Origin of the sequence: Bacillus cereus group sp. BfR-BA-01523 (assembly GCF_022662615.1) — a bacterium.
Taxonomy (GTDB): Bacteria; Bacillota; Bacilli; order Bacillales; family Bacillaceae_G; genus Bacillus_A; species Bacillus_A mycoides.
This window is the reverse complement of record NZ_JAKUDX010000002.1, coordinates 346,029-576,714: the sequence shown is the minus strand read 5'-3', so window position 1 is coordinate 576,714 and position 230,686 is coordinate 346,029. Positions and strand designations below refer to the sequence as shown.

Here is a 230,686-nt window from a genome sequence, read left to right as displayed (position 1 = left end):
AACTACTTTAGCTTTTTATCTATTTATATATTTCATTAGTCTACTAACTCAAATACTCTTTACTGGCACAAACAAAACAATTTGGGAATCAAGTTTTTATGCTATTCCAATCGTATTTCTAGGTTTGTATATAGGTCAAATTATTTTCAAATGGCTTAATCAACGGATTTTCAAAATATTTACGTACATCCTTTTAAGTTGTACGGGGGTTTATCTTCTTATTGAAAGTTTGAACTTGTTATAGAGGGTGCTTTAGGTAGTGCACAATAATAGATAGGTTCAAACGAAATTATTGCTGCATTTTCAAGTGCGATGGGGCATTCTATATCAAAACTTAAATAACTTTATTGGCAGTTTACAATTAGCAATAATCGTTCTTTCATAAGACAAATATTTTAAATCGAATACTAAATATAACGATAAAAAGCGGCTATTATGCCGCTTTTTACATTAAATATTTTATAAAGCAAAGACCTGCACTTACTATCACGAATATATTAAAAAATAAGAAAAACCCTTTTTCAAAATCTGTATACTTTTCTACTTTTACTCCGCGTTTTTTTAACTCCATAACTATCATTGCAACTTCACGTGCATACTCAATACTTCCAAATTGTATATGAGTGTTATTATATTTAATCTCAAAGACATTTTTCATTTTTTTATGTTGCGAAATGGATTGTATATCCTCTATTGGCATGCTATGTTCATTTGTTTTTTTAAAATAACAATCTAACCCTTTCATAATCACTCTTTTATTTGTTAAAACGATATAATAATAAAAAGTAGCTCCTACGTAATATATATTTGGTATTACTTTATTATTTGCCATATATCCTTCGTCTACTAACAGTTCCTTCTCAATTTCTTCACCAGCTTGTAATTCGTTGCGAATTGACTCTTCCAACATTTGTAAAGTTATTTTTTTTAATAACTCTCCATTTCTCACATAATACTTATCTATATTTATAGACTCATTCGCTTCTTTCTCTAAACGTGTAATTTCTTCTTCTGAATATTGGAGTTCGTTTAACATCGATAATAGTCTTTTATCCATATTACACACTCCCTTTCCACAGTTTTTGAAGTTTTTTCTTCCCTCGAGAAATTCGGTTGTATATATAATCCGCCGTTACTTTTAATTCTTTTGCAATATCGTCAATGGAATAACCATCAATATACCTCTTTAAGAAGATATATCGATCCTTTTTATTTAAATCTTGCACGATTTCCATAATCTCTTCTTCTTGTTCTATTTCATAACTATCATGGATACCTTTATCTATTTCGACGTCTTTATCCATTTTGTTCTCTCTATATACTTTCTTTTTATATTCCAATGCCTTTAATTTAGTAATACCAATCATCCAAGATTTTAAGTTTCCCTTTTCTATATCAAATTGGTCGATACGAAACCAAATGACAGTAAATACATCGTTATAACAATCATCTACATATTGTTTCTCAATAGGGGTACTTAATGATTTATGAATAATGTATAAAACTAATTTTCCATATTGATCAATGACTTCTTTCAAAGCATCTTGATCACGTTTTTTCATAGCTATAATTAAATCCTCTTCAGAATCAAAAGTCATAAACATCTTCCTTCCTCAGTTCCCCTTTAGCAGCTGCTTTTACTTACTATTGGCATTTCATTCTCATTTTCTATCACTTTTGTAAAAATTTATTAATTTTTATTTCTATGTATATGATAGCAAAGAAAATACATTTCTCCTCCAAAAAAGACAAACCCGCATTCCAGGTTTGCCTTTTTACTTATTTCTTATTTAATCCTTTTTCATTTAAAAACTCTTTCATATGCATTCTTTTCTCTTTGGACATAAATGAGCTCATTGATTCCGTCCATGTTACGTTTTTTTGATTTGACGATCTTTCTTTGTAATACGCACTCATCGTTTCATCATATTCGTTTAATAATTCATCATATTTCTTTTCATCGTATCCATTTTCATGAAGAATGGCCGCTACCGGTAAACGTGGCTTAACTCCATGATCTTCATTTGGTACGCCCACTGTCATTCCGAATACCGGATATACTTTATCCGGTAAATGAAGCAATTCACTCACTTCTTTCGGGTTATTACGAATTCCGCCAATATAACAAATGCCGTATCCTAATGATTCAGCTGCAAGTGCTAAGTTTTGTGCAAATAATGAGGCATCTACTGTTGCTACAATAAAGTCCTCTACTCCCTCATGTTTAATTTCTGTTCCATGTTTCTCACATGCAGTTTCTAGACGTTTTAAATCCGCACAGCATACAAAGAATGCTGCGCAGTCTTTCACATGACGATTCCCGGATAATTCAGCTAGTTTAGCCTTTAGTTCCTGATCTGTTACATATATAAGAGAATACGCCTGTACAAAATGTGAGGAAGCTGCATGCTGCGCAGCTTGCACCATTCTTTCTACTATCTCTTTTGAAATTGGTTCTTCTTTATATTTACGAACTGAAACGTGTTGCTCCATTTTATGTATCATCTCATTCATAAAAACCACTCCTTTTTTCTCTTCATAATAAAAAATTAACATATCTTTTTCATTATTCACAACTTATAAGCAAAAAAAGAGCACTCCTTTGTGAGTTGCTCTTTTTTAAATACATATTAATATGGTAAATGAAATTATATCGACTTTACACACATAACGACAACGTTAAGCTGCTTTCAATACTTTAATACCTTTAACAATATTCCAAATGAAGTAGTAAATCCCTACAAAAATAAACACTGCATACGTTATAACCATCCCAATTCCAACGCTCTCAGACTGATTGAAACTTAAACCGTATACTCCTGATAGTGCTACTCCACCAAATAAAATTGCGTATGGGAAAACATGTGACCAAAATGCTTTTTTCGCATGGTATTTCACTTCATCTTCCCCAACGAAGTACACGATAATTGGTAGTAAAAATGGTGCAAAAAAGATACTAAAGTAACAAAGCGAAGATAAAATATTATTTCCTTTCATCCGATTCACCTCTAAAGTTTTTTGTTACCTTCATTATGTCAGGAAACCTTTCCAGAAACTATCGCTTTACCTTTCATGAACATGACATTTTTGTAAGATTTTCCTCGAAATAAATCCCGCCTCAAATTTTGGACGGGATTACTTTAACTATATTCGATTCATAAACCAATATTGCGTAATCGCTAAATATTCTCGTACATTCGATGGAATGATAATTGGCTTCGGTGTTTTGGCCGGAAGCCCTTCTAATTGCAAACCTTGTTTTGCAGCTATTTTTTTCGCTCTAAACATATGGAAATCGTTTGTTACGATCATACCTTTTTTCATATTGGCTGGAATTAACGGTTTTGAGAATTTAATATTTTCATCTGTGCTCGTCGACTTATCTTCCATTATAATGCGGTCTTCTGCAATATTTTGTTTCATTAATCCTTGTTTCATCGCTAATGCTTCTGTAATATCTTCACCTTTTCCTTGGCCTCCAGATACAATAGCAATTGTTTTATCATGTAATTTTAAATACTCAGCTGCTTTATCAATACGATATTGCAATGAATAAGAAGGTTTTGTTCCATTTACTTTCGATCCTAGTACAATTATATAATCCGCATCATCAATTGCATTCATATGCCCATGCTTATAAATGTTATATTGTAAAAACCCCGCATATACGGCGCAAATCATTATAACAACTAAAATATACTTGATTATTTTCTTCTTTCTCATATCCATATACCCCTATTCCCTTTACTTCCTTTATCATAATATCCACTTATTCGTTTGTATACAGACGAATTCCAATTAAGCCTAATTTATCCTCCAAAAGGTAATATTTCTATTAATTTCGGGAATAGTAAGTACAACTTCGCACGAAGGAGTGTCCCTATTGCTTCTCTTTTTATGTAACGTATCATTCTTTTTCATCTTATTTTTACTATCACTTAAGCTACTTGGTAAATCTGCATTAGCACAACTAACTCCTCATGATTTTGGGGCTATTATCTTTTTATCTTATTTAGCTTTTCAAGCCATACCAGTCGCTGGTGCTTTACAAGCATTTCTCGGTATGGTCGTTATTACATGTTTGCATTTGCTTCTTACAAAATTAAGCCTACTCAACAAACTAAATCGTTTTATTCTCGGACACCCCATTATTTTAATTAAACATGGTGATATTATTTTTGAGAACTTACAAAAAAGTAGATATCCAATCCCTGAATTGCTTTCTAACCTTCGCGTCGCAGGATATCCAAGTGTTCATGAAATTGAGTATGCGATATTAGAAGCGAATGGAGCTATTAGTATTTTACCAAAAAGAGAACTTGTGCCTCTGACTCCAAAAGATTTGAATATAAATGTTAAGTATGCAGGCTTACCAATTGCTCTTATCGTTGATTCACAAATTCAATACGATAACTTAAAATTAATCCATAAAAATGAAAAGTGGTTACATACAGAGTTAATGGAGAAAGGCGTTACAAATATTAAAAATGTGGCTTTCGCTTCTGTGCAGGAGACAGATGGATCTTTTGCGATTAGTTTAAAAGAATGAAAAAAAATCCCCTTACTTGTTCAAGGGGATTTTCTTCACTATATTGCTTTTCTCTCTCGCCATGTTTAACGGAACAGGATGTTTCATACGATTCATCGTAAATACGATAATTGCTGTCAATACTTCCGCTACTGGCATAACGAGCCAAATTCCGTTTATACCAAATACTTTTGGCATAATCCATAACAATGGGATAACAAATAGTAAACCTCGGCTCATTATTATAAGTACTGATTTTTTCGTTTGTCGCACTGATTGGAAATACTCTCCATACACAATGTTATAGCCTAAAAATACATATTGAATAAAGAATAAACTAATACCTGTTAACGTTAACTCCAATAGTTCTGGCGATTGAACATTAAATAAACCTATAATATATTTCCCGAAGAATAAACCGACAACAATCGCAATGCCTCCGAGTATAAGCGCAATTTTCACAGCAAACTGTAATCCTTCACGCAATCTTTCTGATAAGTTTGCACCGTAATGGAAACTAGCGATTGGTTGTAATGCTGCACCAACACCGAAGAATAATAGTAATGTCATTGCATGAATACTATTCACCATCGCATAGGAAGCGACTCCTATTTCTCCTGCATATTGAACGAATGCAATGTTAAAACCGATCGTTACGATTGCAACTGTACTTTCTGCTGTAAAACTTGGGAAACCGATCACCATAATTTGTTTAACCGTATCCCATTCAAAATGGAATTTCGTCCATTTTAAAATACTACTTTTTCTAAAAAAGTGAGTTAATAATACAAGGAAACCAATTGCCGCCGAAAGAATAGTAGCTGAAGCAGCACCAGTTACACCCCATCCAAAGATGAAAATAAAAATATAGTCGAACACTATATTTAATACAGCCGCTACAACAAGACCTGCCATTGCTAAATTAGGATTTCCGTCATTTCGTATAAATGTACTTAAAATATTTTCTAAAACGTATATCATTCCAAATGTTAATAACACCTGTAAATAGTCTAATGCGTATGGTAAAATCACTTCATTCGCACCAAATAAATATGCTAAATCTTCTATTCTCCATAAGCAAATAGCCGCTAAAACGCCAACGATAACAACTGCTACTGTCATAGATTGAGTAAAGATAGACCTTGCTCTTTCCAGTTTATTTTCACCTAGTGCAATGGAATATAGCGTTGCTCCGCCCATTCCAATCCATAATGAAATAGAGAAGAAAATTGAAAATGCTGGAATAGCTACGTTTACTCCGGCTAAACCGTTCGCTCCAACTCCTCTACTAATCATGACTGCATCAATCACAATATTAACCGACATTAATACCATCCCAAGAACAGCTGGTATTAAATACGTAATAAATAAACTTTTAATTGGTTTTCCTCTTAATTTTTCTGTTGTTTCCATCATATAAATGCTCCTTTTTCAATGCTCTGTTCACAGTTTAAACCTTCAAGTTACTTGAAGGTCAATAGAGAATCAAAAAATATATAAGCCTATTTTTTAACAACAGGTATTTGAATTTCCGTTACTTGCTCCTTCGGATTTTCTGTTACGGACCAATCAATTAATGCAAGTTCCAGTGCATCTCCGCACACTTCATATCCTTCGTTATCAATGTGCTTTAATAATTCCGTATACGTTGCGTCTGTTTCTTCATATGGTCCATGGTGATAAGAACAGGCAAATATCCCTTCTTTTATTTCATCTGAAGTATGCGCTTCAAAAGGCATGTAATCCAATAAAATAAACACACTGTTATATGCTTGAAACTCATTTTGCATTAATGCTTTTTTTGAAACTGTTACACCGATATCACCTGAAAATAAACTATTATCAATTTGCTTCATATTTTTTTGCAACGAATGGATATAATATTCAAACATATCATCCGTTGTATTTGGTGCAACTGCAATTGCTGTAATTTTTCGTTTCGGTATCTTTTTATAAATAATTTGATTTGCTTCAGATTTCGTCGCTTTCTTCATTAAATGGATTTTATGTTCCATTTTTGCCAAAGCATACTCGATTTCTCTTTGTTTTTTCAGCATCATTTCTTGTTGTTTTTCAAGTAAATTCAGTGCATAAGATGGATTTCGTTCATCAATATATTTCTTTATTTCCTTTAACGGGATGTTCAATTGGCGTAAAAATTTAATCGTATCTAATAGTGAAAACTGATCAATTGTGTAATAACGATAATTCGTTTGAGGGTCAACAATTGACGGATGAAAAATCCCTTTTTCATCATAATAACGTAATGTAGATTCCGCTATATTATGCATTTTCGCCATTTCCCCAATTGTAAAACGTTGATTTAATAACATTTTTCTTTCTCCATTCATTATATGTAAACTTTATTACTTCCTATTATATATCTATATCCCCCGTTTCTAAAACGAATCCTCTCATGAAAATCTGCTATTTTTTCATTGATTTTTAATAAATTTTATTATATATTAATTACAGGTTCAAATTACAAGTTCAAAAGAACTCGTAATCAGACCCTTTGTTTAATGGATCTTTACATATTATCATTAGGCAAATTCCGAGAAATCGTATGATAAAAATAAAAAATGATGAGGAGAGGATCAAATGGAATTCGAATTTTTCTTTCAGATTGCACTTATTTTATTAAGTACAAAGCTCGCTGGTGACCTTAGTGTTAGATTAGGTCAACCTTCTGTACTCGGTAAATTAATTGTTGGTATCGTTATCGGTCCAGCTATATTCGGATGGATTGAGAATTCAGAACTTCTAACACAATTAAGTAATGTCGGAGTTATTCTTTTAATGTTTATGGCAGGACTTGAAACAGACTTAGAAGAATTAAACGCAAATCGTAATTCTTCTTTAGCTGTTGCACTTGGAGGTATCGTTCTTCCATTCGTAGGTGGTTACGTTGCCGGTCTTGTTGTCGGTATGGAACAAGGGAATGCTGTCTTTTTAGGATTACTTCTATGTGCAACAAGTGTTAGTATTTCCGTTCAAACACTTCGTGATTTAGGTAAAATGAAAACACGTGAAAGTACGACGATGCTTGGAGCCGCTGTATTTGATGACATTCTTGTTGTTATTTTATTAGCATTTGCAATGAGCTTCTTAGGCACAGATGACGTTAACTTAACAATGATTATCTTGAAGAAAGTAGTATTCTTTGCTTCTATCATTTTAATTGGTTGGAAAGGTGTTCCAGCAATCATGCGTTGGTTATCACCGCTTCGCGTATCTGAGTCTATCGTTAGTGCTGCGCTTATCATCTGTTTCTCATTCGCATACTTCGGCGAACTATTAGGAATTGCTGGTATTATCGGTGCTTTCGCAGCTGGTATCGCTATTTCTCAAACGAACTACAAACATGAAGTAGAAAAGAAAGTAGAACCAATTGCTTACGCTATGTTCGTTCCAGTATTCTTTGTTAGTATCGGTATGAATATTACATTTGACGGTATTGGCGATCAAATTTGGTTCATCTTAGCATTAACAGTTATCGCTGTATTCACAAAACTAATTGGTTGTGGATTCGGTGCACGAATGACTGGATTTGATGCAAAGTCTTCTGCAATTATCGGTGCTGGTATGGTTTCTCGTGGTGAAGTTGCACTTATCATCGCAGGAACAGGACTTTCTTCTGGCCTATTAGCACAAGATTACTTTACAGCTATCGTTATTGTCGTTATTTTAACTACAATGATTACACCACCAATGTTAAAATACACTTTTGGTGCAAAAGATAAAGCAATGAAAGCAAGTAAATAAGTTTCATATAATAAAAGGAGATTGCTATCTTATAAGATAACAATCTCCTTTTTCATTTTATCTTTAAACAATTCCATTCATTTTTAACCAGTTTTCAAACATAGTTCGCGCTTCTTCATCATCGATATCATCACGAAACGAATATACTTTTATGCCATAGTCATCTATATATTCACCTAGCTTCATTTTCTCCACCTTTTTATAAAAATTGTCTGCCTCATATCGTGGAATATAAGCATCCCAAACTGGTTCTTTTATTCTTTTGTAAGCTGTTATTTCTAAATCATACCCGTCTTCATAATATCCGATGTGATAATGTTTGTTAGGATCATATTTCTCCATTAAAAGCTCCTCCTAATAAAAGCGAGCCTTATATTACAGCTCGCTCCTTTCGTTCTATTTATTAAATACGTTCCATCGCTGTCTTCACCGTTCCAACAACAAAGGCAATTTCTTCACTTGAAATCACAAGTGGCGGTGCCAATGTTAAAATGTTATTATACCCCGCTGTTGTCATACCGTTACGCCCAATAATAAGTCCTTTTTCTTTACAAGCATTTACAACACTTGCAATTTTGTCGTTATCAATTGGTTCTTTCGTCGTTTTATCATTTACTAGTTCGATTCCAACTAATAGCCCTTTCCCTCTAATATTACCAACAAGTGGATGTTCTCCGATTTCTTCTTTTAATTGATTTAATAAAAGCGAACCCATTTGTGCAGAGCGCTCAATTAAATTTTCATTTTCCATAATCTCTAAGTTTTTAAGCGCTAATGCACAAGCCGCTGGATTTCCACCAAATGTATTAATATGGCGGAAGAATTCATATTCTCCTGTTCCTTTAAATGCCTCATAAATTTCTTTTTTTACAGCTGTTGCTGATAATGGTAAATATGCGCTCGTAATACCTTTTGCCATCGTAACGATATCAGGCTTAACGTCATAGTTCATAAACCCAAATGCTTTTCCTGTACGCCCGAAACCACAAATAACTTCATCACTTATAAGTAGTGCTCCGTGTTTTTGACACGTTTCATGAACAGCTTTCATATAGTCTTGTGGCGGCATTAAAATACCTCCGCCTGTAATAATTGGCTCCATAATAAATGCTGCTATCGTTTCACTTAATTCCCATGTCATAACACGATCTACTTCTTTTACGCATTCTACATCATAAATATTTTGTGATTCCATTTCTGGCATGCGGTAACAATCTGGAGGCGTTACGTGTAAAAAACCTGAAGCAAATGGCTCATATTGGTATCTACGTTGTGCTTGGCCAGTTGCCGCCATCGTTGCCATTGTGTTTCCGTGATAACCACGATAACGTGACATAAATTTGTAACGATGCGGTTCACCTTTTTGAGCATAATATTGTCTTGCTATTTTAAAAGCGGTTTCATTCGCTTCTGATCCACTATTAGAGAAGAAAATAACATACTCTCCACCAAGCCACTCGTTTAACTTTTCAGCGAGCTTAATTGCTGGTTCATGTGATTGTGACATCGGAAAATATGATAATGTTTGCAATTGCTTATAAGCTGCCTCTGCAAGCTCTTTTCTTCCATATCCGCTATTTACACACCAAAGACCACTCATACCATCTAAGTATCTTTTTCCTTGTATATCTTCAACCCAGCACCCTTCTGCTTTTGCCCCTACCATTGTACTACTTGGACTAAAGGGACGCATTCCGTGCCACACATATTGCTCATCTTTTGCTAATAATTCATCAGTTTGTTTTGTCTTCATCATTTCTTCCACCTTCCATAACAACTTATTTTTCACAAAGCTACACTGGTGCCATGATGAGTTAAATTTCTCCCTGCCTATTTTCATTCCACAAATACAAGACAAATCCTACCAAAATTAAAGTAATATTTATAAGAAAATGTCAAAAGAAAGAGGAGCTTTTCTTATATTTCGAAAAGCTCCTCTTTTTTTAATGCGAAGATGCATCACTAATACCATGACCAGTATTAGATTTCACAAGAATTTCATCAAATTTCGCTGCATCTTCTTTCTTACTAGAGAAAACAGTTCCTAAATATGCTGCAAGAAACCCGAGTGGGATCGAAATAATTCCAGGTGTCGTATATGGGAATATCGCTTCTCCAACAAAAATAGCTTTTCCAGCTACTGGGTTCCAAACATTTGGACTTAACGCTACAAGAACAATCGCTGATACAAGACCAATAATCATACCAGAAATTGCTCCTGTTGTATTAAAACGCTTCCAATAGATTGTAAATAATATAACCGGTAAATTTGCACTCGCTGCAACCGCAAATGCTAGTGATACTAAAAATGCTACGTTTAATGTTTGAGCAAATAAAGCAAGTATAATAGATACTATCGCTACTCCAATAGACGCATAACGAGCCATTGACACTTGCTCTTTTTCCGTTGATTTTCCTTTACGGATAATCTCATTATAAAAATCATGCGCGAATGCTGATGCTGCTGTTAACACAAGTCCTGCTACTACAGCTAAAATAGTTGCAAAAGCAATTGCTGATACGAAAGCAAATAAGAAATCTCCGCCTAATGCTTTTGCTAATAAAGGTGCTGCCATATTACCAGCAGGGTTTGCTTTAATAATCGCCTCATTTCCTACAAACGCTGCTGCCCCAAACCCTAAGAAAATTGTCATAATATAAAACGCGCCAATTAACCACGTCGCATATACAACAGATTGACGTGCAGTTTTTGCATCACGTACTGTAAAAAAGCGGACAAGAATATGTGGTAATCCCGCTGTACCAAGGACTAGTCCTAAATTTAAAGAAAGTGTATCAAGACCATCCTTATACTTTACTCCTGGATTTAAAAACGAATCTTTTAATGGAGTAGCTGTTTTCATGTGAGCGAACATTTCAGTCACACTGAAATTAAATTTGGAGAAAACGATAACAGAAATAATAAATGTCCCTGCCATAAGTAGTACAGCCTTTACAATTTGAACCCAGCTCGTAGCTGTCATTCCTCCAAAAATAACATACACAGTCATAAGTGTACCTACGATTAATACAGATGTTGTATATTCAATACCTAATAATAGTTTAATAAGTGCACCCGCACCAACTAATTGTGCAATCATATAAAAAATTGAAATCGTCATCGTATTAACCGCTGCTATACCACGAACTTTTTTCGCATCAAAACGTGCCGCAATCATATCCGCTAACGTGTACTTCCCTAAATTTCTAAGCGGTTCTGCGACAAGATATAGAACAACTAAATAAGCAACTAAAAAGCCGATACTATAAAAGAACCCATCAAACCCAGTTAACGCTATCGCTCCGGCTATACCAAGAAATGACGCAGCAGACATGTAATCCCCAGCAATAGCCAGACCATTTTGCCAGCCAGTTAATCCCCCTCCAGCCGTATAAAATTCACTCGCATTTTTCGTTTTTTTTGATGCAAAATAGGTTATGACGAGCGTACCAAGGACAATAATTAAAAATAGTGCAAACGCAGTAGTATTCAAATTCAGCCCCTCCCTTTTTGCATATTTTGCAGAATTTTTCGCGAAATCCCATCAAAGGATTCGGCTTTCTTGCTATAAATCATACATAATGACCATGTCATAATAAATTGCGCAAAAGCAAATACCCATGCCCATGTCACATCACCAAACGCCGGTGTATTAAGCACCTTTGAATACGATGTTAAAATAGGTAGTGCTATAAAAAAACTTAAAAAGAAAATACTCATCGGAATGATAAACTTCTTTTTCGTATTTAATAACAATTGAAACTCTTCAGACTGAACAACTTCTGTATAATTCACCTCATTTTTTAACTTACGTGCTGACGTATCATCTCGTTTCATTCTCTGGTCCCCTCTCTTAACTTAAAATACAATTCCCCTTGCATACAAAAAGACTAAATTTTATAAATATTCAGAAACTTATTTTCATTTTAGACAATCCGTACATTCCTGCAAAGATTTTTCGATAGACATTTTTCGTCATTTTCTCCTAAATTTCCAATATACTTTTTTAACATAAAATTTGATTGATTCGATTAAACTTTTATTCCCATTAAAATAGAAGAAAGAAGTAGTGCTTATCGCACTACTTCTTTCTTTGTCTCCTTTTCTAAATTACGAGCTGTTTTACTTAATTCAACGTCTTTTCCATCTTTAAGTGTTCCAAATATAAAATCGAATACTGGATTTGAAACTCCGAACCAAAACTTTTCATTTTTATAATGGTGTAATATGTGCTGTTTTTTTAGCCATCTTCCAAACTTAGTGAAGGGACGAATCGGTTTATGTGCAATATAATGTTTCCATTCATAAACGAGGAGCATGATAATCATTCCGATTCCGAATGAAAGTGTAACAGTAACACTTTTTGTAATACCATACGTTATAAGTAAATATATAGTAAAGCTAGGTATACTAAACCATACAGGCAAAAATAAAAGTTTTAAATCATCTGGATATACGTGATGATCATAATGTAATCTTCTTAACATTTTTAATAAAAATGCGTTTTTAGGCGGCTTTAAATGGAATAAAAAACGGTGTGTCATATATTCGTTAAACGTATAAAAAACAATCCCAAACATACACGCTAACATACCAATCCATGTGAAAAATTGCATTTTTAAAATAATAATAAAAATTAATAGAACACTATACATAATAACAATATCATGTTGTAAAAAAAACTCTTTCACCACTCTCTTCATCTTACTTCCCCCTTTTCCACAAAAACAGCCGCAACATATCGTTACGACCATTTTTTTCTATTTCATTCTTATTCTATTCACTTTACAAATTTGCCTGCTGTTCTATTGTCGAGAAAAAAGTGTTCGGACCAAATATATTTTGCTTCGGAATAATGTGTTCTACTGCAAACACTGTTACTTCTCCTCTTTGTACTTCTCCAATAATGAGACCAAATACTTCATGATTTACCGCAAACGTTGGTTGTTTCGTTTGCAGTAACCTTGCTGCATTTTTAAATACCGCTTCATATAGTGGATTCCTATCAGTAATTTCTTTTCGGATTTTTGGTGCTAAAGTGATGATAATTTCTTTTCCGTCAATAGTGGTTCGATACATAAAAATCTCCCCTTCAATCTTATATGAACAACTGTAAAGCTTTGTATGCAAAATGGATAGAATATCCTACTAAAATAATACCTGCTCCGGCTGTAATATAGCCAAGTGCTTTTTTCTTTAATAAAGTTCTTCCAAAATGTACAGAAAAAGCAATATTTAAATTCCACAAAATAATACCAACAATAATACAAAGACTGTACAAAAAAGCTTCTTGTTTCGTTACCTTTGTAAGCAACGAGCTAAGTGTACTTCCATATATACCAAACCAAAAAACGAGATTTAATGGATTGGATATCGCAATTAGAAATCCTGCCATAAAAGATTGTTTAAGTCCACCTATCTCTTCTTGTTTATATTCCATATTAGAGTGAGAAATTCCTTGTTTTACACTTTGAAACCCTAAATAAAACAACAAGAAAAAACCAGCGCAATACATAAAAGCTTGTACATATGTATACATAAACACAGAAGATAAACCAAAATAAATAAGCAGCATAAACAAAATATCAGCAGTCATTCCTCCGATTCCAACAATCCACGCATGCCAAAATCCACGTTCAATTCCTCGTTTTAACATTTCAATATTAATCGGACCTACAGGTGCAGCTAATGAAATACCTAATACTATTTGTTGTATAATTGCTCCAAACATCGCTCTATCCTTTCTACTTCTTTTACTATTAAGTAATGATGCAAATAAAGAAAATAGACTAGCTTTCATAAAAATTATTCACTAATACAATACCCTTTTTTATCCAAAATATGCAAAAGAGCCATCCAATTGATGGCTCTTATTTCTCTACTCTATGATGAAAAGGACATTTACCTTTAATCGGCTCAATATCATCCCCTATGAAATATTGTTTCCATTCACGATGATTAGGATCGCCGTAGTGACTAATGTTAGGGTGCTTCGGCAACTGATCCCACTTTTCAACTCGTTCACGGACCATTTGTCTTGAATACGACCCTTTAGGACGATCTCCTTCTAATCCATCGAAAATAGTTCGTGGCTGGAATCCAATAACGAGAGAATTTCCTAAATGCCTAGTCTTTCGCTGTTTATAAGCTGGCGCATTCCCAAATGCAAATATTGCTTCACCACCAAATGAAAATTCCCATAAATGATGGTCTGGATTTTTCGGGATTTGCTTTGGCCATAATTGATTATCTTGTTCATGCAAATATTGTAGTACTTTCCAAAAATAATCTCGATAATATTCGATTGATTTTTCTTCACATTCCGGTTCCACAAAAAGAAAAAATCCTCTTCTTACAATCGGCCGCTCTTTCATTAGCTCCAAAAAAGTTAACATTGTATTGGGCAAATGACTCCAATCATTATGAGAGAGAAATGAATAACGAAGTTCATTCTTCTTCAAAGCTGTTAAACCGAAATAACACGGGAAGGTTGGTTCTAACACGACACTCGAAAAATCATGAAATTCTTTTGCAACCCAATTCGGTATGTCGACTCTATTTTTCATCCCTTCATTATCTAATAAATAAGACTTATCCATTCTTTCACCTCATTATGTACAGCATTCACTTAAGAATATTACATACTCGGCTTGTCCTATACCTTTTTAAAAATTCGAGAAAAATTAATTCAAAATACAAAATTTTAAAAACGCTTACTTGACTAAATTCTACCAATTCATGTATATTTAAATTAATCATTTAGCAGAATATTCGATAATATAGCATTTTTTATTTTTATTATTTTTTAATGAATTTCACTAAATGAAAAAAGGAATCGTTTTTAGGAGGAATTGTGACATGCAAGGAAAAGTAAAATGGTTTAACAATGAAAAAGGTTTTGGATTTATCGAAATGGAAGGCTCTGAAGATGTATTCGTACATTTCTCTGCTATTCAAAGCGACGGCTACAAAGCTTTAGAGGAAGGTCAAGAAGTATCTTTCGACATTACTGAAGGAAACCGTGGACCTCAAGCTGCTAACGTAGCAAAACTTTAATCCCACATATGACAGGAGGTTACCTTACTTGGTAACCTCCTTTGTTATTCCTTTGTATATTTCCGTTTTCCAGAGCAAAAACTATGTGAAATGCGCAAAATACAAAGGAGGCAATAACAATGGGGTCACATGTAAATGATTTTGAAGAGGTAAAATTCCGTGTAGAAACTGCACAAAAAATGGTAGGTTCTGCAACAATTTCAATGGATCCAGACACATTAGAGCATGCCACTACTGCAGTAGAATCGGCTCGTTCTCAGCTTGAAATCATGAAATCCGTTGCAACGGATTTAGATGAGCCATTTCTAATGAATGAAGAAAAAAAATTAAGTAAATGCGAGCATCAATTACATGAAGCGAAGCACTAAAAAACATCCAGAGAAAATTCTCTGGATGTTTTTTCATGACAATTGCTCCCCATACTTTTTCAACTTCTCTCCAACCGTACATTGCCGTATACAAAAAGAATGGGCATAGTATTTACTATGATTTTTCCGATTATGTTCCTGCAGGAAACACCCTCCGCAATACGTTTCTAATAAGTCATTTACCTCTGTAATGAGTTGCTTCTTCTTCACGTGTGCACCTCTCTATTCGGTTATTTCTTTATGACTATCAATTGTCGTCCCTTCTAATGCTTGCGCTGCTAATTGATGTGCCTCTTTATTTTGTTTTCTAGATATCGGTTCACAAATAAGCTTTAATTTCATTTGCTTCGCTTTTTGTTCAATTTGATCTAAGTAATGATTTAAATGTTCATCATAGCAAGGCCATTCACCAGCTAATTGCTGCAGTACAACTTGAGAATCTCCACGAAGTGTAACTGCTTCATATTTAATTCCTAATTCCTCGAGTGTATTCATCCCGTATAATAATGCTGCATACTCGGCTTCGTTATTATCATATATGCCTTCTATGTATGCATTACGACGAATTCGATAATTTGTATTTCCTTTTTTATAGTATACACATATACCAACCCCAGCTTCTTTCGTCTGTACATCATAACCACCATCAAAATAAACTTGAATTTCTTGCGGATCTTCCTCCACTTGCTTACTCAGTTTTTTCATTTCTTTTAATGACCATTCCGCGTCCATTTCATCGAAAAATAAAAGTTCTTTCACCCTACCTGTTTTCTCAAAATCCTCCGCAAATTGAAGTACTTCTTCTATGTTCATATAATCTGTTGTTAATTCAGTCTGTAAACCACGCTTCGTTTTATACAACCAATGTATTTTATATTTCATACTAGATTCCCCTTTTATAAGACTTCTTATATTTATCCCGCATGAACGGTCAGTAAGACTCCCACCTTAAAATTTAACGAAAGCAAAGAAGTTAAGTGGGAGTCAGGCTGTCCGTAAATGCCCGATTGGTGCGGGCTAATAATCAGTGGGGTCCCCCCACTGATTAAAGTTTCACTTTATTTTATTATATTTTATCAAAAGTCACAGTATTATATACAATTTAATCACATACAAAAAGAGCCATCCTAAGTAAGGACAGCTCTTTCATCTATTGCATAAATCTTTCAAATTGCACTCGCTTATTAATCCAGTACATTACAGGCATACCAATTGCCATTACAACAAATTCACCAACTGCACAAGTTAGCCATGTCAATAAAAATGGCAGATCAAACGCAAGATGAAGTTCAATTGCAATCATAAACATTGTGACTGTAAAAATAACTGTATTAAAAATCATACGAGCCCAAACACCTTTAATGAAGCGCATAGAAATAATAGTTGCAAGTAATGCAAGAATGGATTGCCCTACTCCAAATACTAAATCATAAGCGATCATAGGTGAGAAAAAGAGATTCGTTAAAAATACACCTAATACAATCCCGTAAATTGCTTTCTTATTGAATACAACAAGATGATTAAACATCTCTGAAATACGAAACTGTACACTGGTAAAGCCAAATGGCTGAATAAGCATAGAAACAGCAATATATAATGCCGCTAAAATACCATTACCGACTAATGTCCTTATATTCATGACAAAATCTCCTTAGTTTTTTTACGTGGGATGGTTTCGAACCACGTTATTCGTTTTTTAAGCAACAAGAATATATTTTACGCAATAGACACTCTCTCGTCAATAGATTCCTATCATTAACTACCTTTTTTCTTTTAGAAAACGTATAATAAAACATATGAAAGTTTTAGGAGGTTTCACTTCATGACAGCAACAATTCAAAATGAAAAAGTGATCGTTTCCATTTCTGACAAAGGTGCAGAATTACAAAGCGTTCGCTTAAAAGAAGATAACACTGAATACTTATGGCAAGGCGATTCTACTTATTGGGGGCGCCGCGCACCAATTTTATTCCCAATTGTCGGCCGATTAGTAGATAATACATACTACGTAGATGGTAAACCGTATTCTTTAACACAACACGGCTTTGCTCGTGATCTTACATTCTCTGTACAAGAACAAAGTGAAACGAAAATCACTTATATTGTAACTAGTAATGAAGAAACATTAAAAAAATACCCATACGAATTCGAATTACTCGTTTCTTATGAGCTAGACGGACAAATCGTTCATGTAACATATGAAGTAAATAATCCTGCTTCAAAAGAGATGTTCTTCTCAATCGGAGCACATCCTGGTTTCAACTTCCCCTTATTAGAGGGCGAATCATTTACTGATTATCATTTAGCATTTAATGGTTCTGAACGCTTAGAAACAAGCGTATTAGAAGGACCTTATCTTTCAAGTAAAAAACAATTAATTGCTGAAAATACGAATGAATTACCACTTACATACGATTTATTCAAAAATGATGCGCTTATTTTTGAAAATATGAATACGAATGAAATCTCTATTCGTTCTCATAAACATAATAAATTTGTAAAAGTAGAATTTGACGGATTCCCATTTGTCGGCGTATGGACACCAGGCGAAAACGCACCTTTCTTATGTATTGAACCTTGGTACGGTATTGCTGATGAAGTAAATCCGGCAAAAGATTTCAAGGAAAAAAAAGGAATTCAATCTTTACAAGCGAATGAAACATTTACATGTCGTTATAGTATTACAATCGGCTAAAATACTCTATCCCCTACTTCAAAGAAACATATAAGTAGGGGATCATCTTATAATTTGGAGGTTTCTCATTTTGATTGAAGTATATATTGATGGTGCATCAAAAGGAAATCCTGGTCCTTCTGGTGCAGGAGTGTTTATTAAAGGTGTGCAACCAGCTGTACAGTTATCATTGCCCCTTGGGACAATGTCCAATCATGAAGCAGAATACCACGCTTTACTTGCGGCATTAAAATATTGCACGGAGCATAATTATAACATTGTCTCTTTTCGTACCGATTCGCAGCTTGTCGAGCGAGCTGTCGAAAAAGAATACGCAAAAAATAAAATATTTGCACCACTATTAGAGGAAGCATTGCAGTACATAAAAAGTTTCGATCTCTTTTTTATTAAGTGGATTCCAAGTAGTCAAAATAAAGTTGCTGATGAATTAGCTAGAAAAGCTATCTTACAAAATTAACGGGGGTATGAGTGTGAAAAAAGATTGGGTTGCTCCTCTTGCTTTATTATTTGTCTCTTTTATTTGGGGAGCTACGTTTGTTGTCGTCCAAAATGCTATGTCTTTCGTTGGTCCATTTACTTTTAATGGGATTCGCTTTTTATTCGCTGGAATTATTTTATTATTCGTTCAAATGATTTTCTCAAAAAAAGCTTCAAAACAAGATATAAAACAGAGTAGTCTCGCTGGATTGATTGTTGGATTCTTTTTATGTGTTGGCTATTTATTACAAACATTCGGCTTACTTTATACAACTTCTTCAAAAGCTGGTTTCTTAACAGGGCTTAGTATCGTTATGGTACCAATTTTGTCTTTTATCTTTTTAAAACAAAAAGCTACCATTTTCATCGTACTTGGCATTGCTGTAGCAACAGCAGGTTTATACTTATTAACGGCTGGTGATTCTTTTCAATTAAACATTGGAGATATACTCGTTCTCGGTTGTGCAGTTGCTTTTGCTGCCCATATTCTTGTTAACGGTTTCTTTTCTAAGAAAATATCACCTTTATTACTAAGCACCTCTCAAGTATTAGCTGTCGGTATATTTTCTTCTATTTGCGCTTTTTTGTTTGAAGATTGGGAAAAATTATTTTCAGTTTCACTATGGACGAATCAATCCTTTTTATTCGCTCTATTTCTAACTTCCCTATTTGCGACATCCATTGCTTTTTTCATTCAAACATCGGCACAAAAACATACTTCTCCAACAAGAGTAGCAATTATTTTCGCAATGGAGCCCGTTTTTGCTGCATTAACAGGCGTTCTAGTTGCAAATGAACAGCTTTCTATTTCTGCTATTATTGGATGTCTATGTATTTTCCTAGGTATGGTTTTTGTTGAATTACCTTCCAAAACAAAAAAAGAAGCGCAGGCTGCGTGAAGTTATGCTTGTAACTTCCGCATAAAAGCCTTAGCGCTTTTTTTATCTGTAATTTCTTCTTCTTTCAATCGTTCTAATAACGCAACAAAATAACTGCCATCAAACTGTAATTGATGTTTAATCGTCGCTTCTATTGCTACGTTCACAATCCCATCAGATGCACCAGTATATCCTTGTCCGAACATAATAAATCCTTGTGCTTCCTCTGATAATTTAAATCCTTTCGTATGTAAGAATGAAAGATAATCTTCTACTGTTTGCATGATATTCCCACCTACTCAAAAATTCTCCACTTCTTATCATACATGTTTTTATACTCTATGAGAATGAAATCTATTTGACAACTTTGTAAATCTATCGTCTACTTCTTAGAAAAAAAAGGAGTTCCTTACAATATAAAAGAATATGTAAAGTGGAATTTATTTTATATTAAAGGGGATATCGAATGAAACAAGCACTATTAATTATCGATGCTCAGCAAGAATTAATGGATGGAAATGAACAAGAAAATGAAGTTTTTCGTAAAACCGAGCTATTATCTACACTAAATACAGCCGTACAGAAAGCAATAGATGCAAATGCCCTTACTGTTTTCGTAAGAGATATCGATGTTGCTTCTGGTAGCGGAGAAGGATTTGAAGTACATAATCAAATTAAAGTACCTCAGTCTGCAATCCTTATTAATAAAGCAGCAACAAACTCATTCTATGGCACTTCTTTACTTGAACTTTTAAAAGAAGAAAAAATTAATCATATTGTTATAGGTGGATGTAAAACAGAACATTGCATTGACACCGCAGTTAGAACAGCTACTGTACAAGGATTTGACGTTACATTAATTAAAAATGGTCATTCCACAACTGATTCTGACGTATTGTCTGCAGAGCAAATTATTGGTCATCATAATAAAACTCTACACGGTCATTATAATGTTGATCATTTTTCTATGGTGAGAGATGTCGAGGAAGACCTCTTTCAGCCAACTCACGACCAATATCGTGATTAACGAAAAAGAATCCTTTTCACAAAAGGATTCTTTTTTATCCAAAAATTTGCGCTGCAATACTGTATAGTTCTCCATTTCTTTTCAAAAATTGATCACTATTTTTTATCATAATTGGTGGGTATTAACCTTTTGAAAACCAGTAACCTCTAATTCTTTCATGAAACCTTTCTTTCCTTCTGGTACATCAATTCTTAATTTACCATGATGCTCTCTTGCTAAATAATGTACCATTCTCATTGCCATCGTATCATTTTTAGCAACGACCGGTCCTATTATTTTATTTTCTGGCGTTTGTATACTTAAACCGTAACCTAATACATTTTGTTGTGCATCCTTTGTAACAATACATTGTTCACTTTGAATAATTCGATACTTTAAAAACTCTTCTCTATTTGTTCCAAATGCATCTTTATCTATTTGTATTATTTCTTCTAAATCACGTTCTTCATAATTCACAATATACTCTTCATTTCCTACACAATGGTAATTCGCATTGTACGAGTTACATATGTATTTAGAAACATAACTAACAGACCTGAATCCTAGTCTTTCATATAAAATTTTCCCCTCATCCGTGGCAATAAGCATAATGGGGGTTTGAGTTAATACGCTTTTAACACATAAATCCGTTATTATCTTTCCAATCCCTCTTCGTTTATAATCTGGATGTACAATTACCATTCCAATTGAGGCTAATGTCTCCCCGTATAGTATAATTGCTGCGCTAGCAATAAGCTCCTCTCTCTCATTTACTACACCATATACTATACCCGTATTCAAAATCATCTCAATTTCCTCTCTGTTGTAATCCCAGCCAATATGAGAAGATAATGCTACAATATCCTCTATTCTCCCTTTCCTAAGACGCTCCACCCTAATCTCCACTTCAATCATTCCCCATCCCCTTCTTTAGACGTTTGAACCATTCTGCATGAATCAACTTGTACATGTTTCCCTTTATCACTCACACACATATCCTATTTTGACCAAGACTATATTGTAAATGAGGTGACAACATGCCCATTACGAATCGATTTTCTACCACCACTAACGGCGCACTCGCTATTACAGGAAACACACTAGGTTTAAGTAAAATTAGCAATCTAAACCGTGCTGGTACAATCGGTGCAATTGGTGCATTCGTAACTACGAATACCGCTTTACAAGTAACTACTTTTCCTGCAGGTACAACGTTAAACTATACACAAAATAGTTCTACCGCTATTTTGAATATCCCTGCTGGTAGTACTATTCTTTACGCAGAACTCGTTTGGGGTGGAAACTATTTATCTCGGGATCAAAACATTACGAGTGTATTAGGAAACCCCGTTTCTTTTACAACACCTGTGTCAACATACTCAATTACCCCTTCGGCTGTTACAGCTTCAAATCAAACATTCGTTTCTGGATCTGTCACATTTGGATTTTATACACGATCAGCGGATGTAACGTCACTCGTTCAAGCTGCTGGATCTGGATCTTATACAACAGGTTCTGTTCCTGGACTTGTAGATCCTTTAGACGCTTCTAATGGAGCCATTAATTCTGCAGGATGGACGCTTATTGTCGCTTATCAAAACGGTTCCTTACCCGCAAGAAATTTAACAATTTACGTAGCTGGTAACCGTGTTTCTGTAGAAACCGGTAGTGCAGATGTATCTGTCTCAGGGTTTTTAACACCTGCCGGGGGACCTGTAAGCGGGAGATTATTTTTAAGTTCTACTGAAGGGGATGCTGATTTAACTGGGGATCAAGCTTTATTTGGACCAAATTTCAGTTCATTAAATGCATTATCCGGGCCAAATAATGCTGTTAATAATTTCTTCGGTTCTCAAATTAATAATGCTGCTGGAAATTTAGATACAACTGGAACATTTGGCACGAGGAACCAGAGTGCCTCTACAGCTACAAATATCTCCGCCGGTCGGCAAGGTTGGGACATTACTTCTATTGATATTTCTCCTTATTTAACAAATTCCCAGGTCTCCGCCGCAATCCGTTTAACAACGAACGGTGACGCATATATGCTAAATACAGTTGGTTTACAAATTGATATTAATTCACCTAATATACAAGCAACTAAAAGCGTAAATAAAAGTGTTGCTACAATTGGCGATATTCTAACCTATACAGTTACTGTCCCTAACACCGGTCTTCTTCCTGCAAATAACGTTACTTTTACAGACATTCTCCCTAACGGCACTTCCTTTATACCTGGCAGCGTAACGATAGATAATGTACCACAAACAAACGCAAATCCTGCCGCTGGTATTTCTCTTGGAACAATTAATAACAACGCTTCTCGTACAGTGACCTTCCAAGCAACTGTCGTTTCTCTTCCAAATCAAAACCCTATCTCTAACACCGCTAACATTACGTTTCAATACACACCAATTGCTGGGGGAACAACTTTTAACGGTCTTGCAACGAGTAATGCTGCCGGCACACAAATTAACCTTGCAACTATTAATGGAACTAAATCAGTTAACAAACTTTTTGCCGATATTAGTGATACGTTAACTTATAGTATTTCCTTAGCTAATGCAGGAAATATCGCTGCTACAAATGTTATATATACGGATCCCATTCCAAACGGGACTACTTTTATTCCAGGTAGTGTAACTGTTAACGGCGTTATTCAAGCTGGAGCAAATCCTGCTAATGGTATATCCGTTGGGACTATTGCTGCAAATTCTACTACTACCATTTCATTTCAAGTATTCGTTCCTTCTATCCCCCAAACAAATCCAATATTAAATAGTGGTACAACAACATATCAATACATTCCTGTACCAAATCAGCCTGCAGTAAGTGGTACTACTATGACTAATACCGTCTCTACTCAAGTGAATAATGCTACGGTAACTATGGCAAAAACAGTGGATAAAAACTATGCGGATATTGGAGATATACTGACTTACACTGTTGCCTTTACAGGTACAGGTAATACGAATGCGAACAATGTTATTTTTACAGATGCCATTCCTACAGGAACAACTTTTGTCCTAAACAGTTTAACAATAGATGGCACGACACAGGTTGGTGCGAATCCCGCTAATGGTGTGAACATAGGCTCCATCCCAACTGGTACGACAAAAAACGTTTCATTTCAAGTAGTAGTAAACACAATACCTCCAGCAAATATCGTATCTAATGGATCAAGCGCTTCTTATCAGTATACTGTCAACCCTAGTCAATCACCCGTTACGAAAAACATCGCTTCTAACGTCGTTACCACTCAAATTAACAATGCGAATTTAACATTAACAAAATCGACAAATAAACAATTTGCTACAATTGGAGATACAATCAGTTATACAGTCCTTATTACAAACAGTGGAAATACTGCTGCAACGAACGTACAGCTAACAGATCCACTTCCAAATGGAACGATATTGACTCCAGGTACTGTAACGCTAAACGGCGTTTTGCAAAATGTAACTTCTCTTATTTCCTTACCTATCGGTACAATTCCTGGCGGAGCTACTTTCACCTTATCGTTCCAAGTAACAGTCATCAACATTACCTCCCAAAATCCTATCATTAATAATGCTTTCGCCTCTTATATTTACACTGTAAACCCAAGCCTGCCGCCAACTTCAAAAACAGCAAATTCTAATTCTGTTGCCTCAACAATTAGACTAGCAAATCTACATGCTATAAAATCTGTGGATAAAACATTTGCGGAAGTTGGAGATGTATTAACTTACACCTTTGCTCTTACAAACGATGGAAATGTTGCGGCGAACAATGTATTACTATCCGATTCAATTGCAAATGGTACTTCCTTCGTACCGAACAGTGTTATAGTTAACGGTGTTACTCAGCCGGGCGCAACACCAGCTAGCATCAATATTGGTAGCATCAATGCTAATACTACAATTACAGCTTCATTCCAGGTATTAATAACTAGTATTCCAAACCCAAATCCTATTTCGAATAGTGCCTCCATTTCCTATAACTTTATTGTTGATCCAAACGCTTCACCTGTAAGTAAGAACACTACTTCAACCACTACATTTACTCAAGTAAACGATGCAAATGTCATTTCAGCCAAAACAGTGGATCGAGCGTTCGCTACCGTAGGGGATATATTAACTTATACCGTTATTTTAACGAATGCAGGAAGTGTTTCTGCTGATAGTCCTACTTTCTTAGATACGAATCCAGACGGTACTACCTTTATCCCAAACACTTTCCTTATTAATGGTGTGCTCCAAAATAACGCAGATCCAAATATAGGTGTTCCGTTACCTTCCATTCCTGCAAACGGCTCACTTACCGTCTCTTATCAAGTAACTGTCACCTCTTTACCAGCCCAAAATCCAACAATAAATTCATCTAGTACACAGTATAGCTTTATTCTAAATCCTGGCGATCCACCAATTATAGAAACATCTTTAAGTAATACTGTAAGTACACAAATTAATTTAGCAAATGTAATTATTGTCAAACAAGTAGATTTAACTATTGCTGATGTTGGGCAACCAATCACATATACAATTTCCTTAGCTAACCTTGGCAATACTACAGCAAACAATGTTATTGTTACCGATATAATCCCTCCCGGCACCACTATCGTACCAAATAGTATTTTTATAGGTGGCGCTTTACAGCTAGGTGCAGACCCAAGTACCGGCCTTCAAGTCGGCTCCATTCCTGCTGGTGGTTTTACAACGATTGTTTTTCAAATAAGTGCAAATGGGCTACCTTCACCAAATCCAATTCAAAATAGCGCTTCACTTCAATATAACTTTATCGCTGATCCAAATTTACCTGTTGTTGTGAAAAACGCTACTAGCAATATAGTAACTACACAAATTAATACTGCTAATATTGTTGCTACAAAACTAACGAGCACAAATTTCGCTGATGTTGGTGATGTCATATTATATGCGACTATTTTAACAAATAACGGGAATATCCCTGCTTCTAATGTAACGTTTACAGATATCATTCCAGCGGGTACCCTGTTCATTCCTAATACTGTAACGATTAACAATGTCCCTATAGCAAATGCAAATCCTGCTAACGGTATTTTTATCGGTACGATAGGAGCGAATTCATCACGAACCGTTGCATTCCAGGTTCTTGTACCAACTATCCCTGCTGTAAATCCGATTACGAATCAATCAGGCACAACATTCCAATATACGTACGATCCATCCAAACCAGCTGTAATGCAGATGGTGGCTTCTAACACGGTACAGACAACTATTAATAACGCCTCAATTGCCGCTACAAAATCTGCCGATAAACAGTTTGCTAACGTAAATGATATTATTACGTACACGACTACTTTAACGAATAGTGGGAACACACTTGCATCAAATGTAATATTTACAGATGTAATTCCAAACGGGACATCGTTTATTCCTAATAGTGTAACAGTAAATGGGAATACACTCCCTAATGTAAATCCAGCAAATGGAATTGCAATTGATCCAATCAATCCGAATGCAAATACTACAATCTCATTTCAAATAAAAGTAAATTCCATCCCTAGTCCAAATCCAATCCCGAACCAAAGTAATACAACGTATCAATATATTGTAAATCCTAACTTACCTCCAGCATCCGCCAATACGGTAAGTAACGTAATAACAACTCAAATTAATAATGCTACGATCGTCGCTACTAAATCAGTGAATACACCGACAGCTGCAATTGGAGATATCGTTACCTATACGATTGCAGTTACAAACACTGGAAATATCCCTGCTAGTGCAAATGTTTTAACGGATGGGCTTGGCGCAGGAGCTTCATTTATCCAAAACTCCGTAACTATCGATAATGTTCCACAACCAGGATTAGATCCATCACTTGGTATTCACTTAGCAGATATTCCACCAGGTAATACTGTATTTATTTCTTTTCAAGCACAAATTTTAGCGATACCGCCTAGTGGCACATTAACAAATAACGCCCTTGTAAATTATGAATATACAGTGAATCCAAACCAATCACCTGCTGTTGGTAGTACAATTACAAACACAACAGTTACTCCAATCATTGATGCTACTCTATCTATAAATAAAACTGTCAATTCAACATTCGCTACTATTGGAGATACACTTACTTTCACTTCTACCATTACTAATTCCGGTAACACTACCGCAAACAATGTTATTTTTACAGATTTAATTCCAGATGGTACAACGTTTATTCCAAATAGTTTTACAGTAAATGGAACAACTATTCCTAATGCAAATCCACAAAATGGTATCAATATCGGTAACATAAATTCAAATGCATCAGTTATACTCAGCTTTCAAGTAAACATTACAACGATTCCAAATCCTAATCCAATCCCTAATAAATCATCGCTTCAATATAGTTTTATTATAGATATTAATGAACCACCTGTTTCACGAACAGTTAAATCCAATAAAACTTTTACACAAGTAAATACTGCTTCCGTTATCGCAACAAAAACTGCGAGTAGTGCATTTGCTGCTGTTGGAGATACAATTACGTATACAACAACCCTTACCAATAGCGGAAATACAACTGCAAACACACCTGTTTTTATAGATATATTACCACCTGAACTTTCATTCGTGCCTGATAGCGTACAAATTAATACCATCCCACAACTTGGATTTAGGCCAGATAACGGGGTTCCTTTAGACCCAATTCCAGTTGGAGGAACGACAATCATTAGTTTCCAAGCCATTGTCGGTTCAATACCAGCTTCAAACCCTACGATGAACCAATCTAGCACAACATACTCTATTATTATTGATCCTACCGAACCGCCTGTTACAGAAACGGCTACTAGTAACCCCGTCTTAGTTCAAATAAATGAAGCAATCATTCAAGCAACGAAAAGTGTGGATCGTATCTTTTCTGATGTAGCACCTGGAAATTCATTTTTAACGTATACTGTTTTATTAGAAAATATAGGGAACACGACTGCTACTAATATCATTTTTACAGATCCGATTCCAAATAATACAGTATTTATAGAAGATAGCGTTCGAGTAGGTGGGGTTTTATTACCTGGAGTAAATCCAGCGAATGGGATACCAATTGGAGATATTATTGCAGGAGATTTTATAAACGTCACCTTCCGCGTGCAAGTAGTTAGTATTCCAAATCCAATTTTCACAATTGGGCCTGGGGGACCAAACTCACCGGTTGTAAACGGTGCTTCTATTAATTATCAATTTATGACAGGACCTAATTTACCACTCGTTTCACGAAGTACAACATCCAATTCTGTTTCGACACAAATAAATTCCGGGGAAATTGTAGCGGTTAAATCCGCGGATAAAAATTTCGCAACGATCGGCGATACCATTTCTTATACAATTACATTAAATAACCCTGGAAATGTCACTTCACAAAATATAATTTTCACAGATATTTTACCTGACGGAACGACATTTATTTCCGGGACTCTTACAAGCGATTCTGGTACACAGCAAATTGGAAATCCAGCTAGCGGGATACAGATTGAAAATATAAATCCAGGTGGAACGGCCATTATTACTCTCAACGTACTTGTTACAAACATTCCAAGTATAAATCCAATTTCTAATTTTAGTTCTGTACAATTTGCACATGTGGTCGATCCTAGCCAACCTGCCGTATCACAAACGAATGTATCTAATGCGGTTTCGACAACTATTAATAGTGCAATTTTAACAACCCAAAAAAGTGCTGATAAATCTATAGTTTCAGTTGGAGATACGATTACGTATACCACTACTATTACAAATACAGGGAATACAGCAGCAACGAATATAACATTCACAAGCGCTATTCCAGCTAGCACTACATTCATACCAAATTCAGTTACAGTAAATGGAGTTCAGCAACCTGGTGCGCAACCAGCACTTGGAGTAAATTTACCAAATATCGCACCCGGCGCGACAGTAACTGTTACTTTCCAAGTAAATGTTATTTCTATTCCCCCTTCAAGCTCGATTATGGATAATGACACAATTTTATATTCTTATACTGTTGATCCAAGCGGAGCTCCTATTACAACTTCTATTTCAACGAATATCGTTACAAATCCTGTACTAGATGCCATGATAACGATGGTAAAATCAGTCGATCAAACGCTTGTAACACTAGGTGATGCCATTACCTATACGACCATTTTAAAGAATAGTGGTAATACAAATGCAACTAACATTACTTTCACTGACCTTATTCCAGATGGTATAACGTTTATTACTGATAGCGTTACAATAGATGGCATCACACAAATTGGTCTTAATCCTAATACAGGTATAACGATTGGATCAATTGCTCCTAACAGCTCAATATCTATTGCATTTCAAGTTACCGCTACTTCTACACCAGCCCAAAATCCTATTGCCAATTCCGCGACTGCTTCTTACACATTTATCGCTGATCCAAATGCACCAATTGTTTCAAGAAATGTTACTTCAAACACAACGTTTACTACAATTAATACAGCTACCATTCTTTCATCAAAGCAAGTTGATAAAGCATTTAGCCATATCGGAGACACACTCACTTATACTGTCACTTTAACAAACAATGGAAATTCCTCCGCACAAAATGTTATATTCACAGATACCGTGCCGAGCGGAACTACTTTTATTGCAAACACATTTTCTATCAATGGAATTCCTCAAAGTGGTGCGAATCCAACGAACGGTGTAAATATTGGGCCTATAACAGCTGGGTCTACAGTAAATGTTTCCTTCCAAGTAAACGTGACCTCATTACCAACTGAAAATCCAATTGTAAATTTCTCATCGACATCGTACCAATTAGTCTCACCGCCTGATGCAGAAACTTCAATTAGTAATCCTGTTTCAACACAAATTAGAGAAGCTATATTATCTATGACGAAAAATGAAAGTCTATCCTTTGCAGATGTCGGACAAACTGCTTTTTACACTACTTCTATTGCCAATGTAGGCAATACGGATGCAACTAATATTGTATTCACAGATGTATTACCAAGTGGACTCACATTTATTCCTAACACATTAACTGTCGATGGCATTTTACAACCTAATGCGGATCCAAATACAGGTGTATTACTTGCAGCACTTCCACCAAATGAAATATATAGTATCGTCTTTCAAGTTACAGTGAACAGCATTCCACCTATTAATCCAGCACCGAATACAGCATCAACGACATATGAGTTTACTGTTGATCCAGGTAATCCGCCGGTATCGAATACAGCTAGCTCCAACACTACACTTCTTCAAATAAACAACGCAAATATTATTAGTACAAAAACAGCAAATCTTACTTTTGCGGATGTTGGTAATACAATAACATTTACACTTAACCTTCCTAATACAGGGAATGTGGCTGCAACTGATGTAACTATTATCGATATTCTTGATAGCAATTTAAGTTTCATTCCAAACAGTTTCACAGTTAATGGGCAAACCATTCCAAACGCTGATTTATCTACTGGTGTAAATATAGGTTCAATTAATGGTGGTAATGCGGCAATCGTCACATTCCAAGCAACTGTTACTACACTTCCAACACTTAATCCAATTTCTAATTTTGCTTCTACCACATATCATTATGTCGTTGATCCTAGCCAGACACCTATTACAACTTCCAATCAATCGAATACAACGACAACTCAAATTAATAGCGCTATCCTTACTGCACAAAAAAATTCAAATGCGGAAACGGTAGATATCGGGCAAGATATCGTCTACTCCGTTACAATTACAAATAGCGGAAATGTTAGTGCAACGAATGTTATTTTTACCGACCTTATTCCAGCCGGAACTTCCTTTGAACCGAATAGTTTTACACTTAACGGAATTAGCATCCCAAATGCAAATATAATTACAGGTGTTCCAATTGGTGATATCGCGCCAAACCAATCTGTCATCGTAGCATTTCATATTAATGCCAATGAAATTCCGCCTATAAATCCAATTTCCAACCAAGCTAGCGTTAGCTTCCAACATATCGTTAATCCAGCAAATCCTCCAGCTTCAAAAAATATTACTTCTAACAGCGTTACAACAAAAATTGAAAGTGCTATTTTAAACACTATTAAAATAGGAGATAAAGCTTTTGCAACGATCGGTGATACGATTACGTATACAACTACTATTACGAACACAGGAAATATTCCTGCTAACAACGTTATTTTTTCAGATCCTTTACCAACATGGACACAATTTGTTGCTGGATCAGTTGTTGTTGATGGCACTCCATTACCATCCGCTTCTATTATTAGCGGTGTTGGCATAAATACGATAACTCCAAATCAAATCGTAACAATTATGTTCCAAGTTCAAATTGTAAGCAATCCAACAACGTTCACACCTGAACTCCAAAACTTAGGATTTGTTAACTTCCAATATAACGTAGGCAATTCATTACAAGCCCAGCCTGGCAATGTGGAAACGAACGTCTTCGTTACTTCTATTAATTCAGCGATACTTTCAGCTGTAAAAACTGCTAATACAGCTTTTGCAAATATCGGAGACACGATCACTTATACAGTTTTGATTCAAAATAGCGGCAATACAAACGCTACGAATCTAAATTTCTCAGATCTTATTCCAGCTGGAACGACCTTTGTTGAAAATAGCTTTTCTGTAAATGGAAGTATCATTCCAGGGGCAAATCCAAATACCGGAGTTAATATCGGAACCGTTAGTACGAACAGTTCCTTAACTGTTACTTTCCAAGTCATAGTTACATCTACTCCACCTTCAAACCCAATTACAAACGTTGCATCTATTCAATACGCATTCATTGTTGATCCGGCAGCTCCTCCTGTTACAAGCACAATAAATTCTAATAGCGCTTCAACACAAATTAATAACGCGACTGTTACAACTGTTTTAGAAGCAAATCGAGCAATCGTATCTATCGGAGATATAATTACGTATACAGCAACATTAACGAATACTGGAAACTTCCCTGCAAATTCTGTATTACTCATTAACGGTGTTCCTGAAGGAGCATTATTCGTTCCAAATAGTGTCACGCTTAACGGGATTTCACTTCCAGGTGCAAGTCCAACTCTCGGTATTCCAGTTGGTATTATCGCACCAGGTGATTCTGCTACTATTACGTTCCAATTTCTTGCAAGTTCTATTCCACCGCAAGGAGCGATTATAAATCAAGCAATTACAAGTTACACGTATATTGTCGACCCAAGTCAACCTCCAGTTACAGCAACATCCTCATCTAATACGGTTAATACAGCTTTCGTTGATGCATCGTTATCCGCAATTAAAAATACAGATTCTCTCGTACAAACTACTGACGGTACAATCACTTATACAGTAGTCGTTCAAAATAACGGCAATACAACTGCAAATACAGTTACTTTAACAGATTTGGTCCCAGAAGGAACTGCATTTATTCCGAATAGCGTGACCATTAATGGCGTTTCAGTTCCAGGTGCCGATCCAAACGTAGGAATACCATTAAACTCCGTTGCGCCGTCAGAAATTGTCACCGTCACATTCCAAGTTATCGTTCAATCCATTCCAAGCGTGAATCCAATTTCTAATATAGCCCGTATTGACTATACTTTTATCGCCGATCCAACCTCTCCTATCATCTCTCGAACAATTACGTCTAATCCAGCTTTCACACAAATTTCGGATGCGAATGTTCTTTCTTTAAAAGCTGTCAATGCACAACAAGCAACAACCGGTGACATTTTGACCTATACGATAACGCTAGAAAATACCGGAAATATTCCAGCTACTAATCTCATATTTTCAGATACACTTCCAGAAGGGACTACATTCGTAGAAAATAGTTTTACACTTAATGGAACAGCTATACTTGGTGCAAATCCAAATGTAGGGGTTGCTTTGCCTAACCTAGTAGCAAACGCTACTCACCTTATTTCGTTTCAAATTCTTATTAACGATTCATTCTCGCAACAATCGATTACAAATCAATCCAATACAACATATTCAATTCAACCAGATCCAAGCCAGCCGCCTATTACTGAAACATCTACAAGTAATATCGTCATTACAAATTTCGTGCAAGCACAATTGACAATTACAAAAACGTCCAATCCAATAACTGTAGATATTGGCGGAACTATACTTTATATTTCTGAAGTGAAAAATATCGGCAATGTTGACGCAATAAATATTATTTTTACAGATTCTATTCCAGCTGGGACTACATTCGTTTCCGATAGTGTCACAATTAACGGTGTCCTGCAGCCAGGTGTAAATCCAGAAAACGGAATACCACTTGGAACAATTCCAGCAAACAGTTCCAAAACGATACTATTTCAAGTGCAAACAAACAATCCACCTACTGAAACCGAAATTGTAAATCAATCTTCTGCAAATTACCAATATGTAAGTATTCCTACAGCTCCACCGGTGAATCGCTCTGCAAATTCTAACATTGTTACAACATCACTTCAAAATGCAAATATTATTTCTGTTAAAAGCGCGGATGTAACTTTCGTATCAATTGGGCAAATTATTACCTACACAAATACACTACAAAATATAGGAACCATTCCAGCTAACAATACCGTGTTTATTGATAACATTCCAGAAGGTACTATATTCATTGAAGATAGCTTATCAATAAATAATGTGATTCAGCCTGGCGCGAATCCTGAAAACGGAGTAACTCTCAGCACGATACAACCAAATGAAACAGTCACTATTTCATTCCAAGTACAACTTACAAATATACCGTCCGGCAATACAGTCATTAATATTTCAGACACTTCGTACGAATACCAAATTGACCCTAGCTCTCCGATTATTCAGCGTAGATCGTTATCAAATGCAGTAAACACGGAAGTGCGGACGGCAAATGTTAGTGCAATTAAATCCGCCAATAGATCCATTACACACATCGGTCAAATCATCACATATACAGTCGCCGTTACAAACGCTGGTACAGTACCTATTACAAATACTCTCCTAATTGACGCAATTGCTGCTGGCACCACATTCGTTCCAAATAGCATCCTTGTAGATGGCATACCAAGACCTAACGAAAATCCAATTACCGGTATCAATCTTGGTATTATCCTTCCAAATAATACGATTATTGTTACGTTCCAAGTAAATGTAGTCTCTATACCTGCACAAAATACTATTAATAATATCGCTGTTATACACTATGAATATCAACCGGAACCAAGCGCACCACCAATTTCAGAAACGACCTCTTCCAATACTACAAATATACAATTTATTGATGCTATTCTTATCGCTACAAAATCTGCTAATAAAGTATTAGCTAACATTGATGACACCATTGAATATACAGTATTCATTCAAAATAACGGATCTACTACAACTAACTCCATCTTTTTTACAGATACTATAGAAGATGGAACAGTATTTATTCCGGGAAGTGCAACAGTTAACAACACTGTACTTCCTGCAGCAGATCCGAATATCGGCTTTTTCATTCCTAATATTGCGTCAGGTCAATCGACAACAATAACGTTCCAAGTTTCCGTTACGAATTTACCAGCTTTAAATCCAACGCCTAATACTGCAAACATCGTCTACGACTTTATTTTCAATCCTGACTTTGCACCAATTCAAAAATCTACTACTTCCAATACTACTTTCGTCCAAATTAATGATGCCGATATCGTTTCACTGAAAACTGTTAATTCGACTTCTGTAACGATTGGCGACATTTTAACTTATACAACAACTTTAACGAATATAGGAAATACAGATGCTACTGCTGTTGTATTTACAGACAACATACCTGATGGAACAACCTTTATAGACGGTAGCGTTTTAGTAAATAATATTCCTCAGCTTAACGCCAATCCAAGTACTGGTATACTTGTAGGAACGATTGCACCTAACGTTTCTATCCCAGTCACGTTTTCCGTTACTGTGTTAGCTCTTCCAGCTAGCGGTCGTATTCAAAATCAATCCACTTCTCATTATACAATTAATGGTGAAGAACAAATATCGACTAGTAATATTACCTTCACTGAAGTTATTTCTGCTAATGTAATTGCAACAAAAACAACGCCTATCCAATATGCTGACCTACAAACTATCATCCCTTACACAATTTCCATCACAAACAATGGGAATATACAAGTAGAAAACATTATCGTTACTGATATCATCCCAGCAAATACGAGCTTTATAGAGAACAGTGTTATTGTGAATGGCACCGCTCGTCCAAATGACAATCCACTTAGCGGTATACAAATTGATAACATTCCGCCTAATACGACAGCAACTATTCTATTCCAAGTCCGGGTTACTTCCATTCCGCAAACAAATCCAATCTCTAACACGAGTACAATTGAATATGAATACACGGTACCAGATAGGCCACCTATTACCGAAACTATTATTTCATCAGCTGCCGTAACAGAAATTCATCACGCGAATTTAAATAGCAATAAAGCTGTTAACCTTGCATTTGCAACGGTCGGTGATACGTTAACGTATACGATTACACTAAATCAAACTGGTAATGTTTCAGCAGATGATGTAATCATTCAAGATATTATTCCTCAAGGTACTACGTTTATAGAAAATAGTGTCATTGTAAACGGAGAAACTGTTCCGGGAGTTAATCCAGTAAGCGGCATACCTATTGGTACTATAATTGTAGGTGGAGATGCCATCGCTTCCTTCCAAGTAACTGTGACTTCTATTCCAACACCAAATGAACTCAGCAACAAAGCAATTACTACTTTTAACTATATAGTCAACCCAAATAACTTACCTGTTACAAATACGACTACAACAAATACTGTCACAACAACTGTCCAAAATGATAATGTCGTTGCCATAAAATCTGTTAATGCCACGAATGCATTACCTAGTCAAACTTTAACGTATACAATTACAATTACTAATAGCGGTAATGTAACGATTGAAGACCTTCTTGCCATAGACACCGTACCAGTAGATACAACTTTCATTACTGGTAGTGTTACGATTAACGGAGTCAATCAGCCGAATGCGAATCCCGAAAATGGTATTACATTAGGAAACCTTGCCCCTAATGAATCTGCTATCATTACTTTCCAAGTAACAGTATCTTCTTCGACTCTTCAAACTGCTATCAATAACGACGCTTCTGTTTCCTATACTGTTACCATTGATCCGAATGAACCACCTATTACAATTACAAAGCAAACAAATACTGTTACAACAACACTAATCGAGCCAATGATTAACATTGAGAAAACAGCAGATAAATCTATTGTCGTTATAGGAGATATTATTACATTCACATTAGAGGTATTTAATCATTCCCCAATTCCTACAGTAAGTACTTCCGTTTTAGATATGATTCCAGCTGGTACAACATTTATAGAAAACAGTGTAACAATTAACGGTACTCCGGTTCCAAATATTCGACCAGACACTGGTATTAACATTGGTTCCTTATCGGCAGATGGAGTAGCAACTATAACATTTAAAGTTCTCGTAACTTCTATCCCTTCAAACAGTACAATTATCAATTCCGCAACAGTTACAGCTGCTTTCCAATTGACACCACAGGATCCAATTATTATTTTCATTGTCAATTCGAATATTGTTCGTATACCAGTTCAATTTATAACGGCAGCAGTGATAAAAAATGCTTCCGTCAGCTCTGCTTATTTAAACCAATATTTTGATTATACAGTGCGTATTACGAATACTTCCGAGATTTCATTTTCAAATATTTCATTACAAGACACCATTCCAGCAGGTTTACAATTTATGAACGGTACGGTCTTCATTAATGGGGAACGCTCTCCACTAGCGAATCCGAATATCGGTTTCCTAGTCGCTACTAATTTGGAACCGAACGAAACAATTATCGTGTTATTCACAGTACAAGTGATAAGTCCACCTATTAATAATGAATTTAAAAACACGGCAAACGTTTCTTTACAACTTCAAGTCTCTCCTACCGATCCACCAATCACAGTAACCATTACAAGTAACGAAAACATCGTCACCTTCATTCCAAAAAATCCAGATGAAACACTTCCAAATTTAAATTGTTTCTTTGACGGTGAACGTTTCATACGCATTACTCCTCGAAATATACGAAATTACTTTTGGACTTGGATTTGGTGGCGTTAATCAAAAAAGAAAAAGCTTGTAGTTCGGATAATATCCAAACTACAAGCTTTTTTCATTCTACAGACTACACGTCCCCTTTTAAAACGAATTCATCACACCACCTAATACTTGTACAACTTATGCAAAGAGAAGAACATCTCAAGTTATTTTAGTTGTAATAAGCTGACCCGCTTCATTTATAGTAATTTTCCATTTCATTCCACCAGCAGTCTTCATAATTACACCTTGACTCGCTTCCAGCTCAATATCTCCAAACATTCTTCCGCCAGTTGTCGCTAACCAAGCATTTCCATTTTCCATAGAAGACCTTGCAAAAATACGATTAATTCGAAAACGCTTATGGTCTTGAGAGTAACCACTCAATGTAATTCTTACTTTATATAACTGATTAGCTTTCATATTCGATATAACTGTATCTCCAACATTTAATGGAACATCTGCCGCGATAATCCAACTCCCAGTTGCACTTAATGCATATTCAATTTTAATTTTCTTTGGGCTCTCTCCCCATCCAAAGTACATCCCAATACAATTCAACATTTTGATTGGATTTTTCGTAAAGTCCAATTCAATAACAACTGGATTACTATCTGGAACATCAATATAATTCACACTTTGTTCATCTATTAAATTAAAACAATTAGCGATATTTCCTCCGTAAGGTAATTTCCCACTTACTTGCTTGACACTATACTTCAGCTGAGCATTTACTAAAATATCATCTTGATTTCCTATTAAATGTGGTTTATTCAGCGTCAAAGGTAACTGAATCCGAAGTGATTCTTCATAAGTAGACTTACAAACATTGTATTGTCCGTTATCTACAATAGTTGTTGAAAGTAAATTTGAAAAAAGGTAGTTACGATGGGAATTGGAAGAAAATTCAATTACTATTTGTTCACTACTCATCCTGTACGTATCCCAAATCATACAGTTGAATGTATTATAAGCACCTGAACAACGAATTGCTTTTTTCGTTTGTTGTCTACATTGCACTTGAATATCATGAAACGTATTTCCTGAACTTTCATTTGGTAAATCACTATTCCCATCTACTTCTATTCCATACTGACATCCATCAATAAATATAGATTGAAATACATTTGCGTTAATCCAGCAAGGTGTATTTATATTGTCTACATATTCCGTTTTTAAATATATTGCAGTTTGAAAATTTTTAACTTGAACATAGTTAACTTGAAAGAAACTAATATAATCCCACGCTTTTTGACAATAAAAATGTATAGCTTTTCCTTTATATGATGGTGTGGTATTTATTATATTTATATTTGATATGACAGATTGATTAGGCACTTCTATTTGTTGTGAACCGGAAACATAAATAACAGATGACTGAAATACTTGATTAATAACTTGAATAGTACCGCCAGTTATAGAAGCATTACTTTGTAACTCAAACGCATTAAAATCTCCATCAATTTGCAGCGTTACGGTAGGATCTAACTCTAATCTTACGTTGGATTTAATAACAATCGGCTTCAATATTTTATACGTATTAACCCCTGTAATTCTTACCGTCGAAATTCGGTTCGCTACACAATAATTAATCGCTTGTTGAATCGCTAACGAACTATCACTTCCTGAATTCGGAACTGCACCAAAGCAATCAATATGAACACTATTTTCTGGCGCACACTCCTCTTGTGAAGAAATATATTCTGACAAAATAAATTCACTCCTCATATTGCCTTTTTCATATAATATGTGAGTTCTCTCTTAAAAGTTTGTATCATAAAAAAAACAAACGACCTCCACGGTCATTTGTTTAATTCATATATATCCTTCGTTTCTTCTACCATTTTAGTTAACGAGAAATTTCTTTCCGCTTTTTCTCGCGCTTTCACTCTAATATCATTCACCTTTTCTTCATTTCCTTGTAATTCCTCCAGCACGTCTGCGAATTCAGATTCGCAATATTCAGATATTAAAACACCTGATTCTCCATCTATTACCGCTTCATTTATTCCGCCGACATCTATTGAAACAATTGGTGTTCCTGTAGCCATTGCTTCAATTACTACCATTGGAAACACTTCACGAAAAGATAATAAAAGTAATACATCCATATTTCCTATAAACTTATGTGGCTCTGAAATATTTCCTAACATCTTTACACTTTGTTGCAAGTCATATTTTTCTATTTCTTTCATAATAGATTCTTTCTCTGGTCCATCACCAGCAATATAAAACATAAAATCATTTCTCTTTTTTAACACATTTGCAATTTTAACAAATAGTTGATGATTTTTCTCCTTGGATAATCTAGCTAATATACCTACTTTATAAGTAGATTCTTTCTTTTTCTGCTGGAATAAAAATTTTTCAATATCTACACCGTTGTAAATTGTCTTTACTTTCTCTTCAGCTACATGAATTGAAATTAAGTTATTCTTTTCAAATTCACTTACTGTAATAATATTGTTCACATATTTATTCATGACATAACGAAAAAGAATTGGCATTTTCTTTTCTAGTATCGTTACATTATGTTTCGTATACACGATTTTTATCTTTCTTTTAATAAACTTTTGAAGTAGAAAAGCATATAATACCATTCGCAAACTATTTGCATGAATAAGTTCTATCTTTCGTTTATAAATCTCTTTTCGTAAGTAATGAATATTTCTCAAATGATTCCATCGACTAAGTAACATGAAATTTTCTTTTCTAGTAAGAGATTGATATAATTCTCCCTCACCTGCAGCTGTATAAACCGTAATGTTTTCATATTGCAAATTGTTTTCCAATTTACAGAAGTAACTCTCGGCTCCCCCAGTTATCAATTTATCTGTCATCAACAATATATTCATACTTGCGTCTTCCCAACTACATTGATTTTATTTTTTCTGTAAGCATGATAAGCATACTTACTAAAATAAAAAAAGGTTTGCAATGAATTAAGTGGTTTTTGTGCTCTTAACAGCTTCCAATATCGGAAGGCCGCCCTTATTTTATTTCTTGAAACAGAATTTGTAACAATTCTATATTTTGCCAATACCTGCTGTATCCCTTTCGCTTCATATCCTTTATATAACAATTGTAGCCATAACGCTGTATCTTCAGGCTGCACACTGGGCATTTCAATACAAGGAATCTTCTCACGATCAAGCATCACTGTTAAACACCCAATAATTGTGTTTCCCACTAAATAATGATAATCAACAAATTCCGGTACGTTCACCTCTCTATTCAGATCATTATTATTTTCATCTATTAAACTATAGGACGTATACGAAAACGCAACATGTGTTTCTTCCATAAATAACAATTGCGTCTCCAATTTATTTGGTAGCCAAATATCATCACTATCTAAAAAAGCAATATACCTTCCTCTCGCTTCTTTAATCGCTATATTCCGAGCTTTAGCAGCCCCCATATTTTCTTCTAATGATAATAACCGAATTCGTGAATCCCCTTCTATCATCTCTTTAATTTTTACAGCTGAGTGGTCCGTTGAAGCATCATCAACGATAAGCATTTCCCAATTTTTATAAGATTGACTCTGCACAGATCTGATTGTCTCACCAATAAAACGTAAACTATTATAAGAAGGTGTTATTATAGAAATACAAGGCACCTCGTTATGTACTGATAGACACTTTACCATCTATCATTCCCCTTCCTTCATATGTTGAAATGTACTTCACAACAACTGCTAAAAATAGAAAGAAAGCTTCGTTAATAATAAGTGATAATGACATCATCTGAAATAAAAATGCAATCATAGTCAATAAAAGATATGGCTTTTCACAAAACAAGTTATACTTAGTCAACTTCACCATTAAAATACATAAAAAAGCGCTATATAAAAGAAAACCAATTGTACCCGATTCAGATAAAATTTCTAAAAATGTATTGTGCACATATAGTTTTTCATTGAACTGATACTCATAATAATTCGAAAAATTAAAAGCACCGATACCGATATATGGATTAGATAAAAAATATTTGAAAGCAGCTTCCCATAGTGTAAATCTGCCACTCCCATTATCGCGTGAAAAATCAGAAATTCGACCGTTCAATATATCATCTAGTTGTCCACCCATTACTACATTCGCTAAACTAAAAATAACAACACTAAGCAATACTAAGCCCATTATTATTTTTACTTTTTTGGCAAAACTGGACATGCATACATAGACAAAAATGACGAGCACAATTGCTAAAATACCACCTCTTGAAAAAGTTAATAAACTCGTTGTAACACATAGAATCAATCCTATTACGTTGGTGATATTATATAAATTTGTCATATAATACATAAAAAATATTGTATTATAAAAAATAAAGATGTTGGGATCATCTAATAATCCAATTAATCTCGGATATCCTCTATCTACTAATAATCCAGCATAAATCTCTCTCTCTTCTCCGCCATATAATCCAAAATGTTGTAATCCAACTATATAGAGTATGAGACTTACAATATTAAATACTAATCCTACATAGACAATGGCTGACTCGAGCACTACTATTTCGGTGTTCCCCAGTAAATTCCTCATAATAAAATAACATCCTAAAACAAGTAATACGCCGAAAATCATACGAATACTAGCACTTAAATATATAGAAAGAATGCCACTTAAACAATAGATGAAATAAAACAGTAAAAATACAACTTCATGAAAATATAGCTTTCGAATATAAAAATCTTTAATTCTTAAACAAAAATAAATGACTAGAAAAATCATATATATCTTCAAAGAAAACCCTATATATATGTTGTATTTACTTAACATAACAAACAAGATTAGAAGAAAAGTCCATTTCATTGAAATTTGCATATTATTTTCCATAGGCTATATCTCCTGCTTCGTAATATAATCCTTTTCTCGTATTTTTCTTATAAATGAAAGAATAAGTTTTTTTAACTCATAATCATATAGGAATATACCAACTACTACGATAAACGTATTAAGAACAAGTGCAATCAAATTATATGTCTTTAATACATATTGCACTCCAATAAAAGTTACACCAAAATAAATTGTATACGGTATTACAATTTGGAATATAATTTTTTTCCTCACTGTACTTACTGCTGTATATCCAATCAAAGCCACTATTTCAAATAAAACCATAGCGTAAGCCGCTCCTCTAACTCCACCAATGCTACTGAAGCTATATAGCATAATTCCTCCAATTACTAAAGCAACACACTGTACGGCAGTTCTCTTATTTTGAAATCCACTCGTTGTTAAACCATCGGCAATAGCAACATTTAAACTTTGTAATACAATGAGAAAAGATAGTATTTGGAGCGGCTCTACTGCATTACTCCATTCTGCATGAAAAAATATAGAAATAAAATAGGGTGCTAAATTATATAAACCTATCGTCATACATATTCCCACGACCGCCATTGATTTTATTTGAATCATATTTAATTTCGTATGCTCTTCTAAATTATTCTGGTTATAGTGTTTAAAGAGCACTGGGAAAAATGCCCCTGCAATTACCCCTGGCACTTGATATAAAGCCGCTGGCATCCGATAGGCTACCGCGAAAACACCCACCATACTTAATGGTAATGTATAATTGAGTAAGATGGGTGCTAATTGTGGCGTACTCATTATTAAAAACCCACTAACAATAAAAGGACCTAATTTCCAAAACAATCCTTTATGAATTGCTACTTTCATATTAATGTTCGTCTTTTTTCTCATAACGTATATGCTAAATAAACCGCCAATCATATAACCAAAACCATATAAGCGAGCTGTTATATACACTGGTAATTCTCCGAAAATGCAAAAGCATGTAATTATAATGACAACTGTTGCGGATACAACTTTAATTAGTGCTATATATTTCATACGTTCCATAAGCTGAAAGTAGGCAATCCCTATATTTTGACATGTAAGGCCTATTAACATCAGGAACATTACGTTTAACATCATATAAATTAAATTCTTATCCTCGTACACATAATGAATAGCTATATAACCAATTACAGAAATAAAAATAAGAAGAAGTATCCGTATCTTTATGTATGAAGATACAATCGTCCCTAAATCTACTCCATCCTTTGCCCCTTCTCGAAGAAATGTATTACTAAGCCCTAAATCTGTAAAAAATAACATTACAAACGTAAATGCTATCGCAACACTAAACATCCCGTAATTTTGTGCATTAAAAAAGTTGGCTAAAGCAATTAAGCTAATGGCTTGAAGAAGATTAGCTAAAATCGTACTATAAAATAGATGTACAATATTGTTTAGAATGGATCTACCCATACCAGTTCTCCTTTGCATGTAACCTACTTATATTTGTTGTGTATTAATTTAATATTTACATAAAATTATATTTACTATGTTTTTTATCTTGCGCCATTCCCATTCAATACAATAAAAACTGTCTTACATAAAATACGAATATCCATTCTAATCGTCTTCACTTCAATATATTCCATATCCAATTCCAACTTTTCTTTCGGATCAAGATTATATCCTCCATTTATTTGTGCCCACCCTGTTAACCCTGGTTTTACTAATAAACGGTGCCTGAATTCTGGAATATTAACTTCGAATTTTTCATAAAAATACTCTCTCTCTGGCCTAGGACCAACAAAAGACATATCACCTTTTAAAATATTTATAAGTTGTGGTAATTCATCCATTCTCGTTTTTCTTATAAACAATCCAACCTTTGTAATTCTCGGATCATTTTCATTTGCCCATTGTGGTCCGTTCTTTTCAGCATCGCTAACCATCGATCTTAATTTAAATAAATAAAATCTCTTTCCATTGATTCCTAAACGCTCTTGAAAATAGATTGGAGCCCCTGATGTTTCTAAAGCAATCAAAATACAAAAAAACAACATAATTGGTATCGTAAAAAGTAACAATATGAATGAAAATATAATATCAAACAAGCGTTTTACACTTCGATTCAAAACCTTATCCTTTTCTTGAGCCGGAATAGCATACAACTTAGCTTGATTTGTTTCACGAATCATGGATCGTTACCCCCAAATTCAAGAATATAAAACTATACCTAGCAATTCACATTCTTTCCTCTTTATGTCCGCTATTACTTTTTTCACTGTACGCAGCGAATCTTTTCGTTTTTTGACTGCCAAAATTACTCCATCACATTTCTCCGCAATAATATACGTAGCAGGAAGCTCCAATACTTCGGATGAATAAAAGAAAATATAATCAAAGTCTACTTTCCACTTGTCTATTACATTATCAAATTCATCCATAGCAACTAAGGGCGTCCCAGTATGTACATTTTTTTTTGCGGGAATACAATATAAATATTCAGAAAAAGAACTAGAAAAAGATTCATAATTTAAGGCGGAAGAGCTTAATATATCGTTTACTGTTGTCATATGGTTGCTGTGTAATAGTAGATGGAGTTTAGGATCAGAAAAATTCATATCGACAAGTAATACTTTTTTTTTCATTTCCGCAAAAACTAATCCCATATTTACTATAAGTGAAGCAACAACACCTCTATCCTTCGTTGAGCTAACTGTGAATACTCGTTTTCCTGATTTTTTCAATTCATGATATATAGTATAAAATTGCTCTTTCATCAGAGTATCATGCGGATCGAATGGCAGCTTTTTCTTTGTCTTAAACATCGACATGTTCACCTCGATATATAGATGATTGCTTATCAACCTCTGTAGGTTTCTTTTTTCTTTTCGGTTTCATATTTATATGACCAATAACAGAGACTGTCGTTATTTTCTCTAAATCCTGTTCCACGTATATACGTTCATCAAAATAATCTCGAAATACAGCTAAACCTACACCAACAAAAAAACTAACAATTAAAGAGATAGGAATGATAAGTTGAAATTTCGGAAACAGCTTTTCAGCTTCTTCCTGTAACTCTCGGTCAGTTAATATTTTTACCCCCTGTACATTCGTATACTGTTGAAAGCTTTTTTGAGATTGTTCTGCCAATGACTTTACAATTTCTTTCACGATTTTAGGATCCGAATCTTTTACTGTAACAGTAACAATTTGTGAGTTGTCCGTATTCAACACCGAAATTTTTTGTGCTAATTCATAACTTGATTGTTCTAATTTCAAAGTGTTTCTTACTGTCGAAATAATAAGTGGACTTTTTAAAATGTCAACAAACGATGTTACAAGTTGCTTATTTTCTTGTGTTTTATTCGCTGTATTTTCCTTATTAAACTCATCTAAATTTCCAACAAGAATTTGCGCTGAATATTGATACGAAGGCTTTAGCACATACATAGAAATAAGAACTAGAGAAACGGTTAAACAACACATCGTCAAAATGATCGTTACGAATCTTCTTTTCAGTAACTGTTGAAAATCTTTCATACTAATTTCTTGCTTCAATGATTCCACCGCCTTTTTATGAATAGCATCCTGTTAATCATTTTGTACAGATAACCCTTTCTTTTCTATATCTGGTTGTTTTGTTATATACTTTCCTAATCTGAATGAAAATTTCTCTACAAACAAATATGAAATCGTTGCAAGTATAAAAGAAAGAATGAGCGACATAATCAAAATAATAGTTAGCGGTAATATTTCATTGAGCATGTATATTAAGGAAAATAATGATATAAGATGATACAAATAAAGACTGTAAGAAATTTTTCCCAAATACAACAAGTATTTATTGCGTAGCAAGGTTGAAAATGTTGACACTGAAAGGCTTAATATGACAAATAGACATGCGCTTATCGCTACTACGTAGTCTCGAAATATAAAATTATTGAGCACTTTAATTTCTCCAATAAGTCCTTCATACATATAAAGTAAAATCGCAAATAAAAACCATGTAATTTTCGTATTTTTAGTACAATTACTATAAAAAGCTATTAAATTATTTTTATACTTCGCAACTAGTGCTCCTAGTAAAAACAGCACTGTGTAATGCAACGTTAATACATAGCTTGTTAATGTTAAACTCGAGCGAAATAAAAATAATATCACGACAGAACATATACTAAAACTAAACAATGATAGTAATGAACCCCTTACTGTTTTGCGTAAACAAACCATCAAAACTAACGGGAAAATTATAGATATTCGCATTTCATGTACAAGTGACCAAATCACACTGTTATATGTATCTGTATTATATTTCCCAACCAATAAAACATGCTGTGCTATTAGACTTAAAGAACTTTCAATCGTCCATGAGCGATTAAACCATTCGCTTAAATAAGAAATACCATATTTACTTATTGTAGTCTGGCATATAATAGCTATGACTATTGCCACAATATATGGAATGTATATTCTGCATATACGTTTTAAAAGGTATGATCCATAGCTACTATTTGTTTTTTGAATAGATTCATACAAAACAAATCCACTCAAAACAAAAAAGATAATAACAGATTCGTTACCACTACTAAAAATAAGACGTGCAGGCGTTTCTTTTAATAGATATACAACAAATGGTTTATTATCTTCATAACTGTAATTTTGAAATGCTGAGAAAATCATCAAATAATGACCAATCATTACTACCAATGAAGAAATTCCTCTTATAGAATCCAGTTCTTCATGCCTCTCCATCGTTTTACATCAACTCCTAATGAAATGATAATAATCATTTCAAAGCGACATCTTTATTCATATTCCTCTCCTTTCTTTTCATTCCAATTTTTCATATTAAAATGATTTTATAGTATAAATTTGAGTGTATTGTAACATTTTTTGTAATATTATGAATAGTAATTCCTAAAAATTGGTATATACCAATTTCAACCTCGAAAAATGGGTAATATTGTTAGAAAAACACTATAAAAATATGTTGCATACTTACAAAATTAAAGAGAGGGCTAGTGTTTTTTCAATATAAAATAAAAAAGATAGCCTTTATTTATAGGCTATCTTTTTTATTTTATTTAATTATTAGCACCATTATATGCTACATGTCGTTTCTCAATCCGTTCTTCAATTTCTTTCATATTCTCTTTATTAGTTAGTAGGGATTGTTTATTTTCTATTAATAATTGTTTAAAGGATTTTCTCACTTTTTTTCGCATGTTTATTTTCCTCCTTGGGGGATGGTTTATATAAAAGATAAGGAATTATCTGTGTGTTCTTATAATAATTGATTGTTGTGAATTCCATTTGAACTTCAGATGAAAATTCCGTTTATTTTCTGACAACTTTGTGAACAAAAAAAGAAAGGTTAATCAAAAATATATTTGATCAACCTTTCCATGCTCTTTAAAGCATATTAATTAATATTTCAGGTCTTCCCCAATTCATTTCGTTACAAACAAAGCGTAGTTTTTCTTCGTCCATTGTGTGTAACCCTTCTTCTAATAAGCATGCAATTGGAACTTCACAATGAATTTGCGCTAATTGTAAAGAGATATTTAAATTCTCTAAATCACTTTCAATTTTTGTGCGCTGCGCTTTCGTTAATGATGCTATATTTTCTAGCACTGCCGATACTGTCCCGTATTCTTGAATCAGCTTATACGCTGTTTTTTCACCAATACCTTTTACACCCGGATAATTATCACTTGTATCTCCCATGAAAGCTTTCGCATGAACAATTTGCCAAGGTTCTACACCTTTCTCTTCCATGATTTTTTCCGGTGTGTAATACTCGTAATTTCCAATTCCTTTACGAAGAAGCATAACTGTAACATTCGTATCAACAAGTTGAAGTAAATCTGTATCACCTGTCAAAATATAAACTTCCGCTTCATTGCAATATTGTTTTGCAAGCGTACCGATACAATCATCCGCTTCATAACCTTTCATACCGATTACAGGCATAGATAATTTCGCAGTCATTTCTTGCACTAAATCAAATTGCGGAATTAATTCTTCCGGCGGTGCTGCACGATTTGCTTTATAATTCGAGAAAGATTCCGTTCTAAATGTCGTACTTCCCATATCCCAGCACGTTACAATGTGCGTTGGTTCGATTGCTTGTGTTGCTGTTAATAAATGCTTCATATAACCATGAATCCCATTCGTCGGGGTACCATCTTGTCGTTTCATAAATTGTCCATATACACTTGTTGCGTAAAAAGCACGAAATAATAGTGCCATACCATCAACTAATAATACTTTTTTCATAATTCCTCTCCTACTAACAAAAAATAATAACCTCACGTTATCACGTAAGGTTATATATAGATTACCATTCTACGTTTTTGTTCAACTTTGTCTATTATACATTGTTTTTGTATATTTAGCATCATTAACACATTAAGACATTCTACCGCAGCACGTATGAAGTATTCCTGAATACGTATTTTTACCTGTCGAAACAACTACAGCCTTTGCATTTCCGTCAACAATATACGTACCTTTGAAACATACATTTTCAAGTTCAAGTGGATTATAGTCTTTCATCCGTTTTAATGGAATAAATCGTTTACGTTCAAGATGATAGCAACTTTCAAATTTCTCAATACTAGCATCGTTTCCTGTCAGCATAGATTCATTTACTAATAAATCATTTGCATAAATAATACGTACATCTGCTGGCACTGTATCGCCCTCTGCAAGAAAAATCATATCTCCAGGTACAAGCTCTTGTACTGGTAATTTCATCATTTTTAGTTCACTGTTTAGCCCTGTTACGCTACAGCCAGCTACTCTAGAAACAGTAACTGTTTCACATTGTAATTCATCACCCATATTTTGTTTTGAAAGACCTGGGATCATTCCACTTAGCTTCATCATTACTTCCGCAATACGCGCTCTTTTTGAGGTTAATTCATTTCGGCCGTATACTTGAATACGCTTTTGTGCCTCTTTCATAGATAGTCCGTCTCTTGTTGTTTTAAAATACGCAAATACAGATTTTACATCTCTTGTTGCGATTTCAATTAATAAATCTTTATTTTTTTGAAGCATTGTTTGTTCTTTCATTGCTTTTTTACTTAATTTATACGAAGTGTTACCCACACTTTTATTTACATATAACATATTATCGTCTCCTCCTTTACAACATAGGAAGAAACGCTTTGTTTCTCAATTTATCCACTTTACTGTGAAAGTGTCTAGCGCTTAAATACTCGAATAAACGCTACATTATGATAAATATAGAGGGAGGAACAAGTCGTTTCCTGCCTACATCATATATTTTTGATTTGAAGTATATGGGTAACGGAACCGAGTCAGAATTTGACATGCTCCTCACCTCCTCTTTAATTTTTTAGTTATAATCTATACTATGAAATTACTCATAGCTTGCTAACAAAAAAGACCCTTACTCATAAGAGAGCAAAGGTCATTGCATACACAAATAAGCGATTCCTAATATAATACAATTAGAAATCTATGGACCTCTCCCTCGCCGAGTTTTAGCACTGTATAGCATAGGTTCATTACCAGCTACGTTAAGAAAAACCTTAATTCGATCATTCCTGTTGACCCATTGGCGTCTCTCGACATTTTTGGGCAGTAGCATTTCTCTATACAGGAGCCTCACCTAACAGAGACTTATTATAATTACATAGAAAATGTTACTCTTATTTAAAATAGATGTCAACACTTTGTATGGAAACTTTTCCTTATTACAATAACTATCTCGAGTTTAGTACACTAATACGCATCCTGCTCAGCGTTCGGCTACATAAATTAATTGAACACATATTGCAAAAAATTAGCAAATGAAAAATAAAACCCTTACGTTAAAATGTAAGGGTTTTAATACGTTACACAACCAGCAATTACAATTCCGATGGAAAGTGATAAAAACATAAGGAAAAGACCAACTGCTTGATTATCTTCTTCAAGACTTTTATTAATATTAAAACGTGGTGTAAGCCATTCCGCTAAATAAAAGACAATAATTTGAGCTAAGATCCCAACAGCTCCCCATGAAACCATATCAAGAATTGAAATAGAATTAGCAGCCGTTGAATATAAAACGATAGCAAGACCAAGTAGTCTTCCTCCAAGTACATAGCTTACCGCTTTATTCCCTTGAGCCATTAACTTAAATTCCTTAACTTTCGTTGTCACTTCCATAAGAAAAAGACCGATACACAAAAGTACAAGTGATACTGCTAAATATAGTAAAAAATTAATCATTTATTTTCCTCCTTCTTAATACCTACCGGTAAATAATACGATTCATTTCCCGTAATTTTTTCCCCGGCACGTATACCGATGCTGCTCGCTTTTCCAGCAATTAAAAAAGCCCCAAACACGTACGACAGCTTCTCAATTCCTTTTTCAGTTTCCAAAAATACAACTGGAAGCTCTGTATATTTCTGAAATATAGGCAGTGACGATTTATACGTTTCATGTGCATTTCGAATCATAATATTTGTATCCTTATCACGAATCGTAATCGTGTCACCTTCCCTACCGAACGAAGGTTTTTGAACGAAAGGACTTTTCCCAAAAAATAAATCTGGCTCTAAATATGTAGGAAGCATATATTCTTTAATCCACTTTTGTTCCTCACTTGTGTAAAAAGCATCTTCTTCTGCTAATCCCCAAATAAGACATTGAATTGATTTCGGCTGAAGTAAAAAGGCCGACAAAGGATTTATAATAAAAAGCTTTCCTTCTTTTACAAGTTGCAAAAGTTCTACTCCCACCAAATCCCCCGTTTCGGGATCTTGATCTTCAATTAAGTCTTCAATTGGATATGTTTGGCGATACAAAACATCAATTGGTACACCATCTCTATCTACTAAAGCATCATCTGTAATTCTAAGTTCTGTCATTGGCATCACTTTATTTTCAACATGACATAGCCCACTCAAATACATAGTCGTATTCCAATCTTCTATATGTTCATGATGAGCTGTGAAAACAACATTTGGATCTTCCATTCCTTTTGTAAATTCCATTACGGCTTTTGTAATACCAGAAGAAAGTAAGCGCTCTTGATTTGCATTTGGATCATCATAGTCAAGTTCTTCACAAACTTTTCCATTCATTTGAAAGCATTCCACAATAAAAGTTGGAGTATCACTATTAAACTCAAGCATTTTAATACGATTATCCTCTGTTAAAGCAAAATCAAATCGTGAAATAACAGATTCAGGATACATCCCTTTCAGTCTAATAAAAGGCAAGCTTGCAGTTGGAAAACCGAGTTCAAGAAGCTGTTCATTAGATACATTCCGAAGAAGTCTAGCAGTCTTAAAAAATATTTTCCCCATTCGTTCAGTTGCTACTTGTAATTGTTTCATCGTTTGCTCTGTTATCGGGAAAACATGAAACAAACTATACTCACATTCATATAAATCCGACCAGAAATGAGGATAATTCGAATAAAATTCTTTTCGTTTCTTTATGTATTGCGACATATTTTAACCTCCAAATCCACCTTTTGAACCGCTTCCAATTCCACCTTTAAATTCGGCCGAAGATTGATAAGTTTTAAACTCTGATGAATTTTTGAAGGTGGATTTATTTTGATAGTATTTACCACCATAAAAGTAATGTCCACGATAACCTGAACTACTATCATCACACTGCCAAACACCAAGTTCATCATCCCAATCCCAATCAGAACAACTATTATCATTCGGTTCGGGGGGAATATCTTGCGCGCAGCCAAATAAAGTGCCCGTCATTAAAGATGTCAGGACACTACCTACTAGCCATTTTGTTTTTGTCACCTTTGCACTCCCCTTTTTAAATTATATTTCTATTATATAAGATGTCATGATAAAGTAGAAGAAAAAGGAAGAAGAGGGATAAAATGCGATTGGAATATCGGCTCAATGATGAAACAAACGGGTATCCAGCTTTATGGAACTACGCAAATATTTCTAATTCTGAAATTGTCGCGCGCATGACTTGTGAATATTTTACAAAAGATGGAAATACATATATCGTTACTGCAACTTCAGTAGATCCAGACGGGACAGCAGTGTTATATATACAAAAAGAAGTTTTTTCCAACGACCCTTCAGATCCTACATACTCGCACATAGGTTTTGAAATTAAAGAACTAAAGGAAACCTGCTCAATTATGATAGAAAGTAAAGATATTTGGAATTACGAGGATATCTTACCCTCTCTCCATTCAGATATTATATATATTCAACGGGATGGAATACATTTGGAATTCACCCTCGATTCAAGAGAAATTGATGAAGACCGCAAGTGCTATATTTATTATGGGAACTTTACAGGTAAATCGAGATAACATGAGTATATTTATTCAACAAAAAAACCTTACGTATAAAACGTAAGGTTTTTTATATAGTCCCACATATGCCGTTATCTATAGATGTCCATAAACCTGCTCTCACAGGTGGATGTTCTCACAAATGTTTGTAACTTCCTTCTTAAAAAGATGGCCTGCTATCTACATTTAAATATTGAACTTCCGCATTATACTTATTGGTTTAAGACATACACAAGCTACGTACACCGTAGGAATTTTATATACTATTAGTTGAAATAAGACCCCCGCAAGTGCCGTCTCTCGTAAATGTCCAAAAACCCGCTACTCGCAGGTGGATGCCCTCACAGTTACCGTATATCTTCCTCCACAAGGAAGGCTTGATAATGGTCACTAAATATTAAGCTTCCGTAAAACTAACATCGGTTTTAGACATAAATAAGTTACGCACACCGCAGGATGTATTATTTACTTGTCGTTATATTATCACATTGTTTCCAATGTGTAAAATATAATTTTTTTGAAGCAATCTCTTGCTTGTGACCTTATTTTAATACAAATTATTTTTGCATGCAAGTGATTAATCTTCTTCTTTTGCAATTTGATTTTCTGGATAAGAAATCCAATCACTCCAGCTACCTGTATACAATTTAACATTTTGAAAACCAGCTAATTTTAATGCAACTATGTTCGGACACGCTGTAACACCAGAACCACAATATACGATTGTTTCCTTCTCTTTATCAAGGTTTTGGAAACGCCCTTGCTGCTCCTCTTCGTTTTTAAAGTGTCCCGATTCTAAAATCCCATCTTTCCAAAAATAGTTTACTGCCGTCGGAATATGCCCTGCCTTCGAATCAACGAGCTCTTCCGCACCAGCATAACGTTTTGGTTCCCTAGAATCAATTAATGTCATATTTGCACCTGCACGAATTTTCCCTCTCACATCTTCCATCGTTACAAGCATATTTTCTTGTATTTCCGGTATAAAAGGTTTTCGTGCAATAACTGGGATATTCGGCGTTGTGTGTAATCCATTCTCTTTCCAAGCTGGAAATCCACCGTCTAATATATACACTTTCTCATGTCCTACATAGTTTAATAACCACCATAAACGAGAAGCCATTGCACCAGCTTGACTGTCATACGCAATCACTGTCGTATGTTCACCAATACCAGCTTGTGAAAGCTTGTCTGCAAACTCCTCAATATTCGGCAATGGATGGCGGCCACCATGTTCTGCTACAGGACTTGATAAATCTAAATTCAAATCAAAATATAACGCATGAAGAATATGTTCTTCCTCATACTTTTCTCTACCCCAATTAGGATTCGCTAAATCAAAACGACAATCGATTATACGGACATTCTCATCTTCTATATGCTCACGTAACCATTCGACTGTAACTATCATCTTTAACGACCTTCTTTCTCTTGCAAACGACTTACATACTCCATAACCATTTCTTCTGTAACAAATTTACGCTGCAGTGTAACACCATTTTTTGCAAGATCATTAATCTGCTTTGTTACAACATTAATGATATCAACCGAAAATTCTTTCCCCTTTGACGCAAGAGATACGGCTGCTTCAATAGCTGCTTCACGCTGCGCATCTAATTGTAAACATGCTTTTACACTTTCATTTTGTTTACGAGAATGTGCTGTAATTGCTTTATGTACTTCCATCTTCTCTTCCCCCTAAATAAGTTATACGTTCTTATTCAATTCCATTGCAAGCCGAATCATATCACGACATACAATCCCATTTTCAATAATCTCTTCTTCATAATGCTTTGAAAAGTAATCAAAATCAATAGAAAAAATACGAAATCCACATTTTTGATATAAAGCAAGTTGTGAAACACTAGAATTGCCTGTACCAACTTCAAGCTTATACATATTATATTCTTTAGCTTTTTCTATTGCATGCAACAATAACTCCTTACCAATACCTTTTCCTTGCATATGTTCTACAACCGCAATATTCATAATTTCCATTGTCCTTGGTCTTGTTTCCAAAAGCACGTATACACCGATGATTCTTTCTTCTTGTTTAGCTATATACGTAAACCCACTCTGTACATATGCATCAATTTGGCTTTCACTTGGATCAGCAAGGAGTAATAAAGATTTCGGTATAGCTTCTTTCGAAATACGCTCTATGACAACAGACATAAAAATTCCCCCTCCTCTATTGTTCTAAACCCCCCTTGTCTACCATAGATAATAGAAAGGAGGGATTCACCATGGACAACAATGAGAAAAAATGCAACGTCATCTCTATTGATGGAAAGAAAAAGAAGAGCGACACATATTCCTATCCAAAATTAGTAGTAGAAAACAAAACGTATGAGTTTTCTTCATTCGTCTTATGCGGTGAAACACCAGACGGCAGACGCTTAGTTCTTACCCATATGATTTCTACTGATGAGTTTGCAGGGTTTGTAAAATCTTTAGATACTGTACTACAAAAGAAAATTGAACGAATCTTTTTTTCATAACAGCTATTTAATATAAATTTCTTTTTCAATTTCTACTAACTGCTTTTGTAGCTCTTCTTTACTTTGTTCGTATAGTGATACATCAATTGTTTCAGCTAAAGCGAATAATATACTTTCATAATAATTCTCAATATCTTGCTGCATTACTTTTTGGAATAGGTTCCATTTTGCATCCCACTCTTGCTTATAATGATGAACGAATAAATCTTCTTCATCAACTACATAGTTTGATACGAAAGGTTCTAACACTCCTTTAGCGTCTTCTTGCATAAAAGCTTTATCATTTTTTTCAAAAAAGCTTTTCTCATTTTTAAAATGTGCTAGTGCCTTTTTAAAATCTTTTATTTCTATTGAAGGAAACGGCTCTTTATGTGTAATAATTTTATATTCATAATCCACTGTTCCACCCATAGAAATCGATTCATTTTCCACTTTGCAATTCACAACAATTTCATCCTTTGCACGCTTCATCGCTTCATCTATCCATTTTTCAAGACGTAATGATGTCGCACGCATTTCTTGTAATAAATCATGTTGAATAAATGAAACTAATTCCATTACACATTGCTGCAACTGCATTTTCACATTCCCATCTGTTCGTAACGACGCCGGATTAATAAATTCAGTAAACACATCGTTATAGCGTAAAAATAGACGTTGGTGTACATAATAAAGCAATTCTTTCACTTCATTTTGCATTGCTTGCTCTTCAGCAAGTACACTATATGATGAAATAATATGAAGTAGCTGATTACGCTCTGCTTCATATTTTTTTGTTTGCTTCTCTTTCTCATCATTTCCCTGCTTTGCGCCATTTATCATATTTACAAGAAGCTGATTCGCTCCTTGCAATGCACCATATAAAGCATGCACAGATACAAGCATTAAATCCCTCATCATAAAGGACGTAAATGATTCTTCAAATTTAGTAATCCCGGAGTTTTGTAAAATACCATACTTTTCTTTATCAATACTTTTCCCTTGCTTTTCTTCAAGCGCACATAAACTTGAAATTGCAAATAAACGTGGATTTCTAATACCGTATTGCAGGAGCTGATCCGCAATATAACCTTTTACCATTTCAAGTTCTTCTTCAGATTGTGCTAAATCGGCAGCATTTATTAAGAAGAACATTTTATCAAGTGCAAATGTATCCTTTACACGACCGAGCTGAATTAAAAATTCACGATCTGCACGAGAGAAAACATGATTATAGTATGTTACGAATAAAATAGCATCTGCGTTTTTAATATACTGGAATGCAACATCCGTATGGCGCGCGTTAATAGAATCCGCCCCTGGTGTATCTACAAGAGCTACTCCTTGCCTTGTTAAAGCACAATCATAATAAAGCTCCATATACTCAACAAAGCATGATTTTTCTTCATTAGCTACATAATCAGAGAACTCCTCTAACGTAACTTGTAATTGTTCCCCTAAATGATTAGCAACTGCCTCATATCCTTTTTGTACCGCTCGCAAAAAGCTAAATGTTGTTTTTTGCTTCCCGCTTGGTGAAGGGTATTTCATAATTTGATCAATTTTCGTTAACGCTTCTTCCAATGTAGCAATTTCATAGTGAAACATTTTATAAACAGCTTTCATATCTTCTAACAGCGCTTGCTCTGATTTAAACTGGACAATTACCGTTCCATGTTGTTTATCTTCTGTAACTGGCAAAATTTGATTTATTGTTGCTGTCGTTGGGTTTGGCGATACAGGAAGTACCTTTTCACCGAGCAATGCGTTAGCAAATGATGATTTCCCAGCACTAAAAGCTCCAAATAACGCTACTGTAAATTGCTTCGTTTCTACACGCTGTCTTTTTCCAACTACTTCTTGCTGTAGATGTTTCAGTGTAGGCAATGGATCTAATATCGTTTCAGCTTTCTTCACTTTTTCTAATATACGCTGAATATTTAAAGCTTTCGTTCCTTTAATCTCTTCTTCACTAGCCGCTACGTTATCATTTACAATTTCTTGCTCTTGTAGTTTAAACTTCTCACTAACAACTTGTTTTTTACTTTGTAATATTTCGTCTATTTGCAATCCATCTGGTATAGAAACATTTTCATTCCAAATATCTCCTAAATAGCTCTCATATTCCTCATACGTCTTAATGTACTGTAATTTTGTTTCTTTTGCTGTTTGTAACATCGTGTATTTTTCAATTTCTTCTTCAATACGAGCAATCTCTATCTTCACTTTCTTCTGCAATATACCCGTACTTTTTCCAAAGATTTGCTGTGATTTCATAAAGTATCTTTTCTTTAACTCATTTGCAACGTCAGCAGTATAAAGAAGTAAGTAATCACCGGTAAATCCAGCCCCCTGTTTAATTGTTTCAGCCAACACTTCCGGTTCGAAAGCAATTTCTAACGCATATATGTCTTTCCCTATTTCCTCTGTAAATAACCCTTCTTCTTTTAAGAAGGCTACAATAAATTCTTTCACATGAAAATCAAGTTGCGTTTCAACAGTCTTTTGAAGAGCAGAATAAAAAGCATCTACACGTCTCTGTTTTTCTTGCTCCGTCTTTCCTTTCGCAAATAACAAGCCAACTTTAAACTTCGTTAATTTCGTTTCTAAATATTTATTTGCCAATTCTCTCATTTCAAATGGCATTAAATACGCGTTATCTAATATGGCTTGTAAACCTTTTATAAATTCATTTCTCACATCAGATTCTTTACTAGCCACCCGATTTTTATTTTCAGTTAACTCTTCCTTTTTTTCAACTATCTCTGAAAGTGACAGTGGTGATGTTAATTCTTCTTCATATTTCATGAGATGTTTTTCATTTTCAGAAAGAATAAACGAACAATGTTCTTGCAGTAAATATTCTGTTTCTCGCTCCATTCCCTTTCTTACATACTGCTCTTTTTCTTTCATGATAGAAAAGATTAATGCTTCTAAACTTTGAATTTCATTGTATGGATGATTCATCATTCGCAATGATGTATAGAAAATACCATCTACTTCAATATCCCAGTTAGAAAAAGACTGTTTTACACTATCTCTATACTCTTCAAACGATAACTCATTTGCTTTATGTTTATCTATTTGGTTTACAACGAGATAAACCGTTTTATTACGTTGTTTCAATTCTTTAACAAACTGTAAGTTAACCTCTGATTGGACATGGTTATAATCCATCATATAGAAAATAACATCTGCTAGATGCAGTGTTGATTCCGTCGCTAATTGGTGGGCATCATCCGTAGAATCAATTCCGGGCGTATCAACTAACATAACCCCATCAGGAATTGGCGCATCATTTCGATAAATATGAACACCAATTACTTCATCACCGTCCTTACATATTTGTTTTAATTCTTCTGCTGAATATGCGCCGTCATATTCATACTGTTCTCCAGACTTAATCGTTACAACAACACGATCAGATCCTCTTTCAATTTTAACAACGTTAGCACTCGTTGGAATCGGACTTGTCGGTAATAATTGCGCTTTATATAGGTGATTCATCATTGTCGATTTCCCAGCAGAAAAATGACCACAAAAAGCTAGCATAAGCTGCTCTTGTTTATATTTTTGAATCACTTCAAACAACTTCAAACTATTCTCTACATCGCCGTTTTTTTGCCACTCTTCATAAAAACAAACAAGTTTTTTCATACCGTTTGTCTGTACTATGTTTGTCATCCCCTTGTTCCCCTTTATCCAAGATGTATATACTTTATCCCGCTATTTGTGGACAGTAAAAACCCGTTTCGTGCGGGCTAGTAATCAGTGAGGGATAGACCTCCCCGCTGATTAAAGTTTCACTTTATTATCATACTAAATTTTCAGCATATTCACATCAAAAATAAAAAATCCCTTTCATTCTTTTTACAAATGAAAGGGATTTTATGTAATATTATTCATTTTGTTGTTCCTACTCCATTTAATACATACTTTGTAACACCAACATATATAGCAATCGTTCCTGCAACAAGTGCATACACCATATTAACACACCAACCTTTTTGATAATGATTATCACTTTTGAATACATTTTATCATTAAAGAGAATCATTATCAACAAATTTCTAAAAAAAGAAAGCTCCTTCGGGAAAAGGAGCTTTACTGCCTGTTTTAAAGAAGTTTAAAACTTGCTGTGCACTCTTATTATATCTCATAATACACATCTTAGCAGTTTTAAAAATTGGAAATTACCTATATACCCTCCTCTTTACATTTTGTATAATAGAGTGAAACTGTAATTAGTGGGGATATTTCCCATCCCCACTAATTATTAGTTGAACCAATCGGGCTTTTACAAGCAGCCCGACTCCCACCTAACTTCCTCGTATTCACTGAATTTTGAGGTGGGAGTCTTACTGCTTGTTAATGCGGGATAAAAGGGAATTACTTAACAAGGAGGAAAATAATGACACAAAATATTTCACAAGGCGAGAGGATACATTCCATCGATATTATTAGAGGAATAGCTGTACTAGGTATTTTTCTTGTTAACTGGCCTGTTATCGCTGGGATCGACTCACGTGATCTTTCAGGAGTTTATGAGGGGCTAAATAGCTATATCCGTCTATTTTACGATATGTTTATTCAAACAAAGTTTTATACTATCTTTTCGTTTTTATTCGGCCTAGGCTTTTACATTTTTATGACTCGTGCTGAAGCGAAAACGGATCGCCCAAAAACTTTATTTGTTCGTCGCTTGCTCATTTTATTATTATTTGGTTTCTTGCATTACGTTCTTTTATGGGACGGAGACATCTTACATAGTTATGCCATCGCTGGATTTTTCTTATTGTTATTTTATAAGAGAGAGCCTCGTACTATTTTAATATGGGCATTAGTTTTACTAAGTATTTTTCAATTTTTCATGCTAATCGCTAGTATAGTGGTTGCATTAGTACCAAAGGCAGAGTTAGGGTTTTCCTTACCGATCATGCCACTTGAAGACTGGGTGTCACAAATACAAAATCGTTTCCATGCATTTTATTCTGAAGGAATTGGACTAAATGTATTCATGCTCCCAGAAACAGTTGGACTATTTTTACTTGGTTTATACGCCGGCAAAAAAGATATTTTCCGCCGCACGAAAGAGTTAGATCCAAAGCTTAAAAAATGGCAAATCATTATGTTCATTTTGACATTACCAATGTGGTTCTTCATGGTCCGTTACTTCTTATCAAAACCATCTTATGAACCATTTTATATGCAGGCCTTTACAATGTTTAGTGGAAAAACATTATTCATATTCTACATTTTCACGCTCATGCGTTTATTACAAAAAGAAAGATGGCAAACATTATTACGTCCGTTCCAATATGTCGGACGAATGGCGTTAACAAATTACATCACGCATACGATTGTTACGTTACTTGTATTCGGCCTATTTTTCAAAAATTATTATCCCGCTCCATTATGGGTAGGACCACTATTTTGCATCGGTTTCTACACATTGCAAATCTTTATTAGCCGCTGGTGGCTGTCACGTTATCAATATGGGCCACTTGAGTACATTTGGCGTCTTGGTACGTACGGGAAAATGATGCCACTTAAAAAGAAAAGCAAGGTCTCATAATGAGACCTTGCTTTTTTACGCTTCTCTTACTGCACTTTGCATAGACACTGGCTCTTCTTTTACTTTACGCTGTGGCACCATATTAAATACGATATTTAATAGTACTGCTGACGCACTTCCAAGTACAATTCCGTTATCTGTTAAAATACGGATGTTTTCCGGAAGCTGTGAGAATAACGTTGGAACGACTGTAACTCCAAGTCCGATTCCGACAGAACATGCAACAATTAATAAATTTTCTTGTTTTCCAAAATCAACACTGCTTAACATTTTAATGCCATACGCCATTACCATGCCGAACATTGCTAGCATTGCACCGCCAAGTACTGATTTCGGAATAATTGTTGTAATGGCTGCGATTTTAGGAATAAACCCAAGAGCAATTAACATACCACCACAAGTATAGATAATGACGCGATTTCTTACTCCAGTTAATTGAACAAGGCCTACGTTTTGAGAATATGTTGTGTATGGAAATGCGTTAAAAATACCACCTAGAACCATCGCTAATCCTTCTGCGCGATAGCCTTTTGTTAATTCTTTTTCACCGATCTTTTTATTACAAATATCAGATAATGCAAAATATACCCCTGTTGCTTCTACAATCCCTACGCAAGCAACTAAAATCATCGTAATAATTGGCGTTAATTCAAATGTTGGTGTACCGAAGTAAAATGGCTGAATACCGTGGAACCAATCCGCTTCTCCAACCGCTTGCAAACTTACTTTCCCCATAAATGCTGCAACGATTGTACCGAACAATAGACCTAGTAATATAGAGATTGAACGGATAAATCCATCAAAGAAACGATACATAATAATGATAAATAATAAAACACCAAATGCTAACGCTAAATTTTCTAGACTTCCGAAATCTTTACTTCCAACTCCTCCAGCCATATCATTAATAGCTGCTGGAACAAGTGTAACCCCAATAACTGTAACGACAGATCCTGTTACAACAGGAGGAAACAGTTTTACAAGCTTCCCAAATAATTTCGCGAAAATAACAACAAATAATCCCGCAGCAATAATTGCTCCATATATAGAGGACACGCCGTATTGTTTACCAATTGCAATCATCGGTCCAACCGCTGTAAATGTACAACCAAGTACAACTGGAAGTCCAATACCGAAAAAGCGATTTGATAATGCTTGTAAAATTGTCGCAACGCCGCACATTAATAAATCAATTGAGACTAAATATGTTAACTCTTGTTGATTTAAACCAAGTCCCCCGCCGACAATAAGAGGAACAATAATTGCGCCAGCGTACATGGCAAGCATGTGCTGCATACCAAGCGATGCGATTTTAAATGGATGTTGCTTCATCGTTTATTTCACCTCCGCAGTTTCTTGCTGTACAAATGTAACTGTGCCGTTATCAAGTGATGCAATTTCTGCTAGTGACTCAACACGAACTCCTTGTTCGCGAAGCTTCTTTCCTCCATCTTGAAATGCTTTTTCAATAACAATACCAATTCCTGCAATACTTGCTCCAGATTGCTCTACTAAACTCATTAAACCTAAAGCAGCCTGACCGTTTGCTAAAAAGTCATCGATAATTAAAACGCGATCATTTTCATCGATATGATTTCGAGATAATGAAATTTCATTCGTTTCTTGTTTCGTAAATGAGTATACGTTTGCAACGTACATATTATCTTGTAACGTTAACGATTTACGTTTTCTTGCAAAGATTACTTTTACACCAAGCTCTAATGCAGCCATAACTGCTGGTGCAATGCCTGAAGATTCAATCGTCACGATTTTTGTAATGTTCTCTTCTTTAAAACGTTTAGCAAATTCTTTTCCGATCTCTTGCATAAGTACTGGGTCAATTTGATGATTTAAAAATGCATCTACCTTTAATACGTCACCAGATAAAACCTTTCCTTCGTTCAAAATCTTTTCTTGTAATACTTTCATGTTTGTTCCCCCTCTTATGCAATAAAAAAACTCCAAAAGCCGCCACCACTCGTTACAAGTGAGAGACGCGCTTTTGGAGTTTCGCAAAAAAGAATGCTAAACAAGCAAATATATTCGTCCTCACTCATAGTCAAAGTATTTACGGTACTTCGGTAGAAACTTGCAGGCCATATCCCCGCGATTATATGAGTGTAGCTAACTATTTATTTTATAGAAGGATTATAACGCACTTTTTAAATTTTGGAAAGCATTTATTAAAAAAACACGTACGAATTTTATGAAAACACTATTTTCGTTCGAGTTTTACAAACTCTTACATTTCATATTTAAGCGTCGTTAAAATGATTGGACCATCTTTTGTAATCGCAATTGTATGCTCATATTGAGCTGATAATTTACCGTCCATCGTTCTTGCAGTCCACCCATTTAAATCTACTTTAGAATATCGCATACCTACATTTACTATGGGCTCAATTGTAATTACCATTCCTTCTTGTAACTTAGGCCCTTGTCCTTGTTTACCAAAATGAAAAATCGCTGGTTCTTCATGAATCTCTTTACCGATCCCGTGTCCCGTAAAGTCTCTTGCAACAGAAAACCCTTCAGAGGCTACATAACTTTCAATTGCGTATCCAATATCTCCAACATGGTTACCACTTATTGCTTGCTCAATCCCTTTATATAAAGCACTCTCTGCTACTAATAATAACCTTTTTGCTTCATCAGAAATATCTCCAACTATATACGTCCATGCAGAATCCGAAAGCGCACCATTTAAGTTTACTACCATGTCAATTGTCACAATATCGCCTTCACTTAAAGGAACATCTGTTGGAAACCCATGACACATTTCATTGTTCACAGATGCACATATTGCGTATGGATAATCGTTATACCCTTTCTGTTCGGATCTGGCACCATGCTCTTCTAAATATGCTTCAACAAACGTATCAATTTCTTGTGTAGTGATACCTGGTTTCATCATTTTTGCAATTTCTCTATGACAAGAAGCTAGTAACTTCCCCGATTCATGCATCAAATCTATTTCATTTTTCGTTTTAATTGTAATCATTCTACCTCTCCTTGCTAAACTTGCTATTTGCTACTAAACTTCAATCATACACATCCTCTTCCAAAATTTCAAAACTTCTAATTACAACAAGTACAAAAACAAACATCATTTATTTCTACATCAAAATAAAAAAACAGAAGTTCTCCTCTGTTTTTTAATCATTTTTACATATATAATTCATTTTCAAAAACTCAAAACAACTACCATTTGTTTTCTGTATAAACGTTCCAACAGCTTCGAATCCTGCTCTTTTATACACTTTAATCGCTCTTTCATTAAATGTCGCTACTGATAGTGTTATATAATTGCATCCGTATTTTTCTTTACTAAAAGCTAGTCCAGCTTTTACGAACTGTAGACCAAATCCATTCCCAGTTATATCAGGTCTCATTCCAAGACCTATATCAACCGTTTGATTATTTATGTTACTAAAACTAAAGAAACCAATGAGAGTACCATTTTCCTTCACAGAAAATGTATGATTCCCTCTACTCTCATCCTCTAAAAACTCAGCTAAATCTTCTTCATCTGCCTCTATATCATAAAAGGAATACTCCCCTTCATAATGCCAGTTATATGCAATTTCTTCTGCTTCCGCTTGCGACATTACTGTAAACATATAGCCCATTTCTCTCACTCCCTCATAAAAAAAAGCTGCAATTAAGCAGCTCCTGTTTTATAACTCATAAATCTCTTTATATTTAGCTTCTAAATAATCAGCTAAGTAGTTTGCATTTAAACCTTCACCTGTCACATCTTTTAAAATTTCAAGTGGTTTTTTCGTTTTGCCATATTGGTGAATATTCTCTGTTAACCATTCACGAATTGGTGTCACGTTTCCTTCTTCTAATAATGCATCAAAGTTTGGAATATCCTTTAGCATCCTATGTTTAAATTGCGCTGCATACATATAACCAAGCGCATAAGATGGGAAGTATCCAAATGAACCACCAGCCCAGTGAACATCTTGCAATACACCTTGTGCATCGTTTTCCGGACGAATTCCTAAATATGCTTCCATCTTATCATTCCAAGCCGCTGGCAAATCCTTCACTTGTAATGTACCATCAAATAATTCTTTCTCAAGTTCATAACGAACCATGACGTGAAGCGGATATGTAAGCTCATCTGCTTCTATACGAATAAACGATGGCTTCGATTCGTTAATCGCATCATAAAACTCGTCTACTGATATATCATTGAATTGACCATCGCTATACTCTTTTAATAAATCATAATTTTTCTTCCAGAATGATTTATTACGACCGATAAAGTTCTCAAAGAATAATGATTGTGACTCATGAATACCCATAGAAGTTCCACTACATAGCGGTGTACCTTCAAATTCCTCTGCAATATTTTGTTCATATACAGCATGACCACATTCATGAATCGTACCGAAAACAGCCATACGGAAGTCTTTCTCATCGTAACGAGTCGTAATACGAACATCCCCTCTATTTAATGTAATTTCAAAAGGATGTACCGTTTCATCAAGACGACCCGCTTCAAAGTTATAGTTCAATTGTTTTAATAACTCTAAAGTAAAATTCTTTTGTTTTTCTTTTGAAAAATGTTCAGCTAAAGCATTTGTTTTTAATTCTTTTTTAGACTCAGAAATTTCTTTCACAAGCGGAACGATACGTTCACGTAGTTGACCAAATACATGATCTAACACTTCTACTGTGATTCCCGGCTCATACATGTCTAATAGCGTGTTATATTTGTACGTTTCGTAACCCCAATATGTAATAAACTTCTTTTTGAATTCAACAATTTTTTCTAAATACGGACGGAACATTTCGAAGTCAGATTTTTCGCGAGCTTCTTCCCATACACTTTCCGCTTTCGCTTCTAATTTCACATACGCTTCATATTCCGCTTGTGGAATTTTCTTATTTCTATCATATTCTTTACGACACTCTTCAACCATTTTCTTTGTCGTTTTAGAAAGTTTATTTTCAACAATTAAAGATTCTAGTTCAGTTAAATAGTTCCCCATCTCATCTGAAGTCGACATCGCAAACACTTCGGATGAAAGCATTCCAATTACTTCTGAACGCTGGTCTACTCCTTGCTTTGGTGCACCTGTTCTTAAATCCCAAAACATTAAGCTTAATGCCTCTCCGTAATTCTCTATCTTCTTGACATATGTTAAAAATTGTTTTTCCACTTCATATGTAGCAACTGTCATAGTATAAAAAACCTCCTTTTTCTACCTCAAACTTATTTCGACACTGAAACATAAATTCCTTTTCTAATAGAAAAAAAGCTTGGCAAATGCCAAACTTTTCCCTACAACATTTTTTCGCTTAAAGTACTTTTCCTTCTACCGGAAGTACTTTCTTCACTGCTTCTATCACTTTTTCATCTTCATTATCTGATAAGAATAATGATATAGCACCTTTATCTTCACTTGTACGAATTAAACGTCCAATTCCTTGGCGAAGACGTAAAATCATATAAGGCACATCTACGTCCCAGAATGGATCATTCACATGTTTACGCTTCGCCTCAAACACAGGATCGTTTGGAGGGAATGGTAATGACCAAATAATAACATGTGATAATGATGAACCTGGAATGTCTAAACCTTCCCATAAATGAACGGCACAAAGTACAGTCTCTTCTTCATTTTGGAAACGAGAAACGAGCTGACTAATTTCTTGATCTCCTTCATATAGGAACGGAACTGACATTTGCTCTTTACTTACATATTCTTTAAACGCTGCAAGTTCTTGCGTTGTACGGAATAATACGAGTGTACGTCCATTTGTTTTTTGTATATTTTCAAGTGTATATTGACACTTTCTTTCCCATTCATTTTCTTTCGTATACGGAAGTAAGTTTACTGTCATTTGCTCTTCATAATCAAACGGCGAAGCAACTGAGAATGATAAGTAATCTTTTACCCCTAGACTATTTGCAGTAAATGCGAACGAATCATTGTCAGATAATGTCGCAGAAGAGAAAATATATGGAATCTTCTTCGAGAATACTTTTTCTTGTAACACTTCTTCAACTGCACGCGGCATAATAACTAACGTGAAAGCACCATCGCCTTCTTCACCCCACGTAATTACATTTTTCTCGTGCATGAAAAGACGAAGTGAATGCTCTAACACATCTAAATGCTCATCAACAATATTTAAATCGTATGTGTTTACTGTATGCATTTCACTTTCAAATACTAATGCATCACCGACTTCACCGATTTTCGCATAAAGTCTTTTCGCTTCTGCAGTTACCTTTTCTGTCACAGTAATTTCTAAACGATCAGAACCTTCAATTTCCTTTTTATTCTCTTGTAGTACCCCAAAGAATTGTTCAGTTTGCCAAATTGTTTCTTCTACTAAATGTGCGAACTCTTCACGAATATCATTTTGTAATAATCTCGTTAAAAGTTGCTCCATCATCGTTTGTTTTAAACGGTACGTTAAAGCTTTTTGAGCTGCATATTCTACAAGATGCCCTTCATCGAATACAACGCAGCTACTTTCTGGTAATAACGGAATTTGTCCTTCGCGTTTGCGAGCTTCGTACGTCCAAATATGATCCATATAGAAATCTTGAGAACAAATGATTAAATCTGCCGCTTTACGATAATGCTCGCGCGAAAGAGTTTGACCACAACGATGACGAGAATCACAAGTGAAGCAATCTTGGAAGTAATCCCAGTTTACCTTTGACCATTCCTCGTCATTTAACAGTGGAAATTCTTTTCGATCACCATAGTGAGTAAAGTTCTGCATCGTACCATGATCGAATACGAACTGAGGTAATTCGTAATATACATCTTCAATTACTTCTGGAGCTCGTCCACTCATAACATCTTCAAGTTTACGTAAACATAAATAATTATCCATTGACTTCGCAAGTCTAACATCAACAGATAGCCCTAATGCTTCAGATAACTTAGCAATGTCTCCTTCTTCTTTCACAAGCTGCTCAATTAACGTTTCATCTGCACAAGCGATAATAGCCGGCTTCCCTGTATAACGTGCATAACAAATTGCATATAAAAGATATACAATTGTTTTCCCTGTTCCTACACCTGCTTCTGCAAACATAACTTTCTTCTCTTGGAAAGCGCGCTCTAACTGAAACGCCATAAAAATCTGTTCATCACGCTCTTCAAAGCCTTTTTCCGGAAGAATGTCGTAAAACACATCTCCAATCCACTCATTCAACTTATCATAAAAATTATCTTGTTTTCCTACTTCAAATGGTAACCTATTCTCAGTAAACATCCTTAGCCTCCAACCAAACAGTTTTTCTATAAAAAGATATAGCAACTGCTACTCACATGTGCGCAGCCACTTTCCCCTGTTACAATACATAGAAATACACGAAAAAAAATTTCCCTTTCGAAAAAGGAAAATTTTTTTCTATATTAATGACCTTAAATAACGTTTATCAATCGCTGTTTCATGTGAAAGAGCTGACAAATATTCTTCCTGCGCTTTTTGTATTCCATCTACAATTGCACCTTGACTATCCACTTCTTTTCCGAGCTCATCATACGTACGGTGAATAGCTTTTTGAATCATCGATAATTGGAAACTATCCATATCACTTCCTCCTTTACGCATTACATAATAGCCAGTATATGCGTGCTGGAGGAGTTTTATACTATGAATTACGCGGTGGACGCTTTCCGAAGTATTGATAGTAATCTGTACGGATAAATCCGTTAAACAGTTTACGCTTTTTCGATGCATCTTTCCCATAACATTTCTCAAATGCTTCATAACTTGTTAATAAATACATTGACCACGTATCTAATGGGCGGAATACCTCTCCCATTTCTTTATATAATTTTTCAACAAGCGCTCTTTCACTTAAACGTTCTCCGTATGGAGGATTCGTTACAACATAGCCATATTCCTCTTTTGTCGTGAAATCTTTTACTTGCATTTGTTTAAATGATATAAGATCCCCTAATCCAACTTCTTCTGCGTTATCTTGGGCAACTCTTATCATACGGTGATCGATATCTGATCCAATGATTTGCAATGGTTGATTATAATTAGCTAAATCTTCAGCTTCTTGACGAGCTTCGCGCCAATTTTGTTTACCAACCCAGCCCCATTCATCCGATGCAAAGCCTCGGTTAAATCCTGGTGCGATATTTTGTCCAATTAATGCAGCTTCAATTGGAATTGTACCAGATCCACAGAAAGGATCAACGAAAGGACGATCCGCCTTCCAGTTTGTTAACTTAATTAAAGACGCAGCTAATGTTTCTTTTAAAGGCGCTTCACCTTGCTCAAGACGGTATCCACGTTTATGAAGACCTACACCACTTGCATCGATTGTTAACGTCGCAATATCCTTAAGCATTGCAATTTCAATACGGAATAACGGTCCATCTTCTTCAAACCAAGTTGTGCGTCTATACGTTGTTTTTAATTTCTCAACAACAGCCTTTTTAACGATACGTTGGCAGTCTGAAACGCTAAATAATGTTGATTTCAAAGATTTCCCAATAACAGGAAATTCTCCGTTCTCTGGAATATAATCTCCCCAGTTTAACGCTTTTGTTTTTTCAAATAACTCATCGAATGTTGTTGCTTTAAATTCGCCGACTTTAATTTTCACACGGTCTGCAGTACGTAACCATAAATTCGTACGACAAATCGCTTTTTCATCCGCTTCAAACGTTACCTTTCCGTTTTCCACTTCACATTCATAACCAAGATCGCGAACTTCTCGGGCAACTAACGCTTCAATACCCATTGCCGCTGTTGCAATTAAAGTAACTTTTCCCATTTGCATTCACCTCTTATGTATAATCAAACAATAATTAATAACATGTTGTCCTATTAATTATCACATATTACGAAGAATATTCTCACTTACCATTTTAACTCACAACTTATAACTTCATACAAATAAAAAGCCCTCCTCTAACAAAGGAGAGCTGAGTTATTTCATAGTTGGTTCATAACGTTCTGTAAGCCATGTTCTGTTCCTTTGTACTGCAAACGGCCCACGCCTCGTACTCCGGTGGTAATCATCTATCTACAGGTTACGAAAACCTGTCCTTTTCCGTCGTTCATTTCCTTGGAAAAGATTCCCCTACCATTATTTGGGTTTCTCGCTCGTGGGGTTTACCTCGTTCCACTCCTATCATTTCTTCAAGGACTTCGTCACTGTGGCACTTTAAAGGTAGTCAAACCATATCCGAAAGGACTTAGGTTTTTTCCCTGCCGTTAAACCAGCCTTGCAGCCAGAATACCCTAGCTTATGACTTGGCTAGGCACGAACACTACAGCCATCTCAGGCCGTGCGAGCATGGACTTTCCTCTACAACGTTGGCGTTGCAGCGATTACCCAAACGTTATGACAAACATTAGTATAGTGGAAACAAAAAGATTTTGCAATGTTTTTTTCTATGTAAAATGCTTTAACCTTTTTGTTACCTTAATTTATTCGTATAACTTACTTCCAAATACAGCTTTTTCTAAATTAGATAGACGTTTTAAAATATCCGTATTCGTATTGTTATACACTGGTTGTGCAACTGGTGTTTGTACCGGTTGTTGCGGAACTTGTGTTGCCGCTACTTTTTGTTCTTCTAATTCACGTTTCAAACGAGCATTTTGTTGTTTTAATTGATCAAATTCCTTATGAAAAGCTTCATAATCTTTAATAATCATATCAAGAAACTTATCTACTTCTTCTTGTTGATAACCTCTCATACCTGTTTTAAATTCTTTTTCTAAAATATCTTTCGCTGTTAATTTAATTTTATCCGAAATCATTTTCTTCACCTCAAATTTTTGCCAAAGCTTTCATTAACTAAATTTTTTCAGAAACAACGCCTTTTGTCAATCAAATATACGAGTACTATATTACATATTACTCTGCATTATTCCACTGTTCCTCTTCCATTATATCTTGTAAATCAGAAAAAAGAATGAAATAACTGTGATAATTTTCTATTTCTCCTTTTTTCTTAGCTGCTTCTACAATATATTTAGGGCTCCCAGACTTTTCTTCATCATATACAGCTAAAAGTGCATCGCTTTTTTCAATAAAAAATTGATTCTTTAATTTAAATTGCTCTGGGCTTTCGTACTTCCGTTTCGTAATACTATCAATATGATCTGCTTGTGAAAGAATAAATTCGTAATATTCACGGTTATCTTCCTTCCAATTTTCCTCTTGTTCTAAAAAAGGAGTAAATACAGCTAATTTTAAATTTGGATATTCTACTTGAATTTCAAAAACAACTTCAGCAGCCCATAGCTCTACTCCTAACTGACCACTTATAATAACCCACTCCAAACCTTCTTCTACAAAAACAGTTAATTTACGACGCAGCGCCTTTTTTATACACTCTACTCCTGGATGATCATTTTTAAATATTCCAAGTTCAAACGGCTTATATCCTGTTACAGCAACAACCTTCATATCAACACTCCAATTACAAAAAAAGAACTAGCATTTCGCTAGTTCTAACATATCATTTACTTTTTAAACATTCCACCAACGTTTGGTCCGATATTTGGTCCAAATGGTGATACATTCGGTCCTGGTCCATATGGTGATACGTTCGGTCCTGGTCCAAATGGTGATACATTCGGTCCTGGTCCATATGGTGATATTTGATGCCCATGGTGATGATGGCCATGACCGCATGGTCCACATCCTCCGCCGAATCCTGGATCACCAGGATCTACAACGTTTACGTTCGAGTTTGTTTGTGGGAAGAAGCTTTGATTTTTAATTTGTTGATGATGAACATGCGTTGTATGAGTTGGAAAAATGTGTGGTACCACCGTTGTTGAAAAAGAATGTGTTACGCATTGTTTCGTTGGATGAATAACAGGAGCTGTCGTACAAATAGGTCCTACAGGCTTATGCCCTCCAAAGCAAGGATGACAATGATGCATAGTTTTTTCTCTCCTCTCTCATTAAAAAAATCTGACTACACTTTACAATATGAGCGAGGGACTAAAGCCGCTTGTTATATATACCCATTTATTTCATGGAAATTTGTCTAGTATCCAATTTCATACGTAATACCTATTATAGACAACCCCCTACCATTATTTACCAAAAAAACCCCCGACTTGCTTAACAATCCCTGTTACTTGATTCATCGCGTTCATCATTTGTCCAGCCGTGTTCATCATTTTATTTACATCGTAGTTACCATCTGATGATTTAAATTGTGAAACAAAACTAGAAAACTGACTTGGTTGCTGTTGCTGTTGCTTTTGTTTATTCATCGTTGGATATGGTTGTTTTGGTGGATAAAACATAGCTTGTTGATTTACATATTGAGCTGGCGACATGTAGTTTTGTGAATTCATATACGCTTGCTGTGGTTGATTCGTATACATTTGCTGCGGCTGATTCATATGCGGTTGTTGCGACTGATCCATGTGCGGTTGTTGCGGTTGATTCATATACGCTTGTTGCGACTGATTCATGTGCGGTTGTTGCGGTTGATTCATATGCACTTGCTGTGGTTGATTCGTATATGCTTGTTGTGGCTGATTCATATGCGCTTGCTGCGGTTGATTCCCAAACGACACTTCAAATGGTTGATAATAATTTTGGTTTCCATAATGAGGCTCGAAAGGATACATATTATATCGTAAATATGTATCCTCATTATATTGGTACATATTTTGCTGTGCATATGGATTTGCTTGCTGATATACATTAGGTTGTTGAAACATGCATTCTCTCCTCCTTGGCATAAGTTTCTACATATAGAATATGTACCTATAAAATAAAATGTGTGACGGAGTACCTGTCTGTTTTTGTCGGAAGTTTAAATTTTTAAAAAAATTAGAAAGTAAACCCTTCCATGCTATGATAATAAGGAAGAAGATTCTCATGGGGGAGGAATCAACATGGTATTAGGGGATTTAAAACAAGCGTTTTCTCAAAAAAAGGGGTATTACACAGAAAATTCGAATGAACTGTTAGACTTTGCAAGACATTGTTATCTTGAAGGAAAAGTATGCATATCAGATTACCGAACATTAATACGAGAGTTAGAAATAAACGGTGCAACAAAACCTACAACAGTGACCGAGGCATAAAAAAACAAGAGGGTTTTCCCTCTTGTTATTTACATTGATCTACGATATTTTGCAAAGTATACGAAATAGCTTGATGAGTTTCAAAGAAACGTTTGCCTTTTCCCTTATTAACAAAACATTGTAGCACATTAGTTTGTAAATTATCATACACTTGATCAATTTGTTGTACATGTATATACTTAGGTCGTTCTTCCTTTATCCACCTATAAGCTAATTCTTTCCACATCTCTAACTCCGCATCTACAATATCAACAAATGGCTTCATATCCTTATAAAAATCATATTCAGCCATCTCTCTTTTTTTCACATTCGCTTCATCATTATACTGCATTAACTTCTCCGAAGACTGGATTAATGCTTCATGTCCCATTTTGTTCCCACCTTATTATGCACTCACTACGACGTTTTGAAATGTCTTTACCCAGCTCCCTTTTTCTTCGTGATGCACTAATTTATTTTCCATATGTTCTATATGCATTTCTGTTATTTCTATCTTATTGCGTATTTTTTCACCTTTATCCTTCAATGCATGATTCATTCTAATCCCAATCTTCATTTCCAGCAAATCGAGAGAACTTAACATTTGATCCATTTTTTTCATAACATCTTCCTTCTGAACCATCGCCATATTTAAAACGCCCCCTTCTTTGCCTTTCCTTTGTCATGTAATTTCGCCGATTGATTAATTACTCCTTCTCACATGACAAAACTAGTTGATATTCGTCAAAGAAATCATTTAGTATGCCATTATTAGAAATGGTAACAATACAAAAAGGAGGTGTATTACGATGGCAAAAAATAAAAACGAAAAAAAGAAAAAGCAAAACAAACAACAAAACAAACCTGAGACTGGTAATCCAAAGCTTGATGGTCCAAATTTCCCCGCTACATAAAGTGAAACTTTAATCAGTGGGGTTTTGTTCATCCCCCACTGATTATTAGCCCGCACCAATCGGGTGTTTACGGACAGCAGGGCTTCCACCTACCTTCTTTGCTCCAGCCAAGTTTTGAGGTGGGAGTTTTACTGTCCGCAAATAGCGGGATAAAATGACACTTTAACCAAAGTGGCTTTTACAAACAACTATTTTCTAGTCTACCTTACCTCTTCGCTTTCGATAAGTGTTGAAGTTAAAGTCGTACTGCCGGCAAATAGCCGATTAGAAAGTAACTTGTTGTAGAGCATATTACTTTTAATAAAGAAGTCCCACCTTCATTTAAGAAGGCGGGACTTCTTTATTATATCATGAACTCATCTATTCTTTTAACAAAACTACTTAATATAGAAAGAGTATGTATTTGCTCCCTCTTCTTTCTATACCATTCTGTTATATTAATTTCCCCCTTAGGTTTTTCAAGTAAAAATAATGAATCTATTTCCAACCCTTCACTAAACCAATCTTTTTCAATTAATTTTTCATGAGTGACAATAGAATACACATCCCGAAGAGCCGGCGTATATGATTTTCTAATTCCCCTTATATTACATTCATAATCCATCCTTGATCCTGTATGCCTAGTTTGCACTGCAAATTTATAAAAAGAAGCCTTATACTTTGAATGAAATAATAACCAAGCTAATTGCTTCCCCAGTTCTATACGTTTTTGCAACGTTTCAAATTGATAAACTGAAAATCCATACATTCCCCCTTCCACCATTGGAAAAATAACTGCACTAACGTGAAATATTTCTTGAAATTTGAATAGTGCAGTATCAAATACATGTTTTTGAAAGTATGCATTCTCAATTACTGGTTTTTGAATTTTATTTTGTTCATTAATAATAAGTGCCGTCATCAGCCTATTTATATCTTTTTTCTCCCAAAACGCGCCCCATTCTTTTTCCATAAAAATTGATATGTTGAAAAATTGTAACAAATGAAAGAGCGGCGCACATCTCTTTTTACTTTCCTCATACAGTAATAGTTGAGGAAATGCATCTAAAAAAATGAGCCAATTGGCTTTCTCATACAAATGAAATAATCGTCTCTTAACTGTTTGAGATAAAAGATTAGAATAATATTCTCCTTCTAAATCTGTCATGTTCCATCCCCCATTCCTTGAAACCATGCTTGCTAAAAAAGACCATCTAATTTCTCTATTTCTCAAATAATATTCTTGGTAAGATTGTGTACGTGAAATATTATCTACGTTAGCTACATCCGTGCTCTCCTTAATAGTAAGAACTATAGCTTTTTCCTCTTCTGTACAAAAAATATCATTACGGGTCTGTTTAATTTTTTCGTAATCATTCCATCGAAACATGAGTAAGTCACCATACCTTTCTTGAAAAAGGTCACATCTTTTTTCATTTTTTGATATAATCACCTTTGTAAGTAAATCTTATCAAGTTGGGAGTGGACAAAATATGACCATTCGTTACCCAAATGGAAAAAGGTACGATCAAGCTTCACAACCTCATAAAACACCAATAAAAAAACATACTTACAGTAATAGAGGTATGTCCCTTGAAGAGGAATTGAATGACACCAATCAATATTACTTAACCCATAATATTGCATGCGTACATAAAAAACCTACACCTCTTCAAATTGTAAAAGTAGATTACCCCGCTCGAAGTGCTGCAGTGGTAAAAGAAGCGTATTTCAAACAACCTTCTACAACAGATTACAACGGTGTATACAAAGGGAAATACATCGATTTTGAAGCGAAAGAAACTAAAAATAAAACCAGTTTTCCACTTCAAAACTTCCACCTTCATCAAATTGAACATATGAAGCAAGTAGTCGCTCATAATGGAATTGCATTTGTTATTATTAAATTTACACTTTTTGATGAATTTTATTTATTAGATGCAAAACATATTATTGCATTTTGGAATCGTCAAAATACTGGTGGACGTAAATCGATTACAAAACAAGAAATAGAAGAGCATGGGTCTTTATTATCATGCGGTTATCACCCTCGAATTGATTATATCCGCGTACTAGACACGGTTTATTTTTCGTGATAGAGTCATCACTAAGGCTCTTTTTTCGACTTTTGGGGGAGAGAATGAAAGGTAGGAGAAAGTATAATGTCAGATAATTATCGTTCTCGTACAGAACGAAATCATGTAAAAAATCAAACGAAAGAAACAAATAATAAAGAAGAAAAACCAAAGAAAAAAGGTTCCTTTTTCAAGAGATTTCTTATAGGTTGTCTACTTCTTGGTATCGTCGGTCTCGTAGCTGGCGTTTCGGCCTTCTTTGTTATGGTAAAGGACGCTCCAAAACTAGACAAATCAAAGCTAGTCAATCCTTTATCAACAAAATTCCTTGATAAAAACGGGAATTTCTTCTATGAATACGGTGCTGAAAAACGAACCCATGTTACATACGATCAAATTCCAAAAGTAATTGAAAGTGCATTCCTTGCGACTGAGGATGCTCGTTTCTACGATCATAATGGAATTGATTTTAGACGTACTGGAATGGCAGTCATGGAAAATGTCACTGGTGGTTTTGGATCACAAGGTGGTAGTACGATTACACAGCAAGTAGTTAAAAACTATTTTCTAACGATGGACAAAACTGCAAAAAGAAAAGTGCAGGAATGGTACTTATCTTATAAGTTAGAGCAACAGTACTCAAAACATGAAATTTTAGAAATGTACTTAAATAAGATTAACTTAGGTAATCGCTCTTATGGTATTTCCACAGCTGCCAAAAAATATTACGGCAAGGATTTAAAAGACATACAACTACACGAAGCTGCAATGCTCGCTGGTTTACCCCAAGGTCCTAACATTTATGATCCAACAAAACCAGATAACGTTGATAGAGCAACGAAACGTCGTAATATCGTATTAACATTAATGAACCGACACGGGTATATAACGAAACAAGAAATGAATGATGCGATGCAAATCCCTGTAACACAAGGACTTCTTCCATCTTCAGAAGTGACTGAAATGAAGTATCAAGCATTTATAGATGCTGCTGTAAAGGAAGTTGAAAAAGAATACCCTGATGTAAATATCGGTTCAGATGGTTTAACGATTCATACAACACTTGATCAAGATGCTCAAGATTACGCTGAAAAAATTATGGATGGGAATCTCATCAAGTATCCAAACGATCAATTCCAAGGATCATTCGTATTTATGGATACTCAGTCTGGAGAAGTTCGAGCAATCGGCGCTGGTCGTAAAGAAAGTAAGTCTACTTTCAAAGGTCATAATATGGCAGTTGATTTAAAACGCCAAGTTGGTTCAACAATGAAACCAATTTTCGACTATGGTCCTGCAATTGAAAACCTTCAATGGTCTACTTATCATCAATTAAATGACTCTGATTACACTTACTCTGATGGCACAAAGATTAAAAATGCTACGGGTAATTTTAAAGGTGACGTTTCACTTCGTGAAGCATTGAAAAAGTCATTAAACATCCCGGCTTTAAAGACAGCTCAAACAGTTGGTCTTACTAAGTCACAAGAGTTTGCTGAAGGTTTAGGCATGACGTTTGAAAATGGAGTACATGAATCTACTGCAATTGGTAGTAACGATAGTTCTCCATTAGCAGTAGCAGGTGCATATGCAGCGTTTGGTAATGATGGTGTATACAATAAACCTCATTTCGTTAAAGAAGTCATCTTCCCAGATGGGAAAAAGAAAAGCTTTAAACCGAAAGAACAACGCGCAATGCACGACTATACAGCTTACATGGTCACTGACGTTCTTCGTGACGTAGTAAAACCTGGTTCTGGCGGTACAGGTCCAACAGCATATGTTTCTGGATTCGACGTTGCTGGTAAAACAGGAACACAAAACTTTGATGCAAAAGATATAAAAAAATATGGCATCCCAGCTGATGCAAACAGAGATAGCTGGTTCGCTGGATATACACCACAATATACGATGGCTGTGTGGACTGGTTACGAAAAGAATGGTCCAGAAAATTATATTAGCGATCGTTATACTAAAATTGCACAACAAATGTTCCAAGTAATGATGAGCAAATTCGCTACAGATAAATCTCGTTTCGAACGTCCTTCTTCTGTACAAGAAATAAATGAAGAATTGTACATTAAAGGTGCGAAAAAAGATGCAGTTAAAGAAATTAAAGTAGATCCACCTAGTGGCCTTAATGTCGCTTTCGATGGCGCTAGCACAGTGACACTGAACTGGTCTGGACCATCATCAAATGTTGATGCATACGCAGCAAGCTATAAAGCTACTGACGGTTCTAGTGGTAGCTTATCAGTAAGCGGTACGACAGCTACTCTTGGTGGTATTAAACCAGGTGTTACTTACAGTTTCTCTGTAGTAGCGAAAAAGGGTACTGGAACAAGCCCTGCAGTTGGTGCATCCTTCACTGCCCCTGGCGGAACTCCAGATGCGAAAAAAGCTGACGAAGAAGCTAAGAAAAAAGCTGACGAAGAAGCCCTGAAAAAGACCAATGAAGATAAACTAAAACAAGAAGAAGCTAAGAAAAAAGCTGATGAAGATCAGCGTAAACAGCAAGAACAGCAGCAACAGCAACAGCAACAGCAAGAACAACAACGTAAACAACAAGAACAACAGCAGCAACAAGAACAACAACGTAAACAGCAAGAAGAAGCTCAAAAGAAAGCCGCTGACGAAGAGGCTAAGAAGAAAGCTGACGAAGAAGCTAAGAGAAAAGCTGACGAAGAAGCTAGAAAAAAAGCTGAAGAGCAACAACACCAACAAAATACCGGAGGAGATACACCTCACGCGGACGGAAATGTTGTTACAACAGAGTCTTAATAAACAAAAAAAGAAGTCGGTTTCTCTTAATGAGAAATCGACTTCTTTTTTGTTATCATTTTCTTTACATATAGCTTTTCTATTTCGATATACAACTGTACTAATTGAATATACGAATGGTAATTACTCGGTTTCTTTATAATAAATGAATATCGCTCCATAAAGTTAACAGGTTGTACTTCCAATTTATTCGTATTTACTTGCATCTCATTCAAACTATGAACAGGCTGCTCATTTAACCAATATATAACCGATAGAAAGTGCGCTGCAAAAAGAATCATCGGACCCTCAGCTTCTTGTTTTTTTCTGTTCCGAAATAGTATAGCAATTTCTTCATGCTTGCTTTTCCATATATTTAACACCGCTGGAATACTTGTTTCAATTTCATTCCATGGTTCATATTGTCTTTCAATATCAAATATAAAGTAAGTATTTTGTATTATTTCTTCAAAAGATTGGTCTGTGTGATACGTAATCGAATTTGCACTCTCTTTAAAAAATGGTACGCACCGAAACTCTTTCGGTATTTCTATAACTCGCTCCATCCTTTATTTCCCCTTCATTCGTTTCTTTCCTTCACGACATATTTCTAGTAATCGACACTCTTCACATTGTGGTCGCTGCGCCTTACAGTAATAACGTCCGAAGAAAATCATACGGTGGTGTGTAACTCCCCACTCATCCATTGGAATTTTCTTCATCAATGTCTTTTCCACTTCTAACACAGAATCTTTCCATCTACAAATTGCTAACCGTTTACTCACTCTCTCTACATGCGTATCAACAGCAATCGCTGGAATCCCAAATGCTACCGAAACAACTACATTCGCTGTCTTTCTCCCTACTCCTGGTAATTTCGTCAGCTCATCACGGTCTTCTGGAACTTTCCCGTTATAATCATCTAGTAACATCCGGCACAATTTTTGAATATTTTTCGCCTTATTTCTAAACAATCCAATGGAACGTATATCTTGTTGTAATCCTTCTAAAGACACACTTAAATAATCTTCTGGTGTTTTATATTTTTGAAATAAGTTTTTCGTCACTTTATTCACAAGTACATCTGTGCATTGTGCAGATAATGCCACTGCGATTACAAGTTCAAATGGATTATCATGAATTAATTCACAATGCGCTTCTGGATACATATCCGCCATTGTATCTAAACAATAACGAATTTGCGTTTTGTTCAACATATCTTTCCTCCTACACTACTGCTCCAACCAATTATAAAAAGGCACTTTCCCAGTAAATTTCGTCTCTTGTTTTGTCGTTTGTTGTGTGCGTTGTTGATTCGCTCTAAATTTCTGGCCTTGATTTTGCGCTTGATCTACCGTTTTAATTCCGTTCTTTTTCCACTCAAACAAAATACGATCAATATACCGGAAATTAAGTTTACCACTCATAACAGCTTCACGAAGAGCCGCTTGAATTAAATTCGGATGGTGTTGATCTTGATCTTCCCACATCCCTAATGTTTCACATTCAAATGGCGAAAGTGGTCTTCCGAATTCTTTTTCAAATACTGTATATAAATTTACTTGAATTTGTTTTTGTTCTTTTTGCTCTTCCTCTATAGATTCATTCATTAAAAAGTGCAATATTTTTTCCCACAGTGGTTGTAAAGAATAACTTTCACACATCATCGCTTCAGATCTTCGTCCACCTTCTAGTGCTAAAAAACCTTTTTGGATTAAAGTTTGAATCACTTCCATGCATTTCATTTCTGTTATCGTCATCCGTTCTGAAATCTCTGAAGGAGTCGGGAACGAATTACCTGATTCTAAAAATGTGTGTACATGAAGTACTACCATAAATTCCGTCTCATTTAAACCTAGCTTTTTATAATGCATCATAAGCAATTTAGGAATCGCTATGCTTCCCTGTTCAAACCATTGTAACATCATTTTCTTTTTCATCACCAAACACCTCGTTCTCTAGTATAACACACCTTTAGCCATTTCTTTTTGCCACAATTCGTCAAAAAAACCTCCCTATATATAGGGAGGTTTTTTGCCATTTACTACAAGAAACAGACGATTAAGCCTGTACTTTACTTTTCATGAACGTATGAATTCGTTCTAATGCTTTCTCAACTTGCTCAAGAGATGTCGCATACGATAATCGAACGTTATTTGGCGCACCAAATCCTGTACCTGGAACAAGAGCCACCTTTTCTTCTTCTAATAATGCTTTTGCCCACTCATCAACTGTATCATACCCAGCTAACGCTACGGCTTCTTTTACATTTGGGAATAAGTAAAAAGCACCTTGTGGCTTAATGCAAGTGAAACCAGGAATTTGAATTAATTTATCATAAATAATGTTCAATCTTTCTTCAAACGCTTGACGCATTGTTTCTACAGGTTCTTGTGAGCCTGCATACGCAGCAATTGCACCGTATTGAGCAATTGAAGTAGGGTTTGACGTACTATGACTCGCTAAGTTCGTCATCGCTTTAATAAGCTGCTTATTTCCTGCTGCATATCCAATACGCCAACCTGTCATAGAATGTGATTTAGATACACCATTAATAATAAGTGTTTGTTCTTTTAATACATTAGAAAGCTGGGCAATTGAAGTATATTCCGCGTCACCATAAATTAATTTTTCATAAATCTCATCTGAAACGATTAAGATATCATGCTCTAAACATACTTCTCCAAGCTGTTGTAATTCTTCTTTGCTGTAAATCATCCCTGTTGGGTTGCTCGGTGAATTAATAATAACAGCTTTCGTTTTCTCTGTAATTGCCTCACGCAGCTGCTTTGCTGTAATTTTGTACTCATTGCCTTCTAGACCTTCTACATAAACTGGCTTACCACCAGCAAGCTTTACTTGCTCAGGATAACTTACCCAATAAGGAGTTGGGATGATAACTTCATCTCCTTCATCAAGTAACACTTGGAATAATGTATATAATGCATGCTTGGCACCATTACATACAATAATTTCAGATGGATCATACGCAATTCCTTGATCACGAGTAAACTTCTTCACAATTTCTTGTTTTAACGCTTGTAATCCACCTGTTGGTGTATATTTCGTATGTCCTTCTAACATCGCTTTATGCGCAGCATCCATAATATGTTTTGGCGTATTAAAGTCAGGTTCTCCTGCTCCTAATCCAATTACATCATGACCTTCTGCTTTTAATGCTTGTGCCTTTGCTGTAATTTCTAAAGTTGCAGATGGTGTTAAAGCAGCTACTCGCTTTGCTAATTTCATTTGTAGTTCCCCCTACATCTATTTTTCAATGCTGTAGTGTCCAGCATAAACCCCATTTTGAAACTCTAAATAGTAATACGTATAACGATCTTCCTGATCAATATATGTAATTTCCCACAATGGAATATCGTTTTGAGCACCTAATTTTACTTTTATAATTTCTTTTGGTTTCGGCTTCGGCTCAGCACCTTCTCCTGTAGCTTGTTCAGCCAATTTTTGCAAAGCTTCTTTTTTAGAAATACCTTCGCTCTTTTTCTTCACAAGGACATTTCCTTTTTTCTCAGGCACCCAAACGATAAGTTGTTCTCCTTTTTCATCTGTACCTTGTACGACTGTATATGAAGATTTTCCATTATAATAATCAACAGTATTTACCTTTGTAAGCTTTGCCTTTTCTTTCGCAATTTCTACAGACTTTGACTCTTTTGGAATTTTCTTTTCCATCGCTTTATTATAAACATATGCCCCATATATTCCGCTAGCAACGATAACGATAATGATTGTAAAGATCCACTTTTTCATTGTATCACTACGTTCTGTAAATCGTAAATACAGCTGTTTCTTTATCTTTTTCGTCTAATGCTAATCCGAACATGAGGTCCTGCTCTTTTAACGTACGATTCAAACCATCAACAATTTTATACAAGTCAGACGAATATTTAATACGCGTCGTTGATAGGACTTCGATTTTCTTATCCATGAAAAAACTCCTCCGTTACACAAAAATTTCTAATTATAGAAGAACGCAATGCGGTTACAATAAGAGTACATTCTTTACAACCCCTGCTTCATCACCCATCTATTATAGCAGGACATGTACAGCAAAAAAAGGTTTCAAATCGAAAAGCAATATATTTTGTATACAAGAAGTAAGAAAAATAAAATTCCTCCTACCCACATTTTTTACGCCTGAAGTTTAAATGTACTTCAGGCGTATTTTTCTTCCAATTTTATTCATTTGACGATTCTTCTAACTGTACTAACAATTCTTCTAACTGTACTAACAATTCTTCTAACGGTCCTTCATAGAGCGGTACAGTTGGGATTGATTGTAAAAATCGTTTTCCATAGGAAGAACTTGTCAAACGACGATCTAATACAAATACAGTTCCCGTATCTGTATTTGTTCTAATAAGACGACCAAACCCTTGTTTGAAACGCAAGATTGCTTGCGGGAGCGCCAACTTATCGAATACGTCTTCTCCTTGATTTTTTAACCACTCTCCTTTTGCTTCCATCATCGGCTGATGAGGAGGGGTAAAAGGCAGACGGACAATGACAAGACAGCTTAGGGCATCTCCAGGTATATCTATCCCTTCCCAAAAACTACTTGTTCCTAACAAAATCGATTTGTCGAACTCCTGGAATTTGCGGATTAGACGACTTCGGCTCTTATTATTCACACTTTGCGTTAATAATAAATATCCTTCTAATGTCTCATCATTTTTCAAATTCGTATACGCTTCTTTCAACATTTCATACGAAGTGAATAAAACGAGCATTCTACCTTTTGTAGATTTCGCTATTTTCGCAATATGTGCCGATATAGACTCAATATATTCTTCATTACTTGCTTTCTTAATAAAAGGTACATCCGTTGAAACCATTAATTTCATTTGCTCTTCAAAACGGAATGGTGATGGAACCTTTAATGTATTGGGAGCAAAATCATGTAAACCTAGCTCCTCTTTTATATAGTCGAATGAATCATTAACAGTTAACGTTGCTGATGTGAAAATAACACTCTTTTTCTGGGTTAAAAATTCATCAGCAAATCTTTCACCAATATGAACAGGCTGTGCATATAGAACTGTTGAATGAATCGTTCCCTTCGTTTCAGTCTCCATCCATGTCACGTATGAATTTTTTTCTAAAATGAGTAATTGTAAAGATTGTGCCATCTTTCTCAACAACTCAATTAAATGCATAAATTCACCTGTAACGACATGCATCTCCCATTCTAATTTACTTTGCAATATTTCAGCTTGCTTCTCAAGTGTAGTCAATAACTTTCTTACATCATACACAAATCGATTTGTTAACTCGGTAATGCTATCCCATAACTTACCTTTCTCTACTTCCGTGTTATATCGATAAATGAGTGGCATATTGCTCATCCCTTGTTCCTGCTTTGTTTGTTTAAATACGAAAGTCCGTAACATTTGAAATAGTTCATCCGCATCAAATTTCAATTCCTTCAAACTATGACTCACCATACGGAAAGTCGAACGCGATGCTTGCTCTGATTTTTTCATCATTTTATATACTTTAGAAAGTACATCATCTGTTTCTAGCGTACCAAGACGAGATAAAGCTAATTGAAAATACATGCATGAGAATTGTTCACCTAATGTTCTACTCGCCGCTTCCTCGATATGATGAGCTTCATCAAAAATAATATGTTCACATGAAGCAAATAGTGGTTCTTCACTTGAAAAATCTTGAAATAATAACGCATGATTTGTAATCACGATATCTGCAAATAATGCTTTATTCTTTGCTCTTTGATAAAAACAACGACTATACCAGTTGCTTTGCATCCCGCCTGGACTATGTACATCACTACAAATACGGTTCCAAAGTAACTTGCCGCCCTCAGGAATATTCAATTCATCACGATCGCCAGTTTCCGTTTGCAATAACCACACTAAAATTTTTGCCTTTGTGAGCGCCATATCATAATTTTTCTCTTCCTCTTGCAAAGCATATTCAAATTTGTGTAGACAAAGGTAATGCTTTCTTCCTTTCAGAAGAGCTACTTCAAATGAAAATGGCATTATTTTCTTTAATAAAGGAATTTCTTTTTCTAGTATTTGTTGTTGCAATTGTACAGTTTGTGTACTTATAATGACAGGTTCTTCTTTTTTCTTTGCGAAATAAATACTTGGAAGTAAATATGCAAGCGTCTTCCCCGTACCTGTTCCTGCTTCAATCAGTGAAAACCTAGAATCTCTTAGCGCTGTATATATTTCCTTCATCATAATCTGTTGGCTTTCTCTTTTTTCAAACTTTGGCATATTCAATTCAAGTTTATCGATTGTCTTATGTAAGAAAGCATCAAATTTAGATGAGTATATTTCACTGAGGCTTAAAGAATAATTCCGCTTTCGAAGCGCAATATTTCGATACACCTCATAATCCTCTGCATCTTCTTTACCATGCATCATTTTCTTTAAAATATTTTCAGAAAGTACATCAGCTATATCACTTTGGAAAACATCACTTAATTCATAAAGCGATTGTAATGTGACAAGTGGTAACTTTTCAATTTCACTTAAAAATTGTAAAAACAACTCCGCTGTTGCAAGAGCATCACTATCCGCACGATGTGGTTGATCGTGCTCTAGTTCATGCTGCTTAGCTAAATCACGTAATTTATAACTATCAGCTGTCGGCAAAAGAATTTGCGCCAATTCAACTGTATCAATTTTAGGACAATGTACTTCTGTATATCCAGCCTGCCTTAATTCTTCATTTAAAAAATTCCAATCAAAGTGAACGTTATGTGCAACAAAAGCCGCACCTTGTAATAGCTCAACAATCATCGGGGCTACATCTCGAAATAACGGGGCTTGTTTTACAAGATCTTCATCAATCCCAGTTAATTCTGTAATAAATAGGGGAATCTCTCTCTTCGGATTAATAAAAGATGAAAAAATCTCTAATATCTCTCCATCTTCCACTACAACAGCTGCAATTTGGGTGATTTTATCCTTCCCATCCTTCCAGGAGTTCCCTGTCGTCTCTAAATCAACAACGACATAACGCTTACTCATATATGTAACACCTCAATTTCTTACCTATCAAACACAAAAATTATATAATGTTACTATACCACGTTTTACCTCATCTTAATGAAAAGATGCACAAAAAAGCTATCTCCTTAATTAGAGATAGCCTTCCTACTTATAATATCGTGCCAGCTTTTTCAGCACCTAACATTTCAATAATTTGATTATCATCGTCTAATACTGCAATTTTCGGCTCTTGTTTATGAATATTTTCTTCTGCCACTAAACCATAGCAAATAATAATAACTTTATCACCCGGTTGTACAAGCCTTGCAGCTGCACCATTTAAACACACAACACCGCTACCGCGCTCTCCTTTAATAACATATGTCTCTAAGCGAGCTCCATTGTTGTTATTTACAATTTGTACTTTTTCATTTTCTACAATATTTACCGCATCCATTAAATCTTCATCAATTGTAATACTACCTACATAATTTAAATTTGCTTCTGTTACAGTTGCACGATGTAACTTCGCTCTCATCATTGTGCGAAACATAGATGCTCCCCCTTATTTCCCCATTAATGTTATATTGTCAATTAATCGTACATTTTCAAACTTAACTGCAATCGCTAAAATGATTCTTCCTTCAATTTTATTTATTGCTTTTAAAGAAGGATATGCATATAAATCAGCATAATCTACAGTGCCTTTCGTATACTTCTCAATATGCTCTTTCACAAGATTCATAATGATTTCCGGATTACGTTCGCCTGCCTCAATTCGTTCTTTCGCTATACATAGACTGCCGTATAAATGAGGAGCCTCTTCACGTTCTTCTAGTGATAAATACACATTACGAGAACTTTTCGCTAATCCATCTTCTTCCCTTACAATATCAACTGGTACGATCGTAACGGGAATATTAAAATCAGTTACGAATCCTTCAATTACAGCTACTTGCTGTGCATCTTTCATACCGAAATAAGCACGCGTTGGCAATGTAATATTAAATAGTTTCATTAGTACAGTCGCAACACCAGCGAAATGACCAGGTCTTTGTTTGCCACATAATACGTCGGTACGCTTCACAACTTCTACTGTTGTCGTTTGTTCTGCTGGATACATCTCTTCTACACTCGGATAAAATAAATAATCAACACCATTTTCTTTTGCTACATTTTCATCTCTATCAATATCACGTGGGTATCGATCTAAATCTTCATTTGGTCCAAATTGTAGTGGATTTACAAATACACTTAAAACTACAATTTCATTTTCTTCCCTTGCCTTACGTAGTAACGTAGCATGCCCTTCGTGTAAATACCCCATCGTTGGAACAAAACCGATACTTTTTCCACTTGCATGCAGTTCGTTTGTAATTTGCTGCATCTCTTGCACTGTAGTTATGATTTTCATTATTGTTTTCCTCCGTATAACGCTAAGCACTCTTCCTCTTTCATTGTGAATGAATGTTTTTCTTCAGGAAATTGCCCTGTCTTTACTTCAGTAACGTATTGCGAAATCCCTCGCACAATCTCATCTTGAACAGACGTATATTGCTTCACAAATTTGGGAACACGATTTACGCCGTACGAGATAAGATCGTGGTATACAAGAACTTGCCCATCTACTTTTTGTCCTGCTCCAATTCCGATTGTAGGAATTGTTAACTGCTCTGAAATAAGTTCTGCTAATTGCATTGGCACACATTCTAGCACAAGTGCTATCGCACCAGCTTCCTCACATTTCTTTGCATCTTCTATTAATTTTTTTGCACTTTCAGCATCTTTCCCTTGTACTTTATACCCACCTAGCACTCCTACAGATTGAGGAGTTAAACCTAAATGCGCCACAACGGGAATTCCCGCATTCGTTAAGTAGTGAATAGTTGATATAACTTCTCCAGCACCTTCTACCTTTAATGCATGTGCCCCGCTCTCTTGAACAATGCGACGTGCATTAATCATCGTATCTTGCAATGAGACATGATAAGACATAAATGGCATATCAGTTACAATAAACGTCTCTTTCGCTCCGCGGCGTACAGCTTTCGTATGATGAATCATATCCTCTACTGTTACTGGAACTGTTGAATCATACCCAAGTACAACCATTCCTAGAGAATCACCCACTAAAATCATATCGACTTTAGCTTCTTCTGCTAATTTAGCAGATGGATAATCATACGCCGTTAGCATTGTAATCGGCTCACCTTGCTCTTTCATTTTCAAAAAATCTGTTGTTGTTTTCAAAAACTACTCCTCCTTTATGCAGGAGAGAGGAGATGGCCGAAATCATATAAAAAACCCCTCTGGCCATAAAAGGGCAGAAGGGTTGTGTGTTAGTCGGCATTATTCATCCCTCTGTCCCAGTCCGTTATTGGATCAAGGCAGAATCCAAATTATTATTTTTTCATACTGCGTAAAATAATGGTGCAGTTCGCTTTGATACTGCCCATATTCGAACTAATTATAGCAAACTCTGAAAAGGAATTGCTACATTTTTTCGAAAAAATAATTTTCTATCCCTATTACGGTATGTGAAATTTATTAGTATCTAAATGACAAAAAGAAGCTCCAAAATAGGAACTTCTTTTACTTAATTTCTATATCAGCAGAATGAATGTGGTGCACTTGTCCTTGATGATCCTCAAGTAACAATACACCATCCTCCGTAATTCCTTTTGCTAGCCCATTAATAGTTTCCTTCATCGTTCGAGCTGTAATTTCTTTTCCGATACTTACTGCGTAACTTTCCCAAAGAATTTTAATAACAGAGAAGCCATTTTTTAAATACTCTTCATACAATTTCTCTAGTTGCAAGAAAATTTGTTGCATAAGTTCCGCACGAACAATCGGCTTACCCGATTCAATTGCTAATGAAGTTGCAATTTGCTGAATTTCCTCATCAAAATGTTCTTGTTTCTGATTTGCATTAATGCCAATTCCCATAATAACAGCATTAATTTTATCTGGATCAGCTTGCATCTCCGTTAATATACCGACAGCTTTTTTACCTTGAATTAAAATATCATTCGGCCATTTAATCCCTACGTTTACACCGGTACATTTTTCAATTGCTTGCGCTACGCTAACAGCTGCTAATAAAGTAAGCTGTGGTGCATGATGAACTGGAATCGAGGGACGCAAAATAATACTCATCCAAATTCCTGTTCCTTTTGGGGAATACCATTTTCTACTTAAACGTCCTCTACCTGCTGTTTGTTCTTCAGCAACGACAATTGTTCCCTCTTCTGCGCCTTCATAAGCAAGTCTCGCTGCAATATGCTGAGTAGACTCAACCGATTCTTCAAAATAAACCGTTCTACCGATACGCTCTGTTTGTAATCCTAATTGAATCTCATTCGCAGTTACTTTATCTGGTTTACTAGCAATTCGGTACCCTAAGCGGCGTACAGCTTCTAGTTCATACCCTTCATTACGAAGGTCCTCCATATGCTTCCATACAGCGGTTCTCGAACAACCAAGTTTGTCACTAAGTATTTGACCAGATACAAATGCACCATCTGCTTCAGAAAAAACTTGTAATAACTGCTTTCTTATAGTAGATTGCATCTTTGTAGCCACTCCCTTATATCCTCTTTCTTATTAACTAAATCTCCTTGTACGATTGCTTCTTCAATATTTTGAAGCATTTCGGCAACCCACGGACCTGGCTTTTTATCTGTCCAGCTTAATAAATCATTACCAGTCACATTCATTTCTTGACGATTTTTTATCGGCAATGCATGAAATAATGATTGTACTTGCTTAACAGACGCACTATTATAACTTTCTATTATCGCTTCATATACTCTTTCCGCCATCTCAGCGATGCGAATCCCAGTTTTATAAAGAAGGATTGTATCCCACTCCTTCTCCTTTCTAGAACGAATTGCTAATATAACCGCTACGATATCTTTAATCTTTTTATTCGAGAACTTCCATTGCCGCAAAAAGACAGATGGATGCTCTTCTCCGATACAATATAAGAAAAATGCCCAAGCCTCAACGTCTGTTTCAAAAGAATCCCATTTATACTGCGTAGCTTTCAAGAGTCTTTCTTCTGACATTTGCAAATATGGCAGATGAGAAAATAGCTTCGTTTCTACTAACTCTTGAAGACCATTCACACAATATGCACCGGTCAACAATTTTTCAAATTCAACTGTAATTCTTTCAATCGCTATATGTTCGAGCAAATGTCCATACGTTTCAATTGCTTGTTTCGTCTTTATTTCCAAAGAGAAACCTAACGTACTTACGAACCGAATACCACGCATCATTCGCAGTGCATCTTCTTGAAAACGGTCTGCAGCATCTCCAACCGTTGTAATTTCCTTCAGACGAATCGCTTCTTTCCCAGCAAATAAATCAACCATTTCGCCTTCCTCTGTCATTGCAATTGCATTCATCGTGAAATCACGTCGTTTTAAATCCTCTTCTAATGAACGGACAAATTGAACACTACTAGGTCTTCGAAAATCTTCATATTCGCTTTCTGTTCGAAAAGTAGTTACCTCATACGGTTCACCATTTTCTACAACAATTACAGTTCCATGCTCAAGACCAACCGGAACATGTCTTGGGAAAATAGCCATTACTTCTTCTGGTAAAGCAGATGTTGCGATATCGATATCTCCAATCGGTCTATCGATAATAAGATCGCGTACACTTCCACCAACGAAGTAAGCCTCATGTCCGCGCTGTTTTAACATCTCAATAATTGAACTAGCTTTTTTAAATCTTTCCATTCTTGTCATCCCTTAGTATGTCATAATAAATCGCCTCATACTGTGAAACGATTTTTTCCGAACGAAACTGCTCATATACAGATTTCATCGCTCGCTCTCCCATATTACGGTGAAGTTCTTCATTTTCTAGTAGCTGAATTGCTTGCTTAGCTATTCCGTCTGTATCTCCAACTTCACATATATATCCTGTTTCACCATGTTGAATGACCTCTGGAATGCCCCCAACCCTCGTTCCGATACTAGGCACACCACACGCCATCGCTTCTAATATAACAAGACCAAAACTTTCCTTTTCTGATAAAAGTAGCATTAAATCACTCATCGCAAGAAGCTCTGCAACATTATCTTGCTTTCCTAGGAATAAGACACGTTCCTCAATATGTAAACTTTTCACCAATTGTAAAATAGTACAGAACTCTGGTCCATCACCAACAAGAAGCAATTTCGCATCTACTTCCTTTACAATTTTGGCAAATGACTGCACAACATCCTGTACACGCTTAACCTTTCGGAAATTTGAAATATGAATCAACACTTTTTCATTTTCTCGTATACCATATTCTTTTTTTAATTGAGACATATCACGTTTGAAATAAACACGTTCATCTACAAAATTGTATACCGTCTCAATTTCTTTATCTGGTTTTACAAGTTCATTTGTTTCTTCAATTAACGAATGTGACACAGCTGTAACAACATCAGATTGTTCAATACCAAAGCGAATTAAATTATTTAACGAAGGGTCGGAACCTAACACAGTAATATCCGTTCCATGTAAGGTCGTAACAATTTTAATACGCTCCCCAATCATTTGTTTTGCTAAATATGCACAAATAGCATGAGGGATTGCATAATGCACATGTAAAATATCAAGGTTTTCTCTTTGAGCAACCTCTGCCATTTTACTCGCTAATGCTAAATCGTAAGGTGGATATTGAAAAACAGAATATTGATTTACTGTTACTTCGTGAAAATAAATATTCGGGTACACTTTATTCAACCGAAATGGTACACCCGATGTAATAAAATGAATTTCATGCCCGCGTTCCGCCAATTGCTTTCCTAACTCTGTCCCAACAACCCCAGAACCACCTACAGAAGGATAACATGTAATACCTATTTTCAATTTCATTTACATCCCCCTATTAAATCAGCATGTAATAAAACCGGTTTCTTACTCATAAATCCTTCGGCATACAGCACTCCAACTTCTTTCCCAAACATCTTCTCCCGAGCGATTACAGTTTCAACGTATCCTTCGGTTAATGGCGTCTTAACACCATCACTCCCTGTTGAAAACTGACTTTCATACGCTTCTAACGCTTCCACCTTTTTAGAAAGGTATTCACTAATATCTATACAAAAATTCGGTTTATGAAAACCATTAATCATATAATTATAAAAAGACTCTACACGGTGCGGCGGAAGTTCAGGCATATATTTACGAATTCCCGCTGAAAAGATAGCTTCTTCCACAAGTTTCGCGCAATTAGCATGGTCTGGATGACGATCTTCGTAGTATGGTGCGAAAATTAGTGTTGGTTTATATGTACGAATAATCTTTACAATTTCACGTATATATTCTTCTTTCATATACAAACCACGGTCTGGCATCGCTAAATTAATTCTCGTTTTTACTCCCATAATACGAGCTGCAGCCTTTGCTTCTTCTTTTCTTAGTTCTACCGTTCCATTTGAAGAAAGATCAGCTTCTGTTAAATCGCAAATGCCTACTTCATATCCTTGCTTCGTATACTTTGCAATGGTACCTGCCATGCCGATTTCAACATCATCGGCATGAGCACCAAACGCTAATATATGTAATCCACTCATAATTGTTCCCCTCATTTTCTTAACTTTCGGTAATCTAAATCTCCCCGCTCTAATGCATGCATTAGCATTTCAGCACTTGCCATATTTGTTGCTAATGGGATGGCGTATACATCACATAAACGAAGTAACGCATTAACATCTGGTTCATGCGGCTGGGCTGTTAGTGGATCCCGGAAAAAAATCACCATATCCATCTCATTTTTTGCAATCATTGCACCAATTTCTTGATCGCCACCAAGAGGACCGGATTGATATCTTGTTACAACTAAACCAGTTGCCTCCATAATACGAAGTCCTGTCGTTCCTGTTGCAAAAAGTTCATGTTTTTCAAAAATTGGTTTATATGCGTATGCGAACGAAACCATATCATCTTTCTTTTTGTCATGTGCGATTAAGGCAATTTTCATCCGTTGTCTCCCCTTTAGTCGATAATATTTTCTAAACCGTACACAAGATGATCAAGGTTCATTACTGTTTCAATTGATAGTTTTACACCTGACATAAATGATGCACGGTTGAATGAATCATGACGAACTGTTAACATTTGTCCATCTCCGCCGAACATTACTTCTTGGTGTGCAATAAGCCCTGGTAGACGTACGCTATGAATGTGAATACCGTCTACATTTGCACCACGTGCCCCTTCTAATTGTTCCGTTTCATTAGGATGCCCTTGCTCTTTTGGCACACGATTTTGACGGATTAATTCTACTGTTTTTACAGCTGTACCAGATGGTGCGTCTAATTTTTGATCATGGTGTAATTCAATTACTTCAACATCTTGGAAGTACTTCGCTGCCATTTGTGAAAATTTCATCATAAGAACTGCACCAATCGCAAAATTTGGAGCGATAATTGTTCCTACTTCTTTTTCTTTTGCGTTTTCTGTTAATTGCTTTAGTTCTTCTTCAGTAAATCCAGTTGTACCAATAACTGATCGAAGTCCACGTTCAACTGCAAGTGTCACATGTTTCTTTCCAATTTCTGGTGTTGTTAAATCTAACAATACATCTGCTTCTACTTCATCTAAACAAGTATGTAAATCCGCGTAAATAGGTGCATCTAGCGCTGGCATTCCCGGTAAATCAGAAATTTTTTCTCCGCCATGCTTATAATCAATTGCTGCTACTAAATTGAAATGCGCTGTTCTTTCCATAAGAAGGACTGCTTCATATCCCATGCGTCCTCGTGGTCCAGCGATAATTACTTTAATTTCTTTCATGCGTCTTTCTCTCCCTCATCAATACGTGTCCAACGATCTTTATCACGTGTATTAAATTTATTCATTACAATGTTATGCGCTGTTTCTAAATCAATATTTAAACTATTTGCCATACAAATCATAACAAATAAAACATCTCCAAGCTCTTCCTCAACACTTCGTTCTTTCTCAGTCGTTTTCTTTGGTTTCTCACCATAATAATGATTAACCTCTCTTGCAAGCTCTCCCATTTCTTCAGTTAAACGAGCCATCATTGCAAGCGGACTAAAATAACCTTCTTTAAATTGACCGATATATGCATCTACTTCTTTCTGCATATCTTTCATCGTTTTTGCTTCCATACTAGTCACCTCTTATTCCTTCCTCTTTCATGTTAGCCAATTCATCGCGATTTGACAAATATTATTCCCTCATATCACTATTTACGACTCTTTTTAGGATAGACTATAATAAAGTGAAACTTCTTTTGCGTGATTTTTGCAAAAAATCAGCCTGAACCAATCGGGTTCCTACGGCTGGTTCGACCTTTTCTTCTTCGCTTTTCCCTCTACCAGCCGTTGGGACGGGATAAAGCGAAACTTTCTTTTGCAGTTTTTCCGCACAATATCAGGCTGAACTAATTAAGCTCTTATACCATTCTCTATTTTTACTATCAACTAGAAATAACTTATTACTATGTTCTATCGTTTAAGAGGAGCAATGCAATCATTACATAATTAGGGGGATTTCTAAATGAAATCAAATTTGAAGATTCGAAATATCATTTTTATTTTAATCGGTTCCGCTATTTTTTCTTTCGGTATTGTGAATATCAATATTGAAAACCATCTTGCAGAGGGTGGATTTACCGGCATTACGCTATTATTATATTTTAAATTTTCACTTGATCCTTCCTATACAAACTTAATTTTAAACGTCCCTCTATTTTTCATTGGCTGGAAATTACTCGGCCGAACAACATTTTTATACACATTAATCGGTACATTTAGCGTCTCTTTATTCCTTTGGGTGTTTCAGCGCTACGAGGTTCTCAACTTACATTTAAACTTGCAAAATGATATGACACTGGCTGCTTTATTCGCTGGGGCATTTATCGGCATAGGACTTGGAATTATATTCAAATACGGCGGGACTACTGGCGGTGTTGATATTATCGCAAGGCTAGCTCACAAATATGTTGGCTGGAGTATGGGAAAAACGATGTTTATGTTTGATGCGGTCGTTATCATTATCTCCATTCTTACATATTTATCATATCGCGAGGGCATGTATACGTTAGTTGCTGTTTTTATCGGGGCTAAGGTTATTGATTTCATGCAAGAAGGTGCTTATGCAGCAAAAGGAGCAACTATTATTTCTGATAAAAACGATGAAATTGCTTCAAAAATTTTATCCGAAATGGAGCGCGGAGCAACCTTTTTAAAAGCAGTTGGATCCTATACAAAAATAGAACGTAATGTACTATATTGTGTTGTTGCTAAAAATGAAATCGTAAAATTAAAAAATATCATTATTTCAGTAGATCCACATGCCTTTGTCGCTGTAAGTGATGTACACGATGTTGTTGGTGAAGGATTTACATTAGATGAAAATAAAAAACCGTTACATAATTAAATTCAGCTAGAAAAGCTCTGTAGCTTTTCTAGTTTTTTATTATAAATCTTTTAAGTTTCTCCAAATCCTCATAAATAAGCTCCAACAAACTCCGATTATAGAAAATAGAAGCTGGATGAAAGGTCGGAAAAATATGATATTCTTTTTCTGACCAAATAAATTCTGTACTGCTGCTATCTTTCAATCGCTGCACAGGTTGCTTTAACAATTCTCCATGAACATCCGTAATTTTATTATTTTTACCAACTAAACGCTGTAATGCAATATTACCAAGTGTGACAATAACCGGCTGCTGTATAAATTCCAGTTCATAATCTAGCAAAGGTGCATGGGCAAGTATCTCACCTTGATTCGGTGTTCTATTGTACTTCTTCTGTATTATTTCGCCATTTCGTTCCCTTTTCTCTCTCCATTTATAAGGTCTACTCCGGACCGCACTCGTAATATATACTTCTTCCCTTGTAACGTGAATACGTTCTAAAAATTCCATTAAATGTTTTCCCGCTCTCCCACTAAATGGAATCCCATTATGAATTTCTGTTTCACCAGGTGCTTCTCCAACAAGCATTAATTTCGGGTTTTTAGGGCCCTGTCCACTTAAAAAACCTTCTAATTGGTATGTAGCACTACGCTCCTTCACTTGTTTAACTAAATAATATGGATATTCTATGTCCGTCACCTTCTTTCATCATTTCATACTTATCTTTATTTTAACTAGTTCTATACCCCATATTCTCTCTATTATTTCCATTTGTAACATATTATAAGATTCAATCCACAAAACAAAAAAAGACTATCAAAATTGATAGTCTTTAATCGTCGCTACGCTGCATACCAGTATAAATTAATACGAGACGTAATAATTCAAATACTGCTACAGCAGCTGCTGCTACATATGTTAATGCTGCCGCATTTAATACTTTACGAGCTTGACCGTACTCATCTGTTGATACGATACCAAGTGCTTCAATTTGTTGCATTGCGCGTTTTGATGCATCAAACTCAACTGGTAATGTAACAAGTTGGAAAATAACACCTGCTGCCATTAAAATAATTCCTAGTAACAACAAACCAGACATTTGTGCAAATACACCAATTAGGACAAAAACCCATGACATGTTTGAACCAAAATTAGCAACTGGCACTAACGAATGGCGTACACGCATAAAGTTATAATCTTTCGCATCTTGAATTGCGTGTCCTACTTCATGTGCTGCTACAGCTGTACCAGCAACTGAATGACCATAATAGTTATCTGTCGATAATCTAACCGTCTTTACACGCGGGTCATAATGATCTGACAAATGACCTGGCGTTTCTTCTACGGCTACATTGTACAATCCATTTTCATCTAAAATTTTTCGAGCCACTTCCGCTCCTGTCATACCTGATGTTGAATAAACTTGTGAATACTTGCTATAGGCACTACGTACTTTTGACTGTGCATACAACGGTATGATCAAAATGATCGCGAAGTAAATTAAATAAAACATCATAAACCTCCATTGAAGTTTTAATTATAGTACTTCTCATTCTATTTTTTTCTTCCACCGTTGTCAATAAATAAACCTTACAATCCGTATCTTTATTTATGCGTATTATCTATCTTTAGAATGCAAGTTGCTTCTCCGCTTCTCTCTCTCCCCTTTATACTTTCTCCATCCAACATACGTTAAAGTGAACAAAATAAGTCCTCCAGTAATTGTCATAAACCAAATGAGAGAGGGAGCAATCTCATCTTTTTTTACTGTATGAAATATTTTTTGCAAATCACCTTTAATAATCCCTAGTTGCATTTGTCCACCTTTCGTTTTTAACATAACGTTACGAAATTCATCCAAATAAGATAAATGTGCATTTACACGCTGCGCTTCGTTTTCTGGCAGAGCAATCATTAAACTAGGATAAATAATATTAAATTCATTTAAAAATGTATTTAGCGTCTGTTGGAACTGTCCATCATCTTCTTTTTCCATCGCCTTTTCTACTTGAGAAAAAGCATTCATTATCTTTCTTTCTCTTTCCATCCAAAGTGGCTGATATTTAGATACTTGTGCATCAACAGCAAGTTGTAACGCTAACATATTATCCACTTTAACTTGCCTATCTGAATCTTCCGCGAGAGATTGTTTCGCCTTATCGTATGCTAAAGAAACGACTCTAATTTGTCCCGGAGTTACTTTTGAATTATTTTCATTCTCCTTTGATAGAAATTGCTCTGAGAAATGGTACAGTACTTGTATTGCCTTTTCATCTTCTTTTTTCTTCACTAACTGCAAAGAGTCATCTAGCAATCCAGTTAGTTCACTCCACTCTTCAGCATATATACGTACTGGAAACATTATAATTAGAAATGCTATCAGTCCAATTAATGTTCTCTTCATCCCGGTCCCCCCTATAACTACTAGTACAAAATATGTGGAATTGGACAAGAATAGAACAGAACAAAACCAAAAAATATATTATCTCTATGAAAACAAAAAAATTCTCTTTAAACAGAGAATTTTTTCTTTGAAACCCTTTTCTTTTTCACTAAATATTTATACACACCGTAACAAAGCATGCTACCACCTAAAATCAATAATAAAATAATACATGCAGCATGCATAAAGAATTCTTCCGGTAACATTAAAATAACCGGATCTGTTTCAATATCAAACATCCAATAATCATTGCTAAATAAAAGCTTATGAAATAATACGAAACTCTTTTCAAAATTAATAGCAATTGGTAACGTAAGAGCTATTGGAAAAATAATTGTAAGAATCGCTCCGTGAAGTAAAAACTTTTCTTTTTTCTTTTTTAATAAATACGCTCCTCCTAATACAGCAATTACAATCGTTCCATACATTATATATTGAATCTTTACTAAAATATTTTTAACATCTACAAAATGAATGCGTCCATTTGTGGACATATCTAATGTCGGCAATTGTAATGCACCTTCATAAAACGGCGATAAATATGTAATAAGCACATCATAGTTTCTCTTAATTTCATCTTTCGTCATATCCGCTAAATCTGGAATATTTAAAAAATCAATTTCAAAATAATACAACCATTTTCCATATACAACTACCGTTGTCGCGAGAGCGAAAACAGAAAATGCTATGCAATAGGAAACTACTAAAGTGATCAATCGATCCAATATGTTTATACCGCTCTTATTTTTCTTCATTTTCTCCCCCTAAATGTCCTCACCATCATAAAGAAAACTGTTTTCGGTTCTCACGTAAGCAATAATAATATGTAATACACAGTACAGCAATACTTAACCAAAACGTAAAATAACCAATTTTCTCTACAAATAAATGCATAATCCCATATCTCGGCATTTGCCAAAATAAATAATCAATTGCATCATTATGTAATGTCCATATGCCAACTACAGTGAAGTGCCATTTTTTTATCCGATAAAACGGAGCATATAACATTCCCTGCACTGCCATCGCAAAATGAGATAACATTAACATATATCCCATAAGGCCAATAGGGCCTTTTACATAAATCATAATTGCATTTACAACAACAGCCCAAACACCATATTTTATTAAAGTAACTATCGCTAGCGCTTCTATTAACCCCCAGTTCTTCTTCATCAAAAAAGCAATTAAAACAAAGACAAAAAAGAGAGTCGCCATAGGGCTATCTGGTACAAACGGCCAAAATATAGGTGAGGTTTCTTTTAATTGATTTCCATACCATATGAATCCGTAAATTGTACCTAATATGTTAACAACCAATAAAAATAATAGTACCGAACGTTGCCTTAACATTGCATACAAGTAAGCCAATCTGTATGTCCAACACCTTTCAAACAAAGTAATTCTTTCATCGAACTCTACTCTATTATATAGCAAACTTTCCGTCATCGTAGAGTAGAAAACTGAAACAGATTAAATTTTCTTTAGGGATGGCTTTGCTATATCCCTTTTCTGTTTCAGCTTCCCCTCATCAAACCGTACGTGAGGTTTTCCCTCATACAGCTTTCCGATGCTCTTCCTTCTTTAGCTTTCAGTTTGTTCTAGCTTCCTACTTTCACGAGTGTGTATGTTATTTTCTACATCAAGTCCTTGATACGACCATGTTTCTTTTCTTATTCCAGAAAAGGTTAAGCCGTTCTAAGACGTACCAATTTATTTTACCGAGCCACTTCTGTCCAATTGAAGATAGGCTATAATAATTTTTGAATCCTTGTAGAATTCTATTTAAACCTTTCACCATCAAACAGTGCCCAGCTTAGCTAGGCACGCAAAATAAAAAGCTGACCACAGATTTTGTAGTCAGCTTTTCTATTATTTTTTATTATACTTTGCAACGAATTCCGAAAGCTTTTTCAGTTCCTCATCTGTACCTTTAAATACACCTTTAGGCATTGAACCTTTTCCATCTTTCGCAATTTTAGCGATTTCTTCTGGTTTTAAAGTTAAGTTTTGCAAAGCCGGTGCTGCCGCTCCGCCCTGTAAATTGTCACCATGACATGTTAAACAAGTATTTTTTTGCATCAACTTGTAGCCGTCATCATTTTTATCAACTGGTGCTGTTTTTACAATTGCTCCTTGTTTTTTTGCAGCTTCCCAATCGTGGTGTGCTACAGATTCCCAAGTTAAAAAAATAATCGATGCAATTGCTAAAAGCATAAACCCCGTTGCTACAGGACGCTTCAATGGCGCTCTTTCTGGGCCTCGATCTAGAAACGGAGCTAATAGTAACGCTCCAAACGCAATCCCCGGCATAATAAACGCACCAATTACAGTAAATGAGCCTGAAGCATACGAATACTTTAATAACTGATACAAGAATAAGAAATACCAATCTGGAAGTGGTATATATCCTGCATCTGTAGGATCCGCCATTCTCTCAAGCGGTGACGGATGCGCCACTGTTAAACATAAATAACCGACTAAAAAAACTGCACCAACCATCCATTCTTTTAACAAGAAATTCGGCCAAAACGCTTCTGTTTTCCCTGGATATTCAGAATAATCTTTTGGAATATTTGGTTTCCGGGCTACTGGTACCCGAGAATCTCCTACAAACTTCATCCCTTTGCCGCGATGCATAATCTCCCTCCTTTTGTTCTTTCCCCTTTAATTTAGCAATCTCTTATAGCGGACCGGAAATACCTTGTTTGCGAATCATGATGAAGTGGAAGGCCATTAAACCTAGAAGTGCTGCTGGTAAGAAGAAGACGTGAATAGCAAAGAAGCGAGTTAATGTTTGAGCGCCAACGATTTCGGAATGACCAGCGAGTAATGTTTTAATATAAGGACCAATGAGCGGCGTTTGCTCTGCAATTTGAATCCCTACTTTCGTAGCAAATAACGCTTTCATATCCCACGGTAATAAATATCCGGTAAAACCAAGACCTAACATAACAAAGAAAATAAGAACACCAACAATCCAGTTTAACTCACGAGGCTTTTTATACGCACCTTGGAAGAAAACTCTAAGTGTATGTAAAAACATCATTACAATTACGAGACTAGCGCCCCAGTGATGCATACCACGAACAATTTGCCCGTAAGCTACTTCATTTTGTAAATAATAAACCGACTCCCAAGCATTTTTAATATCCGGCACATAATACATCGTCAAAAACATTCCGGACAAAATTTGAATTACTGTAACGAAAAAGGTAAGTCCTCCAAAGCAATAGACGAATGCAGAAAAGTGATGTGCCGGGTTAACATGCTCAGGTACTTCATGATCAGCGATATCACGCCATATCGGTGTAATATCTAAACGTTCGTCCACCCAATCATAAATTTTATTTAACATCTACTTTGCACCCCCTCTTGGCTTCGCTTTTCCTAAATACAGCGTTCCATCTTTCACTTTAGACTCGTACACATCAAGCGGAGCAAGAGGCGGTGTGCCTTTAATGTTCATCCCATCTTTTGTGTAACGTCCCCCGTGACATGGGCAAAAGAATTGATTAGGATGTGCTTTGTCCGAATTCCAGTTCACTGTGCAACCTAAATGTTTACACACTGGAGAAAATGCAACAATGTCTCCGCTTTCATCTTTATGCACCCAAGCAGATTTTGGCTCTTCAGACTTGTACCATCCGTCAACCTGCTTCACCTTAAAATCGAAGCGCTTCGGCTCTGTTGTAATATCCTTTACTTGTCCAACAGCAACCATATCTGTTCCCACTTCTTTTCTTAACACCGGATCAAGCGCAAACCTCGTCATCGGCATTAAAATACCCGCCGCCATAAAGCCTCCTACCCCTGTAAGTGTGTAATTTAAAAACTGTCTTCTTGACACACGATGTTCTTTCTCGCTCACGAAAATTTCCCCCCTCTATCAGAAATTGTCCCCTCGTGAAAAAATTATATAAAAAATAAAAACTAGGACACTATCATGATATAATACCCTCTTGCATAGGTCAATATCATACTACTCGTAATAATAAGAACTTTCTGTTTATTATTATTTTATCCATCTTTCTTCCAACATTTCCATAATATTTTTTATGTGTGCACGAATAACTTCCCTTTTCGCTTGGTCACTAAATTGCTCTAATGATAACGATGGAAACCAAAATAAATCACCCTGCACATCTCTCATATCTTCTTTCCATGAAAAGTCACTTGTCACATAGGCAATATGCTTAAAACCTTGCCTTTTTAAATGATCTGTCCATTCTTGCAAACGGTCTTTTTCATTCTTTTGGCTCTCTACCAAATACGTAAATGCGGGCAGTAAAAGCACTCTTCCTTTATACTCCCTTTCCAACTCCATACTCAAAGCCTCAATAAATTCACCTTGCTCTACAACCATTTTCATCTCTTTTGCTGCCGAAATAGACAAAAGGGGTATAATCCCTGTATCTACATACTCCCTCGCTTGCTCAAACTGTTCTACATCTTTTACAATCCATTTCACCTTTTCTCCCCTCCTCCATTTGAAATAACAGAACTTTCACTTTATATATATTAAACCATACTAAAAGAGGTAAAAAAAGAAAAACTACCTATTATTAAGTAGTTTTTCTTAAAAAGTCTGAATTTCGTAAAAATTACATAATCAAAATGAATTCTATAAAATTTTCAACTCTGCTGTTAACCTATGAAATGCTTCCTTATCTTGCTTATCCAAAGCTTCATCAATTTGTTTCAAAAGACGTTCTCTTCTAAATGAGAATACACTTTCTTCTAAAAATCGTTCTGCAAGCAATCGATCTTTTTCATTCACTTCAATATGCTTTGGCAAATATGGGTTTTCTTCTAATACAGCTACATAGTTTGCATTTTGGAACGATGATTTAAAATTAAGCTGAATATAAATATCCTCATCTCGATTCAAACGAATATCATGAAACGATTTTTCTGCATCTGTTGTCATTACATTTTGTTTAAAAAAATGAAACGGTGTGTCTTTCACACAATTTGCTGACATTACTAAGCCACGCGGACAATATTTTGCATGTTCTACGAAGTGGACTTTATGCATTAATTGATCGTGACTCATTAAATAATTCAAAATCCATACACATTCACGCTGTTTCAGTTGGTAATTATTCAAAAACCATTTTACAAAATCCTTCTTCTCGTTTACAGAAACAGGGGTATTCATAGCGATTAAGTCCCTCCTCTGTCTTTCTCTTTTCTTTTTAGATTCAAGAAGCGGCATTCAGTTTCCTTCCAACTTATGAAAAATCCTCTAAATTATATAACAATTCTTCAATATGAATTTGTGTCGGGTCTAGTTGTATTAACTGCGTAAATACTTCTTTCGCCTCTTTTCGCATTCCTTCTTCTAATAAGAAATAACCGTACTCTTCCAAGAAATCTGGATGATTCTTAAAAGAAGTATATGCACTTTCATAGTGTTTTAATGCATCCGAATACATTTCTAATTGTTTTTTTGCAAATGCAAGATCCCAAAGTAGTTGTGTATCTGGTTCTCCACTGTCAATTGCACGCTCTACAACTGCAATTAGCTCTTCGTATTTCTCTTGTTCTTTTAAAATATACGCATATTTTAATATCGCACCTAAATGTCCCGGATCTAGCTCCAGTGCTTTTTGAAGCACTTCTTCTGCCTCCGCTATTTTACCTAATTTCGCCGCAATATTCGCTAATTCTACATAGAAAGGAACAGACAGCTCATCTACTTTAATTCCTTCTTGAAGTGTTTCATAGCTTTCTTGAAGCATGCCTTCTTTTTCATAGCTTTTCGCTAAATACATGTATAACGATGCGTATTCAGGATCTAATTCTTTTAATTCTTGCCAAGCACCAATTGCTCTTTGATATTCTTCTCCTTGGTATAATGTGAAGGCATATCCAAATAATGAGTGAATATCTTTTTGCTCTTCTAACCCCGCTTCATAGTAAGAGATTGCCTCTTCCCAGTTTCCAATAGCACTTAAAGTTTCTGCTAGACGAAGCGCAATGACAACACCACCCATAACTTTATGTTCTGCTAGTAACGATTCATAATAAGTGATCGCCTTTTGCTCTTCACCTTTACTACTATATAATTCTGCTAACCCAAACGTAATAACAGGCTCGTCTGGCATCATTTCTTTCGCCTTTAATAGTTTTTGTTCTGCTACATCATCAAAACCTTGCATTTGGAATAAATCCGCTACAAGTAATAACGATTGAACATATAAATCATCGTTTTCTGGAATATCATGAAGCACTTCAATCGCTTCATCTTCTTTATCTAAATCAATATATAATTCTGCTAAAAATACCGTAAATTCACTTTCTTCCGGATATAGCAAGCGTAAGTCTTCAGTAATTGCTAACGCCTCATCCATAAACCCAAGTGTATGATAGTAACGAGCGATATCATACTTCTCTTCATCATTAGCAACTCGTAGTTGTTCTTTTAATAATTGTAATCCTTTTTCTGCTTCACCGTTTTCAATATAAGAAACAGCCTGTTCAAACTTTTGCATAAACGTCTCCTTTAATTCAAAAAATATTCTCTTCTGTTCATTTATCATAAGCAACTAGGTGTAAGAACGCAACCTTTTGAGTGAGCTACCTCTTCCTATACTTTCTCTCATAGCGCAGCTAATTGTTCGAAAAATTCCGGATACGATACAGCGACCGCATCACTATTCTCTATTTTCACTTCTCCATCTATAATACACGATGCGATTGCAAGCATCATCCCAATACGATGATCGCCGTGACTATTAACAGTATTTCCTTTTAAACTTTGTTTACCATATATAATCATACCATCTGGTGTAGCTTCAATCTTCGCACCTAATTTTCCTAATTCATCTACAACCGTATCGATACGATTTGTTTCTTTTACTTTTAACTCCTCAGCGTTTTTAATAACAGTAATTCCTTCTGCCTGCGTTGCCAATAAAGCAATTACAGGAATTTCATCAATTAATCTTGGAATAAGAGTTCCACCAATTTCTATTCCTTTTAGTTTAGATGTTTCAATCGTAATATCCCCGCACGGTTCAAACTCTTCATTTCTAATATGATCGATAGAAATAAGTGCACCCATCTTTGTTAATACATCTAAAATCCCTGTTCTCGTCGGATTTAAACCAATATTTTCCAATACAAGCTTACTATTTTGGACAATTGCACCAGCTACTAAAAAAAATGCCGCCGAAGAAATATCTCCTGGAACTTCTATGTCTGCACCTTTAAGTTGTTGTCCACCTTGTAATGAAACGGTCCGTCCATTAACATCTACGGTACAACCGAATGCACGCAACATTCTTTCCGTATGATCACGAGATTGCATAGGCTCTGTTACCGTAGTAATCCCTTCCCCTTGCAAACCCGCAAGTAAAACTGCTGACTTCACTTGTGCGCTTGCTACTGGTGAATGGTAATGCATCCCTTTTACCTTACCACCGCGAATAGATAAAGGTGTATATTGTCCGTTTTCTCTACCATCAATTTGAGCATTCATCTTACTAAGCGGGTCTGTAACACGTTTCATAGGACGTTTTCCAATTGATGCATCACCAATTATCGTACTATGGAACGGTGTATTTGCTAAAATCCCAAGCATAAGACGAATAGTCGTCCCTGAATTCCCCACATCTAATACTTCTTTCGGTTCTTGTAAATTATGTAATCCTTTACCGTAAATCGTGACATCGTTACCAAACTGTTCAATCTGGACACCTAGTTTTTGAAAACATGCAATTGTACTTAAACAATCTTCTCCTAATAAAAAATTTGATACTTTCGTCGTCCCTTCCGCTATCGCTCCAAACATAACAGAGCGATGCGAAATAGATTTATCTCCTGGAACAACAATTTTCCCATTCAAACTATTTTTTCGTCCTACTAGTTTCAAACTGTATCCTCCTCACATTTTAAATAAGTTATATGTACAATAGTTCTTCTTATACGTCTACTTCTATTGTAACGTTTTCTTTCTTGAACGTGCAAACAACTCCCCTTATTGCAGTTCAAATGAAAAAGGCTCCTGTAACAGGAGCCTCCACCATTTCTTAAGAATACGTTTCTTCTTTCTTCACTTGTTCTTTTACAAGTTCCGTAAGTAATTCAATAATCTCATCATTTTCTTCTTTTAATCCAACAGTAATACGAATACCATCATGCATACCAAATGCTGCACCAGAACGAACGATATATCCTTTTTTCATTAATCGTTCGAAAGCTTCATTACCAGGTATACCAAGTTTCAAGAAAATGAAATTCGTTTGAGATGGATAGTAGAATACGTTATATTCCTTACAAAATGCATAATATTGATTTAATCCTCCGGCATTTTTCTTCACACACTCTTGTAAAAACTGTTGATCCTCTATTGCCGCTAATGCTACCGCTTGGGCGATAGTTGATGTGTTAAATGGTAGTCTCGCTACCTCTAGCTGCCCAATAAGCTTTGCATCACCAATCGCATATCCAATACGAAAAGCAGCTAATCCATATGCTTTTGAGAATGTGCGTAGCACCATAAGATTTTCGTACTTTTCAAGAAGAGGTAATGTTTGCGGATAATCTTCTGCCCCAGCATATTCATAATATGCTTCGTCCATAATAACGAGCGCTGACTTTGGAACTGATTCTAAAAATGAAAGTAATTTTTGTTTTTCTACATATGTACCTGTCGGATTATTCGGATTACAAACCCATACAATCTTCGTTTTCTCATCTACTTGTTGTAACATTGCATCTAAATCGTGAATGCCATCTTTAAGTGGTACTTCACGAACTTCTGCTCCTTCAATAACAGCATGGTGATGGTATTGCGAGAACGTAGGGTTCGCCATTACAACATTTGTTCCATTATGTAGCAAAGCACGACTAATCATTTGAATAACTTCATCTAGCCCACTACCAAATAAAAGTTGTTCCGCTTTTACACCTAAATGCTCTGCTACTTTCTCACGAAGCTCAAATGCCGCCCCGTCCGGATAGAGTGCATATTGATTAGCTAACGAAGTTAATGCTTCTGTCACACGCGCAGAGCAGCCAAATGGGTTTTCATTCGACGCTAACTTCACAATTTTTGACAATCCATATTCTCTTTTTACTTCTTCAATATTTTTCCCAGGTACATATGCTCTCAAAGTTAACAATTGCTCTTTTACTCTCACTTTTCTTCCCCCAGTCATTGATATGATTTATAATGTCTTACTGTCACCTTTAATCATAACCGTCACCATTACGAGAATACCTTTAAATATGCATTTCATACCTGTTCTACGACTTTTTTACACCATATCCTTTTGAAATGCTTCTAACGCAATATGAACAGTCTCATCTGAAATAGATACGACATTCACTCCCCCATATTCCTGCATAAGCACCATATGAATTGTTCCAGCATTTGCTTTTTTATCTTGTTTCATCAACTGAACGAGACGTTCTACATTCAAGTCACTTGGCATTTTTGGATAACCGTATTTCAAGAACCACTGCTTCATTTCTTCATAAGAAAGATCAACTTTGTACACTTGCTCACTTAAAAACATAGCAAATAGCATGCCAACCGCTACTCCATCACCGTGAGTAATATTCCCATATCCTAACTCTTTTTCAAGAGCATGTCCTAACGTATGCCCAAAATTCAAATGGGCACGTACACCTTTTTCTGTTTCGTCTTGCGACACAATATTCGCTTTCACAGGAATCGCCTTCGTTAATATATGAATTAACTTTTCATCACGAAGATCCGTTAACGTTTGCACTTCTTCTTTTAACCAATGATATAGCTCTACATCACCAATAAGAGCATGCTTTATCACTTCTGCATAACCTGATCGCCACTCTTTTTCAGGAAGTGAATGTAAAAATGGCGTATGATATACAACAGCTTCTGGCTGATGAAACGCTCCAATCATATTTTTTCCTAGCGGATGGTTAATTGCTACTTTCCCGCCTACTGCGCTATCGTGAGCTAATAAAGTCGTTGGAACTTGGACAAAGCGAATACCACGCATAAACGACGCGGCAACAAATCCAGCCAAATCTCCAATCATTCCGCCTCCAAGTGCGATGATTAAAGAATTTCTATCTAATTTATTTTCAAGAGCCGAAGTGTGAGCCTCATAGAAATTTTCAAAAGACTTCTCTTTTTCGCCACTCGGTACAACAAACGAAAATACTTTTTGCTCTACTTGCAATGCATCAACAACTGTCTGTAAATGCAGTGATGCAACAGCTTCATCAGAAATGATCATTATGTTAGATACTGCAGGATTCATTTTTTGAATAAGCGTTGTTAAGTGTGACAACGCCTCCCTTCCAACATGTACATCATATTCTTTTGATTTCGTTTGAATATGTATGTTCTCCATTAAAATCCCCTCGCATATTCATTATGTTTCTCAATATTTTCACGTATAAGATCGATACGATCTAATCCAAATTGTTCAATTAAAGCTGTTGCGAGCTCCCAAGCCACAACAGCTTCAGCCACAACGCTAGCTGCTGGCACTGCACAACTATCTGAACGTTCAATACTCGCTGTAAAAGGTTCTTTCGTATCAATATCAACACTTTGAAGCGGTTTATATAATGTCGGTATCGGTTTCATAACACCGCGCACAACAACCGGCATACCAGTTGTCATGCCACCTTCTAATCCACCTGCATTGTTCGTTTGTCTTCTGTACCCTTGCACTTCATCCCAAAGGATTTCATCATGCACTTCACTTCCTGGTCTATGTGCTGCTTCAAAACCAATTCCAATTTCAACACCTTTAAAAGCGTTAATACTCATAATTGCCGCTGCTAATTTTGCATCTAATTTTCTATCATAATGTACATAGCTACCTACTCCAATTGGCATTCCTTCTACAACTACTTCAACACTACCACCGATAGAATCACCATTTGCCTTCGCATCATCAATTGCTTGCATCATCTTTTTACCGGCCTCTTCATCTAAACAACGTACAGGAGATGCTTCTGTAGTACTTTGTAATTCCACAATAGAGTTATATTTAATATTTGCTGCCTGTACACCACCAATCTCGATAACATGTCCCGCTACTTGTATACCTAATTCCGCTAATATTTTTTTTGCAACTGCACCAGCTGCAACACGAACTGTCGTTTCACGTGCTGAAGAACGCTCTAATACATTCCTCATATCTCTATGACCATATTTAATCGCACCATTTAAATCTGCGTGTCCAGGTCTAGGTTTCGTAACTTGCCTTTTCATTTCTTTCTCTTCCTGCTCAGTTAACGGCTCTGCACCCATAACCTTTGTCCAATGTGTAAAATCACGATTTTCAACAACAAGTGCAATCGGTGACCCCATCGTCTTCCCATGCCTAACACCACTTACAATTTGCACTTGGTCTTTCTCAATTTGCATGCGTCTACCGCGTCCATATCCTTTTTGTCTTCTAGCTAATTCTTCATTTATATCATTCGCTACTAAAGATAGCCCTGCCGGAACACCTTCTAAAATTGTCGTAAGTTGCGGACCGTGGGATTCACCAGCTGTAATATATCGCATACGTTATTCCTCTTTTCGCATATGTATTTATCCCGCTACATAAAGCAGCTATATTACCTTCCATCACTCTTTAAAATACAAAGAAATTATATAGTAAATCGAATGTTTGCTTTCCCTACTTGTAATTGTTCGATTATTTTCATAATAGTAAACCTTTTACTTTACATACCAATATATCATAACAGCCCTAACTTCGTAACTGATCGAAATAAAAAAAGTGCAAGAAGAATACCCCTATTCTTCTCACACTTTTTACTATTATCACAGTTATTAAAGCGTTTACAAATTATTTCGAAATAATTAGTAAATCCATTGATTCATTAATTTTGAGTAGTCTACTAATTCTTCTTCCTTAAAGAAAATAGCAATCTCGCGTTCTGCACTTTCTAAAGAATCCGAACCGTGGATAATGTTTTTCGCAACAGTTACACCGAAATCTCCACGAATTGTTCCAGGAGCAGCTTCATGTGGTCGTGTTTTACCCATCATATTGCGTGCTGTATCTACTACACCTTCACCTTGCCATACCATTGCGAATACAGGACCAGATGTAATAAAGTCTACTAATTCACCAAAGAAAGGTCTTTCTTTATGCTCACCGTAGTGTTGTTCAGCAATTTCCGGAGTAACTTGCATTAATTTTGCACCAACTAATTGAAAGCCCTTTTTCTCAAAACGAGCTACAATTTCCCCAATGAAGGCACGTTGTACACCGTCTGGTTTTACCATTAGAAATGTTTTTTCCATAAAAAATCTCTCCACTTCTGAATTATGTATGTAATTGTATATCCCCACACACATATTAACACCCTTATCACAATTGCGCAATAGTTTTGAAATAGAGAGATTATTTTATTTTTTAGACAAAACACTAAAATTTTCGTTTTCCAATATACTTTGCGACATTTTGCAACGCATACTTCGCCTGTCCACGAGGGAGTGGTTTTATTATTTCTAATGCTTTATGTAAATAACGTTCACTAAACGAAAATGCTTTATCAATAGCTTCGCTCGCTTTAATATCATCAATAATTTCTTTCATTTCACTTGCTGTTGTATTTTCATGCACAGATGTAATTTTTTGACGAAGAACTGGATCTTCCATGGCATACAAAACAGGTAATGTAATGTTACCTTGTAATAAATCACCACCAGCAGGCTTTCCAAGCTTCTCTTCTGTCGATACGAAATCTAAAATATCATCAATAATTTGATAAGACATACCAACAAAATATCCGTACCAAAATAGACGATTTACAGTATCACGATTAGCACCAGCAGCAATCGCTCCCAACTGACAACTTGCGGCGATTAACAATGCTGTTTTTCGTTTTATCCTTCTTAAATACGTTCGTAAATTTTGATCATAGTTATACTTATCTTTAATTTGTTCGATTTCACCTTTACAAACTTCTAAAATTGTATGGGACAACGCTTGATGTGCATCTGGAATTTCTATATTTGTTATACATTCAAGAGACTTCGCAAACAAGTAGTCTCCTGTATACATTGCAATACGATCTCCCCATTTCGCATTCACTGTTGCGCTACCGCGTCGTAAAAACGCAGCATCAATGACATCATCGTGAACAAGCGAAGCCATATGAATTAGTTCTAATGCAACCGCAACATGCTTAATTGCATCTAACTTATAATCCCCAAATTTCCCTGCAAGCAAAACAAAAACAGGGCGAATCCGCTTCCCGCCTGCTTCAATAAGCTGTAATGCCGCTTCTTCTACTAACGGCTGCTCAGAAGCAACTGTCTTCTTCAATTCTTTTTCTATAACATTAATATCCGATCGTAAAAAAGAGTACATAAGTTGTAACTTCATATTGTTCACCTTAACCTAAAACGTCTTTTTTCTATTTTCTATTTTGATTCTGGTTTAATACCTAAATGCATAGCTGCTACACCAAAAGTAAATGGTTTCACTTGCACATTCTTAAGCCCAGCTTCTTCAAACATACGTGCTAACTCTTTCATCCCAGGGAATGTACTAGCAGATTCCTGAAGCCATGAATATTCTTTATAACTTTTCGCAAACATCTTTCCAAATAACGGCATGATATATTTAAAGTATAAGACATATCCTTGACGAAAACCTATCATCGTTGGTTGAGATGTTTCCAGGCAAATTACTTTTCCACCAGGCTTTACTACACGCGTCATTTCTTTTAATACTTGCATGTAATCCGGAACGTTACGTAACCCAAAACCAATCGTTACATAATCAAACGTATTATCTTCATAAGGAAGTTCCATTGCATTTCCATGCATAAGTTCTACTTGCTTTAATTCTAAAGCTTCTACCTTTTGTTTACCGACAGCTAGCATATTTTCGCTAAAGTCTAAACCGTAAACCTTCCCATCTTCACCTACAGCTCCCGCTAGTGCAATTGTCCAATCTGCCGTCCCGCAGCATACGTCAAGTGCCTTACTCCCGAGTTTCACATCCATAATTCGCATCGTTTCTTTGCGCCATGCCTTATGCCTTTGAAAACTAATTACAGAATTCATCACATCGTATTTATCAGAAATTTTCTCAAATACGTCATGTACTCTTTCTTCTTTTGATTGTTGCATGCTCGTACCTTCTTCCAATGTAAAGTTGCTTATTTCCTTGATTTATCTCTTAACATAGAAATTATCTCATTAACTTCTGTATGATTCTCTAAAAAATTTTCTTCTTGCTTTCTCATTTCCATAAGCCATTCATTAATAACTGTTTCCAAATTTTTATCATCATCCAATGAGATTTTTTGGACTGCTTGAAAAACAGGTGAATTTTGTTTATCAGCATACAATTGACACTCTTTTTGAAGACGATTTTTTCCTAACACATAAGTTATATATGGTTTCCAATTAGATAACTGAAAATGATCACATGTTTTTTGCAAAAGCGCAGATTCAATTATTACTACACTTTCCATTATGTCTTGAATCGCCACATGTGCTTTTTGATATAGCATAATTTTATGTTCATTAATCTCCTTAATTCCTTCAGCAAGTGCACGAATTAAGATAATATCACAATTCATTGACAATAAGTAATAGTATAGACCACTATAATAATCCCCTGCAAGAACTGTCAATTGACGACGCTTATGGAATCCACTCGTCTCTTCGTTTGCTTTATTTGATACTTTTTCATGTGTATCAAGAGCAATTTGTACAAGCATAATCGTTACGACATAATGATCAATTTGTTCTTTATGTATATTTGCACTTTTTAATGCACCGTATAACAGCACTATTTTTTCTTCATCAATAAATGGTTCTTCAATATAGTTTATAAAATAAGGATGGCGTAATTTCTCCATCAATTTCTCTTTAATACCCGCATACCCTCCGTAGATGTCACACACAAAAAATCACCCTTGTTTTCTAATTCATAAAATTTATTATAACACATACATTCTATTTTCTATAATCAAAACTTGGCTACTTCTGCCAAACTGCCACCGAATAAAGCCTCAACTTTTATTCATACAAGTTATCTTCGTCTCTAACAACTACAAACATTCATTTACACAAAAGGCAGAAGTAATTTTCAACCTTTATATTCTTGCTCTTTAACATTAAAACTATATCATTTTTTTGTATATAAAAAAAAGAAAAGCAGTTTCCCGCTCTTCTTTAATTCGTCTTAATAAACGATAAAATTTCACTACGTGCTGCTGCATCATTTTCTAACACGCCGCGCACTGCAGTCGTTACTGTTTTCGCACCAGGCTTTTTCACACCACGCATCGTCATACACATATGCTCTGCTTCTACTACTACCATTACACCATGCGGCTCTAGTACTTCCATAATAGAGTTAGCTACTGTTGATGTAATACGTTCTTGTAGTTGCGGACGACGCGCAATTGTGTCTACAGTACGAGCTAATTTACTTAGTCCCGTTACTTTTCCACCTTGCGGAATATATGCAACGTGAGCAACTCCATAAAACGGAACAAGATGATGCTCACACATCGAATAGAATGGTATATCTTTTACTAGCACAAGCTCTTCGTGGTCTTCTCCGAATACTTTGTGTAAATGCTCTTTCGGATCCTCATGCATTCCTGAGAATACTTCTGCGTACATTTTCGCAACACGTTTCGGTGTATCAAGTACTCCCTCGCGATTTGGGTCATCTCCGATTGCCTCTAAAATAAGACGTACTGCATGTTCAATTTGTTCTAAATTAACTTTTGCCATCCGCTAGCCCTCCCGAAAAACCTAAAAGTGATACGAACACATTCTAGCATATTTATGTTTTTAAAAGCAAAAAGAAGAGTTTCCAAAAAGGAAACTCTTCTTCCCTGTTAATATGTAAGGATTATTTAACCGCATCTTTTAACGCTTTACCAGGTTTGAATGCAGGTACTTTACTTGCAGCGATTTCAATCTCCTCACCTGTTTGTGGGTTACGACCTTTACGAGCCGCACGCTCACGAACTTCGAAGTTACCGAATCCGATTAGTTGTACTTTATCACCTTGTTTTAAAGCTTCTAAGATAGAATCAAAAACAGCGTCCACTGCTTTTGTTGCGTCCTTTTTAGAAAGGGAACTTGCTTCTGCAACAGCATTGATTAAATCTGTCTTGTTCATGCCATTCACCTCCTCCCAAAGATAAGACTGTATAATGATCATAAAATGAGTCTTACTTTCATTTGTAGGCAATTTTTACAAATTCTATACTACAAAGATGTAGATAAATCATTATCAACGCCTATATTATACGATTCTCCTTTATAATTCAATATTTTTAAGGAAATTGTTACTCTAAAAATGTGAAATTCTGATGAAACTTGACAATTTACAACAAAATATTAGATAATGACTGTTTATTTTTCTATTACGTACTCAAAAAGAAAAAAATCCCTCTACAATTAGAGGGATTTTTTTCTTATAATATAATCGCAATTAATCCGCCAGATCCTTCATTAATAATTCTTTCTAGCGTTTCTTTTAATTTATAACGAGCGTTTTCTGGCATTAGAGATAACTTCGCTTGAATTCCTTCTCTAACAATAGAGCTAAGAGAGCGCCCAAATATATCAGAATTCCAAATTGATAGCGGGTCATCTTCAAAATCTTGCATCAAGTAACGAACTAGTTCTTCACTTTGTTTTTCAGTACCGATAATTGGTTCAAATGTTGATTCTACATCCACTTTAATCATATGAATAGACGGCGCAACCGCTTTTAATTTAACACCGAACCTTGAGCCGTGACGAATAATTTCCGGTTCATCTAAGCTCATATCAGCTAATGCAGGCGCTGCTACTCCATATCCGGTTTGTTTTACCATCCGCAAGGCATCCGCCACTTGGTCATATTCTGTTTTCGCATGAGATAAATCGAGCATAAGCTTTAATAAATGATCTTTCCCTCGAATCTCTACTCCTACTACTTCTTTTAAAATTTGATCATACAATTCATCTGGCGCATATAAATCAATCTCTGCCACACCTTGCCCCATATCGATGCCAGCTAGACTTGCTCGATCAATAAATTCATATTGACTAAACTGCCAAACGACACGGTCCACATCACGAAGACGTTTTATATCCTTTACAGTCTCTTGAACCGCTTCCTGATAACTTTGGCGTAACCAATGCCCTTCATTTAGCACCATTACCCAGCTCGGAAGGTTTACATTCACTTCTAAAACCGGGAACTCGAATAATGCTTCTCGCAGTACGTTATACACATCTGTTTCTCTTAAACTCTCTACACTCATCGCAATTACTGGGATATCATATTCTTCTGATAAACTTTGACGTAACTGCTCCGTATCTGGATGGTATGGCTGTACAGTATTGATAATCATAATGAAAGGCTTTCCTACTTCTTTTAACTCATTTACAACGCGTTCTTCTGCCTCTATATAATCTCTTCTTGGAATTTCACCAATTGTTCCATCTGTTGTAATAACGACACCAATTGTTGAATGCTCTTGAATTACTTTACGTGTTCCGATTTCTGCAGCTTCATGGAATGGAATAGGCTCTTCATACCAAGGAGTATTAATCATGCGCGGACCATTCTCATCTTCATAGCCTTTTGCTCCTGGAACCGTATATCCAACACAATCTACTAATCGAATATTTACTTCAAGACCTTCATCTACTTCGATAGAAACCGCTTGGTTTGGAACAAACTTCGGTTCCGTCGTCATTATTGTACGACCAGCAGCACTTTGAGGCAGTTCATCCTGCGCTCTTTGACGGTCTGACTCATTTTCAATATTGGGAATAACAACAAGTTCCATAAATTTTTTAATAAATGTTGATTTCCCTGTTCGAACAGCTCCTACAACTCCAAAATAAATATCACCGCCTGTGCGTTCCGCAATATCTTTAAAAATATCTACCTTTTCCAAGTGATTCCCTCCCTCAATATTTTTGGGAATAATTCCACGTTTATAGTCAACTAATACCTTCTCTAATGTTGCCTATAATATCTGATATAATATAATGGTATTCTAGAAGTTCGGACAATATATCATATAATTTTGTCCAATTTCATATGACTATTTAAAAATACCTTTTGTTTGCATCGCAAGTTGTATAACATAAAAAACCTTTCTTCTAGAACTTATTCACTAAAAGAAAGGTTCATGACTTATGATTTCAAAAAAATTGGTTCTCCATTTTTTACTGTGTACGGCAAAGAATATGCAGGAACAAACGGGGAATCCTTCGATAGTATACTCCGGATATCTTCACCTTCTTTAAATTGTCCTTCATTTTTTTTCAACGCTTCATATAAGTCAATTCTATAATCAACAAACAATTCTCCTTTTTCATTAATTACAAGAGGGAGACCTTTTCCTGAGTACGGACTTGTCACTTGTGGTACATCTTTATATCCTAGTTTTTTGAAGTCTAATTCATAAACACCATCTGTGATCACTTTTTTAAAAGGTGGATATTGATGTTCATCACGATACATTCTTAGCTTCAATGCCACTTCTTGAATTTGTTCCGCCATTCTCACATCAATTAACTTTACTGTCGGATTTTTTTCAACATCTATTAATACATATTGATATACTCCACCACTTTCATACGCATTCCCTGGTGCCTCTTGTATGTATCTTGGAGCAATTTTTTGAAAATCAATTGGATACTTCTGATAAATCGGCGTACTCATATCACGCGTCTTAATTGGTAATAAACCATCCGTTTGCTCCTTATATGTATTAATGGCTTTTTGTACAACTTGCAACTGGTCTTCATAAGGAATAGCACTTTGTTTCATATTTTCTCTTGGATACATACACCCTGTTAAAATGCTCATGCAACAAAATATTAAAATAATATGGATTTTTTTCACTGACAATCACCTTTTCATGCTAGTATGGACTGTTGCTTTTGTAACATTTACCGACTACACATCCTTTATTGCTCAATAGGGCCACTAAATACAACAAGGAAAATAACAATTCCCGATACAATCATGAGGGTGTACGCTACTAAAGCTGTAATCCCTTTCAAAAATTTATTCTTCATTTTATGCCTACTCAATAAAATAAAACTTACTGCAAGAAACATAAATCCAATTGCCCCTAAAGCAAACCACATTTTCATAAGTCCTTCCGACATATATACACCCCCTTTACTTTCAATCTATTTTTATACTATTTTAACAAATTAAAATCTTTAAACAAATAAAAATCATCATTTTTCCGTGAATTGATGATTTTTATTTAAAATAATAAAACCGAAGCACGAAATGATGCGCTTCGGTTGACCAAATATGCCCTTAACAGCTCTATTCCCATTCTTTCATAACTATCATATGCATTCTCTAAACTCTTTGTTTCTCATAATTTATTTTTTAAACATTTTACTTAACGAACCAAAATCCGCCGGCATATTATTGTTAATAATCGCTTTTACAATTTGATCCTCTTGCTCTTTCGGCACTTCGCGTCCTGCCATTAGAGCAACTTGATGAATCAATTGGCGAAGCACTGTCTCATCACGTAAGTTCGCATTTTGAACAGACGACGCTAATTTAAAAATATCTTCTTTGTTCACTTTCGCTTCTTTTTCAATGTTATTAAAAATGTTGTTATCCATTCTTTTCACCCTCTCCTCAAGTTACTCTTCATCCTATGCAGAGATGAAAAATTGGTGAAAAGACCCATAAAAAATAAAAAACGGTAGAAGTACGAAATGTACTTCTACCGCTTTCTTTATAACAAATCAGGTATCGCTTCAACTTCATGTTTTCGAACACGTCCCATCAATGAGCCTACTGCATCTTTCACATTATTCCCATTGAACAGCACGTCATATAAAGCAGCTGTAATCGGCATTTCAACTTCCATTTTCTCTGCCAATTCATGAGCAGCTTTCGTTGTTCTTACACCTTCTACAACCATACCCATACTTTCTAGCACTTCTTCTAAAGAGTGCCCTTTTCCAAGCATATTTCCAGCGCGCCAATTTCGGCTATGCACACTTGTACAAGTTACAATTAAGTCTCCCATACCAGTTAGACCAGCAAACGTTAACGGATTTCCGCCCATTTTTCTTCCTAAACGAGCAATCTCTGTTAAACCACGTGTCATTAATGCCGCTTTCGCATTATCACCTAATCCAAGCCCGTCAGATATCCCCGCAGCTAGTGCAATAATATTTTTTAAAGCACCACCAAGTTCAACTCCAACGATATCTGGGTTTGTATATACACGGAAATAGCTATTCATAAACAAATCTTGTACTCCCTCAGCCGCTTCCATACGCTTTGCTGCAGACGTAACAGTTGTCGCTTGACGCAATCCAACTTCTTCAGCGTGACTCGGCCCAGATAGTACAACAACATCCTTAATCAAGCTCTCTGGAATTTCTTCCTCAATCACTTCCGAAATACGTTTTGACGTACCTGGTTCGATTCCTTTACTTGCATGAATCCAAGTAATTGGCTCTGTAACAATTTCTTTCATCTCTTGCAATACGTCTCTGTACGCTTTCGTCGGTACTACTAGCAGTACTGTATTTACATCTACTAATGCTTCTTCTAAAGAAGAGTAGGCTACGATTGTGCTTGGCAATGTAATCCCTGGAAGATATCTACTGTTCTCACGCTTCGTATTAATTTCATTCATGAGTTCAGGACGGTTTCCCCAAATACGTACATCATGCCCATTGTCAGCTAATACCATCGCTAACGCTGTTCCCCAGCTACCTGCTCCTATTACTGTGATTTTTGTCATAAAATCACATCCTCTCCATTAGTCTCTTGCTCTAGCGATAATGTGAATCGGCGTTCCTACAAAACCGAACGCTTCACGTAAACGGTTCTTTAAGAAGCGCTCATATGAAAAGTGCATTAATTCTGTATCGTTTACAAATATAACAAATGTTGGTGGTTTTACCGCAACCTGTGTCGCATAGAATATTTTCAGACGGCTACCATTATGAGTCGGCGTTGGATTCATCGCTACCGCATCCATAATTACATCATTTAATACATTCGTTTGTACGCGGATGCTATGGCTTTCATTTACTTCATTAATAACTGGTAATAATGTTTGTGTACGTTTTTTCGTTTTCGCAGATAAGAATACAATCGGCGCATACTCTAAAAATTGGAAATGAGCGCGAATGTTTTCTTCAAATGCTTTCATTGTTTTTTCATCTTTTTTCACTGCATCCCATTTGTTTACGACGATAATAACAGCACGTCCTGAATCATGAGCATATCCAGCGATTTTTTTATCCTGTTCAATAATTCCTTCTTCTCCGTCTAAAACGACTAAAACAACGTCAGAACGTTCAATCGCTCTAAGTGCACGAAGTACACTATATTTTTCTGTACTTTCGTATACTTTCCCTTTTTTACGCATACCAGCTGTATCGATGATTACATAATCTTGATCATCTTTACTATATGGTGTATCAACAGCATCACGTGTCGTTCCCGCTATATTACTTACAATTACACGTTCTTGACCAAGAAGTGCATTTACAAGTGATGATTTCCCTACGTTTGGACGTCCAATTAAAGAGAAACGGATTGTTTCATCGTCATACGCTTCTTCTTCAATCTTTGGAAAATGATTTGCAGCTTCATCTAACAAATCACCAAGTCCTAAACCGTGTGTACCTGAAATCGGGAATGGCTCGCCAAATCCTAATGCATAAAAATCATAAATATCACTACGCATGTCCGGATTATCAACCTTATTTACTGCAAGTACAATTGGTTTTTTAGAACGGTATAAAATTTTAGCAACTTCTTCATCTGCTGCAGTTACACCATCGCGACCATTCGTCATAAAAATGATAACATCTGCTTCATCAATCGCTACTTCCGCCTGTTGACGAATTTGTGTCAAGAACGGCTCGTCTCCAATATCAATTCCACCTGTATCAATGATGTTAAACTCATGATTTAACCATTCTCCCGCACTATAAATACGGTCTCGCGTTATACCTGGTATATCTTCTACGATTGAAACTCTTTCTCCAACAATTCTATTGAAAATAGTAGATTTCCCCACGTTCGGGCGGCCTACTATTGCTATTACTGGTTTCGGCATATACTTTCATCCTTTCAACTTGCTTCTGTTTATTATGTAAAAAACCCTTCTTTGTGCAAGAAGGGATTTGCATTCCAGAATATTTCTCAACGTATCAAAACACCTCACATTATACCACACGTTACTAATGTTTCACAATAATATATACATTATCTTGTAAGCGATGTGCAATACCATCTAAAATAGCCTCTAAATTATTTGCAACAAATTCCAGTTCCTCTGTCGACTCGCAAATAAATAAAGGAGCACCACCTGCAAATTTCTCTGGTGTTGTTGTAATGACTGCGAGAATAACACTTTCTAACATCATCTCTTATCTCCCCTTCCTTTCGGAGCTTCTGATGACATATGAACAGCACTCTCTAATGTTGGTACATTTCCGATTACCCCTATCGCTTTTTCTGCATCTTGATCTTGCGGCAGAACAAAAATTCCAACTCTCCCATCCTCTAAATCACGCTTCGCTAACGGTACAAGTGCCGGCGTTCCAGAATCTCTATATATTCCTAAAGCAACCGAAACATCATGTAAAATAGCTTGCCGTTGTCCTAAGTTTGAGATTGTAACCATCGCATCTATCGATTTCGGTTTTAAAATAAATCCCATTCCATATTTCATAATTTCTTCTTGCCTTGCTGGCAATCCAATATTCATAATGTAAATATTATCAATATAAAGTCCCGCTCCTTCAAAACGAAGTGGAACGTGCTCTATTTCTACAAGGTCATGAAGTCTTTTACCTGACATTAATTTTTTCGCAATGAAAAAACTTACTATACCAGTAATTACCCCGGCAATCCATGAATCGAATCCTATATACGCAAACGTTGTTACAAACGACGTTAACATCGCCAAGTAGTTACGACTTTCAAATACTAATGCAATTCCTTCAATGTATGTATTACCACGTGGTACGAGCTCATATCCATCTAATTGTTGAAGCGTATTTCTTTCCATATTGCGCACATCACGAAATTGCGTCGCTGCTAACGTAAGAAATGTAATTGCAGAGAAATCTTTTTTCAAAACAGACGGAATCGCAATTGCTCCTAAGGCAGCCGCAATTAATCCCATCGCGATATGAATAATTTTCCCGTGAAGCCTCGTCGGATATTGCCTCGTATCGGTACGAAGCATTAACAACCTAGTTATTGTACCTGCAATTACGCCACATAAAATAGCTGGTGTATATTCAGTCATGTATTACCCTCGCCTTTCTTTTACGTGTTTTCCTCTTAAATTGTTCCATATATACCGATGCCTTTGTAATCCAAAGTAAAATCGCCATAAATAAAGTGGAAACAGCAGCAACATCTAAAAAAGCTAAACTGCCGTATTCATAAGGAAAATGTAATTTACGAAAAATCAGCGTCACCAATAATTCTCCTTGTAACATCCCTATATATAAGGAGCATAATCGTAATATGCGATCCCCGTGCAATAAAACCGATGCATACACAAGTGCACCACTTAACAGCAACAACCTATCAACCACAATCCAAATTGGATCATATACTTCTAACAAATGAAAGCTTGTATATAACATTGCAATAATAAGTGCCGAAAGTAAGGTATATAATTTTTTCCAAATAGAATATAACGCGATACCTACAAAAGAAATAATACAAAGCAAAAGGGCATTTACCGATATCGTAAAAGAAGCAATCGTCACATTTAACGGAGAACAAATAATAAAAATTAATATACAAGCACTTATCTTCCAACGAATAGATTCCTTTTTCATAAAAAAGGTCACGACAATCCACCCTATCCAAGCAACAAAATAAAAAGTACTCCCATCCATCATTTCACCTCCTATGATTTCCATTATGGGAACTTTTTATGAAAGTTAATCCTCCTTTTCTTTGTGCATAGTTTTTCTCATAACAGCAAAACTTTTAATAAGGAGGTGTAACTCACAATGGGTAAAGATCGCCAGGAACGAAAGCTAAGAGAATCACGCCGCGTTGAATCTGATCGCGACCAATCACTTCAATATCCCGGTGCAACAAGTCTTGATACACCGGAGCAAGCTCGAAAGCAGAATCAGCATTAAATAAAGTGAAACCTCAGTGGGGGGGTATCCATCCCCACTGATTATTAGCTCACACCAATCAAGTTGCCCTCAAATAGGCAATACAAAAAGACGGTTTCGATATTGTACGAAACCGTCTTTTTACACAATTATTTTATTTATTTCTACTCGTAATATAATTCTTTTGTTTTCGCATTATAAACCCTATCACTCAACGAGGCATCAATCGTAACTACACCTGTTGTTTTTTTAGAATATGCAATAACATAATACGTATGTAGAGAAGGATTTTTACTCTTTACCTCTACACGTACATAATCTGTCTCTCCTATCTCATTTAACTTTCGCTCAACCTCTTTTTTCGCACCTACAATATCTTCTTTTTCTCCTTTAATTTCCCTACTCACAATGGTATATCCTTGATCAGAAAGTAATACTACTTCAGCATTACTTAAACTCACTTCATTTGGTATATTAAAATAATAAATTGCATACGAATCTTCCGATGGATTTTTGTCTTCTCCTAATTCCCTTGGCAAAATTAGTGCTTCTATTCCACTTCCTGCATTCACCGTTGGATTCCTATACAATTTATTCCCGACTGCGATTGCAATATTCGCCGTTTTAATTGCTGATTGTGCTGTTGTTGAACTAGAATCTCCTTCTCTTACATTTGAAGTTAATGAAATTTCAACCTTTTTATTATATCCAAAAACCGCTGTATCTTCTCTTATATTTCGTGCATGGATGTTAACATCTTCACTATTATATGTAATGCGTCCTATTGTATTTTTACTATTTGAAGATACATTATCTCCTTTTTTATTAACATCCTCATCCCCTAAATTATCGTAAATTTTCCCTTGTTTCTTTTGACTCTTAAATAGCAATCTCTTATCTTGTTTTATCGCTAACCAGCTATATAGAGAAGAATACTTTCTTACTTTTACCATGTTTTCCCGCACGATATTTATATATACTTTTATCATAATGTAAATTCTCTCTTTTTTCCATTTATAGAATTATATAGAACGATAACTTCCCGCCCTCCCTCTTCATTTTACGAAAATAAAACGCAAAAAAATCAACCGGATGGTTGATTTTTTATCGCCTACTATAATGTGCAGTGTCAATCCCTCGCTGCGCTAACCAATGGTACGTTTCACCTTTTACAACAAGAGGTACAGATTGTAACTCTTCTATCATCTTCACGCCAAGAGCTGTCATAATAAATTTTAAATCTGTATGTAAAAGATCAATTTCATCCACTAAATTCTCAACACCATCTTGCATTAAAATACGTAAAAAGTATCCAGCAAACGCAGTTGTATTCGCCCCTAATGCGATTGCCTTTGCCACGTCAAGTGCTGTTTGTATACCCCCAGATGCAATAAAAGAGAGGTTATTATTTGTAGAGGTTGCTTCAATAATCGAGGTAGCTGTTTGTATGCCCCAGTTATTAAAATAAGAAAGCATTCGCTGTCTTCTTTCATTTTCAACAGCAGCAAAATTCGTACCACCTTGTCCGCCAATATCAATTGCTGTTATACCTATATTCGCTAACTGTTGTACTGTTTCCTTACTCATTCCAAAACCGACTTCTTTTACGATGACAGGTACTTTACTTTTTAAAACTATTTTCTCAATCCGCTGAAGTACACCAGTAAAATCACGGTCTCCTTCTGGCATCGTTAACTCCTGTATGACATTTAAATGAATTTGCAGTGCATTCGCTTCAATCATATCAACGGCACGCTCTGCCTGTTCGACAGTTGCCTCACTTCCTAAGTTTGCGAAAAAAATCCCATTCGGATTTACTTTCCTAACAACTTTATACGAAGCCGCTTCACTTTCATCTTTTAAAGCTGCCATTTGCGAACCTACAGCCATAGCAAGGTTATGATGTTTCGCTACATATGCTAATTGCTCATTAATATGTAATGTTTGCTCTCCTCCACCACCAGTCATCGCATTGATAAAAATCGGCGAACTTAGTGAAAGTTCGCCGATTTTTGTTTCACATGTTATAGTGTCATAACTTGAATTTGGCAAGCTTTGATGCACAAAATCAATATCATGAAAGCCATGCGTACGAGACTGACCAGTAGAAAGAGCATATTCAATATGATCTAATTTACGTTTTGCCCTTACCACTTATACCCCTCTTTATTTCTTTAATTTTTTCAGTTGTTCACCAATAATATCACTTAACTGGAAAGTAGCCGAATCAGCATTTGGCTCATATTGGCTATAATCTTCTGTTACATTATTTTCTTCAAGCGTTTCTTTTATGCTTAAAGAAATACGTTTTTCTGCTACATGGACTTCAAGTACTTTCACTTTTACTTCTTGTCCCATTTCCAATACTTCATTTGGATTTTTCACGTGACGATTTGCAATTTGAGATACATGTACAAGCCCTTCAACACCAGGTAAAATTTCAACAAACGCACCGAATGTAACAAGGCGTTTTACTACTCCCTCACGAATATCTCCAGCTTTTATTTCGCCAGCAACATTTTCCCAAGGTCCTGGCTGAGCTGCTTTAATTGATAAAGAAATACGTTGCGTATCAGCATCAACAGATAACACTTTTACCTTTACCTTTTGACCTTGCTCTAATACCTCAGAAGGTTGCTCTACACGTTCGTGTGAAATTTGTGAAATGTGAACTAAACCGTCCACACCACCAACGTTAACGAAAGCACCAAAATCCGTTAATCGTTGTACTGTTCCTTCAACAATGTCCCCTTCTTTTAACGAAGAGATTGCTTCTTTTTTCTTAGAATCTAGTTCTAGTTCTACTACCGCTTTATGTGAAAGAATAACACGATTTTTTTCACGGTCTAATTCAACAATTTTCACCGCTAATGTTTTTCCTTTATAGTCAGCAAAGTCTTCTACATAATGTACTTCTACAAGTGAAGCTGGGATAAAACCACGAACACCAAGGTCCACAACTAACCCACCATTCACGATATCTTTTACAATAACATCAAATACATGACCAGAATTAAATTTTTCTTGTAATTCTACCCACGCTTTTTCTGCGTCAACAGCTCTCTTAGATAAAACAAGATCATCATCTTCTAATTTAATAATTTTCAATTCAAGTGTTTGATCTAATTCTACAACATCGCTTGCTTTTTCAATATGAACGTTAGCTAATTCACTAATCGGAATTACGCCATCTGTTTTGTATCCAACATTTACAAGAACTTGTTTCTCTTCAACTTTCGTTACAGAACCTGTAACAACGTCACCAACTTGTAATTCTTTTGAATTCATAACTTCTTCATTCATTTTCTCTACCATGGAAATACCTCCCTACAGAATTGACAAAGCATTTTTATGTATATACGAAATGAAAACAAATGTTTTCATTTGCATGTTTAAGAATTTATCATCACATATTCTGTTTCAATACAGTTCACAAGAAACTATATTAAATCTATATAAATAGTATACAGCAAAATCATCTTGAAGAAAGTATGATTTGAAATATAATAGCGAATATATTCTGACATTTTTTCCCCTATGTAACTAACTTCTTACAAATTAGCCCATTTGTCAAGAAAAGAGACTTATAATTCACTTATCCTTTACATTTCAAAAAAAAAAAGAAAGAGGATAGTCCTCTTTCTTTATTTCGCAAATACTCCTGAAACAATACCCATAATTTTTTGGACAACTTCTTCAATTGATAAAGAAGTTGTATCTAATTCCAATGCATCATCAGCTTTTTTCAAAGGAGAAACTTCGCGTTCTGAATCTAATTTATCACGCCTAGCAATTTCTTCTCTTAACTGCTCTAAATTAGAATCGAAACCTTTATTCATATTTTCTAAATGTCTTCTTTCCGCTCTTTCTTCTACAGAAGCAAGCATAAAGATTTTCACTTCAGCATCCGGTAGTACATGTGTACCAATATCACGGCCATCCATTACTACGCCGCCTTTTTTAGCTAATCCTTGTTGACGACGTACCATTTCTTCACGAACAAGACGATGCTTTGCTACAATAGATACACGATTCGTCACATCTGGCGTACGAATCACTTCAGAAACATCTTGTCCATTTAAAAATACAAGTTGTGTATTTTCCCCTTGCTGAAATTCAATATTTACATTTTTTACAACTTCCATTAACTTTTCTTCATTTTCAATATCCACTTTTTGTTCAAGGGCTGCATATGTAATAGTACGGTACATTGCGCCTGTATCAATGTAAACATATGAAAGTTTTTTTGCAACAACTTTTGCCACTGTACTTTTCCCAGCAGCCGCTGGACCATCTATAGCAATCGAAATTCGTTTATCCATTGTAACACCTCATTTTTCACTTATAAAACAAAACGAAAAGCAGGTATTTTCCCCCTGCTTCTTCTCATTTGCCTCACGTCATTAAATCCTCAATAATTGTAGCATAATCCATCATAGAAGAAAATGAAAACTACTTATTCACCTGTAAGATTTCCGCCTTATTTTTCGTGACGACACCTTCGTAATAAACAATTTTCGATAAATATTTCACTGAAGATTTATGTATAAAAAGCAGTTGGACGACAGAAAGAAAAATAAATTGAATCAGTAATATACGAATTATAATTTTCTCCACTTTTTTCAAAAAAACTCACTCCTTCCCTCTCTACACTTACACATCCACTCTCATAAATTTCCATAAACAAAACCTAACCTAATAACCACTTACCGGAGCACACTTAAGGTAATTTATTTTATTGTCATTTTCTAAGCATACTTTTATACATTTTCATTGTCGAATTTACTCAAAACATGTTATGTTCTAAATGTATTTTTCAACTTGAAAGGGGTATAAGCATTGAAAAGAATCCTAGTTTTACACACAGGTGGAACAATTGCAATGGAGGAAAATAAAGAAACTGGGGTCGTACAACCAGGTAAAAAGAATCCTCTTTTAAAATTCATTCCTGATTTAGAAGGCGATGTTGATTTAATTGTCGAAGATGTGTTCCATCTTCCATCTCCTCACATGACTCCTAGCGAAATGCTACAATTGCAAGTCATCATTGACGAAAGAGTAAAACAAGACGATATTCACGGCGTAGTCATCACGCATGGTACCGATACATTAGAAGAGACAGCTTATTTTCTTGATTTAACAGTTCAAGCAACTATCCCAATCGTTGTGACAGGGGCAATGCGTTCTAGTAATGAATTAGGTGCCGATGGTCTATATAATTTCTTATCAGCTGTAAAAGTTGCTAGTAGTAATGAAGCTGCTGAAAAAGGCGTTCTAGTCGTATTAAATGACGAAATACATTGTGCTACAAATGTAACAAAAACGCACACAAGTAATGTCGCGACATTCCAAAGTCCACAGTACGGACCAATTGGCATGGTAACAAAACGTGGTGTTGTTTTCCATCATGCTTTAGTGCATCACGAAACATGCACAGTACGACAGATTTCTAAAAACGTTGTCGTTCTAAAAGCATACGCAGGTATGGATGATACATTATTATCAGCAATCGAAACACTACCAGTAGACGGAATTGTTATTGAAGCACTTGGACAAGGTAATTTACCTCCAAGAACACTTCCTAGTCTAGGGCGATTAATAGAAAAAGGCATTCCAATTGTATTAGTTTCACGCTGCTTTAACGGTATCGTTCAAGACGTATACTCTTATGAAGGTGGCGGAAAACAATTAAAAGATATGGGCATTGTTTTCACCTACGGTTTAAACGCTCAAAAGGCGCGAATTAAATTACTAGTCGCACTAGAAAACACAAACTCTCACGAAACAATCCAACATATGTTTATGCACGATTAAAAAGAAGCTGTCGAAGATTTCGACAGCTTCCTTTTATTCTTCTCTTGATGCAATGGTTTGCGCAATCGCATCTCCATGGAATCTACCGTTCTCGATAAATATTTCATTTGCGTTATTCCCCGCAGCAATTACACCTGCAATAAAAATATTTTCAGCGTTTGTTTCCATACTACCCTCTATATAAATCGGGCGCCCTGTTTCTTCATCAATCCGAACTCCCATTTTTGTTAAGAAGCTGTGGTCTGGATGGTAACCCGTCATAGCAAATACAAAATCGTTTTGAATTGTATTTGCCTCACCATCTACTGTATACGTCAACGTATGCTCAGTAATTTCTTTTACATGCGCATGGAAATGCATTTGAATTGTCCCATTTCGTACTAACGCCTCAAATTCCGGCAAAATCCACGGCTTAATACTTGGCGAGTATTCCCCACCACGGTATAGAACTGTTACACGTGCACCCGATTTAACAAGCTCTAACGCTGCATCTATACTTGAATTTTTACCACCTATTACAACGACATCTCGATCAAAATAAGGGTGTCCTTCTTTGAAATAATGAGCTACTTTCTCAAGTTTCTCACCAGGTACATTCATATAATTCGGATTATCATAATATCCAGTTGCGACAACAATGTATCTCGCAACATATATTTCTTTGTTTCCGTCACGCTTCGTCGTTTCAACTTTAAAAACATCACCATCTTTTTGAACTTGTTCCACTCGTTCAAATGCATTTACACGTATAGATTTACGCTTTACTACTTCACGATAATACGCAAGCGCCTGATTACGAAATGGCTTACGATTTTCTGTAATAAAAGCAACTTCACCAATTTCTAATTTTTCACTAGAGGAGAAAAATGTTTGATGAGTTGGATAATTATAAATTGCATTTACAATGTTTCCTTTTTCGATTACTAACGGATTTAACCCCACTTTTTGCAACGAAATCGCCGCTGCTAATCCGCATGGACCGCCTCCGATAATAATAACTGTTTCTTTTTGCATACTTAGTTCACTCCTAGTCTTCTACCTCTGCTCTATTTATATAAACAAGAAAAAACCTACTTACAGCAGTAGGCATCTATCTTTATTGTATTCATTTTTCATATATTTGTCATCTAAACGAAACATACATCCGATAGACATCTGCTAAAAACTGCTGAAATTTAATTCCTTGTTGCCCTAATACATTCTCAGGATCGATTTTCCGAGTAGGATCCAACGTTTTGTGTGACACAATAGCCTTTTTAGGATTTAAACCGAAATTTTGACATAAATAAGCGTGATACCACGTAAAACGAGTATAGGCCTCCCAAAAGTTTACGTCGCCACCATAGCAAAGTTCAACCCCAATTGCAGCCTTATTCGCATCATAACCGAATAACTCATTATCCGTTGGCACATTGTATCGAACATGGTACGCAACTTCATTTATAGGGACAATTTCTAATATTGTTTTATCATCAATAAATGTATGCGCTGAAGCTTTCGGTTGTATTTCATTAAAGTAATCCCGATTTCCTATCGCATTGCTACCAGGGTTCCCCGTGTCATGACTTACAATAAATCTTACTTTTGAAAGAGGAATTCCTGGTCGTGAATTTCCATACCCAATATAGTTACGCTCTATAGGGAACATCGCCATTACTACCAACTCCCGCTCTAAAAAATTACCTTACTTCCTTATATATGTATTCGGTGGCAATGTCCTTATGGCATATTTCTTATGCGAAGAGAACATCGAAAATATTTGATGTGAATACCATAAATAATACAATACTTACAGCCACTCCGTAAAAACCGTAAAACCAAATACAATCTTCTTTCGTATCTAAACCGAAAAATTTATTTACCGATTGTAATAATGTGCCACGCTTGCTTTGTTTGTTTCGTAATACTTCCACTCGTTCTACAACATCTGCTGGCATCATAAATCTTTGGTCTACTGTCATTTTCATCATTTATCTCTCCTTAAAATCATTTCCGTTTTGCTTATCTAAGGAAAGTATAGCACGTTTGTTCGTGTAGAACAAGCGTTCTTTTTTATTTTTTATTCTATTTTTCACCAAACCAAGTAATAATTGTGAATATAAACGCGATAATTGGTCCAACTACAACTGCACCAAATATTAAAAACAATAATCCTTCGCCGAACACCCGAACGACACTTGTTTTTCGGGCTCTCTTAGCTCTTGCAAGTTCCCCCTCTAACACCTTAACCTTTTCTTCTAATTGGTCTACTCGTTCCATTATTTCATTCCCCATATACAACATCTCATTTAATACTTCAACAAAAAAACGCGATTCCCTCGAAAGGAAATCACGTTTTCTCAAAACATTATATATTATACCCAACCTCTGAAGCGACTAGCCTCAGCCATTTTACGAACACCAATCATGTATGCAGCTAAGCGCATGTTCACTTTACGAACTTGTGATGTTTCATAAATTGAATCGAATGATTTTACCATTACTTTTTCTAAACGTTGTTCTACTTCTTCTTCAGTCCAGTAGTAACCTTGGTTATTTTGTACCCACTCAAAGTAAGATACCGTAACGCCACCAGCACTTGCTAATACGTCTGGAACAAGTAAGATACCACGATCTGTTAAGATTTTTGTTGCTTCTAATGTAGTTGGACCATTTGCAGCTTCAACCACAATTTTCGCTTTAATCTTATCAGCATTTTCTTCTGTAATTTGGTTCTCAATTGCAGCAGGAACTAAAATGTCGCAATCAAGTTCTAACAGTTCTGTATTTGAAATTGTATTATTAAATAGTTTTGTTACAGTACCAAAGCTATCGCGACGATCTAGTAAGTAGTCAATATCTAATCCATTCGGATCATGTAATGCACCGTAAGCATCTGAAATTGCAATTACTTTCGCGCCTGCATCATGCATAAATTTAGCTAAGAAGCTACCCGCATTACCAAATCCTTGAACAACAACGCGTGCACCTTTAATATCAATGTCACGTTTTTTCGCAGCTTCACGAATACAAATTGTTACACCTTTTGCAGTCGCTGTTTCACGTCCGTGTGATCCACCTAATACAAGTGGTTTACCTGTAATAAATCCTGGTGAATTAAATTCATCGATACGGCTATACTCATCCATCATCCATGCCATAATTTGTGAGTTTGTAAATACATCTGGAGCCGGAATATCTTTTGTCGGACCAACAATTTGGCTAATTGCTCGTACATAACCGCGGCTTAATCTTTCTAATTCACGGAAAGACATCTCACGTGGGTCACAAATGATTCCACCTTTACCTCCACCATATGGTAAATCAACAATACCACATTTTAAACTCATCCAAATAGAAAGTGCTTTCACTTCATTTTCTGTTACGTTTGGATGGAAGCGAATTCCACCTTTCGTTGGACCAACAGCATCATTATGTTGTGCACGATATCCTGTAAATATTTTAACAGTCCCGTCATCCATACGAACTGGAATTTTCACTGTCATCATACGAATTGGTTCTTTCAATAATTCATATACTTCGTTTGGATAACCCAATTTTTCTAATGCTTCATTAATTACAATTTGTGTTGAATTTAACAATTCAAAATGTTGTTCCCCTTGTTGTTGTGTTTTCGTTTGAGTTCCCTTTTCGGCTACCATAGTAAGTAAACCCCCTGTAATTTCACTTGTTTAGTAAACCTTCATTGCCTAGTATACACCGTTAAATTTGGAATGCAATAGAAAACGCTAACAAATATATACAAACTATTTTGTATTGCAAGCGTTTTCACTATTATTATAGTCCTTTTATTGCTTTTAGAAAAGTAAAATACTTAAATATTTAAATATTTTTTATTTTCATCAAAATACATTCGATAAAACTATTATTTCATCAAGAAATACTGATTACATTTTAACATACAGATCGGCTAGTCTTGTTACCTACACTTCGTTTTATAGATTTTAGATTTTCAGCTGAATAAAAATAAAACCTCAAGCTACGTTACATTAGCTGAGGTTTTGTTTTTTCACAAAGTAATTGTATATTTGTTCAATCGCTTGAGAATCCATTAATTCTTTACCATATTCCATTACTCGGTAAATTGTTGCTGTTGACGGATTACCGTACTCCGCTAAAATAGCTATAAAATCCGCCTTCAATAATTGAAATTGCTCTTCTTCTTCTATCCAAAGATAAAAACGATCATCCCACGTATACAACTTCCCATCAGTTACACCAAGGTTATATAAGCGATTTGACAAATTGATTACATCATCTAATGTAGCAAACTCGTAAAGTATATGTTCACTTTCATCAAGAGTCACTTGCATTTCAATAAACTCGTCACGGAACTCATCTTCTGTGTCCACTTCGTGATTTTCTTTTGTTACAATTACAACCATACCTTGAGCTTGTAGAGAAAATACTTCAACAGCAATCGGTCCATCCGCTTCAAACCCTAATTCTGTATTTGCTTCTTGCATCATATCACGGAATAGTTGCTGTACTTTCGGTGCATTTCTCCACAAATCTTCTTTCGTTAATCCTCGTTCAGATAAATCATCAAATGTTAGGAAAATTTTAATCTTATTATAATTTAAACGTTCCAGTCTCATCTCATACCCTCCCTACGTAACCATTGCATCTAATTTTTATTATATGAAATAGAAAATAGATGGTTCTTTTCGAACGACTATTCCGGCATCTTTAACCATCCATCCCATTCTTCTTTCGTGTTACCAATTAGGATATTTTGAAGATTTAATTGATCTCCAATGCCTTTTCTTCCTATAAAACCACCAGAGATGTTTTCATTTTTTTCTTGCAACAAGTCAATAAACTCTACTGCCTCTTCAAGTTCTTGTTCATCATCAAAAGATATAAACAAATATTTAGGTTGTAATTGTTCAATAGCTAGTAAAATACCTTCTTCATCTAAACTTGTCCCCATATACATTGTTTGATATCCTTTTAGTCGTAAATACGTCGCGAAAATAAATCCTTTTAATATATTATTTTCTAAAACGAAAACTTTGTTAACGGAAGAATACACCGACGCATTATGATAGATCATTCCTAAACGTGTTTGTAAGAATGATACAACATATTTGAATTGCGACATTGTAATCTCATTATTACTTTTTAAAGTTAACAACTTGTTTGCCACTTGAAGAATGATGCTTGCAACAACCTTTTCCGTTGAATATATACTAAAAACCTCGTTTAATAATGCAGAAATTGTAATTTCATCAAATTCTAACAAAGCTTGTAGTATATCGTCCACTAAAACAACTTCTGTATCAGTAATTTTTTCTTTTTGAACGTTGTTCTGCAACCGATTCCCTTCTAATAACTGAACTGCTTGTCCAATCATCATCCCCTCAGAAACTTTGTTCATTAACCATTTCAAAATATGAATATGCTCTTCTGTATATAAACGATGCCCCGCACGATTTCTCTTTGGGGCAATAATATGATAGCGTCTTTCCCATGCGCGAAGTGTACTCGGTTGAATTCCGAGTATATTTGAGACAGCTTTTATATTATATTTTCCATTTGAATTCGGCATTATTTCCCTCCGCATAACGTAATGATATGTGTTTGGGAAGGTGCCCGAAAACGAAGAGGGAACAATGTTGTTCCATACCCATTACTAACAAAGAGAGTCGTATTAGAATGCTTATATACGCCACCCTTTAAATACTTTTCAGATGGAAACAACCGAATCTGGCCTCCATGTGTATGTCCACTTAATACGAGCGAAATTTGTTCATTACCAGACATTTTCTTTATTATATCTGGGTTGTGACTAATTAAAATGCGAAAACCTTCTTCTTTACAATCAGACAACGCTAAATCTAAACGATCTCGTTCTAATCCAACATCATCGATACCGAGTAAGCAAATTTTCTCTCCTAATTCAGACTCAAATACAACTCTTGTATTATCTAATACCTTCACATTATTTTCTATTAATAAAGCATCTAATTCGTGATACTCAATTTCATAGTCATTATTTCCCCATACAAAATATACAGGGGCTATTTCTCTTAACTTTTGAATATTTAAAGCGATTTGCGATAAAGGTACTCCTTTTTCAGCTAAATCACCGCCAATAATTACGATATCTGCTTTTCCTTTCACTCGTTCAATTAGCGAGCTAGAAATGATCCTTCTATGAATATCCGAAATAAAAAAAACTTTAACTTTTTGAAAACTTTCCGGAAATTCTTCGAATACTAAAGTATGTTCCAACACTGTATTACGCATCGCTTCTTTATACATTCCAAGAAGACATACAAAACCAATGCTTATGAGAGTACATAATAATATAATCCATGACATATATTTTTTACTCTCCCTCCTCGTAAAGTATAGTCCTTAATTTTATGTGGAGCTATATATCACTCATTTAGCTAGCTCTCATACTTCGTGGACTTATCTTTTATAGGAATTTTCAATTCTTGTCCTACCTTCACTTCGTCTTCTTGTAAATCATTATACTTTTTTATTATTTCTATCCCATCTTCATCTGAGAAATATTGCTTCGCTATACTTTCTAAAGTTTCTCCATCTTTCACAACATGAGTTGCTACTTTCTCAGACTGCTTCTTTGATTCAGTCTTAGCGGAATCAAAGAAAATTACTTCAAACGCACTTTTCTCAGCATTATTACTATCACTTTTTACCTGTATATACTTATCCGTATACCATAGGATACTAATAGGTAACAATATGAACAAAAATGTTAACACTCGGACGAAAATGTGATTCATTTTAAACTTTGGTTTGTTCTCTTTATTTCTATGAATTTCACTACGCGGCGGTAAACTTTCATCTTCTTCCACTTGCTCAACTTCTAACTCCTCTTCAAAATCAGGAATTCGTTTTCTCATGTTGTTCACCACCACCTTCCATTTATTTTCTTAATTGGAGCCCCATTATAAAATCAACAAGAAAGTGTGCAAAGATTGTTATAAACAAATTTCCTGTCCACTCGAATACATAACCAAAAACAAAACTAATAAAGCAGACGAAACAAAACAAAAAAGGCTTCGTTATATACCGAATATGTAACACAGCAAAAATTAAACTCGCTATTACAATTCCGAAATGAGTCTGCACTACACCTCTAAATAAAAACTCTTCCGCAAAGCCAATAATAAACGTGATAACGAGTAAATGCATGACAGAAATCCCTTGAAACATTCTATCGTTAATGCCACCATCATCAAACCAAGATTCTGGAAACACTCGCATTGCAACATAATCTAATAACACAATACAAATCGCTAACAAGCTACCTATTAAAAGTATAGAAACCGGTTCCCATTTCCATAAACTATAAACTTCTCTTTTATCTTGAAATAATATATATGCTAGTAAACAACCGATACCAATAATGATTAGTTGTGTTATGTAGAGATTCAGTCTTATTTCTCTCGGACTCATATCTTCAACATTATGCCTTTGAATGTTCATCATTCCTCCATCTTTCTTAGGCCGAAAAGCTTTTGTAACTCTGTTTCCCAATTATAGTCGAAAACTAACTGTTGCGCTCGTCTTTTTTTATAATCCGTTTTTGTAATACCACAGTAATCACAACAGTTTTCTATCTCTTTTTCTTTTCTATAACCGAATTGTTGTAATAAATATTCACGTCTACATCCTTGAACTTGTATCCATGACTTCATATTTTCTAGCTCACTATATTTATTACGCATTCTCACTTCCACTTCCGCTATTAATCTGTGCATTATTTCATCTGACAAGCTCTCTAACATGAGATTTCGCTGTTGTATGATTCCAAGATGTTCGAGATGATAACGTGTAAAGCGCCAATACTGTTCATTAAATCTTGCTGCATTATAACAAATTTCTTCTACATCTTCTAATGGTAATACTTTCGTTTGAAACATTCTTTCTTGTAGTAACGAAAATAAAAATTGTATTTGCGATTTACTTGGTAATTCATCTTCAATGATTGAAATTGGCAAATCGTGATCCAATGGACTACATAATAAAATGGCTATACTCAATTCTCCATCTCTTCCCGCTCTTCCAATTTCTTGTAAATATGAAGCTACATTTGTCGGATATTGAAAATGAATAATATATCTTGTATTCGCCTTATTTACCCCCATCCCAAAAGCACTTGTACATATTACAATTTGCAACTGGTCATTCATAAACTGTTGTTGAATTAACATACGCTCTTCATGTTCCATACCACCATGATAAAAAGCTACACCTGTAATTCCTTTTCCTCTTAAATACTCGGTTAAACGCTCTGTCCAGGCCCTACTTGAACAATAAACAATACCAGGCCCTTGCAAATACATTACATGCTCAAAAAGCGCCTCTTTTTTTCCTTCTATTGTTTCCACAAATTGCACTTCCATCGCAATATTTGGACGATCAATCGAGTACACATGCTCAGCAATATTTTTTAGATTTAAACTTTCCGCTATATCTCGCAGTACATCCTTTGTCGCAGTTGCTGTTAATGCTAATACTGTCGGAGATCCGATACTCTCAATTACTTTATCTAATTTTTTATAATCTGGCCGAAAATCATAGCCCCATTGTGAAATACAATGCGCTTCATCTACGACAAATAATGAAATATGAATTTTTTTCAATTCTCTTATTAGAAGTTCCGACTGCAACATCTCTGGTGATACGAAAACAAATTTATAAAAAGATAGCTTTTTCATTGCTTCTCTTTTTTCAATTAACGTCCGAAAACTATTCAATGCAATAACTCGATTTTTCACGACATACTTTAATTGCGTAACTTGGTCTTCCATTAAAGATAATAATGGTGATACAACAAGCACCGTACCCTCTTGCAGAAGCCCCGGAAGTTGATAACACATTGACTTTCCCCTTCCAGTCGGAAGCATTGCTACAACATCTTTTCCTTCCAATAAGTCCGTAATAACTCCTTTTTGCCCCGGACGAAATTCAGAATATCCAAACCACTTATATAAATATTCCTCAAGCTTCATTTATACCCTCCATCCGTGCCAATACAAGACGTACTTCAAAATAAGAGATTTCCTCTCCAACCGCTTGCTTCAACACACGCAATTTACGTGTTTGTAATGCTTCAATTACTTTTGTTACTTTTTCCATTTTTTCTTTTTCCATAAACATTTCAATAGAAAATTCTTTTTCTCTTAAAGCAATTTCTACAAAATGGTCTTCTATCGTGGCAACCTTCAAATTCCGAATTGTTGCTATTTCTTCTAAAGAGCGTCCTTGTCTCCAAAGATTATATGTTTTTTTCGTTGATAAACTAAATAAATCAGCTTTCTCATTTGGATAAGATATAATTTCAGCTAATAATGGAAACTCATTTTCTTTATTGCGAACTTCTTGAATAAGGAAATGGATTGTACCCCAAAATAAAAAATACACTCGAAATATATCTTGTTTCGTAATTTCCGCTAATTGTTGTAAAGTACACCCAATACGTTTATACCCAGTTAACCGATATATTACGATTGTCGCCTCTACTGGATTATTTTTTTGTAAAAGAGTATGCATTTCCTTCCATAATCTTTTAGCCAATTCACTTCTCATATACGGTATTCCAGTGAGAAAACGTTTCACCCACATCATTATTTCTGTATCCTGTTGAATTGGAATAAATTTCGTATTCGCCTGTTGTAAATTCGAAATAGTTTGAACGATCAATGATAACCTCTTCCAAAACGTTTCACCTATTTCACCATAGTGTAAACCATTTAAATATGTCGGAAAGGCAAAGTCACCTTCCCATTTGTTTAATTGCACGTTACCAGCCGTCGTTAACACATATGTATTATTATGTATACCTTGAACTAAATCCGTTTGTAACAACTTTGCAACTTCTTGATCATAATCAGCTCTATTTAATGACTTATAAATCCCAAACAAAAAAGAAATTTGAAACATATTCCCATCTTGTAATGTTTGCGACGATCTCTTTCCTTTTAATAAATAATAAATCGAAGAAACGGTTCTTTCACCATTCAATTGTTTTAAACAATATAATAAAGTATATTGTAGCTGCATTACCGCTTCCACCTCTCAGTCTAACTTCATTCCTTTTTCAATACGATTGCACATTAACTGCTATTCATTTAACTTATCATATTCACACTACATGCTTGTATATATTCTATTGTATCAAACGAAATAACATTTAAGTATTTTGAAAATCTTATGAAATAATTCAAAAATAAGTTGACACTCTAATTGATAAGCATTATCATTATAATTTTATGTTGAAAAGTTTTTAAAACCGTTTTACAATAAGATTATAATTTTTTGGCGAACTTTTCACATACATATTATCAGGAGGGAAAAAATATGGCAAAATATACAATCGTTGACAAAGATACTTGTATTGCATGCGGTGCTTGTGGTGCTGCTGCACCAGACATTTATGACTATGATGATGAAGGCATTGCATTTGTAACATTAGACGATAACCAAGGTATCGTTGAAATTCCAGATGTATTAATTGAAGATATGATGGATGCATTCGAAGGTTGTCCAACTGACTCAATTAAAGTTGCTGACGAATCATTTGATGGCGACTCTTTAAAATTCGAATAGTCTTTTATTAACTTCAAAAAATCCCCCTCATACTTATGAGGGGGATTTTTTGAACTCTTTTTCATTCTCACTAACAAAAAAACCATTAGCAGTTACGCTGCCAATGGTTTAATATTTTTAAGCATTTTTCATTTTTGCAAATACCCATACTTTCAAGCGTGAAAATAATGCTACAAATACAATTGTTACAACAATTCCTTTAATTACATTAAACGGTAATATCGCCGTTACAATAGTTTGTCGCATAATATCACTAGACATAGCTGGTGAATTTAAAAACCAAGTGTACGCTGGTAAAATAATAAAGTAGTTTAACACACTCATAATAACTGTCATAGTAATTGTACCTAGCATTAATCCTGTCGTTAAACTTTTTACTGTGCGATACTTTCGGAATAAGAATGCTGCTGGACCAATAAATAAACATCCCGCTATAAAGTTTGCTACTTCTCCTACTGGTACTCCCGTTAAACTTCCTTGAATTCCGTAATGCAAAATATTTTTTATCGCTTCTACAATTACACCTGCAATTGGACTAAAAATTATCGCCGCAATTAAAGCTGGCACATCACTAAAATCAATTTTTAAAAATGGCGGAAGCCCTGGGAATGGAAAATCCAACATCATTAGTAAATACGCAATACTACTTAGCATCGCTACACTCACCATCTGCACTACACTGTTTTTTTGTTTCATCTTTCTCTCTCCTTTTCCATCGATCTTCTCATGGAAAGTGGAAAGGTTCTGCTATGCCTATTTTTTCATAGAACGAAAAAACCCTTTGTGATTTACACAAAGGGAGAATTTTAAGGCACATCAAACAGACGTTCAAATACTTATCTTTTTTGAACGCTTGAACCTCCATCTTCTCCCATCCAGACTGTACTGTCGGCTTTGGAATCACACCAAATCCTGCCTTAACGGCTCGCGGGCTTAGAACGAAATTATTAAATGTTCATCACCGCCGGTCGGGATTTTCACCCTGCCCCGAAGATAGACCGATATTCTATTTTCCACTTCATTATACAACAACATGATCGTATTGTGAACAAAAAAAGTGTAACTTACTAAAAATAAGTTATTGATTTTATATAATTAAAGAAACAATCACTATATTTTACAATACAACCCATATTTTTTATAATTCGGTATTTCTCTTATGAATCCCCCTAGTCATATGTCGTCAAAAGTGATAAGATGTTGAATTGTTAAGATAAGAACATTTTCTGAGTTATGGAGGAAATGTCATGAAGAAAGATAAAAGACACTCTATTCGAGAAGCAATGAAAAAGAACTTAAGAAAAGAATACTTTTATTTGAAAAAAGAATTACTTTTCTACTGTCCAATTGATCTAGGCACATTCTCAAGAGAGACATACTACGCTACTTTTGACCAAGATGGCATAAGTATTTATCAGTATGATAAAAAAACAGAAAGTAAATTAAAATTGTGTGAGCGTCATCCATGGAAGAGTTGGAATAAGGTAAAAGTTGATCACTATTTAACAACTTCTCAATTTATTTTCCAAGGTGAGCGAAATTGGATTTTATCCCTTTTCCAAAAAGGAAAAGAAGCTCAAAAAATAATTGAAGAACATACATCTTTACAAACGGAAGTTGTTTCCCGTCCGTTTTCCAAGAAACTTCCTGGTTTCCGTTCTGATACACCATTGAATAAATACATCGGTTGCATTTGTTACACTGCACTTATTGCATTTTTATTAAAATGGATGATTCCATTTCAAGCACCACAAATCGCCCTGTATTCTCTTTCCATTGGCTTTATGCTTCTTGGTTTACTTTGTCTTACAATTGGTCTAATCGAACCAACTATCGTACTATTTCGGACAGAAGAAAAAACAAGAACAAAAGTCTTTTACTTATATAGCTACTTAGCTATTACTGGATTTATATGTGTCTTTATTTTTTGGTAAAAGAAGCCGTCCCAAAAGATCTTTTGGGACGGTTTTTCGTTAGGAATAGGTTGCTCTTACTGTCGCATTTTATTGTTAGTCGATATTTCTTGTAGAAATGTCGATATAATTTCATTTACTATCGCAATCTTAAATAAGAAGAAAATAAATTTATTCAAAAGTTATGCTTTTGGGACGTTGCCTTTACTTGACGTATAGTTGTTGGTTCGGATAGATTTGCTCTTGTCGCAATCCATTCCTCACTTTAATTTCCTCAACTGTCATACTAAATTTCCGGGCAATACCAACTAAAGTATCACCTTTTTGTACAATATATAGTGATGATGACACAACTTGATTTTTTTGTTCATTTAAAACAAGCAACGGATTCATCGCATTCCTTTTCTCCATCGTCCATCTCCCTTGATGCACTTCTAAATGTAAATGCGCTCCTCGCGATTCTCCTGTATTCCCTACCTCTCCAATTAGCTCTCCTTTTGAAATGTTATCACCTTGAACTACATATCTCTTATTTAAATGCGCATAAACAGCCTCATATTCTCCATGTTTAATAAACACAACATTTCCATAACTACTTGAAAAATAAGACTTTGTCACCTTACCATTTTGAATAGCTGCAACAGGCGTTCCAATAGGCGCAGCTATATCAATACCATAGTGTTTCCCATGTCTTGTCCCAAAATAATCACTTATCTGCCCATCAACAGGCCATATCCACTGATTCCCTTCAGCGTAAACATGTAATTGAGATAAAAATAATACACTCAATATCACCACGCCACATTTTAACGCTTTCATATACATCCTCCGTTTTCTAATAGCCGTCATACCTTCTCTATTGTGGGATATTACAGAAAAAAGTATACAAAAAAAGAAAGTGTATTACTCCACTTCCTTCTCTTCTTTATTACGAAAAACAAGTGCACTGCGGTTATACTCCACATCTTTCACTTGTAAACGCGCATTTATTACTCTAGCAAGTGCAAATAAATAATCAGATAACCTATTTACATACTTTAGAACAATTTCATTGGTTTCTCCTTCTTTTTGCAATGACACTATACAACGTTCTGCTCTTCTTATAACTGTACGTGCAATGTGTAGTGCAGCCGATATCTCGCTACCGCCTGGTAAAATAAAACGCTCTAAAGGCGGCGCTTCTTCTGTATACGAATCAATTCGTCTCTCTAAATACTCGACCATCTCTATCGTTACTTTATAAGGGATTTTCTTCTCTACTATTGCTAAATCCCCTCCACAATCAAATAGTTCATGTTGAATATTTTCAAGTTCGTTATAAATGTTACGAAAACATTCCTCTTGTAATTTAGACATGGCATATCCGATATGAGAATTCGCCTCATCAATTGTTCCATAAGCTTCTACACGTATATGATCTTTATCCACTCGGCCACCTATGACACTCGTTTCCCCTTTATCACCTGTTTTTGTATAAAGTTTCATTTCATTATGACACCTCTCTTTTTATTTTCATTCTGATTATTAAAGAAAAAAACTCTACCATTCTTTATTTAATTGCACTTACAAAAAAATAAAAAAACAGTAAAGCTTTTATTCATGATCAACTTTTAAAAAACATATATATCTAAATTATACGATTTGGTAAATATACAGAGAATGTAGTTCCTTCTCCAACGACACTTGATACAGAAATTTTCCCGTCATGACCTTGAACAATATTTTTAGCAATCGCAAGCCCGAGTCCTGTTCCAATTTTTTTCCCGCGAGTTCTCGCTTTATCAGCTTTATAGAATCGATCGAACAAGAACGGAATATCTTCTTCTGGAATACCAGCACCTGAATCTTGCACTTCGAAAGTAAGGCCACTATTTTTCGTATTAATTACAAGTGTAACATGTCCACCTGCATTTGTATGACGGATTGCATTATCAATTAAATTCGTCAGTACCTGTTCCATACGGTCTGCATCAAACGGATATTGTTCAATTGGACTTTGGAAATCCACTGTTAATTGGACTTCTTTATCCTTTGCAATCCCCTGGAATTTACGGACAATTTTTTCGACAAATGGATGAATATCTACTTCCCCTATATGTAACTCTACATGTCCACTTTCCATACGGGCTAAATCTAATAACTCATTTACAAGTTTACCTAAACGAACAGATTCATCATAAATAATTTGAACAAACTCATTAATTTCTTCTTTCGTTTGCACAATATCATCTAAAATTGCTTCACTATATCCTTGAAGCATTACCATCGGTGTACGAAGTTCATGTGATACATTCGCAATAAAGTCTTGACGCATTTTCTCAAGACGACGCTCCTCCGTCATATCTCGCAATACTGCTACAGCTCCACGAATTTTTGTTTGATTGTAAAGCGGTGTCATAAGAACTACGTAGTTACCTTTTTGCAAATTAATTTCAACAACTTGTTGTTGCTCACTTTCTACAACGAGATGGAATAGTTCAACAAGTTCAGAAGGCAGTTTTTTAATTAACTCTACTTCTTTTTCTTCTTGCCAAACTTGTAAGAAGTGTTCTGCCGGTGGGTTGATAACAACGACTTCACCTTCTTGATTTAACGTAACAACACCATCTGCCATACTACTCAAAATGCTAGCTAACTGCTCTTTTTCTTGCTGCAGGGCATTCATATTAAACTTCAACTGTTTCCCCATTTGATTTAAAGCAGTTGCAAGCTCACCAATTTCGTCCTGCGACACCATAGGGGCTTTCGTATCAAATTTCCCGCGCGCTACCTCAAATGCAACCTCACGCATTTTACGAAGCGGTGCCGTAATTCGAGTAGATAAGAAAAATGCAAAGAAAGTTGTTAAAATAATCGCAATCCCGGCTGATAAGAAAATAAAATCAGTCGTTCTCTCCATACCTTGTATTGGAACTTGCAATGATTCATATACAAACACTGCACTTTGATTTTTTGACTGTACTGGTTTCCCGACGATCATAATATCATTTTCAGTATTTTTATTCTTCCTACTATTAGAAGCTTTTCTAATATTATTCTTAATATCCTTTTTATCTGTAAAAACAGCTGCTAATTCTTTATCATTTTTCAAATCATCTATTGTAAGAGTAACTAATCCTTCTTGTTTCGGCGAAGAAGAAATTTCCTTACCGTCTTCTACAATGATAATCCTTGAAAGTGGATCAGAAAATTTGTAAGCAATATCCTCAATCGTTTTTACATCGGCACCTTCTTCAATTAATTCCGTGACACTTGTTGCAACTTTCTGAAGCCTAGCTTCACTCATATCAACATAATACGTTCTAAAAAACTGTGAAAGTAAAATAGCAACAAATCCAAGAACAAACGAAACGAGAAGTAATATGGTCATCCATAACTTCCCTACTACACTTCTCCAAAGCATCAGTCGTTCACAACCTCAAACTTGTAACCTACGCCCCAAACGGTAACAATCATTTTCGCTGCATCTGGTGATTGTTTACTTAACTTTTCACGTAAACGCTTTACATGCGTATCAACTGTACGTAAATCTCCGAAGAACTCATATTGCCATACTTCTTTTAACAATTGCTCACGGTCAAAAACTTTATCCGGGGATTTCGCTAAGAATAATAGTAATTCATATTCTTTCGGTGTTAAGTTTACTTCATTACCATCCGCTGTAACGCGGTGCGCATCATTATCAATTGTTAAATGAGGGAAAACAGTAACATCTTTCGTCGTTGTATCTTGTGTAAAGAATGTCGTTGGTACAGCGCGGCGTAATACCGCTTTCACACGAAGTACTACTTCACGCGGGCTAAACGGCTTTACAATATAATCATCAGTTCCAACTTCAAACCCTTGTACCCTATTTACTTCTTCACCTTTTGCTGTCAGCATAATAATTGGCGTCGCTTTCTTCTCACGAATCCCTTTACACACTTCGATACCATCTTTACCAGGCATCATAATATCCAGTAGGATTAAATCATAATCATTTTGTAACGCCATTTCTAAAGCTGTATCACCATTATCCGCTTCTTCAATTGTGTATTGCTCTCTTTCTAAATACATCTTTAATAAACGACGAATACGATCCTCATCGTCTACAATTAAAATTCTTGATTCATTTTCCATTTCTACCCGCTGCGTACTTTTACCACAACGGTTTACACCTACCCTTCTACAATATAATGTTGCACCTATCCTCGTTTAATTAAGCATTTTTTAACGTTCCACTTCCCATATTATGCTTCACAAGAATAATAAAGTTTGTTCATTTTTTTTCCAAAACTATGTATTTTTTTTGAACAGTATATTTGGTCCTCGACATCATTTTACAGAATCAACCGCTACTTTGTCATGTTTTTCTCAAAAAAGAAGAAAATTTGACAAAAATAAAATAGGAAAGTGACATACACTTTCCTATTTTATTTCTCTATGCATATGAATGTAAACCCGCGATAATTAAGTTTACTACAATAAAGTTAAACATAATGATTGCAAAACCAATCACTGCAAGCCAGGCGGATTTTTCTCCATGCCATCCTTTAGATAAACGTAAATGTAATACCGCAGCATAAAAGAGCCAAGTAATAAGCGCCCAAACTTCTTTTGGATCCCAACCCCAAAAGCGCGTCCAAGCGATTTGAGCCCAGATCATTGCAAAGATTAATGCTCCTAATGTAAACACCGGGAATCCTATCGCAATAGAACGATATCCGATTTCATCTAATAAATCACTATTCGTATTCTTTACTAACGGCTGAAGTGCCGCTGACACTCGCTTACGTAAAACAAGTCTTAATACAATATAAAGTAGCGTTCCCACTAACACTGACCAAATAACAGTATTTAATTTTTTCGCATTTACAATCGCTGGAACTTCAACCGCCGGTTCTAATTTATTTTCTGTCATTAACTTCCCTTCATGCGGTCCAACTAAAGCCGGGAGATTATACTTCATTTCAACTTGTTGTTCATTTTTATCAATCCATTGAAACTTCGCTTCGTATTTCATACTAGAAAATACCGTTGTTATTCCAATAAACCCAACTGTACAAACAAGTGTGAAAACTACTGTCTCTAACCAAAATGTACGTTTGCTTCTCGTTGATTGATCTACATTCTTCAATAAATACATAACGCCCGTAATAAAACTAATTGCTAAAATTGCTTGTCCTGCTGCTGCAGTCGTCACGTGAATATGTAACCAATTACTTTTTAAAGATGGAATAAGCGGAGATATTTCCCTCGGAAACATACTCGCATATGCAATTAATAAAAGCGCAACTGGTAATGCAAAGAGTCCAATTATACTTACGCGGTACATAAAATACATGACAATAAATGCTCCAACAAGCATCATGCCGAAAAACGTACCGAATTCAAAAAAGTTACTAACTGGTGCATGTCCTGATGCAATCCATCTTGTAACAAAATATACTGTTTGTGCAATAAACCCTAAAATTGTAATCGTTATTCCTATATTTGCCCATTTATGACCTTTTTCTTTAATTGCTCCCCCGAAAAATAGAGTTGCAATTAAATATAAAATAAATGCGGTAAAGAGAAAGTTACTACTTATTTGCACCATATCGTTTCCCCACCTTAACTAATTTTTTTATCCACTACTTTATCGCTTGGCTGCGGAATTGCTGTACCTTCTAGTACTCTTTCAATATCTTTCTTTAAACCGAACCAATTTTTATTCGTATGTCCTGCAATCCACCATTCATCATTAACGCGTTGTATCCAAATACGGCGATGATTCCAATACATCCCTTGAATCACACCAACCATAAATATAAATCCTCCAATACCGAGAATCCAAAGCGTTAAATCTTTCCTTACAGTAAGTGCTGTTGCATTTTGCATTTCCACACCTGCAAAGGACATTTTATATTTGTTATTCCCATCTGGTTCTATATTTTGCTGAATACCGACAAAACTCACTTCACCATCTGGTGTTTCAGGCGTAAACATTTTAAACACAAATGCAGGGTTGTTTGGTAATTTCGTTTTCGTATTTGGTCTTCCATTCTCGTCAAAATAAAAATCTGGAAAATAGCTTAATAGTTCTAAAGAATAACCATTTCCTAAATCAAATTTTTCTGTAGGATTCGTTAAATCTACTTTAATCGGTCCCCACTTTTGATTATTTTCTTTGTTTTGCAAATGGAAAGACATGCTTTTAAATTCACTTTCTTTGTAATCCACTTGATAAACAGCAAATTGATCAAATTTCAGTGGCTCATTCACTCGAATTTCAGCTTCTTTTACCTTTTCTAATTTTGGTTTTTGACCCGCTATATTTTCTCCTACCGCTTTATATAATACAGCATTTGTTTGGAAGTTTTTCGCAATCATTTTATCACCAACACGATCAATTGCTTCATCAAAAACTTCTTTATCCTTACTCTTATCATAAACTTCCTTGATAAACTTTTCGTTTTTCAAATAGTATTGACCTTCTGTTCCTGGTATTTCTTTCGTTTCACCGTCACGTAACCAAAGTGCTTCATCTACATACATACTCGGTAAAAAACGTAGCATTGCACCGAATAGAAAGATAATAAGACCAATATGGTTTACATATGGACCCCAACGTGAAAAACGTCCCTTTTCCGCTAAAACGTTCCCGTCTTCCACTTTCACATTATAATTACGTTTCTTTAAATTAATTTGAACTCGTTCTAAGTCACCTTCATGCGGCGTACCAGTCCCGTGCACTCTCTGTCTTTTCAAAAAACTTGGGTGTCTTTTCACCCCTTGTTTTTTTAAAGCTTTATAAAGAGGAATGACACGGTCTAAACTACATATAACAAGTGAAATACCAATGGAAGCAATTAAAATCATGTACCACCATGATCCATATAAATTATTAAATCCTAATTGATAGTATAATTGTCCTAAAAATCCATACTCGGTCTTATAATATTCAGCTGGTTCGATTCCTGGAGTTATGTACATTTCTTGGGGAAAGATAGTTCCTATTGCCGATGCAGCTAAAGTTATTACAATTAACCATACACCTACTTTTACAGAAGAGAAAAAACTCCAAATTTTATCGACTATCGTTTTTGTATGTGTGAGAGATCTCCGAGCACTCCCCTCATATCTCATATCCAATAATTTTATATTTTCATTACTTTCAAATGGTTTCCCACATGCTTCACAAAAAATGGTTCCTATCGGATTAACATGTCCACATTCACACTTAATTTCTTTCAAAGCTCTCACCGCCCTTTTATCTATATGTACTATTGTATATTCTATCTTAGAGTTACCGCAATACTCAGAATTTTTAAAGCGAAGGCGCTATACGTAAGCACCTCTTATGTAAAGGCTTTCTTAATTATGGAGTGATTTTCTTTAAGTACTCTTCCAATTGTTCCTTCGTTTGCTCACCTATAATTTGCTCTACTACTTTGCCTTCTTTATCAATTAAAAAGGTTGTTGGTAATGGTCCCACTCCATATGTACCTATGATCTTTTGCCCTTTATCAATTGCAACTGGGAATTTCAAATCATATTGTTTCACAAAGTTCTTCACTGCGATATCCGTTTCATCTGCATCTAAGGCAATAATTTCAACGCCTTTTTCTTTATATTTCGGATATAGCTCATTCATATAAGGCATTTCTTTTTCACAAGGTTTACACCAAGTTCCCCAAAAATTTAAAAATACACCTTTTCCCTTTAAATCTTTTAATTCAATATTCTTTCCTTCTAAATCAGTTACAACAAAGTTAGGTGCTTCTTTTCCAATTTGCATTTTCTCTTTATCAGTAAAAAATCCTTGATATAGCGTAAACCCTACCGCACCGCTTAAAATGAGCAAAATGATAACACGAAATAATAAGCGATTTTTTTTCATGTTGTCTCCCCTCTCTTCGACGAGTGATAAATATATGTATTTTTTAATAAATCACCAGCGGAGCATTCCACTGGTGAAAGTTTCACAATATAGATTAGCGAGGCTTTGTAGAAGCCAATGCACGTAATTGTTTCACCTCATGTGGTGTCAATTCTCTTGCATCGCCAGGACGCAAGCTACCTACTTCTAAAAAGGCGTAGCGTTCACGCTTTAGTTTCACTACTTTACAATCTAACGCTTCAAACATGCGGCGTACTTGACGGTTACGTCCTTCATGAATCGTTAATTGTACAATTGCCATCTCTTTACGCTTGTCCCAAGAAATAATTTTCGCTTGTGCTGGTGCTGTTTTCCCATCTTCTAATGCAACACCTCGTTCTAACATGCGAATTTTCTCACCTGTTAATGGCCCTTTAATTTTCGCAACATACGTTTTTTCAACTTTATATCTCGGATGCATTAATACATTTGCAAATTCACCATCATTTGTCATCAATAATACGCCAGACGTATCATAATCTAAGCGTCCGATTGGGAATAAACGTTGTCTAATTTCAGGGAAAAAGTCTGTTACAACATTTCTTCCTTTATCATCTGATACACTTGAAATTACACCAGTTGGTTTATATAGTAAAAAATAAACAGGTTCTTCTTTTTCAAGAGGGATGTTATTTACTTCCACTTTATCTTGAGGAGTTACTTTTGTTCCTAACTCCTTCACTATTTTCCCATTAACTTTCACTTTCCCTTGCTGAATTAATTCCTCAGCCTTTCTTCTCGATGCAATACCTGCTTGCGCAATCACTTTTTGTAATCGTTCCATTTCTTTTTTTCACCTCAAATTTATCTTACCTTACATTAGAAAGACTTGGCAACCGCCTAAGCTTTATGCCATTTACTTCGCCTATCTTTAACAACATAGCAATGATGATAAACGTCTAAAGGCATATCACGTTTTCACCCTTTATTATTGTTTACACTTTTTCATGTTGTCCACGATAAAAGTTCATCATTTTGTCAAAAACACTGCATAAAAAAACCACTATTAAACTACACGTTAATAGTGGTCGTATACGTATTATAAGCTAAATAGCGCAAAAAATGAATAGCATTACCGAAACAATAGGGAAACAAACACAATCGAACAAATAATTCCGATTAAATCTGCAAAAAGTCCTACCTTTAATGCATCTCCCATTTTTCTAATACCGACAGCCCCAAAGTATACTGTTAATATATAAAAAGTCGTATCTGTGCTACCTTGCATCGTTGAAGCTAACCTACCAATAAACGAGTCTGGCCCATATGTAGCGATTAAGTCGGTCGTAATACTTAAACCAGCAGATCCCGAAATCGGACGTATAAGTGCAAGTGGAACGATTTCGGCTGGTACATGAATAAGGTCTAACATCGGCTTCATTACCGATATCATCGCATCTAGAGCACCTGATGCCCTGAAAATAGAAATAGATACAAGCATTCCAACCATAAACGGCAAAATGGAAACCGCAATTTGAATCCCTTCTTTTCCGCCCTCAACGAACGATTCGTACGTTGGAACTTTCTTTATCGTGCCATACAAAAGGATAAAACCAATTACACAAGGAATTACCCATAATGAAACTGTATTTACAATACTCATTTTTTCCGCCCCTTTCTACTCCTTCTCCGGTAAAAATAGCGGTCAATCCAAATCGCTCCAATCATCGATAACACTTGTGCTATAAATGTTACGCCAACGATTTCAGTAGGGTTTGCTGATTCATAAGTCATTCGAATCGAAATGACAGTAGTCGGAATTAATGTAATCGCTGAAGTATTTAATGCTAGAAACGTCACCATAGAACGACTTGCTGAATCCTTTCCACCATTTAACTCTTTCAGTTGTTCCATTGCTTTAATACCTAAAGGTGTTGCTGCATTACCTAACCCAAAAAAGTTCGCCATCATATTTGATAAAATGAATCCCATTGACGGGTGATCCTTCGGTATTTCTGGAAATAATCTTTTTACTATCGGCATAAAAAGTGATACTAACTTCTTTAACAATCCAGCTTCCTCAGCAATTTTCATTAAACCGAGCCAAAATACTAAAACACTAATAAGTCCAATACAAATCGTTACAGCATCTTTTGACCCTTCAAACACTGCTTTGGTCACTTCTTCCATCGTTCCATTTATCATGGCATACACAATCCCTATAACTGCCATCGCTGCCCATACGAGATTAACCATCTATCCCAACACCTATCATGTAAGAGAAGATTTCTTTTACGTTATTCCAATACATTCCCGTTGTAGCTACTAACTTTCGTTTACTGTAAAACAAATTTCGTTCTCCAACTTTCTCGTTCCCTACATAAATTTCTGTCTTCCCAATCTTTACTCCATCCGTAAGTTTTGCACTTTTATCGAGCTCAACTTTCAATAACACGCTCTTTCTTTCCTCTTCAGTTAAAGGTACAGAAAAACTATTTTTCGTATAAACATGATTGGCATATTTCTTTTCATTTATTTCAGCGAGTGCGCCTTGTCCTAAAACTTTCGCTTGCTTATAGCGTTCAAAGCCTTTATCAAACAAATTCATATGATCATCCCAGTCACTAGAAGCACTCAAAGTTACGACAATTAAATCTAGTCCATCTTTTGAAGCTGTTGTGACAAGCGTCCGTCCTGCTTTCTTCGTAAAACCTGTCTTTCCCCCTGTTGCAAATTCATAATAAGATGTCACAAGCTTATGTTTATTTTTCCACGGATAATCCCAAGAATCTGATTTATACGTTTTTGTTCCAAAAATTTTCTTAAAGGTCTCGTTCCCCATTGCATATTTCGTTAATAATGCCATGTCATAAGCCGACGAATAATGCGATCCATCCCCATCCAAGCCATGCGGGTTTGAGAAATGCGTATCTTTCATTCCGATTTCTTTCGCCTTTTCATTCATTAAATATACAAATCCTTCTATACTCCCTCCCACATTTTCAGCAATTACTTGTGCTGCATCATTACCAGATCTAAGCATTAATCCGTAAACTAAATCTTCTAACTTAACTTTTTGTCCAGGTTTTAAATAAATTGCCGATCCTTCTACTCGTACCGCTTCATTACTAACCGATACTAATTCTTTCATTTTTCCTGATTCAGCAGCTAACAATGCTGTCATAATTTTTGTTATACTAGCAATTTTTTGTGGCTCATGTTCTAATTTCCCATATAGCACACGACCGGATTGTTGTTCCATTAAGACTGCGTTACGAGCACTGACACCACCGTTCATTTTTGCATATGCAGGAATTGGCATAACGCTTGCGTACATTATAATTAGCGTAATTATTATACAAATTCGTCTCATATTTCCCCCCACGTCCTTTTGGCACTTTTTGTACAAGTGTATGCTTGGCCTTTTAAAATATGAACGAAATCTTCCTTCCACCTCCACTAAAAAAGACGCATGAGATATGCGTCTAATACGGTGTCCATTCAATTTGCTTCGCACTTTCAAATCTCTTTTCTACATCTGGCCAATTTACAACATTCCACCAATTTTTAATATATTCATCTTTTCGATTTTGATATTGTAAATAATACGCATGTTCCCATACATCCAGTACAAGGAGTGGTATCGTATCCCACTGTGTAAACAATTGATGAAGCGTACTTTGCAAAATTTCTAACCTTCCTGAACGGGGTACCCATACAAGAATTGCCCATCCTGAACCTTCCACTTTAGAAGCGGCTTCCGTGAAATGCTTTTGAAAACGTAAAAAACTTCCGAAATCTTGCTCAATTTGTTGTGAAAAAGCCCCTCTCGGACTTCCACCACCATCTTTTTTCATGTTATTCCAAAATATCGTGTGTAAGTAATGACCTGATCCATGAAAAGCCGCTTCTCTTTCCCAATGCTTAATTAAATCAAATTGATTTGTTTTTCTCGCTTCTTCCATCATCTTCTCTGCTTTATTTAATCCTTCCACGTAACTACGATGGTGTTTATCATGGTGTAACATCATAATTTCTCGTGAAATGTACGGTTCTAGCGCATTATATGGATAAGGTAATGGTGGAAGGGTATGCCCCCCAATCGGAACAGCTCGTTCGCTATCCCCTCTTTCACATAGTTCATATTCCTCTCCTTCTTGCATAAATACTTCCTGTAAATGGTGTTGAATATGTTCTACATCATCACTTATTTCATACATAAACTCGGCATCTGTGTCGTATTCATGCTCTTTCATACGCTCTAATAACGTTTGAATTTTATAAGCAAGCATATGGACATCATACACTTCCATTGCACGGCTATCTAATACTTGAAGAACACTTTCACACCAGCTTTCTACTTCATGAAAGTAATCTGTAAATACACCTTGCTGACTCATGTCACACCTCCTTGATGCTATCCACTTTAACTATATTCAATTAAAATCCCTTATATAACTGGACAAAAAGAAAAGAAGCTAAGTATCCTTAGCTTCTTTTCCTTAATTAATATTTGTGCAACATTTTTGTTTGGTAATCTGTCTCATAATATTCTAGTTCTTCACGCATCAATTGAAATTTCCCTTCTAAATCCTTCATCATTCGTTCTATAGATCTAGGGGGGATTTGCTGAAAAACAATAGAATTTTTCCCTGTATAAGCAGAACGACTATTTTCATACCAATGATCATTCTTTGGCGAAAAAAACTCTGCAATTACTTGATGGTAAATCTTATATAAAACTGTTTCAGCTGCGGTCTTTCGAAATGGTTGGCTATTCAGCAAAACAAAACATGCATCAAGTCCTTCTTCACAAAAAACAAGAAGTCTTCTTATTGATACTAATATCCCTTTATAGTATTGCTCGTTTCCTGTTGGTGTCTCCTCCAATAAAGAAGGTAACGTATGATAATTTACATAATTAGTTATCAAGGAAATTACATCTTCTAAAAATATAGAAACTTGTTCTGTTTGATTTTCAACCATCAAATTAGACATGGCTTCTCTCTCCTTTGCCGTTTTACGCTATTTCTACTCTTTTATTTTTATGTAATTCAGCTAATATTTCTTGTACTTTCACCACTGTTCCCTCATCAAAGTATCGTTGAAAGTCTGTTACTTCATTGAGATACAAGCGCTTCTGCGCGCGTAGCTCTTTATCTTTCAGTAAACAAGCGATCGCTACAATATCTCGTAAATATACGTCTTGTTCTTCTACTTTATAAACTGGATTTCCTTCAAAAGGGGTAATTTCTTGTAAAATTTCTTCAAAATATCGAACATATAAGACAGAAAAGGTTTTCTCTTGATTATTTAATATATATGTCACTTCAGATCTATTAAAAAAATCTTCTGATGTATTCGGTTTTGCTTTTTCTAACTCATATCCTGCATAACCTATTATAATCATCTACTTCCCCTCTCTTCCTTCTTTCATCTTATTTTAACTTAATTTTCTGATAAACGAAATATTCTTTTAAATATAACCTATATAAAAAATAGCTTCCCTATACAGGAATTTACCTTTTTATTTTTCTTGAAGTTTGTCATAATAATATTATTGTCTCAGTTTTCTTACACAAGGAGAGTTGTATTTATGTCGTTTTCATGGAAACGTTTCTTACAAATCGGGAAAATAATCTTCCCATTTGTTGTCTTAACAATTGTTTTCTTTCAAGCTAAAAAAGAATTAGCAGGCATTTCTTTTTTAGAAGCAATTGAAACAATTAAAAACATTCCAACTGGTGGGGTATTTTTAGCGATTACACTCGGTGCATTTGCCGTTTCAACAATGTTCTTTTATGACTTTGTTATGCTTCGTTACTTAAAAGCAGACATACCTGTACAAAAGATTTTCCGTATCTCATGGATTGCAAACACTTTAAATGGATTTATCGGTTTTGGTGGTCTTGTTGGTGCCGGTGTACGTACAATGCTATATCGTCCGCATATAAAAGATAATGGAAAACTTATTAAAAGTATTGCTTGGATGACAACCGCTTTTATTAACGGATTAGCCATTCTGTCATTCCTCGGCCTTATTGGAATATTAGACACTAGTTTTATTCTGCACGAAAAACCGTGGTTATGGCCTGTTCTTATCTTCTTTGCTCTTTTCGTTCCTATATATATTGGGTTTTCTAAAATTAAAAATAGAAAAACAAAACAGCTAGACGGACAAGAGGAAGAAGAAGAAGAGAAAAATCCAACTGTTTTATATTCATTAGTTTCATTAGTCGAGTGGGTATCTGCCGGTATCGTTATGTACGTCATTTTAATATTGTTTGGAATTGATATCGAATTTCAAAAGTTTTTAGGTGTTTACGTAATCGCTGCTTTAGCTGGTGTCGTAAGTCTTGTTCCTGGTGGCCTTGGTTCATTTGACCTTGTTTTCTTAACTGGACTAGGACAATACGGCGTTGATACAGGCGTATTACTACCTGCTATGTTATTATACCGACTTGTCTATTACATCTTACCATTCTGCCTAGGTCTCATTTTTGCAGCCTTTGAAATGACAGGAGCGGCCATAAAAAAAATTGAAGATAAACCCTTTATTGCACCTGCGTTAGAAACAACTGGTGTAATTTGGACTTTACAACGTGATTTTTTAGGGAAATTAGGTTCATGGGCATCCGCCGCTTTAACAGTATTCGCTGGCTTAATGGTTATTCTATCAACAATTTTACCGACTAGTATAAATCGAGCTCACGCCTTACATATTTTAGCTCCAAAGCACCTTATTCAATTTTCTTTTAGCTTATCATTAACATTCGGTATTCTCCTCCTGATTCTTTCGCGAGGCATATATTATGGAACAAAGCGTTCTTACTATATGACGATTGTTTCTTTAATTGGAGCAGCAATCTTTAATACCCTAAAAGGAATTGACATTGAAGAAACCTTTATTTTATTAATCGTACTTGCTGTGTTGTATATGCTTCGTAAAAGATTTATACGCGAGAAAATGGAAGTCTCACTTTCTGATATCGTAAAAGTATTTATCTTCTTATTACTTACGCTATATTTATATAAAAACTTAGGTATTTTATTTGCGGGTGCAAAAGAAGCGTTCCAACCTGATTTTGTCGTTCGAAATATTACACAAGTTAAACGAAGTGCATTAGCAGCAGCCTTTTTCGTTCCTACTTTTTTACTTATCGGCTCACTAATTGCCAATCGTTATCGTAGTCAATTTCCCGGGCAACCAGCTAATGATAAAAGGTTAGAAAACTTCTTAGATGAACATGGCGGGAATGTACTTAGTCATTTAGGTTTTTTAGGAGATAAACAGTTCTTCTTCAGTAGTGACGGAAAAGCACTTCTTCTCTTTTCAATTACTGGAAAACGTCTTGTTGTACTAGGTGATCCAATCGGTGATCCATCCTCCTACCGCACTGTGTTGCAAGAATTTTTGACTGAAGCTGATCGATTTGGGTATATTTGCGTATTCTATCAAATTGAAAGCAAATGGATGAGCTTATACCACGATTTTGGCTACAACTTCTTTAAACTTGGTGAAGAGGCTGTCGTTGATTTAAATACGTTTACAATAACAGGAAAGAAACGTGCTGGTATGCGAGCCACTTTCAACCGTTTTGAACGAGAAGGTTATACATTCTCTATTCATGAGCCACCATTCTCAGACGAATTATACGAGGAATTAAAGAAAGTGTCTGATGCTTGGCTCGGTGGAAAAAAAGAGAAAGGATTTTCACTTGGGTACTTCGATCGTGAGTATATTAGTCGTGCCCCTATCGCTACATTATCTGATGCAGAAGGAAAAATCATTGCATTCACAACCTTTATGCCAGTATATCAAAGTGGCATATTATCTGTTGATTTAATGCGTTATTATCCAGATGCCCCTAGCGGAATTATGGATGCAATTTTTATCCACTTATTCCACTGGGCAAAAGAAAATGAATACCATTCCTTTAATATTGGTATGGCACCACTCTCAAATGTCGGTTTATCAACGCAATCGTTCTGGTCTGAACGAGTTGCTGCTGCAATATTTAATAACGTTCGTTACACATATAGCTTCAGCGGTTTACGACATTTCAAAGAAAAATATAAACCTGCATGGAGTGGAAAATATTTAGCATTTCGAAAGAATCATTCTTTACCAATTACAATGCTCTCTGTAACAAAATTAATAGGAAAACGAAAAAACAGCTAAGTACTTAGCTGTTTTTTCGTTTTTGCACTTGTATACTAAACTCCTTTTCATACTTCTTACCATTTATATAGAAATCCCCCCATATTTTATATGTTCCTTCTTCTGGAAATGTAATACGATATTGTAATTGCTCATCCGTATCAACAGGAATGGCATATAAAAAATGTCCCCTCGTTTCATCAACGATATATAGCGCGTTGACTTCGCCTCTCCCTGAATTTAATTTCAGCTTTTCTCCCTTTTTCGCTTGAAACTGAAATGTTAATGTCGTTGCCTCATTCGGATGTAATGCACCAAATAAAAGAGACACTTGATGCTCTCCTATATTTTTTGTAAGTACAGTATCGACAGGTAGTTTCTTTTTATTCTTGTCCTTGTTTGTCTCCTTTTTTTCTTCACCAAAATCTTTCTTAGCAAATGATTCCACGGACTTGTTTTCATTTTCATACAAAAATATCGTGTACCCTTCACCTTTTGCTACATCTGAAGATAGCTTATACGATCCATTTCCAGCAAATATAGGCTTCGTTTGTTGTATGTTTTTCAAATTCCCATCCACTATCACTGCTCGAATTTGATCGTTCACACCACGAACTTCATTATTCATTTTATTTAGCAATTGAAACGAAATATCGGCTTTTTCATTTCCCTTTTTATTTTTCACATCCCATTTCACTTCTTGAACATCTCCGGTCGTTTCTACAGTTTCTTGATATTTTTTTATGTAAAATCCTCCTGCCACAATAAGTACTAGTGCAATAAGCCCAATGACAAGATTTTTCAAAATATCACCTACCATTTTTATTGTCTTTATCCATGCAAAACATCTTAAATATATATTCTAGATTATGATTTATGAAATCCTCCTCTTTTGCACATATTACAAATAAAAAAGATTTTAATTGAAAGGAGTCGTAGTGTATAATGCAAATGATATTGATTTCTATCAATACATTATAAGGAGGATTTTTCATGAGTGTACATATTGAAGCAAAACAAGGCGAAATTGCTGAATCTATTCTATTACCTGGTGATCCATTACGTGCAAAATATATTGCTGAAACATTTTTAGAGGATGTTACTTGTTATAATAACGTGCGTGGCATGTTAGGTTTTACTGGAACTTACAAAGGAAAGCGTGTATCTGTTCAAGGTACAGGTATGGGTGTTCCTTCTATTTCTATTTATGTAAACGAATTAATTCAAAGCTACGGAGTGAAAAATTTAATTCGTGTTGGGACATGTGGTGCAATTCAAAAAGATGTTAAGGTACGTGACGTTATTATTGCGATGACGGCTTGTACAGATTCTAATATGAATCGCTTAACATTCCCGGGTTTTGATTTTGCTCCTGCTGCAAACTTTGATCTTTTAAAGAAAGCTTACGATGCTGGAACAGAAAAAGGATTACACGTTCGTGTTGGTAACGTATTAACAGCAGATGTATTTTATCGTGAGAGCATGGACATGGTTAAAAAACTTGGAGATTACGGTGTATTAGCAGTAGAGATGGAGACGACTGCTCTTTACACATTAGCAGCTAAATATGGTGTAAATGCATTATCTGTATTAACAGTAAGCGACCATATCTTCACTGGTGAAGAAACAACATCTGAAGAGCGTCAAACTACATTTAACGAAATGATTGAAATCGCTTTAGATGCAGCAATTCAGCAATAGTACACTAAAGAACTCGTCATACGTCTGGCGAGTTCTTTTTTATGCTAAAATACTTCTATAGTCACTGTACCGTCTCTTTATGTGACTTTCTATAAAAAACTACTTTAGAGAGAGACAGATTTATCCCCTCTACTTTTTTGTAACCTTTGTTATAATTAAGAAATCATTTATATTACAGTATTTTTCATACGAGGTGAAACAGTGAAGAACAGAAGCATCGTCTTTAAACTATTTTTATTAACATCAACTTTATTTACAATCATATTTCTCCTTTTTTTCCTTGGGCAATCTCTATTTTTAGAGAAGTTTTATATTAATAAAAAAGTAAAAACCGTTCAAACGGCTTTTGAAAAATTCGTAGATAATTATGAAAAAAGCGACAAAAGTTTTGAGGAAATCAGAAAGCTAAAACAAGAATTTCACGATAAAACGAATGCTGAAATGCAATTTTTAGATTCTAACGGCATTATTAAAAGTGAAAACAATTACTACATTGAGGTAATTAACCCTAATAACAATAAAACCTATTCCATCCCACTTAATAATCTTTTAACACCCGAAGAATATAATAAATTCGAAAATTTAGGCTTAAAAAAAGAGGGCATGATTCACGTAGAGGGATTTTTACAAGATAATATAATAACGCCACTAGAACTGACGACTAATTATAATCGATGGCGAAATGAAAATGTCAATTCGGATTTTCAAACAATTAGTGGTAACCCCTCTAAAAATAGACTCACAAATCGATATAAAACTACGTCTCAGATCAGTTTTACCGGTGTGATATCTAAATTACATATCCCTTCCAAATCTGAGGTTCGCCTTGCAAATGATTTTGAAACATTACAAGCTGTTGAATATTTTGCAAGCACTATTAGACAAGGTACTTCTAATTCAAATCAATTAAACACGTATATTTTAGATAGTGGGGAAAATATAAAAAACAGTGTCTTTGTAAAGCCTATTATGGAAAACGGAAAAACTAAGGAGTACGCTTTTGTGATAGCATCTTTACAACCTGTGAATGAAGCGATGCTCGTTTTAAAAGATTATTATGTCTATGCCTTAATTATCGTGTTTCTCGTTATTATTTTGTTATCCTTCTACTACTCAAAAATCATTGTTAAACCATTAATTAAGATAAATCGTGTTACAAAAAAAATGGCCAACTTTGATTTTAGCGAGAAGTTACCTGTTACAGCAGACGATGAAATTGGCGGGTTATCAAGTGGTATTAATACACTCTCTGTAAATTTAAAAGATCGAATCGACCGATTAAATGTTGCTAATACAAAATTACAACAAGATATTGAACGCGAACGTCAATTGGAAAAAACGAGAAAAGAATTCATTTCTGGTGTATCTCATGAATTAAAAACACCACTTAGTGTTATTCGTAGCTTCGCTGAAGGTATTCAAGATGGCGTAAGTAAAGATACGACATATTATACAAATGTTATTTTGGAAGAGACAGATAATATGAACAGGCTCATTGTTGAAATGTTAGAATTAGCAAAACTAGAATCAGGTACGTACAAACTAGAAATGTCGACATTCTCGATCGGTGAATTAATTCAACAAGTCTATACAAAATTATTATTTAGCATGGAGGAAAAACATTTACAAGTGGACATCCATGCTGACTCTTCTCTATTTGTTAAAGCAAATCGTAGCCGTATTGAGCAAGTCGTTGTAAACTTACTTAGCAATGCAATTCGATATACTCCAGATGGTGAAAAAATACACGTCTCTATTATAGAAACGGAAGATACAGTGAAAATCAAAATTGAAAACACAGGTAATCCTATTCCAGAAGAAAGCCTTGAAAAAATTTGGGATCGCTTCTACCGTTTAGACGCTTCTCGTAGCCGTCATACTGGAGGTACTGGCCTTGGGTTATCCATTGTGAAAAACATTTTAGATCTCCATCACGCTGAATACGGCGTGTATAATACCACTAATAGCGTTGTATTTTATTTTAATTTACAAAAAGTAAAAGAAGTCAAATAATTTGTCTTAATTTCACTAGGAGTTCACATGAAATTCACACTCTCCCTTTATAGTAAGAAACAAGTTAATCCTTTCCTTTACACATATAAAAGAGGAGAGTGCGTGAAATGAAACAAGCAGGACAACCTATTCAAAATGAAAAACAATTAGAAACTATCAAAAATATACTTTTACAATCTTCGAAACGTGATGGCTTATTATTCGTATTAGCTGTAAATTCTGGCTTAAAAGTAAGTGAAATCTTACAATTAAAAGTTAGTGATGTAATCGATGAAGACGAAAATGTTCGCCATTCCATTTTATTTTACAATGAAAAAGTAAAGAAACATAAATGGTTTGCTGTAAATGAAGACTTACAGCACGCAATCGAAGACTACATGAAAGAACGTAAAACTTGGAAACGTAATGAACCATTATTAAAGTCTCAAAAAGGAACAAAGTCTATTACGAGACAACATGCATGGTACATTTTAAACAAAGCTGCAAAAGAAGTTGGATTAGAAGGGATTAGCTCACATACACTTCGAAAAACTTGGGGCTATTGTGCATACAAATCAGGTGTTGATATTGCATTTTTACAACACTTCTTTGATCACAGTACTCCATCCAAAACTTTAAAGTATATCGGTATTGCTTAATAACTCTTATACATAAAAAGGTTACCATTTGTAAATTTGGTAACCTTTTTTATGTTTCATATTCTCTTTTCTTGTCTTGTCTCTCCTATACTGTAGTGGTACTCTAATAGTAAGGGGGAGAAATTATGAACACATTAACAATTGAATTACCGAAAGAAACGGCTGAAAAACTTGATTTATTAAAGAAATCTTATGAAAAGAAAACAGGTGCTACAATTTCTGAAAGCACTCTCGTTCAAACACTTATCTCAAAGGAATTTATCCAAGCGATAACTCCTTTTGATTTACAACAAATCATCAATGGAAAAGAACAGCAGTAATTGCTGTTCTTTTTTTATTACTATTTAAAATATAAAGTGAAACTTTAATCAGTGGGGGTTTTGTTCATCCCCCACTGATTATTAGCCTTCACCAATCGGGCGTTTACGGGCAGCAGGGCTCCCACCTAACTTCTTTGCTCCAGCCGAATTTTGAGGTAGGAGTTTTACTGCCGCAAATAGCGGGATAAAAAGTTTTTTACTTATTTTCCGAAAAACCATTGACAATGATAATGATAACCATTATCATTTATTATGAAGCCAACAATTGATGAATCAACCAAACGCTCAGTAACATTGTTACCCCTCTTTTTCATATAGAAAGGCACTGTACATTCCCCCTGTTTGTACAGTGCCTTTCTTGTTTATCATCATTCAAACAAATTTAATTGCTCAGGCTTCAGCTCACCATATGTAATGTTCATCATTTTCATAAGCTGTTTCGCATTATCCGCTGCATCTCCGCCCGAATTATTATTAAACAATACAAATATATCCTTCGTCTTCTTTTTCAATCGCTCTAATCGTTCTACCCATTCCGCCAATTCTTTACTATTATAACGATATAAACAGCGAACCGCTCTCCAATTTTCTCCTTTATCCAGCCAACCATGAACATTTCGGCCATGAAAACGTATTAACGCCATGTCCGAGTTTGTTGCCTCTAATATAAGCGGTACTGATCCTATTCCAGCCTGAGGCTCATCGCAAATTGTATGAATCCAGTTTTCTTTTTCTAAAAACTGTAACGTCTTATCTCTCATTTCTGGATAAAACCATGTTTGATTTCGAAATTCTATTGCACATGGTAAATCTTCCATTTTTTCTTTCGTGTATCGAAGTAAATCTACATTTTTCACTTTACAATCAAACCATGGTGGATATTGAAATAAAATCATTTTTAATTTATTTGCTTCTATTAAAGGAAGAATGGATTGTTTATACACATCAAACATCTCATCGAACGTAGAAAAAGGGATTTCCCCTTTCATATGTCCTGTCATTCCTTGATAGGCTTTTACTATAAAAGAAAAATCTTTCGGCGTTTCCATCGTCCATTTTGTATAATTCCGCGAAGGTTGTATCGCATAAAATGAACTATCTACTTCCACAATGGGAAAATGTTCACTATAAGTTCGCAATTTATTTCTATTTTCATAGGGATTTATATATAAAGAATCATGATCTCCCCACCCTGTCACTCCAATGAAAAGCAAATATATCCCTCCCTTTTTAACTTCACCTTCTATCCATTCTACTCACTTCCCGGACATTTCAGCTAATCAATTTCATTAAGTAGCCCCTTCTTTAAGAGTATCCGTATAAAAATATGATATACTAAATGGAAGAATTTTTAAATTGAGGGGTTATTTATTTATGCTTCCAAACGATGATATTGTATCTCATGAAAAACGAATAGAAGAACTAGAAAATAAAGTGCGGTTATATGAAGAGCTTGTGAATCAATTACCACATCATTTCACATACAAAAATCCACATATTGGTTTACAAATAAAGAAAACGAGAACGACTCATTCCATTCAAAACATACAAAAAGAGAATAAAAAGGCTGATTTTCAACTTACTTGCGATTCATTATTTTTATTTGAACAACTTGAAACATACTTTGTTCATATTTTTGATGCTTTTTCACATCATGTCACCTTTGTTGATAGTAAAGGAAATATAACTTTATGTAATCAAGCTGCAGCAGATGATTTTGGTGTAGTACGAAATGATATAATTGGAAAGCCAATTCAACAATTACTAAACTTGCCAGAAGAACAAATTAAAGCGATTGAAACATTAAGAACAGGAACAGAAATATATAATGAAGAAGTGTTAGACAAAAACTATGGTATTTTAAACAATCGAATTATTCGGGATTATAACGGAGAGATTTTTAGAGTTATTAGTGTCTTCCATTATTTAAACACAGAACGTGATGCAGAAAAATTTTCATTAGCAGGACGAATCGCAGCTGGGATTGCTCATGAAGTACGAAATCCCCTTACAACGGTACGTGGATACTTGCAATTTCTACAAGATAACGTTTCTCCATCCAATAAAGAATTGTTTAAAAGTCTACTCATTCCTGAACTAGATCGTGCAAATAGTATTATCACAAAATTTTTAGCCATTTCAAAAACACGTGAATTTACTAGAGAACCTTTTCCCATCAATACGTTTTTACGCGAATATATTCAACAACTACTTGCTAGTGAAGTTTTTTTACACAACATTTCTATTGACTATGAATTTTCTACGGAATTAGATGGTGTACTTGTCAATATCGATCGTCATGAACTTGTGCAAGTTTTTTTAAATTTATTTCAAAATGCTATCGATGCTCGAGGCGAAAGACCTCTTTCCATTCAAATCTCTAGTTATCGCCTAGATAACTTTGTTCGGATTACTTTCACAGATAACGGAACTGGGGTTCCTCCAGCTATTCAAGAATATATCTTTGATCCATTCTTCTCAACAAAAGATTCAGGAACAGGACTGGGCTTGTCAGTAACGAAGAAAATTATTCAAAATCATAACGGTACATTAAAAATGTCTAGTAATCAAACCGGTACAACTTTCACTATTTCTATTCCAATTTTGCCTAAAGCGAACTATGAAAGAATTAATCATTAAAAAGGTTGGGCTGTTCCACGAACTGCACGCAAATTGTTAGATTATATCTAACAATTTGCGTGCAGTTTTTTTATTCTAACCTATTCTTTTTTAACTCATATAAATCTTTCTCTATCTCTTAATTGTTCTTTGTTTTACAAGATAGGTAAACTTCTTATTTTTTTAGAAATAGTAGTTTGTCCCTCACGAATTCAGTTTAGTTTTCATTTTATTATATAGTAACGACTATTTATTCTATAAAAGAAAGGAATGAACAAATGCCCAACAAAAATAAAGGGAAAGTGTTTTATGGTAATGATTGTTGCGAAGTAAGAGCTTGCAGTTATATTAACATCTCTAAGGCAGAACTAAAAGAGTATGCTAGACTTCTTCAAGCTCTTGGTCAAAGTATTCAAGCTGTATTTCAAAACCCTTCTCAAGATAACATCGATAAACTAATTGCTCTCCTGAATAATCTTCAAAAATTCCTCAGTTGCTTAGATTTATCACCTGCACAAGAAAAAATTGGTAGTTCTATTATTGCTAACTTATTAACTATCCTGAAGTCCTCACCTTTCTCATGCGGAGCATTGTACGTTGAACTACAAAGTTTGCTTAATTATTTATTGTATATTGCTAAGTTATTCAAAATCGATTGCTGTACTATCGATAAACTAGTTAAGCTCATTACAGAAATTCAAGCTATCCTAGTTCAATATGGATCAGGTTGCCTTGGTGGAGGAACAATAGGACCTACTGGACCTACTGGACCTCAAGGACCGGCTGGCGCTAGGGGTGCTACTGGACCTCAAGGACCACAAGGACCTCAAGGTATTCAAGGTACTCAAGGTCCGGCTGGTGCTCAAGGTGCTACTGGACTTCAAGGACCACAAGGTATTCAAGGACCTGCTGGTGCCCAAGGTGCTCAAGGCGCTCAAGGTCCGGCTGGTGCTACTGGCGCTCAAGGTGCTCAAGGTACTCAAGGTCCGGCTGGTGCTACTGGCGCTCAAGGTGCTCAAGGCGCTCAAGGTCCGGCTGGTGCTACTGGTGCTCAAGGCGCCCAAGGTCCGGCTGGTGCTACTGGTGCTCAAGGTGCTCAAGGTACTCAAGGTCCGGCTGGTGCTACTGGCGCTACTGGACCGTCGGGCACACCACTCCCTGTAACTATAGCAGCAATAGGAAATTCTAATCCACAAACTATATCACCTGGAACGAATATCCAATTTAATCAAGTTTTCGAACTAAATAATCTCATTTTTAATGACACTTCAGATACTTTAACTATTTTAGAAACAGGAGTATACGATATTAGTTTCTCAGCATCTACAACCTTCCCGGGTTCTTCACCATTTGGATTCGGTATTTCATTCAACGGTCAACCACCTACTCGTAATTTTTCAACTAACGTTATCGGTAGTGCGGTTTCTTTCTCCACAATTGTTACTTTAACAGCTGGTACAACAATCTCTGTACAACCTACAGTAAATACTATCTCCATCCCTAACACTGGTGACACAACAGCTACACTATCAGTCTTCCGAATTTACTAATTTTAGTTTTCATTTTATTTTTGAACGACCAAGAATGTTTGATTTATAGTAATTTGTATTATTTTGATTGTATGTTAAATCTTTCTTTTAATAAAAAGGAGCACTTATTTTGGAGGATAAGTGCTCCTTCTTTACGTTTCTTTACTTCAAATTTACTCTAGCTTAATCCTCTTTTTGTATGATGAATAGTGAAGACAAAGACATGAAAGAGGGATGACAATGCGAATTATATCACTGACACGTTTTTGGTTTGTTCTTATGGTATGCATAATTTTATGTATAGGGTTTCTTTTAACTCTAAACTATTCAAATGTTTCAAAAGCAGAAAAAAAAACAATTCCATACGAACTTCTGTATACAAAACAAAACAACATCCCGTATTCCTCTTCCACACAAAATGAAAAAAAAGTTATAAAAGGAATGCTTATTACAGAAGCTTCTAGTTATGAAAACCTACTTCAAATCGCTGAAACGATTAAAGATCAATATAAAAATAAAGACGTTGATGAAATAACACTCTCTATCCATAATGAAAATACTGGGAATTTCGAAGAGGAATTGCCATATGAACCTATTAGTAAAGGAATAATAACCGTCACGTATGATTCTCAATCCTTCGGTAGGACCAATGTTACGCTAAATAAATAAACTGAAGCTTTAATCCGTGGCGCTTTTCCCATCCCCACGGATTATTAAGTTAAACCCATCAAATTTTTATAGGCAGCTCGATTCTCACCTAACTTCTTTTCTGTTGCCACATTTTGAACCGAGATAAAACCGCTCATTTCTCATAAAAAAGAGGCGAACTCGTTATTCGCCTCTTTTTTTACCAAAATGGAATCCACTCTTTCACTTTATCTATCCATTCATTTTGCTGTTCTTTTCTTTGTTGTTCCTCTTCTTTTCGTTTTTTCTCTTCTTCTTTCCTTCGTTTTTCTTCCTCAATCGTTTTTAATTGTTTTGTATAATCCGCCTCAGGTATTAGTGATAACTGAAATGCCTTTTGAGTTGGATTTCCATTCGCTTTCTTCATAATATCCCGGAACATTGTCGTTGTAATTTGGCTGCCTCCTGGCACATAATGCTCACTATCCGTTTTATCATACCCTACCCAAATCGCACCTACTAAATCCGGTGTGTATCCAACAAACCACGAATCCTTCGCACCAGTGCTTGGTCCATTTACAAGCTGGGTAGTCCCTGTCTTGCCTGCGGTATCGATATTATTAACTTTCGCTTTTTCACCTGTTCCCCTTTCAATAACACCTTTTAATAAGTATGTCATCTTTTGGGCAACTTTCTCGTTCGTCACACGAGTTTCTTTCTTATACCATTTTCCAATTGTTTCCCCTTCAGCATTTTGGATTTCTCTAATAGCATGAGCTTCTACTTGGACACCATCATTTGCAAGTGCGCTATACGCTTGAGCCATTACAAATGGTGAAGTCCCTACATGCATACCTCCTAAAGCAATCGGATACGTATGGTCTTCAGGCTCTAATGGAATACCAAACCGCTCTAAAGATTTCAATCCTTTATCTAATCCAATTTTCTCTAATAGCCAAACTGCTGAAACATTATATGACTTTGCCACCGCTTCATACATCGTCACATTACCATGGAACGTATGATCACTATTTTGTGGTGCATATTCTTTAATATTAAACGGTTCATCTTTTAAGACATCGTATACTTCATATCCTTGTTCTAACGCTGGTACATACACTGCAAGAGGCTTTAACGTTGAACCTGGCTGTCTTTTTAATTGTGTTGCATGATTAAACTGTAAAAATTGATAAGGACCTCTGCCTCCAACTAAAGCCGGAACACCGCCAGTTTTTGGATTCATAAGGACCACTCCAGTTTGCATAAGCTGATCTGAGCCACTATCTTTAAAATAACTATCATTATTCACAACATCTTCAACCGCTTGTTGTTTTTTCGAGTCAAGTTCCGTATAAATACGATAGCCACCTGCTAAAATTTCATTTTGTGTTAATTCATACTTGTCCATCGCTTCTCTAACAATATAATCTACGTATTGAGAATATTTTCCCTTATATTTATCGTCAACACCACGTCGTAATACAAGACCTGATTCTTTCTCCTGGTTAAATTGTTCTTCAGAAATATATCCTTGCTCCTTCATTAAACCTAATACGACATTACGTCTTTCAATTGATTTATTAAAGTTTTTATACGGCGAATACGCAGATGGCGCTTTAATTAATCCTGCAATCGTTGCAGCTTCTGAAATCGTTAAGTCTTTTACTTCTTTATCAAAATAAGATTTAGCTGCTCTTTTTATCCCCCAAGCACCTTCACCAAAATAAATTTGATTCATATACATTTCAACAATTTCATCTTTCGTATAAGTACGTTCTATTTTTTTCGTTAGAAAGTATTCCTTTATTTTACGAGAGAATGTACGGTCTTGCGTTAAAAATACATTTTTCGCAAGTTGTTGTGTAATTGTACTACCACCTGCCACAACTTCACCAGCTGTAATGTTCTTAAATACAGCACTTATAATTCCACTATAGTAAATACCATGATGACTAAAAAATTCCTTATCTTCTACTGCAACAATTGCTTGAACCATAATATCAGGAATATCTTTCCTTTTGACCCCTTCTGTTTTAGAAGAAGCTAATTTAGTCGCAACTTCATTATTTGCATCATAAATTAAAGTCGGTTGTGGAACAGCTTGTTTTAATTCAGATATATCTTGAATGGAAATTATTATATTTACAACAATAAATAGAGTAGCAAGTAAACTTCCCAATACAATTAATGAATTGCGTAGTTTCTTTCTCTTATTGAACCACTCAAGTATTTTTTTAAAGTGAGTGTTCTTCAATTTCATTGGTTCACTTCCTTCATTTGTTTACACTCTTCTTTTTAAAAGGAAGAATATACCTCCTTTTAAATTTATTATAATAACGTAGTCGTTCCTATAGTGTAAAGCTTTTCTTTCACATTCATACTTTTTGCAAGAAAAGGACATTCTACAAGTAAGATATTCATTGTTGAGTATTAATATTATTAATACAACAATGAGAGTTATGTTAAGTTTTTGTAAACTTTTCGATAAAATGTTTTAAAAAACGACAGTTTTTTGTTAGAATTGATTAGCCAATATATTTTACATATATTACTTTTGTGGGGGTAACAATAATGGTCTTTAAATCAAAAAAAGATAAATTTTCTGAAATGCTTATGAACGTTTCCGAAAATTTAAAAGAAGGCGCGCAGTTTTTCGTGGAGTATAAAATTAAAAATGCTAGCGATTTAAAAGAGTTTTCTATGCGCATGAAAGAGTATGAGTCAAAAGGTGACTCATTCATTCACGAAATCATTATGGAGCTAAACAAAGCGTTTATTACTCCTATTGAACGTGAAGACATCCTACAACTTGCAATGAGTATGGATGATGTATTAGACGGATTAGATCACAGTGCTGGTCTATTCGAAATGTATTCTATTACAGAAGCTGATGAATACATGATTAAATTCGTTGAAGCAATTAATCAATGTGCGATTGAGATTGCAAATTCTGTTGAACTACTTTCTAAAAAGAAATTAGTCGATATTCGTACAAATGCGATCAAGATTAAGGATTACGAGTCACAATGTGATGATATTCGCCGTCATGCGATTAAGCATTTATTCTCTCGTGAGAAAGATCCGATTAAGATTATTCAATTTAAAGAGATTTACGAAGAGCTTGAAGAAGTAGCTGATAGCTGTCAAAGCGTTGCAAACGTATTAGAAACAATCATTATGAAGAACGCGTAAGGAGTTTGATCATGGATACACTCTTGATACTGACCGTTTTAGTAGTCATTTGCGCTTTAGCTTTTGACTTTATCAATGGATTTCACGATACAGCAAACGCTATTGCAACGGCTGTTTCAACGAAAGCTCTAAAGCCTAGACATGCAATTGTTATGGCAGCTATTATGAACTTTTTAGGTGCGATGACATTTACAGGTGTAGCAAAAACGATTACAAAAGATATTGTTGACCCGTTTGCTTTGCAAAATGGTTCTCTTGTAATTTTAGCTGCTTTGCTTGCGGCAATAGTCTGGAATTTGATCACTTGGTACTATGGCATTCCAAGTAGTTCTTCGCATGCAATCATTGGCGCAATCGCTGGTGCAGCAATTGCTGCTGCTGGTGTTAGCGCATTAAACTATAAAGGGTTTATAAAAATTCTTGAAGCTTTAATCATTTCACCGATCATCGCTTTTGTTATTGGTTACATCGTATATAGTATTTTTAAAGTGGTATTTAAAAACTTTAACTTAACGAAAACGAACAAGAACTTCCGTATATTCCAGATTTTCACCGCTGCATTACAAGCTTATACGCACGGTACGAATGATGCACAAAAAGCAATGGGAATCATTACGATGGCTCTTATGGCCAATAACTATCATACTTCTGGCGATATCCCTTTCTGGGTACAATTATCTTGTGCAATCGCAATGGGTCTTGGTACTTCTGTCGGTGGTTGGAAAATTATTAAAACTGTCGGTGGACAAATTATGAAAATTCGTCCTGTAAATGGTGTAGCTGCCGATTTATCATCATCACTTGTTATTTTCGGCGCAACATTTATTCACTTACCGGTTAGTACGACGCACGTTATCTCTTCTTCTATTTTAGGAGTTGGTGCTTCACATCGCGTGAAAGGTGTAAAATGGGGAACTGCAAAACGCATGTTAATTACATGGGTTATTACACTTCCTATTTCAGCCTCTTTAGCTGCATTATTTTACTACTTATTACACTTAATCTTTTAATCAAAAGTCGTCTTCCTTATTTTTCTAGGAAGACGACTTTTTTGTGAACAAGCCTATTTCTTATTAAAAAGCGTGTATAATGATTGATGGATAAGTTATATAGAGGAGTTGGCAATTTTGGAATACATCATGTTACTTTTCATCGGATTAATCGCCGGGACAGTCGGGAGCCTAGTCGGACTTGGAGGCGGAATTATTATCGTTCCGTTATTAATTGGATTACACAGTTTATCACCACAACTCGCAGTAGGAACTTCTATGGTAACAGTCGTTTTTACAGGGCTGGCTTCTACCCTTACTTATATGAAACATAAACGGGTAGATTATAAAAGTGGACTTATTTTATTTATCGGGAGTGGCCCTGGTGGTATTATCGGATCATGGGCAAACAAATTTTTAAACCAAGATACATTTTCTTTATACTTTGGGATTTTTCTTATATTCGTCTCCATTCTTCTTATACTACGAGACAAATTGAAACCTCTTTCCCTATCAAATATGACTGTAATTAAGCGATCTTTTACAGATAACGAAGGAAATACTGTAGACTATCAATTTCCACCATTTCTCGCTATCTTTATTGCCTTTATAGTTGGATTTATATCCGGATTATTTGGAATCGGTGGTGGTGCCTTACTTGTGCCAGCGATGATGCTCCTTTTTGCGTTCCCAGCACACATTGCTGTAGCAACTTCAATGTTTATCGTATTTCTCTCAGCAATTGTAAGTTCTTTAACTCACATCTCTCTAGGAAATGTCAGCTGGGCTTATGCATTAATTCTTATTCCTGGTGCATGGATTGGCGGAAAAATCGGGGCTTATATTAACACAAAATTAAGCGGTAATGCAGTAATTAATTTATTACGTATCACATTAATTATTCTTGGAACTAGATTAATCATTACTTCATTTTTATAACGCGTTCTTTCTAGAATGCGTTTTTTCTTATACACATGAATATAAAAAGGCTCCTAGGAGAACAAATAAAACTAAACAAACACTTAATAGCATAAAATTTGAAATATGTAATTTCTTCAAGTTGATCACTCCTATAGCTATGACTGTTATCTTTATGATAGCGAAAAAACAGTTATCTTACAGTTACAAAGCGCTAACAATGCAAAATCATTTATTACAAATTTTATCCTTATATTTCATTTCTTTGTATAATCTATCGATTCAATAAAAAAAGATGTCATATTGACATCTTTTTAGTGAAGAAGTGACCATCCCATAAAGTCTTCATGTACCTGGCACGCCCTCTTATCGTTTCGATCATATAATTCAGCATAACTATCTGTTTCTTCATCATAAGCCATCGTATAAATAATTTGGCCGTCTATTTCAACGGATAAAACGACTCCACCTTTCATCTCTTCCACATGAATGATAGCATTCGCCGGAATTCTCATATCCGTCATCTTCATCGCATCTAACAATATACTAAACCCCCTACAGCGTATTCATTGCTAGTACTATTACACACTAAATAGTATACTACTGTAATAGCATACATTTCGTCAATGAAATTGCTGTTTAAAAAGCATATTGTCTTTATACATATACGCTAAAATATAAGAAATAGAAATGTTTTAATGGGGGGCTAACATTGATTCTACATAAGGGAGATGTATTATTCCGTCAAGGTGAGGACGGTCCATTATATTTTATAAAAACAGGTTTATTAAAAGTTATTCGGTTAGAAGAAGACGGAACACCTTTTTTATTTAATATTATCGTTCCTGGTGAAACGATACCTCACCATTCTTTAATTTCACCGAAGGAATATCACGGTACAGCTATCGCTTTAATGAAAACAGAAGTGGAGCCTATAATTAGCAATGAATGGTACGACAAACTTCAGGCAAATCCTGCATCATATGAAAATATCGCTATACAATTACAATCGAAGTTAAGAATGATGCAACAGCGTATCGATCAATTGACAACTGTCTCTCCTAAAGAGCGCCTTCATCGTTTACAAGAGTGGTTCACCTTTTATTTAGGTGACATCCCTATTTATGAAATATTAACACAAACTGAAATTGGTCAGCTCATAGGTGTACGCCGCGAAACAGTAAATCGCTTACTTAGAGAACAAGCAAAAAACGAGGTAAAATAATACCTCGTTTTTTGCTTGGCAACGTTAACCTATTGTAAGCTTGCTGCGGGACCGAAAAATTCATAATGAATGTTCTCTTGTTTAACACCCAAATCAATTAATGCAGCATTTATATGTTTCATAAATGGTACTGGACCGCAGAAATAAAATTCTGCATCAGTCGTTGGAATAATAGTTTGTAACCATTCACGTTCAATGAATCCTTCTTGATCAAAATTCTTCATTTCCACATCTTGCTCTGTCGGTGAAGAATAGCAAGTATATGCTTTAACTTGTTCATACTCTTTTTCTACTGTCTCAACATGCTCTTTCATCGCATGTGTATTACTATTTATCGCCGCATGAACAAAGCATACATTACGCTTTGATTCTTGTTCAATTAGCGTATTTAACATGCTCATCATCGGTGTAATACCTACCCCACCACTAATTAGTACAACAGGTAATGTTGAATCCATATTTAAAACGAAATCTCCCGCTGGTGCACTTACTGGTAAGACATCTCCTTCCCCTACATGATCATGTAAGTAATTAGATACTTTACCATCTGGTGTATCTACACCTTTTTCTTCCTTTACACTAATACGATAATATTCTTTTCCTGGAGCATCAGACAAGCTATATTGACGATTATGTGTATATGTCTCACCTTTAATATTTATTTGAATCGTTACATATTGTCCTGGGATGAATGAAGAAACTTTCCCGCCATCTTCAGGTTTTAAATAAAATGATGTAATAACGTCGCTTTCCTTCACTTTTTTAACAATCACAAAGTTGCGGAAATCTTTCCATCCACCTTCTTTATGTGCAGCTTCTTCATACATACCCGCTTCAATGCTAATGAATGCATCAGCAATGACGCCATACGCTTCTCCCCATGCATTTAAAACTTCATCAGGTGCGCCTGCGACCTCTTTAATCGCTCGTAGTAAGCATGTACCTACTATTGGATAATGCTCTGCTTTAATACCTAAACTTCTATGCTTATGACCGATTTGTTTTACAACTGGAATAATAGCTTCTAAATTATCAATGTACATTGCAGCTGCATAAACAGCATTTGCTAATGCTTGTTGTTGTCTTCCTTTTTTCTGGTTCGTATGGTTGAAAATATTCAATAACTCCGGATGTTCCGAAAATAAAATTTGATAAAATCTCGTTGTAATCTCAACGCCTTTTTCTTGTAATAACGGTACTGTTGACTTTACGATTTCAATTGTTTTTGCACTTAACATTGTATCCCACTCCTCTATTTCCTTAACTATTTTTAGTTTAACTGAATTGTATAATTCATATTGTGATTTTAATCACTATTAACATGGTGTTTTTGTGAAAAATATATGAACAATGCACATATTAAGTAAATTTTAATTAGCCATCATTAATAGTGCTCAAAAAAAAGCTAACTAGAATTCTAGCTAGCCTACTACTTCGTTTGTATTGCTTGTTCAATTACTCTTATATTCTGCCCATCTCCAAACTCGGTATACCCCCATACATTCGTCTCACCTTTATATTTATTTACAAGTATATCCAAGTCATGATATACGCGATGAGCATAGATTACATACTCCATATTCTGAAGCTCCACACCTTTTTTTACAATTTCATAACTTCTATTCACATCGCGTTTTATTTTTTCATTTTTCATTTCTTTATGTATATTTTTTAAAGAGGCTTCTTGCTCTTGAAACCATTGTTTAAAATGTCTCCAATCCCCATCTGTATATTTCTCTGCCTTGCCATAATTCAAGAAATTATTATAACTTTCATGTGTCGTACGAACAAAATCGAGTGTCTTCTTCTTCTCTTGCACCTCTTCTATTTGTGCTACTGTATTTACTCCAGCAGACTTATTCGCATAATATAATAGTACTTTCATAAGACTATAGCTCGCTATTGCCATCACAGTAATAGTTACCAATACACTTAACAATTTCTTCATATACAGAACCCCTTTTCTACTATGAATATTACAATGTACTGTTACACTTGTAACATTCTCTCGTAGAAATGTAATTCCTGTTTAAATCCTCCTTTTCATTTCGACACTATTTTTCTACAAACTTCTCCTTGGTAAATGCTCTTGTAAAACAACATAACCTTCATAAGCTGTATAACCGAGTATAGCCATTAATCCGATATAACAAGCAAATACTGTCCATTTCGTTTTCGTATCGACTTTATAATAATTTTCTTGTTGTTCCTTTTCTGTTTCCCATTCATTTAATTTTCTTTCTGACATTTCAAATGCTTCTCTTATATGAATTGTATGCATTTCTTTTTCATCTTCATATGGGACATAATCAAGTGGCTCAAATTTTGGTAAAAGGTACTCTAGCACTTCAATCTTTTGAAGTTCTCCTGTTTTTAATTCTTTTTCACGTTCTCTTTGTCTTAATACATTCATTTCATGGTGAATCATATAAATCGTTCGATGCACCGCACCAGTTTCTTTTAATTCCTCTTCAAGCCTAGCAGCATATTCTTTCATTCCATCGATTTTATATCCTAATTCCTTAATCGGCTCATCTCTCTTTATTACTCTATATAGTTCCATACAGCCGATAATAAAAATAAATCCTCCTAAAATACTTTTGAAGTAAATAGAATAGCCGAGTAGTAAAACTAGCCCTGCTCCCCAAATTTTCGTGCTTACAACTGAAATTATTCGTCCACCATCTAATGGAGAAACTGGAATTAAGTTAAAGAAATTAATCATACTTCCAAGTAAAATAATAAGCGCCCAAAACGGCTCTTTCGTGATTATATACAGTGGGATCGCGGGTAAAAATGAAAGCAACCCGAAAAGAGGTCCCATATATGCAATGTAAGCTTCATCTTTTGCATTTTTCGGCATCTCTTTCATCCCAATAAGAGCTCCCATAAATGGTATGAAGATTGCTGGCGATGTTGGTATCCCTTTCTTTCTCGCTGCCCATAAATGCCCCATCTCATGTACAAACAATAAATATACGAGTGCTACCCCAAACTTCCAACCATATATGACTGCGTATGCACCAAGCGATAAAAACATACTAAATACTGTTGAAAATTTTGCTAACTTAAAAATTGCAAATACCCATTTTAACTTAGATAGTAAAAATAACCCTATTGCAACGATAACTCCCCATAATCCTTTTTTATTATTTTTCATATTCCTCTCCTTTATCTCGCTTTATTGAGCCATATACACTCATCAAAACTTATTCTTTTTCTCTATTATGACATATTTTTTTCTATTGTTAGAAATAATGTTTATTCCATCCATTTTTAGCCAAAAATAAAAATAAAAGGAGGTAAATACAAATGAAATTACAATCTCTTATGATAGGCGCTCTATCGTTTTTAGCTTCAACTCTTATTTTTTATACCGTCAGCTACGTATTATTATTAGATTGGTTGCCAAATCACTTATTTATAGCCCTTATTATTCTTTCTGCTCTTATGATTTCCTTTCTAATTACACGAAAATCAATGAATGAGCCATCTGCAAAAGCAAAATAATAGAGGGGATCTTTCCCCTCTATTATCATTTCCTAGGAAAGGCCATATAGACTTTATGATTCTTACTGCCCGCTATTTACGGGCAGTAAGAATCCCACCTCAAAATTCGGCTGGAGCAAAGAATTTAGGTAGGAGTCGTGCTAGTAATCAGCGGGGGATGCCCCCACTGATTACAATTTCACTTTATCTTTGTAAATTCATTTTTTCACCATACTCTTTAACAATTTGAATAATGTTTTGAAATGCTCCTACTTTTTCTTTCTTACTATTTAATATTTGTAAATCGTGATTATCATAATAGGTTTCTAGTGATTTTAATTGTGATTCTGAAGCATCTTTTATCGGAACAGTAACATTCAACTCATACTGTTTATACCCTTCCTTTACTTTTTCAGCTAAAATTATTTCACTCTCTTTTGCGCCAATTAATTTTTGGACCTTTTCCGGGAAAATTAATTGCAAATAATATTCTTGTTCCTTTGCTAACTTATTATATAGTGATTGTGAAATCGTATAACGTACTATATAATTCATTTTTTGATCACCTGCTTTAATATGAAACGCAGTAATCTGCATGTCTTTTTTTGTTACTTCCGTTAAAGTACCTACCTGCATCTCATCTTCTTTTTGTTCTGGAATCTTTGGAAAGATAGCCAAAAGCTTTTCCGTATCTTTTTCGTTAAGCATATACATATCTTTCTTATATTGAATCCATCCTCGGCGATCTTCTCCTCTTAACCATGCATAATATGTTTCTTTTTTTCCATCACTACTAATTTGTATTTCATATTCCGGTTCACCAAAACTACCCGTTACTTCTTGTTTTTCCGCTTTGTTTATAATATCCACCACCAACTCCGCATCCATTTTCTTTAATTTTTTTTCTTCTGTACCTTTTTGTATAACAGTTATTTGTAATGGTTCTTTCACTTCATTCACTGTCTCCTCTACTTGTTTCGATTCTTTCTTTTGCTCTGCTTGACCACACGACGCGAGTAAAATAACACATAAAACCATTAAATATTTTCCTTTCAAATCGATTCTCCTTTTCCAATAAGAAATTCTTATAATCCTCATACATAAAACAAAAACGTTACATTATATAGAATGAGCTATACTATACAATGAAGGGAGGATTTTACAATGTCCATTAATTTTCATGATGCAAATAATAAGTATACGTATGCAAGTCGTAACGCACATATTTCATGGCAGGAAACAATAAACAATATTGTAGATGTGCAAAATAAACAAGTAATTGATATAGGTTGTGGTGGTGGCATTTACACGAAAGAACTTGCTCTTATGGGAGCCAAAAGTGTTGTTGGGCTTGATTTTTCAAAAGAAATATTACAAGCTGCAAAAGAAAATTGTAACGGCTTCCCAAACATTTCATTCATTCACGGTGATGCACATAATATCTCATTCCCTAATGAAACATTCGACCTTGTCATTTCTCGTGCAGTCATTCATCATTTGCATGATATTCCCACATTTATACGAGAGGCTTCTCGCATATTAAAAAAAGACGGTATACTTATTTTACAAGACCGAACTATTGAAGATTGTACAATTCCAGGAAGTCCTGAACACCTTCGTGGATATTTTTTCTCTGTCTTTCCAAAACTCATTGAAACAGAAGCGAAAAGAAGACCAAAAACCACTACTATTCAGCAAGAATTACAACAATATTCTCTTCAAGCGTTCCCCACACAAACACAATGGGAAGTACGAAAAGTACATGATTCTGTAGAGGCTTTGCTACAAGATTTATCTCCTCGAACAGGCCGATCCATTCTATATGAACTAACAGATAATGAACTTTCTCAACTTCTACATCATATCCAAACGGCATTACAAAACGTCTCTCCTATCATCGAAAGAGATCGTTGGACCATTTGGAGCGCGAAAAAATTGTAAGGAAGGAAGCCTCACAAAGTAATGTGAGGCTTCCTTCTTTCATAATCTAATTTTACAACACTCTTGATATCCTCCACTCCTGGCCTGTGCACTTCCACACTTCGGACATACTAAATATCTAGACTGATTTGTCAACAAACTACCTTTTTGAAAGAGTAAAACTTCTGCTTGTTTAAACGAACGCGAATAATATAACCACATAAAACCAATTATAGCAATAATGCCAAATAATACTCCCATCGCAAGCATTTCAGTCACCTCTTTTGGTTTGTTCTTTCCAGCAAGTGGATTGTTGTATTATTCTCTGCAAATTCAAACAATTCCTTCCTTACTCCTATAAATATCGATTTTCTCCATAAAATTTACAATTCTCTATAATGTTTTACAGCATTTTTACAAATAGTATTAACCCTTATATTCTCAGCTATATTTCTACAGGAAAGTGTATTTCCCAAAAAATATGTTGACTTTCTAAAAAAAACATGTGAAAATACTGTCAGAATACTTGAATTAAAATTCATTGACGAGAACGAGTACGTTATAGGACTGTTCCCCAGAGAGTTGGCGATTTGCTGAAAGCCAACGTTCAGTGCTTAACCGAAAATCATCTCCGAGAAGTAGAACCGAATGCTAAAGTAAGTTCTTACCGGATGTCCCCCGTTACAAGGAACACGTATCATGTTGTACGTTGCAAAGCCGTATACATATAGATTTATTTCTACATGTATAAATTAGGGTGGTATCGCGGGTAAATATAACTCGTCCCTTTCTTTAGGGACGAGTTTTTTGTGTTCTTACAATGAATTTACAAAAAAGGAGGAAAAACAATGAACACTGTATCAAAAAAACATGTTTTTTTCACAGGCCTTATGCTATTTTCTTTATTTTTTGGGGCAGGAAATTTAATTTTCCCTCCAATGCTTGGACAAAATGCTGGTGAAAACTTTTGGCCAGCAATGATTGGTTTTTTACTAACAGGAGTCGGCTTACCACTACTTACTGTTATCGCTATTTCTCTATCAGGAAATGGAATGCAACAACTTGCAAGTCATGTTCACCCATTATTCGGAATATTCTTTACGGTAGTTGTATACATTGCAATCGGTCCATCTATGGGCATCCCACGTGTTGCTAATGTCGCTTATGAAATGGGGGTTAGTTCTTTCTTACCAGAAACTATTCGCTCTAGCAGCCTAGTGCTATTTTTATACACAGTCATCTTCTTTTCTATCGTATTTTGGCTTAGTTTAAACCCTTCTAAGCTCGTCGATCGTATCGGAAGTGTATTAACACCTATTTTATTACTCTCTATTTTTTTATTATTCGTTAAGAGTGTATTTACACCCCTCGGGCAATCTGGACCAGCCATGCAAGAGTATCAAACTTCTCCAATTTTCAAAGGTTTTATGGAAGGATACTTAACGATGGATACCATTTCAGCACTTGCATTTGGGATTATCGTTGTAAATGCAATTCGCTCAAAAGGTGTGAGTGATCGTAAATCAATTGCCATCGCTACAGCAAAAGCAGGACTTATTGCCGCTACTGGTCTCGTACTTGTATATGGTGCACTTGGCTGGCTCGGTACAACTAGTGTCTCTCTCGGATACGCAAAAAATGGAGGACAGCTACTTACCGTTATCGTACAACAATTATTCGGTCCATATGGTCTAATTCTGTTATCTCTTATCGTTACACTTGCTTGCTTAACAACATGCGTTGGACTTGTATCTGCGTGCAGTCAATACTTCTCAACATTATTGACAAAATTTTCATACAAAATGTTAGCAAGTGTCATTTGCTTGTTAGGATTATTAGTTGCCAACTTAGGTTTAACAAAAATTATCGCCATCTCTGTTCCTATTTTACTTGTTGTATATCCAGTTGCAATTGTACTCGTGTTATTATCATTACTTCATAAATATTTCGGTGGCTATCGATCTGTTTATGTATGTGCTTTAATCGGAACAGCAATTGTTAGCGTTTTTGACGGATTAAAACAAGGGAATATTCCTGTTTCATTTATCACATCTTATTTTGAGTTTATTCCATTATATAATGAAGGAATTGGCTGGTTAGTACCAGCGTTAGTTGGGGCTATTATCGGTTTTGCTATCGCAAAATTAAGTCGCGCCAAAGCAGTACCATTAACGGATCATTCACCTGAATCGAAAGTATCATAAAAAAACTCCCATTTCGGGAGTTTTTTACATTTGATAAGAAGTATGATTAAAGCTACTTACTTTATAAGCTTTCGTATAGTAATCAATATTCGTATCCACTGTTTCTACTTTTACAACATCATAGCAATCTTCTTGCTTCACTAGAAATAAATAATATTCTTCTGTCGCCTCAATAATTGCAATACGATCTGTTTCAATATCATATTGTTCACAAAGTGCTTGCAACGCATTCACATAGTTACCTAATTTTTTCGTTTCATCCATTCCAAATATCGTTTGAACTAACATACACTCTCTCCCCTTTGTATGTACTGTTAACACCTTAATGATAACGCTTACATAAATAACCGTCAATAAAAAGCTTTGACCATATATAGTCAAAGCTTCCTTCTTATTTCGTCAATTGGTGTCTAAACGCATAAATAACCGCCTGTGTCCGGTCACTTACATTTAGCTTATTTAATATATTACTCACATGTGTCTTTACTGTTTTAAGGGCAATAAACAACTCATCTGCAATCTCTTGATTACTTTTCCCCTCTGCAATTAATAACAAAATTTCAGACTCTCTTTCTGTTAACTCCTCATGCAAAGGTTGTTCTTTCTTTTGACGCATACGAGACATCATTTTGCCAGTAACTTTCGGCTCTAATACCGTTTCCCCATCATAAGTAGCTCTTACAGCATCTGCAATATCACTCGCTCTTGATGTTTTTAATAAATAACTTGTCGCCCCCGCCTCAATAACAGGATATAACTTTTCATCATCTAAAAAGCTCGTGACAACTACAATTTTCGCTTCTGGCCATTCTTGAATAATAGCACGTGTCGCTTCAACCCCATCCATCTCATCCATAACAAGGTCCATTAAAATAATATCCGGTCTTAATTGCAAAGCTAACTCTGAACCTTTTCTTCCATTTTCAGCTTCTCCAACTACTTCAATATCTGGCTGCGTTGATAAATATGCTGATACACCCATTCGAACCATTTCATGATCATCAACTAGTAATACTTTTATCATGATTCTCCCCCTCTCTCAATCATAATAGGTACTTTCACTTCTATTTGCGTACCTTTATTCGGAAAACTAAGAACTTTTAATGTACCACCAATTTCATGAACTCGCTCTTGCATTGACCTTAAACCGTATGAACCAGCCTTATTAACACCAACTTTAAACCCAACACCGTCATCAATAATTTTCAAAATCGCATATTGATCAATTTTCCGAAGGCGTACTTCGGTTTTCTTTGCCTTCGCATGCCGTAAAGTATTAGACAGCGCCTCTTGTACAATACGGAATAAATGATCCTCTACACCTTTTTTTAATTGAATCGGTTCAATTAACCATTCAATTTTCATATGTTGCTTTCTAGACAGTTCTGTTAATAATTCTTCTATACCCTCTGTTAGTTTCTTACCTTCTAACTGCACTGGGCGTAAATGAAGGAGCAATGCTCTCATTTCTGATTGTGCATTTACAACCATATTCTCAACAAGCTGCAACTGTTTTTTCGTCGTGTCTGGAATTTCAGCTGCTTGCTCATTAATGGCTGACATCATCATCGACATTGCAAAAAGCTGCTGACTTACAGAATCGTGCAGCTCTCTCGCTAATCGATGCCTTTCTTGAGAAATCGCTTCTTGTCTCATCTCTTCATTCCAATGGGCTCGTTCATTCGTTACTTTTTGAAATAGCCCAGCTTGCTCCTCTAAACGACGAGCAAGACCAATTACTTTTCGTTCCACTTCATGAAATTCATCGTCCGCAGTAAATGAAACATCACTCGGAAAATTCCCTCGCTCTACTTCAAATAGAAAAGTATTTAATCCTTGTATACGCTGTTCTATATAATAACCGATTGCATATCCTACAATTCCTCCGATAAGAAGACTCGTACTCATAATAAACAAGCCAATTGGAACAGAAGCAATGGATTCTTTCCAGAGTAAATCATAAACTTGTTGCTCGCTTTTCCATACATATACAATTGTACAAATAAGTGCGATACTCACAGAGGACAACATAGAATAACGAATATACATCCACGAAATATTCCTTTGTTTTTTCATTATACTTTCCTCACTTCCGTATCGCCTACGACAAGCGAAGAAATAATTTTAATACGACGAGGGGCTTCTTTATACTGTTCTGTTCTAAACGTAACATTACGGTTAAATCCAGTTTCTTCGTGTCCTGGCAGGAGCACTCGCCCAACAATAACAGAATGATTTAAAGACAATTCAATATCATATGGTACATATAAGCGAATATTACCAATGACGCCCCGAATCACAATAACCGTTTCTCCCTCTGGAATCATAGCAGTTGTTAAATCAATCTCGACGTCACAAGCACCATATTGGACGTTAATATCCTCTATTTCATAAATATGATCCATCATTCGTACATTACCTACAAACATATTTTTTATATACGGTTCTGTACGATATATTTGTTTTTCTTCATTTATATATCCTTTTTCTTTAATTTCAACTTTCATTGCTTTTTGCCGATGTCCTTGTTGAATAAGTTGATAACCAATTAAAGCTAAACAAGCAAACACAACAAGTACGAATGCCGCTGATGAAAATAAGAAGAATAAGAAGACAATACCACCGACAAATAAAAATACATTCCCTCTTACATAACGGTTCTTCTTTCGATAATGTCTTCCAAACATAATCATAATAAATGCAAATATTAGACCACCTGGTTCAAAATGTCCAAGTATCATATCAAGAAAAAGACCGAATCCAAATATGATGAGGAGCATCCCCATAAATTGTGTTTTTGAAAATTGCTTCTTCATTTCAGCTCCCCCCTCCTTGTCACATATACATAGAAGAAAAGGCATTGCTTTCCAACACCTTTTCTCCTATCACTATATCATAAGCCTGTTTTATTATATACTACAATTATTTTGTTACTTCTTTCGTTAACGATACTTCATTTTTCTCTTTCATTTCACTCTCTAGTTTTGCAATTTTCATATCAAATGTATCACGCTCATGCTCTTCATTTATACGAAGCTCTATGTCACGAATGTGATCTTCAATTTCTTCGAATCGTAAGAACGGATTATTTTCATCCATTTTATGCATAGCAGTATTCATACGGCGGTTTGCATGCGCCATATTTTCACGGGCCATTAATTCCATACGCTTTGCGTTCATTTCTTTTAATTTATTTTTCATTTCTGAAAGACGACGCTCTAACTCATCAATTTGCTCTACAACACCAGCATACATTTCTTCTAAGCGAGTTACTTGCCCTTCATAATACGCTACTTCTTCTAATGCACGTTCATGCAATTGCAATTCGCCTGCTTCTTGTGCGATGATAGCTTGCTTTGATCTTTTATTAACGAAATAACGTGCTTGCTCAAGCTCACGAGCGAAGTTAGATTTTAATGTTTTATGACGTTGAATTAACTTCTCAATTTTTGTTATTTCACGCTCACTATCGCGTAAATATTGGTTTAACATAGCAATTGGATTTTTTCTTTCTTTCTCATCTAACACATTATGAAAATCAGCTAAAATTGCATCGCGTACACGTCCGAATAAAGATTGTTTCATTATAATCTTCCTCTCTTCTACTTTATAATTTGATTTATTTTATATTAGTTTTTCATTAACTTGTTCCACTCATCTTCAAAGTTGCTATATGGTTTAGCACTTTCTGGAGCAGAATCAACAACTACATTTTTTCCTTTTTTCCACTCACGGTATCCGTAGTATAAAACTACTAATGCTGCGATACCGATTAATGCTGGGGAATGAGAAAGTGCAATGGACAAACCGATTAAACCAACAATACCCCAAGCTAACTTTCCAAAGAATGATTTAGCTCGCACAAATGATTTATAGCTCCAGTACACAACTCCTGCTCCAATGGCGAATCCTACAATACCAGCAAGACTACCAAGAGCAATTAAAGCCAAAATACCGGCTGCGATAAACGCTAGAAATTGTTTCATCTTGTGCTTGCCTCCCTTCGATTTGATACTCTTATCTTAACTATTTTTTCATTTTTTCATAACGAGCTTAAGAACTGTTTTCGACTCAGACTTAAGACTGAGTTGCATTCAGCCTTTTGCAAAACGAACATGTATGCGATGCGTATAGATACAGAAAAATTCTTATTCAATAACGGATGAAAATCTCAACTTGCGCGTCCAAAAAATTAGCAATACATACAAACGTTTATTAAATTACATTAAATATATTATTAAGAAAATTATGTTAAAATAAATCAGAAGGCTACATTTAAATTAAAGGGGATATATCATGAATTTACACATTACGAAAGAAATCAATACCGCCGCTAAAAACTATATAAACAATCAGCTTTATGAATATAATTTAAAGCACTTTCCATCTGATTTAAGAGACAGATACTTAGAGATTCATTTATTTCTTAAGGATGAAAATGGTAAAATATGCGGGGGGATATTAGGTGAAGTCTGTTGGAATTGGTTAGAGATTCACTCTTTTATCATCGATGAAGATATACGTGCATTAGGGTATGGAACTAAACTGTTATTAGAAGTAGAAAAAATCGCTTTAGAAAGAAATTGTGATTTTATAAAAGTTGACACTTTAAGCTTTCAAGCATTAGATTTCTATAAAAAATATGGTTATAAAGAGTATGGTATCCTCGATAACGTAGGAAGAGATTATAAACACTACTATTTGAAAAAGGATTTATAAATAATAAAAAACGCTCAGAGAATGTTCTCCGAGCGTTTTCAACTGCTAATAATAAATGTCTCTTTATGTTATGCAGTTTTATGATACTCTTTTTTTTCCGCCACTTTAGAAAATCTCGGGAAACCAATTAATATAGAAATGATTCCACATACTCCAACTAAAATTGGATAAAATGCATATGGTAACAATTCGACCGGAGATAACGCAGCAAATCCTGCCGCTGTTAACATTTGAGCACCATATGGGATTAGCCCCTGTACACAGCAAGAGAAAAGATCCAGTACACTCGCTGATTTACGGGGATCAATTTCATACTGATCCGCAATTTTTTTCGCAAGCGGACCTGTAAAAATGATAGAGATTGTATTGTTTGCTGTACACACATTCGTCATACTCACTAAGCCAGCAATACCAAACTCCGCTCCTTTTTTCGAACGAATATTACGTGTTAAAAGATTCATTAAATATTGAATGCCACCATTATACTGGATAAGTTCAACCATACCACCGATTAAAATGGCAAGTAACACTAACTCCATCATACCGCCCATTCCAGTCGTTACACTTTTAAAGAAACTCTCTAACGTATAACTTCCATCTATAAGACCGATAACACCAGATAGTACAGTTCCACCAGTTAATACAATAAGTACATTCCAGCCAAGTAGTGCTGTAATAAGTACTCCTGCATACGGTAAAATCTTTATCCAGTCAAAACTATGGGCTTTAACTTGCGTATCACTTCCTAAAGTAATTATTACTAATAGTACAATTGTAATAATAGCGGCTGGTAATACAATTAAAAAGTTCGTTTTAAACTTATCTTTCATTTCTGTTCCTTGTGAACGAACAGCAGCAATTGTTGTATCTGAAATAAATGATAAATTATCACCAAACATCGCTCCGCCCACAACAGTAGCCATCGTAAGTGCAATTGAGATATCTGTTTGCCCACTAATACCTACAGCAATCGGTGCTAATGCAGCAATTGTTCCCATTGAAGTTCCCATCGCTAATGAAATAAATGCCCCTATAACAAAAATTCCAGCAACGATAAATCCTTGGGGTAAAATAGATAACGCTAAGTTAACAGTGGAATCAACTCCGCCCATTCCTTTTGCTGTTTCAGAAAACGCCCCTGCAAGTACAAAAATCAGAACCATGATCATAATATCAGGGTTTCCTGCACCTTTAGCAAATCGTTCTACTTTCACATTAAAGCTTTCCTTACGATTCATCACTAAAGCAATTCCTACAGCAATCATAATCGCTACGAGTATCGGCAATTTATAGAAATCACCTGTAATAATCCCAGAACCAATAAATAGCGCCAAAAATATTCCAAGTGGTAATAAAGCTAAACCATTTCCTCTCGTTTCTTTCAAAGTATCATCTCTCCCTAGTTTTCAACCTTTTCTAATTAACAACAAAAGACCTCTTCCGACGAGAAGAGGTCTTATACATCTATAAGAAACACTCTTCTCATTTTTCAAGCACACGCTTGCTGGATTTGGCACAGCACTCTGAAATCGAGTCCGCTGCCGAGGCATCGTAGGGCCAGTCCCTCCGCCTCTCTTTATAAGAAGGTTTCATATTTATTTTTTAATAATAATTTCTTTCCTAACTTTACTCGCTTACAAAACAAAAGTCAATTATTTTTTGTATAGATTTTTTTGGTAATTATGCAAAAATATGAATAAACCAATCATTTTAACTTTTCGATTTCTTTATCCAATATTGAGATCCAATAAAATTTTCTATTTTTTATCGTCGCGATAATCCATTTTGTTGTATTCCATGCTAACTCATATTCTTCTTTTGTAACATCACCAATTTTATAGGCATCCTCTAACTCGTCTTCATCCAGTACATAGATCTCACCGTTCGGTAACAATACTACATCTAAATATAAATCATCAAAATAAGGTAAACCACGCTCGTCTATTTTATATTCTTTCGTCACGTCGATATAATATTGTACTAATTGTTTTTGATTGTCTAACATAGCTGTAATTGCAAAGTTTTCCCCGTTTATAAAATATTGCATCCATGTATACCCATCACCTGCAATGCAAAGCTGTTTACCATTGTATTCTTTATAACTAGGTTCTCTCACCTTTTTTATGTCCAGTATTCCTAACATTCCATCCTCTACTTGCTTAACCCTATAATCCTTCTCTATTAGTCGCTTCCACGAAGAACCGTCACCATATTTACGTTTCATTACGTCCGCTCCTCTTCTATATATAGAAAAGCCCCCACATATTATGTGAGAGCTTGTTCATATTATAATTAAGCTGCTTGACCCTTTTCAGATATCTCTTTTAAATAGGCTTGTCCTTTTTCAGCGTCATATTGACCTTCCCACTTAGACATAACTACAGCCGCTAAAGAGTTACCTACAACGTTAACTGCTGTACGAGCCATATCAAGAATACGGTCAATACCTGCAATAAACGCTAAACCTTCAGCTGGAATACCTACTGTACCAAGTGTTGCTAATAATACAACGAATGATACGCCCGGTACACCCGCGATACCTTTTGATGTAACCATTAATACAAGTAATAACGTAATTTGTTGTGTAATGGATAATTCAATACCGTACATTTGCGCTAAGAAAATTGCCGCAATTGCTTGATATAAAGTTGATCCATCTAAGTTAAATGAATAACCTGTTGGAATAACGAAAGATGTAATTGCTTTCGGACAACCGAATTTCTCCATTTTCTCCATAATTTTCGGTAAAACCGTTTCTGAACTTGCTGTAGAATACGCTAAGATCAGCTCGTCTTTTAAAATCTTAAAGAATTGGAAAATGTTTATTCCAAATATTTTCGCTGTAAGTCCTAATACAACTACAACGAAGAAGATCATTGCTCCGTATACTACAATGAGTAATTTCCCTAATGGAATTAATGAAGCTAATCCGAATGTAGAAACTGTAACACCAATTAATGCGAATACACCAAATGGTGCAAACTTCATAACTTGGTTCGTTACATAAAACATTGCATCTGCTACACCTTGGAAAAATTGCAGAACTGGTTTACCACGCTCACCAATTGCTGCTACACCTAAACCAAATAATACTGAGAAGAAGATAATAGCAAGCATATCACCTTCAGCTAATGATTTCATAATGTTCGTCGGAACAATATTTACAAACGTATCCGCGAACGAATGACTTTGTACTTGCTCTGTCGTATGTGTATATTTAGAAATATCTGTTTTTGTTAACTTATCCATATCAACGCCTTTTCCAGGTTGGAAAATGTTTGCTATTAATAAACCAACAACAATTGCAAGTGTTGTAATAATTTCAAAGTAAATAATTGTTTTTCCGCCTAGTCGACCTAACTTTTTAATATCGCCAACACCAGCAACCCCAACAACAATACTCGCTACAACAATCGGTACAACAATCATCTTAATTAATCGGATGAAAATATCACCAATTGGTTGTAAGTACTTCACCACTTCCTGATTGCCAAAGAAAATCGCCCCAACTGTAATACCAAGCGCAAGTCCTATTAAAATTTGCCATGCAAGTCCTATTCTTTTCATACTTGTGGTAACCCCCTCTTCGATGTGTCACTCTATCTCTCATTCTATCTCTATAAAACTTGAAATTAAGAGTATTACATATTATTCGACAATTCACTACATTTTGTCCCTGTTGAAAATCATAAATCAAAATTTAAAATCTGACAACAAAATAAGTTTGCACGAATGCAAATAATTTTCTTGACAAAAACAAACTCCATGTCAGAAAACCTCACATGAAATCGATTCCTTACTAGTGATTAATAGGTTTTTAAAATACTGTTTCATTATGGAAAACTCCATCATTTTCCATGTTTTTTTAAAAAATATAGAAATTGATATCTTTTTCTATACATTCAAGAATTTTAAATTTATGACAAACACTACGAAAAGATACTAAATTCCGACAAAACTTAGCAAAATTATAAAATTTTCTTTACATTATGATTACAACGATAGACACTCTTCTTCTTATGATATATAACATTCATAGGGAAAGGAGCAAGACAACCATGAAAAAGAAATTTGCAGCATTTAGTGTTTTAGCAACTGGAACGATTTTCGTTTCCCCGTTACTTTCACCCGTATACGCTGAAACGAATGAGAATAAATTATCTAATATTCAATCCGAATTAGAAGGCAAACAAAATGACTTACAAAATAAATCAGCTGAGAAAGAACAAATAGAAAAAGAAATCCAGGAATTACAAAAGAAAATCGACGAATTAACTACTTCTATTAATAAAAACGAAGCTGAATTAAACGATACAAAAAAAGAAATTAGCAACACACAGCAAGTTATTACTGAAAAAAAGAAACATATAGAGCAATTACAAACGAACATAGATACACGGCAGGAAGTTATTAAACAACGACTACAATCTATGCAAGAAAAGCCTCGTACGAGTATCATTACAGAAGTAATAACAAGTTCTGCAAATATTGCCGATCTTGTTGATAATATGTATTCTGTAAGTTTAATTTTAAATAGCGATACAGATATTGTGAAAAAGCAAACAAGTGATCAGAATGCTGTGACGACAGAAAAAGAAGCTGTTGAGAAAAAAGAGCAACAATTGAAAGAATCCGAGCAAAAATTAGTACAAAAACAACAAGAGTTACAAAGTAATCAACAACAGCAACAAACTTTTATTAACGATCTACATACGAAAGTAGCAAAAGTAGATTCAGAGATTGAAGGGTTAGAAGAATCAAAAGGCATTTTAGAAAACCAGCGTCAAGCTGTTCAAAAAGCAATTGAAGAAGAAAAACGTGCAGAAGAAGCGCGTAAAGCCGAAGAGGCACGTAAGGCTGAGGAAGCAAAAAAACAAGCCGCCGCAAATGCTAAAGAAAGCACACAATCCGCACCAACACCGCAAGATACGAACAAAGGTGGATTTATTAAACCTGCCGCTGGATCGAAAACTTCAGGATTTGGTACACGTTCTTTAGATAACCATAAAGGAATCGATATCGCAGCTTCAGGAACAGTGCCAATTATTGCCGCTGCAGATGGCGTCGTTATCCGTTCAGAATTATCATCTAGTTACGGAAATGTTGTATACTTATCTCACCGTATAAACGGAAAAACATATACAACTGTATATGCACATATGAGTAGCCGCTCTGTATCTAATGGACAAACTGTAAAACAAGGCACTCAACTTGGCTTTATGGGGAACACTGGCCAATCATACGGACAACATTTACACTTCGAACTTCACCTTGGGGAATGGAATGTTGGTAAGACAAACGCAGTTGATCCGTCTCCTTATATCGGATTATAAAAAACTCGGTGCATACCGAGTTTTTTTTACTACTTCACACTTTTTAGGCGTTTTACATAAACTACAACTAAATGCCTATATTTTGCGGGGTGATAAATATGAATACACAATTACAAGAAGAAATAGAAGAAGCTAGAGAAACATACATTGGCCGGCTATTTACATTCGGCGGCTCAGCGTTATTTTTAATTGGATCATTTATCGCAGTTGTCACAGCTTATAAAGCATATAATCGCTTATTAAATACTTCTACAACACAATAAAAAGACGGAGAATCCACATCTCCGTCTTTTTATTATGCAAACATTTTAAATACGCCTATCGCATTTAAAAATACGATAATTACAGTTACCGGAATAACATAACGAAGTAAGAAGAACCAAATGTTAAATAATGTTTTCCCTTTCGTTTCCGTAACTTCTAATTCTTCCATTAATAACTCTTTACTCATTTTATTTGGTACGAATAGCGAAATGGCTAGCACTCCGAGTGGCAGTAATACATTACTTACCGAAAAATCGACGAAATCAAAGAATGTCTTACCAAATATTTTTACATCACTCATAATTCCAAACGATAACGCTGATGGAATACCAACTGCAAAAATAAGAATACCAATTAATAAAGAAGCTGACGGACGCTTCTTCTCATTATCTTTCGCAACAGATGCTACTACAATTTCAAGCATTGAAATCGCAGATGTTAAAGTCGCAAAGAAGAATAAAACTAAAAACATAATGAAGAAAAATTGTCCAAATGGAATTTTTGCAAAGACAGCAGGAAGAACGATAAACAGTAGCCCTGGTCCTTCTGTCGGTTTAACTCCTAATGCGAAAATCGCTGGGAAAATCGCTAATCCTGCAAGTACTGTAATAAATACAGTTAAACTTACAATAGATGTTGCTGATTTAGCTAAATGCTCTTCTTTCTTTAAATACGAACTATACGTTACCATTACCGAGGCACCTACCGTTAGTGAGAAGAAAGATTGCCCCATCGCATATAAAATCGTATCTGCTGTAAGCTTTGAAAAATCTGGTTTTAAGAAGAACTCTACCCCAGCCATAGCACCATCAAGTGTTAACGCACGAATAATGATAGCAATAAATAAAATGAATAATAGCGGCATCATGTACTTACTTGCTTTTTCTATGCCTTTTTCCACACCTTTACTAACAACAAAAATGGTACAAAGCATAAAGATGAATTGCGCCCCAATCGCACTTACTGGATTTGAAATTGTTTCAGCAAACAATTGTCCATAATCGACTACTCCGTTCCAGAAACTACCTGTGACACTATAGTATAAATAAAGTAAAATCCATCCACCTACAACACTATAAAAAGATAGTACGCTAAAACAAGTAACAACCCCCATACGACCAATCCAAGGATATAACTTGCTATTCGGTACTAATACTTTATAAGCTGTAACGGCCTCTTTTTGAGTACTACGGCCAATAACAAATTCAGCTAAAAGAAGAGGCATACCAATAAATAAAGTTAATAGTAAGAATACAAGGAAGAATGCGCCTCCCCCACCATTACCTGCAACATATGGAAACTTCCATATTGCACCAAGACCTACTGCGGCTCCGGCTGCTGCGAGTACAAAGCCAATTTTCGACGTCCATTGCTGTGTTTCTTTCATCATAAATTCTCCTTTTCTGAATATTATAACTTTTATCAATTATACACTTTCATTTCATACTCGCACACCTCCTTTAGAAAATAAAAAAGTCCCCTACACGCAAATATGCATGTAGAGGACGATATATGTAATAGAATACCGTGGTACCACCTCAATTGGATCAATAAATCCCACTTGTTCAGGTACAGGAAAATTCCGATACCCTATCCTTTTAACGGCGGAACCCGGGTTGCCTACTGCAATGTTCAGCATACCTCTCGCAAGCCCATTCTGTATATTTTATCGTACCGGGCTCACACCTTACCCCAGCTCTCTGAACGCATCAAATATACGTACTCTTCTTGCTCATCGATTTCATCTTTTGAAGTTACTTGTGATTATAAATTATATTTTTATATTTGTAAAGCACAATTCACTCACTATCCTATATAAATTCCCCTCTCTAATTCTTGTAAAAAAAGCTCTCTTTTTTGTTCGCTTTGAACATATATCGACTTTAATACTTCTTGTAACAATATATTTTTTTTCCTTTTCTCTACTTGTAATTCTTTCACTTTTAGTCTAACTTCATATAAAAAATCAAGATACGATTCATACTTCTCATCATATTTATTTGCGATATCATCACGAATTTTTTTTGCAAGTTTCGGACTTGCCCCTCCAGTAGAAACAGCTACATTAAGCAATCCACGATGAATTGCCGCCGGAAAATGAACATTTCCACTTTCCGGATTCGTAATAACATTTACCAATTGATTCACTGCGGCATCTTCAGCAATTTGTTCATTTAGTACCGAATTACTAGTCGCTGCAACTACTAAAAAAGCATCTTTAATATCACTTTTCTCATACTCTCTTTGATACCAACGAATTTGCTTTTCTTCTACAAGTTTCACTAAATTTGCATCTAATTCTGTACTTACTACAACAATATCCGCACCTTGTTTTAGTAAAGGAATAATTTTAAACCCCGCTACTCTCCCTCCACCAATGACAACAACACGTTTCTTATCAACTCGCACTGTAAGTGGATACATATTGATCTCCCTTCAATATTTCCTCTGTTTTCTGAATTAACATCTCTCGAAACGCTACATTCTTTCCTAAATAGGGACTTATTTTTATCTCTTCCGACTCATATTGACGCACTTCTTTCTCAACATGTTTCATGAGTAAGCCTGTAAATAATAAGTAAGGTAACACAACAATGTTCCGTTCTTTTTGTTCTACAATTTCTTTCAACCTCTCATCAAACTTCGGCTCCGCGGCTGCTAAATAACAAACTTCCACCTCTTTAATGTTCTCTTCTTTTTGAAATAAAGAAGAAATCCACTTTATGTCTTGTAAAGTTTCCGGATCACTACTCCCTCTTGCAATGAGCAAAAGTGTTACTTCTTCTTTATAGTCTTTAATACCACTTCCGTTATATACCGCTTTTACAAGCACTTCTGATACACCAAATGGATTACCATACACTATTTTGATATCCGGATATTCCTCGTTTAACTTTCGTAATTCAAACGGAATATCTTTCTTTACATGTCCTGCCGCTAATAAAAAAACAGGAATAGCGACAATCTCTGTAGCACCACGCTTCACACATGTACGAAATCCTTCTTCAATAGAAGGATTCGCTAGCTCTAAAAAACAAATTTCTTGAATATTTGCCTCTATACGGTTCATACATGACGTAATAAATGCAACCGCTTCTTCTTTTGCTGCTTTCAAACGGCTTCCATGACATATATATATAACAGCCTTCATTTTACAATACTCCGCTTACTTGATATGCATTTTCCGTTTGTTTCTCAAACCAATGTATCTTTTCTCTAAAACGGACAACTTCTCCAATAACAATCATACTTGGATTTTGAATTCGTTCTTTTTTGGCAACATCTACAATTGTTCCTAACGTCGCTATAACAGTACGCTGCATAGATGTCGTTCCCCACTCAATGATAGCGGCAGGTGTACTTTGATCTTTTCCATGTTTTATTAGTTGTTCACATATGTAAGGTAAATTACTAACCCCCATATAGACCGCTAATGTATCTACACCTTTCGCTAAACTTTCCCACTTCACTTCCTCTTCAGCCCCTTCTTTCCGGTGCCCTGTCACAACAGCAAAACTTGCACTTGCATCGCGATGCGTTACTGGAATTCCAGCATAAGCAGGAGCAGCTATACCAGCTGAAATACCAGGAATAATTTCAAATGGGATACTTTGCTTCGCTAACGCTTCAGCTTCTTCTCCACCTCTTCCAAATACAAATGGATCTCCGCCCTTAAGTCTCGTTACAACTTTTCCTTTTTTCGCATATTTAATAAGAAATGTGTTAATCGTCTCTTGCTTCATCGTGTGATAATTTGGGAGTTTCCCGCAATAAATTAAATCCGCTTCAGGCTTTGCATGAGAAAGCAATTCTTTATTTACGAGACGGTCGTACAATATAACATCAGCCTTCTCGATGCATCTCAACCCTTTAACAGTAATTAAGTCCGGATCACCAGGACCCGCCCCGACGATATAAACCTTCCCCATAATCTCTCCTCATTTCTACTATAAAATGAAACTTCCACTCTTAATCACGAATGGAAGTTACTATTATTTCGTATTACATGTTCTCTACTCATGAATAACAAATGCCGCCCCTTTTCGAATCTTCTTTTTTTCAAACAAAGAAATCTCTTTCACTTCTGGTAACGGTAAAAAATGTTTTTCAAGCTCAATTTCCGCAAGCTTAAATGCCTGTTCTTCACTCTGAGCAACGACAACAATTGGAACAATACTATTTACTAATACAGCTTCAAATCGATATAAGTCCATATTGCCCCTCCTAAGATGCTATTACTTCTTCTAATACACGATTTAGTACAATTTGTAATTCTTCCACTCCAACACGTCCTACGAAATCATAAAACGTTTCGGCTAGTAATTTATTCTTTTGGAAATAACTTAAAAAGGACACGAGAACATCCGGCAAATCTTCTCCATCTATTTTCCCTTTTAACTTTTCGTTATATGCTCCTCCGTCTAATAGTGTTCCGCCCACATATATTTCAAACGCCTCAACGATTCCCTTTTCCTTCGTTTTCAGTTTTATCCCTTGCAAACCAATATCAGCAATTTGACGTTGACCACATGAGTTCGGGCATCCTACCATATGAATTCGAACTGGAACATCGAGTGCAATTTGTGTATCTAAGTACTCTGCCATTTTGCGTAATCTTTCTTTCGTTTCTACTAACGCAAGATTGCAATACTCAATGCCAGTACATGAAACCGCATGACCGATAAACGATTTCGGATTTGCTGAAATTGCTTCAAACAACGGTTCACTTAATAATCCTGCAACATTTTCTGGCAGAACATTCGGAATAATGAAGTTTTGTGAGTTACAAGTTCGAATTTGCCCGTTTCCATATTTCTTTGCAATTCTTGCAATCTCAAACATTTCCTTTGCGTGTAAACGCCCTACTGGTACATTAAAGCCGACATACTTTAATCCTGCTTGTTTTTGATCTTGAACGCCATAAAAGTATCCTGCATTCCAGCCTTTGAGAGCACTTTCCCCTTTACTTTGCAATGGGCCTGTGTATTCTACTAGTTTCTCTTTAAATTTCTCAGCGCCCCAGTCAGCGACAAGAAATTTCAAACGTGCTAAGTGGCGTTTTTCACGATATCCAAAATCACGGAATATAGTAGCAATTGCAATCGACACTGCCTTCACTTCTTCTGGTAAAACGAATACATCTAATTCTTCCGCTAAGTATGGACGAGCTGATAATCCTCCGCCTATTTTTATATGAAACCCAACCTTTTCCCCACCATTTATTTCTTTCGTAGCAGGTGTAAACGCCACACAGTTAATCTCTGCATTTGCTGAATTATAAATGTTAGAACTAATAGACATTTTGAATTTACGTGGTAGATTAGAAAACTCTTCATTATGTTGGAAGTAATCGTATATTTCTTTAACAATCGATGTTGTATCAAATAGTTCATTCGCATCAATTCCAGCAAGTGGATTACCTGTAATATTACGCGTAATATCACCGCATGCCCCTGCTGAAGATAAACCAACTCTAGCTAACCTCTTAAAAATATCCGGAATTTGCCCAATTTCTAACCAATGAAACTGAATCGCCTGTCTTGTCGTAATATCTAACACATCACGCCCATAATCTTCAGCAATGGAAGCCAACACCTCTGCCTGCGCATTTGTAATAATTCCAGAAGGAATGTTGACACGCATCATAAAATAGCCCGCTTCTTTCGGCCTTTGCAAATACAATCCCGCCCATTTAAAAGCGTCCCACTCTTCTTTCGGAATAGATTCAAATCCATTCTCCGCATAGTAAGGAATATCATTAAAGATTTCTAATCCGTCTTTCTCTAATTTCTTTTTCTCTGTTTGATTTAATTTTTCATTATTAGCCCACACTTTTTCATAACTCATCTTTTATCCCCCTATATGAAACTACGCTCTTGCAAGTACTTCACAATTTGCTCTGCACATTCTTCAATAGAATACTTGTGCGTTTCTACAATTAATTCTGCTTGTTTTGGTTCCTCATACGGTGAATCAACACCAGTAAACTCTTTAATATCACCTTGTCTCGCTTTTTTGTATAACCCTTTTGGATCACGTTTTTCACACTCTTCAATTGGACATTTTACAAACACTTCTATAAACTCATCTGCCGCTAATAAATCCCTAACTTGTTTTCGATCTACTTGAAATGGTGAAATAAACGCTGTAAGGACAACAGTACCTTGATCTACAAATAGCTTCGCCACTTCGCCAATACGTCTTATATTTTCCATACGATCACTTTCAGAAAAACCTAAGTCTTTATTTAAACCGTGCCGAATGTTATCCCCATCTAGCACATAATTTCCGATATTCTTTTCAAATAGTTTACGAGCAACCGCATTCGCTACTGTAGATTTGCCCGAAGCTGATAAACCAGTAAACCAAACTACAAAACTGTGATGCCCATTCTTCACTCTTCTCTCATCTTTTGAAACAGAAGCTGTATGCCAAGTAATATTCGTATCCATCTCATTCTCTCCCTATTCTGTTACTACTTCTTTTTTCAAACCTTTAATTAGCACTTCCACTACTTCTTTACGACTAAATGTACTTGGCGGAATCTCACCATTCCTTAACATTTCTCGTACTTTCGTACCCGATAAAATGACACGGTCTTCTTTTCCATGCGGACATGTTTTCGTTGAAGCCATTGCTTCACATTTCGTGCAGTAAAAACTATGTTCAAAAAATAACGGCGTAATCCCTAACTCTTCTACTGTAAAATTCGTAAAGATTTCCTGCGCTTCATATGTTCCGTAATAGTCCCCTACCCCAGCATGATCACGCCCTACAATAAAGTGGGTACAACCAAAGTTCTTTCTTACTAGTGCATGAAATATCGCTTCCCTTGGTCCTGCGTAACGCATTGCTGCAGGAAATACACCTAAAAAGACACGATCTTTCGGATAATAGTTTTGAAGTAACACTTCATAGCTTTCCATCCTTACATCAGCAGGAATATCATCTGACTTCGTTTCCCCAACGAGCGGATTTAAAAAGAGACCATCTACAATTTCAAGGGCAGATTTTTGAATATACTCATGGGCACGATGTACTGGGTTTCTCGTTTGAAATCCAACTACTGTTTTCCAACCGCGTTTTTTAAATTCTTCTCTCGTTTCAATTGGATCTAAATGATAAGAAGGAAACGGATTATTTCCAAAGCGTTTTGTAAGAATAATAGCTCCTCCAACGTAAACGTTTGGTCGTTCATATAATTTTTTCACACCTGGATGTGCTTCATCCGTCGTTTTATATACAAGTAACGCTTCTTTTTCTTTATCTGGTACAAAAATATCTTCTATTTGAATAACACCATATACATTTCCTGCGTTGACAAGTTTTACTTCCTCTCCAGCCTGCAGTTTCTCGGCTACTTCTTCTGTTACCGGTAGTGTAATCGGTATACTCCATACGCTACCATTTGCTAAACGCAGCGTTTCTACTACTGAATCATAATCTCTCTTCCCTAAAAATCCTGTAAGAGGGCTATATCCTCCTGTCGCCAAAAGTTCTAAATCACTAAGTGCAATTTTGTCTATCTCGATTTCCTTTATAATGTTCGATATTTCATATGTTTCATCAATGCGGTTTACTAATTCATTTGTTGTACTCATCTTCTTATATCCCTTCTTAGCTTTATTTCAAAATCTATCTCATTGAAAGTGAAGGCCACATTCCGTCTTCATTTTCCCAGCCCATCTTCCATCTCTTGAGTTGCCACCATCACCTACAGGTAATGTACATTTCTCACACCCAATACTCGGATAGCCAGCATCATGCAATGGGTTATACGGCAAACTATGTTTATATACATATCGCCAAACTTCTTTCCAAGTCCAATGAATGAGCGGACAAACTTTAATAGATTGAAAACGACGATCTTGATTTATAAACTGTGTATGCTTACGCGTTTCTGATTGTTCCCTTCTTAAGCCTGATATCCACGCTTTTTCCGCTGCTAATGATTTTTCTAACGGTAAAATTTTTCTAATACTACAGCAAAGATTCGGATTACTTTCCCATAACTTCTCTCCATGAAGCTTCGCTTGTTCATCGAGTGTAAGTTCTGGCTGTTTTTCTATAATATTTAATGAAGGAAATCTCTCGCGTACCTTCTTAATTAATTCGTACGTTTCTTGAAAATGAACATTTGTATCCAAAAATACAACTTTAGCAGATGGATTTACTTGGTTTATAAGATGCAATAAAACCATTCCCTCCACCCCAAAGCTACATGCATATACAATTTCATCTTTATATTCGTTATAAGCCCAACTTAATACCGATAGCGCGCCTTTCGTTTCATCTTCTTCAGAAAATGAAACACTATTTTCTTTCCACGTTTCGTACGTCAACATGTTTTTTCCCCCTGTAAAAGCAAAAAGACGGCTTTAACCTATTAAAAATAGATTAAAACCGCCTCTAGTTTTTCTAGTCAGCGCTTTTTACTTTAAACGAACCTTTTCACTTTTTTCTAATTGAATCACTTTTCCATCTTGCACAACAATTGTAATGGAACCATATTTCATATCAGCAAGCATCGCTTGAATTTTCTCAGATACTTCATCAAAATGCTCCCGTACGCTCACGCAAACAGCCCCCCTTTTTATTCATAAAAAAAATCTTTCCCATTTCGAAAAGACTGTTCGGTAATATATTTTACCTTATCTTTCAAAATGGATTCCATTTTGCTGGATTTAGCACCTTGCTTTCTATAAGCAGGTTGCCGAGCTTCGTAGGGCCAGTTCCCTCAGCTTCTCTTGATAAGCTTTGTATTTGTATTTTATCACAATTCTGATTTTTTTCAATCCTAGTTTTCCGATATATTTAATTATTTTTCTTTTTTTAAAAGGAGTTGCCTTTACTAGACAACTCCTTCTTTCTCATTCACACCAGCTCTTTAATACGTATGCGATCGTTCCCAATGATATTTTCATATGTTTCACGTTCTACGACAATTTGTGACGTCCCGCCTTTTGCAAAGACGACAGCTGGTCTACGAATACGATTATAATTATTCGCCATCGAGTACCCATATGCCCCCGTACAAGAAATTGCTAGTAAATCAGAAGAAGCAACTTGCGGTAAGTTAATATCCCAAATCAGCATATCTCCACTTTCACAGCATTTCCCAGCAATCGAAACGAGTTCCTCATTCTCATCATTCCCTCGATTCGCCAACATCGCCTCATAACGGGCTCCGTATAGAGCTGGTCTTAAATTATCTGTCATTCCACCATCGACTGAAACATATTTCCGAATGCCAGGAATCTCTTTCACCGCTCCGACTGTATAAAGTGTTGTTCCCGCATCACCTACGATACTACGACCTGGTTCAATCCATATTTCTGGAAGCGGATATTCACATAATGTAAATTGTTCTCTTATCGTACTTGTTACAGCGTGCACATACGTTTCAAGTGTTAACGGTGTATCTGAATCCGTATAACGTATACCGAAACCTCCGCCCACATTTAATACTTTCATCACATAATGTGTTCGCTCTCTCACTTCTTCTAAAAATTGGCGGAGTACTTCAATTGCTCGAACAAATCCAGCCGTTTCAAATATTTGTGATCCGATGTGCGAGTGAATTCCTAGCACATTATAATTTGATTTTTGCAAGGCAAGCTCAATTGCTTGCATCGCTTGACCATTTGAAACACCAAATCCAAATTTCGAATCCTCTTGACCTGTTGTTATATATTCGTGTGTATGTGCCTCTACTCCAGGCGTTACACGGATTAATATGTTCACAAATTTCCCATGTTGCATTGCTAAATCATGTAAGATTTCTAATTCTAAGAAATTATCTACTACAAAACAACCGATATTCGCCTGAAGAGCCATAATCATTTCTTCTTCTGTTTTATTATTTCCGTGAAAATGAATACGCGATGCCGGAAAACCAGCTTGGAGCGCAGTATATAATTCTCCTCCAGAAACAACATCTAAAGACATATTCTCTTCACGAGCTACTCGGCACATCTCCATGCACAAGAACGCCTTGCTTGCATATGCTACTTGATAAGAGAAACCACTTTCTTTAAAAGCACGATGAAACGCGCGGCACTTTCCTCGAATAGACTCTTCATCGTATACATAAAGTGGTGTTCCGTATTGTTTTGCTAGTTGCGTCGTATCGCACCCACCAATTTCTAAGTGTCCTTGCCCATTGATTCGGCTTGTGCCGTGTAAATACATTTAAATTCCTCCCTTATTTCCTCTAAAACTCATAACCCCAATCTTCTATTCATTGCAGCACGCTTTTAGATAGACAAAAAACGCGCGGAACAATGTTCACACGCGTTTCTTATTAGGAAAAATATATATTGAAAAAATAAACGAGTTGTTATCTTCTCAAAATAAGAAACCGCATCAACATCTCCAAATAGCTCTTCATAAAATAAATCTTATGACAGTACTACATTTATTCAATGCAGTCCCAATATATGAATAAGATGGTTATTCTTATATTTCGGCAATAGTCCCTTTCAACCTATGATCACAGATTCCATTAAATCTCCCATAGCTTACTCTTTCCTATCGCGGCCTCTACCTTTGAGAGTAGATGAGGTAAGTCTATTTAATTTTCAAACATCTAATTGTTGCTATTAACAATACCAAAGGACCATTTTATTTGTCAAACAATTTTTTATATTGTTTTTTTACAGTTTAATTTTGCCTCATTTGGTAAGCGCTTTACTGAAACCTTTGTCACTTCCCATTCGCCCTCTTCGTTATTAAATGTAATCGTTATCTTCTCAAATGGTGGAACAATTTTCCCACCAACCTGTTCATACTTCGTTACTTCAATACTCGCTTGAAATAAATATGTACCACTATACACTTTTTTTAAACTAATAATTTTAGGACATTGATAAGGCTTCAAGCTCCCATATTGTTTTTCAATTGCCTTATTTATTTTTGGAAATAAAACAGAATAAAGGGCATCTTCCATAAGGGGTGCATCATATTGTGCTACCGATACACTCGGTGAAGCAAAAAGTATAACACTACTGCATACTATAAAATATAATAATTTTCGCATTATAACCTCCGTTTTATTACTCGATTCTTTTTGCGCACGATAATTATCATACATAGAAACTCCGTTTTATTGTCTCCCACTGCCCTTTTTCTACTCAATTATTATAAAAAAGCCCACAACTCTCTTTTATTTTCGTATAATGATACTCATAGTATAATAAACATAATAACAAAGGACTGTTCGTATATATAAAATGAGGCGCTAATCAAACCGGCTCACAAGAACCGTCATGCTTTTAGGAGAGGAGTATATTATGCTACAAAATCTGTTTCCAAAACTGCGATTTGCACTAGTTGCAGTCGTTTTATTATGGATAAAAACATATATTGTGTACAAGCTAGCATTTGATATTAGAATTGATAACTTCTTTGAAGAGTTTATGCTTTTTATTAACCCACTAGCTTCGTTACTTTTATTTTTTGGTTTCGCTTTACTTGCATCTAAGTACCGAAACCGAATTATTATTGTAATTAGTTTTATACTGTCATTTATTTTATTTGGAAATGCAATGTTTTACGGGTTCTATAACGATTTTGTTACTTTCCCTGTTTTATTCCAAACAAATAATATGGCTGACTTAGGGACGAGTATAAAAGAACTCTTTACGTATAAAACATTACTTTTATTTGCAGACGCAATTATTTTAATGTTTATTTCGCGTAAATTCCCATCATTTGGTGATAAAACACCCCTTTCTCGCTCTGAGAAGCGAACTTTCTTTAGCGGTGTAACAGTATTATTAGCACTACAAATTGTTGTTTCAGTTATATATAAACCACAAATGTTCTCACGCTCGTTTGATCGTCAAACTGTCGTGAAAAATCTAGGTTTATACACATATCATCTATTTGATATTACACTTCAATCTAAATCTTCGGCTGAACGTGTATTTGCAAGTGGCGATGGATTCTCTGAAATTAAAAACTATACAGACTCAAAAGATAAGCAAGTTGATAAAAACTTATTTGGAGCTGCAAAAGGTAAAAATGTAATTTTAATTTCAATGGAATCTACACAAAGTTTTGTTATTAATAAAAAAATAAATGGAAAAGAGATTACTCCATTTTTAAATGAGTTTATAAAAGATAGTTTTTATTTCGATAACTTCTATCATCAAACGGGACAAGGTAAAACTTCTGATGCTGAATTTATCGTTGAAAATTCCCTTTATCCGTTAGACCGTGGTTCTGTATTCTTTACTCATGCAACAAATGAATACACTGCCACACCAGAACAATTAAAGAAATACGGATATTCTTCTGCTGTCTTCCATTCAAACGATAAAACGTTTTGGAATCGTGACGTAATGTATCCTGCGCTTGGATATGATCGTTACTTTAATTTAAATGATTACGTAGGAACGGAACAAATGTCTGTCGGTTGGGGATTAAAAGATAAAGAGTTCTTTGAGCAATCTATTCCAAAGTTAAAATCTTTACCACAACCGTTCTATACAAAATTTATTACGTTAACAAACCATTTTCCATTTCTTCTAAATCCAGAAGATCAATATGTTGATGAATTTAATTCCGAAAGTGGTGTTTTAAATCGCTACTTCCCAACCGTTCGTTACACGGATGAAGCTCTTAAATTATTTATTAAACAATTGAAAGACGAAGGACTATATGATAATTCCGTTATTGTCATTTATGGTGATCATTACGGCATTTCTGAAAACCATAATGCAGCTATGGCTCAGTTCCTTGGGAAAGACGCTATTACACCGTTTGATTCTATGCAATTACAACGCGTCCCTCTCATTATTCATGTGCCTGGCCAAGAAGGAAAAGTCATCTCTAAAGTATCTGGTCAAATTGATATTAAACCAACGTTACTTCATTTACTTGGTATTAAAACAAATCAATCCGTAGAATTTGGAACAGACTTATTTACGAAAGAAAAAGACCCTCTTATGGTAATGCGGGACGGCAGTTTTGTTTCGGAAGATTATGTTTATACAAAAAATATGTGCTATAAAAGAAGCACAGGTGAAGAAGCTGATTTAACACTATGTCAGCCTTATATTGAAAAAGCAAAAACAGAATTAAAATTATCCGACAAACTCATTTATGGAGATTTATTAAGATTTGATCCTAACAATCGATATAAAACCGGAACGATGACAACGAAATTTGAATAGTGTAGGAAGCAACTTTACAAAAGTTGCTTCCTTTTTTTACTTATTTTTCAAATTTCTCTTCTATACAATCTTTCACAAATTGGGAATTTTTTTCGTATGAGAAAGAAATTTATGGTATGATAAAATAAGTAAACTTTCATACACTAATTAAGAATTTATAACAGAAAGCAAGGGATCAGATTTTGTATAGAGCAGCTATTCCAAACTTATTTACGCTCGGGAATTTATATAGCGGATTTTTGTCAATCGGCTATGCATCTTTAGGATATTATAAATCAGCTGCTATTTTAGTACTGATCGGGATGATGTTAGATAGTCTTGATGGTCGTGTCGCTCGTTTATTACGCGTTGATTCACAAATGGGAAAAGAGCTTGATTCACTCGCGGATGTTGTAACATTTGGCGCAGCACCTGCTGTTTTAATGTATTACACATCTTTTTCCAACTATGGAATCATTGGACTATACATAGCGGGATTATTCCCTCTGTTCGGAGCATATCGCTTAGCACGATTTAATGTAACACCATCTTCTACTTCTATGAAATATTTCACTGGAGTTCCGATTACTGCAGCAGGAGGGCTTGTTGCTTTCTTAACATTATTTTCACATACCATTCCAAAAATTGTTCTCATTACCGTATTTGTAACGTTCGCATTTTTAATGGTGAGCCGTGTTCGTATCCCAAGTTTAAAAGATGTACCAATTCCACGATATAGCATAATTATTACACTATTTTTAGTTGGAATTATTATCACAATGTACCAAACAAGTTTTGGCAACATTTCTGTTTTCTTATTCATTGCCATTCCACTATACATTTTGTATATGTTATCTCAATTTATTAGACAAAGACCTTCTAAAAAAGCGAATAAAGAAAAATAAAAAAACCTTCCGTATTTCGGAAGGTTTCTTTTTTATTTTGTAACTAATACCTTTTGATTTACAGGTGTTACAGGTTCTTCACCATTTAATACAGCTAAAATATTTCTTACTGCCATTTCAGCCATTGCATCACGTGTTTCGAATGTTGCATTTCCTACGTGAGGAGCAAGTACTACATTCTTTAATCCTTTTAGCTCTTCTGTAATTTTCGGTTCAAATTCAAATACGTCAAGAGCTGCACCTTCAATTTCATTCGTTTTTAGTGCATGAGCAAGTGCTGATTCATTCATAATTGGTCCACGTGAAGCATTTATAATATATGCTGTTTTCTTCATCATTTTAAACTGTTCTTCATCAATCATATGATGTAATTTCGGATTATAAGCACAGTTAATTGTAATAAAGTCCGCTGTTTGTAATAATTCTTCCAACGTTACGTATGTCGCTTCCAGTTCACTTTCAGCTTCAGGCTTTCGATTTGGTCCTGTATATAAAACATTCATTCCAAATGCTCTCGCACGCTTTGCAACTGCCTTCCCGATTTCTCCAAGGCCAATAATTCCGATTGTCTTACCGTGTACTTCGCGGCCCAAGAAGAATAACGGTGCCCATCCGTTAAATCCAGTTGTACGACATAACGTATCACCTTCAGGAATTCTACGTGCAGCTGCTAAAAGAAGTGCAAATGTTAATTCTGCTGTCGCTTCAGTTGATACTTTCGGTGTATTCGTTACCGCAATTCCTTTTTCTCCTGCATATGTGTAATCAATATTATCGTAACCAGCACCATAATTTGCGATAATTTTCAAGTTTGGTGCTGCGTCAATAACCTCTTTCGATACCTTCGTAGAAAGTAAGCTTAAAAGTGCATCTTTATCTTTTACACGTTCTGCTAACTCTTCTACACTAATTAATTCTTCTTTATTGTACATTTCTACATCATGATTTTTCAATAATTCTAATCCGATTTCTGGAATTTTCCCTGCTACTAATATTTTCGCCACTACTAACACCTCTTCTATACAAAATATGATATCTCTTATATTTCATTGTAAGAAATCTACATATAAAAACCAAGGAATTTGATTATAGTTTTGAAAATCGACACTTTTCCATAAAAAAAGAGGAGATGCAACTCTCCCCTCTTTTTACGCTTTTTCTTGCGATTCTTTCCCAAGCTTCGCATCGATTGTTCCTTCTGCAACTGTATCGCTAATTTGTTCCTCAATAACTGAGTTAGCAGTAGTATTTGTTTCAGAAGTATAGGCTTGATCTGCCGCTTGTACGTTTTGTTTATTTTGTTGTTTCACCATTTTTCATCCTCCTTTTCATTCTTTCTTATTTTGAACAAAAAGGGTGATTTTCATCAAAAAATCGTGTTTCATTTTGAAATTATTACTTCTTCTTCAAGCAATCTCATCGTTCTTACTCGTTTCGTAAATGTAGCTATGTGAGAAATATCATGATTGCGTAATGTCTTTATATTCTCTTCCACATACTTTCCTAAATCATTCGGATAATGGGCATCTGAGGATAGAGTAATCGGAACTCCATGCTTAGCTAATACTTGTAAATAAAGCGGACTTGGGCACATTTCGCGCACAGGATATCGATAGTACAATCCCGCATTTATTTCTGTTGCTGTATTTGTTTCCACTAACGCACGAGCAATTTCCTTATAATAAGAAAGCTGTTCATTCTCATCTAACCGGTAATTAAATACTTTTATGTTATCGAGGTGAGCTATAATATCAAAAAGCTCGGAACGAACAGCACTTTCAACTGTAGCGAAAAACGTGTGATATAAAGTATGTAACTCATGCGTACCAAAATACTCTTTCGTATCTGGATTATCAAATCCCCATCCATCTATAAAATGGACCGAACCGATTACATAATCAAAGTCTCCTAATGCTAGTAAACCTTTTAACTCTTGTTCACCCCCGATAAAATAATCCGCTTCAATTCCAAGTTTGAGCGTTATCCCTCGTTTACTCCATCGCTCTTTTGCCTCTTCAATCGCCTTTGTAAAATCATAAATAGACGTTACTCTTACTTGATCTAACCATTCTTTTTGCAGGCGACCAAGCCTAGAATCACTAATATCTACATACTTTTCATAATATCCTTTCGCTTCATGAAAACGATATAAATGATCGACAATACCAACTTCTTTTATACCTTTTCGCACAGCTTCTTCTAAATATAAATCAATCCATTTCGCTGTAAATGGACCTTCCTTCACACGTCTTTGCAGGCGTTCTTGTGTTTTCATAAGCCATTCCATAGAATGTTTTTCTTCTTTAAGCGGTTCAAAATATTGTAGCGCATCATTTATTTTAGCTAGCCACCCTATTGAATATGGTCCTTCTTCTAAATGAATGTGATAGTCCACTTTCATCCATATTCCCCCTTATAATGTATCTATTTCTCTTCTGTCCCCTACTCGCGAAAGCTTTCCATTTCTTTCTTTCACTTCTTGCATGACATCTTCTAATGGAATATTTTTTTCGGCTAATAGAACAAAACAGTGATAGAACACATCAACCATTTCTTTTACTATTTCTTCTTTATCATTATTTTTAGACGCAATAATTACTTCGGTGCACTCCTCACCAATTTTCTTTAAAATTTTATCTTCACCTTTTGAAAATAAATAATTCGTATATGATTCAGAGAGTGGATTTTTCTTTCGTTCTTCAATTGTTTCAAATAATAACTTAAGGATATCTTCCATATGTATCCCCCTATATAATTTTGTAGTGAAAACACGTTTTTTCTCCCGTATGGCAAGCAGGCCCTACTTGCTTTACGACAACAACGATTGCATCTTGATCACAGTCTAAATAAAGTGATTGCACATATTGGACATTTCCCGATGTACCTCCTTTATTCCATAACGATTGTCTCGAACGGGAATAAAACCATGTTCTTTTCGTTTCCAGCGTCTTGTCATACGCTTCTTCATTCATATAAGCTAACATTAAAACTTCTTTCGTATCTTCCTCGATAACAACAGCTGGTATCAATCCTTTTGCAAAATTAGGTTTCATAACCGCACCTCAACGTTTGCTTCTCTTAATTTTCTCTTTACATCTTGTACAGTCGCTTCACCATAATGAAAGATTGATGCCGCTAATGCTGCATCAACTGTTGTCTTTTGAAATACTTCTATAATGTGATCCACATGACCACATCCACCTGATGCAATTACTGGAACAGAAACGCTGTTTGAAATTGCTCCTGTTAAACGAAGATCATATCCGTTTTTCGTTCCATCTGCATCCATACTCGTCAACAAAATTTCTCCTGCCCCGAGCTTTACAACGCGCTTCGCCCATTCGATTGCATCCATCCCTGTATCGACTCTTCCGCCGTTCACGTATACATTCCATTTATCTTCCTCTACTTTTCTAGCATCAATTGCTACGACAATACATTGTGAGCCAAAATGTTCCGCACCTTCCTGGATTAACTTCGGATTTCTCACTGCCGCTGAGTTTATTGAAACTTTATCTGCTCCAGCTCTTAGTAAATTGTACATATCTTTAACACTTGAAATCCCCCCGCCAACTGTAAGAGGAATAAACACCTTTGAGGCTGTTTGTTCTACAACATCTATAATCGTTTTTCGCCCTTCATGCGTCGCAGTGATGTCTAAAAATACGATTTCATCTGCTCCCGCATCATTATATAATGCGGCTATTTCAACAGGATTACCGACGTCTTGTAACCCTATAAAATTCACACCCTTTACTACCCGCCCTTCTTTCACATCTAGACATGGAATAATTCGTTTTGCTAACATAATTTTGTTACCTGTAACACTTTTTCTAAATCAATCGTTTTCTCGTAAAGTGCCTTCCCAATAATGACGCCATATATGTTCATATCATTTAATCTTTTCACATCTTGAATAGATGCGACACCTCCAGATGCAATCACACGAATACCCACGCTTTTTTGCAGTAACTCTAATTGCTCAAAATTTGGTCCTGCAAGTGTCCCATCTTTTGAAATGTCCGTAAACACAATCGTTTGAACACCTACACTTTCCATTTGCTTCGCTAAATCGATGTACGAAATTTCAGACACATCTAACCAGCCCCTTGTTGCTACGAAACCATTTTTCGCATCAATTCCAACTATGATTTGCTCCTTATATAGACGAACCGCTTCTTCTAAAAATGATTTATCGTAAAGGACAGCCGTTCCTAATATCACTTTTTCTACACCTACTGACAACAACTTCTCCACTGCCGCGAGTGACCGAACTCCTCCTCCAATTTGCACTGGAATACGTACCGCCTTGCATATTTTTTCAATGACAGGTAAATTTACTGACTCCCCAACAATTGCTCCATCTAAATCAACAACGTGTAGTATTTTCGCTCCAAGTTTTTCAAATATGATTGCTTGTGCGACTGGATCTTCATTCATCACCGTTTCTTTACTAAACTCTCCTTGATAAAGCCTGACGCATCGTCCTTCTTTTAAATCGATAGCTGGGAAGATTTCCATGCTTCTACCACCCCTTTGAAATTTTTCAACATTCGCATCCCAATTTCCCCACTTTTTTCAGGATGAAACTGTGCGCCAAATATATTTCCTTTTGCTACAAAACCAGGTACTTTCACTCCATATTCACTTGCCCCATACACAATTTCATTCGGACAATCTGCATAATAAGAGTGGACATAATATACGAAAGAACCGTCCTCTACTCCATTCCAAAGCGATATTTCTCCTTCTTTTTTTAATTCATTCCACCCCATATGTGGAATTTTATAAGGAACTTTTAACTTTCGAATAACACCTGGCAATAAATTTAATCCGTTACAATTTTGTAGTTCCTCACTTTTCTCAAATAAAAGCTGCATTCCTAAGCAAATACCCAGAAGCGGTTTTCCTAAGCTCCCAACTTCTTTTAGCACACATACTAAATCTTTTTCTTCTAAAACGCCCATCGCTTTCGGAAATGTGCCTACTCCTGGTAAAATAACTCCATCACTTCTCAATATTTCTTTTTTGTCATCCGTTATGATGTACTCTGTTCCAATATATTTTAATGCTTGTTCCACACTACGAATATTTCCCATTCCATAATCTATAATTGCAATCAATTACAACATCCCTTTCGTTGAATTTACACCATTAATATTGGCATTTTTATCGACTGCCTCTCTAAGCGCTCGACCGAACGCTTTAAATAAAGCTTCAATTTTGTGATGTGTATTGCTTCCGTATAAAATGCGAGCATGTAACGTAATATTTGCAGCATGAGCAACTGCTCTAAAAAATTCTTCCGTTAATTCTGTGTCAAAATCCCCTAGCTTCGGATTTGTTAATTCACCTTGAAATACAATATATGAGCGCCCGCTTATATCAATCGCGACAAATCCTAAAGATTCATCCATCGGTACATACGCTGAGCCGTAACGGTTAATCCCCTCTTTATTTTGCAATGATTCTTTCAAGCAAGTTCCGAGTACAATTCCAACATCTTCAACCGTATGATGAGCATCAACGAATACATCACCTTCAGCTTCAATTTGCAAACCAAATCTTCCGTGTCTAGCAAATAAAGTTAGCATATGATCAAAAAATCCAACTCCCGTTTGCACAGAAACATTCGTACTTTCATCAAGTTGCAAACTTAATTTAATTTTTGTTTCCGTCGTCTCACGTACTTGACTAGACTCGCGCATTATTCTTCCTCCTTAAACCTAATTTGGATTGCTCTTGCGTGTGCATGTAAACCTTCTTTATTTGCAAGTTCTACAATATGATGCTGTACACTTCTTAACGCTTCTTCCGTATACGAAACGAAGCTTGATTTTTTTACGAAATCATCGACGGATAACGGAGAAAAAAATCTTGCCGTTCCACTTGTCGGTAATACGTGATTCGGCCCCGCCAAATAATCTCCGAGCGGTTCAGGTGCATATGGACCAAGAAAAATTGATCCAGCATGCTTTACATAAGCTAGAGCATTCATTGGCTCTTTTATGTGTAACTCTAAATGTTCTGGAGCGATTTCATTTGATAAATGAAACGCCTCTTCTAAAGAAGGGACAATAAAAATTGCTCCATTTCTTTTTATGGATTCACGAGCGATTTCACTTCTAGGCAACGTCTCTAGCTGCCTTTCTATTTCTCTTTCTACTTCTTTAGCAAGCTTTATATTTGTTGTAATGCAAATAGCTGTTGCCCTCTCGTCATGTTCTGCCTGTGATAATAAATCAGCAGCAATATATTCGGCATTTCCTGTTTCATCTGCGATAACTACAATTTCTGATGGTCCAGCAATCATATCGATATTGACTATCCCATATACTTCTCTCTTCGCTAGCGCGACATATAAATTCCCTGGCCCAACTATTTTATCTACTTTAGGAATCGATTCCGTTCCATATGCTAGAGCAGCAATTACTTGAGCACCACCAGCCATATATATTTCATCTACACCTGCAAGACTTGCAGCAGCTAAAATATGCGGATCAATTCCTCCTTGCTTCGGCGGTGTTACCATTACAATTTTTTTCACTCCTGCGAGTTTTGCTGGCAATACATTCATTAATACTGATGAAGGATACGAAGCAGTCCCGCCCGGCACATATACACCTACATTTTCTAACGGAAGAATAAGCTGCCCTCTAATTACCCCTTCACTCACACAATCAAACATAGATTGTCTTTTTTGCTTTTCGTGATACGAGATAATATTTTTCTTCGCCTCTTTTAACGCTTCTAAAAAAGCTTGTTCTACAAACTTACTTGCTTGTTTTATTTCTTCCTCACTTACACGAAAATCTTTTGTCTCTACACCATCAAACTTTTTTGTATAGAACGATAAAGCCTCATCTTTACTCTTCCTTACGTTTTGAACAATTTCACTTACACTTCTTTGAACAGTTTCTTCTATTATATTAGCGCTTTCTCGTAGCGATTTTATTTTCGATAAAGCCTCTTGGAAATCTTCAAAAACTATCTCCATTTAAAGTCCCCCTATTTCCCTGACAAAATTTCTTGTTCCATCATATTTATAATACAGAATATTTCGTCTTTTTTAGTTTTCAATGCAGCCTTATTCACAATCATTCGAGCTGATATAGAGCACATTTCCTCAAATACAATTAACCCGTTTTCTTGTAATGTTTTTCCTGTTTCAACAATATCAACAATGGCATCTGCCAAACCTAGAAGTGGAGCAATCTCTACAGATCCTTCTATTTTAATAATTTCTACATCCTCCCCTTTATCATGAAAATATGTAGAAGTAATGTGCGGATATTTCGTAGCAATTCGTTTTTTTCGATAACTCTTCGGATTATACGTAGGAATAGAAGCGACACAAAATTTACACACGCCCACTCCTAAATCGACCATCTCATATATATCTTTCTCAAATTCCATTAATATATCTTTTCCAACGACTCCAATATCAGCTACGCCATGTTCTACATAAGTAGCAACATCTACCGCTTTCACTAAAATAAATGAAATGTTTGTGTTTTTACTTTTAAACACAAGTTTTCTTCCTTTATCTTTGAGCTCTGAACAATCAATTCCGATTTTTTCAAATAGTGGAATAACATGCTTTTCTAATCTTCCTTTCGTTAACGCAATTTGAATGTTACGCATGAAGCCTCCCCTTCTTTCTGGATGATCCATTTCTCTCTCCATACATATTCCACTAGTGACTCACTCTTCGCCTCAACGACTGTCATTATTTTATTCTTGTTTGCAAATTGAAAAGTATCGTTTAAATTAGAGAATAAAGATAACTGGGCATTCTTCCCGTCCTTTTGAAGTAAATTTCGTAACCTTTCCGCTTCTGCTAATCTATTTAACTCATAATGAATCATAATATCTATTCTCTTTCGTTTATATGGTTCTTGCTGCTCTTGAAGTGCCTTAACTATTTGATTTACTTGCACCGCGAGCCCAACCGCTGGCATCATCTCTCCAAAATTTCCAATTAACTCATCATATCTTCCGCCACTAACAATCTCTTCTCCAATTTCATATATATACCCTTTGAAAATAACACCCGTATAATAATCCAAATGTTGAACCATACCTAAATCAATTGATATGTAAGAGCCATATCCTAACTGTTCAATTGTTTCATATATTTCTTTCACTCTCGCAATGGCCATTTTCATTTCATTACTTGAGGCGAGTTTTTCCGCTTCCTCAACAACATCTAAACTCCCGAATAACCTTGGTAGTTTCTCAAGTAACCTTACTGTTTCATCACACCGATTTAATTTCTTTTCTTCTATAAAGTGTGAGAGTGCGGCATAATTTTTACTTTCAATATACGTTCTAAGTAACTTCTCTTCTTCATCATTAATGGGGAGCTTTTTTACGATACATTTATATAACTGCACTTGCCCAATCTCAATTGTGAAAGATTGCACCTTTAATTTTTGAAGTGCTTGAATTACGCTTATCACACATTCAATTTCAGCCCTTACATTTTCAATCCCGATAATTTCAATACCACTTTGCACTATTTCATTATATTTCCCAGTAAGGGACTCATTCGCCCGAAATACATTCCCGCTATAAGTTACTTTAAGAGGAATATCTCCTCTCTGTGTTCCAATTACTCTTGCTAAAGGAATTGTCATATCTGGGCGTAAAACGATAATCCGTCCTTTTTCATCAAAAAATTTATACATCTTTTCTTCATCTATCGGCCTGTTTTGAAATGCAAAAACATCATAAAATTCAATTGTAGGTGTCCTTATTTCTTCATAACCTCTCTCTAAAAAGGTCCGTCTTAATTTTTGTTCCACTTCTTCAATTAACGTACATTCTTCGAATAAGTAATCTCTCGTTCCATTCGGATTTGCCCGTTTCCACTTTGTCATCTGAATTCACACACCCTTCCCTCTTTAATTTATGCCATTCCATCCACCCAAACCGAAAATAAAAAGAGCCTTGTAGACAAAATACCTACAAGGCTCTTTAGTAGAGTGTAGGTACAACGGGAATAACCCTTGTGCCTACACGTTTTCACGTTAGGTTCAAGGGTTTCATGTATGATGATGTAGTTTTGTAAGCATTTTAATAGATTGCACGATATTCATAATACTTACTCCCTTTCTCCTCTGATTTTTTACATATTATATAACAGTTAATTCTGAATGTAAATACATTTCGAATATTCTACTTTTAGTTAATGTGAAGCTACTTTTCTTTCATACTCTTCAATTTCTTGTTCATATTGCATTGTAATGCTGATTTCATCTAGACCATTTAATAATTTTTCTTTCCACATTTTCTCGATTGTAAAATGAAACCTGTGCGTATTCGTAATAATTACTTCATTCTCTAAATCAACTTCCATTTGATCTCTTGCATTCGTTTGGGCAAGTTGTTCACGCATCTCTTTATCCATTACAATCGGTAACATACCATTCTTCATACAATTCATATAAAAAATATCTGCAAATCCTCCGGCGATAATAACACGGAAACCATAATCCGCAAGCGCCCACGGAGCATGTTCTCTTGAAGAACCACATCCAAAATTATCACCTGTAATTAATATACTTGCTCCTTTTCGTTCTTGTGCATTAAGGGAGAAATTAGGATTTTCATGGCGCTCATTATCGTAACGCCACTCATCAAATAAATATTTTCCAAATCCCGTCCTTTCAATTCTCTTCAAATATTGCTTCGGAATAATTTGATCTGTATCAATGTTATCATTCATAAGTACTGCGGCAGTACCTTTATGAATATGAAATGGTTCCATCGTAACTCTCCTTTCTAATATCAACAAAATGACCATATAACGCAGCTGCTGCAGCCATAGCTGGACTTACTAAATGTGTTCGTGCTCCTTTCCCTTGCCTTCCTTCAAAATTACGATTTGAAGTAGAAGCACAATGTTCTCCTTCAGGTACTTGATCTGGATTCATCCCAAGACACATTGAACATCCAGGCTCTCTCCATTCAAATCCCGCTTCTTCAAATATGCGATGTAAGCCTTTTTGCATCGCCCGCTCTCTCACACTTTTTGATCCTGGTACAACGAGTGCTCGCACACCTTCTTTTACCTTTTTCCCTTTTACAACAGATGCAGCAATTTCTAAGTCAGATAAACGTGAATTTGTACAAGAACCAATGAAGACATGCTTAACAGGAATTTCAAACGTACTTTGCCCAGGGCTCAATCCCATATATGAAAATGCTCTTTCATCATTTTCGTTATGCTTCTCTGGTAATTTTTCATCAATAGGAACACCCATACTAGGATTTGTTCCCCAAGTGACATACGGTGCTAAATCCGTAACATCTACCGAAATATGTAAATCATAAATTGCATCTGAATCTGTATAAAGCTCCGACCATTTTCCCGTAAACGTTTCATAGTCTTTCGGTGCATATTCACGCCCTTTTACATAAGAAAATGTTTTCTCATCTGGTGCAATGATGCCAGCTTTCGCTCCCCCTTCAATTGCCATATTGCAAAGTGTCATTCTCTCTTCCATACCCATATCACGAATCGTCTCTCCGTAGAATTCCATTACATGCCCCGTTCCAACCGCTACACCGTACTTTGAGAGAAGATGCAAAATAATATCCTTTGCATAAACGCCTTTCGGTAACTTTCCTTTTAATTCAATCCCCATCGCTTTCGGTTTTCGTTGCCACAGCGTTTGAGTTGCTAATACATGTTCTACTTCACTCGTACCAATACCAAACGCTAAAGCACCGAAAGCACCGTGGGTTGCTGTATGGCTATCACCGCATACAATCGTTTTCCCCGGTTGTGTGAGCCCAAGTTCTGGTCCTATAACGTGAACGATTCCTTGCTCTTCATCACCAATATCGGCTAATCGCACCTTAAATTGTTTACAATTGTCACGAAGTGTATCCAATTGCTGCTTCGCAATGCGATCGGTAATATTCCAAACATCTTTCGTTGGAATATTATGATCCATCGTTGCAAACGTTAATTCCGGTCTCCGAACAGTTCGATTTGCAAGCCGCAAGCCTTCAAAGGCTTGCGGTGACGTTACTTCATGAACGAGATGAAGATCGATATATAATAAATCCAATCCATTTTCATTCGTTACAACTACATGTCTTTCCCAAAGCTTATCTAGTAACCTTTTCCCCATTATCTTCCTCTCCCTACTAGTGCCTGCTCTTCCATTCCTTGAATAACTGCCCTCGTAAATGAAGTTGTCGTCTCATTCCCCCCAATATCAGCTGTACATTTCCCAGATTGAAGAACTGCAGAAATTGCCTCTTCAATCGCATACCCTTCTCTCGTTAATCCAAATGATTGCCCAAGCATCATCGCTACTGAACGCATCATCGCAATTGGATTCGCTTTATTTTTACCTGCAATATCTGGCGCTGATCCGTGAATAGGCTCATATAAAGACGGCCCGTTTTCCGCATGGCTCGCTGATGGAAGCATTCCTAATGACCCTGCTAATACAGAAGCCTCGTCGCTCAAAATATCACCAAATAAATTTTCTGTTACGATAACGTCAAATCTCCTTGGGTTTCGAATTAACTCCATAGCAGCTGCATCTACTAAAATGTGCTCTAATTCAACATTATGATATCGAAGAGCTACTTCTTCCGTAACAGCTCTCCACAATTTACTAGATTCTAAAACATTCGCTTTATCAATAGAGGTTACTTTTTTCTCTCTCTTACTCGCTAATTGAAAAGCATACGACACGATACGTTCAATTTCATGACGATGGTACGTAAGTGTATCAGTTGCCGATTCTTCCGTTCTTTCTTTCGGATAAGAGAAATAAATACCGCCTGTTAGTTCACGAACGACAACGAAGTCAATTTCATCTGCGTTTTTTAATGGCGATAAATGTGCAGTTGCGCTTTCTACTGTTACAGGACGAACGTTCGCAAATACACCAAGTCCTTTTCTTAAAGCTAATAATCCTTTCTCTGGCCTTTCTTTCGCATCATCCCACCGCGGTCCACCAACCGCTCCAAGTAAAACCGCATCACTCGCTAAACAAGCGGCAAGTGTTCGCTGTGGTAATGGTTGCCCATTTAAATCGATAGCCGCTCCGCCAAAGTACTCATCTTGTAAATGAAAGTGATGTCCATATAGCCTCTCTACCATATGCAATACTTCCTTCGCACTTTCCATAATTTCCGGACCAACACCATCACCCGCTAAACAAACGATACGTTTTTCCAATTAAAACACTCCTTTTTATCTGAATTTTCAGAAACATTTTTTGATAAGTAAGGGACGATCCCCTCACTTATCAAACAGTTACTTCACAAGAGTAATAAAAGATTTTAATTTTCCGGCCGCATGAACATACGCTCTCGCCGATGCTTCTAATACGTCTTGCGCAACACCAAAACCTGATACTTGATGAGTTCCTTCTTTTAATTCAACATGAACATGTGCAAGTGCATCTTGACCTTGCGTTATAGATTGTATGCGATAATCCGCTAAGTCACATTCTAATCCTAAAATTCTTTGAATTGCATTATAGATCGCTTCAATACTTCCAGAACCAGTTGCTGCATCTTCGTACATATTTCCTTCCTCATCTTTTAGTACAACCGTTGCACACTGTGTACTATTTGATACGAAATGTACTTGCAATTGAGTAATGCTATATTGCTGGGCCGCAAATGCTGCTTCACCAAGCATAAGCGCACGTAAATCTTCTTCTGTAATTTCTTTTTTACGGTCAGCCAAGTTTTTAAATGCTTCAAACACCACATCTCGTTCTTCTTTTGTAAACTCATAACCAAGTTCTTTCATTTTTTCAGTAAACGCATGGCGCCCGGAATGCTTTCCTAATACAAATAAATTTTGTGACTCTCCAATCAGTGATGGTTCAATAATTTCATACGTCGTTACTTCTTTTAATACACCGTCTTGATGAATACCTGATTCGTGAGCAAAAGCATTTGCTCCAACAATCGCCTTATTTTTCGGTACAACCATACCCGTTAACCGACTTACTAACGTACTCGTCGCTTTAATTTCTTTTAATGTCATAGAGGATTCTGCTTCATAGAAATCTTTTCTAATATGGAGAGCAACCGCGACTTCTTCTAGCGCCGCATTCCCCGCTCTTTCTCCAATTCCATTAATCGTTCCTTCTACTTGTAACGCTCCGCCTTCAACCGCAGCTAACGAATTCGCTACTGCCATCCCAAGATCATCGTGACAATGACAAGAGAAAATTGCTTTTTCATACGACGGAACGGATTCTTGTAAGTATTTAAAGAGAGAATAATATTCTTCTGGATTCGTATATCCAACTGTATCAGGAATATTGATTACATTCGCTCCTGCGCGAATCGCGACTTCTACTGCTTCCGCTAAAAATGCTCTCGATGTTCTTGTTGCATCTTCTGCTGAAAATTGAACTGTTGGAAATAGTGATTTCCCGAGCGTAACCGAGCGATGTATGCTATCTAATACATCTTCTTTTGACATACAAAGCTTATATTTCATATGAATGTCACTCGTAGCTAAAAATACGTGTAAACGAGGAGAGACAGCGCCTTTCACAGCTTCATAGGCTCTTCGAATATCACTTTCTTTCGCTCTAGCTAAACTCATAACCGTAGCATTTTGAATGGTATTTGCGATACGTTTTACCGATTGAAAATCACCTTCAGAAGCTGCTGCGAATCCAGCTTCCATTACATTAATACCAAGTCTCTCTAGTTGCCTCGCAATCTGTAATTTCTCTTGTTCATTTAAATTAACTCCTGGTGATTGTTCGCCATCACGTAGCGTCGTATCCATGAACAAAATTTGCTTCATATTATTTGACCCCTGCCTTTACTCGGGGCTGTACGAAAGGCATCATTTCACGTAATTTACGTCCAACTACTTCGATTTCATGTTCATTTTCTTTCTCATTTGTCGCATGGAAATTTGGTTTTCCTGCTTTATGCTCTGCAATCCAGCCTCTTGCAAATGTACCATCTTGAATTTCTGCTAGCACTGCACCCATCGCTTTCTTCGTATCTTCCGTTACAACGCGTGGTCCTGATACGAAGTCGCCCCACTGCGCTGTATCTGAAACTGAATATCTCATATTTTCAAGTCCGCCTTCATACATAAGGTCAACGATTAGTTTTAGTTCATGTAAACATTCAAAATATGCAACTTCCGGTTGATAACCAGCATCAACTAACGTTTCAAACCCAGCTTTTACTAGTGCAGTCACTCCGCCGCAAAGTACAGCTTGCTCTCCAAATAAATCTGTTTCTGTTTCTTCTTTAAATGTTGTTTCTAATACACCTGCTCTCGTCGCCCCAATTCCATCTGCATATGAAAGTGCCTTTTCAGTCGCAACTCCTGTTGCATCTTGATATACTGCAAATAATGCAGGAACAGCTCCCCCTTCCGCAAACGTACGACGTACTAGATGCCCTGGACCTTTCGGTGCTACTAGAAATACATCTACATTAGCTGGCGGTTTTACTTGATCAAAGTGAACATTAAATCCATGCGCGAAAACGAGAGAATTGCCGCCTTGTAAGTTTGGTGCAATTTCAGCTTCATATACTTCCGGCTGTAATTCATCAGGTAGTAGAATCATTACTACATCTGCTTTTTCTGCTGCTTCCGCTACTGTATATACAGAAAAACCGTCTTCTTTCGCCTTATCCCATGACTTCCCTTTCCTCAGTCCTACTACCACATCAAATCCGTTATCACGTAAGTTTTGCGCATGCGCATGGCCTTGCGATCCATATCCGATGATTGCCACTTTCTTTTCCTTTAATACATTTACCGTTACGTCTTTTTCATAATAAACTTTCGCCATTTTCATTTCCCCCTATTTTTTAAATAATTATTGAATTAACATAACTTGTTTATCTTGTTTTTTCATACTACGTGTAAATGCTGTTACACCTGTTCTAGCAATTTCTTTCAAACCATATGGACGAAGTAATTCAATTAACGCTTCTACTTTCTCCTGGGTACCTGTTACTTGCACCACTATGGAATCCTTCCCAACGTCTATTACAGCGGCTCGGAACGGTTCAATTAAACTATATAATTCTGCTCTTGCTACAGACGTTGCTACTTTAATAAGTGCAAGTTCTCTAGCGATCATCGCTTCTTCTGTAATATCTGATACTTTCAGTACATCGATTTGCTTATGAAGTTGTTTAATTAACTGCTCAACTTGCTGTTCATTTTCAACGTGTACAACAATCGTCATTCTCGAAATATCCGATGATTCCGTATGACCTACTGAAATACTTTCAATATTAAAATGTCTACGTGTCATAACACCTGTAATTCGATTTAACACACCGCTTTGATTTCGAACTGTCGCTGTTACAATTCTCTTCACCTTTTCTCCACTCCCTCCATTTGATGAACGCCTTTTCCTGGGGCAACCATCGGCATTACCTTTTCGGATTGAAGTACGCGGCAATCAATTACAACAGGCTCTCTTAACTCAATTGCATACTGTAATTGTTGCTTTGCAAGAAGTGGGTCTTCAATACGAACACCTTTTATGCCATAAGCATTGGCAAGCGCAACAAAATCTGGTTGGCATGAAAGTAAGGAGTGCGAATATCGCCCATTATAAAATTCCTCTTGCCATTGTCTTACCATCCCTAAAGCTTCATTATTTAAAATAAAAACTTTAACTGGTAAAGAATGCTCTTTTAACACACTAAGTTCTTGCAGGGTCATTTGAAATCCAGCATCACCGACAATTGCAATAACTAGTTCTTCAGGCTTTGCGATTTGTGCACCTATTGCTGCTGGAAATCCGAAGCCCATTGTTCCTAAGCCTCCAGAAGTTACCCATTTATCTGGATTTTTCAGCGGATAATATTGAGCTGCCCACATTTGATGTTGCCCAACATCTGTCGTTACAATCGCTTCCCCTTTCGTAATTTCGTATAGCATATCAATTGCATATTGAGGTTTAATACGCTCTGCATGTTCTTTGTAAGAAAGAGGGTATTTTTCTTTTCTACTATTCAATAACGAAAGCCAATCATTGTGATGTACTTCCCCTTCTTTAAAGTTGAGTAGAGCTTCTAATGTTTGCTTTGCACTCGCAACAATAGGGATTTCAGTCGGCACATTTTTCCCAATTTCCGCTGGATCAATATCTATATGTGCGACAATCGCCTCTTTAGCAAAATAAGCTAAATTTCCAGTAAGACGATCATCAAACCTTGCACCTATATTAATAAGTAAGTCACATTCGTATAACGCCATATTTGCGGTGTATGAACCGTGCATTCCTCCCATCCCTAGAAATAGTTCATCATCTGGCGGAAACCCACCAAGACCAAGTAATGTATGAACAACTGGAATATGATATTTGCGAGCAAAACTTGTTAATTCTTTCGATGCTTTCGCATGCAATACACCTGCTCCAGCTAAAATTAACGGTTTTTTTGAAGTCGCAATCGCTTGTAATAATTTGTTTATTTGTAGTAGATTCGGTTCGTAATTAGGCTGGTATCCTGGTAAATCCATTTGTACATCACTACATCGCTCACCTTTCTCTACTACCATATCTTTCGGAAGGTCAATTACGACTGGGCCTGGTCTTCCTGTTCTAGCGATATGAAATGCTTCTTTAATAATTCGGGGTAAATCCGATGCTTTTCGTACTTGATAATTATGTTTTGTCACCGGCATCGTAAGCCCCATAATATCAGCTTCTTGGAAAGCATCACTCCCGATTAACGTTGTTGCTACTTGCCCTGTAAATACAACAAGTGGCAATGAATCAATCATCGCGTCAGCTAGACCAGTAATAACATTTGTAGCACCCGGTCCACTTGTTGCAATTACCACTCCTGGATTTCCTGTAATTCTTGCATATCCTTCAGCAGCATGAATTGCACCTTGCTCATGCCTCGTTAAAATATGCGGAATTTCACAATCATAAAGCGCATCATATAGAGGTAAAACCGCACCACCTGGATAACCAAAAATCACCTCTACTCCTTCCTTTTCTAGCGCTTCTAACAATAGCTGTGCACCAGTTGCCAGTTTCTCTTCCGTTTTTGAAGACATTTTCTTATAAGCCCCCTTTTTTAAAACATTTATAAAATAAAAAAATCCTACGTCCACACTCCAGCTATGTGCTGAAGGGACGAAAGATTTCGCGGTACCACCCTTCTTTGCAAGATTACTCTTGCCTCAGTGACTCGGGATATGAGTCTAGCTAATAACGGAGCTACCGTCTAAGCCTAAACAAACGTTTCAGCTTAGCACTCAAGGGTGATGTTCGTCGACGTGAACCATCGGTTTCCAGCAACCACCGACTCTCTGTGAGGCTTCACAGTCAACTACTCCTCCCTATCAACGCTTTATCATGTCATAAGAGCTATTATCCAACTTTATTTTCTTCGTAAATTTTCTCTCCATCTTCTACAACTAATTTACGGAATTCTTCTAATAAACGATTCGTATGTGGCCCTGTTCTACCTAAACCAATCGTTCTTCCATCTACTGTCGTAACAGCAATTACTTCAGCAGCTGTTCCTGTTAAAAACACTTCATCAGCTACATATACATCATGCCTTGTAAATAATTCTTCTCTTACGTCATATCCAAGTTTTTCGCCGATTTCTAAAATCGCGTTTCGTGTAATACCTTCTAACGCTCCAGCAGAACTTGGTGGTGTAATTAATTTATTTCCCTTCACAATAAATACATTATCTCCAGAGCCTTCAGCTACATATCCTTGGTCATTTAACATAAGTGCTTCTTGTACTCCAGCTAATTTCGCCTCAATGCGAACTAAAATATTATTTAAGTAATTTAAAGATTTTACTTGGGGCGATAAAACATCCGGGCGATTGCGACGCGTTGCAACTGTTATAATCGGAATCCCTTTTTCATAATATTCTTGTGGAAATAAAGATAATTGCTCTGCAATTACTACTACATTTGGTTTCGTACAAGAATCGGGATCTAATCCCAAGTTCCCAGGTCCTCTTGATACAACGAGGCGGATATATCCATTAGATAGTTTGTTTTGTCGAATCGTTTCAACAACGATTTTCGTTGCTTCTTCTAACGTATATGGAATTTCTAACATGATGGATTTCGCTGATTCATATAACCGGACAAGATGCTCTCTCAAACGGAAAACATTACCGCTATATACCCTAATTCCTTCGAACACTCCATCGCCATATAAATAGCCATGATCATATACTGAAACCTTTGCTTCGTCTTTTGGAACAAATTCTCCATTTAAGAAAATCCACTGCTCGTTCACTTGAAAGCGCCCCCTATGTTCTATGAGTTTTTTATTGTTTCCTAGTCTACTCTCCTTTTCAAATAAATCAAGTGAATTTTTAGAAAATTTTTAATTTTTAATCGTACGTACATCTTTGTTTATATTGATTTAATAACATTGTTAACGTTTACAAAAAAGTCAAAAAAATTTTTTCGTCAAATTCTACTAAAAAAATATTTGTTTAAAAGAAGGGTTTTCGCCAATTGATACGAATCTATTGTATTCAATAAACGGACGTCCGATTTTATAAATCCGGGAATATACAACGACTTTTGGTGAAAAAGGGGGAAAATAACAAAAATAACGCTGTCTAAAAATAACATTCATATTTTTCATTTAGTAATCATAATCCTATTTTTAAAAAACAATTTGTCAAATTGAAGGAGGAAATAACAATGGCGTGTGTACAAATTAAAGGAACGAGACAAGAGGTAGTAGAAATGCTACAACTATTTGATCTAATGGATACGAAAGGATTTTGTAAATTCAATAATTACGTTGAAGTAGAACCAAATAGTAGGAAACATAACAACTACACAGCTTCAATCGATATTCAGTCTAATAACAGCTCAGCACAAGATACATTAAATGATCAATTCGTTAGTCAAATGCTTACTGGTGTATATAACGACTAAACAAATATTCTCTTCCTACCATTTTTTCATAAATATATGCTATGGACTTGAGCATACTAGCAACTAGATGGTAGGAGGTGAAAATTATGGCTAGAATTGGTGTTGAGAACTCTTTAACAGATGTTCAACAAGCTCTTCAGCAACAAGGACATGAAGTCGTTTCACTTAACTCTGAAAATGATGCACATGGGTGTGATTGTTGCGTTGTAACCGGGCAAGATTCTAATATGATGGGCATTGCAGATACATCGATAAAAGGATCTGTAATTAAAGCACATGGTTTAACAACAGATGAAATTTGTCAGCAAGTTGAAAACCGCACTTAATCATTTTTATCACATTATTTGTGAGCTAACATGTAAAGGGAATGGAATGGTCCCACTGATTATAGTTTCAATTTATTTATAGAAAGAGGGCTCCTTTTCAAAAGGAGCCCTCTTTTTTATATTCACCTAACGGGAAAGTAACATATACTGGATGAAAGCCCTACCTCTCTCTCATCATTACGGTTCCACTGACCGCTCCTTGATTCACTAGTATACATATAAAGCTTACATATACAATTTATAGGGTTTGTTCACAAAAGTTGTTGGTAAGACTACCCGATCTTTCGCAAACTTTTCGTATTATATTCATAAGATTTATTTACTTTACACTAGCTTTAACCGAGACACGAATTAAAATTCTAACACCAATACAATAACTTGTCAACATTTTTTACAAATTAAAAACAGACATTAACGGTTTGTCTGTTTTAGAATGGAGCTTTTTCTTTTATTACATATACAACAAAACCGCTTACTAACATACATAAGCCAACTACTAAGTTTTTGATATTAATCATAAATTCCTCTCCCTTATTCCACACATCATATATATTTATAGTTCAATTATTCCGATCGTCATAAAGCGCACTTTTTCTAATATATCATAATTCCTAAAAAATGCAAGTTCACTTTTGGCGACCATTCACAAATTTATCCACAGTGCTTGGCACAGTATTTAACGCTTTTTCAATTAAATGTGTACTACTATTGAGATGCAACACTTGCACACCGTTAGAACCAACTACTAAAAAAGCAACTGGGCTAATAGAAACCCCAGCCCCGCTTCCGCCTCCGAATGGATGACTTTGCTTGTTCTCTTTATGCTGCCCTTGTCCGCCGTTATGTTTTTCGGAAATAAAATCACCTTTAAAATCACTTCCACCAGCTCCAAAACCAAAAGCCACTTGAGATACTGTTAATACTACATTTCCGTCAGCTGTTGAAACCGGACTTCCAACAATCGTATTTACATCTACCATCTCTTTTAAATTTGTCATTGCTGTTTTCATTAAATTTTCAATTGGATGTTCCATTATGTACTACACCCTTTCCTCATTATTCTTTTTTATACTTTCCAAAATAGAGGAAGTCATACTAAGTTTTCCTGTTTTGAAAAAACATTTTCCACTTTCCAATTGGATATTACTCCCTGTACAAGTTCAGATAAAGTGAAACTTTAATCAGTGGAGGCTTTGTTCATCCCCACTGATTATTAGCCCACACCAATCGGGCGTTCACGAGCCGCAGGGCTCCAACCAAATTTTGAGGTGGGAGTCTTACTGCTCGCAAATAGCGGGATAAAAACAGTAAAGAGAAACATACTACTATTGAACCTTGTTATGAAAGGAGTCCTTACTTTGACTGAGAAATTTGATGAATATAAAAAAAGAGATCGAATAGATAGTGATTATAAAGAAGAATACGCAGCTGAAGTTGCACCACAGCGTATCGATTATGATGATAAAGATAACGATGATGTAAGATCGTCTGCAGCTGGATCGACTGCTGGTTTCATTGCTCTTGCCTTAGCAATATTATCATTATTCACATTCCCAACACTATTTGGTCTTGTGTCTGTTCTACTTGGTATTTACGCTTATAATCGCGGGGCTACTGTAACTGGCGGTACCGCTGCCATTGTGGGTGGTATCGCTGCACTCATTGCGATTTTATTCCGAGTGGCGCTTATTGGTTTATTGTTCTCTCTTTTTTAAAAAGAAAAAGGTATCTCGCTTTATGCGGGATACCTTATCCTGTAAATACATCTTCTGATGGATATTTAATTTTTTGTTTTGCTGGTCGTGCCAAAGAGAACACAAGTGTTAACGGTCCGATTAATCCACAAAACATAACAAACATAATAATACATTTTCCAAACGCCGATAGCTTCGCAGTAATCCCCATTGTTAACCCTACTGTACCAAACGCCGAAATTGTCTCAAATAATAACTGAATAAAACTGAAGTCTTCTGTAAGCATTAATACAAATACCGCTGTAAAAATAAGTATTTGACTAGCAACGACAATTGCTAACGCTCTCGTTACTGTCGACATTTTAATCGTACGCTGAAACAACACAAAATCCTCTTTCTTTCTAAAGAAAGAAAGAACTGATGTAATTAAAATAACGAATGTCGTTAACTTAATTCCACCGCCTGTCGATACACTTCCCGCACCAATAAACATTAATACCATTGTAAATAGTATCGATGACTCTTCCATCCCCCCATAATCTACCGTGTTAAAACCAGCTGTACGAGGTGTAATTCCTTGGAAGAACGAAGCCCATAATTTTTCATTTAAAGATAAGTGCCCCAAAGTCTTCACATTATTATATTCCAATACAAAAATCACAATCATCGCAATAACATTAAGTGCTATCGTTCCAACAATCATGATTTTGGAGTGCAGTGATAATTTTCGGAAACTACGGCTATACCATATATCAATTAATACCGTAAACCCTAACCCTCCTATTACAATTAAAGAACAAATCCCAATATTAATAATAGGATCTCCTACATATCTTGTTAAATTATCTGGCCAAAGCGCAAAGCCGGCATTATTATATGACGCAATAACGTGAAAAATACTATAGTATAAACCTTTTCCAAAACCAAACTCTGGAATAAAGCGAATCGATAAAAAGATAACTCCAATTAGCTCAATACAAATAGAAAAAATAAAAACACGTTTTACTAATTTCACAAGACCACCAATATTTGTTTGATTAAATGCTTCTCCAATTAATAATCGGTGGCGTAAACCAATTTTTTTCCCTAATACCCAAACAATTAAAATGGCTATCGTCATAAGACCGAGACCACCCGTTTGAATTAAAAACATAATAACAATTTCACCAAACATCGTAAACGTACTCGCAGTATCTACAACACCTAAACCGGTTACAGTCGCTGCCGACGTAGCTGTAAAGAAAGCATCTACCCAACTAATATGTACTTTCGTTGCAAACGGTAACTTTAATAACAATCCTCCGACCACAATTAAACAAAAAAAGCCTAATGCTAAAATTTGTGGTGGATTCAATCGTATAAAACGATTATACAACCCTTGTTTTTTTGCTACTTCCATATCACTAACTCCCTTTATCAAGTGAAGCTTTTATCCCCTCATAAATAAAGACTCTTTAAGAGCCTACAAGTAGCGGGATAAACCTTATATTCTTATAATATAGTTGAGCATAATCCTTTTTTTCATAGATTTCAACTTTTATTTATATTCAGACTCCTATCGTTTTACAAAAGAATATTTTCTATTATATCTCCACTTATACTATGACTCTTACAACAACTATTTTATCCCTTTTCAAATTCCCATATCTTTCACTCCAAGTTCACACGAGGGTCACATCTACCTTTTATAGTATATGTATCGGAGCTGTTCCTCCCTAATTTATAAGACATTCCCCAGTGTCTTGAACAGCTTTCCATCCCTAATTAAATTGACATATATTGTCCCCTTCCTTGACCATCCTATATGTGATGGTCTTATTTTTTTATTCTTTCTATCTTTTATTTGAAACTCCCTCTCTCTTTCACTCCATGTTCACACGAGGATCACATCCACCTTTTATAGTATATGTATCGAAGCTGTTCCTCCCTAATTTATAAGACATTCCCCAGTGTCTTTGAATAGCTTCCATCCCTAATTAAATTGACATATATTGTCCCCTTCCCTTGACCATCCTATATGTGATGGTCTTATTTTTTATTCTCTCTTTCTTCTTACTTAAAACTCCCTCTCTCTTTCACTCTATGTTCACACCAAGGTCACATCCACCTTTTATAGTATATGTATCGAAGCTGTTCCTCCCTAATTTATAAGACATTCCCCAGTGTCTTGAACAGCTTTCCATCCCTAATTAAATTGACATAAATTGTCCCCTTCCTTTGACCATCCTATATGTGATGGTCTTATTTTTTTATTCTCTCTTTCTTCTTACTTAAAACTCCCTCTCTCTTTCACTCTATGTTCACATCTATCTTTTATAGTATATGTATCGAAGCTGTTCCTCCCTAATTTATAAGACATTCCCCAGTGTCTTTGAATAGCTTCCATCCCTAATTAAATTGATATAAATTGTCCCCTTCCCTAGGCCATCATGTGATGGTCTATTTTTTTTTCCAAATACATAAATGTATTCTTTCCACATATTTCAGCAAAACTGGACTATATACATTGAAACAGACAGTTTTATACTAAATATTCAGAAAATATTGTCGAAATAGGTATTTTTTCGGTATAATTAATTTAGAAAGCAATTTTACAAAAACAAAAGGGGGGTTTTATTGAAACAAACAAAAGCAATCTTAATTGCATTATTTCTCGGTCTAGTTGTCGGACTCACTTTAAATTTAGCTGCTCCATCTATTTTTGAGCCATTGAATCAATATGCGTTCAATCCACTTGGTCAACTGTTTATTCGCCTTATTAAAATGCTAGTTGTTCCTGTTGTGTTCATTTCTATCGTACTTGGGGCTGCTGGTCTTGGAGATCCGAAACAACTTGGAAGAATTGGTTTAAAATCAATTTCATTCTTTCTCGTAACAACAGCTGTCGCTATCTCTATTGCAGTTACATTTGCACTTATCATAAAACCAGGAGCTGGCGGTAACTTTAAAACAGACGGGCTTAAGTATGAAGGTGCAAAAACTGAAACATCTTTCGTTGATACATTGCTGAATATTGTGCCAGATAATCCAGCAAAAGCGATGGCTGATGGGAACATGCTACAAATTATTGCCTTTGCCGCATTGATCGGACTCGGTTTAGCTGTTTTAGGAAAACGAGTTCAAGGTGTCCATTCATTACTTGAACAGGGCAACGAATTAATAATGTATCTTGTTAATCTCGTCATGAAATTAGCTCCAATCGGAACATTCGGGTTGCTCGCTTCGTCCGTTGGTAAAATGGGTCTTGCAGGCGTCGCTGCGATGTTCAAGTATATGATTGTCGTTATGTTGGTACTCATTATTCACGGTGTCTTCGTATACGGTGGCTTATTAAAGGTACTAGCCAAAGAAAGTATTATTCGTTTCTTTAAACATTTCGGTCCGGTAATGGCAATTGGGTTTAGTACATCTAGCTCTAATGCGTCCCTTCCATTTGCCATGAAAACCGCCCAAGAAAAACTTGGAGTTCCAAAAGCGATAAGCTCTTTTGTACAACCACTAGGTGCAACGATTAATATGGATGGTACTGCTATTATGCAAGGGGTAGCAACTGTATTTATCGCTCAAGTATACGGCGTTGAACTTACATTACCACAATTAGCTATGGTCGTATTAACTGCTGTACTAGCTAGTATCGGTACTGCAGGTGTACCAGGTGTTGGACTAGTAATGCTTACGATGGTTTTAAATCAAGTAAATCTACCAGTAGAAGGCATTGCTTTAATTATCGGTATTGACCGCATTCTAGATATGTCTAGAACTGCTGTAAATATTTCCGGTGATGCAATTTGTGCAATGATTGTTGCAAAATCAGAAGAAAAATATAATACGGATCAATCTGCAGCATCTTAAATCAAAAAAGGAGTGAATCATTTCACTCCTTTTTTGATTTACTTCCTTTTTTCGAACGATATTCTTTTCCTTTATTATCATTTCCCGTTTCAAATTCAGTACTAAACTCCTGCTGGAATTGCCCTGATTTTGGTGAACCTTGATTTCCACTCCCTTGACTACCATTACGATTCGTCATATTTCTCCCTCCTTCCTTTATTAGTAGTATGGCGCTCTATCTTTTTTCATACACATTTTATTTTTTATCATCTATTACACACAGAAGAAGACCTTCCATATATGAGGAAGGTCTTCTTTTTAATTAGGTAAGCGTTTTCTTATTTGTAATTATTTAAATAAGTTTTTTAGAAATAGATATCATTATATCCATTTCATCTTCTGAAAGTGCGGAAAATCTTTCTTGTAAATATTTCTTTTTCTCACCTTCCATTTTCGCAACTAACTCTTTCCCTTGTTCTGTAATCTCTAAATATACAACTCGGCGATCTGATGTAGAACGTGAACGAGTTACAAAGCCTTTATTAATTAATTTTTCTGTAACAGCTGTAATATGACTATTCGACACATTTAACTCATTAGCTACACGTGAGACCATTTCTTTATTCGTACGGTTCAATATTCTAAGGACAATGAACTCATTCCACGGTATGTAACCACCAAATATTTTTCCAATATCATTACGCAACGTGCGAAACATTGCAAAAACATTTGTCGATAGTTCTTCCATTAATTGTTCTCGATTTTGAGACAACTTTGACAGCCCCTTTTATTTAATTTAGTTAAATAAAAACCTTATTAATAATTTTACACGAAATCTTACTTTTTGTCACCTTATTTCCCCATAATTCGTAGTTTTTTAATAGATATTTCATGGTACAATGAAATTGATTTTCCAGAAAAAGGAGTTGGGGCAATGAGTGAAGAAGACAAACTTTCTAATCTCAGTCTAAAAGATAAGACTATTATTATTAGTGTTGTTATTCTTATTCTCATTATATTCTTTGCATTTATATTTTTTGTATATGTAGGAATCTTTCATATTACAGGTATAGAATATTCATCAAGAACAGCTCTACTACTCTTTTTTTTACTCATTCTTTTATTAGACGGTATTACATATTTTATATTCATTTTCTTTAAAGTGCTCCTACATCCAATGATGACAAGTGTGCCCAATTGGCTCTCAATTGCTCTGCTCTCTATAATTGAAATTACGTTAGATTGGTTTGTCATACATACCGCCGATGACTGGATAGAGAGTGTACAAATGCCCAACATAGCTGAATTATGCGTCACACTATTCCTTTACACACTAAATAAATTATTTAGTGATAAGAAAGAGTAAGAATACAAGCTTTTCTATATAAAAATTGGTACAATAAAAATAAATCATACTAAAGAGGTGTTACTTATGAACTTACTACAATGGGCTGATAAAGGCATGTCCTTTGATACATATGTGAATGAAATGAAAGTAAACCAATACGAGCTACTACACATTTACAATAACTTTTTAATTCCAAATGAATTACTTCCAGTTTTAGAAGAACGTCAAAATGATGGCTGGCGCGTTATCGTATTAACAGCTGACTGGTGCGGCGACGCTCTTTTATGTGTACCTGTTATGAAACGAATTTCTGAAGTTGCAAATATTGATATGCGTTTATTAATTCGCGATGAAAACTTAGAGTTAATGGATCAATACTTAACAAACGGAACAGCACGTGCGATTCCAATCTTTATTTTCATTGATAAAGATGGAAATGAACAAGCCGTCTTTGGACCACGCGCTCCAAAAGTACAAGAATTAGTAACTTCAATGCGCGCTACATTACCTGAAAAAGAAGATCCAACATTCGAAGAGAAACAAAAAGAAATGTATGCTAATTTCCGTGCTACATTAGCTGATGATACTTCTCTTTGGGAACATGTAATGGAAAGCATGATTGAGAAAGTAGTAAAATAAAAAACCTGCCGATTTCGGCAGGTTTTTTATTTTACTACTTTATAATCCTTTTTTCTGAGAATATACAGCATCTACGCACGCTGCTAAACGTTCCATTTCACCCATGTATATTCCACGTGTCATCCACCCAGTCAACTTGTACATAATCTTATATAAAAAATTCTTCGGTTCAAATTCTACGATTAAAGTAAGCGATGTACCTTCTTCATCCTCTTCTAACATATAAGTTGCAGCTGTATAACCTTGCTTCATCTCACATCCAACTGAAACGATATACGGTTCATCATACTCTAAAATTTCCGCCTCAAATTCATATATTTTCTTCCCCATCTTTTGCACAGATATATATTTGTCACCTTCACGAGGGTTTTCAACATCTATATTTGAAGGATACCTATTTTCTACCATAAAGGTACTCCATTCTAGTATTTTCTCGTCATTGTGTACATAATCAAATACAACATCAATTGGTGCTGGAATTACTATTTCTATTGCAAAACTCACTAAATTGCTCCTCTCAAATACCCTATCGATTTCCTTAAAATTATTATAACGAAATCATTATGGCATATTTCACATGGTGAAATACAAGTAATTGAAGGTAAAAGTTTCATTTTTCTCTCTCTATAAAAAATACCCTACAGTGTAGACTTTTTTTCAAGTGTCTATTCTATAGGGTATTGCTGATATTTTATACTTACATAATGAAGAAATAGAATACCGCAGCTAAAATGAAACGATAGTAAGCGAACGGTGTTAGTTTTACACGAGCTAATAATTTTAAGAATGAAACGATTGCAAGCAACGCAACAACGAATGCTGTAATAAATCCAGTTGCAAATAACGTTATATCAGCCGAGCTTAATATATCCCAGCTTTTAATTAAATCTAAGCCACTTGCAGCTACCATCATTGGTACCGCTAAAATGAACGTATATTCAGCTGCCGCTGTATGCGAAACGCGAGCTAATAAACCACCACTTATTGTTGATCCAGAACGAGAAAATCCTGGCCAAAGTGCTAAACATTGGAACATTCCAATTGTAAATGCTTGCTTATATGTAATTTCATCTAACGTTCTTGCTGTACTTGGTTTTGAAAACTTCTCAGCAACAATCATTAAAATACCACCAA

General features: G+C 35.5%; 237 protein-coding genes, 3 other RNA genes, 1 pseudogene, 7 riboswitches and 3 other annotated features (2 of these 251 only partly in view). Of the genes and pseudogenes, 48 read left to right on the top strand and 193 right to left on the bottom strand.

From position 1 onward, the window contains the following. Positions 1–244: the end of a sulfite exporter TauE/SafE family protein gene (locus MR066_RS07380; RefSeq protein ID WP_088031653.1), read on the top strand. Its footprint begins 482 nt before the window's first position; only the last 244 of its 726 coding nucleotides appear in the window; the start codon falls outside the window, past its left edge; it ends in the stop codon at positions 242–244. Positions 245–445: 201 nt separating this feature from the next. Here the strand turns inward: MR066_RS07380 and MR066_RS07375 are convergent, their stop codons facing one another. The 5 genes from MR066_RS07375 to MR066_RS07355 form a co-directional block, all read right to left on the bottom strand. Further along, positions 446–1,057: a PH domain-containing protein gene (locus MR066_RS07375; protein WP_002189058.1), complete on the bottom strand. Its 612-nt coding sequence runs from the start codon at positions 1,055–1,057 to the stop codon at positions 446–448. 1 nt (position 1,058) lies between these two features. Further along, positions 1,059–1,604: a sigma-70 family RNA polymerase sigma factor gene (locus MR066_RS07370; RefSeq protein WP_242246446.1), complete on the bottom strand. Its 546-nt coding sequence runs from the start codon at positions 1,602–1,604 to the stop codon at positions 1,059–1,061. 175 nt (positions 1,605–1,779) lie between these two features. Beyond that, positions 1,780–2,514, bottom strand: coding sequence for an oxygen-insensitive NADPH nitroreductase (gene nfsA / locus MR066_RS07365; protein WP_113735616.1), 735 nt, complete (start codon positions 2,512–2,514; stop codon positions 1,780–1,782). A 165-nt stretch (positions 2,515–2,679) separates the two neighbouring features. Further along, complete coding sequence (locus MR066_RS07360) at positions 2,680–2,997, bottom strand: magnetosome magnetite crystal formation protein family (protein ID WP_242246444.1); 318 nt, start codon at positions 2,995–2,997, stop codon at positions 2,680–2,682. Between the two features lie 147 nt (positions 2,998–3,144). Continuing rightward, complete coding sequence (locus tag MR066_RS07355) at positions 3,145–3,681, bottom strand: YdcF family protein (RefSeq protein WP_306475273.1); 537 nt, start codon at positions 3,679–3,681, stop codon at positions 3,145–3,147. Between the two features lie 202 nt (positions 3,682–3,883). Here MR066_RS07355 and MR066_RS07350 point away from each other — a divergent pair, with 202 nt between their 5' ends. Beyond that, a complete protein-coding gene (locus MR066_RS07350) occupies positions 3,884–4,549 on the top strand; it encodes a DUF421 domain-containing protein (protein WP_242246443.1) in 666 nt (221 codons plus the stop codon). 12 nt (positions 4,550–4,561) lie between these two features. On the opposite strand, the gene MR066_RS07345 is transcribed toward MR066_RS07350, so the two are convergent. Further along, on the bottom strand, positions 4,562–5,941 hold the full coding sequence (locus tag MR066_RS07345; RefSeq protein ID WP_242246727.1) for an MATE family efflux transporter: 1,380 nt from the start codon (positions 5,939–5,941) through the stop codon (positions 4,562–4,564). Between the two features lie 89 nt (positions 5,942–6,030). Continuing rightward, positions 6,031–6,861, bottom strand: a complete 831-nt coding sequence (locus MR066_RS07340) for a MerR family transcriptional regulator (RefSeq protein WP_002086530.1) — start codon at positions 6,859–6,861, stop codon at positions 6,031–6,033. 268 nt (positions 6,862–7,129) lie between these two features. Between MR066_RS07340 and MR066_RS07335 the strand changes: the two genes are divergently transcribed. Beyond that, complete coding sequence (locus MR066_RS07335; protein WP_002030896.1) at positions 7,130–8,293, top strand: cation:proton antiporter; 1,164 nt, start codon at positions 7,130–7,132, stop codon at positions 8,291–8,293. A 63-nt stretch (positions 8,294–8,356) separates the two neighbouring features. Here the strand turns inward: MR066_RS07335 and MR066_RS07330 are convergent, their stop codons facing one another. From MR066_RS07330 to MR066_RS07295, 8 genes are all read right to left on the bottom strand, one after another. Then, the gene (locus tag MR066_RS07330) at positions 8,357–8,635 is read right to left on the bottom strand and encodes a DUF3986 family protein (RefSeq protein ID WP_088039085.1); all 279 of its coding nucleotides are present in this window, start codon (positions 8,633–8,635) and stop codon (positions 8,357–8,359) included. A 61-nt stretch (positions 8,636–8,696) separates the two neighbouring features. Beyond that, positions 8,697–10,046, bottom strand: coding sequence for an aspartate aminotransferase family protein (locus MR066_RS07325; protein WP_242246441.1), 1,350 nt, complete (start codon positions 10,044–10,046; stop codon positions 8,697–8,699). A 190-nt stretch (positions 10,047–10,236) separates the two neighbouring features. After that, positions 10,237–11,787: a solute symporter family protein gene (locus tag MR066_RS07320; protein WP_242246439.1), complete on the bottom strand. Its 1,551-nt coding sequence runs from the start codon at positions 11,785–11,787 to the stop codon at positions 10,237–10,239. Positions 11,788–11,789: 2 nt separating this feature from the next. Further along, on the bottom strand, positions 11,790–12,131 hold the full coding sequence (locus MR066_RS07315) for a DUF485 domain-containing protein (RefSeq protein ID WP_012260649.1): 342 nt from the start codon (positions 12,129–12,131) through the stop codon (positions 11,790–11,792). A 236-nt stretch (positions 12,132–12,367) separates the two neighbouring features. Next, on the bottom strand, positions 12,368–12,997 hold the full coding sequence (locus MR066_RS07310; protein WP_012260648.1) for a sterol desaturase family protein: 630 nt from the start codon (positions 12,995–12,997) through the stop codon (positions 12,368–12,370). Positions 12,998–13,079: 82 nt separating this feature from the next. Then, entirely contained in the window at positions 13,080–13,373 is a 294-nt protein-coding gene (locus tag MR066_RS07305; protein WP_002011898.1) for a hypothetical protein, read from the bottom strand. 19 nt (positions 13,374–13,392) lie between these two features. Beyond that, the gene (locus MR066_RS07300) at positions 13,393–14,025 is read right to left on the bottom strand and encodes a LysE family transporter (protein ID WP_002030886.1); all 633 of its coding nucleotides are present in this window, start codon (positions 14,023–14,025) and stop codon (positions 13,393–13,395) included. Positions 14,026–14,164: 139 nt separating this feature from the next. After that, complete coding sequence (locus MR066_RS07295; protein ID WP_242246430.1) at positions 14,165–14,893, bottom strand: YqcI/YcgG family protein; 729 nt, start codon at positions 14,891–14,893, stop codon at positions 14,165–14,167. A 259-nt stretch (positions 14,894–15,152) separates the two neighbouring features. Here MR066_RS07295 and cspB point away from each other — a divergent pair, with 259 nt between their 5' ends. Both cspB and MR066_RS07285 read left to right on the top strand, forming a co-directional pair. Beyond that, positions 15,153–15,350 (top strand): cold shock-like protein CspB, encoded by a 198-nt coding sequence (gene cspB / locus MR066_RS07290; RefSeq protein WP_002011904.1) that lies wholly within the window; start codon positions 15,153–15,155, stop codon positions 15,348–15,350. Between the two features lie 119 nt (positions 15,351–15,469). Further along, positions 15,470–15,718: a DUF2564 family protein gene (locus MR066_RS07285; protein ID WP_002011905.1), complete on the top strand. Its 249-nt coding sequence runs from the start codon at positions 15,470–15,472 to the stop codon at positions 15,716–15,718. 33 nt (positions 15,719–15,751) lie between these two features. On the opposite strand, the gene MR066_RS07280 is transcribed toward MR066_RS07285, so the two are convergent. From MR066_RS07280 to MR066_RS07270, 3 genes are all read right to left on the bottom strand, one after another. Further along, a complete protein-coding gene (locus MR066_RS07280; protein WP_002011906.1) occupies positions 15,752–15,928 on the bottom strand; it encodes a zinc-finger domain-containing protein in 177 nt (58 codons plus the stop codon). Between the two features lie 12 nt (positions 15,929–15,940). Then, complete coding sequence (locus MR066_RS07275) at positions 15,941–16,600, bottom strand: ribonuclease H family protein (protein WP_002126525.1); 660 nt, start codon at positions 16,598–16,600, stop codon at positions 15,941–15,943. Positions 16,601–16,868: 268 nt separating this feature from the next. Then, positions 16,869–17,357 carry a QueT transporter family protein gene (locus tag MR066_RS07270; protein ID WP_002011909.1) on the bottom strand — a complete coding sequence of 163 codons (489 nt, stop codon included), beginning with the start codon at positions 17,355–17,357 and terminating at the stop codon, positions 16,869–16,871. A 6-nt stretch (positions 17,358–17,363) separates the two neighbouring features. Further along, positions 17,364–17,408: riboswitch (PreQ1 riboswitch) on the bottom strand. 132 nt (positions 17,409–17,540) lie between these two features. Between MR066_RS07270 and MR066_RS07265 the strand changes: the two genes are divergently transcribed. From MR066_RS07265 to MR066_RS07255, 3 genes are all read left to right on the top strand, one after another. Further along, a complete protein-coding gene (locus tag MR066_RS07265) occupies positions 17,541–18,413 on the top strand; it encodes an aldose 1-epimerase family protein (protein ID WP_016101451.1) in 873 nt (290 codons plus the stop codon). A gap of 70 nt (positions 18,414–18,483) precedes the next feature. Beyond that, positions 18,484–18,870, top strand: coding sequence for a reverse transcriptase-like protein (locus tag MR066_RS07260; RefSeq protein ID WP_002011911.1), 387 nt, complete (start codon positions 18,484–18,486; stop codon positions 18,868–18,870). 13 nt (positions 18,871–18,883) lie between these two features. Beyond that, positions 18,884–19,789, top strand: coding sequence for a DMT family transporter (locus MR066_RS07255; protein ID WP_242246428.1), 906 nt, complete (start codon positions 18,884–18,886; stop codon positions 19,787–19,789). A gap of 2 nt (positions 19,790–19,791) precedes the next feature. On the opposite strand, the gene MR066_RS07250 is transcribed toward MR066_RS07255, so the two are convergent. Beyond that, positions 19,792–20,052, bottom strand: coding sequence for a DUF6123 family protein (locus tag MR066_RS07250; RefSeq protein WP_001195213.1), 261 nt, complete (start codon positions 20,050–20,052; stop codon positions 19,792–19,794). A gap of 182 nt (positions 20,053–20,234) precedes the next feature. Between MR066_RS07250 and MR066_RS07245 the strand changes: the two genes are divergently transcribed. Continuing rightward, positions 20,235–20,795 carry a cysteine hydrolase family protein gene (locus MR066_RS07245; protein WP_137076495.1) on the top strand — a complete coding sequence of 187 codons (561 nt, stop codon included), beginning with the start codon at positions 20,235–20,237 and terminating at the stop codon, positions 20,793–20,795. A gap of 34 nt (positions 20,796–20,829) precedes the next feature. Here MR066_RS07245 and MR066_RS07240 read toward each other — a convergent pair. Further along, positions 20,830–21,689 (bottom strand): annotated as a pseudogene (locus tag MR066_RS07240) (GNAT family N-acetyltransferase). Positions 21,690–21,811: 122 nt separating this feature from the next. Between MR066_RS07240 and MR066_RS07235 the strand changes: the two are divergent. Beyond that, positions 21,812–36,844 (top strand): DUF11 domain-containing protein, encoded by a 15,033-nt coding sequence (locus MR066_RS07235; RefSeq protein ID WP_242246426.1) that lies wholly within the window; start codon positions 21,812–21,814, stop codon positions 36,842–36,844. A 138-nt stretch (positions 36,845–36,982) separates the two neighbouring features. Here the strand turns inward: MR066_RS07235 and MR066_RS07230 are convergent, their stop codons facing one another. From MR066_RS07230 to MR066_RS07160, 15 genes are all read right to left on the bottom strand, one after another. Continuing rightward, positions 36,983–38,530, bottom strand: coding sequence for a glycoside hydrolase family protein (locus tag MR066_RS07230; protein ID WP_242246424.1), 1,548 nt, complete (start codon positions 38,528–38,530; stop codon positions 36,983–36,985). A 92-nt stretch (positions 38,531–38,622) separates the two neighbouring features. After that, on the bottom strand, positions 38,623–39,675 hold the full coding sequence (locus tag MR066_RS07225; protein ID WP_107886919.1) for a glycosyltransferase family 4 protein: 1,053 nt from the start codon (positions 39,673–39,675) through the stop codon (positions 38,623–38,625). Continuing rightward, positions 39,672–40,472 carry a glycosyltransferase family 2 protein gene (locus tag MR066_RS07220; RefSeq protein WP_044438077.1) on the bottom strand — a complete coding sequence of 267 codons (801 nt, stop codon included), beginning with the start codon at positions 40,470–40,472 and terminating at the stop codon, positions 39,672–39,674. The genes MR066_RS07225 and MR066_RS07220 overlap by 4 nt, the downstream gene beginning before the upstream one ends. After that, the gene (locus MR066_RS07215) at positions 40,447–41,661 is read right to left on the bottom strand and encodes an O-antigen ligase family protein (protein WP_242246423.1); all 1,215 of its coding nucleotides are present in this window, start codon (positions 41,659–41,661) and stop codon (positions 40,447–40,449) included. Before MR066_RS07215 ends, MR066_RS07220 begins: the two co-directional genes overlap by 26 nt. Positions 41,662–41,664: 3 nt before the next feature. Next, positions 41,665–43,101 (bottom strand): oligosaccharide flippase family protein, encoded by a 1,437-nt coding sequence (locus MR066_RS07210; RefSeq protein ID WP_242246421.1) that lies wholly within the window; start codon positions 43,099–43,101, stop codon positions 41,665–41,667. An 83-nt stretch (positions 43,102–43,184) separates the two neighbouring features. Then, the gene (locus tag MR066_RS07205) at positions 43,185–43,823 is read right to left on the bottom strand and encodes a sugar transferase (protein ID WP_242246410.1); all 639 of its coding nucleotides are present in this window, start codon (positions 43,821–43,823) and stop codon (positions 43,185–43,187) included. Between the two features lie 18 nt (positions 43,824–43,841). Then, entirely contained in the window at positions 43,842–44,462 is a 621-nt protein-coding gene (locus tag MR066_RS07200) for a CpsD/CapB family tyrosine-protein kinase (RefSeq protein ID WP_242246408.1), read from the bottom strand. Beyond that, positions 44,449–45,192, bottom strand: coding sequence for a YveK family protein (locus MR066_RS07195; RefSeq protein WP_242246406.1), 744 nt, complete (start codon positions 45,190–45,192; stop codon positions 44,449–44,451). The genes MR066_RS07200 and MR066_RS07195 overlap by 14 nt, the downstream gene beginning before the upstream one ends. A gap of 33 nt (positions 45,193–45,225) precedes the next feature. Beyond that, positions 45,226–46,386, bottom strand: a complete 1,161-nt coding sequence (locus tag MR066_RS07190) for an acyltransferase family protein (RefSeq protein ID WP_242246404.1) — start codon at positions 46,384–46,386, stop codon at positions 45,226–45,228. Positions 46,387–46,718: 332 nt separating this feature from the next. Continuing rightward, positions 46,719–46,859, bottom strand: coding sequence for an FbpB family small basic protein (locus tag MR066_RS07185; RefSeq protein ID WP_001228050.1), 141 nt, complete (start codon positions 46,857–46,859; stop codon positions 46,719–46,721). Positions 46,860–47,046: 187 nt separating this feature from the next. After that, the gene (locus tag MR066_RS07180; protein WP_215552636.1) at positions 47,047–47,913 is read right to left on the bottom strand and encodes a 5'-3' exonuclease; all 867 of its coding nucleotides are present in this window, start codon (positions 47,911–47,913) and stop codon (positions 47,047–47,049) included. Between the two features lie 132 nt (positions 47,914–48,045). Further along, a complete protein-coding gene (locus tag MR066_RS07175) occupies positions 48,046–48,771 on the bottom strand; it encodes a P-type ATPase actuator domain-containing protein (RefSeq protein ID WP_002011924.1) in 726 nt (241 codons plus the stop codon). 354 nt (positions 48,772–49,125) lie between these two features. Continuing rightward, positions 49,126–49,291: riboswitch (M-box (ykoK) riboswitch) on the bottom strand. Positions 49,292–49,494: 203 nt separating this feature from the next. Further along, positions 49,495–49,881 (bottom strand): DUF350 domain-containing protein, encoded by a 387-nt coding sequence (locus tag MR066_RS07170; protein ID WP_002086561.1) that lies wholly within the window; start codon positions 49,879–49,881, stop codon positions 49,495–49,497. Then, positions 49,878–51,113 carry a glutathionylspermidine synthase family protein gene (locus MR066_RS07165; protein ID WP_242246402.1) on the bottom strand — a complete coding sequence of 412 codons (1,236 nt, stop codon included), beginning with the start codon at positions 51,111–51,113 and terminating at the stop codon, positions 49,878–49,880. Before MR066_RS07165 ends, MR066_RS07170 begins: the two co-directional genes overlap by 4 nt. Positions 51,114–51,116: 3 nt before the next feature. Continuing rightward, complete coding sequence (locus tag MR066_RS07160) at positions 51,117–51,428, bottom strand: hypothetical protein (protein ID WP_002086563.1); 312 nt, start codon at positions 51,426–51,428, stop codon at positions 51,117–51,119. Positions 51,429–51,511: 83 nt separating this feature from the next. On the opposite strand from MR066_RS07160, the gene MR066_RS07155 reads away from it, so the two are divergent. Further along, positions 51,512–51,961, top strand: coding sequence for a hypothetical protein (locus MR066_RS07155; protein ID WP_242246393.1), 450 nt, complete (start codon positions 51,512–51,514; stop codon positions 51,959–51,961). A 55-nt stretch (positions 51,962–52,016) separates the two neighbouring features. On the opposite strand, the gene ssrS (MR066_RS07150) is transcribed toward MR066_RS07155, so the two are convergent. The 5 genes from ssrS (MR066_RS07150) to MR066_RS07130 form a co-directional block, all read right to left on the bottom strand. Beyond that, positions 52,017–52,200: non-coding RNA, 6S RNA (gene ssrS, locus MR066_RS07150), on the bottom strand. Between the two features lie 21 nt (positions 52,201–52,221). After that, positions 52,222–52,404, bottom strand: a non-coding RNA gene (gene ssrS / locus MR066_RS07145) — 6S RNA. A 116-nt stretch (positions 52,405–52,520) separates the two neighbouring features. After that, a complete protein-coding gene (locus MR066_RS07140; RefSeq protein WP_242246383.1) occupies positions 52,521–53,354 on the bottom strand; it encodes a sulfurtransferase in 834 nt (277 codons plus the stop codon). 2 nt (positions 53,355–53,356) lie between these two features. After that, positions 53,357–53,629 (bottom strand): YpbS family protein, encoded by a 273-nt coding sequence (locus tag MR066_RS07135; RefSeq protein ID WP_000451806.1) that lies wholly within the window; start codon positions 53,627–53,629, stop codon positions 53,357–53,359. A 21-nt stretch (positions 53,630–53,650) separates the two neighbouring features. Next, positions 53,651–54,118 carry a GNAT family N-acetyltransferase gene (locus MR066_RS07130; RefSeq protein WP_242246381.1) on the bottom strand — a complete coding sequence of 156 codons (468 nt, stop codon included), beginning with the start codon at positions 54,116–54,118 and terminating at the stop codon, positions 53,651–53,653. A 71-nt stretch (positions 54,119–54,189) separates the two neighbouring features. Between MR066_RS07130 and MR066_RS07125 the strand changes: the two genes are divergently transcribed. Beyond that, positions 54,190–54,444, top strand: a complete 255-nt coding sequence (locus MR066_RS07125; protein WP_000369740.1) for a DUF3931 domain-containing protein — start codon at positions 54,190–54,192, stop codon at positions 54,442–54,444. Positions 54,445–54,447: 3 nt separating this feature from the next. Here MR066_RS07125 and MR066_RS07120 read toward each other — a convergent pair whose 3' ends face one another. Continuing rightward, positions 54,448–58,107, bottom strand: coding sequence for a dynamin family protein (locus tag MR066_RS07120; RefSeq protein ID WP_242246379.1), 3,660 nt, complete (start codon positions 58,105–58,107; stop codon positions 54,448–54,450). Between the two features lie 727 nt (positions 58,108–58,834). Between MR066_RS07120 and MR066_RS07115 the strand changes: the two genes are divergently transcribed. After that, positions 58,835–59,998, top strand: coding sequence for a DUF418 domain-containing protein (locus MR066_RS07115; RefSeq protein ID WP_002135329.1), 1,164 nt, complete (start codon positions 58,835–58,837; stop codon positions 59,996–59,998). Between the two features lie 15 nt (positions 59,999–60,013). On the opposite strand, the gene pbuX is transcribed toward MR066_RS07115, so the two are convergent. From pbuX to MR066_RS07050, 13 genes are all read right to left on the bottom strand, one after another. Continuing rightward, positions 60,014–61,330 carry a xanthine permease PbuX gene (gene pbuX, locus MR066_RS07110; RefSeq protein ID WP_242246377.1) on the bottom strand — a complete coding sequence of 439 codons (1,317 nt, stop codon included), beginning with the start codon at positions 61,328–61,330 and terminating at the stop codon, positions 60,014–60,016. Between the two features lie 3 nt (positions 61,331–61,333). After that, the gene (locus tag MR066_RS07105) at positions 61,334–61,927 is read right to left on the bottom strand and encodes a xanthine phosphoribosyltransferase (RefSeq protein WP_002030831.1); all 594 of its coding nucleotides are present in this window, start codon (positions 61,925–61,927) and stop codon (positions 61,334–61,336) included. A gap of 107 nt (positions 61,928–62,034) precedes the next feature. Then, positions 62,035–62,136: riboswitch (purine riboswitch) on the bottom strand. Positions 62,137–62,240: 104 nt separating this feature from the next. Beyond that, on the bottom strand, positions 62,241–62,999 hold the full coding sequence (locus tag MR066_RS07100) for a type I methionyl aminopeptidase (RefSeq protein ID WP_242246375.1): 759 nt from the start codon (positions 62,997–62,999) through the stop codon (positions 62,241–62,243). Positions 63,000–63,153: 154 nt separating this feature from the next. Continuing rightward, on the bottom strand, positions 63,154–63,627 hold the full coding sequence (locus tag MR066_RS07095) for a GNAT family N-acetyltransferase (RefSeq protein ID WP_002166059.1): 474 nt from the start codon (positions 63,625–63,627) through the stop codon (positions 63,154–63,156). Positions 63,628–63,675: 48 nt separating this feature from the next. After that, complete coding sequence (ypwA, locus tag MR066_RS07090; RefSeq protein ID WP_242246374.1) at positions 63,676–65,193, bottom strand: carboxypeptidase M32; 1,518 nt, start codon at positions 65,191–65,193, stop codon at positions 63,676–63,678. A 118-nt stretch (positions 65,194–65,311) separates the two neighbouring features. Further along, positions 65,312–67,249, bottom strand: coding sequence for an ATP-dependent DNA helicase (locus MR066_RS07085; RefSeq protein ID WP_002011942.1), 1,938 nt, complete (start codon positions 67,247–67,249; stop codon positions 65,312–65,314). A 138-nt stretch (positions 67,250–67,387) separates the two neighbouring features. Beyond that, entirely contained in the window at positions 67,388–67,570 is a 183-nt protein-coding gene (locus tag MR066_RS07080) for a DUF3921 domain-containing protein (RefSeq protein ID WP_002126488.1), read from the bottom strand. 61 nt (positions 67,571–67,631) lie between these two features. Next, positions 67,632–68,771, bottom strand: a complete 1,140-nt coding sequence (locus tag MR066_RS07075; RefSeq protein ID WP_002011868.1) for a THUMP domain-containing class I SAM-dependent RNA methyltransferase — start codon at positions 68,769–68,771, stop codon at positions 67,632–67,634. Between the two features lie 180 nt (positions 68,772–68,951). Then, positions 68,952–69,343: RNase P RNA component class B (gene rnpB / locus MR066_RS07070), an RNA gene on the bottom strand. Between the two features lie 87 nt (positions 69,344–69,430). Beyond that, positions 69,431–69,766 carry a cell division regulator GpsB gene (gene gpsB, locus MR066_RS07065; protein ID WP_000622426.1) on the bottom strand — a complete coding sequence of 112 codons (336 nt, stop codon included), beginning with the start codon at positions 69,764–69,766 and terminating at the stop codon, positions 69,431–69,433. Between the two features lie 97 nt (positions 69,767–69,863). Continuing rightward, the gene (locus MR066_RS07060; RefSeq protein ID WP_002030808.1) at positions 69,864–70,418 is read right to left on the bottom strand and encodes an SLOG family protein; all 555 of its coding nucleotides are present in this window, start codon (positions 70,416–70,418) and stop codon (positions 69,864–69,866) included. Positions 70,419–70,474: 56 nt separating this feature from the next. Next, positions 70,475–70,900 carry a CotD family spore coat protein gene (locus MR066_RS07055; protein WP_088030896.1) on the bottom strand — a complete coding sequence of 142 codons (426 nt, stop codon included), beginning with the start codon at positions 70,898–70,900 and terminating at the stop codon, positions 70,475–70,477. Between the two features lie 156 nt (positions 70,901–71,056). Next, a complete protein-coding gene (locus tag MR066_RS07050) occupies positions 71,057–71,695 on the bottom strand; it encodes a YppG family protein (RefSeq protein ID WP_242246364.1) in 639 nt (212 codons plus the stop codon). 177 nt (positions 71,696–71,872) lie between these two features. Here MR066_RS07050 and MR066_RS07045 point away from each other — a divergent pair, with 177 nt between their 5' ends. Next, positions 71,873–72,064 carry a YppF family protein gene (locus tag MR066_RS07045; protein WP_002030817.1) on the top strand — a complete coding sequence of 64 codons (192 nt, stop codon included), beginning with the start codon at positions 71,873–71,875 and terminating at the stop codon, positions 72,062–72,064. 25 nt (positions 72,065–72,089) lie between these two features. Here MR066_RS07045 and MR066_RS07040 read toward each other — a convergent pair whose 3' ends face one another. Continuing rightward, positions 72,090–72,434 (bottom strand): YppE family protein, encoded by a 345-nt coding sequence (locus MR066_RS07040; protein ID WP_002011864.1) that lies wholly within the window; start codon positions 72,432–72,434, stop codon positions 72,090–72,092. Between the two features lie 15 nt (positions 72,435–72,449). Then, positions 72,450–72,692 (bottom strand): hypothetical protein, encoded by a 243-nt coding sequence (locus MR066_RS07035; protein WP_002030820.1) that lies wholly within the window; start codon positions 72,690–72,692, stop codon positions 72,450–72,452. Between the two features lie 118 nt (positions 72,693–72,810). Between MR066_RS07035 and MR066_RS27290 the strand changes: the two genes are divergently transcribed. Continuing rightward, positions 72,811–72,957, top strand: a complete 147-nt coding sequence (locus tag MR066_RS27290; protein WP_306302660.1) for a phage portal protein — start codon at positions 72,811–72,813, stop codon at positions 72,955–72,957. A 343-nt stretch (positions 72,958–73,300) separates the two neighbouring features. Here the strand turns inward: MR066_RS27290 and MR066_RS07030 are convergent, their stop codons facing one another. After that, entirely contained in the window at positions 73,301–74,326 is a 1,026-nt protein-coding gene (locus MR066_RS07030; RefSeq protein WP_242246362.1) for a DUF2515 domain-containing protein, read from the bottom strand. 103 nt (positions 74,327–74,429) lie between these two features. Here MR066_RS07030 and recU point away from each other — a divergent pair, with 103 nt between their 5' ends. Both recU and MR066_RS07020 read left to right on the top strand, forming a co-directional pair. After that, positions 74,430–75,032 carry a Holliday junction resolvase RecU gene (gene recU / locus MR066_RS07025; protein WP_002030800.1) on the top strand — a complete coding sequence of 201 codons (603 nt, stop codon included), beginning with the start codon at positions 74,430–74,432 and terminating at the stop codon, positions 75,030–75,032. A 66-nt stretch (positions 75,033–75,098) separates the two neighbouring features. Beyond that, positions 75,099–77,792 (top strand): penicillin-binding protein 1A, encoded by a 2,694-nt coding sequence (locus MR066_RS07020; protein ID WP_242246359.1) that lies wholly within the window; start codon positions 75,099–75,101, stop codon positions 77,790–77,792. Positions 77,793–77,818: 26 nt separating this feature from the next. Here MR066_RS07020 and MR066_RS07015 read toward each other — a convergent pair whose 3' ends face one another. From MR066_RS07015 to MR066_RS06935, 17 genes are all read right to left on the bottom strand, one after another. Then, a complete protein-coding gene (locus MR066_RS07015) occupies positions 77,819–78,337 on the bottom strand; it encodes a YpoC family protein (RefSeq protein WP_113937066.1) in 519 nt (172 codons plus the stop codon). A 3-nt stretch (positions 78,338–78,340) separates the two neighbouring features. Then, positions 78,341–78,988: an endonuclease III gene (gene nth, locus MR066_RS07010; RefSeq protein ID WP_242246358.1), complete on the bottom strand. Its 648-nt coding sequence runs from the start codon at positions 78,986–78,988 to the stop codon at positions 78,341–78,343. A gap of 15 nt (positions 78,989–79,003) precedes the next feature. Then, complete coding sequence (dnaD, locus tag MR066_RS07005; RefSeq protein WP_000728546.1) at positions 79,004–79,711, bottom strand: DNA replication protein DnaD; 708 nt, start codon at positions 79,709–79,711, stop codon at positions 79,004–79,006. A 121-nt stretch (positions 79,712–79,832) separates the two neighbouring features. Continuing rightward, complete coding sequence (aspB, locus tag MR066_RS07000; RefSeq protein WP_002011860.1) at positions 79,833–81,020, bottom strand: aspartate transaminase AspB; 1,188 nt, start codon at positions 81,018–81,020, stop codon at positions 79,833–79,835. Between the two features lie 18 nt (positions 81,021–81,038). Then, positions 81,039–81,542 carry a cell wall elongation regulator TseB-like domain-containing protein gene (locus tag MR066_RS06995; RefSeq protein ID WP_002064542.1) on the bottom strand — a complete coding sequence of 168 codons (504 nt, stop codon included), beginning with the start codon at positions 81,540–81,542 and terminating at the stop codon, positions 81,039–81,041. A gap of 7 nt (positions 81,543–81,549) precedes the next feature. Further along, positions 81,550–81,720: a YpmA family protein gene (locus tag MR066_RS06990; protein ID WP_002086589.1), complete on the bottom strand. Its 171-nt coding sequence runs from the start codon at positions 81,718–81,720 to the stop codon at positions 81,550–81,552. A 250-nt stretch (positions 81,721–81,970) separates the two neighbouring features. Continuing rightward, positions 81,971–84,796: an ATP-dependent DNA helicase DinG gene (gene dinG / locus MR066_RS06985; protein ID WP_242246355.1), complete on the bottom strand. Its 2,826-nt coding sequence runs from the start codon at positions 84,794–84,796 to the stop codon at positions 81,971–81,973. A gap of 130 nt (positions 84,797–84,926) precedes the next feature. Continuing rightward, positions 84,927–85,310, bottom strand: a complete 384-nt coding sequence (panD, locus tag MR066_RS06980; RefSeq protein ID WP_000490176.1) for an aspartate 1-decarboxylase — start codon at positions 85,308–85,310, stop codon at positions 84,927–84,929. Positions 85,311–85,322: 12 nt separating this feature from the next. Continuing rightward, positions 85,323–86,171: a pantoate--beta-alanine ligase gene (gene panC, locus MR066_RS06975; protein ID WP_002086591.1), complete on the bottom strand. Its 849-nt coding sequence runs from the start codon at positions 86,169–86,171 to the stop codon at positions 85,323–85,325. Next, positions 86,171–87,007 (bottom strand): 3-methyl-2-oxobutanoate hydroxymethyltransferase, encoded by an 837-nt coding sequence (panB, locus tag MR066_RS06970; RefSeq protein ID WP_242246353.1) that lies wholly within the window; start codon positions 87,005–87,007, stop codon positions 86,171–86,173. The genes panC and panB overlap by 1 nt, the downstream gene beginning before the upstream one ends. A gap of 342 nt (positions 87,008–87,349) precedes the next feature. Then, positions 87,350–88,330, bottom strand: a complete 981-nt coding sequence (locus tag MR066_RS06965; RefSeq protein WP_002086594.1) for a biotin--[acetyl-CoA-carboxylase] ligase — start codon at positions 88,328–88,330, stop codon at positions 87,350–87,352. Continuing rightward, complete coding sequence (locus tag MR066_RS06960) at positions 88,315–89,508, bottom strand: CCA tRNA nucleotidyltransferase (RefSeq protein ID WP_242246352.1); 1,194 nt, start codon at positions 89,506–89,508, stop codon at positions 88,315–88,317. The genes MR066_RS06965 and MR066_RS06960 overlap by 16 nt, the downstream gene beginning before the upstream one ends. Beyond that, entirely contained in the window at positions 89,495–90,640 is a 1,146-nt protein-coding gene (gene bshA / locus MR066_RS06955; protein WP_002086596.1) for an N-acetyl-alpha-D-glucosaminyl L-malate synthase BshA, read from the bottom strand. Before bshA ends, MR066_RS06960 begins: the two co-directional genes overlap by 14 nt. Continuing rightward, complete coding sequence (bshB1, locus tag MR066_RS06950; RefSeq protein ID WP_002011848.1) at positions 90,637–91,341, bottom strand: bacillithiol biosynthesis deacetylase BshB1; 705 nt, start codon at positions 91,339–91,341, stop codon at positions 90,637–90,639. The genes bshA and bshB1 overlap by 4 nt, the downstream gene beginning before the upstream one ends. 11 nt (positions 91,342–91,352) lie before the next feature. After that, complete coding sequence (gene mgsA, locus MR066_RS06945; protein WP_000684753.1) at positions 91,353–91,748, bottom strand: methylglyoxal synthase; 396 nt, start codon at positions 91,746–91,748, stop codon at positions 91,353–91,355. A 14-nt stretch (positions 91,749–91,762) separates the two neighbouring features. Further along, the gene (gene dapB / locus MR066_RS06940) at positions 91,763–92,563 is read right to left on the bottom strand and encodes a dihydrodipicolinate reductase (protein WP_002126457.1); all 801 of its coding nucleotides are present in this window, start codon (positions 92,561–92,563) and stop codon (positions 91,763–91,765) included. Continuing rightward, positions 92,560–92,904 carry a nucleotide pyrophosphohydrolase gene (locus MR066_RS06935; RefSeq protein WP_002011846.1) on the bottom strand — a complete coding sequence of 115 codons (345 nt, stop codon included), beginning with the start codon at positions 92,902–92,904 and terminating at the stop codon, positions 92,560–92,562. The genes dapB and MR066_RS06935 overlap by 4 nt, the downstream gene beginning before the upstream one ends. 391 nt (positions 92,905–93,295) lie before the next feature. Between MR066_RS06935 and MR066_RS06930 the strand changes: the two genes are divergently transcribed. After that, positions 93,296–94,177 (top strand): YitT family protein, encoded by an 882-nt coding sequence (locus tag MR066_RS06930; protein WP_242246343.1) that lies wholly within the window; start codon positions 93,296–93,298, stop codon positions 94,175–94,177. A gap of 28 nt (positions 94,178–94,205) precedes the next feature. On the opposite strand, the gene MR066_RS06925 is transcribed toward MR066_RS06930, so the two are convergent. The 30 genes from MR066_RS06925 to MR066_RS06775 form a co-directional block, all read right to left on the bottom strand. Further along, a complete protein-coding gene (locus MR066_RS06925) occupies positions 94,206–94,856 on the bottom strand; it encodes a uracil-DNA glycosylase (protein WP_002011844.1) in 651 nt (216 codons plus the stop codon). A gap of 133 nt (positions 94,857–94,989) precedes the next feature. Continuing rightward, positions 94,990–95,670 carry a zinc metallopeptidase gene (locus tag MR066_RS06920; RefSeq protein WP_002086606.1) on the bottom strand — a complete coding sequence of 227 codons (681 nt, stop codon included), beginning with the start codon at positions 95,668–95,670 and terminating at the stop codon, positions 94,990–94,992. Between the two features lie 105 nt (positions 95,671–95,775). Then, positions 95,776–96,561: a sporulation protein YpjB gene (gene ypjB / locus MR066_RS06915; RefSeq protein ID WP_002141040.1), complete on the bottom strand. Its 786-nt coding sequence runs from the start codon at positions 96,559–96,561 to the stop codon at positions 95,776–95,778. 107 nt (positions 96,562–96,668) lie between these two features. Continuing rightward, on the bottom strand, positions 96,669–97,355 hold the full coding sequence (lit, locus tag MR066_RS06910) for a lipoprotein intramolecular transacylase Lit (RefSeq protein WP_242246341.1): 687 nt from the start codon (positions 97,353–97,355) through the stop codon (positions 96,669–96,671). 25 nt (positions 97,356–97,380) lie between these two features. Then, on the bottom strand, positions 97,381–97,971 hold the full coding sequence (lhaT, locus tag MR066_RS06905; RefSeq protein WP_002126441.1) for a lipoprotein heptaprenylglyceryl N-acetyltransferase LhaT: 591 nt from the start codon (positions 97,969–97,971) through the stop codon (positions 97,381–97,383). A 501-nt stretch (positions 97,972–98,472) separates the two neighbouring features. Beyond that, positions 98,473–99,240 (bottom strand): menaquinol-cytochrome c reductase cytochrome b/c subunit, encoded by a 768-nt coding sequence (gene qcrC / locus MR066_RS06895; protein ID WP_002011836.1) that lies wholly within the window; start codon positions 99,238–99,240, stop codon positions 98,473–98,475. Between the two features lie 43 nt (positions 99,241–99,283). Then, positions 99,284–99,958 carry a menaquinol-cytochrome c reductase cytochrome b subunit gene (gene qcrB, locus MR066_RS06890; RefSeq protein ID WP_000932700.1) on the bottom strand — a complete coding sequence of 225 codons (675 nt, stop codon included), beginning with the start codon at positions 99,956–99,958 and terminating at the stop codon, positions 99,284–99,286. Further along, a complete protein-coding gene (gene qcrA / locus MR066_RS06885) occupies positions 99,959–100,471 on the bottom strand; it encodes a menaquinol-cytochrome c reductase iron-sulfur subunit (RefSeq protein ID WP_002030772.1) in 513 nt (170 codons plus the stop codon). Positions 100,472–100,615: 144 nt separating this feature from the next. After that, positions 100,616–101,071 carry a YpiF family protein gene (locus MR066_RS06880; protein ID WP_002030770.1) on the bottom strand — a complete coding sequence of 152 codons (456 nt, stop codon included), beginning with the start codon at positions 101,069–101,071 and terminating at the stop codon, positions 100,616–100,618. A gap of 153 nt (positions 101,072–101,224) precedes the next feature. Next, positions 101,225–101,761, bottom strand: coding sequence for a ReoY family proteolytic degradation factor (locus tag MR066_RS06875; protein WP_002086615.1), 537 nt, complete (start codon positions 101,759–101,761; stop codon positions 101,225–101,227). Between the two features lie 73 nt (positions 101,762–101,834). Next, positions 101,835–103,097 carry a tetratricopeptide repeat protein gene (locus tag MR066_RS06870; RefSeq protein ID WP_002086616.1) on the bottom strand — a complete coding sequence of 421 codons (1,263 nt, stop codon included), beginning with the start codon at positions 103,095–103,097 and terminating at the stop codon, positions 101,835–101,837. Positions 103,098–103,204: 107 nt separating this feature from the next. Next, positions 103,205–104,479, bottom strand: coding sequence for a 3-phosphoshikimate 1-carboxyvinyltransferase (aroA, locus tag MR066_RS06865; protein ID WP_242246339.1), 1,275 nt, complete (start codon positions 104,477–104,479; stop codon positions 103,205–103,207). 157 nt (positions 104,480–104,636) lie between these two features. Further along, positions 104,637–105,749: a histidinol-phosphate transaminase gene (hisC, locus tag MR066_RS06860; RefSeq protein WP_002188988.1), complete on the bottom strand. Its 1,113-nt coding sequence runs from the start codon at positions 105,747–105,749 to the stop codon at positions 104,637–104,639. A gap of 117 nt (positions 105,750–105,866) precedes the next feature. Further along, positions 105,867–106,952: a 3-dehydroquinate synthase gene (gene aroB / locus MR066_RS06855; RefSeq protein WP_002011826.1), complete on the bottom strand. Its 1,086-nt coding sequence runs from the start codon at positions 106,950–106,952 to the stop codon at positions 105,867–105,869. Beyond that, complete coding sequence (gene aroC / locus MR066_RS06850; RefSeq protein WP_242246337.1) at positions 106,952–108,124, bottom strand: chorismate synthase; 1,173 nt, start codon at positions 108,122–108,124, stop codon at positions 106,952–106,954. Before aroC ends, aroB begins: the two co-directional genes overlap by 1 nt. A 300-nt stretch (positions 108,125–108,424) precedes the next feature. Continuing rightward, positions 108,425–108,871, bottom strand: a complete 447-nt coding sequence (gene ndk, locus MR066_RS06845; protein WP_000415879.1) for a nucleoside-diphosphate kinase — start codon at positions 108,869–108,871, stop codon at positions 108,425–108,427. Positions 108,872–108,995: 124 nt separating this feature from the next. Then, a complete protein-coding gene (gene hepT / locus MR066_RS06840) occupies positions 108,996–109,958 on the bottom strand; it encodes a heptaprenyl diphosphate synthase component II (protein WP_002011823.1) in 963 nt (320 codons plus the stop codon). 38 nt (positions 109,959–109,996) lie between these two features. Beyond that, a complete protein-coding gene (locus MR066_RS06835; RefSeq protein ID WP_242246335.1) occupies positions 109,997–110,710 on the bottom strand; it encodes a demethylmenaquinone methyltransferase in 714 nt (237 codons plus the stop codon). A gap of 29 nt (positions 110,711–110,739) precedes the next feature. Beyond that, positions 110,740–111,492, bottom strand: coding sequence for a heptaprenyl diphosphate synthase component 1 (locus MR066_RS06830; RefSeq protein WP_242246334.1), 753 nt, complete (start codon positions 111,490–111,492; stop codon positions 110,740–110,742). A gap of 271 nt (positions 111,493–111,763) precedes the next feature. Beyond that, positions 111,764–112,333, bottom strand: coding sequence for a GTP cyclohydrolase I FolE (gene folE, locus MR066_RS06825; protein ID WP_002011819.1), 570 nt, complete (start codon positions 112,331–112,333; stop codon positions 111,764–111,766). Between the two features lie 121 nt (positions 112,334–112,454). Continuing rightward, positions 112,455–112,727: an HU family DNA-binding protein gene (locus tag MR066_RS06820; protein ID WP_001043860.1), complete on the bottom strand. Its 273-nt coding sequence runs from the start codon at positions 112,725–112,727 to the stop codon at positions 112,455–112,457. Positions 112,728–113,025: 298 nt separating this feature from the next. Further along, the gene (gene spoIVA / locus MR066_RS06815) at positions 113,026–114,504 is read right to left on the bottom strand and encodes a stage IV sporulation protein A (RefSeq protein WP_000416521.1); all 1,479 of its coding nucleotides are present in this window, start codon (positions 114,502–114,504) and stop codon (positions 113,026–113,028) included. Positions 114,505–114,746: 242 nt separating this feature from the next. Further along, complete coding sequence (locus tag MR066_RS06810) at positions 114,747–115,460, bottom strand: hypothetical protein (protein WP_002126422.1); 714 nt, start codon at positions 115,458–115,460, stop codon at positions 114,747–114,749. Between the two features lie 65 nt (positions 115,461–115,525). Continuing rightward, positions 115,526–115,729: a DUF2768 domain-containing protein gene (locus MR066_RS06805; protein ID WP_002011815.1), complete on the bottom strand. Its 204-nt coding sequence runs from the start codon at positions 115,727–115,729 to the stop codon at positions 115,526–115,528. A 228-nt stretch (positions 115,730–115,957) separates the two neighbouring features. Continuing rightward, positions 115,958–116,209 (bottom strand): stage VI sporulation protein F, encoded by a 252-nt coding sequence (locus MR066_RS06800; protein WP_000369753.1) that lies wholly within the window; start codon positions 116,207–116,209, stop codon positions 115,958–115,960. A 116-nt stretch (positions 116,210–116,325) separates the two neighbouring features. Next, entirely contained in the window at positions 116,326–117,348 is a 1,023-nt protein-coding gene (locus MR066_RS06795; protein ID WP_002011813.1) for an NAD(P)H-dependent glycerol-3-phosphate dehydrogenase, read from the bottom strand. 18 nt (positions 117,349–117,366) lie between these two features. Further along, on the bottom strand, positions 117,367–118,677 hold the full coding sequence (der, locus tag MR066_RS06790) for a ribosome biogenesis GTPase Der (RefSeq protein ID WP_002011811.1): 1,311 nt from the start codon (positions 118,675–118,677) through the stop codon (positions 117,367–117,369). A 124-nt stretch (positions 118,678–118,801) separates the two neighbouring features. Then, on the bottom strand, positions 118,802–118,987 hold the full coding sequence (locus MR066_RS06785; protein ID WP_002086624.1) for a capping complex subunit for YIEGIA: 186 nt from the start codon (positions 118,985–118,987) through the stop codon (positions 118,802–118,804). Next, the gene (locus MR066_RS06780; protein ID WP_002086625.1) at positions 118,984–119,877 is read right to left on the bottom strand and encodes a YIEGIA family protein; all 894 of its coding nucleotides are present in this window, start codon (positions 119,875–119,877) and stop codon (positions 118,984–118,986) included. Before MR066_RS06780 ends, MR066_RS06785 begins: the two co-directional genes overlap by 4 nt. After that, positions 119,870–120,481, bottom strand: coding sequence for a YphA family membrane protein (locus tag MR066_RS06775; RefSeq protein WP_002086626.1), 612 nt, complete (start codon positions 120,479–120,481; stop codon positions 119,870–119,872). Before MR066_RS06775 ends, MR066_RS06780 begins: the two co-directional genes overlap by 8 nt. 117 nt (positions 120,482–120,598) lie before the next feature. Between MR066_RS06775 and MR066_RS06770 the strand changes: the two genes are divergently transcribed. After that, positions 120,599–120,733, top strand: a complete 135-nt coding sequence (locus MR066_RS06770; protein ID WP_000513901.1) for a YpzI family protein — start codon at positions 120,599–120,601, stop codon at positions 120,731–120,733. Positions 120,734–120,876: 143 nt separating this feature from the next. Here MR066_RS06770 and MR066_RS06765 read toward each other — a convergent pair whose 3' ends face one another. The 5 genes from MR066_RS06765 to MR066_RS06745 all read right to left on the bottom strand — a co-directional run bounded on the left by MR066_RS06765 (position 120,877) and on the right by MR066_RS06745 (position 125,338). Further along, on the bottom strand, positions 120,877–121,665 hold the full coding sequence (locus tag MR066_RS06765) for a hypothetical protein (RefSeq protein WP_242246723.1): 789 nt from the start codon (positions 121,663–121,665) through the stop codon (positions 120,877–120,879). 151 nt (positions 121,666–121,816) lie between these two features. Beyond that, positions 121,817–122,866 carry a type 2 isopentenyl-diphosphate Delta-isomerase gene (gene fni / locus MR066_RS06760; RefSeq protein ID WP_242246332.1) on the bottom strand — a complete coding sequence of 350 codons (1,050 nt, stop codon included), beginning with the start codon at positions 122,864–122,866 and terminating at the stop codon, positions 121,817–121,819. A gap of 12 nt (positions 122,867–122,878) precedes the next feature. After that, entirely contained in the window at positions 122,879–124,027 is a 1,149-nt protein-coding gene (gene rpsA, locus MR066_RS06755) for a 30S ribosomal protein S1 (protein WP_002126412.1), read from the bottom strand. A gap of 329 nt (positions 124,028–124,356) precedes the next feature. After that, positions 124,357–125,034 carry a (d)CMP kinase gene (cmk, locus tag MR066_RS06750; RefSeq protein ID WP_002011798.1) on the bottom strand — a complete coding sequence of 226 codons (678 nt, stop codon included), beginning with the start codon at positions 125,032–125,034 and terminating at the stop codon, positions 124,357–124,359. Between the two features lie 130 nt (positions 125,035–125,164). Beyond that, on the bottom strand, positions 125,165–125,338 hold the full coding sequence (locus tag MR066_RS06745; protein WP_002135263.1) for a DUF5359 family protein: 174 nt from the start codon (positions 125,336–125,338) through the stop codon (positions 125,165–125,167). A gap of 213 nt (positions 125,339–125,551) precedes the next feature. Between MR066_RS06745 and ansA the strand changes: the two genes are divergently transcribed. After that, positions 125,552–126,526: an asparaginase gene (gene ansA, locus MR066_RS06740; protein ID WP_277928959.1), complete on the top strand. Its 975-nt coding sequence runs from the start codon at positions 125,552–125,554 to the stop codon at positions 126,524–126,526. Positions 126,527–126,559: 33 nt separating this feature from the next. Here the strand turns inward: ansA and MR066_RS06735 are convergent, their stop codons facing one another. From MR066_RS06735 to MR066_RS06680, 12 genes are all read right to left on the bottom strand, one after another. Next, complete coding sequence (locus tag MR066_RS06735) at positions 126,560–127,540, bottom strand: YpdA family putative bacillithiol disulfide reductase (protein ID WP_242246330.1); 981 nt, start codon at positions 127,538–127,540, stop codon at positions 126,560–126,562. Between the two features lie 109 nt (positions 127,541–127,649). After that, the gene (locus tag MR066_RS06730) at positions 127,650–128,180 is read right to left on the bottom strand and encodes a peptidoglycan recognition protein family protein (protein ID WP_002011791.1); all 531 of its coding nucleotides are present in this window, start codon (positions 128,178–128,180) and stop codon (positions 127,650–127,652) included. A 79-nt stretch (positions 128,181–128,259) separates the two neighbouring features. After that, positions 128,260–128,496 carry a DUF3961 domain-containing protein gene (locus MR066_RS06725; RefSeq protein WP_002011789.1) on the bottom strand — a complete coding sequence of 79 codons (237 nt, stop codon included), beginning with the start codon at positions 128,494–128,496 and terminating at the stop codon, positions 128,260–128,262. A 94-nt stretch (positions 128,497–128,590) separates the two neighbouring features. After that, positions 128,591–128,800 carry a hypothetical protein gene (locus MR066_RS06720; protein ID WP_002126403.1) on the bottom strand — a complete coding sequence of 70 codons (210 nt, stop codon included), beginning with the start codon at positions 128,798–128,800 and terminating at the stop codon, positions 128,591–128,593. 80 nt (positions 128,801–128,880) lie between these two features. Beyond that, on the bottom strand, positions 128,881–130,167 hold the full coding sequence (gene gudB, locus MR066_RS06715; protein WP_000225168.1) for an NAD-specific glutamate dehydrogenase: 1,287 nt from the start codon (positions 130,165–130,167) through the stop codon (positions 128,881–128,883). 348 nt (positions 130,168–130,515) lie between these two features. Beyond that, entirely contained in the window at positions 130,516–131,124 is a 609-nt protein-coding gene (locus MR066_RS06710) for a genetic competence negative regulator (protein ID WP_002011786.1), read from the bottom strand. A gap of 77 nt (positions 131,125–131,201) precedes the next feature. After that, positions 131,202–132,077 (bottom strand): MerR family transcriptional regulator, encoded by an 876-nt coding sequence (locus MR066_RS06705; RefSeq protein ID WP_242246328.1) that lies wholly within the window; start codon positions 132,075–132,077, stop codon positions 131,202–131,204. Continuing rightward, positions 132,077–132,853: a metallophosphoesterase gene (locus tag MR066_RS06700; RefSeq protein ID WP_002141026.1), complete on the bottom strand. Its 777-nt coding sequence runs from the start codon at positions 132,851–132,853 to the stop codon at positions 132,077–132,079. The genes MR066_RS06705 and MR066_RS06700 overlap by 1 nt, the downstream gene beginning before the upstream one ends. Before the next feature lie 71 nt (positions 132,854–132,924). Further along, a complete protein-coding gene (locus tag MR066_RS06695) occupies positions 132,925–133,404 on the bottom strand; it encodes a LysM peptidoglycan-binding domain-containing protein (RefSeq protein WP_002030746.1) in 480 nt (159 codons plus the stop codon). A gap of 22 nt (positions 133,405–133,426) precedes the next feature. Then, a complete protein-coding gene (locus MR066_RS06690) occupies positions 133,427–133,990 on the bottom strand; it encodes a CPBP family intramembrane glutamic endopeptidase (RefSeq protein ID WP_002064506.1) in 564 nt (187 codons plus the stop codon). Beyond that, positions 133,990–135,519, bottom strand: coding sequence for a RecQ family ATP-dependent DNA helicase (locus MR066_RS06685; RefSeq protein ID WP_242246326.1), 1,530 nt, complete (start codon positions 135,517–135,519; stop codon positions 133,990–133,992). Before MR066_RS06685 ends, MR066_RS06690 begins: the two co-directional genes overlap by 1 nt. After that, a complete protein-coding gene (locus tag MR066_RS06680) occupies positions 135,509–136,570 on the bottom strand; it encodes a YpbB family protein (RefSeq protein ID WP_242246317.1) in 1,062 nt (353 codons plus the stop codon). The genes MR066_RS06685 and MR066_RS06680 overlap by 11 nt, the downstream gene beginning before the upstream one ends. Before the next feature lie 297 nt (positions 136,571–136,867). On the opposite strand from MR066_RS06680, the gene MR066_RS06675 reads away from it, so the two are divergent. Further along, positions 136,868–137,116, top strand: coding sequence for a ferredoxin (locus MR066_RS06675; protein ID WP_001151994.1), 249 nt, complete (start codon positions 136,868–136,870; stop codon positions 137,114–137,116). A 117-nt stretch (positions 137,117–137,233) separates the two neighbouring features. On the opposite strand, the gene MR066_RS06670 is transcribed toward MR066_RS06675, so the two are convergent. Continuing rightward, a complete protein-coding gene (locus MR066_RS06670) occupies positions 137,234–137,812 on the bottom strand; it encodes an ECF transporter S component (RefSeq protein WP_002011769.1) in 579 nt (192 codons plus the stop codon). A 163-nt stretch (positions 137,813–137,975) separates the two neighbouring features. Next, positions 137,976–138,115, bottom strand: a riboswitch (FMN riboswitch). A gap of 248 nt (positions 138,116–138,363) precedes the next feature. On the opposite strand from MR066_RS06670, the gene MR066_RS06665 reads away from it, so the two are divergent. Then, positions 138,364–139,050: a hypothetical protein gene (locus tag MR066_RS06665; RefSeq protein ID WP_242246315.1), complete on the top strand. Its 687-nt coding sequence runs from the start codon at positions 138,364–138,366 to the stop codon at positions 139,048–139,050. 183 nt (positions 139,051–139,233) lie between these two features. On the opposite strand, the gene MR066_RS06660 is transcribed toward MR066_RS06665, so the two are convergent. From MR066_RS06660 to MR066_RS06595, 14 genes are all read right to left on the bottom strand, one after another. Beyond that, complete coding sequence (locus MR066_RS06660; RefSeq protein WP_002141020.1) at positions 139,234–139,848, bottom strand: peptidoglycan DD-metalloendopeptidase family protein; 615 nt, start codon at positions 139,846–139,848, stop codon at positions 139,234–139,236. Positions 139,849–139,932: 84 nt separating this feature from the next. Beyond that, complete coding sequence (locus MR066_RS06655) at positions 139,933–140,514, bottom strand: cob(I)yrinic acid a,c-diamide adenosyltransferase (RefSeq protein WP_002011763.1); 582 nt, start codon at positions 140,512–140,514, stop codon at positions 139,933–139,935. Positions 140,515–140,656: 142 nt separating this feature from the next. Beyond that, the gene (gene resE / locus MR066_RS06650; protein WP_242246312.1) at positions 140,657–142,432 is read right to left on the bottom strand and encodes a sensor histidine kinase ResE; all 1,776 of its coding nucleotides are present in this window, start codon (positions 142,430–142,432) and stop codon (positions 140,657–140,659) included. Continuing rightward, the gene (gene resD, locus MR066_RS06645) at positions 142,432–143,148 is read right to left on the bottom strand and encodes a DNA-binding response regulator ResD (RefSeq protein ID WP_002011758.1); all 717 of its coding nucleotides are present in this window, start codon (positions 143,146–143,148) and stop codon (positions 142,432–142,434) included. Before resD ends, resE begins: the two co-directional genes overlap by 1 nt. Before the next feature lie 301 nt (positions 143,149–143,449). Then, positions 143,450–144,607 carry a cytochrome c biogenesis protein ResC gene (resC, locus tag MR066_RS06640; protein ID WP_242246310.1) on the bottom strand — a complete coding sequence of 386 codons (1,158 nt, stop codon included), beginning with the start codon at positions 144,605–144,607 and terminating at the stop codon, positions 143,450–143,452. Positions 144,608–144,621: 14 nt separating this feature from the next. After that, on the bottom strand, positions 144,622–146,244 hold the full coding sequence (resB, locus tag MR066_RS06635; protein ID WP_242246307.1) for a cytochrome c biogenesis protein ResB: 1,623 nt from the start codon (positions 146,242–146,244) through the stop codon (positions 144,622–144,624). 124 nt (positions 146,245–146,368) lie between these two features. After that, the gene (gene resA / locus MR066_RS06630; protein ID WP_002064495.1) at positions 146,369–146,890 is read right to left on the bottom strand and encodes a thiol-disulfide oxidoreductase ResA; all 522 of its coding nucleotides are present in this window, start codon (positions 146,888–146,890) and stop codon (positions 146,369–146,371) included. 94 nt (positions 146,891–146,984) lie between these two features. Continuing rightward, positions 146,985–147,713, bottom strand: coding sequence for a 23S rRNA pseudouridine(2605) synthase RluB (gene rluB / locus MR066_RS06625; protein WP_002011753.1), 729 nt, complete (start codon positions 147,711–147,713; stop codon positions 146,985–146,987). Positions 147,714–148,001: 288 nt separating this feature from the next. Then, a complete protein-coding gene (gene spmB, locus MR066_RS06620) occupies positions 148,002–148,532 on the bottom strand; it encodes a spore maturation protein SpmB (RefSeq protein WP_063218625.1) in 531 nt (176 codons plus the stop codon). Continuing rightward, the gene (gene spmA, locus MR066_RS06615; RefSeq protein WP_002086662.1) at positions 148,529–149,125 is read right to left on the bottom strand and encodes a spore maturation protein SpmA; all 597 of its coding nucleotides are present in this window, start codon (positions 149,123–149,125) and stop codon (positions 148,529–148,531) included. The genes spmB and spmA overlap by 4 nt, the downstream gene beginning before the upstream one ends. Continuing rightward, positions 149,118–150,242 carry a D-alanyl-D-alanine carboxypeptidase family protein gene (locus MR066_RS06610; RefSeq protein ID WP_002086664.1) on the bottom strand — a complete coding sequence of 375 codons (1,125 nt, stop codon included), beginning with the start codon at positions 150,240–150,242 and terminating at the stop codon, positions 149,118–149,120. The genes spmA and MR066_RS06610 overlap by 8 nt, the downstream gene beginning before the upstream one ends. A gap of 112 nt (positions 150,243–150,354) precedes the next feature. Beyond that, on the bottom strand, positions 150,355–151,269 hold the full coding sequence (locus MR066_RS06605) for a superoxide dismutase (protein WP_002030730.1): 915 nt from the start codon (positions 151,267–151,269) through the stop codon (positions 150,355–150,357). A gap of 106 nt (positions 151,270–151,375) precedes the next feature. Beyond that, positions 151,376–151,867 (bottom strand): YpuI family protein, encoded by a 492-nt coding sequence (locus MR066_RS06600; RefSeq protein WP_242246298.1) that lies wholly within the window; start codon positions 151,865–151,867, stop codon positions 151,376–151,378. Positions 151,868–151,889: 22 nt separating this feature from the next. Next, on the bottom strand, positions 151,890–152,279 hold the full coding sequence (locus MR066_RS06595) for a hypothetical protein (RefSeq protein WP_002135238.1): 390 nt from the start codon (positions 152,277–152,279) through the stop codon (positions 151,890–151,892). 186 nt (positions 152,280–152,465) lie between these two features. Between MR066_RS06595 and mprF the strand changes: the two genes are divergently transcribed. Further along, a complete protein-coding gene (mprF, locus tag MR066_RS06590) occupies positions 152,466–155,051 on the top strand; it encodes a bifunctional lysylphosphatidylglycerol flippase/synthetase MprF (RefSeq protein WP_044438005.1) in 2,586 nt (861 codons plus the stop codon). Between the two features lie 4 nt (positions 155,052–155,055). Here mprF and MR066_RS06585 read toward each other — a convergent pair whose 3' ends face one another. Next, positions 155,056–155,850: a hypothetical protein gene (locus MR066_RS06585; protein WP_044438004.1), complete on the bottom strand. Its 795-nt coding sequence runs from the start codon at positions 155,848–155,850 to the stop codon at positions 155,056–155,058. Between the two features lie 173 nt (positions 155,851–156,023). Between MR066_RS06585 and deoD the strand changes: the two genes are divergently transcribed. From deoD to MR066_RS06565, 4 genes are all read left to right on the top strand, one after another. Next, positions 156,024–156,731, top strand: a complete 708-nt coding sequence (gene deoD, locus MR066_RS06580) for a purine-nucleoside phosphorylase (RefSeq protein ID WP_000110707.1) — start codon at positions 156,024–156,026, stop codon at positions 156,729–156,731. 201 nt (positions 156,732–156,932) lie between these two features. Continuing rightward, complete coding sequence (locus MR066_RS06575; protein WP_002141011.1) at positions 156,933–158,744, top strand: sensor histidine kinase; 1,812 nt, start codon at positions 156,933–156,935, stop codon at positions 158,742–158,744. A 107-nt stretch (positions 158,745–158,851) separates the two neighbouring features. Next, the gene (locus tag MR066_RS06570) at positions 158,852–159,382 is read left to right on the top strand and encodes a tyrosine-type recombinase/integrase (RefSeq protein WP_000806230.1); all 531 of its coding nucleotides are present in this window, start codon (positions 158,852–158,854) and stop codon (positions 159,380–159,382) included. Between the two features lie 125 nt (positions 159,383–159,507). Next, positions 159,508–159,702 (top strand): DUF3924 family protein, encoded by a 195-nt coding sequence (locus tag MR066_RS06565; protein WP_002011737.1) that lies wholly within the window; start codon positions 159,508–159,510, stop codon positions 159,700–159,702. Between the two features lie 368 nt (positions 159,703–160,070). Here MR066_RS06565 and MR066_RS06560 read toward each other — a convergent pair whose 3' ends face one another. After that, positions 160,071–160,916, bottom strand: coding sequence for a DUF72 domain-containing protein (locus MR066_RS06560; protein ID WP_113770088.1), 846 nt, complete (start codon positions 160,914–160,916; stop codon positions 160,071–160,073). 160 nt (positions 160,917–161,076) lie between these two features. On the opposite strand from MR066_RS06560, the gene MR066_RS06555 reads away from it, so the two are divergent. The 3 genes from MR066_RS06555 (at position 161,077) to MR066_RS06545 (ending at position 164,519) form a co-directional block, all read left to right on the top strand. Then, the gene (locus MR066_RS06555) at positions 161,077–162,342 is read left to right on the top strand and encodes an ATP-binding protein (RefSeq protein ID WP_242246296.1); all 1,266 of its coding nucleotides are present in this window, start codon (positions 161,077–161,079) and stop codon (positions 162,340–162,342) included. Between the two features lie 257 nt (positions 162,343–162,599). Next, positions 162,600–163,871 (top strand): Gly-Xaa-Xaa repeat protein, encoded by a 1,272-nt coding sequence (locus MR066_RS06550; RefSeq protein ID WP_242246294.1) that lies wholly within the window; start codon positions 162,600–162,602, stop codon positions 163,869–163,871. 219 nt (positions 163,872–164,090) lie between these two features. Then, positions 164,091–164,519 carry a hypothetical protein gene (locus tag MR066_RS06545; protein WP_242246292.1) on the top strand — a complete coding sequence of 143 codons (429 nt, stop codon included), beginning with the start codon at positions 164,091–164,093 and terminating at the stop codon, positions 164,517–164,519. Between the two features lie 178 nt (positions 164,520–164,697). Here the strand turns inward: MR066_RS06545 and MR066_RS06540 are convergent, their stop codons facing one another. After that, positions 164,698–166,737, bottom strand: coding sequence for a transglycosylase domain-containing protein (locus MR066_RS06540; RefSeq protein WP_242246290.1), 2,040 nt, complete (start codon positions 166,735–166,737; stop codon positions 164,698–164,700). Between the two features lie 311 nt (positions 166,738–167,048). Between MR066_RS06540 and MR066_RS06535 the strand changes: the two genes are divergently transcribed. From MR066_RS06535 to MR066_RS06525, 3 genes are all read left to right on the top strand, one after another. After that, positions 167,049–167,669 carry a DUF47 domain-containing protein gene (locus tag MR066_RS06535; RefSeq protein ID WP_000231445.1) on the top strand — a complete coding sequence of 207 codons (621 nt, stop codon included), beginning with the start codon at positions 167,049–167,051 and terminating at the stop codon, positions 167,667–167,669. An 11-nt stretch (positions 167,670–167,680) separates the two neighbouring features. Then, positions 167,681–168,679 carry an inorganic phosphate transporter gene (locus MR066_RS06530; protein WP_242246288.1) on the top strand — a complete coding sequence of 333 codons (999 nt, stop codon included), beginning with the start codon at positions 167,681–167,683 and terminating at the stop codon, positions 168,677–168,679. A gap of 117 nt (positions 168,680–168,796) precedes the next feature. After that, on the top strand, positions 168,797–169,597 hold the full coding sequence (locus MR066_RS06525; RefSeq protein ID WP_002086690.1) for a sulfite exporter TauE/SafE family protein: 801 nt from the start codon (positions 168,797–168,799) through the stop codon (positions 169,595–169,597). Between the two features lie 293 nt (positions 169,598–169,890). Here the strand turns inward: MR066_RS06525 and MR066_RS06520 are convergent, their stop codons facing one another. Next, positions 169,891–170,118 (bottom strand): hypothetical protein, encoded by a 228-nt coding sequence (locus MR066_RS06520; RefSeq protein WP_000883004.1) that lies wholly within the window; start codon positions 170,116–170,118, stop codon positions 169,891–169,893. Between the two features lie 170 nt (positions 170,119–170,288). On the opposite strand from MR066_RS06520, the gene MR066_RS06515 reads away from it, so the two are divergent. Continuing rightward, positions 170,289–170,801, top strand: a complete 513-nt coding sequence (locus tag MR066_RS06515) for a Crp/Fnr family transcriptional regulator (RefSeq protein ID WP_002086692.1) — start codon at positions 170,289–170,291, stop codon at positions 170,799–170,801. Positions 170,802–170,830: 29 nt separating this feature from the next. Here the strand turns inward: MR066_RS06515 and hmpA are convergent, their stop codons facing one another. From hmpA to MR066_RS06500, 3 genes are all read right to left on the bottom strand, one after another. Next, positions 170,831–172,039: an NO-inducible flavohemoprotein gene (gene hmpA, locus MR066_RS06510; protein ID WP_242246278.1), complete on the bottom strand. Its 1,209-nt coding sequence runs from the start codon at positions 172,037–172,039 to the stop codon at positions 170,831–170,833. Between the two features lie 191 nt (positions 172,040–172,230). Next, positions 172,231–172,749, bottom strand: coding sequence for a hypothetical protein (locus tag MR066_RS06505; protein WP_242246276.1), 519 nt, complete (start codon positions 172,747–172,749; stop codon positions 172,231–172,233). Between the two features lie 114 nt (positions 172,750–172,863). Continuing rightward, positions 172,864–173,961: a site-2 protease family protein gene (locus tag MR066_RS06500; protein WP_002126346.1), complete on the bottom strand. Its 1,098-nt coding sequence runs from the start codon at positions 173,959–173,961 to the stop codon at positions 172,864–172,866. Between the two features lie 152 nt (positions 173,962–174,113). Between MR066_RS06500 and MR066_RS06495 the strand changes: the two genes are divergently transcribed. Next, the gene (locus tag MR066_RS06495) at positions 174,114–174,311 is read left to right on the top strand and encodes a hypothetical protein (protein ID WP_000776287.1); all 198 of its coding nucleotides are present in this window, start codon (positions 174,114–174,116) and stop codon (positions 174,309–174,311) included. A gap of 183 nt (positions 174,312–174,494) precedes the next feature. Here the strand turns inward: MR066_RS06495 and MR066_RS06490 are convergent, their stop codons facing one another. Beyond that, positions 174,495–175,346 (bottom strand): YhfM domain-containing protein, encoded by an 852-nt coding sequence (locus MR066_RS06490; RefSeq protein ID WP_242246260.1) that lies wholly within the window; start codon positions 175,344–175,346, stop codon positions 174,495–174,497. 108 nt (positions 175,347–175,454) lie between these two features. Between MR066_RS06490 and MR066_RS06485 the strand changes: the two genes are divergently transcribed. Beyond that, positions 175,455–176,231 (top strand): class I SAM-dependent methyltransferase, encoded by a 777-nt coding sequence (locus MR066_RS06485; RefSeq protein WP_002140994.1) that lies wholly within the window; start codon positions 175,455–175,457, stop codon positions 176,229–176,231. 39 nt (positions 176,232–176,270) lie between these two features. Here MR066_RS06485 and MR066_RS06480 read toward each other — a convergent pair whose 3' ends face one another. Next, positions 176,271–176,480: a hypothetical protein gene (locus tag MR066_RS06480; RefSeq protein WP_000880630.1), complete on the bottom strand. Its 210-nt coding sequence runs from the start codon at positions 176,478–176,480 to the stop codon at positions 176,271–176,273. Between the two features lie 262 nt (positions 176,481–176,742). Further along, positions 176,743–177,001 (top strand) — a binding site (T-box leader). 57 nt (positions 177,002–177,058) lie between these two features. On the opposite strand from MR066_RS06480, the gene brnQ3 reads away from it, so the two are divergent. Next, the gene (gene brnQ3 / locus MR066_RS06475) at positions 177,059–178,414 is read left to right on the top strand and encodes a branched-chain amino acid transport system II carrier protein BrnQ3 (protein WP_242246250.1); all 1,356 of its coding nucleotides are present in this window, start codon (positions 177,059–177,061) and stop codon (positions 178,412–178,414) included. 24 nt (positions 178,415–178,438) lie between these two features. Here brnQ3 and MR066_RS06470 read toward each other — a convergent pair whose 3' ends face one another. The 6 genes from MR066_RS06470 to MR066_RS06445 all read right to left on the bottom strand — a co-directional run bounded on the left by MR066_RS06470 (position 178,439) and on the right by MR066_RS06445 (position 182,400). Then, positions 178,439–178,795, bottom strand: coding sequence for a DUF3992 domain-containing protein (locus MR066_RS06470; RefSeq protein WP_002126339.1), 357 nt, complete (start codon positions 178,793–178,795; stop codon positions 178,439–178,441). 10 nt (positions 178,796–178,805) lie between these two features. Next, entirely contained in the window at positions 178,806–179,438 is a 633-nt protein-coding gene (locus MR066_RS06465; RefSeq protein WP_000598709.1) for a response regulator, read from the bottom strand. Beyond that, complete coding sequence (locus tag MR066_RS06460; RefSeq protein ID WP_002011673.1) at positions 179,435–180,490, bottom strand: sensor histidine kinase; 1,056 nt, start codon at positions 180,488–180,490, stop codon at positions 179,435–179,437. Before MR066_RS06460 ends, MR066_RS06465 begins: the two co-directional genes overlap by 4 nt. Then, on the bottom strand, positions 180,490–181,230 hold the full coding sequence (gene liaF / locus MR066_RS06455) for a cell wall-active antibiotics response protein LiaF (RefSeq protein ID WP_002126337.1): 741 nt from the start codon (positions 181,228–181,230) through the stop codon (positions 180,490–180,492). Before liaF ends, MR066_RS06460 begins: the two co-directional genes overlap by 1 nt. Positions 181,231–181,336: 106 nt before the next feature. Beyond that, the gene (locus tag MR066_RS06450) at positions 181,337–181,999 is read right to left on the bottom strand and encodes a PspA/IM30 family protein (protein WP_002011675.1); all 663 of its coding nucleotides are present in this window, start codon (positions 181,997–181,999) and stop codon (positions 181,337–181,339) included. Between the two features lie 44 nt (positions 182,000–182,043). After that, positions 182,044–182,400 (bottom strand): lmo0954 family membrane protein, encoded by a 357-nt coding sequence (locus MR066_RS06445; RefSeq protein WP_002011676.1) that lies wholly within the window; start codon positions 182,398–182,400, stop codon positions 182,044–182,046. Positions 182,401–182,710: 310 nt separating this feature from the next. Here MR066_RS06445 and MR066_RS06440 point away from each other — a divergent pair, with 310 nt between their 5' ends. After that, entirely contained in the window at positions 182,711–183,133 is a 423-nt protein-coding gene (locus MR066_RS06440) for a GNAT family N-acetyltransferase (RefSeq protein WP_002011677.1), read from the top strand. Positions 183,134–183,201: 68 nt separating this feature from the next. Here MR066_RS06440 and MR066_RS06435 read toward each other — a convergent pair whose 3' ends face one another. From MR066_RS06435 to gltP, 3 genes are all read right to left on the bottom strand, one after another. Then, positions 183,202–184,518: a Na+/H+ antiporter NhaC family protein gene (locus MR066_RS06435; RefSeq protein ID WP_242246249.1), complete on the bottom strand. Its 1,317-nt coding sequence runs from the start codon at positions 184,516–184,518 to the stop codon at positions 183,202–183,204. A 94-nt stretch (positions 184,519–184,612) separates the two neighbouring features. Then, positions 184,613–184,718: riboswitch (SAM riboswitch) on the bottom strand. Between the two features lie 120 nt (positions 184,719–184,838). Further along, positions 184,839–185,357 (bottom strand): ribonuclease FAU-1 family protein, encoded by a 519-nt coding sequence (locus tag MR066_RS06430; protein ID WP_002030693.1) that lies wholly within the window; start codon positions 185,355–185,357, stop codon positions 184,839–184,841. A gap of 68 nt (positions 185,358–185,425) precedes the next feature. Next, complete coding sequence (gene gltP / locus MR066_RS06425) at positions 185,426–186,700, bottom strand: glutamate/aspartate:proton symporter GltP (protein WP_002011680.1); 1,275 nt, start codon at positions 186,698–186,700, stop codon at positions 185,426–185,428. 491 nt (positions 186,701–187,191) lie between these two features. Here gltP and MR066_RS06420 point away from each other — a divergent pair, with 491 nt between their 5' ends. Together MR066_RS06420 and MR066_RS06415 are read left to right on the top strand one after the other, a co-directional pair. Next, a complete protein-coding gene (locus MR066_RS06420; protein WP_242246248.1) occupies positions 187,192–188,466 on the top strand; it encodes a murein hydrolase activator EnvC family protein in 1,275 nt (424 codons plus the stop codon). A 98-nt stretch (positions 188,467–188,564) separates the two neighbouring features. Beyond that, complete coding sequence (locus MR066_RS06415; RefSeq protein ID WP_003188170.1) at positions 188,565–188,729, top strand: hypothetical protein; 165 nt, start codon at positions 188,565–188,567, stop codon at positions 188,727–188,729. A gap of 32 nt (positions 188,730–188,761) precedes the next feature. Here the strand turns inward: MR066_RS06415 and MR066_RS06410 are convergent, their stop codons facing one another. The 12 genes from MR066_RS06410 to MR066_RS06355 form a co-directional block, all read right to left on the bottom strand. Continuing rightward, on the bottom strand, positions 188,762–190,117 hold the full coding sequence (locus MR066_RS06410) for a sodium-dependent transporter (RefSeq protein WP_242246247.1): 1,356 nt from the start codon (positions 190,115–190,117) through the stop codon (positions 188,762–188,764). Positions 190,118–190,228: 111 nt separating this feature from the next. Further along, positions 190,229–190,475, bottom strand: a binding site (T-box leader). A gap of 61 nt (positions 190,476–190,536) precedes the next feature. Beyond that, the gene (locus tag MR066_RS06405) at positions 190,537–191,154 is read right to left on the bottom strand and encodes an NAD(P)-binding protein (protein WP_242246246.1); all 618 of its coding nucleotides are present in this window, start codon (positions 191,152–191,154) and stop codon (positions 190,537–190,539) included. After that, the gene (locus MR066_RS06400; protein WP_242246245.1) at positions 191,129–191,881 is read right to left on the bottom strand and encodes a sirohydrochlorin chelatase; all 753 of its coding nucleotides are present in this window, start codon (positions 191,879–191,881) and stop codon (positions 191,129–191,131) included. Before MR066_RS06400 ends, MR066_RS06405 begins: the two co-directional genes overlap by 26 nt. 1 nt (position 191,882) lies before the next feature. Continuing rightward, the gene (gene cobA, locus MR066_RS06395) at positions 191,883–192,659 is read right to left on the bottom strand and encodes a uroporphyrinogen-III C-methyltransferase (RefSeq protein ID WP_242246244.1); all 777 of its coding nucleotides are present in this window, start codon (positions 192,657–192,659) and stop codon (positions 191,883–191,885) included. An 84-nt stretch (positions 192,660–192,743) separates the two neighbouring features. Beyond that, complete coding sequence (locus tag MR066_RS06390; RefSeq protein ID WP_000366913.1) at positions 192,744–192,944, bottom strand: DUF3906 family protein; 201 nt, start codon at positions 192,942–192,944, stop codon at positions 192,744–192,746. A gap of 10 nt (positions 192,945–192,954) precedes the next feature. Next, positions 192,955–194,577 carry a nitrite/sulfite reductase gene (locus tag MR066_RS06385; protein WP_242246243.1) on the bottom strand — a complete coding sequence of 541 codons (1,623 nt, stop codon included), beginning with the start codon at positions 194,575–194,577 and terminating at the stop codon, positions 192,955–192,957. An 11-nt stretch (positions 194,578–194,588) separates the two neighbouring features. Beyond that, positions 194,589–195,182: an adenylyl-sulfate kinase gene (cysC, locus tag MR066_RS06380; protein ID WP_002030679.1), complete on the bottom strand. Its 594-nt coding sequence runs from the start codon at positions 195,180–195,182 to the stop codon at positions 194,589–194,591. Positions 195,183–195,194: 12 nt separating this feature from the next. Continuing rightward, positions 195,195–196,331: a sulfate adenylyltransferase gene (gene sat / locus MR066_RS06375; protein ID WP_242246242.1), complete on the bottom strand. Its 1,137-nt coding sequence runs from the start codon at positions 196,329–196,331 to the stop codon at positions 195,195–195,197. 39 nt (positions 196,332–196,370) lie between these two features. Continuing rightward, entirely contained in the window at positions 196,371–197,075 is a 705-nt protein-coding gene (locus tag MR066_RS06370; protein ID WP_242246241.1) for a phosphoadenylyl-sulfate reductase, read from the bottom strand. Positions 197,076–197,162: 87 nt separating this feature from the next. Then, positions 197,163–197,306: a YezD family protein gene (locus MR066_RS06365; protein WP_000116159.1), complete on the bottom strand. Its 144-nt coding sequence runs from the start codon at positions 197,304–197,306 to the stop codon at positions 197,163–197,165. Between the two features lie 72 nt (positions 197,307–197,378). Then, a riboswitch (SAM riboswitch) is annotated at positions 197,379–197,487 on the bottom strand. A 117-nt stretch (positions 197,488–197,604) separates the two neighbouring features. Next, on the bottom strand, positions 197,605–198,921 hold the full coding sequence (lysA, locus tag MR066_RS06360; RefSeq protein ID WP_002126306.1) for a diaminopimelate decarboxylase: 1,317 nt from the start codon (positions 198,919–198,921) through the stop codon (positions 197,605–197,607). 180 nt (positions 198,922–199,101) lie between these two features. Beyond that, a riboswitch (Lysine riboswitch) is annotated at positions 199,102–199,283 on the bottom strand. Between the two features lie 89 nt (positions 199,284–199,372). Further along, positions 199,373–199,768, bottom strand: a complete 396-nt coding sequence (locus MR066_RS06355) for a DUF3888 domain-containing protein (RefSeq protein ID WP_242246240.1) — start codon at positions 199,766–199,768, stop codon at positions 199,373–199,375. Positions 199,769–200,021: 253 nt separating this feature from the next. Here MR066_RS06355 and MR066_RS06350 point away from each other — a divergent pair, with 253 nt between their 5' ends. Continuing rightward, positions 200,022–201,908 (top strand): LTA synthase family protein, encoded by a 1,887-nt coding sequence (locus tag MR066_RS06350; protein ID WP_002086724.1) that lies wholly within the window; start codon positions 200,022–200,024, stop codon positions 201,906–201,908. A gap of 182 nt (positions 201,909–202,090) precedes the next feature. Beyond that, entirely contained in the window at positions 202,091–202,792 is a 702-nt protein-coding gene (gene pssA, locus MR066_RS06345; protein ID WP_002011698.1) for a CDP-diacylglycerol--serine O-phosphatidyltransferase, read from the top strand. Positions 202,793–202,824: 32 nt separating this feature from the next. On the opposite strand, the gene MR066_RS06340 is transcribed toward pssA, so the two are convergent. The 20 genes from MR066_RS06340 to ilvE form a co-directional block, all read right to left on the bottom strand. Continuing rightward, positions 202,825–203,805 carry a 2-hydroxyacid dehydrogenase family protein gene (locus tag MR066_RS06340; RefSeq protein WP_002011699.1) on the bottom strand — a complete coding sequence of 327 codons (981 nt, stop codon included), beginning with the start codon at positions 203,803–203,805 and terminating at the stop codon, positions 202,825–202,827. A 135-nt stretch (positions 203,806–203,940) separates the two neighbouring features. Beyond that, on the bottom strand, positions 203,941–204,105 hold the full coding sequence (locus MR066_RS06335; RefSeq protein WP_242246239.1) for a YozQ family protein: 165 nt from the start codon (positions 204,103–204,105) through the stop codon (positions 203,941–203,943). Between the two features lie 68 nt (positions 204,106–204,173). Further along, positions 204,174–205,193, bottom strand: a complete 1,020-nt coding sequence (locus MR066_RS06330; RefSeq protein WP_002011701.1) for a histidinol phosphate phosphatase domain-containing protein — start codon at positions 205,191–205,193, stop codon at positions 204,174–204,176. Positions 205,194–205,205: 12 nt separating this feature from the next. Beyond that, positions 205,206–205,529, bottom strand: a complete 324-nt coding sequence (gene hisE, locus MR066_RS06325) for a phosphoribosyl-ATP diphosphatase (protein WP_002011702.1) — start codon at positions 205,527–205,529, stop codon at positions 205,206–205,208. A 10-nt stretch (positions 205,530–205,539) separates the two neighbouring features. Beyond that, entirely contained in the window at positions 205,540–205,845 is a 306-nt protein-coding gene (gene hisI, locus MR066_RS06320) for a phosphoribosyl-AMP cyclohydrolase (RefSeq protein WP_002086731.1), read from the bottom strand. Next, entirely contained in the window at positions 205,842–206,600 is a 759-nt protein-coding gene (gene hisF / locus MR066_RS06315) for an imidazole glycerol phosphate synthase subunit HisF (protein ID WP_088034932.1), read from the bottom strand. The genes hisI and hisF overlap by 4 nt, the downstream gene beginning before the upstream one ends. Then, the gene (gene hisA / locus MR066_RS06310; RefSeq protein WP_242246238.1) at positions 206,594–207,313 is read right to left on the bottom strand and encodes a 1-(5-phosphoribosyl)-5-[(5-phosphoribosylamino)methylideneamino]imidazole-4-carboxamide isomerase; all 720 of its coding nucleotides are present in this window, start codon (positions 207,311–207,313) and stop codon (positions 206,594–206,596) included. Before hisA ends, hisF begins: the two co-directional genes overlap by 7 nt. After that, positions 207,286–207,915: an imidazole glycerol phosphate synthase subunit HisH gene (gene hisH / locus MR066_RS06305; protein WP_002011707.1), complete on the bottom strand. Its 630-nt coding sequence runs from the start codon at positions 207,913–207,915 to the stop codon at positions 207,286–207,288. Before hisH ends, hisA begins: the two co-directional genes overlap by 28 nt. Then, positions 207,916–208,500, bottom strand: a complete 585-nt coding sequence (gene hisB, locus MR066_RS06300) for an imidazoleglycerol-phosphate dehydratase HisB (protein ID WP_002030662.1) — start codon at positions 208,498–208,500, stop codon at positions 207,916–207,918. Next, positions 208,500–209,789: a histidinol dehydrogenase gene (gene hisD / locus MR066_RS06295; protein WP_201066563.1), complete on the bottom strand. Its 1,290-nt coding sequence runs from the start codon at positions 209,787–209,789 to the stop codon at positions 208,500–208,502. The genes hisB and hisD overlap by 1 nt, the downstream gene beginning before the upstream one ends. Before the next feature lie 11 nt (positions 209,790–209,800). After that, positions 209,801–210,436: an ATP phosphoribosyltransferase gene (hisG, locus tag MR066_RS06290; protein ID WP_033708301.1), complete on the bottom strand. Its 636-nt coding sequence runs from the start codon at positions 210,434–210,436 to the stop codon at positions 209,801–209,803. After that, the gene (locus tag MR066_RS06285) at positions 210,412–211,674 is read right to left on the bottom strand and encodes an ATP phosphoribosyltransferase regulatory subunit (RefSeq protein WP_002140970.1); all 1,263 of its coding nucleotides are present in this window, start codon (positions 211,672–211,674) and stop codon (positions 210,412–210,414) included. The genes hisG and MR066_RS06285 overlap by 25 nt, the downstream gene beginning before the upstream one ends. Before the next feature lie 308 nt (positions 211,675–211,982). Continuing rightward, positions 211,983–212,564: a 3-isopropylmalate dehydratase small subunit gene (gene leuD / locus MR066_RS06280; protein WP_012260613.1), complete on the bottom strand. Its 582-nt coding sequence runs from the start codon at positions 212,562–212,564 to the stop codon at positions 211,983–211,985. Further along, positions 212,542–213,936 (bottom strand): 3-isopropylmalate dehydratase large subunit, encoded by a 1,395-nt coding sequence (leuC, locus tag MR066_RS06275; protein WP_002011716.1) that lies wholly within the window; start codon positions 213,934–213,936, stop codon positions 212,542–212,544. Before leuC ends, leuD begins: the two co-directional genes overlap by 23 nt. Continuing rightward, complete coding sequence (leuB, locus tag MR066_RS06270) at positions 213,936–215,000, bottom strand: 3-isopropylmalate dehydrogenase (protein WP_242246237.1); 1,065 nt, start codon at positions 214,998–215,000, stop codon at positions 213,936–213,938. Before leuB ends, leuC begins: the two co-directional genes overlap by 1 nt. Positions 215,001–215,078: 78 nt before the next feature. Further along, positions 215,079–216,599, bottom strand: a complete 1,521-nt coding sequence (gene leuA, locus MR066_RS06265; protein ID WP_002064438.1) for a 2-isopropylmalate synthase — start codon at positions 216,597–216,599, stop codon at positions 215,079–215,081. A 1-nt stretch (position 216,600) separates the two neighbouring features. Then, positions 216,601–217,617 carry a ketol-acid reductoisomerase gene (gene ilvC, locus MR066_RS06260; protein WP_003188179.1) on the bottom strand — a complete coding sequence of 339 codons (1,017 nt, stop codon included), beginning with the start codon at positions 217,615–217,617 and terminating at the stop codon, positions 216,601–216,603. 21 nt (positions 217,618–217,638) lie between these two features. Then, positions 217,639–218,148, bottom strand: coding sequence for an acetolactate synthase small subunit (gene ilvN, locus MR066_RS06255; RefSeq protein WP_000822948.1), 510 nt, complete (start codon positions 218,146–218,148; stop codon positions 217,639–217,641). Next, positions 218,145–219,845 (bottom strand): acetolactate synthase large subunit, encoded by a 1,701-nt coding sequence (gene ilvB / locus MR066_RS06250; RefSeq protein WP_242246236.1) that lies wholly within the window; start codon positions 219,843–219,845, stop codon positions 218,145–218,147. The genes ilvN and ilvB overlap by 4 nt, the downstream gene beginning before the upstream one ends. A 72-nt stretch (positions 219,846–219,917) precedes the next feature. Next, positions 219,918–220,146, bottom strand: a binding site (T-box leader). A 15-nt stretch (positions 220,147–220,161) separates the two neighbouring features. Continuing rightward, positions 220,162–221,058 carry a branched-chain-amino-acid transaminase gene (gene ilvE / locus MR066_RS06245; RefSeq protein WP_002011723.1) on the bottom strand — a complete coding sequence of 299 codons (897 nt, stop codon included), beginning with the start codon at positions 221,056–221,058 and terminating at the stop codon, positions 220,162–220,164. 416 nt (positions 221,059–221,474) lie between these two features. On the opposite strand from ilvE, the gene MR066_RS06240 reads away from it, so the two are divergent. Both MR066_RS06240 and MR066_RS06235 read left to right on the top strand, forming a co-directional pair. Continuing rightward, positions 221,475–221,714: a DUF3911 family protein gene (locus tag MR066_RS06240; RefSeq protein ID WP_002140966.1), complete on the top strand. Its 240-nt coding sequence runs from the start codon at positions 221,475–221,477 to the stop codon at positions 221,712–221,714. 86 nt (positions 221,715–221,800) lie between these two features. Beyond that, positions 221,801–222,040, top strand: a complete 240-nt coding sequence (locus MR066_RS06235; RefSeq protein ID WP_002011725.1) for a YkuS family protein — start codon at positions 221,801–221,803, stop codon at positions 222,038–222,040. Positions 222,041–222,468: 428 nt separating this feature from the next. Here the strand turns inward: MR066_RS06235 and MR066_RS06230 are convergent, their stop codons facing one another. Continuing rightward, a complete protein-coding gene (locus MR066_RS06230) occupies positions 222,469–222,558 on the bottom strand; it encodes a hypothetical protein (RefSeq protein WP_000608225.1) in 90 nt (29 codons plus the stop codon). A 108-nt stretch (positions 222,559–222,666) separates the two neighbouring features. Then, on the bottom strand, positions 222,667–223,074 hold the full coding sequence (gene ytfJ / locus MR066_RS06225) for a GerW family sporulation protein (RefSeq protein ID WP_002030645.1): 408 nt from the start codon (positions 223,072–223,074) through the stop codon (positions 222,667–222,669). Positions 223,075–223,380: 306 nt separating this feature from the next. On the opposite strand from ytfJ, the gene MR066_RS06220 reads away from it, so the two are divergent. Further along, positions 223,381–223,755, top strand: coding sequence for a hypothetical protein (locus tag MR066_RS06220; protein WP_002011728.1), 375 nt, complete (start codon positions 223,381–223,383; stop codon positions 223,753–223,755). Positions 223,756–223,789: 34 nt separating this feature from the next. Here the strand turns inward: MR066_RS06220 and MR066_RS06215 are convergent, their stop codons facing one another. Continuing rightward, positions 223,790–225,133: a TrkH family potassium uptake protein gene (locus MR066_RS06215; RefSeq protein ID WP_002140965.1), complete on the bottom strand. Its 1,344-nt coding sequence runs from the start codon at positions 225,131–225,133 to the stop codon at positions 223,790–223,792. Between the two features lie 1,217 nt (positions 225,134–226,350). Between MR066_RS06215 and MR066_RS06210 the strand changes: the two genes are divergently transcribed. After that, positions 226,351–227,586, top strand: coding sequence for a dicarboxylate/amino acid:cation symporter (locus tag MR066_RS06210; RefSeq protein ID WP_242246235.1), 1,236 nt, complete (start codon positions 226,351–226,353; stop codon positions 227,584–227,586). A 22-nt stretch (positions 227,587–227,608) separates the two neighbouring features. Here the strand turns inward: MR066_RS06210 and MR066_RS06205 are convergent, their stop codons facing one another. Together MR066_RS06205 and MR066_RS06200 are read right to left on the bottom strand one after the other, a co-directional pair. After that, positions 227,609–227,764, bottom strand: a complete 156-nt coding sequence (locus tag MR066_RS06205; RefSeq protein WP_002011733.1) for a hypothetical protein — start codon at positions 227,762–227,764, stop codon at positions 227,609–227,611. 153 nt (positions 227,765–227,917) lie between these two features. After that, positions 227,918–228,337: a MarR family winged helix-turn-helix transcriptional regulator gene (locus MR066_RS06200; RefSeq protein ID WP_002064429.1), complete on the bottom strand. Its 420-nt coding sequence runs from the start codon at positions 228,335–228,337 to the stop codon at positions 227,918–227,920. Positions 228,338–228,499: 162 nt separating this feature from the next. Here MR066_RS06200 and MR066_RS06195 point away from each other — a divergent pair, with 162 nt between their 5' ends. Both MR066_RS06195 and MR066_RS06190 read left to right on the top strand, forming a co-directional pair. Further along, positions 228,500–228,931, top strand: a complete 432-nt coding sequence (locus MR066_RS06195) for a regulatory YrvL family protein (protein ID WP_242246234.1) — start codon at positions 228,500–228,502, stop codon at positions 228,929–228,931. A 33-nt stretch (positions 228,932–228,964) separates the two neighbouring features. Next, positions 228,965–229,552 (top strand): thioredoxin family protein, encoded by a 588-nt coding sequence (locus tag MR066_RS06190; RefSeq protein WP_078175613.1) that lies wholly within the window; start codon positions 228,965–228,967, stop codon positions 229,550–229,552. Between the two features lie 39 nt (positions 229,553–229,591). Here the strand turns inward: MR066_RS06190 and MR066_RS06185 are convergent, their stop codons facing one another. Both MR066_RS06185 and uppP read right to left on the bottom strand, forming a co-directional pair. Further along, positions 229,592–230,056, bottom strand: a complete 465-nt coding sequence (locus MR066_RS06185; protein WP_002126258.1) for an SRPBCC family protein — start codon at positions 230,054–230,056, stop codon at positions 229,592–229,594. Positions 230,057–230,249: 193 nt separating this feature from the next. Further along, positions 230,250–230,686 carry the 3' portion of a bacitracin resistance undecaprenyl-diphosphatase gene (uppP, locus tag MR066_RS06180; protein ID WP_002011643.1) on the bottom strand. 355 nt of this gene lie beyond the right edge of the window, so 437 of the gene's 792 nt are visible here — the last part of the coding sequence; the start codon falls outside the window, past its right edge; its stop codon occupies positions 230,250–230,252.

What these genes read in the sequence shown, in the direction of transcription:
- MR066_RS07375 (WP_002189058.1), bottom strand. Translation starts at nt 1,057, where the DNA reads ATGGATAAAAGACTATTATCGATGTTAAACGAACTCCAATATTCAGAA.
- MR066_RS07370 (WP_242246446.1), bottom strand. Translation starts at nt 1,604, where the DNA reads ATGTTTATGACTTTTGATTCTGAAGAGGATTTAATTATAGCTATGAAA.
- nfsA (WP_113735616.1), bottom strand. Translation starts at nt 2,514, where the DNA reads ATGAATGAGATGATACATAAAATGGAGCAACACGTTTCAGTTCGTAAA.
- MR066_RS07360 (WP_242246444.1), bottom strand. Translation starts at nt 2,997, where the DNA reads ATGAAAGGAAATAATATTTTATCTTCGCTTTGTTACTTTAGTATCTTT.
- MR066_RS07355 (WP_306475273.1), bottom strand. Translation starts at nt 3,681, where the DNA reads ATGATTTGCGCCGTATATGCGGGGTTTTTACAATATAACATTTATAAG.
- MR066_RS07345 (WP_242246727.1), bottom strand. Translation starts at nt 5,941, where the DNA reads ATGGAAACAACAGAAAAATTAAGAGGAAAACCAATTAAAAGTTTATTT.
- MR066_RS07340 (WP_002086530.1), bottom strand. Translation starts at nt 6,861, where the DNA reads ATGTTATTAAATCAACGTTTTACAATTGGGGAAATGGCGAAAATGCAT.
- MR066_RS07335 (WP_002030896.1), top strand. Translation starts at nt 7,130, where the DNA reads ATGGAATTCGAATTTTTCTTTCAGATTGCACTTATTTTATTAAGTACA.
- MR066_RS07330 (WP_088039085.1), bottom strand. Translation starts at nt 8,635, where the DNA reads ATGGAGAAATATGATCCTAACAAACATTATCACATCGGATATTATGAA.
- MR066_RS07325 (WP_242246441.1), bottom strand. Translation starts at nt 10,046, where the DNA reads ATGAAGACAAAACAAACTGATGAATTATTAGCAAAAGATGAGCAATAT.
- MR066_RS07315 (WP_012260649.1), bottom strand. Translation starts at nt 12,131, where the DNA reads ATGAAACGAGATGATACGTCAGCACGTAAGTTAAAAAATGAGGTGAAT.
- MR066_RS07310 (WP_012260648.1), bottom strand. Translation starts at nt 12,997, where the DNA reads ATGAAGAGAGTGGTGAAAGAGTTTTTTTTACAACATGATATTGTTATT.
- MR066_RS07305 (WP_002011898.1), bottom strand. Translation starts at nt 13,373, where the DNA reads ATGTATCGAACCACTATTGACGGAAAAGAAATTATCATCACTTTAGCA.
- MR066_RS07300 (WP_002030886.1), bottom strand. Translation starts at nt 14,025, where the DNA reads ATGTTTGGAGCAATTATACAACAAATAGTATTAGGTATTTCATTAGCT.
- MR066_RS07295 (WP_242246430.1), bottom strand. Translation starts at nt 14,893, where the DNA reads ATGGATAAGTCTTATTTATTAGATAATGAAGGGATGAAAAATAGAGTC.
- cspB (WP_002011904.1), top strand. Translation starts at nt 15,153, where the DNA reads ATGCAAGGAAAAGTAAAATGGTTTAACAATGAAAAAGGTTTTGGATTT.
- MR066_RS07285 (WP_002011905.1), top strand. Translation starts at nt 15,470, where the DNA reads ATGGGGTCACATGTAAATGATTTTGAAGAGGTAAAATTCCGTGTAGAA.
- MR066_RS07275 (WP_002126525.1), bottom strand. Translation starts at nt 16,600, where the DNA reads ATGAAATATAAAATACATTGGTTGTATAAAACGAAGCGTGGTTTACAG.
- MR066_RS07270 (WP_002011909.1), bottom strand. Translation starts at nt 17,357, where the DNA reads ATGAATATAAGGACATTAGTCGGTAATGGTATTTTAGCGGCATTATAT.
- MR066_RS07265 (WP_016101451.1), top strand. Translation starts at nt 17,541, where the DNA reads ATGACAGCAACAATTCAAAATGAAAAAGTGATCGTTTCCATTTCTGAC.
- MR066_RS07250 (WP_001195213.1), bottom strand. Translation starts at nt 20,052, where the DNA reads ATGCAAACAGTAGAAGATTATCTTTCATTCTTACATACGAAAGGATTT.
- MR066_RS07245 (WP_137076495.1), top strand. Translation starts at nt 20,235, where the DNA reads ATGAAACAAGCACTATTAATTATCGATGCTCAGCAAGAATTAATGGAT.
- MR066_RS07235 (WP_242246426.1), top strand. Translation starts at nt 21,812, where the DNA reads ATGCCCATTACGAATCGATTTTCTACCACCACTAACGGCGCACTCGCT.
- MR066_RS07225 (WP_107886919.1), bottom strand. Translation starts at nt 39,675, where the DNA reads ATGAATATATTGTTGATGACAGATAAATTGATAACTGGGGGAGCCGAG.
- MR066_RS07220 (WP_044438077.1), bottom strand. Translation starts at nt 40,472, where the DNA reads ATGGTAAAGTGTCTATCAGTACATAACGAGGTGCCTTGTATTTCTATA.
- MR066_RS07215 (WP_242246423.1), bottom strand. Translation starts at nt 41,661, where the DNA reads ATGGAAAATAATATGCAAATTTCAATGAAATGGACTTTTCTTCTAATC.
- MR066_RS07210 (WP_242246421.1), bottom strand. Translation starts at nt 43,101, where the DNA reads ATGGGTAGATCCATTCTAAACAATATTGTACATCTATTTTATAGTACG.
- MR066_RS07205 (WP_242246410.1), bottom strand. Translation starts at nt 43,823, where the DNA reads ATGATTCGTGAAACAAATCAAGCTAAGTTGTATGCTATTCCGGCTCAA.
- MR066_RS07200 (WP_242246408.1), bottom strand. Translation starts at nt 44,462, where the DNA reads ATGTCGATGTTTAAGACAAAGAAAAAGCTGCCATTCGATCCGCATGAT.
- MR066_RS07190 (WP_242246404.1), bottom strand. Translation starts at nt 46,386, where the DNA reads ATGGAGAGGCATGAAGAACTGGATTCTATAAGAGGAATTTCTTCATTG.
- MR066_RS07185 (WP_001228050.1), bottom strand. Translation starts at nt 46,859, where the DNA reads ATGCGAAAAAAAGTGAGAAAATCCTTTAAACAATTATTAATAGAAAAT.
- MR066_RS07180 (WP_215552636.1), bottom strand. Translation starts at nt 47,913, where the DNA reads ATGAAAAAAGTATTATTAGTTGATGGTATGGCACTATTATTTCGTGCT.
- MR066_RS07175 (WP_002011924.1), bottom strand. Translation starts at nt 48,771, where the DNA reads ATGTTATATGTAAATAAAAGTGTGGGTAACACTTCGTATAAATTAAGT.
- MR066_RS07170 (WP_002086561.1), bottom strand. Translation starts at nt 49,881, where the DNA reads ATGATTAATTTTTTACTATATTTAGCAGTATCACTTGTACTTTTGTGT.
- MR066_RS07165 (WP_242246402.1), bottom strand. Translation starts at nt 51,113, where the DNA reads ATGTCGCAATACATAAAGAAACGAAAAGAATTTTATTCGAATTATCCT.
- MR066_RS07155 (WP_242246393.1), top strand. Translation starts at nt 51,512, where the DNA reads ATGCGATTGGAATATCGGCTCAATGATGAAACAAACGGGTATCCAGCT.
- MR066_RS07140 (WP_242246383.1), bottom strand. Translation starts at nt 53,354, where the DNA reads ATGATAGTTACAGTCGAATGGTTACGTGAGCATATAGAAGATGAGAAT.
- MR066_RS07135 (WP_000451806.1), bottom strand. Translation starts at nt 53,629, where the DNA reads ATGGAAGTACATAAAGCAATTACAGCACATTCTCGTAAACAAAATGAA.
- MR066_RS07130 (WP_242246381.1), bottom strand. Translation starts at nt 54,118, where the DNA reads ATGTCTGTTGTCATAGAGCGTATTTCGAAAGAAGCTATACCGAAATCT.
- MR066_RS07125 (WP_000369740.1), top strand. Translation starts at nt 54,190, where the DNA reads ATGGACAACAATGAGAAAAAATGCAACGTCATCTCTATTGATGGAAAG.
- MR066_RS07120 (WP_242246379.1), bottom strand. Translation starts at nt 58,107, where the DNA reads ATGACAAACATAGTACAGACAAACGGTATGAAAAAACTTGTTTGTTTT.
- MR066_RS07115 (WP_002135329.1), top strand. Translation starts at nt 58,835, where the DNA reads ATGACACAAAATATTTCACAAGGCGAGAGGATACATTCCATCGATATT.
- pbuX (WP_242246377.1), bottom strand. Translation starts at nt 61,330, where the DNA reads ATGAAGCAACATCCATTTAAAATCGCATCGCTTGGTATGCAGCACATG.
- MR066_RS07105 (WP_002030831.1), bottom strand. Translation starts at nt 61,927, where the DNA reads ATGAAAGTATTACAAGAAAAGATTTTGAACGAAGGAAAGGTTTTATCT.
- MR066_RS07100 (WP_242246375.1), bottom strand. Translation starts at nt 62,999, where the DNA reads ATGATTACAATTAAAACGAAAAATGAAATAGATTTGATGCATGAATCG.
- MR066_RS07095 (WP_002166059.1), bottom strand. Translation starts at nt 63,627, where the DNA reads ATGGGCTATATGTTTACAGTAATGTCGCAAGCGGAAGCAGAAGAAATT.
- ypwA (WP_242246374.1), bottom strand. Translation starts at nt 65,193, where the DNA reads ATGACAGTTGCTACATATGAAGTGGAAAAACAATTTTTAACATATGTC.
- MR066_RS07085 (WP_002011942.1), bottom strand. Translation starts at nt 67,249, where the DNA reads ATGTTTACTGAGAATAGGTTACCATTTGAAGTAGGAAAACAAGATAAT.
- MR066_RS07080 (WP_002126488.1), bottom strand. Translation starts at nt 67,570, where the DNA reads ATGGATAGTTTCCAATTATCGATGATTCAAAAAGCTATTCACCGTACG.
- MR066_RS07075 (WP_002011868.1), bottom strand. Translation starts at nt 68,771, where the DNA reads ATGGGAAAAGTTACTTTAATTGCAACAGCGGCAATGGGTATTGAAGCG.
- gpsB (WP_000622426.1), bottom strand. Translation starts at nt 69,766, where the DNA reads ATGATTTCGGATAAAATTAAATTAACAGCGAAAGATATTTTAGAAAAA.
- MR066_RS07060 (WP_002030808.1), bottom strand. Translation starts at nt 70,418, where the DNA reads ATGAAGGTTGTTGCTGTAACAGGATATAAGCCGTTTGAACTTGGAATA.
- MR066_RS07055 (WP_088030896.1), bottom strand. Translation starts at nt 70,900, where the DNA reads ATGCATCATTGTCATCCTTGCTTTGGAGGGCATAAGCCTGTAGGACCT.
- MR066_RS07050 (WP_242246364.1), bottom strand. Translation starts at nt 71,695, where the DNA reads ATGTTTCAACAACCTAATGTATATCAGCAAGCAAATCCATATGCACAG.
- MR066_RS07045 (WP_002030817.1), top strand. Translation starts at nt 71,873, where the DNA reads ATGGTATTAGGGGATTTAAAACAAGCGTTTTCTCAAAAAAAGGGGTAT.
- MR066_RS07040 (WP_002011864.1), bottom strand. Translation starts at nt 72,434, where the DNA reads ATGGGACATGAAGCATTAATCCAGTCTTCGGAGAAGTTAATGCAGTAT.
- MR066_RS07035 (WP_002030820.1), bottom strand. Translation starts at nt 72,692, where the DNA reads ATGGCGATGGTTCAGAAGGAAGATGTTATGAAAAAAATGGATCAAATG.
- MR066_RS07030 (WP_242246362.1), bottom strand. Translation starts at nt 74,326, where the DNA reads ATGTTTCGATGGAATGATTACGAAAAAATTAAACAGACCCGTAATGAT.
- recU (WP_002030800.1), top strand. Translation starts at nt 74,430, where the DNA reads ATGACCATTCGTTACCCAAATGGAAAAAGGTACGATCAAGCTTCACAA.
- MR066_RS07020 (WP_242246359.1), top strand. Translation starts at nt 75,099, where the DNA reads ATGTCAGATAATTATCGTTCTCGTACAGAACGAAATCATGTAAAAAAT.
- MR066_RS07015 (WP_113937066.1), bottom strand. Translation starts at nt 78,337, where the DNA reads ATGGAGCGAGTTATAGAAATACCGAAAGAGTTTCGGTGCGTACCATTT.
- nth (WP_242246358.1), bottom strand. Translation starts at nt 78,988, where the DNA reads ATGTTGAACAAAACGCAAATTCGTTATTGTTTAGATACAATGGCGGAT.
- dnaD (WP_000728546.1), bottom strand. Translation starts at nt 79,711, where the DNA reads ATGAAAAAGAAAATGATGTTACAATGGTTTGAACAGGGAAGCATAGCG.
- aspB (WP_002011860.1), bottom strand. Translation starts at nt 81,020, where the DNA reads ATGAAATTAGCAAAGCGAGTAGCTGCTTTAACACCATCTGCAACTTTA.
- MR066_RS06995 (WP_002064542.1), bottom strand. Translation starts at nt 81,542, where the DNA reads ATGAAAAAGTGGATCTTTACAATCATTATCGTTATCGTTGCTAGCGGA.
- MR066_RS06990 (WP_002086589.1), bottom strand. Translation starts at nt 81,720, where the DNA reads ATGGATAAGAAAATCGAAGTCCTATCAACGACGCGTATTAAATATTCG.
- dinG (WP_242246355.1), bottom strand. Translation starts at nt 84,796, where the DNA reads ATGAGTAAGCGTTATGTCGTTGTTGATTTAGAGACGACAGGGAACTCC.
- panD (WP_000490176.1), bottom strand. Translation starts at nt 85,310, where the DNA reads ATGTTTCGCACAATGATGAGAGCGAAGTTACATCGTGCAACTGTAACA.
- panC (WP_002086591.1), bottom strand. Translation starts at nt 86,171, where the DNA reads ATGAAAATCATAACTACAGTGCAAGAGATGCAGCAAATTACAAACGAA.
- MR066_RS06965 (WP_002086594.1), bottom strand. Translation starts at nt 88,330, where the DNA reads ATGCAATCTACTATAAGAAAGCAGTTATTACAAGTTTTTTCTGAAGCA.
- MR066_RS06960 (WP_242246352.1), bottom strand. Translation starts at nt 89,508, where the DNA reads ATGGAAAGATTTAAAAAAGCTAGTTCAATTATTGAGATGTTAAAACAG.
- bshA (WP_002086596.1), bottom strand. Translation starts at nt 90,640, where the DNA reads ATGAAATTGAAAATAGGTATTACATGTTATCCTTCTGTAGGTGGTTCT.
- bshB1 (WP_002011848.1), bottom strand. Translation starts at nt 91,341, where the DNA reads ATGAGTGGATTACATATATTAGCGTTTGGTGCTCATGCCGATGATGTT.
- mgsA (WP_000684753.1), bottom strand. Translation starts at nt 91,748, where the DNA reads ATGAAAATTGCCTTAATCGCACATGACAAAAAGAAAGATGATATGGTT.
- dapB (WP_002126457.1), bottom strand. Translation starts at nt 92,563, where the DNA reads ATGAAAGAAATTAAAGTAATTATCGCTGGACCACGAGGACGCATGGGA.
- MR066_RS06935 (WP_002011846.1), bottom strand. Translation starts at nt 92,904, where the DNA reads ATGGAAGCAAAAACGATGAAAGATATGCAGAAAGAAGTAGATGCATAT.
- MR066_RS06930 (WP_242246343.1), top strand. Translation starts at nt 93,296, where the DNA reads ATGAAATCAAATTTGAAGATTCGAAATATCATTTTTATTTTAATCGGT.
- MR066_RS06920 (WP_002086606.1), bottom strand. Translation starts at nt 95,670, where the DNA reads ATGTTTTATTTAATTTACTTCGCGATCATTTTGATCATACCGTTGTAT.
- ypjB (WP_002141040.1), bottom strand. Translation starts at nt 96,561, where the DNA reads ATGAAGAGAACATTAATTGGACTGATAGCATTTCTAATTATAATGTTT.
- lit (WP_242246341.1), bottom strand. Translation starts at nt 97,355, where the DNA reads ATGAAGAAAAATAAGAGCGGTATAAACATATTGGATCGATTGATCACT.
- qcrC (WP_002011836.1), bottom strand. Translation starts at nt 99,240, where the DNA reads ATGCATCGCGGCAAAGGGATGAAGTTTGTAGGAGATTCTCGGGTACCA.
- qcrB (WP_000932700.1), bottom strand. Translation starts at nt 99,958, where the DNA reads ATGTTAAATAAAATTTATGATTGGGTGGACGAACGTTTAGATATTACA.
- MR066_RS06875 (WP_002086615.1), bottom strand. Translation starts at nt 101,761, where the DNA reads ATGAATACCCCTGTTTCTGTAAACGAGAAGAAGGATTTTGTAAAATGG.
- MR066_RS06870 (WP_002086616.1), bottom strand. Translation starts at nt 103,097, where the DNA reads ATGCAAAAGTTTGAACAGGCTGTTTCTTATATTGAAAACGGTGAAGCA.
- aroB (WP_002011826.1), bottom strand. Translation starts at nt 106,952, where the DNA reads ATGGAGAACATACATATTCAAACGAAATCAAAAGAATATGATGTACAT.
- aroC (WP_242246337.1), bottom strand. Translation starts at nt 108,124, where the DNA reads ATGCGATATATTACAGCTGGTGAATCCCACGGTCCGCAACTTACGACA.
- ndk (WP_000415879.1), bottom strand. Translation starts at nt 108,871, where the DNA reads ATGGAAAAAACATTTCTAATGGTAAAACCAGACGGTGTACAACGTGCC.
- hepT (WP_002011823.1), bottom strand. Translation starts at nt 109,958, where the DNA reads ATGAAGTTACAACTTATGTACTCTTTTTTACGATCGGATATTAATGTT.
- MR066_RS06835 (WP_242246335.1), bottom strand. Translation starts at nt 110,710, where the DNA reads ATGCAACAATCAAAAGAAGAAAGAGTACATGACGTATTTGAGAAAATT.
- folE (WP_002011819.1), bottom strand. Translation starts at nt 112,333, where the DNA reads ATGGCAAAAGTTAATTTAGAACAAATTGAACATGCAGTACGTCTTATT.
- MR066_RS06820 (WP_001043860.1), bottom strand. Translation starts at nt 112,727, where the DNA reads ATGAACAAGACAGATTTAATCAATGCTGTTGCAGAAGCAAGTTCCCTT.
- MR066_RS06805 (WP_002011815.1), bottom strand. Translation starts at nt 115,729, where the DNA reads ATGTCGGAAGGACTTATGAAAATGTGGTTTGCTTTAGGGGCAATTGGA.
- MR066_RS06800 (WP_000369753.1), bottom strand. Translation starts at nt 116,209, where the DNA reads ATGGATAACAACATTTTTAATAACATTGAAAAAGAAGCGAAAGTGAAC.
- MR066_RS06795 (WP_002011813.1), bottom strand. Translation starts at nt 117,348, where the DNA reads ATGACAAAAATCACAGTAATAGGAGCAGGTAGCTGGGGAACAGCGTTA.
- der (WP_002011811.1), bottom strand. Translation starts at nt 118,677, where the DNA reads ATGCCGAAACCAGTAATAGCAATAGTAGGCCGCCCGAACGTGGGGAAA.
- MR066_RS06785 (WP_002086624.1), bottom strand. Translation starts at nt 118,987, where the DNA reads ATGATGTTAGAAAGTGTTATTCTCGCAGTCATTACAACAACACCAGAG.
- MR066_RS06780 (WP_002086625.1), bottom strand. Translation starts at nt 119,877, where the DNA reads ATGACTGAATATACACCAGCTATTTTATGTGGCGTAATTGCAGGTACA.
- MR066_RS06775 (WP_002086626.1), bottom strand. Translation starts at nt 120,481, where the DNA reads ATGGATGGGAGTACTTTTTATTTTGTTGCTTGGATAGGGTGGATTGTC.
- MR066_RS06770 (WP_000513901.1), top strand. Translation starts at nt 120,599, where the DNA reads ATGGGTAAAGATCGCCAGGAACGAAAGCTAAGAGAATCACGCCGCGTT.
- MR066_RS06765 (WP_242246723.1), bottom strand. Translation starts at nt 121,665, where the DNA reads ATGGTAAAAGTAAGAAAGTATTCTTCTCTATATAGCTGGTTAGCGATA.
- rpsA (WP_002126412.1), bottom strand. Translation starts at nt 124,027, where the DNA reads ATGGTAGAGAAAATGAATGAAGAAGTTATGAATTCAAAAGAATTACAA.
- cmk (WP_002011798.1), bottom strand. Translation starts at nt 125,034, where the DNA reads ATGGATAAACGAATTTCGATTGCTATAGATGGTCCAGCGGCTGCTGGG.
- MR066_RS06735 (WP_242246330.1), bottom strand. Translation starts at nt 127,540, where the DNA reads ATGCAAAAAGAAACAGTTATTATTATCGGAGGCGGTCCATGCGGATTA.
- MR066_RS06730 (WP_002011791.1), bottom strand. Translation starts at nt 128,180, where the DNA reads ATGGCGATGTTCCCTATAGAGCGTAACTATATTGGGTATGGAAATTCA.
- MR066_RS06725 (WP_002011789.1), bottom strand. Translation starts at nt 128,496, where the DNA reads ATGATGAAAATGACAGTAGACCAAAGATTTATGATGCCAGCAGATGTT.
- MR066_RS06720 (WP_002126403.1), bottom strand. Translation starts at nt 128,800, where the DNA reads ATGGGGAATGAAATAATGGAACGAGTAGACCAATTAGAAGAAAAGGTT.
- gudB (WP_000225168.1), bottom strand. Translation starts at nt 130,167, where the DNA reads ATGGTAGCCGAAAAGGGAACTCAAACGAAAACACAACAACAAGGGGAA.
- MR066_RS06710 (WP_002011786.1), bottom strand. Translation starts at nt 131,124, where the DNA reads ATGAGACTGGAACGTTTAAATTATAATAAGATTAAAATTTTCCTAACA.
- MR066_RS06705 (WP_242246328.1), bottom strand. Translation starts at nt 132,077, where the DNA reads ATGCCGAATTCAAATGGAAAATATAATATAAAAGCTGTCTCAAATATA.
- MR066_RS06700 (WP_002141026.1), bottom strand. Translation starts at nt 132,853, where the DNA reads ATGTCATGGATTATATTATTATGTACTCTCATAAGCATTGGTTTTGTA.
- MR066_RS06695 (WP_002030746.1), bottom strand. Translation starts at nt 133,404, where the DNA reads ATGAGAAAACGAATTCCTGATTTTGAAGAGGAGTTAGAAGTTGAGCAA.
- MR066_RS06690 (WP_002064506.1), bottom strand. Translation starts at nt 133,990, where the DNA reads ATGAACATTCAAAGGCATAATGTTGAAGATATGAGTCCGAGAGAAATA.
- MR066_RS06685 (WP_242246326.1), bottom strand. Translation starts at nt 135,519, where the DNA reads ATGAAGCTTGAGGAATATTTATATAAGTGGTTTGGATATTCTGAATTT.
- MR066_RS06680 (WP_242246317.1), bottom strand. Translation starts at nt 136,570, where the DNA reads ATGCAGCTACAATATACTTTATTATATTGTTTAAAACAATTGAATGGT.
- MR066_RS06675 (WP_001151994.1), top strand. Translation starts at nt 136,868, where the DNA reads ATGGCAAAATATACAATCGTTGACAAAGATACTTGTATTGCATGCGGT.
- MR066_RS06670 (WP_002011769.1), bottom strand. Translation starts at nt 137,812, where the DNA reads ATGAAACAAAAAAACAGTGTAGTGCAGATGGTGAGTGTAGCGATGCTA.
- MR066_RS06665 (WP_242246315.1), top strand. Translation starts at nt 138,364, where the DNA reads ATGAAGAAAGATAAAAGACACTCTATTCGAGAAGCAATGAAAAAGAAC.
- MR066_RS06660 (WP_002141020.1), bottom strand. Translation starts at nt 139,848, where the DNA reads ATGAAAGCGTTAAAATGTGGCGTGGTGATATTGAGTGTATTATTTTTA.
- MR066_RS06655 (WP_002011763.1), bottom strand. Translation starts at nt 140,514, where the DNA reads ATGAAACTTTATACAAAAACAGGTGATAAAGGGGAAACGAGTGTCATA.
- resE (WP_242246312.1), bottom strand. Translation starts at nt 142,432, where the DNA reads ATGCTTTGGAGAAGTGTAGTAGGGAAGTTATGGATGACCATATTACTT.
- resD (WP_002011758.1), bottom strand. Translation starts at nt 143,148, where the DNA reads ATGGAAAATGAATCAAGAATTTTAATTGTAGACGATGAGGATCGTATT.
- resC (WP_242246310.1), bottom strand. Translation starts at nt 144,607, where the DNA reads ATGGTGCAAATAAGTAGTAACTTTCTCTTTACCGCATTTATTTTATAT.
- resA (WP_002064495.1), bottom strand. Translation starts at nt 146,890, where the DNA reads ATGAAAAAAAATCGCTTATTATTTCGTGTTATCATTTTGCTCATTTTA.
- rluB (WP_002011753.1), bottom strand. Translation starts at nt 147,713, where the DNA reads ATGGAACGATTACAAAAAGTGATTGCGCAAGCAGGTATTGCATCGAGA.
- spmB (WP_063218625.1), bottom strand. Translation starts at nt 148,532, where the DNA reads ATGAGTATTGTAAATACAGTTTCATTATGGGTAATTCCTTGTGTAATT.
- spmA (WP_002086662.1), bottom strand. Translation starts at nt 149,125, where the DNA reads ATGGTTAATCTCGTATGGGCAGCGATGGCAGTTATAGGGATTGTGTAT.
- MR066_RS06610 (WP_002086664.1), bottom strand. Translation starts at nt 150,242, where the DNA reads ATGAGACGAATTTGTATAATAATTACGCTAATTATAATGTACGCAAGC.
- MR066_RS06605 (WP_002030730.1), bottom strand. Translation starts at nt 151,269, where the DNA reads ATGAGTCAGCAAGGTGTATTTACAGATTACTTTCATGAAGTAGAAAGC.
- MR066_RS06600 (WP_242246298.1), bottom strand. Translation starts at nt 151,867, where the DNA reads ATGTCTAATTTGATGGTTGAAAATCAAACAGAACAAGTTTCTATATTT.
- MR066_RS06595 (WP_002135238.1), bottom strand. Translation starts at nt 152,279, where the DNA reads ATGATTATAATAGGTTATGCAGGATATGAGTTAGAAAAAGCAAAACCG.
- mprF (WP_044438005.1), top strand. Translation starts at nt 152,466, where the DNA reads ATGTCGTTTTCATGGAAACGTTTCTTACAAATCGGGAAAATAATCTTC.
- MR066_RS06585 (WP_044438004.1), bottom strand. Translation starts at nt 155,850, where the DNA reads ATGGTAGGTGATATTTTGAAAAATCTTGTCATTGGGCTTATTGCACTA.
- deoD (WP_000110707.1), top strand. Translation starts at nt 156,024, where the DNA reads ATGAGTGTACATATTGAAGCAAAACAAGGCGAAATTGCTGAATCTATT.
- MR066_RS06570 (WP_000806230.1), top strand. Translation starts at nt 158,852, where the DNA reads ATGAAACAAGCAGGACAACCTATTCAAAATGAAAAACAATTAGAAACT.
- MR066_RS06565 (WP_002011737.1), top strand. Translation starts at nt 159,508, where the DNA reads ATGAACACATTAACAATTGAATTACCGAAAGAAACGGCTGAAAAACTT.
- MR066_RS06555 (WP_242246296.1), top strand. Translation starts at nt 161,077, where the DNA reads ATGCTTCCAAACGATGATATTGTATCTCATGAAAAACGAATAGAAGAA.
- MR066_RS06550 (WP_242246294.1), top strand. Translation starts at nt 162,600, where the DNA reads ATGCCCAACAAAAATAAAGGGAAAGTGTTTTATGGTAATGATTGTTGC.
- MR066_RS06545 (WP_242246292.1), top strand. Translation starts at nt 164,091, where the DNA reads ATGCGAATTATATCACTGACACGTTTTTGGTTTGTTCTTATGGTATGC.
- MR066_RS06540 (WP_242246290.1), bottom strand. Translation starts at nt 166,737, where the DNA reads ATGAAATTGAAGAACACTCACTTTAAAAAAATACTTGAGTGGTTCAAT.
- MR066_RS06535 (WP_000231445.1), top strand. Translation starts at nt 167,049, where the DNA reads ATGGTCTTTAAATCAAAAAAAGATAAATTTTCTGAAATGCTTATGAAC.
- MR066_RS06530 (WP_242246288.1), top strand. Translation starts at nt 167,681, where the DNA reads ATGGATACACTCTTGATACTGACCGTTTTAGTAGTCATTTGCGCTTTA.
- hmpA (WP_242246278.1), bottom strand. Translation starts at nt 172,039, where the DNA reads ATGTTAAGTGCAAAAACAATTGAAATCGTAAAGTCAACAGTACCGTTA.
- MR066_RS06505 (WP_242246276.1), bottom strand. Translation starts at nt 172,749, where the DNA reads ATGAAGAAATTGTTAAGTGTATTGGTAACTATTACTGTGATGGCAATA.
- MR066_RS06500 (WP_002126346.1), bottom strand. Translation starts at nt 173,961, where the DNA reads ATGAAAAATAATAAAAAAGGATTATGGGGAGTTATCGTTGCAATAGGG.
- MR066_RS06495 (WP_000776287.1), top strand. Translation starts at nt 174,114, where the DNA reads ATGAAATTACAATCTCTTATGATAGGCGCTCTATCGTTTTTAGCTTCA.
- MR066_RS06485 (WP_002140994.1), top strand. Translation starts at nt 175,455, where the DNA reads ATGTCCATTAATTTTCATGATGCAAATAATAAGTATACGTATGCAAGT.
- MR066_RS06480 (WP_000880630.1), bottom strand. Translation starts at nt 176,480, where the DNA reads ATGCTTGCGATGGGAGTATTATTTGGCATTATTGCTATAATTGGTTTT.
- brnQ3 (WP_242246250.1), top strand. Translation starts at nt 177,059, where the DNA reads ATGAACACTGTATCAAAAAAACATGTTTTTTTCACAGGCCTTATGCTA.
- MR066_RS06465 (WP_000598709.1), bottom strand. Translation starts at nt 179,438, where the DNA reads ATGATAAAAGTATTACTAGTTGATGATCATGAAATGGTTCGAATGGGT.
- MR066_RS06460 (WP_002011673.1), bottom strand. Translation starts at nt 180,490, where the DNA reads ATGAAAAAACAAAGGAATATTTCGTGGATGTATATTCGTTATTCTATG.
- liaF (WP_002126337.1), bottom strand. Translation starts at nt 181,230, where the DNA reads ATGAAGAAGCAATTTTCAAAAACACAATTTATGGGGATGCTCCTCATC.
- MR066_RS06450 (WP_002011675.1), bottom strand. Translation starts at nt 181,999, where the DNA reads ATGAAACAATCTTTATTCGGACGTGTACGCGATGCAATTTTAGCTGAT.
- MR066_RS06445 (WP_002011676.1), bottom strand. Translation starts at nt 182,400, where the DNA reads ATGAAACAATTTCTAGCGTTTATCGCAGCCGGTATTTTGGCTTTAATT.
- MR066_RS06440 (WP_002011677.1), top strand. Translation starts at nt 182,711, where the DNA reads ATGAATTTACACATTACGAAAGAAATCAATACCGCCGCTAAAAACTAT.
- MR066_RS06430 (WP_002030693.1), bottom strand. Translation starts at nt 185,357, where the DNA reads ATGAAACGTAAATATGGTGACGGTTCTTCGTGGAAGCGACTAATAGAG.
- gltP (WP_002011680.1), bottom strand. Translation starts at nt 186,700, where the DNA reads ATGAAAAGAATAGGACTTGCATGGCAAATTTTAATAGGACTTGCGCTT.
- MR066_RS06420 (WP_242246248.1), top strand. Translation starts at nt 187,192, where the DNA reads ATGAAAAAGAAATTTGCAGCATTTAGTGTTTTAGCAACTGGAACGATT.
- MR066_RS06415 (WP_003188170.1), top strand. Translation starts at nt 188,565, where the DNA reads ATGAATACACAATTACAAGAAGAAATAGAAGAAGCTAGAGAAACATAC.
- MR066_RS06410 (WP_242246247.1), bottom strand. Translation starts at nt 190,117, where the DNA reads ATGAAAGAAACACAGCAATGGACGTCGAAAATTGGCTTTGTACTCGCA.
- MR066_RS06405 (WP_242246246.1), bottom strand. Translation starts at nt 191,154, where the DNA reads ATGTATCCACTTACAGTGCGAGTTGATAAGAAACGTGTTGTTGTCATT.
- MR066_RS06400 (WP_242246245.1), bottom strand. Translation starts at nt 191,881, where the DNA reads ATGAAGGCTGTTATATATATATGTCATGGAAGCCGTTTGAAAGCAGCA.
- cobA (WP_242246244.1), bottom strand. Translation starts at nt 192,659, where the DNA reads ATGGGGAAGGTTTATATCGTCGGGGCGGGTCCTGGTGATCCGGACTTA.
- MR066_RS06390 (WP_000366913.1), bottom strand. Translation starts at nt 192,944, where the DNA reads ATGGACTTATATCGATTTGAAGCTGTATTAGTAAATAGTATTGTTCCA.
- MR066_RS06385 (WP_242246243.1), bottom strand. Translation starts at nt 194,577, where the DNA reads ATGAGTTATGAAAAAGTGTGGGCTAATAATGAAAAATTAAATCAAACA.
- cysC (WP_002030679.1), bottom strand. Translation starts at nt 195,182, where the DNA reads ATGGATACGAATATTACTTGGCATACAGCTTCTGTTTCAAAAGATGAG.
- sat (WP_242246242.1), bottom strand. Translation starts at nt 196,331, where the DNA reads ATGAGTACAACAAATGAATTAGTAAACCGCATTGATGAAACATATGAA.
- MR066_RS06370 (WP_242246241.1), bottom strand. Translation starts at nt 197,075, where the DNA reads ATGTTGACGTACGAAACGTGGAAAGAAAATAGTGTTTCATTTTCTGAA.
- lysA (WP_002126306.1), bottom strand. Translation starts at nt 198,921, where the DNA reads ATGTATTTACACGGCACAAGCCGAATCAATGGGCAAGGACACTTAGAA.
- MR066_RS06355 (WP_242246240.1), bottom strand. Translation starts at nt 199,768, where the DNA reads ATGCGAAAATTATTATATTTTATAGTATGCAGTAGTGTTATACTTTTT.
- MR066_RS06350 (WP_002086724.1), top strand. Translation starts at nt 200,022, where the DNA reads ATGCTACAAAATCTGTTTCCAAAACTGCGATTTGCACTAGTTGCAGTC.
- MR066_RS06335 (WP_242246239.1), bottom strand. Translation starts at nt 204,105, where the DNA reads ATGGTGAAACAACAAAATAAACAAAACGTACAAGCGGCAGATCAAGCC.
- MR066_RS06330 (WP_002011701.1), bottom strand. Translation starts at nt 205,193, where the DNA reads ATGAAAGTGGACTATCACATTCATTTAGAAGAAGGACCATATTCAATA.
- hisE (WP_002011702.1), bottom strand. Translation starts at nt 205,529, where the DNA reads ATGGAAGATATCCTTAAGTTATTATTTGAAACAATTGAAGAACGAAAG.
- hisI (WP_002086731.1), bottom strand. Translation starts at nt 205,845, where the DNA reads ATGAAACCTAATTTTGCAAAAGGATTGATACCAGCTGTTGTTATCGAG.
- hisF (WP_088034932.1), bottom strand. Translation starts at nt 206,600, where the DNA reads ATGTTAGCAAAACGAATTATTCCATGTCTAGATGTGAAAGAAGGGCGG.
- hisA (WP_242246238.1), bottom strand. Translation starts at nt 207,313, where the DNA reads ATGGAAATCTTCCCAGCTATCGATTTAAAAGAAGGACGATGCGTCAGG.
- hisB (WP_002030662.1), bottom strand. Translation starts at nt 208,500, where the DNA reads ATGCGCGAGTCTAGTCAAGTACGTGAGACGACGGAAACAAAAATTAAA.
- hisD (WP_201066563.1), bottom strand. Translation starts at nt 209,789, where the DNA reads ATGGAGATAGTTTTTGAAGATTTCCAAGAGGCTTTATCGAAAATAAAA.
- hisG (WP_033708301.1), bottom strand. Translation starts at nt 210,436, where the DNA reads ATGCGTAACATTCAAATTGCGTTAACGAAAGGAAGATTAGAAAAGCAT.
- MR066_RS06285 (WP_002140970.1), bottom strand. Translation starts at nt 211,674, where the DNA reads ATGACAAAGTGGAAACGGGCAAATCCGAATGGAACGAGAGATTACTTA.
- leuD (WP_012260613.1), bottom strand. Translation starts at nt 212,564, where the DNA reads ATGGAACCATTTCATATTCATAAAGGTACTGCCGCAGTACTTATGAAT.
- leuC (WP_002011716.1), bottom strand. Translation starts at nt 213,936, where the DNA reads ATGGGGAAAAGGTTACTAGATAAGCTTTGGGAAAGACATGTAGTTGTA.
- leuA (WP_002064438.1), bottom strand. Translation starts at nt 216,599, where the DNA reads ATGAAGCAAATTTTGTTCATGGATACGACGCTACGTGATGGCGAACAA.
- ilvC (WP_003188179.1), bottom strand. Translation starts at nt 217,617, where the DNA reads ATGAAAATGGCGAAAGTTTATTATGAAAAAGACGTAACGGTAAATGTA.
- ilvB (WP_242246236.1), bottom strand. Translation starts at nt 219,845, where the DNA reads ATGTCTTCAAAAACGGAAGAGAAACTGGCAACTGGTGCACAGCTATTG.
- MR066_RS06240 (WP_002140966.1), top strand. Translation starts at nt 221,475, where the DNA reads ATGGCGTGTGTACAAATTAAAGGAACGAGACAAGAGGTAGTAGAAATG.
- MR066_RS06235 (WP_002011725.1), top strand. Translation starts at nt 221,801, where the DNA reads ATGGCTAGAATTGGTGTTGAGAACTCTTTAACAGATGTTCAACAAGCT.
- MR066_RS06230 (WP_000608225.1), bottom strand. Translation starts at nt 222,558, where the DNA reads ATGATTAATATCAAAAACTTAGTAGTTGGCTTATGTATGTTAGTAAGC.
- ytfJ (WP_002030645.1), bottom strand. Translation starts at nt 223,074, where the DNA reads ATGGAACATCCAATTGAAAATTTAATGAAAACAGCAATGACAAATTTA.
- MR066_RS06220 (WP_002011728.1), top strand. Translation starts at nt 223,381, where the DNA reads ATGAAAGGAGTCCTTACTTTGACTGAGAAATTTGATGAATATAAAAAA.
- MR066_RS06215 (WP_002140965.1), bottom strand. Translation starts at nt 225,133, where the DNA reads ATGGAAGTAGCAAAAAAACAAGGGTTGTATAATCGTTTTATACGATTG.
- MR066_RS06205 (WP_002011733.1), bottom strand. Translation starts at nt 227,764, where the DNA reads ATGACGAATCGTAATGGTAGTCAAGGGAGTGGAAATCAAGGTTCACCA.
- MR066_RS06195 (WP_242246234.1), top strand. Translation starts at nt 228,500, where the DNA reads ATGAGTGAAGAAGACAAACTTTCTAATCTCAGTCTAAAAGATAAGACT.